This window comes from Aeromonas sp. BIGb0445 (genome assembly GCF_024809075.1).
In the GTDB taxonomy this organism is placed as follows: Bacteria; Pseudomonadota; Gammaproteobacteria; order Enterobacterales; family Aeromonadaceae; genus Aeromonas; species Aeromonas rivuli.
This window is the reverse complement of the sequence record NZ_JANUES010000003.1, coordinates 1-227,590: the sequence shown is the minus strand read 5'-3', so window position 1 is coordinate 227,590 and position 227,590 is coordinate 1. Positions and strand designations below refer to the sequence as shown.

Annotated in this window: 215 protein-coding genes, 4 tRNA genes and 1 other RNA gene (1 of these 220 cut by a window edge); 94 read left to right on the top strand and 126 right to left on the bottom strand. The window is 60.9% G+C overall.

Translation table 11 applies throughout. The features are described 5' to 3' along the window. On the top strand, positions 1-131 hold the end of the coding sequence (locus tag M2367_RS07810) for a DUF805 domain-containing protein (RefSeq protein ID WP_259236345.1). The gene continues 238 nt to the left of window position 1, outside the view; the window shows 131 of its 369 coding nt (coding positions 239-369); its start codon lies beyond the left edge, outside the window; it ends in the stop codon at positions 129-131. Positions 132-233: 102 nt separating this feature from the next. Here M2367_RS07810 and M2367_RS07805 read toward each other — a convergent pair whose 3' ends face one another. Then, positions 234-1,145, bottom strand: a complete 912-nt coding sequence (locus tag M2367_RS07805) for a LysR family transcriptional regulator (protein ID WP_224432509.1) — start codon at positions 1,143-1,145, stop codon at positions 234-236. Between the two features lie 123 nt (positions 1,146-1,268). On the opposite strand from M2367_RS07805, the gene M2367_RS07800 reads away from it, so the two are divergent. The 8 genes from M2367_RS07800 (at position 1,269) to M2367_RS07765 (ending at position 9,136) form a co-directional block, all read left to right on the top strand. Continuing rightward, positions 1,269-1,712, top strand: a complete 444-nt coding sequence (locus M2367_RS07800; RefSeq protein ID WP_042040278.1) for a carboxymuconolactone decarboxylase family protein — start codon at positions 1,269-1,271, stop codon at positions 1,710-1,712. Between the two features lie 556 nt (positions 1,713-2,268). Next, positions 2,269-3,276, top strand: a complete 1,008-nt coding sequence (gene cyoA / locus M2367_RS07795) for a cytochrome o ubiquinol oxidase subunit II (protein ID WP_259236344.1) — start codon at positions 2,269-2,271, stop codon at positions 3,274-3,276. A 3-nt stretch (positions 3,277-3,279) separates the two neighbouring features. Continuing rightward, positions 3,280-5,256 carry a cytochrome o ubiquinol oxidase subunit I gene (gene cyoB / locus M2367_RS07790; RefSeq protein ID WP_259236343.1) on the top strand — a complete coding sequence of 659 codons (1,977 nt, stop codon included), beginning with the start codon at positions 3,280-3,282 and terminating at the stop codon, positions 5,254-5,256. Between the two features lie 8 nt (positions 5,257-5,264). Continuing rightward, complete coding sequence (locus M2367_RS07785) at positions 5,265-5,879, top strand: cytochrome o ubiquinol oxidase subunit III (RefSeq protein WP_259236342.1); 615 nt, start codon at positions 5,265-5,267, stop codon at positions 5,877-5,879. Between the two features lie 2 nt (positions 5,880-5,881). Then, positions 5,882-6,214 (top strand): cytochrome o ubiquinol oxidase subunit IV, encoded by a 333-nt coding sequence (locus tag M2367_RS07780; RefSeq protein WP_224432513.1) that lies wholly within the window; start codon positions 5,882-5,884, stop codon positions 6,212-6,214. Between the two features lie 5 nt (positions 6,215-6,219). Further along, complete coding sequence (cyoE, locus tag M2367_RS07775; RefSeq protein WP_259236574.1) at positions 6,220-7,113, top strand: heme o synthase; 894 nt, start codon at positions 6,220-6,222, stop codon at positions 7,111-7,113. 229 nt (positions 7,114-7,342) lie between these two features. After that, the gene (locus M2367_RS07770) at positions 7,343-8,704 is read left to right on the top strand and encodes an MFS transporter (protein WP_259236341.1); all 1,362 of its coding nucleotides are present in this window, start codon (positions 7,343-7,345) and stop codon (positions 8,702-8,704) included. A 63-nt stretch (positions 8,705-8,767) separates the two neighbouring features. Then, positions 8,768-9,136: a DUF1428 domain-containing protein gene (locus M2367_RS07765; protein WP_259236340.1), complete on the top strand. Its 369-nt coding sequence runs from the start codon at positions 8,768-8,770 to the stop codon at positions 9,134-9,136. Between the two features lie 104 nt (positions 9,137-9,240). On the opposite strand, the gene M2367_RS07760 is transcribed toward M2367_RS07765, so the two are convergent. The 10 genes from M2367_RS07760 to M2367_RS07715 all read right to left on the bottom strand — a co-directional run bounded on the left by M2367_RS07760 (position 9,241) and on the right by M2367_RS07715 (position 20,571). Beyond that, positions 9,241-9,378 (bottom strand): hypothetical protein, encoded by a 138-nt coding sequence (locus M2367_RS07760; RefSeq protein ID WP_259236339.1) that lies wholly within the window; start codon positions 9,376-9,378, stop codon positions 9,241-9,243. 77 nt (positions 9,379-9,455) lie between these two features. Further along, positions 9,456-9,698 carry a DUF3297 family protein gene (locus M2367_RS07755; RefSeq protein WP_259236338.1) on the bottom strand — a complete coding sequence of 81 codons (243 nt, stop codon included), beginning with the start codon at positions 9,696-9,698 and terminating at the stop codon, positions 9,456-9,458. 286 nt (positions 9,699-9,984) lie between these two features. Next, on the bottom strand, positions 9,985-10,851 hold the full coding sequence (locus M2367_RS07750) for a hypothetical protein (protein ID WP_259236337.1): 867 nt from the start codon (positions 10,849-10,851) through the stop codon (positions 9,985-9,987). Positions 10,852-10,934: 83 nt separating this feature from the next. Beyond that, a complete protein-coding gene (locus tag M2367_RS07745) occupies positions 10,935-12,365 on the bottom strand; it encodes a hypothetical protein (protein ID WP_259236336.1) in 1,431 nt (476 codons plus the stop codon). A gap of 1,197 nt (positions 12,366-13,562) precedes the next feature. After that, a complete protein-coding gene (gene trpA, locus M2367_RS07740) occupies positions 13,563-14,369 on the bottom strand; it encodes a tryptophan synthase subunit alpha (protein WP_259236335.1) in 807 nt (268 codons plus the stop codon). Continuing rightward, positions 14,366-15,574: a tryptophan synthase subunit beta gene (gene trpB, locus M2367_RS07735; RefSeq protein ID WP_224432524.1), complete on the bottom strand. Its 1,209-nt coding sequence runs from the start codon at positions 15,572-15,574 to the stop codon at positions 14,366-14,368. The genes trpA and trpB overlap by 4 nt, the downstream gene beginning before the upstream one ends. Before the next feature lie 197 nt (positions 15,575-15,771). Continuing rightward, positions 15,772-17,187: a bifunctional indole-3-glycerol-phosphate synthase TrpC/phosphoribosylanthranilate isomerase TrpF gene (gene trpCF, locus M2367_RS07730; RefSeq protein ID WP_259236334.1), complete on the bottom strand. Its 1,416-nt coding sequence runs from the start codon at positions 17,185-17,187 to the stop codon at positions 15,772-15,774. A 44-nt stretch (positions 17,188-17,231) separates the two neighbouring features. Then, positions 17,232-18,245, bottom strand: a complete 1,014-nt coding sequence (trpD, locus tag M2367_RS07725; RefSeq protein ID WP_259236333.1) for an anthranilate phosphoribosyltransferase — start codon at positions 18,243-18,245, stop codon at positions 17,232-17,234. A 10-nt stretch (positions 18,246-18,255) separates the two neighbouring features. Continuing rightward, positions 18,256-18,855: an aminodeoxychorismate/anthranilate synthase component II gene (locus M2367_RS07720; protein WP_224432527.1), complete on the bottom strand. Its 600-nt coding sequence runs from the start codon at positions 18,853-18,855 to the stop codon at positions 18,256-18,258. A gap of 102 nt (positions 18,856-18,957) precedes the next feature. Beyond that, positions 18,958-20,571 carry an anthranilate synthase component 1 gene (locus M2367_RS07715; RefSeq protein WP_259236332.1) on the bottom strand — a complete coding sequence of 538 codons (1,614 nt, stop codon included), beginning with the start codon at positions 20,569-20,571 and terminating at the stop codon, positions 18,958-18,960. Between the two features lie 433 nt (positions 20,572-21,004). On the opposite strand from M2367_RS07715, the gene M2367_RS07710 reads away from it, so the two are divergent. The 8 genes from M2367_RS07710 (at position 21,005) to M2367_RS07675 (ending at position 26,742) form a co-directional block, all read left to right on the top strand. Next, positions 21,005-21,892, top strand: a complete 888-nt coding sequence (locus tag M2367_RS07710) for an RNase RNM (protein WP_042040299.1) — start codon at positions 21,005-21,007, stop codon at positions 21,890-21,892. A gap of 82 nt (positions 21,893-21,974) precedes the next feature. Further along, entirely contained in the window at positions 21,975-22,595 is a 621-nt protein-coding gene (locus M2367_RS07705) for an L-threonylcarbamoyladenylate synthase (RefSeq protein ID WP_042040300.1), read from the top strand. A gap of 31 nt (positions 22,596-22,626) precedes the next feature. Then, positions 22,627-23,451 (top strand): ScpA family protein, encoded by an 825-nt coding sequence (locus M2367_RS07700; RefSeq protein ID WP_259236331.1) that lies wholly within the window; start codon positions 22,627-22,629, stop codon positions 23,449-23,451. Then, positions 23,441-23,674 (top strand): hypothetical protein, encoded by a 234-nt coding sequence (locus M2367_RS07695; protein WP_259236330.1) that lies wholly within the window; start codon positions 23,441-23,443, stop codon positions 23,672-23,674. Before M2367_RS07700 ends, M2367_RS07695 begins: the two co-directional genes overlap by 11 nt. Beyond that, on the top strand, positions 23,658-24,230 hold the full coding sequence (gene scpB, locus M2367_RS07690) for an SMC-Scp complex subunit ScpB (protein WP_042040304.1): 573 nt from the start codon (positions 23,658-23,660) through the stop codon (positions 24,228-24,230). The genes M2367_RS07695 and scpB overlap by 17 nt, the downstream gene beginning before the upstream one ends. 142 nt (positions 24,231-24,372) lie before the next feature. Further along, positions 24,373-25,296, top strand: a complete 924-nt coding sequence (gene rluB / locus M2367_RS07685; protein WP_042040305.1) for a 23S rRNA pseudouridine(2605) synthase RluB — start codon at positions 24,373-24,375, stop codon at positions 25,294-25,296. A 179-nt stretch (positions 25,297-25,475) separates the two neighbouring features. Continuing rightward, complete coding sequence (gene tesB / locus M2367_RS07680) at positions 25,476-26,345, top strand: acyl-CoA thioesterase II (RefSeq protein WP_224432529.1); 870 nt, start codon at positions 25,476-25,478, stop codon at positions 26,343-26,345. Between the two features lie 28 nt (positions 26,346-26,373). Beyond that, the gene (locus M2367_RS07675) at positions 26,374-26,742 is read left to right on the top strand and encodes a VOC family protein (protein WP_259236329.1); all 369 of its coding nucleotides are present in this window, start codon (positions 26,374-26,376) and stop codon (positions 26,740-26,742) included. Between the two features lie 69 nt (positions 26,743-26,811). Here M2367_RS07675 and M2367_RS07670 read toward each other — a convergent pair whose 3' ends face one another. The 3 genes from M2367_RS07670 to M2367_RS07660 form a co-directional block, all read right to left on the bottom strand. Further along, positions 26,812-27,981: a dicarboxylate/amino acid:cation symporter gene (locus M2367_RS07670; RefSeq protein WP_259236328.1), complete on the bottom strand. Its 1,170-nt coding sequence runs from the start codon at positions 27,979-27,981 to the stop codon at positions 26,812-26,814. A gap of 280 nt (positions 27,982-28,261) precedes the next feature. Further along, complete coding sequence (locus M2367_RS07665) at positions 28,262-28,816, bottom strand: bifunctional 2-polyprenyl-6-hydroxyphenol methylase/3-demethylubiquinol 3-O-methyltransferase UbiG (RefSeq protein WP_259236327.1); 555 nt, start codon at positions 28,814-28,816, stop codon at positions 28,262-28,264. Between the two features lie 118 nt (positions 28,817-28,934). Beyond that, positions 28,935-29,573 carry a TetR family transcriptional regulator gene (locus M2367_RS07660; protein ID WP_259236326.1) on the bottom strand — a complete coding sequence of 213 codons (639 nt, stop codon included), beginning with the start codon at positions 29,571-29,573 and terminating at the stop codon, positions 28,935-28,937. A gap of 160 nt (positions 29,574-29,733) precedes the next feature. Here M2367_RS07660 and M2367_RS07655 point away from each other — a divergent pair, with 160 nt between their 5' ends. Together M2367_RS07655 and M2367_RS07650 are read left to right on the top strand one after the other, a co-directional pair. Continuing rightward, positions 29,734-30,906, top strand: a complete 1,173-nt coding sequence (locus M2367_RS07655; protein ID WP_259236325.1) for an efflux RND transporter periplasmic adaptor subunit — start codon at positions 29,734-29,736, stop codon at positions 30,904-30,906. Between the two features lie 17 nt (positions 30,907-30,923). Continuing rightward, positions 30,924-34,070, top strand: a complete 3,147-nt coding sequence (locus M2367_RS07650) for an efflux RND transporter permease subunit (RefSeq protein WP_259236324.1) — start codon at positions 30,924-30,926, stop codon at positions 34,068-34,070. Positions 34,071-34,240: 170 nt separating this feature from the next. Here the strand turns inward: M2367_RS07650 and ssrA are convergent. Further along, positions 34,241-34,600: a transfer-messenger RNA gene (gene ssrA, locus M2367_RS07645) on the bottom strand. A gap of 222 nt (positions 34,601-34,822) precedes the next feature. Further along, entirely contained in the window at positions 34,823-35,311 is a 489-nt protein-coding gene (smpB, locus tag M2367_RS07640) for an SsrA-binding protein SmpB (protein WP_042043909.1), read from the bottom strand. A 249-nt stretch (positions 35,312-35,560) separates the two neighbouring features. Between smpB and M2367_RS07635 the strand changes: the two genes are divergently transcribed. Continuing rightward, complete coding sequence (locus M2367_RS07635; protein WP_042043911.1) at positions 35,561-35,995, top strand: SRPBCC family protein; 435 nt, start codon at positions 35,561-35,563, stop codon at positions 35,993-35,995. A gap of 98 nt (positions 35,996-36,093) precedes the next feature. Then, positions 36,094-36,453, top strand: coding sequence for an RnfH family protein (locus M2367_RS07630; protein ID WP_224432536.1), 360 nt, complete (start codon positions 36,094-36,096; stop codon positions 36,451-36,453). A gap of 98 nt (positions 36,454-36,551) precedes the next feature. Here the strand turns inward: M2367_RS07630 and M2367_RS07625 are convergent, their stop codons facing one another. Both M2367_RS07625 and M2367_RS07620 read right to left on the bottom strand, forming a co-directional pair. Then, positions 36,552-37,187: an NAD(P)H-binding protein gene (locus tag M2367_RS07625; RefSeq protein WP_259236573.1), complete on the bottom strand. Its 636-nt coding sequence runs from the start codon at positions 37,185-37,187 to the stop codon at positions 36,552-36,554. Between the two features lie 138 nt (positions 37,188-37,325). Beyond that, a complete protein-coding gene (locus M2367_RS07620; protein WP_042043914.1) occupies positions 37,326-37,664 on the bottom strand; it encodes an outer membrane protein assembly factor BamE in 339 nt (112 codons plus the stop codon). A gap of 532 nt (positions 37,665-38,196) precedes the next feature. Here M2367_RS07620 and udp point away from each other — a divergent pair. Continuing rightward, complete coding sequence (gene udp / locus M2367_RS07615) at positions 38,197-38,952, top strand: uridine phosphorylase (RefSeq protein WP_042043915.1); 756 nt, start codon at positions 38,197-38,199, stop codon at positions 38,950-38,952. 234 nt (positions 38,953-39,186) lie between these two features. On the opposite strand, the gene M2367_RS07610 is transcribed toward udp, so the two are convergent. Next, positions 39,187-39,924, bottom strand: coding sequence for an RluA family pseudouridine synthase (locus tag M2367_RS07610; protein ID WP_224432537.1), 738 nt, complete (start codon positions 39,922-39,924; stop codon positions 39,187-39,189). 212 nt (positions 39,925-40,136) lie between these two features. Here M2367_RS07610 and M2367_RS07605 point away from each other — a divergent pair, with 212 nt between their 5' ends. Then, positions 40,137-40,607, top strand: coding sequence for a hypothetical protein (locus M2367_RS07605; RefSeq protein ID WP_224432538.1), 471 nt, complete (start codon positions 40,137-40,139; stop codon positions 40,605-40,607). Positions 40,608-40,666: 59 nt separating this feature from the next. On the opposite strand, the gene M2367_RS07600 is transcribed toward M2367_RS07605, so the two are convergent. The 3 genes from M2367_RS07600 to M2367_RS07590 form a co-directional block, all read right to left on the bottom strand. Beyond that, the gene (locus M2367_RS07600) at positions 40,667-40,978 is read right to left on the bottom strand and encodes a helix-turn-helix domain-containing protein (protein WP_042043919.1); all 312 of its coding nucleotides are present in this window, start codon (positions 40,976-40,978) and stop codon (positions 40,667-40,669) included. Then, positions 40,975-41,508, bottom strand: coding sequence for a DUF1523 family protein (locus tag M2367_RS07595; protein WP_042043920.1), 534 nt, complete (start codon positions 41,506-41,508; stop codon positions 40,975-40,977). Before M2367_RS07595 ends, M2367_RS07600 begins: the two co-directional genes overlap by 4 nt. A gap of 176 nt (positions 41,509-41,684) precedes the next feature. Beyond that, complete coding sequence (locus M2367_RS07590; protein WP_259236323.1) at positions 41,685-43,307, bottom strand: methyl-accepting chemotaxis protein; 1,623 nt, start codon at positions 43,305-43,307, stop codon at positions 41,685-41,687. Positions 43,308-43,470: 163 nt separating this feature from the next. Between M2367_RS07590 and M2367_RS07585 the strand changes: the two genes are divergently transcribed. Further along, positions 43,471-44,103, top strand: a complete 633-nt coding sequence (locus M2367_RS07585) for a LysE family translocator (protein WP_042043922.1) — start codon at positions 43,471-43,473, stop codon at positions 44,101-44,103. A gap of 74 nt (positions 44,104-44,177) precedes the next feature. On the opposite strand, the gene M2367_RS07580 is transcribed toward M2367_RS07585, so the two are convergent. The 9 genes from M2367_RS07580 to M2367_RS07540 form a co-directional block, all read right to left on the bottom strand. Then, a complete protein-coding gene (locus M2367_RS07580) occupies positions 44,178-45,392 on the bottom strand; it encodes a sodium:proton antiporter (RefSeq protein ID WP_259236322.1) in 1,215 nt (404 codons plus the stop codon). Between the two features lie 4 nt (positions 45,393-45,396). Further along, positions 45,397-46,500 (bottom strand): protein O-GlcNAcase, encoded by a 1,104-nt coding sequence (locus M2367_RS07575; RefSeq protein WP_259236321.1) that lies wholly within the window; start codon positions 46,498-46,500, stop codon positions 45,397-45,399. A gap of 23 nt (positions 46,501-46,523) precedes the next feature. After that, positions 46,524-48,254, bottom strand: a complete 1,731-nt coding sequence (locus tag M2367_RS07570) for a potassium/proton antiporter (RefSeq protein ID WP_042043925.1) — start codon at positions 48,252-48,254, stop codon at positions 46,524-46,526. A 244-nt stretch (positions 48,255-48,498) separates the two neighbouring features. After that, positions 48,499-48,648: a hypothetical protein gene (locus tag M2367_RS07565; protein WP_157014099.1), complete on the bottom strand. Its 150-nt coding sequence runs from the start codon at positions 48,646-48,648 to the stop codon at positions 48,499-48,501. After that, a complete protein-coding gene (locus M2367_RS07560; RefSeq protein ID WP_259236320.1) occupies positions 48,645-49,352 on the bottom strand; it encodes a M15 family metallopeptidase in 708 nt (235 codons plus the stop codon). The genes M2367_RS07565 and M2367_RS07560 overlap by 4 nt, the downstream gene beginning before the upstream one ends. Before the next feature lie 26 nt (positions 49,353-49,378). Continuing rightward, positions 49,379-50,506: a succinyl-diaminopimelate desuccinylase gene (gene dapE, locus M2367_RS07555; RefSeq protein WP_259236319.1), complete on the bottom strand. Its 1,128-nt coding sequence runs from the start codon at positions 50,504-50,506 to the stop codon at positions 49,379-49,381. Between the two features lie 22 nt (positions 50,507-50,528). After that, positions 50,529-50,879: an ArsC family reductase gene (locus M2367_RS07550; RefSeq protein WP_259236318.1), complete on the bottom strand. Its 351-nt coding sequence runs from the start codon at positions 50,877-50,879 to the stop codon at positions 50,529-50,531. Positions 50,880-51,231: 352 nt separating this feature from the next. Beyond that, positions 51,232-52,143, bottom strand: coding sequence for a LysR family transcriptional regulator (locus tag M2367_RS07545; RefSeq protein ID WP_259236572.1), 912 nt, complete (start codon positions 52,141-52,143; stop codon positions 51,232-51,234). A 319-nt stretch (positions 52,144-52,462) separates the two neighbouring features. Next, a complete protein-coding gene (locus M2367_RS07540; RefSeq protein ID WP_042042947.1) occupies positions 52,463-52,777 on the bottom strand; it encodes a hypothetical protein in 315 nt (104 codons plus the stop codon). A 424-nt stretch (positions 52,778-53,201) separates the two neighbouring features. On the opposite strand from M2367_RS07540, the gene M2367_RS07535 reads away from it, so the two are divergent. Further along, positions 53,202-54,338 carry a M20 family metallopeptidase gene (locus M2367_RS07535; RefSeq protein WP_224432545.1) on the top strand — a complete coding sequence of 379 codons (1,137 nt, stop codon included), beginning with the start codon at positions 53,202-53,204 and terminating at the stop codon, positions 54,336-54,338. Between the two features lie 72 nt (positions 54,339-54,410). On the opposite strand, the gene M2367_RS07530 is transcribed toward M2367_RS07535, so the two are convergent. Both M2367_RS07530 and M2367_RS07525 read right to left on the bottom strand, forming a co-directional pair. Then, positions 54,411-55,754 carry an anaerobic C4-dicarboxylate transporter gene (locus M2367_RS07530; protein WP_259236317.1) on the bottom strand — a complete coding sequence of 448 codons (1,344 nt, stop codon included), beginning with the start codon at positions 55,752-55,754 and terminating at the stop codon, positions 54,411-54,413. Positions 55,755-56,126: 372 nt separating this feature from the next. After that, on the bottom strand, positions 56,127-56,735 hold the full coding sequence (locus M2367_RS07525; RefSeq protein WP_259236316.1) for a TetR/AcrR family transcriptional regulator: 609 nt from the start codon (positions 56,733-56,735) through the stop codon (positions 56,127-56,129). A gap of 233 nt (positions 56,736-56,968) precedes the next feature. Between M2367_RS07525 and M2367_RS07520 the strand changes: the two genes are divergently transcribed. The 3 genes from M2367_RS07520 to M2367_RS07510 all read left to right on the top strand — a co-directional run bounded on the left by M2367_RS07520 (position 56,969) and on the right by M2367_RS07510 (position 60,150). Further along, on the top strand, positions 56,969-58,060 hold the full coding sequence (locus M2367_RS07520; protein ID WP_259236315.1) for an alkene reductase: 1,092 nt from the start codon (positions 56,969-56,971) through the stop codon (positions 58,058-58,060). A gap of 113 nt (positions 58,061-58,173) precedes the next feature. Continuing rightward, on the top strand, positions 58,174-58,971 hold the full coding sequence (locus tag M2367_RS07515; protein ID WP_259236314.1) for an SDR family oxidoreductase: 798 nt from the start codon (positions 58,174-58,176) through the stop codon (positions 58,969-58,971). Between the two features lie 174 nt (positions 58,972-59,145). Further along, the gene (locus M2367_RS07510; RefSeq protein ID WP_259236313.1) at positions 59,146-60,150 is read left to right on the top strand and encodes an NADP-dependent oxidoreductase; all 1,005 of its coding nucleotides are present in this window, start codon (positions 59,146-59,148) and stop codon (positions 60,148-60,150) included. A 76-nt stretch (positions 60,151-60,226) separates the two neighbouring features. On the opposite strand, the gene asnS is transcribed toward M2367_RS07510, so the two are convergent. Then, a complete protein-coding gene (gene asnS, locus M2367_RS07505) occupies positions 60,227-61,627 on the bottom strand; it encodes an asparagine--tRNA ligase (protein ID WP_259236312.1) in 1,401 nt (466 codons plus the stop codon). Between the two features lie 168 nt (positions 61,628-61,795). On the opposite strand from asnS, the gene M2367_RS07500 reads away from it, so the two are divergent. Next, a complete protein-coding gene (locus M2367_RS07500) occupies positions 61,796-62,140 on the top strand; it encodes a hypothetical protein (RefSeq protein WP_259236311.1) in 345 nt (114 codons plus the stop codon). Here M2367_RS07500 and M2367_RS07495 read toward each other — a convergent pair. Continuing rightward, a complete protein-coding gene (locus M2367_RS07495; protein ID WP_259236310.1) occupies positions 62,128-63,018 on the bottom strand; it encodes a HAMP domain-containing protein in 891 nt (296 codons plus the stop codon). The genes M2367_RS07500 and M2367_RS07495 overlap by 13 nt on opposite strands. 128 nt (positions 63,019-63,146) lie before the next feature. Further along, positions 63,147-64,421 carry an adenosylmethionine--8-amino-7-oxononanoate transaminase gene (bioA, locus tag M2367_RS07490; protein WP_259236309.1) on the bottom strand — a complete coding sequence of 425 codons (1,275 nt, stop codon included), beginning with the start codon at positions 64,419-64,421 and terminating at the stop codon, positions 63,147-63,149. A 165-nt stretch (positions 64,422-64,586) separates the two neighbouring features. Here bioA and bioB point away from each other — a divergent pair, with 165 nt between their 5' ends. From bioB to htpX, 5 genes are all read left to right on the top strand, one after another. Then, positions 64,587-65,705 carry a biotin synthase BioB gene (bioB, locus tag M2367_RS07485; protein ID WP_259236308.1) on the top strand — a complete coding sequence of 373 codons (1,119 nt, stop codon included), beginning with the start codon at positions 64,587-64,589 and terminating at the stop codon, positions 65,703-65,705. Positions 65,706-65,814: 109 nt separating this feature from the next. Beyond that, positions 65,815-66,972: an 8-amino-7-oxononanoate synthase gene (gene bioF / locus M2367_RS07480; protein WP_259236307.1), complete on the top strand. Its 1,158-nt coding sequence runs from the start codon at positions 65,815-65,817 to the stop codon at positions 66,970-66,972. After that, positions 66,965-67,777, top strand: a complete 813-nt coding sequence (bioC, locus tag M2367_RS07475) for a malonyl-ACP O-methyltransferase BioC (RefSeq protein ID WP_259236306.1) — start codon at positions 66,965-66,967, stop codon at positions 67,775-67,777. The genes bioF and bioC overlap by 8 nt, the downstream gene beginning before the upstream one ends. A gap of 39 nt (positions 67,778-67,816) precedes the next feature. Beyond that, on the top strand, positions 67,817-68,497 hold the full coding sequence (bioD, locus tag M2367_RS07470) for a dethiobiotin synthase (protein ID WP_259236305.1): 681 nt from the start codon (positions 67,817-67,819) through the stop codon (positions 68,495-68,497). A 104-nt stretch (positions 68,498-68,601) separates the two neighbouring features. Then, positions 68,602-69,477, top strand: coding sequence for a protease HtpX (gene htpX, locus M2367_RS07465; RefSeq protein ID WP_224432557.1), 876 nt, complete (start codon positions 68,602-68,604; stop codon positions 69,475-69,477). A gap of 117 nt (positions 69,478-69,594) precedes the next feature. Here the strand turns inward: htpX and M2367_RS07460 are convergent, their stop codons facing one another. The 7 genes from M2367_RS07460 to M2367_RS07430 form a co-directional block, all read right to left on the bottom strand. Next, positions 69,595-71,391, bottom strand: coding sequence for an MOSC N-terminal beta barrel domain-containing protein (locus M2367_RS07460; protein WP_259236304.1), 1,797 nt, complete (start codon positions 71,389-71,391; stop codon positions 69,595-69,597). 174 nt (positions 71,392-71,565) lie between these two features. Next, a complete protein-coding gene (locus tag M2367_RS07455) occupies positions 71,566-71,784 on the bottom strand; it encodes a YdcH family protein (protein WP_042042935.1) in 219 nt (72 codons plus the stop codon). Positions 71,785-72,127: 343 nt separating this feature from the next. Next, entirely contained in the window at positions 72,128-72,721 is a 594-nt protein-coding gene (locus M2367_RS07450; RefSeq protein WP_259236303.1) for a hypothetical protein, read from the bottom strand. An 11-nt stretch (positions 72,722-72,732) separates the two neighbouring features. Beyond that, positions 72,733-74,079, bottom strand: a complete 1,347-nt coding sequence (locus M2367_RS07445) for an MATE family efflux transporter (protein ID WP_259236302.1) — start codon at positions 74,077-74,079, stop codon at positions 72,733-72,735. Positions 74,080-74,215: 136 nt separating this feature from the next. Continuing rightward, a complete protein-coding gene (locus M2367_RS07440; protein ID WP_259236301.1) occupies positions 74,216-76,039 on the bottom strand; it encodes a SulP family inorganic anion transporter in 1,824 nt (607 codons plus the stop codon). Between the two features lie 116 nt (positions 76,040-76,155). Then, positions 76,156-76,752 carry a nucleotidyltransferase family protein gene (locus M2367_RS07435; protein ID WP_259236300.1) on the bottom strand — a complete coding sequence of 199 codons (597 nt, stop codon included), beginning with the start codon at positions 76,750-76,752 and terminating at the stop codon, positions 76,156-76,158. Continuing rightward, complete coding sequence (locus M2367_RS07430; RefSeq protein ID WP_042042931.1) at positions 76,742-76,999, bottom strand: GNAT family N-acetyltransferase; 258 nt, start codon at positions 76,997-76,999, stop codon at positions 76,742-76,744. Before M2367_RS07430 ends, M2367_RS07435 begins: the two co-directional genes overlap by 11 nt. A gap of 135 nt (positions 77,000-77,134) precedes the next feature. On the opposite strand from M2367_RS07430, the gene cysM reads away from it, so the two are divergent. Continuing rightward, positions 77,135-78,025, top strand: a complete 891-nt coding sequence (cysM, locus tag M2367_RS07425; RefSeq protein WP_224432561.1) for a cysteine synthase CysM — start codon at positions 77,135-77,137, stop codon at positions 78,023-78,025. A 64-nt stretch (positions 78,026-78,089) separates the two neighbouring features. Here the strand turns inward: cysM and M2367_RS07420 are convergent, their stop codons facing one another. After that, positions 78,090-79,496, bottom strand: a complete 1,407-nt coding sequence (locus tag M2367_RS07420; RefSeq protein ID WP_259236299.1) for a coniferyl aldehyde dehydrogenase — start codon at positions 79,494-79,496, stop codon at positions 78,090-78,092. 209 nt (positions 79,497-79,705) lie between these two features. On the opposite strand from M2367_RS07420, the gene M2367_RS07415 reads away from it, so the two are divergent. Further along, the gene (locus M2367_RS07415; protein ID WP_042044099.1) at positions 79,706-79,999 is read left to right on the top strand and encodes a hypothetical protein; all 294 of its coding nucleotides are present in this window, start codon (positions 79,706-79,708) and stop codon (positions 79,997-79,999) included. Positions 80,000-80,042: 43 nt separating this feature from the next. On the opposite strand, the gene M2367_RS07410 is transcribed toward M2367_RS07415, so the two are convergent. From M2367_RS07410 to M2367_RS07375, 8 genes are all read right to left on the bottom strand, one after another. After that, complete coding sequence (locus tag M2367_RS07410) at positions 80,043-80,510, bottom strand: C40 family peptidase (protein WP_042044098.1); 468 nt, start codon at positions 80,508-80,510, stop codon at positions 80,043-80,045. A 74-nt stretch (positions 80,511-80,584) separates the two neighbouring features. After that, positions 80,585-81,511, bottom strand: a complete 927-nt coding sequence (locus M2367_RS07405) for a hydrogen peroxide-inducible genes activator (protein ID WP_042044096.1) — start codon at positions 81,509-81,511, stop codon at positions 80,585-80,587. Between the two features lie 239 nt (positions 81,512-81,750). After that, complete coding sequence (locus tag M2367_RS07400) at positions 81,751-82,716, bottom strand: alpha-L-glutamate ligase-like protein (protein ID WP_259236298.1); 966 nt, start codon at positions 82,714-82,716, stop codon at positions 81,751-81,753. Between the two features lie 3 nt (positions 82,717-82,719). Next, the gene (locus M2367_RS07395) at positions 82,720-84,258 is read right to left on the bottom strand and encodes an inactive transglutaminase family protein (protein ID WP_042039738.1); all 1,539 of its coding nucleotides are present in this window, start codon (positions 84,256-84,258) and stop codon (positions 82,720-82,722) included. Between the two features lie 3 nt (positions 84,259-84,261). Beyond that, positions 84,262-85,020, bottom strand: a complete 759-nt coding sequence (locus M2367_RS07390; protein ID WP_224432971.1) for an ATP-dependent zinc protease — start codon at positions 85,018-85,020, stop codon at positions 84,262-84,264. Positions 85,021-85,102: 82 nt separating this feature from the next. Further along, positions 85,103-86,080: a tRNA 5-methoxyuridine(34)/uridine 5-oxyacetic acid(34) synthase CmoB gene (gene cmoB / locus M2367_RS07385; protein ID WP_259236297.1), complete on the bottom strand. Its 978-nt coding sequence runs from the start codon at positions 86,078-86,080 to the stop codon at positions 85,103-85,105. Next, the gene (gene cmoA / locus M2367_RS07380) at positions 86,077-86,817 is read right to left on the bottom strand and encodes a carboxy-S-adenosyl-L-methionine synthase CmoA (RefSeq protein ID WP_259236296.1); all 741 of its coding nucleotides are present in this window, start codon (positions 86,815-86,817) and stop codon (positions 86,077-86,079) included. The genes cmoB and cmoA overlap by 4 nt, the downstream gene beginning before the upstream one ends. A gap of 254 nt (positions 86,818-87,071) precedes the next feature. Beyond that, complete coding sequence (locus tag M2367_RS07375; protein WP_259236295.1) at positions 87,072-87,920, bottom strand: DUF72 domain-containing protein; 849 nt, start codon at positions 87,918-87,920, stop codon at positions 87,072-87,074. A gap of 415 nt (positions 87,921-88,335) precedes the next feature. On the opposite strand from M2367_RS07375, the gene aspS reads away from it, so the two are divergent. The 3 genes from aspS to M2367_RS07360 all read left to right on the top strand — a co-directional run bounded on the left by aspS (position 88,336) and on the right by M2367_RS07360 (position 93,219). Next, the gene (aspS, locus tag M2367_RS07370; protein ID WP_259236294.1) at positions 88,336-90,126 is read left to right on the top strand and encodes an aspartate--tRNA ligase; all 1,791 of its coding nucleotides are present in this window, start codon (positions 88,336-88,338) and stop codon (positions 90,124-90,126) included. 74 nt (positions 90,127-90,200) lie between these two features. After that, a complete protein-coding gene (locus M2367_RS07365) occupies positions 90,201-90,941 on the top strand; it encodes a YebC/PmpR family DNA-binding transcriptional regulator (RefSeq protein ID WP_224432568.1) in 741 nt (246 codons plus the stop codon). Positions 90,942-91,596: 655 nt separating this feature from the next. Then, complete coding sequence (locus M2367_RS07360) at positions 91,597-93,219, top strand: phosphoethanolamine transferase (RefSeq protein ID WP_224432569.1); 1,623 nt, start codon at positions 91,597-91,599, stop codon at positions 93,217-93,219. 417 nt (positions 93,220-93,636) lie between these two features. Here M2367_RS07360 and M2367_RS07355 read toward each other — a convergent pair whose 3' ends face one another. Genes M2367_RS07355 through nagB form a run of 3 tightly spaced genes read right to left on the bottom strand, consistent with a single transcriptional unit; the run spans position 93,637 to position 96,812 of the window. Beyond that, positions 93,637-94,851, bottom strand: a complete 1,215-nt coding sequence (locus M2367_RS07355; protein WP_224432570.1) for an ROK family protein — start codon at positions 94,849-94,851, stop codon at positions 93,637-93,639. Positions 94,852-94,855: 4 nt separating this feature from the next. Continuing rightward, a complete protein-coding gene (nagA, locus tag M2367_RS07350) occupies positions 94,856-96,001 on the bottom strand; it encodes an N-acetylglucosamine-6-phosphate deacetylase (RefSeq protein ID WP_042039726.1) in 1,146 nt (381 codons plus the stop codon). Positions 96,002-96,011: 10 nt separating this feature from the next. Further along, complete coding sequence (nagB, locus tag M2367_RS07345) at positions 96,012-96,812, bottom strand: glucosamine-6-phosphate deaminase (protein ID WP_042039725.1); 801 nt, start codon at positions 96,810-96,812, stop codon at positions 96,012-96,014. 292 nt (positions 96,813-97,104) lie between these two features. Between nagB and nagE the strand changes: the two genes are divergently transcribed. Next, positions 97,105-98,559, top strand: a complete 1,455-nt coding sequence (gene nagE, locus M2367_RS07340) for an N-acetylglucosamine-specific PTS transporter subunit IIBC (protein WP_042039724.1) — start codon at positions 97,105-97,107, stop codon at positions 98,557-98,559. Between the two features lie 141 nt (positions 98,560-98,700). Then, positions 98,701-101,364: a beta-N-acetylhexosaminidase gene (locus M2367_RS07335; protein ID WP_259236293.1), complete on the top strand. Its 2,664-nt coding sequence runs from the start codon at positions 98,701-98,703 to the stop codon at positions 101,362-101,364. 250 nt (positions 101,365-101,614) lie between these two features. Here M2367_RS07335 and M2367_RS07330 read toward each other — a convergent pair whose 3' ends face one another. Genes M2367_RS07330 through M2367_RS07310 form a run of 5 tightly spaced genes read right to left on the bottom strand, consistent with a single transcriptional unit; the run spans position 101,615 to position 107,716 of the window. After that, the gene (locus M2367_RS07330; RefSeq protein ID WP_042039722.1) at positions 101,615-102,181 is read right to left on the bottom strand and encodes an NTP transferase domain-containing protein; all 567 of its coding nucleotides are present in this window, start codon (positions 102,179-102,181) and stop codon (positions 101,615-101,617) included. Then, positions 102,171-103,154 (bottom strand): XdhC family protein, encoded by a 984-nt coding sequence (locus tag M2367_RS07325; protein ID WP_259236292.1) that lies wholly within the window; start codon positions 103,152-103,154, stop codon positions 102,171-102,173. Before M2367_RS07325 ends, M2367_RS07330 begins: the two co-directional genes overlap by 11 nt. Further along, on the bottom strand, positions 103,147-104,361 hold the full coding sequence (locus M2367_RS07320; protein WP_259236291.1) for a cytochrome c: 1,215 nt from the start codon (positions 104,359-104,361) through the stop codon (positions 103,147-103,149). The genes M2367_RS07325 and M2367_RS07320 overlap by 8 nt, the downstream gene beginning before the upstream one ends. After that, complete coding sequence (locus tag M2367_RS07315; protein ID WP_042039715.1) at positions 104,358-104,888, bottom strand: (2Fe-2S)-binding protein; 531 nt, start codon at positions 104,886-104,888, stop codon at positions 104,358-104,360. The genes M2367_RS07320 and M2367_RS07315 overlap by 4 nt, the downstream gene beginning before the upstream one ends. Continuing rightward, positions 104,885-107,716, bottom strand: coding sequence for a xanthine dehydrogenase family protein molybdopterin-binding subunit (locus M2367_RS07310; protein WP_259236290.1), 2,832 nt, complete (start codon positions 107,714-107,716; stop codon positions 104,885-104,887). The genes M2367_RS07315 and M2367_RS07310 overlap by 4 nt, the downstream gene beginning before the upstream one ends. Positions 107,717-108,238: 522 nt before the next feature. On the opposite strand from M2367_RS07310, the gene glnS reads away from it, so the two are divergent. Then, positions 108,239-109,900 (top strand): glutamine--tRNA ligase, encoded by a 1,662-nt coding sequence (gene glnS / locus M2367_RS07305; RefSeq protein WP_224432577.1) that lies wholly within the window; start codon positions 108,239-108,241, stop codon positions 109,898-109,900. 117 nt (positions 109,901-110,017) lie between these two features. On the opposite strand, the gene fur is transcribed toward glnS, so the two are convergent. Continuing rightward, positions 110,018-110,446 carry a ferric iron uptake transcriptional regulator gene (gene fur / locus M2367_RS07300; protein ID WP_005894855.1) on the bottom strand — a complete coding sequence of 143 codons (429 nt, stop codon included), beginning with the start codon at positions 110,444-110,446 and terminating at the stop codon, positions 110,018-110,020. Positions 110,447-110,687: 241 nt separating this feature from the next. Here fur and M2367_RS07295 point away from each other — a divergent pair, with 241 nt between their 5' ends. Next, the gene (locus tag M2367_RS07295) at positions 110,688-111,176 is read left to right on the top strand and encodes a DUF4442 domain-containing protein (protein ID WP_042039712.1); all 489 of its coding nucleotides are present in this window, start codon (positions 110,688-110,690) and stop codon (positions 111,174-111,176) included. A gap of 72 nt (positions 111,177-111,248) precedes the next feature. Here the strand turns inward: M2367_RS07295 and fldA are convergent, their stop codons facing one another. From fldA to M2367_RS07275, 4 genes are read right to left on the bottom strand one after another with little or no spacing between them, the layout of a single operon-like run. Continuing rightward, positions 111,249-111,773, bottom strand: coding sequence for a flavodoxin FldA (fldA, locus tag M2367_RS07290; protein WP_005894859.1), 525 nt, complete (start codon positions 111,771-111,773; stop codon positions 111,249-111,251). Between the two features lie 39 nt (positions 111,774-111,812). After that, positions 111,813-112,109 (bottom strand): LexA regulated protein, encoded by a 297-nt coding sequence (gene ybfE, locus M2367_RS07285; RefSeq protein ID WP_005894861.1) that lies wholly within the window; start codon positions 112,107-112,109, stop codon positions 111,813-111,815. A gap of 17 nt (positions 112,110-112,126) precedes the next feature. Continuing rightward, complete coding sequence (locus tag M2367_RS07280) at positions 112,127-112,348, bottom strand: DUF2788 domain-containing protein (protein ID WP_005894863.1); 222 nt, start codon at positions 112,346-112,348, stop codon at positions 112,127-112,129. Positions 112,349-112,404: 56 nt separating this feature from the next. Further along, entirely contained in the window at positions 112,405-113,199 is a 795-nt protein-coding gene (locus M2367_RS07275; RefSeq protein ID WP_259236289.1) for an alpha/beta fold hydrolase, read from the bottom strand. 223 nt (positions 113,200-113,422) lie between these two features. On the opposite strand from M2367_RS07275, the gene seqA reads away from it, so the two are divergent. Next, positions 113,423-113,956, top strand: a complete 534-nt coding sequence (gene seqA, locus M2367_RS07270) for a replication initiation negative regulator SeqA (RefSeq protein WP_042039711.1) — start codon at positions 113,423-113,425, stop codon at positions 113,954-113,956. 103 nt (positions 113,957-114,059) lie between these two features. After that, the gene (gene pgm / locus M2367_RS07265; protein WP_224432580.1) at positions 114,060-115,709 is read left to right on the top strand and encodes a phosphoglucomutase (alpha-D-glucose-1,6-bisphosphate-dependent); all 1,650 of its coding nucleotides are present in this window, start codon (positions 114,060-114,062) and stop codon (positions 115,707-115,709) included. A gap of 80 nt (positions 115,710-115,789) precedes the next feature. Here the strand turns inward: pgm and M2367_RS07260 are convergent, their stop codons facing one another. After that, entirely contained in the window at positions 115,790-116,674 is an 885-nt protein-coding gene (locus tag M2367_RS07260; protein ID WP_224432581.1) for a DMT family transporter, read from the bottom strand. Positions 116,675-116,770: 96 nt separating this feature from the next. Between M2367_RS07260 and M2367_RS07255 the strand changes: the two genes are divergently transcribed. Further along, positions 116,771-117,253 carry a MarR family winged helix-turn-helix transcriptional regulator gene (locus tag M2367_RS07255; RefSeq protein ID WP_224432582.1) on the top strand — a complete coding sequence of 161 codons (483 nt, stop codon included), beginning with the start codon at positions 116,771-116,773 and terminating at the stop codon, positions 117,251-117,253. A gap of 57 nt (positions 117,254-117,310) precedes the next feature. On the opposite strand, the gene mltB is transcribed toward M2367_RS07255, so the two are convergent. The 10 genes from mltB to M2367_RS07205 form a co-directional block, all read right to left on the bottom strand. Beyond that, entirely contained in the window at positions 117,311-118,390 is a 1,080-nt protein-coding gene (gene mltB, locus M2367_RS07250; RefSeq protein ID WP_224432583.1) for a lytic murein transglycosylase B, read from the bottom strand. 93 nt (positions 118,391-118,483) lie between these two features. Continuing rightward, positions 118,484-119,089 (bottom strand): CDP-alcohol phosphatidyltransferase family protein, encoded by a 606-nt coding sequence (locus M2367_RS07245; protein ID WP_224432584.1) that lies wholly within the window; start codon positions 119,087-119,089, stop codon positions 118,484-118,486. Further along, positions 119,082-119,762 (bottom strand): ATP-binding cassette domain-containing protein, encoded by a 681-nt coding sequence (locus M2367_RS07240; RefSeq protein WP_259236288.1) that lies wholly within the window; start codon positions 119,760-119,762, stop codon positions 119,082-119,084. The genes M2367_RS07245 and M2367_RS07240 overlap by 8 nt, the downstream gene beginning before the upstream one ends. Beyond that, positions 119,759-121,384 carry an ABC transporter permease gene (locus M2367_RS07235; RefSeq protein WP_259236287.1) on the bottom strand — a complete coding sequence of 542 codons (1,626 nt, stop codon included), beginning with the start codon at positions 121,382-121,384 and terminating at the stop codon, positions 119,759-119,761. The genes M2367_RS07240 and M2367_RS07235 overlap by 4 nt, the downstream gene beginning before the upstream one ends. 1 nt (position 121,385) lies before the next feature. Then, positions 121,386-122,546, bottom strand: coding sequence for an ABC transporter substrate-binding protein (locus M2367_RS07230; RefSeq protein ID WP_224432587.1), 1,161 nt, complete (start codon positions 122,544-122,546; stop codon positions 121,386-121,388). Next, positions 122,546-124,774 carry an FAD-dependent oxidoreductase gene (locus M2367_RS07225; protein ID WP_259236286.1) on the bottom strand — a complete coding sequence of 743 codons (2,229 nt, stop codon included), beginning with the start codon at positions 124,772-124,774 and terminating at the stop codon, positions 122,546-122,548. The genes M2367_RS07230 and M2367_RS07225 overlap by 1 nt, the downstream gene beginning before the upstream one ends. After that, complete coding sequence (locus M2367_RS07220; RefSeq protein WP_042039701.1) at positions 124,771-125,367, bottom strand: carboxymuconolactone decarboxylase family protein; 597 nt, start codon at positions 125,365-125,367, stop codon at positions 124,771-124,773. Before M2367_RS07220 ends, M2367_RS07225 begins: the two co-directional genes overlap by 4 nt. Before the next feature lie 47 nt (positions 125,368-125,414). Next, positions 125,415-126,089, bottom strand: coding sequence for a DUF1499 domain-containing protein (locus M2367_RS07215; RefSeq protein WP_259236285.1), 675 nt, complete (start codon positions 126,087-126,089; stop codon positions 125,415-125,417). Positions 126,090-126,226: 137 nt separating this feature from the next. Beyond that, positions 126,227-126,505, bottom strand: a complete 279-nt coding sequence (locus M2367_RS07210) for a peptidylprolyl isomerase (protein ID WP_005907794.1) — start codon at positions 126,503-126,505, stop codon at positions 126,227-126,229. 74 nt (positions 126,506-126,579) lie between these two features. Next, positions 126,580-126,966: a hypothetical protein gene (locus M2367_RS07205; RefSeq protein ID WP_259236284.1), complete on the bottom strand. Its 387-nt coding sequence runs from the start codon at positions 126,964-126,966 to the stop codon at positions 126,580-126,582. Positions 126,967-127,493: 527 nt separating this feature from the next. Here M2367_RS07205 and M2367_RS07200 point away from each other — a divergent pair. From M2367_RS07200 to M2367_RS07190, 3 genes are all read left to right on the top strand, one after another. Further along, complete coding sequence (locus tag M2367_RS07200) at positions 127,494-129,266, top strand: autotransporter assembly complex family protein (protein ID WP_404972862.1); 1,773 nt, start codon at positions 127,494-127,496, stop codon at positions 129,264-129,266. Continuing rightward, positions 129,263-133,027, top strand: a complete 3,765-nt coding sequence (locus M2367_RS07195) for a translocation/assembly module TamB domain-containing protein (RefSeq protein WP_259236283.1) — start codon at positions 129,263-129,265, stop codon at positions 133,025-133,027. The genes M2367_RS07200 and M2367_RS07195 overlap by 4 nt, the downstream gene beginning before the upstream one ends. Positions 133,028-133,295: 268 nt before the next feature. Continuing rightward, positions 133,296-133,808 carry a VC2046/SO_2500 family protein gene (locus M2367_RS07190; protein ID WP_259236282.1) on the top strand — a complete coding sequence of 171 codons (513 nt, stop codon included), beginning with the start codon at positions 133,296-133,298 and terminating at the stop codon, positions 133,806-133,808. A 122-nt stretch (positions 133,809-133,930) separates the two neighbouring features. Here the strand turns inward: M2367_RS07190 and hpf are convergent, their stop codons facing one another. Then, the gene (hpf, locus tag M2367_RS07185) at positions 133,931-134,281 is read right to left on the bottom strand and encodes a ribosome hibernation-promoting factor, HPF/YfiA family (RefSeq protein WP_042039693.1); all 351 of its coding nucleotides are present in this window, start codon (positions 134,279-134,281) and stop codon (positions 133,931-133,933) included. Positions 134,282-134,632: 351 nt separating this feature from the next. Here hpf and M2367_RS07180 point away from each other — a divergent pair, with 351 nt between their 5' ends. The 5 genes from M2367_RS07180 (at position 134,633) to yciA (ending at position 142,042) form a co-directional block, all read left to right on the top strand. Beyond that, positions 134,633-137,143, top strand: coding sequence for a bifunctional diguanylate cyclase/phosphodiesterase (locus M2367_RS07180; RefSeq protein ID WP_224432593.1), 2,511 nt, complete (start codon positions 134,633-134,635; stop codon positions 137,141-137,143). A gap of 74 nt (positions 137,144-137,217) precedes the next feature. Then, positions 137,218-139,113, top strand: coding sequence for a transglycosylase SLT domain-containing protein (locus tag M2367_RS07175; protein WP_259236281.1), 1,896 nt, complete (start codon positions 137,218-137,220; stop codon positions 139,111-139,113). A 170-nt stretch (positions 139,114-139,283) separates the two neighbouring features. Beyond that, positions 139,284-140,291 (top strand): LacI family DNA-binding transcriptional regulator, encoded by a 1,008-nt coding sequence (locus tag M2367_RS07170; RefSeq protein WP_042039688.1) that lies wholly within the window; start codon positions 139,284-139,286, stop codon positions 140,289-140,291. Between the two features lie 306 nt (positions 140,292-140,597). Beyond that, positions 140,598-141,449, top strand: coding sequence for an NAD-dependent epimerase/dehydratase family protein (locus M2367_RS07165; RefSeq protein ID WP_084218091.1), 852 nt, complete (start codon positions 140,598-140,600; stop codon positions 141,447-141,449). A 179-nt stretch (positions 141,450-141,628) separates the two neighbouring features. Continuing rightward, a complete protein-coding gene (gene yciA, locus M2367_RS07160) occupies positions 141,629-142,042 on the top strand; it encodes an acyl-CoA thioester hydrolase YciA (protein WP_042039684.1) in 414 nt (137 codons plus the stop codon). Between the two features lie 7 nt (positions 142,043-142,049). On the opposite strand, the gene M2367_RS20395 is transcribed toward yciA, so the two are convergent. After that, a complete protein-coding gene (locus tag M2367_RS20395; RefSeq protein ID WP_005893866.1) occupies positions 142,050-142,274 on the bottom strand; it encodes a hypothetical protein in 225 nt (74 codons plus the stop codon). A gap of 108 nt (positions 142,275-142,382) precedes the next feature. On the opposite strand from M2367_RS20395, the gene M2367_RS07155 reads away from it, so the two are divergent. Further along, positions 142,383-143,228 carry an endonuclease/exonuclease/phosphatase family protein gene (locus M2367_RS07155; RefSeq protein ID WP_042039681.1) on the top strand — a complete coding sequence of 282 codons (846 nt, stop codon included), beginning with the start codon at positions 142,383-142,385 and terminating at the stop codon, positions 143,226-143,228. 203 nt (positions 143,229-143,431) lie between these two features. On the opposite strand, the gene M2367_RS07150 is transcribed toward M2367_RS07155, so the two are convergent. Then, entirely contained in the window at positions 143,432-144,991 is a 1,560-nt protein-coding gene (locus M2367_RS07150; protein ID WP_259236280.1) for a LysM peptidoglycan-binding domain-containing protein, read from the bottom strand. Between the two features lie 71 nt (positions 144,992-145,062). Beyond that, the gene (gene gloB, locus M2367_RS07145) at positions 145,063-145,827 is read right to left on the bottom strand and encodes a hydroxyacylglutathione hydrolase (protein WP_259236279.1); all 765 of its coding nucleotides are present in this window, start codon (positions 145,825-145,827) and stop codon (positions 145,063-145,065) included. Positions 145,828-145,916: 89 nt separating this feature from the next. Here gloB and M2367_RS07140 point away from each other — a divergent pair, with 89 nt between their 5' ends. Continuing rightward, complete coding sequence (locus M2367_RS07140; protein ID WP_042039676.1) at positions 145,917-146,639, top strand: class I SAM-dependent methyltransferase; 723 nt, start codon at positions 145,917-145,919, stop codon at positions 146,637-146,639. Positions 146,640-146,664: 25 nt separating this feature from the next. On the opposite strand, the gene rnhA is transcribed toward M2367_RS07140, so the two are convergent. Then, positions 146,665-147,129, bottom strand: coding sequence for a ribonuclease HI (rnhA, locus tag M2367_RS07135; RefSeq protein ID WP_259236278.1), 465 nt, complete (start codon positions 147,127-147,129; stop codon positions 146,665-146,667). Positions 147,130-147,181: 52 nt separating this feature from the next. On the opposite strand from rnhA, the gene dnaQ reads away from it, so the two are divergent. Continuing rightward, positions 147,182-147,913 carry a DNA polymerase III subunit epsilon gene (dnaQ, locus tag M2367_RS07130; RefSeq protein WP_042039674.1) on the top strand — a complete coding sequence of 244 codons (732 nt, stop codon included), beginning with the start codon at positions 147,182-147,184 and terminating at the stop codon, positions 147,911-147,913. Beyond that, positions 147,910-149,220: a TIGR03503 family protein gene (locus M2367_RS07125; protein WP_259236277.1), complete on the top strand. Its 1,311-nt coding sequence runs from the start codon at positions 147,910-147,912 to the stop codon at positions 149,218-149,220. The genes dnaQ and M2367_RS07125 overlap by 4 nt, the downstream gene beginning before the upstream one ends. A 111-nt stretch (positions 149,221-149,331) precedes the next feature. Here M2367_RS07125 and M2367_RS07120 read toward each other — a convergent pair whose 3' ends face one another. Both M2367_RS07120 and fadE read right to left on the bottom strand, forming a co-directional pair. Then, on the bottom strand, positions 149,332-150,849 hold the full coding sequence (locus M2367_RS07120; protein WP_259236276.1) for an HD domain-containing phosphohydrolase: 1,518 nt from the start codon (positions 150,847-150,849) through the stop codon (positions 149,332-149,334). 225 nt (positions 150,850-151,074) lie between these two features. Further along, a complete protein-coding gene (fadE, locus tag M2367_RS07115) occupies positions 151,075-153,531 on the bottom strand; it encodes an acyl-CoA dehydrogenase FadE (RefSeq protein WP_224432601.1) in 2,457 nt (818 codons plus the stop codon). 235 nt (positions 153,532-153,766) lie between these two features. Here fadE and lpcA point away from each other — a divergent pair, with 235 nt between their 5' ends. Together lpcA and M2367_RS07105 are read left to right on the top strand one after the other, a co-directional pair. After that, complete coding sequence (lpcA, locus tag M2367_RS07110) at positions 153,767-154,345, top strand: D-sedoheptulose 7-phosphate isomerase (RefSeq protein ID WP_042039670.1); 579 nt, start codon at positions 153,767-153,769, stop codon at positions 154,343-154,345. A 62-nt stretch (positions 154,346-154,407) separates the two neighbouring features. Then, complete coding sequence (locus tag M2367_RS07105; protein ID WP_042039744.1) at positions 154,408-155,199, top strand: class II glutamine amidotransferase; 792 nt, start codon at positions 154,408-154,410, stop codon at positions 155,197-155,199. A gap of 112 nt (positions 155,200-155,311) precedes the next feature. On the opposite strand, the gene purN is transcribed toward M2367_RS07105, so the two are convergent. Next, positions 155,312-155,950 carry a phosphoribosylglycinamide formyltransferase gene (gene purN / locus M2367_RS07100; RefSeq protein ID WP_259236275.1) on the bottom strand — a complete coding sequence of 213 codons (639 nt, stop codon included), beginning with the start codon at positions 155,948-155,950 and terminating at the stop codon, positions 155,312-155,314. After that, positions 155,947-156,984, bottom strand: a complete 1,038-nt coding sequence (gene purM, locus M2367_RS07095) for a phosphoribosylformylglycinamidine cyclo-ligase (RefSeq protein ID WP_084218089.1) — start codon at positions 156,982-156,984, stop codon at positions 155,947-155,949. The genes purN and purM overlap by 4 nt, the downstream gene beginning before the upstream one ends. Positions 156,985-157,162: 178 nt before the next feature. Here purM and upp point away from each other — a divergent pair, with 178 nt between their 5' ends. The 3 genes from upp (at position 157,163) to hda (ending at position 159,830) form a co-directional block, all read left to right on the top strand. Continuing rightward, positions 157,163-157,789 carry a uracil phosphoribosyltransferase gene (gene upp / locus M2367_RS07090; RefSeq protein WP_005893847.1) on the top strand — a complete coding sequence of 209 codons (627 nt, stop codon included), beginning with the start codon at positions 157,163-157,165 and terminating at the stop codon, positions 157,787-157,789. Between the two features lie 233 nt (positions 157,790-158,022). Next, positions 158,023-159,036: a DUF2066 domain-containing protein gene (locus tag M2367_RS07085; protein ID WP_259236274.1), complete on the top strand. Its 1,014-nt coding sequence runs from the start codon at positions 158,023-158,025 to the stop codon at positions 159,034-159,036. 92 nt (positions 159,037-159,128) lie between these two features. Continuing rightward, entirely contained in the window at positions 159,129-159,830 is a 702-nt protein-coding gene (hda, locus tag M2367_RS07080; protein WP_042039664.1) for a DnaA inactivator Hda, read from the top strand. A 104-nt stretch (positions 159,831-159,934) separates the two neighbouring features. Here the strand turns inward: hda and aceA are convergent, their stop codons facing one another. The 3 genes from aceA to M2367_RS07065 all read right to left on the bottom strand — a co-directional run bounded on the left by aceA (position 159,935) and on the right by M2367_RS07065 (position 164,104). After that, the gene (gene aceA / locus M2367_RS07075; protein WP_224432605.1) at positions 159,935-161,248 is read right to left on the bottom strand and encodes an isocitrate lyase; all 1,314 of its coding nucleotides are present in this window, start codon (positions 161,246-161,248) and stop codon (positions 159,935-159,937) included. 72 nt (positions 161,249-161,320) lie between these two features. Beyond that, a complete protein-coding gene (gene aceB, locus M2367_RS07070; RefSeq protein WP_259236273.1) occupies positions 161,321-162,928 on the bottom strand; it encodes a malate synthase A in 1,608 nt (535 codons plus the stop codon). Positions 162,929-164,027: 1,099 nt separating this feature from the next. After that, positions 164,028-164,104: transfer RNA gene (locus M2367_RS07065), tRNA-Pro, on the bottom strand. A 207-nt stretch (positions 164,105-164,311) separates the two neighbouring features. Between M2367_RS07065 and tadA the strand changes: the two genes are divergently transcribed. From tadA to M2367_RS07010, 11 genes are all read left to right on the top strand, one after another. Further along, complete coding sequence (gene tadA / locus M2367_RS07060) at positions 164,312-164,812, top strand: tRNA adenosine(34) deaminase TadA (protein ID WP_042039743.1); 501 nt, start codon at positions 164,312-164,314, stop codon at positions 164,810-164,812. 253 nt (positions 164,813-165,065) lie between these two features. Next, on the top strand, positions 165,066-167,303 hold the full coding sequence (locus tag M2367_RS07055) for an ABC transporter permease subunit (RefSeq protein WP_259236272.1): 2,238 nt from the start codon (positions 165,066-165,068) through the stop codon (positions 167,301-167,303). 14 nt (positions 167,304-167,317) lie between these two features. Beyond that, on the top strand, positions 167,318-168,967 hold the full coding sequence (pstA, locus tag M2367_RS07050; protein WP_259236271.1) for a phosphate ABC transporter permease PstA: 1,650 nt from the start codon (positions 167,318-167,320) through the stop codon (positions 168,965-168,967). A gap of 251 nt (positions 168,968-169,218) precedes the next feature. After that, complete coding sequence (pstB, locus tag M2367_RS07045; RefSeq protein WP_042039658.1) at positions 169,219-170,037, top strand: phosphate ABC transporter ATP-binding protein PstB; 819 nt, start codon at positions 169,219-169,221, stop codon at positions 170,035-170,037. A 68-nt stretch (positions 170,038-170,105) separates the two neighbouring features. Further along, on the top strand, positions 170,106-170,816 hold the full coding sequence (gene phoU / locus M2367_RS07040) for a phosphate signaling complex protein PhoU (protein ID WP_042039656.1): 711 nt from the start codon (positions 170,106-170,108) through the stop codon (positions 170,814-170,816). Between the two features lie 111 nt (positions 170,817-170,927). Beyond that, positions 170,928-171,659 (top strand): AraC family transcriptional regulator, encoded by a 732-nt coding sequence (locus tag M2367_RS07035; protein ID WP_259236270.1) that lies wholly within the window; start codon positions 170,928-170,930, stop codon positions 171,657-171,659. 120 nt (positions 171,660-171,779) lie between these two features. Then, complete coding sequence (locus tag M2367_RS07030; RefSeq protein WP_042039742.1) at positions 171,780-172,118, top strand: tRNA-binding protein; 339 nt, start codon at positions 171,780-171,782, stop codon at positions 172,116-172,118. 126 nt (positions 172,119-172,244) lie between these two features. Then, positions 172,245-173,564, top strand: a complete 1,320-nt coding sequence (locus M2367_RS07025) for a hemolysin family protein (RefSeq protein WP_259236269.1) — start codon at positions 172,245-172,247, stop codon at positions 173,562-173,564. Beyond that, positions 173,561-174,100 (top strand): hypothetical protein, encoded by a 540-nt coding sequence (locus M2367_RS07020; RefSeq protein WP_310504057.1) that lies wholly within the window; start codon positions 173,561-173,563, stop codon positions 174,098-174,100. The genes M2367_RS07025 and M2367_RS07020 overlap by 4 nt, the downstream gene beginning before the upstream one ends. A 327-nt stretch (positions 174,101-174,427) precedes the next feature. Beyond that, the gene (locus M2367_RS07015; protein WP_259236267.1) at positions 174,428-175,330 is read left to right on the top strand and encodes a homocysteine S-methyltransferase family protein; all 903 of its coding nucleotides are present in this window, start codon (positions 174,428-174,430) and stop codon (positions 175,328-175,330) included. 10 nt (positions 175,331-175,340) lie between these two features. Next, positions 175,341-176,744 carry a basic amino acid/polyamine antiporter gene (locus tag M2367_RS07010; RefSeq protein WP_259236571.1) on the top strand — a complete coding sequence of 468 codons (1,404 nt, stop codon included), beginning with the start codon at positions 175,341-175,343 and terminating at the stop codon, positions 176,742-176,744. A 97-nt stretch (positions 176,745-176,841) separates the two neighbouring features. Here the strand turns inward: M2367_RS07010 and M2367_RS07005 are convergent, their stop codons facing one another. The 4 genes from M2367_RS07005 to M2367_RS06990 form a co-directional block, all read right to left on the bottom strand. Next, positions 176,842-177,585 (bottom strand): amino acid ABC transporter ATP-binding protein, encoded by a 744-nt coding sequence (locus M2367_RS07005; protein ID WP_157014120.1) that lies wholly within the window; start codon positions 177,583-177,585, stop codon positions 176,842-176,844. A 72-nt stretch (positions 177,586-177,657) separates the two neighbouring features. Then, complete coding sequence (locus tag M2367_RS07000; protein ID WP_259236266.1) at positions 177,658-177,780, bottom strand: hypothetical protein; 123 nt, start codon at positions 177,778-177,780, stop codon at positions 177,658-177,660. Further along, the gene (locus M2367_RS06995) at positions 177,764-178,735 is read right to left on the bottom strand and encodes an amino acid ABC transporter permease (RefSeq protein WP_306382105.1); all 972 of its coding nucleotides are present in this window, start codon (positions 178,733-178,735) and stop codon (positions 177,764-177,766) included. The genes M2367_RS07000 and M2367_RS06995 overlap by 17 nt, the downstream gene beginning before the upstream one ends. Before the next feature lie 71 nt (positions 178,736-178,806). Then, positions 178,807-179,595, bottom strand: a complete 789-nt coding sequence (locus M2367_RS06990) for a transporter substrate-binding domain-containing protein (RefSeq protein WP_224432613.1) — start codon at positions 179,593-179,595, stop codon at positions 178,807-178,809. 485 nt (positions 179,596-180,080) lie between these two features. Between M2367_RS06990 and M2367_RS06985 the strand changes: the two genes are divergently transcribed. After that, positions 180,081-181,253 (top strand): GGDEF domain-containing protein, encoded by a 1,173-nt coding sequence (locus M2367_RS06985; RefSeq protein WP_259236265.1) that lies wholly within the window; start codon positions 180,081-180,083, stop codon positions 181,251-181,253. A gap of 46 nt (positions 181,254-181,299) precedes the next feature. Here M2367_RS06985 and rnk read toward each other — a convergent pair whose 3' ends face one another. From rnk to M2367_RS06960, 5 genes are all read right to left on the bottom strand, one after another. Further along, positions 181,300-181,695, bottom strand: a complete 396-nt coding sequence (gene rnk / locus M2367_RS06980; RefSeq protein ID WP_042044133.1) for a nucleoside diphosphate kinase regulator — start codon at positions 181,693-181,695, stop codon at positions 181,300-181,302. Between the two features lie 210 nt (positions 181,696-181,905). After that, positions 181,906-182,628 carry an ABC transporter substrate-binding protein gene (locus M2367_RS06975; protein WP_259236264.1) on the bottom strand — a complete coding sequence of 241 codons (723 nt, stop codon included), beginning with the start codon at positions 182,626-182,628 and terminating at the stop codon, positions 181,906-181,908. Positions 182,629-182,682: 54 nt separating this feature from the next. Beyond that, the gene (locus M2367_RS06970) at positions 182,683-183,354 is read right to left on the bottom strand and encodes a hypothetical protein (RefSeq protein ID WP_224432974.1); all 672 of its coding nucleotides are present in this window, start codon (positions 183,352-183,354) and stop codon (positions 182,683-182,685) included. 147 nt (positions 183,355-183,501) lie between these two features. Continuing rightward, complete coding sequence (locus M2367_RS06965; protein WP_259236263.1) at positions 183,502-184,887, bottom strand: alkaline phosphatase; 1,386 nt, start codon at positions 184,885-184,887, stop codon at positions 183,502-183,504. Between the two features lie 11 nt (positions 184,888-184,898). Then, on the bottom strand, positions 184,899-186,308 hold the full coding sequence (locus M2367_RS06960) for an alkaline phosphatase (protein ID WP_259236262.1): 1,410 nt from the start codon (positions 186,306-186,308) through the stop codon (positions 184,899-184,901). Between the two features lie 242 nt (positions 186,309-186,550). Between M2367_RS06960 and ylqF the strand changes: the two genes are divergently transcribed. Next, a complete protein-coding gene (gene ylqF / locus M2367_RS06955) occupies positions 186,551-187,498 on the top strand; it encodes a ribosome biogenesis GTPase YlqF (protein ID WP_259236261.1) in 948 nt (315 codons plus the stop codon). Between the two features lie 190 nt (positions 187,499-187,688). Here ylqF and M2367_RS06950 read toward each other — a convergent pair whose 3' ends face one another. Both M2367_RS06950 and dinG read right to left on the bottom strand, forming a co-directional pair. Further along, positions 187,689-188,348, bottom strand: coding sequence for a DUF2057 domain-containing protein (locus tag M2367_RS06950; RefSeq protein ID WP_259236260.1), 660 nt, complete (start codon positions 188,346-188,348; stop codon positions 187,689-187,691). A 347-nt stretch (positions 188,349-188,695) separates the two neighbouring features. Then, positions 188,696-190,768, bottom strand: a complete 2,073-nt coding sequence (gene dinG / locus M2367_RS06945; RefSeq protein WP_259236259.1) for an ATP-dependent DNA helicase DinG — start codon at positions 190,766-190,768, stop codon at positions 188,696-188,698. 382 nt (positions 190,769-191,150) lie between these two features. Here dinG and M2367_RS06940 point away from each other — a divergent pair, with 382 nt between their 5' ends. The 3 genes from M2367_RS06940 (at position 191,151) to M2367_RS06930 (ending at position 194,647) form a co-directional block, all read left to right on the top strand. Next, positions 191,151-192,167: a porin gene (locus M2367_RS06940; RefSeq protein ID WP_259236258.1), complete on the top strand. Its 1,017-nt coding sequence runs from the start codon at positions 191,151-191,153 to the stop codon at positions 192,165-192,167. A 204-nt stretch (positions 192,168-192,371) separates the two neighbouring features. Next, positions 192,372-193,316, top strand: a complete 945-nt coding sequence (locus M2367_RS06935; protein ID WP_224432619.1) for a hypothetical protein — start codon at positions 192,372-192,374, stop codon at positions 193,314-193,316. 140 nt (positions 193,317-193,456) lie between these two features. Beyond that, a complete protein-coding gene (locus tag M2367_RS06930; protein ID WP_224432620.1) occupies positions 193,457-194,647 on the top strand; it encodes an amino acid aminotransferase in 1,191 nt (396 codons plus the stop codon). 90 nt (positions 194,648-194,737) lie between these two features. Here M2367_RS06930 and M2367_RS06925 read toward each other — a convergent pair whose 3' ends face one another. From M2367_RS06925 to M2367_RS06915, 3 genes are all read right to left on the bottom strand, one after another. Further along, on the bottom strand, positions 194,738-196,261 hold the full coding sequence (locus tag M2367_RS06925; protein ID WP_259236257.1) for a DUF853 domain-containing protein: 1,524 nt from the start codon (positions 196,259-196,261) through the stop codon (positions 194,738-194,740). Positions 196,262-196,422: 161 nt separating this feature from the next. Beyond that, positions 196,423-196,908 carry a DUF2062 domain-containing protein gene (locus M2367_RS06920; RefSeq protein ID WP_224432622.1) on the bottom strand — a complete coding sequence of 162 codons (486 nt, stop codon included), beginning with the start codon at positions 196,906-196,908 and terminating at the stop codon, positions 196,423-196,425. Continuing rightward, a complete protein-coding gene (locus tag M2367_RS06915; protein WP_042042066.1) occupies positions 196,905-197,435 on the bottom strand; it encodes a DUF2062 domain-containing protein in 531 nt (176 codons plus the stop codon). The genes M2367_RS06920 and M2367_RS06915 overlap by 4 nt, the downstream gene beginning before the upstream one ends. A gap of 27 nt (positions 197,436-197,462) precedes the next feature. On the opposite strand from M2367_RS06915, the gene M2367_RS06910 reads away from it, so the two are divergent. The 15 genes from M2367_RS06910 to M2367_RS06840 all read left to right on the top strand — a co-directional run bounded on the left by M2367_RS06910 (position 197,463) and on the right by M2367_RS06840 (position 210,502). Further along, positions 197,463-199,673 (top strand): DNA internalization-related competence protein ComEC/Rec2, encoded by a 2,211-nt coding sequence (locus M2367_RS06910; RefSeq protein WP_259236256.1) that lies wholly within the window; start codon positions 197,463-197,465, stop codon positions 199,671-199,673. Between the two features lie 30 nt (positions 199,674-199,703). After that, entirely contained in the window at positions 199,704-201,485 is a 1,782-nt protein-coding gene (gene msbA, locus M2367_RS06905; RefSeq protein ID WP_042042068.1) for a lipid A ABC transporter ATP-binding protein/permease MsbA, read from the top strand. Continuing rightward, entirely contained in the window at positions 201,485-202,471 is a 987-nt protein-coding gene (gene lpxK / locus M2367_RS06900; RefSeq protein ID WP_259236255.1) for a tetraacyldisaccharide 4'-kinase, read from the top strand. The genes msbA and lpxK overlap by 1 nt, the downstream gene beginning before the upstream one ends. After that, on the top strand, positions 202,455-202,643 hold the full coding sequence (locus M2367_RS06895; protein ID WP_042042070.1) for a Trm112 family protein: 189 nt from the start codon (positions 202,455-202,457) through the stop codon (positions 202,641-202,643). The genes lpxK and M2367_RS06895 overlap by 17 nt, the downstream gene beginning before the upstream one ends. Then, a complete protein-coding gene (kdsB, locus tag M2367_RS06890; RefSeq protein WP_259236254.1) occupies positions 202,640-203,392 on the top strand; it encodes a 3-deoxy-manno-octulosonate cytidylyltransferase in 753 nt (250 codons plus the stop codon). The genes M2367_RS06895 and kdsB overlap by 4 nt, the downstream gene beginning before the upstream one ends. Positions 203,393-203,595: 203 nt before the next feature. Then, entirely contained in the window at positions 203,596-204,240 is a 645-nt protein-coding gene (uvrY, locus tag M2367_RS06885) for a UvrY/SirA/GacA family response regulator transcription factor (RefSeq protein WP_005904670.1), read from the top strand. Positions 204,241-204,359: 119 nt separating this feature from the next. Beyond that, the gene (uvrC, locus tag M2367_RS06880) at positions 204,360-206,219 is read left to right on the top strand and encodes an excinuclease ABC subunit UvrC (RefSeq protein WP_259236253.1); all 1,860 of its coding nucleotides are present in this window, start codon (positions 204,360-204,362) and stop codon (positions 206,217-206,219) included. A 170-nt stretch (positions 206,220-206,389) separates the two neighbouring features. After that, complete coding sequence (gene pgsA, locus M2367_RS06875) at positions 206,390-206,944, top strand: CDP-diacylglycerol--glycerol-3-phosphate 3-phosphatidyltransferase (protein WP_042042074.1); 555 nt, start codon at positions 206,390-206,392, stop codon at positions 206,942-206,944. A gap of 218 nt (positions 206,945-207,162) precedes the next feature. Continuing rightward, positions 207,163-207,238: transfer RNA gene (locus tag M2367_RS06870), tRNA-Gly, on the top strand. Positions 207,239-207,273: 35 nt separating this feature from the next. Then, positions 207,274-207,347: transfer RNA gene (locus M2367_RS06865), tRNA-Cys, on the top strand. Positions 207,348-207,388: 41 nt separating this feature from the next. Further along, positions 207,389-207,474 (top strand) — tRNA-Leu (locus M2367_RS06860). Positions 207,475-207,635: 161 nt separating this feature from the next. Next, on the top strand, positions 207,636-207,968 hold the full coding sequence (locus tag M2367_RS06855; protein WP_224432628.1) for a type II toxin-antitoxin system RelE/ParE family toxin: 333 nt from the start codon (positions 207,636-207,638) through the stop codon (positions 207,966-207,968). A gap of 1 nt (position 207,969) precedes the next feature. After that, on the top strand, positions 207,970-208,254 hold the full coding sequence (gene nadS, locus M2367_RS06850; protein ID WP_005895145.1) for a NadS family protein: 285 nt from the start codon (positions 207,970-207,972) through the stop codon (positions 208,252-208,254). 674 nt (positions 208,255-208,928) lie between these two features. Further along, positions 208,929-209,972, top strand: coding sequence for a type VI secretion system PAAR protein (locus tag M2367_RS06845; RefSeq protein ID WP_259236252.1), 1,044 nt, complete (start codon positions 208,929-208,931; stop codon positions 209,970-209,972). Continuing rightward, complete coding sequence (locus M2367_RS06840; RefSeq protein WP_259236251.1) at positions 209,969-210,502, top strand: hypothetical protein; 534 nt, start codon at positions 209,969-209,971, stop codon at positions 210,500-210,502. The genes M2367_RS06845 and M2367_RS06840 overlap by 4 nt, the downstream gene beginning before the upstream one ends. A gap of 25 nt (positions 210,503-210,527) precedes the next feature. Here the strand turns inward: M2367_RS06840 and M2367_RS06835 are convergent, their stop codons facing one another. The 24 genes from M2367_RS06835 to M2367_RS06720 form a co-directional block, all read right to left on the bottom strand. Then, a complete protein-coding gene (locus tag M2367_RS06835; protein ID WP_259236250.1) occupies positions 210,528-212,141 on the bottom strand; it encodes a hypothetical protein in 1,614 nt (537 codons plus the stop codon). Beyond that, complete coding sequence (locus tag M2367_RS06830; protein ID WP_259236249.1) at positions 212,138-212,692, bottom strand: hypothetical protein; 555 nt, start codon at positions 212,690-212,692, stop codon at positions 212,138-212,140. Before M2367_RS06830 ends, M2367_RS06835 begins: the two co-directional genes overlap by 4 nt. Beyond that, positions 212,689-213,570 carry a hypothetical protein gene (locus M2367_RS06825; RefSeq protein WP_259236248.1) on the bottom strand — a complete coding sequence of 294 codons (882 nt, stop codon included), beginning with the start codon at positions 213,568-213,570 and terminating at the stop codon, positions 212,689-212,691. Before M2367_RS06825 ends, M2367_RS06830 begins: the two co-directional genes overlap by 4 nt. Further along, positions 213,567-213,998, bottom strand: coding sequence for a tail fiber assembly protein (locus tag M2367_RS06820; RefSeq protein WP_259236247.1), 432 nt, complete (start codon positions 213,996-213,998; stop codon positions 213,567-213,569). Before M2367_RS06820 ends, M2367_RS06825 begins: the two co-directional genes overlap by 4 nt. Further along, positions 213,995-215,884 carry a phage tail protein gene (locus M2367_RS06815; RefSeq protein ID WP_259236246.1) on the bottom strand — a complete coding sequence of 630 codons (1,890 nt, stop codon included), beginning with the start codon at positions 215,882-215,884 and terminating at the stop codon, positions 213,995-213,997. Before M2367_RS06815 ends, M2367_RS06820 begins: the two co-directional genes overlap by 4 nt. Continuing rightward, a complete protein-coding gene (locus tag M2367_RS06810; protein ID WP_259236245.1) occupies positions 215,881-216,483 on the bottom strand; it encodes a phage tail protein in 603 nt (200 codons plus the stop codon). Before M2367_RS06810 ends, M2367_RS06815 begins: the two co-directional genes overlap by 4 nt. Continuing rightward, positions 216,476-217,663, bottom strand: coding sequence for a baseplate J/gp47 family protein (locus M2367_RS06805; RefSeq protein ID WP_259236244.1), 1,188 nt, complete (start codon positions 217,661-217,663; stop codon positions 216,476-216,478). Before M2367_RS06805 ends, M2367_RS06810 begins: the two co-directional genes overlap by 8 nt. After that, entirely contained in the window at positions 217,660-217,983 is a 324-nt protein-coding gene (locus M2367_RS06800) for a DUF2590 family protein (RefSeq protein WP_259236243.1), read from the bottom strand. The genes M2367_RS06805 and M2367_RS06800 overlap by 4 nt, the downstream gene beginning before the upstream one ends. Further along, positions 217,980-219,794 carry a phage tail tape measure protein gene (locus tag M2367_RS06795; protein ID WP_259236242.1) on the bottom strand — a complete coding sequence of 605 codons (1,815 nt, stop codon included), beginning with the start codon at positions 219,792-219,794 and terminating at the stop codon, positions 217,980-217,982. The genes M2367_RS06800 and M2367_RS06795 overlap by 4 nt, the downstream gene beginning before the upstream one ends. An 8-nt stretch (positions 219,795-219,802) precedes the next feature. Further along, the gene (locus tag M2367_RS06790) at positions 219,803-219,946 is read right to left on the bottom strand and encodes a DUF6890 family protein (protein WP_259236241.1); all 144 of its coding nucleotides are present in this window, start codon (positions 219,944-219,946) and stop codon (positions 219,803-219,805) included. 41 nt (positions 219,947-219,987) lie between these two features. Continuing rightward, on the bottom strand, positions 219,988-220,248 hold the full coding sequence (locus M2367_RS06785; RefSeq protein ID WP_259236240.1) for a putative phage tail assembly chaperone: 261 nt from the start codon (positions 220,246-220,248) through the stop codon (positions 219,988-219,990). Continuing rightward, positions 220,245-220,436, bottom strand: coding sequence for a hypothetical protein (locus tag M2367_RS06780; RefSeq protein WP_259236239.1), 192 nt, complete (start codon positions 220,434-220,436; stop codon positions 220,245-220,247). Before M2367_RS06780 ends, M2367_RS06785 begins: the two co-directional genes overlap by 4 nt. After that, on the bottom strand, positions 220,372-220,797 hold the full coding sequence (locus tag M2367_RS06775; protein WP_259236238.1) for a DUF2570 domain-containing protein: 426 nt from the start codon (positions 220,795-220,797) through the stop codon (positions 220,372-220,374). Before M2367_RS06775 ends, M2367_RS06780 begins: the two co-directional genes overlap by 65 nt. Continuing rightward, complete coding sequence (locus M2367_RS06770; RefSeq protein ID WP_259236237.1) at positions 220,794-221,255, bottom strand: glycoside hydrolase family 104 protein; 462 nt, start codon at positions 221,253-221,255, stop codon at positions 220,794-220,796. Before M2367_RS06770 ends, M2367_RS06775 begins: the two co-directional genes overlap by 4 nt. Next, the gene (locus M2367_RS06765; protein ID WP_042042810.1) at positions 221,242-221,565 is read right to left on the bottom strand and encodes a phage holin, lambda family; all 324 of its coding nucleotides are present in this window, start codon (positions 221,563-221,565) and stop codon (positions 221,242-221,244) included. The genes M2367_RS06770 and M2367_RS06765 overlap by 14 nt, the downstream gene beginning before the upstream one ends. A gap of 25 nt (positions 221,566-221,590) precedes the next feature. Then, on the bottom strand, positions 221,591-221,800 hold the full coding sequence (locus tag M2367_RS06760) for a TraR/DksA family transcriptional regulator (protein WP_259236236.1): 210 nt from the start codon (positions 221,798-221,800) through the stop codon (positions 221,591-221,593). Between the two features lie 5 nt (positions 221,801-221,805). Beyond that, positions 221,806-222,261, bottom strand: coding sequence for a DUF2597 family protein (locus M2367_RS06755; RefSeq protein ID WP_259236235.1), 456 nt, complete (start codon positions 222,259-222,261; stop codon positions 221,806-221,808). 3 nt (positions 222,262-222,264) lie between these two features. Continuing rightward, positions 222,265-223,386: a DUF2586 domain-containing protein gene (locus M2367_RS06750; protein WP_259236234.1), complete on the bottom strand. Its 1,122-nt coding sequence runs from the start codon at positions 223,384-223,386 to the stop codon at positions 222,265-222,267. A gap of 4 nt (positions 223,387-223,390) precedes the next feature. Then, complete coding sequence (locus M2367_RS06745) at positions 223,391-224,077, bottom strand: phage virion morphogenesis protein (protein ID WP_259236233.1); 687 nt, start codon at positions 224,075-224,077, stop codon at positions 223,391-223,393. Between the two features lie 2 nt (positions 224,078-224,079). Beyond that, positions 224,080-224,586 carry a phage tail protein gene (locus M2367_RS06740; RefSeq protein WP_259236570.1) on the bottom strand — a complete coding sequence of 169 codons (507 nt, stop codon included), beginning with the start codon at positions 224,584-224,586 and terminating at the stop codon, positions 224,080-224,082. A gap of 20 nt (positions 224,587-224,606) precedes the next feature. After that, entirely contained in the window at positions 224,607-225,080 is a 474-nt protein-coding gene (locus tag M2367_RS06735; protein WP_259236232.1) for a head completion/stabilization protein, read from the bottom strand. Positions 225,081-225,205: 125 nt separating this feature from the next. Continuing rightward, entirely contained in the window at positions 225,206-225,931 is a 726-nt protein-coding gene (locus M2367_RS06730) for a terminase endonuclease subunit (protein WP_259236231.1), read from the bottom strand. 3 nt (positions 225,932-225,934) lie between these two features. Further along, positions 225,935-226,993 (bottom strand): phage major capsid protein, P2 family, encoded by a 1,059-nt coding sequence (locus tag M2367_RS06725; RefSeq protein ID WP_259236230.1) that lies wholly within the window; start codon positions 226,991-226,993, stop codon positions 225,935-225,937. Positions 226,994-227,002: 9 nt separating this feature from the next. Continuing rightward, positions 227,003-227,590: GPO family capsid scaffolding protein (locus tag M2367_RS06720; protein WP_259236229.1), on the bottom strand; the 588-nt coding region annotated here is incomplete at its 5' end.

Here is a 227,590-nt window from a genome sequence, read left to right as displayed (position 1 = left end):
TGCTTATCAACCTGATCCCGGTGGTGGGCACCCTCGTCTTCCTCTATTTCATGGTCTGTGAGGGAGAGGCTGGCCCCAACCGTTTCGGTGAAGACCCCAAGGCCGGGTTATCGGCCGCCGCCACCTTTTGATCTCTCCAGAGCGCGCAGGCCATCTGCGCGCTCTGCTTCCCCAGTTGTTCTCCCTCATTGTCCGCTCGCCAAGATTGACGTTTCATGCCGCTCGCCATGTGGTTATGAGGGGCCGTCCTGCAAGGCAGGGATCCGCTCGGCCAGAAAATCGATGAAGGCACGGGCCTGGGGTCTGAGGAAACGACCACCGCGAAACACCGCATGGATCTCGTCGTTGCGGCTCTCATAGGGGGAAGCCTGCCAGCCCGGCAGCACCCGCTGCAGGCTCCCCTCATTGATCCCGCGCTGCACCATCCAGCTCGACAACAACAAGAGCCCGCAGCCGGCCCGGGCTGCATCGAGCAGCGGGGTGCCGCCAATGGAGGTGAGGTTGCCTTGCACGGCGACCCGACACTGCTGTGAGCCCTGGCTGAAATACCAGTGCTGACGCTGGCGGCCATGGCCGCGGATCAGGCAGTTGTGTCCGGCTATCTCGTGTGGCGTGGCGGGTTCGCCATGACGGGCAAGATAGGCGGGGGAGGCGACCAGCAGGGAGTGATTGGTGAGCAAATGGCGGGCATGCAGGCTGCTGTCGGCCGGGCGACCAATACGGATTGCCACATCCACGTTTTCGGCATCCAGATCCACCAGGCGGTTATCGAGTTCGACTTCGAGACGCACCTGGGGGTAGCGAGCCAGAAATTCGGGCAGCAGCGGCGAGAGGCAAGCCGCGCCGAAACTCTCGAATACCGAGACTCGCAGCGGCCCGCTGGGCGCTTCGTGCAAAGGCTGGAGGGATTGCACCAGCTGATCGGCCTCCTCCAGCAGTCGCACCGAGCGGGCCAGGAAATACTCCCCCTGTTCGGTCAGCAGCAGCTGGCGGGTGCTGCGCTTGAAGAGGGGAACCCCAAGCTGGGCTTCCAGGCTGTCTATGGTACGGGTTACCGAGGAGGGGGCCAGATTGAGGGCCCGGGCGGCGCGGGAGAAGCTGCCTGACTCAACCACCTGGGCCAGGATACGGACACGATCCAGCATTGTGACTCCTTTGCGATAAACGCAAAACTATTGCAGTTTGTAGCTGTATTCTATTTTCCAGTGCGTGGATGGACAATGACGTTGTCGCCCAACATCGGGCATCTCTCCCACAGGAGCACCACAATGTCAGACCGTATCCAGTTGGCCAGCCAGGCCCCCGCCGCCATCCAAGCCATGATGGGCCTCGAATCCTATCTCGGCAGCACGGACATTCCCCTCAACCTCAAGGAGCTCATCAAGCTGCGCGCCTCCATGATCAATGGTTGCGCCTATTGCATCGAGATGCATGCCGAGGTGGCGATGAAGATGCAAGAGAGCCCCCAGCGGCTGCTGGCGCTGGCGGCCTGGCGCGAGTCTCCGCTGTTCGATGGGCGTGAACGCGCCGTCCTGGCGCTGACCGATGAGGTGACCCTGATTGCCGGGCAGGGCGTCACCGAACACACCTATCGACAAGCACAGCAACTGCTTGGGGATGCCCTGCTGGCCCAGTGTCTGATGCAGATCATCACCATCAATGCCTGGAACCGGGTGGCGGTTGCCACTCAAATGGAACATGAACATCGTTGATCCCGGCCTCCCATGCCAGGCGCCCATTGCCAGTCAGAGTGGGGGGATGGAATGGGACATATTGATATGGCGCAGCAGCCATAACATGTATTGCAATGGGGTGTTTAGCTCGGGAAAATGTTTCTTAAATGGTTTTGTTTGTTTTAAATATGTTAATTTCAAGGGAGGGTAAACCCTCCCCCAGGGCCTTATTCATGGTCAACATAGGGCGAAAATATAATTAATCTAACCTTGGGGGCCGGCTGTTTGCCCGCCTGATGCGGCCTCCCTGCATTTATGAAAATCCCGCGGGTCATCCATTGACCCCACTCTTCACAATGGCAACTGTTCAGGGATTGTTCATTTTGCGTCATGATGGCTTTTTTGGGTCTCGGATGGGGCATTTATTTGTTCCTGACGACCTTGCGATTAGTTAATGGAACGCTGACATCTGGTTTCCAAAAAGTAACCATTTGCTTCGATTAATTTTTCATGTTGTTCACATGGGTGTGTCTTGCTCAAAATAATGCGTTTTATTTATAGCTTTACGTCTTGCAAGATAGATAAAGGAAGTAGCATGAGACCTTTGGAATATAAGAAGGGCTTGGGGACTTTGTTATTAATCACCGCCGCCAGTTTGCTGAGTGGTTGTGATATGGCATTAATGAATCCCAAGGGCCAAGTTGGCCTGGAAGAAAAGTCACTGATATTAACAGCATTGTATTTGATGTTAATTGTGGTTATTCCAGTCATCGTCATGGCAGTGGTATTTGCCCGCAAATATCGCGCTTCCAATACCAGTGCCACTTACGCACCGGATTGGGCCCACTCGACCAAGATAGAAGTGGTCGTCTGGACAGTCCCCGTCATCATCATCGCCATCCTGGCCGTGATCACCTGGAAAACCTCCCACGAGCTTGACCCATACAAGCCGCTGGTCTCTGACGTCAAACCTGTCCAGGTTGATGTGATCTCATTGGATTGGAAATGGCTGTTCGTGTATCCGGAATTGGGCATAGCCTCTGTCAATGAATTGGCATTCCCGGCCAACACCCCGGTCAATTTCCGTATCACCTCCGATTCGGTCATGAACTCCTTCTTTATTCCTAGCCTGGGCGGTCAGATTTACGCCATGGCGGGCATGCAGACCAAATTACACCTTATCGCCAACGAGGCCGGTCAATACGACGGTATCTCCAGCAGCTATAGCGGTGCCGGTTTCTCCGGCATGAAATTCAAGGCCATCGCCACGCCGGATCAGGCAGGTTTCGATGCCTGGGTTGCCAAGGTGAAGCAGTCGTCCAAGCCACTCATGACCATGGGTGAATTTGATGTGCTTGCCAAACCGAGCCAATACCATCCGGTCGAGTATTTCTCCAGTGCCGATCCAGCTCTGTTCACCAAGGTGATCAATAAGTTCATGGGTCACGGCATGAAGATGAAAGAGGGCGAAAAAATGGATATGAGTCATGGCCAGAGCATGGATCACAGTGCACACCAGCAACAGGGTGAGCAGCAGGATCATGCCGGTCAGATGAATATGCCGATGGCTAGCCAGTCAGTACAAGCGGTATCCGGGGAATAATAGATGTTTGGAAAATTAACACTCGAGGCCATCCCTTACCATGAGCCCATTATCGTGGTCACGGTTGCCTGCATATTGCTGGGCGGGATGGCCATTGCCGGGCTGATAACCTATTACGGCAAGTGGCAATATTTGTGGCAGGAGTGGTTCACCTCGGTGGATCACAAGAAACTGGGGATCATGTATCTCATTCTGGGCATGGTCATGCTGCTGCGCGGCTTCGCCGATGCGGTGATGATGCGTACCCAGCAGGTGATGGCGTCGGCCGGGGGGGAGGGCATATTGCCGCCTCACCACTACGACCAGATCTTCACCGCCCATGGCGTCATCATGATCTTCTTCGTGGCCATGCCGCTGGTGATCGGTCTGATGAACATTGTGGTGCCGCTGCAGATCGGTGCCCGTGATGTGGCCTTCCCCTTCCTCAACAACCTGAGCTTCTGGTTCACCGCCGCGGCCGTGGTGCTGATCAACATCTCCCTCGGGGTCGGCGAGTTTGCCCAGACCGGCTGGTTGGCCTATCCGCCCTTGTCGGGCAAGGAGTACAGCCCGGGCGTCGGGGTCGATTACTGGATCTGGAGTCTGCAGATCTCGGGTCTTGGCACTCTGCTGACCGGGGTCAACTTCTTCGCGACCATCATCAGGATGCGGGCTCCGGGCATGACCATGATGCGTCTGCCGGTGTTCACCTGGACCGCCCTGTGCGCCAACATCCTGATCATCGCTTCTTTCCCGATCCTGACCGTCACCATCGCCCTGCTCACCGCAGACCGTTACCTGGGTACCCATTTCTTTACCAATGACATGGGTGGCAACATGATGATGTACATCAACCTGATCTGGGCCTGGGGTCATCCCGAGGTCTACATCCTGGTGCTGCCGGTGTTCGGTATCTTCTCGGAAGTGGTGGCGACCTTCAGCAAGAAGAAGTTGTTCGGTTACACCTCCCTGGTGTGGGCGACCATCGCCATTACCGTGCTCTCCTTCGTGGTCTGGCTGCACCACTTCTTCACCATGGGGTCGGGTGCCAACGTCAACGCCTTCTTCGGCATCTCCACCATGATCATCTCGATCCCGACCGGGGTGAAGATCTTCAACTGGCTGTTCACCATGTACCGGGGTCGCATCGCGTTCACCTCGCCCATGTTGTGGACCGTCGGCTTCATCATCACCTTCACCATTGGGGGGATGACCGGGGTGCTGCTGTCGGTACCGGCTGCCAACTTCGTGTTGCACAACAGCCTGTTCCTGATCGCGCACTTCCATAACGTCATCATCGGCGGCGTGGTGTTTGGCTGCTTCGCCGGTATCACTTACTGGTTCCCGAAGGCGTTCGGCTTCACCCTGGACGAGACCTGGGGCAAGCGCTCCTTCTGGTTCTGGATCACCGGCTTCTTCGTGGCCTTCATGCCGCTCTACGTGCTGGGCTTCATGGGCATGACCCGTCGGGTCAGCCAGCAGATCGACCCCGCCTTCCATGGTTGGCTGGTGGTGGCCGCGTGCGGCGCTGGCCTGATTGCCATCGGCGTTCTGTGTCAGGTGATTCAAGTGGTGGTCAGTATTCGTGACCGCGAGAAGAACTGCGATCTGACCGGCGATCCCTGGGGTGGCCGTACCCTGGAGTGGGCAACCTCTTCCCCGCCGCCCTTCTACAACTTCGCCATCGAGCCGAAGATTGCCGGACTGGATGCGTTCTGGGAAGCCAAGCAGGATGGTTCTGCCTACCAGCAGCCCCAGCGCTACGCCCCGATCCACATGCCGAAGAACTCCGGTGCGGGCGTCATCATCGCCGCCTTCAGCGTGGTGTTTGGTTTCGCCATGATCTGGGACATCTGGTGGATGGCCATCGCCGGCTTCGTCGGCATGATAGCCACCTGGATCATTCACAGCTTCAACGATGATGTGGACTACTACGTGCAGGTCGACGAGATCGAACGCATCGAAGGTCAGCATCATGACAACATCAGCAAGGTGGCATGAGAACCGATATGGCTACTGATATTCTGCAACACAATCATCATCAGGGTGCCCATGACGGGCACCATGATGCCGGCGCCACCAAGGTGTTTGGCTTCTGGATCTACCTGATGAGTGACTGCATCCTGTTTGCCACTCTGTTTGCAACCTACGCGGTGCTGGTCAATGGCACCGCCGGGGGCCCGAGCGGCAAGGACATTTTCGAACTGCCGTTCGTGTTTGGCGAGACCATGCTGCTGCTGTTTAGCAGCATCACCTTCGGGTTTGGCATGCTGGCCATGAACCAGAACCGGGTCGGCACGGTCAAGGCCTGGCTGATGGTCACCTTCTTGCTGGGTGCCGGCTTCATCGCCATGGAGATCTACGAGTTCCACCACCTGATCGCCGAAGGCTATGGCCCCCAGCGCAGTGGTTTCCTCTCCGCCTTCTTCACCCTGGTCGGTACCCACGGTATCCACGTCACCAGCGGTCTTATCTGGATCATCGTGATGATGGTGCTGATCTCCAAGAAGGGGCTGACCGAGCGCAACCGCACCCGCCTGATGTGCCTGAGCCTGTTCTGGCACTTCCTGGACGTGGTGTGGATCTGTGTGTTTACCGTGGTCTATCTGATGGGGGCAATGTAAAAATGAGCAATCATGTCGTTGACAATCACGGCGCCAGCCACGGCAGCGCCAAGACGTACCTGATAGGCTTCGTGCTCTCGGTGATACTGACCGCCATCCCGTTCTGGATGGTGATGGACGGCTCCGCCTCCCATCACCTCATCCTGGGCACTGTGGTCGCCACTGCCGTCATCCAGATCTTCGTGCATCTGGCTTACTTCCTGCACATGAACACCTCCTCCGAGGAGCGCTGGAACCTGGTGGCCCTGGTGTTTACCGTGCTCATCATCGCCATCGTGGTGGGGGGGTCCTTGTGGATCATGTACAACCTCAACATCAACATGATGCCAAGTTGAGTGGTGTGATGATGAAGCAATACCTGCAAGTGACCAAGCCGGGCATCATCTTCGGTAACCTCATCTCGGTTATCGGCGGTTTCCTGCTGGCCTCCAAGGGGAGCCTGGATCTGCCCCTGTTCATCATGACCATGGTGGGGGTCTCCCTGGTGGTCGCCTCCGGTTGTGTGTTCAACAACTACATCGACCGGGACATCGACTGCATCATGGAGCGCACCAAGAACCGCGCCCTGGTGAGGGGGCTCATCGCCCCCGGCGTCTCGCTCTGGTACGCGACTGCCCTCGGCATCGCCGGGGTCGGGCTGCTCTACTGGGCGGCCAATCCGTTGGCGGCGCTGTTGGCCGTGTTTGGCTTCATTGTCTATGTGGGGGTCTACAGCCTCTATATGAAGCGTCATTCGGTCTATGGCACCCTGATTGGCAGCCTGTCTGGCGCCGCGCCCCCCGTCATCGGTTATTGCGCGGTGAGCGGCCAGTTTGACTCGGGCGCCCTGATCCTGCTGGCTATCTTCAGCCTGTGGCAGATGCCGCACTCCTATGCGATTGCCATCTTCCGCTTCAAGGATTATCAGGCGGCGGGCATCCCGGTGTTGCCGGTGGTGAAGGGCATCTCTGTGGCCAAGCACCACATTACCCTCTACATCCTGGCCTTCATGGTACCGACCCTGATGCTGTTCCTCGGCGGTTACGCCGGTTACAAGTATTTGATCGTGGCGACGGCGGTGAGCGTCTGGTGGTTGGGGATGGCCTTGTCGGGTTACAAGCAGGCGGTCGATGACTCCCTGTGGGCCCGCAAGCTGTTCATGTTCTCGATTGTCACCATCACCTGCCTGAGCGTGATGATGTCGGTGGACTTCCAGCCGGATGCGGCGCCCGTCTTGGTGAGCATGTTGCCTTGAACCTTGCGGTCGCCCTCAGAGTAGAGATCGGCTTGTTCATCTTGCCCTGAAAATGAGTAGAATCCAGAGCCGGGAACTTTCCCGGCTCTGTTGTTATATGGGGATGGTCAAGGGCCAGGTCTGTTTTCTCCCAGGCGGCGTCAGCGCCATCGCCGGTATTTGCTACCCATGACCACCGGTTCCTCGGCCACTATCCCGACCACACACCTCCAATCACACTGAGGCCGTCATGCATGATTTCAAGATGACCCGGGGTGAACTGCGTGCCACCTGGGCACTCGGTTCCCTCTTCTCCCTGCGAATGCTCGGCATGTTTATGGTGCTGCCGGTACTGACTACCTACGGCATGTCTCTGGCTGGCGCCACCGAAACCCTGATCGGCATCGCCATCGGCATCTATGGCCTGACTCAGGCCCTGCTGCAGATCCCCTGCGGCCTGCTCTCGGATCGCATCGGTCGCAAACCCCTCATCGTCGGCGGCCTGCTGATGTTTGCCTTGGGCAGCGTGATTGCCGCGCTGACCCACAGCATCTGGGGAGTGATCCTCGGCCGCGCCCTGCAAGGCAGCGGCGCCATCTCCGCCGCCGTCATGGCCCTGCTCTCGGATCTGACCCGCGAGCAGAATCGCACCAAGGCGATGGCCTTCATCGGCATCAGCTTTGGCATCACCTTCGCCATCGCCATGGTGACGGGGCCGCTCATCACCCATGCCATCGGCCTCTCGGGGCTGTTCTGGCTGATAGCCCTGCTCGCCTTTGGCGGCATCGCCATCACCCTCTGGTGGGTGCCGGCCCCCAAGGCGCATCTGCTCAACCGCGAGTCCAGTCTGGTCAAGGGCGGGCTCAAGAGGGTGCTTGCCAACCCCCGGCTGCTCAAGCTCAACCTGGGCATCCTCTGCGTGCATACCCTGCTGATGTCGAGCTTCGTGGCGCTGCCGCCCCTGCTCGAACAGGCGGGGCTGCCCCGTGACCAGCAGTGGAAGGCATTCCTGTGCACCATGCTGATTGCGTTTGTGAGCGTGGTGCCCTTCATCATCTACGCCGAGAAGCGCAGGCAGATGAAGCGGGTATTCCAGATCTGCGTGCTGCTGATGCTGGGGGCGGAAGTGGTGCTCTGGCAGTCGGGTCTGCAATTGTGGGGCATATTGGCTGGTTTGCAGCTGTTCTTCATCGGTTTCAACCTGATGGAGGCACTGTTGCCGTCGCTGATCAGCAAGGAGTCGCCGCCGGGTTACAAGGGCACCGCCATGGGGGTCTACTCCACCAGTCAGTTCCTCGGGGTGGCCATCGGCGGCAGCCTGGGGGGCCTGCTCTACAGCCAGGGGGGCGCCGCCCTGGTGTTTGGCAGCTGCGCCGTGCTGGCACTGATCTGGTTCGGGGTCAGCCTCACCATGCAGGAGCCGCCCTATGTCAGCAGCTTGCGCATCGTGCTGCCAGAGGGCGTGGCGGCCACCGAGGCGTTGGAGCAGAAGGTGCGCGCCCGTGAAGGGGTGAAGGATGTGCTGCTCGACAGCGCCGAGCGCTCCCTCTACGTCAAGGTGGACTCACGGCGCATCAAGCGCAGCGATCTGGAGCAGCTGGTCGCCGGTTGATGGGCGGGGTGAGCGCTACACAGCACCCCTTGCTATGCTGAGATCCTCAACAAGGAGGCTGTTATGTCATATGTCGATGGATTCGTGATTGCCGTGCCCACGGCCAACAAGCAGGCCATGATTGACCATGCCAAGCACTTTGACCCCCTCTTCCTCGAGTACGGTGCGACCCGGGTGCTGGAGTGCTGGGGGGACGATGTGCCCCACGGCAAGCAGACCGACTTTTACCGCGCCGTGGCGGCCAAGGAGGATGAAACCGTGGTCTTCTCCTGGGTCGAGTGGCCGAGCAAGGCCATCCGGGATGACGCCATGACCAGGATGATGCAGGACCCCAGGATGGATCCGGCCAGCCCCATGCACCAGACCATGCCCTTCGATGGCGCCCGCATGATCTTCGGCGGGTTCAGTACGGTGCTTGAACTCAACGCCTGAGCTGCTTTCCCTAACATAAAGAAGAGGCCCGCCTGATGGTGGGCCTCTTCTTTATCGGGGCCCGCATCAGGGCACTGTGTTGCCATCCCCTTGGCCCCTGTTCCCTATCCCAGTGGCGCCATGGCCTCTGCCAGCACGGCGTTCAGGCCGGAACTGGCAGATAAGGGGGCAAGATCGCTACCCCGGCCATGCACAGAGTCGATGAAGTTGCCGCCTTCCTGAGCCTGGCGCCAAGCGCCCAAAACAAGACACCGGTGCGAGGCCGGTGTCTTGGGATAACAGGATCGCCCCCTGTTCGGGGCGCCGTAGCAGATGCACCTTAGGCGTAAAACGCCTCGACGGTGCCCTTGACGGTGATCAGCATGGGGTTGCCGTAGCGATCCTTGGCCTTGGGGGAGGGGATCTTCACCCAACCTTCGCTGATGCAGTACTCCTCGACATTGGTGCGTACCTTGCCATTCACGCGAATGCCGATCTCGTGCTCGAAGCATTCCGCCACATGGTGCGGGCTGCGCGGGTTGGCGGCAAGGTGGTCGGGCAGTGCAGGTTTGTTGTCGCTCATTTTATGGACCTGAGTTTGATAAAAAGTGGGTCATTGTAGGCAATGCCCGCCGTGGGCTCAAGGCTGGGTTGCGTCCCTGCGGGTGGGCAAGGTCCGCTACAGCAGCAGATCGAGCTGCGTCTGAAAATGATGACAGCGACAACACTGGAGGACAACACAGGGACACCCACTTTATGTGGGCTGTCTGGCTATGCAGCGACGAGCTCATAAAGGTGGGTGTCCTAATTTGCTTTCTCTGTGGAAATTTTGGATCGCAGCGGAAAAATTGTCCAACAGCAGCGCCTTGTTAGGGGCGGTATTGGTACTCATTCTTTAAATCATCCAGAGTGACAACATGAAGTTTTACATTCACATTGTATTTGTCTAGATAACGCGATAAACGTTCTTTTACTCTACTGGCACTCACTTCCGGATTGTCGACGACTGCCATAAAGTGAATTACCAACTCTTTTGAGTCGATGCCTTTTAGTTGGCTCGCCATTAGCTCGGATTCAAGTAAAACCTTATCTAGTCTCGACGGATTTACATGCTCATTTCTGAATAGTTTGACCTCTACTGCGTGAATTTTGTTTTTGTCTATTGCCAGACCATCAAATATTATTTTGCGACTGCTAGGAGTTTCAAATCGTACGTCAGTTTTAAATTCGAGCCCCATATCTTTAGACAACTTCATGATCGAAAGCTTTTCGGCTAAGAAGACATTGGCCATCAGTGATGCATGGCGCTCTGAATTTAATACAAAGCTTGTCGCATGTTTGGAAGGAGCAGATGGGCTTGAAGCTTCTCGCGATTCTGCGTCGTTACCTGATGATTCGGATGCATTCTCTTCAGTTGAGGATGAATCTTCAGCTTCTTCAACCTCCTCTCTGAGTTTTTCTTCTTTCTCTTCAGTTGTAGCCTTACCAAATGACTTTAGAAAATTATCTTCATTCTTGTAGTCAGATGGGGCGTATAAAACCTTATGGTTGAAATTTAATGTTAAGAAGAATATGCCGACTAGAAAAACAGGAAACAGCATTAGAAACCAAATATATATACCTTGATTCTCGGACTCTATAAATGGCAATACTGTTGTGCCACTGATTTCTGCAATTGCAGCAAATATTGCAATCACCGTCAGAGGATTTTTAATGTGTCCAATTTTTTCTACCAACTCATTTTCCTTTAGGATTGCCCCCTAACACCGCGTTCACTAGCATTGTCCGGTGCAACGCATTGTTATGTTGTTCCAATTATTTATTCGATGTCAATAATTTTTTGTTCTGGTTCTGGGGTGTCAGGAAATTTAACTAAGCCGACCGTATTTAATATCACCTTTCGGCATTTAGTCGCAAACTTTGCGTCTTTATTGTCTTTCAGATACTTGGCGACTTTGAATAGGTCCGGGGTAAACACAAGCGCAGTGGAGCTGGTAACTGAGGCGGAAAGACACTTTTGGGTAAACGGCTCGGGGCGCTCATTTAGTGGAAGTAATCGATAGGCATTTCCAAAGAGAACAGATTTGGCAGGCTCATTAATCTCCTCTCGTTCTAGATCTTCGTGAACGTTTAAAGCCAGTTGACGTAATTTGTCAATGTTAATTGCTTTGCTGTCTTTGCCCTCTGCTTCCCCAATTAATCTACCTTCCTTTGACTCAAACACTACATCAAATTCAGACTCGCCGTTCTCGAATTGGGAGACTTCAAACCCAATGGTATGCAAGGCATCTAGAATCGCATACTCCAACGGTTTTCCTTTCTCAAATAATAGATGCCTTAATCGTTCAAGGCTTTTTAATTGATCGATAACAAATTCTTTCTCAGCTTGTACCTCCTCAAGTCTTTTTTCTATTATTAGCAATTTCTGTGTCGCGACATTTTCTTGGTTGAGCTTATGTTCTGCATCTTTGGCCCAATCGGGTTCTGGAGTTAACTCACCATTAGATTTTAAGGCTTTATCCAATGAGACTATACATTGGATAAATTTTGCAGCGAACTGCTTAGCGTCAATAGTCCATTTATCTTCATTTTCCTCATCTTCGTCACCAATAAAGAAGGACTTTTGGTAAAAATCTATGTCCGGCAAGCATATTATCGCCCCATTGGAGTTCTTTGAGTTGACTACTATTCCAACAGGCTTGTCGCCATGCTTAGTCAATAAGCAAGGAGGATACTCTCCATTGATTATGACCTTGTAAGATGAGATTTCAGAAAACTCATGCCAGTACGAAGCCACAGCTTCAGAGTTTTTCGCAGAAAGCTTTATTTCTTTCCCCTTTGTATTCAGGGCTTTTAGCTCTAAAGGAATAGTCTGATAATTATCATAGTTGGTAACAATTCTTGTGACTTTTTGGTTTCGCCCAGTTCCTGAATATTTTTTTTCGCCTGTAGCAATGCTCACCTTTTCAAGATCGCTTAGAAATACAATTACTAACTTTCCGTGCTCAACGGCAGACTTTATTTCTCTGCGCCAGTGTTCAGACTGCGCTTTTAGCTTAAATGAATCGTTGTCCGATAAACACGGATTCCCTTCAAACGTGCTCTCACGCCTATAGATGTATCCTCTAATATCAGGCTTAAAAAGGACTATATCCCAGTCTAAAAGAGAAATGTCCGCGTCGAACTCGCTGTACTCGGAATCCTCATCAGCTAATGAGAAGCCAATTGTTAATATGTTCTTTTTTGCCATGAATATTCAGAGTTCCTTATCACAACATAAAAGTGATTAGATGGAAGGCGGAATAAGTCCGATAGCAGAACCTTCCATATAATTCCGCCACACCCCAATTACTACCGTTAAAAACTCATTTAAATCATTATGTTACCAACCTATCTCTGGAGCTGAATGTGATCGCTTGACTTCCTCGTTTAACGCTTCCATTACCCTGTATAAAGAAACAGTGAAGGAGTCGGCTATGGCAAGCGTCGGCAAGGCTACCGCCCCTGAGTTTCAGCCCCCAGTCTGCTGCTTTTCACCCGCGAGATAGCAACCATCGCTGTCATGGGGCTCTCCCTAGAGATGGATTGTCGTTTGGCTATCTTAAGGGCTCTGATTGAAGCATGGGAAGAGGAAGTTGATAGAAATCTGAGCTGGTTCAACCAATTAGTGAGAAATCTCACTTTTAAGTACACTGTTGATTTCGCAGATAATACCGACACTCCCCTCACCCCAACCCTCTCCCAAAGGGAGAGGGAGCATATCTGCGGTTTAGGCGGAAGCTGAGGGCTGGCACGGTTTTGCTCCCCCTCCAAGCCGCCGAGTCGAGATCAATGGGTCAGGGGCGCCGTCAGGGATGACGGCGCAGCCGCAGTTGGTACAGGGATGTACCATCTGCGGCGTTCCGTCCGACCCAGAGAGTGAGGCGAGGGAATCCGCCGTAGGCGGGCGGCTTGGCGGGGGTGGCCTTTCTTTTGGTGACTTTTCTTTGGCCACGCAAAGAAAAGTCACTCGCCCAGGCCCGAAGGGCGGGCGAAACCCCGTCGAGGGCGGAGCACTCGCGTTCCATGCGGCGCAGCCGCATCAAGGGGGTAACAGCTGGTTCGGGAATCCGGCGAGAGTCTGTCGTCGTGGAACGGACTATTTCCTGCGGTGCAATGCGCTGCGCTTATTGCACCCTACGGCAGTTCCACTGCGTGGCAAAGCCACGCCATCACAGCCAATCCGCGAACGTCCGAATACGCCTCGCTATTCGAACCTTCCAAATCAAGGGAAATCCTGATTTCTCTCACCCTAGCCCTCTCCCGGAGGGAGAGGGGACAAAAGAAAGGGAGCCGGTCAGGCTCCCTTTGATGCGGCGATGCGGCGATTGCCGCTATGCCGCTATGCGTAAGGCGGATACGCACGCGGGCCGGTCAGGGTCAACGGCATCTGACCCTATACCTGTCCCTACTTATTGGTCGCGGCCTTCATTCCTTCCACAAACTCCTTGAGGCGGGTGAGCATATGTTCCGGGTTGTTGTGGTGGGTCTCGATGATCTTCACCACGGCGGAGCCGGAGATGGCACCGGCGGCACCGGCTTGGATGGCGTCACGCACCTGGGCCGGTTCGCTGATGCCAAAGCCGAGCAGGGCGGGGGGCGCCTTGAACTCGCGCAGGGTGTTGATCAGCCCATCCACCGGCATGCCAGCCTTGGTCTCGGCACCGGTCACGCCGGCGCGGCTCACCAGATAGGTGTAACCGCTGCCGAGCTCAGCCACGGCTTTCAGGGTCTCGGTATCGCCGTTGGGCGGCGCGATGAAGATGCTGTCGATGCCGAAGCGATCGGCCGCCGCCTTGTAGGGCTCACACATCTGCACCGGCACGTCGGCGACCAGCACCGAATCCACGCCCGCCTGCTGGCACTTCTCGTAGAAGCCATCGATGTGGCGCACATAGACCAGGTTGGCGTAGACCAGCAGGCCGATGGGGATCTGCGGGTACTTGGCACGTACCCTGGTGAGCAGCTCGAAGCAGCCATCCGGGGTGGTGTGGCTGGCAAAGGCACGCAGGGCCGCGCCCTGGATGGTGGGGCCGTCCGCCACCGGGTCGGAGAAGGGGATGCCGAGCTCGAGGGCATCGGCGCCCCCCTCGACCAGGGCATCGACGATGGCCAGGGAGAGTTCGGGGGTGGGGTCACCCAGCATCACGAACGGCACGAAGGCGCCTTGCTTGGCCTGTTCCAGACGGGAGAAGAGTTGTGCGTAGCGATTCATTTGCGGCTTCCTTCTTTGTCAAAGCTCTCGGTTTCCAAAATATCGGCAACGGTGAAGATGTCCTTGTCGCCACGGCCCGAGAGGTTGACGATCAGCACCTGCTCCTTCTCTGGTTCGCTGCGCGCCATCTTGAGGGCGTGGGCCAGGGCGTGGGAGGATTCCAGCGCCGGTATGATGCCCTCGCTTCTGGCCAGTTCCTGGAATGCATCCAGGGCTTCTTTGTCGGTGATGGAGACATATTCGGCGCGGCCGATGGCGGCCAGATGGGCGTGCTGGGGGCCGACCGAGGGGAAGTCAAGCCCCGCCGAGACCGAGTAGGACTCCTGAATTTGCCCCTGCTTGTCCTGCATCAGGTAGGAGTGCATGCCAAAGAAGACCCCCTTGCTGCCGTGACCGAGCGGCGCGCCATGCTCGCCAGATTCGATACCGTGGCCGCCGGGCTCGACGCCGATGAGGCGCACCCCCTCTTCCGGGATGAAGTCGGCAAAGATGCCGATGGCATTCGATCCGCCGCCGACGCAGGCGATCACCGCATCGGGCAAGCGCTCTTCCTTCTCGAAGCACTGCACCTTGGCCTCTTCGCCGATCATCTTCTGGAATTCACGGACTATGGTCGGGAAGGGGTGGGGACCGGCGGCGGTGCCGAGCAGATAGTGGGCGGTCTCGTAGTTGGCAGCCCAGTCACGCAGCGCCTCGTTGCAGGCATCCTTGAGGGTACTTGAGCCCGAATGCACCGGTATCACCTCGGCGCCCATCAACTTCATGCGAAACACGTTCGGCTTCTGGCGCTCGCAATCCTTGGCACCCATATAGACCCGGCACTTGAGGCCGAGCAGGGCGCAGGCAAGGGCAGTGGCGACCCCGTGCTGACCGGCACCGGTCTCGGCGATGATCTCGCTCTTGCCCATGCGTTTGGCGAGCAGGGCCTGGCCCAACACCTGGTTGGTCTTGTGGGCGCCGCCGTGCAGCAAGTCTTCACGCTTGAGGTAGAGGCGGGTCTGGGTGCCACGGGTCAGGTTGCGCGCCAGGGTGAGTGGGGTGGGGCGGCCAGCATACTCAGTCAAGAGAGTCTGAAACTCTTCGACGAAGGCGGCATCTTCCCTGGCATCCACGAAGGCTTTCTCCAGCTGGAGCAGGGCGGGCATCAGGATCTGGGGTACATACATGCCACCAAATTCACCAAAAAACGGATTGAGCAGGGTCATGGTTATCTTCCTTTACATTCTGCAATTGAGATCAGGTATGAGCCTTGGCGGGCTGAGGCGTATGGCTGGGGCACATACATGTCATCGACGAAATTCACCGAAAAACGGGTTGAGCAGAGTCATAGATTATTCCTTGTGCTTATAGGCAAACGCAGTTCATTAATTTGGTGCATGTTCAGAGGGCGCGCAGGGCACGCTTACAGTTGGCGCAGGGCGCCAAAGGCTGCCGCTATCTTGTGCGCATCCTTCTGGCCCGGGGCACTCTCCACCCCGGAGTTGAAATCGAGGCCCAGGCAACCGACCTGGGCTGCGCTCAGGGCATTGTCCGGGTTGAGCCCACCGGCCAGCATCAGCCGGGACTTGTCTAGCCCGTCGAGCACTGTCCAGTCGAAGGCCTGGCCGGTGCCACCGCTCTGGCTGCCGACTGCCGTTTTCACGACGGTGTCGAGCAGCAGGCGATCGGCCGGGAAGTCGAGGGGCAGCGGCTCGCCACTTGCCTTATCGAGAGTGATGCCGACCGCCTTCCAGATCTCGCAGTGGACGGGCAACAGGGGGCGCAGCGCCTCGATATAGGCGGCGTCCTCCTCCCCGTGCAACTGCACGGCGACGAGCCCGAGGGCCTCGACCGTCTTGGCGATGGTCTGGGGCTGGGCATTGCGAAATACCCCCACGTAGCTAAGCGGTGCGCCAGCCATCACGGTGCGGGCGCTCGGGATATCCACATAGCGCGGGCTTTTCGCCACAAAAATGAGGCCACCGAACAGGGCCCCCGCCTGATGGGCGGCGGCGGCATCTTCGGGGCGGGTCAGGCCGCACACCTTGTTCTGGCCCAGGACAAGCTTGCGTACCGCCGCCTCCAGATCCGGCTCGCTCATCAGGGAGGAGCCCACCAGGAAGCCCTTGGCATGGCGACGCAGGTCGGCGACCTGGCTGCGATCCTGGATGCCGGATTCGCTGATGACCACCCGATCCCCTGGGATCCGCGCCGCCAGCTGGCGGGTACGATCCAGGCTCACGCTCATGTCCCGCAGGTCTCTGTTGTTGATGCCGATCACCGGCGAGCCCAGCGCGATGGCACGTTCCAGCTCCTCTTCGTTGCTCACCTCGGTCAAGACCCCGAGGCCCAGCTCCCTGGCAACGGCGAACAGGCTGCGATACCCCTCATCGGTCAGCACCGAGAGCATCAAGAGGATGGCGTCCGCCTGATAGTGGCGAGCCAGATAGACCTGATAGGGATCTATCATGAAGTCCTTGCAGAGCACGGGTTGCTTGACCCTGGCCCTGACTCTGGGCAGGAAGGCGAAATCCCCCTGAAAGAATTTCTCGTCGGTCAGTACCGAGATGGCGGTGGCGTATTTGCCATAAATATCGGCGATGGCTTCGGGGCTGAAGTCGTCGCGGATTAAGCCTTTGGAGGGAGAGGCTTTCTTGCATTCGAGAATAAAGCGAGTGCCGCCTGCCCGCAGTTCCCCCTCAAAGTCGCGGTCACTGGGCAGCAGCGCGCCCTGGAAGCTTGCGAGGGGCTGGGCCAGTTTGCGGGCCGCCACCCACTCCTGCTTGGCAGCCACAATGTTGCCGAGAATGGTCTGGCTCAGGGAGGGGTGGTTAAGCATTTCGATATCCTTGCTGCGATTAGTTGTGTTGGGTCCCGCTGACATCATGCCTCCTGATGGCTCAGGGTGGCCAGCGCCTGGGCGAGGGCGCTGGTTTCGCCGCTGGCGAGCTTGGCCAGTACCTGGGCGGCGGCACGCTTGAGGTCCGGGGCCTTGCCTGCCATCACCAGCAGCGGGGCCACGTTGGCGGCGATGGCGGCATTGTGGGCCTGGGTGCCTTTTCCTGCCAGGATGGCGGCGGTGATGGCCCGGTTCTCTTCCGGCTCGCCCCCCTGAATGGCGCTGACCGGGTAGGTCTCGAGCCCGAAATCGGCCGGGGTGAGCAAGTACTCACGAATCTCGCCATCGCGGATCTCGGCGACCTGGGTCGGGCCATGAATGGCCACTTCGTCCAGGCCTGCGCCGTGCACCACCATACCGGTTTTCAATCCCAAGGCCAGCAGGGTTTCGGCGATGGGGCGCACCAGCTCGGGGGCATAGACCCCCATCAGCTGATAGGTGGGGCGGGCGGGGTTGATGAGGGGGCCCAGCACATTGAACAGGGTGCGGGTCTTGAGCGCCTGGCGCACCGGCATGGCATGGCGTACCCCGGCGTGGTACTGGGGGGCGAACAGGAAGCAGATACCGAGCTCATCGAGGCAGCGGCGGGCCTGGGCCGGGCTCATGTCGAGCCTGATGCCCATCTTGTCGAGCAGATCGCTCGAGCCTGACTTGCTTGAGACCGAGCGGTTGCCATGCTTGGCCACTTTCAGGCCGCAGGCGGCGGCCACCAGGGCCGAGGTGGTGGAGACATTGATGGTATTGAGGCCATCACCGCCGGTGCCGACGATGTCGCAAAAGGGGTAATCGGGGCGCGGAAAATCCCGGGCCTCGGCCAGCAGCGCCTCGGCGGCGCCGGCTATCTCTTCGGGGGTCTCGCCCTTGAGCTTGAGGGCAGTCAAGAGGCTTGCGAGCACTATGGGGTCCACTTCGCCGCGCACGACCTGACCGAAGGCGTCACGGGCTTCGTCGCGGGAGAGAGACTGTCCCTGATAGAGGGTGTTGAGATGATGCTGCATGAGGGTCTCCTTACCGCACACTACTAACTGGACGGGTGATATGGGCGAGGGCCTGGGTGAGCAGGCGGGCCCCTTCGCACGTCAATATGGACTCGGGATGGAACTGGAAACCGAGCACTCGCTCGTCCCGTTGCTCGATGGCCATGGGCATGCCCTGATAGTGGGCAATCACCTGCAGCTCTTCCGGCACATAGGTGGCGACCAGGGAGTGGTAGCGCGCCACCGGCAGGGGGCTGGGCAGACCGGCGAAGGCGCCGTGGCCGTTGTGCTCTATCAGGGAACGCTTGCCGTGGACAATTTCACCGGCGGCGCCGACGGTGCCGCCATAGGCTTCGCACAGGGCCTGATGGCCGAGGCAGATGCCGAGGATGGGCACACGGCCACGGGCCAGCTTGATGAGATCAATCAGGCAGCCCGCCTCATGGGGGGCGCCAGGGCCCGGGGAGAGCACCAGCACGGCGTCGCCACCACAGGACTCTATCTCCGCCATGATGCGGGTCGCCGGCAGGCTGTTGCGATAGATGCGCACCGGATAGCCGAGGGTGCGGAACTGATCCACCAGGTTGTAGGTAAAGGAGTCGAAGTTATCGAGCAGGAAGATGTTAGTCATGGGACTGCTCCTTCGAAGTGTGGAACTGATCGGCCAAGGTGATGTAGATAAACGAATCGAAGTTATCGAGCAGGAAGATGTTAGTGGCTGTTGATCCGGTACTCATTGGCTCACGTCCTTATGTTGCTCCTGCTGGGCGCTCAGGGCTTGCAGTGAGGTGCCATGGCTGGCGGCGATGGCGGCCAGCACGGCGGCAGCCTTGACGCGGGTCTCGTCCGCCTCCATCTGGGGCTTGGAGTCATAGACCACACCGGCACCGGCCTGGACATGGGCGATGCCATTCTTGACGAAGGCAGAGCGGATCACGATGCAGGTATCCATCTCCCCTGCGCCGTTGAGGTAGCCGACGGCGCCGCCGTAGCTGCCGCGTCTGCGCCCTTCCACCTCACGGATCAGCTCACTGGCCCGCAGCTTGGGGGCGCCGGTCAGGGTGCCCATGTTCATGCAGGCCTGATAGGCGTGCAGGGCATCCAGATCGGATCTCAGGGTGCCGACCACCCGGGAGACCAGGTGCATCACATGGCTGTAGCGATCCACCTTGAGCAAGTCCTTCACGTAGCGGGTGCCGGGCTCGGAGATGCGGGCGATGTCGTTGCGGCCCAAGTCGACCAGCATCAGGTGCTCGGCGACCTCCTTCTCGTCCTGGCGCAGTTCTAGCTCGATGCGGCCATCGAGATCCAGATTGATGCTGCCATCGGGGTTGAGGCCACGGCGGCGGGTACCGGCGATGGGGTACATCTCCACCTCGCGGCTCTTGGCGCAGAACTTGACCGCGCTCTCCGGCGAGGCGCCAAACAGGGTGAAGCCCTCATCCTGCACATAGAACATGTAGGGGCTGGGGTTGGTCTGCTTGAGGCGGCGATAGGCGGCGAGCGGGTCGGGGCAGGGCAGGGAGAAACTGCGCGACGGCACCACCTGGAAGATGTCGCCCCGACGGATGAAGCCCTTGAGCCGCTCGACTTCGGCGCAGAACTGCTTGTCGTTCTTGTCCACGCTCATGCCCGTCGTCAGCACGGGGGCGGTCCGCGTGACGGCGAGGTCCTGCTGGCAGGCCAGCTTGAGGGCCGCCAAGCGGTCGGTCAGCCGGGCACAACGCTCGTCCAGATCCCCTTCGCCACCAAACAGGCAGGCGCTGAGCTGAGTGCTCTGCTTGATGTGATCGATGGTGATCAGGGTCTCGGCCACATAGAAGCAGTAGTCGGGGCAGTCGTTGCTGCCCTCCGGCACCTGGGGCAAATCTTCGAAGGAGGCAATCAGGTCATAGGCAAAAGTGCCCGCCAGGAAGAGCGCCTCTTTGCCGAGTTGGCAGTGCAGCTCGCGCTGCAGGGTGCGCAACACGTCCAGCACGCCATAGCCCTTGAGGCGGCTATCTTCATCCAGCTCCCGATCCGAGGCGGGAAAATCCAGCACCAGTTCGCCATCGGCATCAGCCTGGCTGATGAAGGTCGGCAGGTGAGCGCGCAACAAGGCTTGCAGCGCAGGGCCGTTGTCATTGAGGGTGCGCACTCGCACTCTGCGGCCCCGGCACTCGATGCGCAGGCAGGCATCGACCAGCAGCAGGCTCTGGGTGCCCGCCTTGGAGTCTATCTCCACCGATTCGAGCAGCAGGGTGTTGGGGCTCTCCTGACAGAGCCGGGTGAACAGGGCCAACGGGTCGGCCACATAAGGGGCGTTGAGCTTGAGGGCGTCAAATTCGCCCAGGGATAAACGAGTCATAAGGCCTTCCCTTGCGATGGTACTTGGCGTGTGCCTATGGATTGAAAACAGCGAGTCATGACGTTCTATTCCTTGAAATTGAGTGGGTTTTGTCCGCTTCAGTCGGGTTGCCATCGCCATGTCTGTTTAATCGGTTTCATCACGCGTCCATTTACCGGATAATAAAAAAGCCCGCTGGGGTCAGCGGGCTTTTTCTTTGTGTTCTTTATTTGCTGTCAGATTACAGGTACAGCAACGACCACACGCCCGCATGTCAGGGAATGTGCCACCACCAGTTTGCGTTCAGGGTGATTGTCGTTTGCATGATAGAGTCCTGTGACTGTCATTCGAGTGGATGCCCTTGGCATCGAAGTGCCTACAGAAAACGATAAAGCGGCGACCAAGTCAAGTCGCTTTTGCCAATTCGCCCTGAACCATGTGAGCGAGATAGCCAATGCGATTCGATCTGCACTGCCATACCACAGCCTCCGACGGTGTGCTGGCGCCCAGGGACCTGGTGCGCCGCGCCGCCGAGAAGGGCGTAGAGGTGTTGGCGGTCACTGACCACGATACCCTCGCCGGACTTGACGAAGTGCGCGCCACCATCGCCGCCGAGCAGCTGCCGCTGCGGCTGGTGAGCGGGGTCGAGATCTCCACCGCCTGGGAGCATAACGAGATCCATATAGTGGCGTTGGGGGTGGATGAAAAAAATCCACTGTTGATGGATTTTCTTGCGGCCCAGCTCGCCCGGCGTGAGGCCAGAGCCCAGGAGATTGGTCGGCGCCTGGAGAAGTGCCAGATCCCCGGCACCTATGAAGAGGCAAAGCAGCTGGCCGGCGACGCCGCCGTCACTCGCGCGCATTTTGCCCGGGTGTTGGTGGCCCGCGGCATTGCCGACAACATGCAGAAGGTGTTCAAGAAATACCTGAGCCGGGGCAACAAGGGTTATGCCCCGGCCGATTGGCCCGAGATGGCGGCGGCGATCGCCGTGATCCACAGTGCCGGTGGCCTGGCGGTGCTGGCCCATCCCAGCCGTTATGATCTTACCGCCAAGTGGATCAAGCGGCTGCTGGTGGTGTTCAAGGCCGCAGGGGGGGATGCCATGGAGGTCTCCCTGCCCCAGCAGAGCCCGGGGGAGCGCGCCAACCTGGGCCAGTGGGCCAAGGATCACGATCTCTATGTGTCGGTCGGCTCTGATTTTCACTTCCCGTCCAACTGGACCGAGCTGGGCCGCCATCTCTGGCTGCCCAAGGAGGGCACGCCGCTCTGGCTCGCCTATCCGGGCCATTTCGGACTCAGCAGCGATGAGCACCAGCGCTTGTTGGCGAGCCGTGCGACCTGAGTGGCGCCAGCCGATAGGCAGCGTGCTAAAGTGGCTATTGTATTGAAGGCAGGATGAGCCTGCCCTATTCCGGGAGGAATATATGACTCAGCATTTCTATGTACATCCAGACAATCCCCAGGCCCGTCTCATCAGCCAGGCGGTGCAGATCATTCAAAATGGTGGCGTCATCGCTTATCCCACCGACTCGGGCTATGCCCTCGGCTGTCACATGGGCGACAAGGGCGCTCTCGAGCGCATCTGCCGCATTCGCCGCATCGATCCCACTCATGATTTCACCCTGGTGTGCCGGGATCTCTCCGAGATAGCCACCTATGCCAAGGTGGACAACAGCGCGTTTCGTCTGCTCAAGAGCAATACCCCGGGTGCCTATACCTTCATCTTCAAGGCGACCAAGGAAGTGCCGCGCCGCCTGATGAACGAGAAGAAGAAGACCATCGGTATCCGGGTGCCCGCCAACAACATTGCCCTGGCACTGCTCGAGGCCCTCGGTGAGCCGCTGCTCTCCACCAGCCTGATCCTGGCGGGATCCGAGATGGCGGAGTTTGACCCGGAAGAGATCGCCGACAAGCTCGGCAAGCAGCTGGACCTGGTGCTCAATGGCGGTTACCTCGGCGAGCAGCCGACCACTGTGGTCGACTTCTCCGACGAAGACCCCGTGGTGCGCCGCCGTGGCGCCGGAGATCCCACTCCGTTTGAATGAGGCCAGCGCACCATCCCATGAGAGGGAGAAGATGACGCCGATGGTGGCCACACCCATCGCGACCGTACTGGGGCAGCCCTATCATGAGCTGCCCCAGGATCTCTTCATCCCCCCGGATGCGCTGGAGGTGTTTCTCGAAACCTTCGAGGGGCCGCTGGATCTGCTGCTCTACCTGATCCGTCGCCAGCAACTCGATATTCTCAACCTGCCGATCCTGCAGATCACCACCCAGTACATGCGCTATGTGGAGCTGATGCAGGGGCTCAATCTGGAGCTGGCAGCCGAATATCTGCTGATGGCGGCCTGGCTTGCGGAGATAAAATCCCGGCTGCTGTTGCCCAAGGCGCCCGAGCTGGAAGACGAAGACGAGGGGGAGGATCCCAGGGTCACCCTCATTCGCCGCCTGCAAGAGTATGAGCGCTTCAAGCATGGTGCCGAGCGGCTCGATGGCTTGCCCAGGGTGGAGCGGGAGATTTTTATTGCCGCCGCATTGCCACCGGATTTTGGCGCCCTCAAGCCGCTGTCACCCGATGTCTCCCTGGTCGAGCTCGCACTCTACATGCAAAGTGTGGTAAAACGCGCGACGCATTTTGAGCATCACCAGATCCGCCGCGAGCAGATCCCGACCCGGGTACGCATGGCCGAAATTCTCGCCTTGCTCTCCCTGGGACAGACGCTGCAGCTGGCCGATGTGCTGCGCGTCGAAGAGGGGCGCATGGGAGTGCTGGTCAGTTTTCTGGCCCTGCTTGAGCTGTGCAAGGAGCAGCTTATCTGGATCTTGCAGGCCGAGCCGCTGGGCCCTATCCATTTCGCCCTGGCGAGCCAGATAGAAGAGGCGAGCGGACATGAGCAATGAGTCAATGTGGCTGGCCCTGCCCGCCGCGATGGCGGCAGGGGCGGCCATGGCCCTCCCGTCGGAAGGGGATCCGGGGGCCATCGTCATCATTCACGCGCGAGAGTTCATTAATTCGCCAGCCGACTTGTGGTATGCTGCGCCCCGCGATTTTTGCGCTGCGGCCATCTTTGGCGAGCGCGGTCTGGCAAGCCTGGAGGAGAGTGGTCATGGCCCTGCCTGCTGAACGGCTCAAGACCCTGCTCGAGGCGGCGCTGTTCGTGGCGGGTCGGCCCTTGACGGTGAGCGAACTCAAGGGCAGCGTGCTGGCGGATTATCCGGTGACCAGCCGTTACGTGCAGCTGCTGCTGGCCGAGCTCAAGCAGGATTACAGCGAGCGGGGGGTGGAGCTCAAGGAGGTCGCCTCCGGTTGGCGCTTTCAGGCGCGCCAGGAGTATGCCGAAGAGCTCTCCCGGCTGTGGAGCGAGCGGGCGCCGCGTTACTCGCGGGCCGTGCTGGAGACGTTGACGCTGATTGCCTATCGTCAGCCGATAACCCGGGCCGAGATCGAAGCCATCCGTGGGGTGGCGGTCTCTAGCCAGATAGTGAATACCCTGAAAGAGCGTGGCTGGGTGCGCAGCATAGGCCACAAAGAGGTGGTGGGTCGGCCCGAGCTGCTCGCCACCACCCGAGAATTTCTCGATTATTTTAATCTGCAGAGCCTGGAACAGCTCCCCGAGCTGGATCCTGAACTGCAACAACCCTTGTCCGCCATGCTGGGCGAGGAGAGCGCTCCCCATTGAGCAAGCCGGTCGAATGAGCGGTGCGATCTGGTGAGTGCGGTATCTTAATCATTGAAGCGGTGGCGGATCCCCGTCTGGGATCCACCACAGTCATTACCCTTGCCCGGCATGCCGGACAGGGAACAACAATCAGGTAACCCCGATGAGTGAAAAACTGCAAAAAGTGTTGGCCCGCGCGGGTCACGGCTCCCGTCGTGAGATGGAGGCCCTGATCACCGCAGGTCGGGTCAGTGTGGATGGCAAGGCTGCCACACTGGGAGATCGCGTCGAAGTGAACGCCGTGATCCGGGTGGATGGTCATCAGATCAAGACCCGTGCTGCCGAAGAGCAGATCTGCCGTGTGCTGGCGTATCACAAGCCAGAAGGCGAAATGTGTACCCGCCACGATCCGGAAGGTCGTCCGACCGTGTTCGATCGTCTGCCCAAGATGGATGGTGCCCGCTGGATAGCGGTCGGACGTCTGGACGTCAACACCTCGGGTCTGCTGCTGTTCACCACCGACGGTGAACTGGCCAACCGCCTGATGCACCCGAGCCACCAGGTGGAGCGTGAATACGCGGTGCGGGTGTTTGGCGAGATCACCGAGGCCATGCTGCAGCGTCTGCGCAAGGGCGTGCAGCTCGAAGATGGTCTGGCCAAGTTCAACAAGATCAAGGCAGCCGGTGGCGAAGGCTTGAACCAGTGGTTCAACGTCACCCTGACCGAGGGTCGCAACCGTGAAGTGCGCCGCCTGTGGGAATCCCAGGAAGTGCAGGTGAGCCGCCTGATGCGGGTGCGTTACGGCGACGTTACCCTGGATCGCGGCATCCCCCGTGGTGGCTGGAAAGAGCTCAAACTGCAGGAAGTGAACTACCTGCGCGGTTTGGTCCACATGAACTACGAGACCGAATCCAAGGTCGATCTGCAGCAAGAGGGCAAGAGCACCCGTCACAAGCAGGCCGCCCAGATCCGCCGCGCCGTCAAACGCCACAAAGAGATGCAAGGCCAGGAGCCCCGTGCCCGCACTGCGAGTGCCCGTCGCAAGCCGACCTCCTCGACCCGCAACTCGGGTACCGGCAGCAAGTAAGCCGCCAGTCATGCTGACTGACGCGAAAACAGGGCCCGCACTCCTCAGTGCGGGCCCTGTTCTTTATGGGGGCGCCACAGGGCCCGGGGCTGTGCGCCTCAACCCTGTCCGCGGGAAAGGGAGGTTGCCTCGGCCCTGGCTCCTTGTTAGCCTTTGGCTATCGGATACAGGAGAAACTAATGAGCAAGGTACTGGATGAGCTGCTGGCACTGCTGGCGCTGGAGAAGATCGAAGAGGGCCTGTTTCGGGGCCAGAGCCAGGATCTCGGCCTGAGAGCCGTGTTCGGCGGGCAGGTCATGGGGCAGGCGTTGTCAGCCGCCAAGCAGACGGTGGCCGCCGATCGTCAGGTACACAGCTTCCACTCCTATTTTCTGCGCCCAGGGGATGCCAATAGACCCATCGTCTACGACGTGGAGAACATCCGCGACGGTCAGACCGTCTCCACCCGCCGGGTCAAGGCCATTCAGGGCGGCAAGCCCATCTTCTACCTCAACGCCTCCTTTCAAGTCGAGGCCGAGGGCTTCGAGCATCAGATCAGCATGCCGGAGGGGATCACGCCTCCTGAGTTGCTCAAGAGCGAGCTGGAGCTGGTGCGTCCCTATGAGCATCAGATCCCGCCCGCTCTGCGTGACAAGATCCTGTGCGAGAAGCCCCTCGAAATTCGCCCGGTGACCCTGGTCGATCCGATCCGGCCGGATGTCCACGAGCCGCTGCGCCACGTCTGGTTCAAGGCCAATGGCCAGATGCCGGATGATCCCAGGGTGCACAAGTACCTGCTGGCCTACGCCTCGGATTTCCATTTCCTGTTTGCCGCCCTGCAACCTCACGGCGTCTCTTACTGGGAACCAGACATACAGGTGGCCACCATCGATCACTCCATGTGGTTCCATCGGGACTTCCGCCTCGATGACTGGCTGCTCTATGTGGTGGACAGCCCGAGCGCCAGCGCCGGCCGTGGTCTGGTGCGCGGCCAGTTCTTTACCCGGGACGGGGTGCTGGTGGCGAGCACCGCCCAGGAAGGAGTGATCCGCCGCCGGGGGAGCAAGTGATGATGGGGACTATGGACGGAAACAAGCCATGACAATGCCCGCGATAGTCCCTGTGCTACGCAGCTTCGATGAGGCCAAGATGCGTAGCTTCTACCTCGATTTCCTCGGTTTCAGCCTGGATTGGCAACACAGGTTCGCCCCTGAGCTGCCGCTCTATGTGCAGCTCTCCCGAGGATACTGGGTCTTGCACCTATCAGAGCATCATGGAGATGCCTGCCCGGGGGCGACGCTGCGCCTGAGCACTCAGCGGCTCGATGAGCTGCATGGCGACTTGTTGGCGAAAGCATACGGCAATGCCAGACCTGGCATCGAAACCATGCCCTGGGGCAGCAGGGAGATGACCATCTGGGATCCTTTCGGCAACAGATTCATCTTTAACGAGCCTCTGAGTGAGTAAAGGCCCCTCGGGGGCTGAGCCATAAAAAAACGGGAGCCAATGGCTCCCGTTTTTTTATGACCGTCAGAGTCAGGCTGCTTCAGACCGTGAGGTGCTATCACGCTGAGCGAAGCGATCGGCCCAGAGGGCGATGACGCCGTCACCGGTCACGTTGCAGGCGGTGCCGAAGCTGTCCTGGGCCAGGTAGAGGGCGATCATCAGGGCGATGGAGGCCTCACCGAAGCCGAGCATGGAGGTGAGCAGGCCCAGGGCGGACATGACGCCGCCACCCGGGGCGCCGGGCGCCGCTATCATGATGACCCCAAGCATCATGATGAAGGGCAACATGGTGCCGTAGCCCGGGATGGCCAGGTGTTCGGAGAGGTACATGACGGCGGTGGCACAGGTCACCAGGGTAATGGTGGAGCCGCACAGATGGATGGTGGCGCACAGGGGCACGGTAAAGTTGGCAATCCCCTCGCTCACCCCGTTCTGACGGCTGGCGCGCAGGGCCACCGGGATGGTGGCGGCGCTGGACATGGTGCCCAGGGCCGTGAAGTAGGCGGGCAGCATGTTCTTGAGCAGCATGAGCGGCGAACGGCCAAGGGCCAGCCCGGTGCCGACGAACAGCACACAGAGCCAGATCCAGTGCATCATGATCGCCATCACCAGCACCACCCCGAAGGTCTTGAGGGTAGTGAAGACGGTGCCCTCCACCGTCATCTCCACGAAGACACCGGCGATATAGATGGGCAGCAAGGGAATGATCACCCGGGCCAGCAGGCGGTCGATGATATCGCGGCCCTGATCGGCGATACGACGCAAGTCAGTGGCCTCATTGGCGCTGATGCCGATCCCGAAGATGAAGGCGGCGGCCAGGGCCGACATGACCCCGAACAGCGGTGGTATCTCCATGTTGATATAGGAGACCAGCTTGCTGGCCGGATCCGCGCTGGCGGTGGCGGCCTCGGTCAGGGTCGGGATCAGCCGACTGGCCAGGGTGAAGGCGAAGGTGCCGGCCAAAATGGTGGAGCCATAAGCCAGGGCCACCGTCTTGCCGAGCAGCTTGCCCGAGTTCTTTGGCAAGCTGGCGATGCCGCTGGTGATAAAGAACAAGATGATGAGCGGAATGGTGAAGCCAATCAGCTGGCCGACCACCGTCTTGGCGGTGAACAGCAGACGGGCGACCCAGTCGGGGGCATAGAGGCCGAGCAGCAGACCGGCGAGGATGCCGGCGAGGAGTTTGAGCACGAGTTTCATGGGCAGATCCGGTATGAGTGTCTGACTTGTTATTGTCTTCTGAATTTAGTGCGGCTTTTTAACACATATACACTCTTATGTCTGTCTATGCCTTGTTATGGTGGTGTTAAGTATTGTGAAGGATGCATCTATCCGATAGATGCGCCTGCGAGCCAGGTGCCGGATGGCCTGGGTTGGCCCGCCCATGAAGACAAGGTAATACCAGGCCGGGGGCGCCACTCATTCGGGCCAGAGGAGTCGTCGGTAGCGGACTCTGACCGAGCCCATCCATCGATCAGAGTCAGCCCTTGCGCAGCAACAGATGGCGCCAGATTCGGGTCTCGGGCTCCGGGGGCAGGGGAGCCTGCCACTGCCGGATCAGATGCAGCGAGTGGGAGCTCAGCAGTGCCAGCTCATCGGCATCCATCCTGGCCTCTGCCTCGGGGCGGTCACTCTCCGCTGGCAGGATCAGCCGCTCACCGAGAGGGAGGTTGCAGTAGAGGATGCCCCCGCTCTTGAGCAAGGCGGCCAGTCTGGTCAGCATCAATGCCCGCTGGCAGGCTGGCAGATGAGGGAGCAGATCACAGGCCCAGATGCCATCGAAGGGCACCACTGTGTGCAGCGTACTGATGTCGCCGACTCGCACCGGTAACTCCGCATGACGCGAAGCGCGCCTGGCCAGGGTGATATCGACCTCGATGGCACTCACCACATAGCCGCTTTGCTGGAAATGGCGGGCATCCTGCCCCTCGCCACAACCCGCATCGAGCAGATGCGCGCCGGGGGCCAGCTCATGGCAGAAGCTGTGATGGAGGGGGGCACGGGGGAGGAGATCGAGAGGGAGAGCAGCTGGCATCGGGGGCTCGGGGCAATAGAGAGAGAAGTCCATGGTATCAAGGGGAGGGGGCCGAGGGCCAGATCCGCCCTGCGGTACCTCTCTTCAGGGTGTGGATTGCCGGAGCATCCTCTGGCGCTCAGTCACACCGGGCGGGCAGGTGGCGGAGTTGCAGGAAGAGGCTGTCGAGCAGGTAGTCGGCTTCCCGGGCCAGATCGATGCGCTCTGGGAAGTGCAGCCAGTTGAGGATATAGCCATCCAGGGTGCAGTGCAGCAGGGTGGCCGCCCGGGTCAGATCCAGCGTGGCGGGCAGCTGACCGTGCTTCACCCCATTGGCGAGAGATCGTTCTATGTCCTGGGCGAAACGGCGTGACTCCTTGTTGATGTGCTCGCGCAGGGTGAAGGCTTCCCCTTCTATTTCTATGGTCTCCAGGCTGTACATGATGGTGAACATCTGGCGGTGACCCGGATCGCGGGTGATCTTGAGCAGCGCGTTGTGCAGGAAGAATCGCAGCCGGCCGAGGGGATCCGGTTCATCGGGATTGAGGCTGGCATCGAGCTGATGGGAGAGGGGCTGGCACAGCTCCTGCCACAGAGAGATAAACAGCTCTTCCTTGTTTTTGAAGTGCCAGTAGATGGCGCCCCGCGTGAGATCCGCCGCCTTGGCGATATCGGTCAGACTGGTCTTGGCCAGGCCCCGATGGCAAAACAGATCCAGCGCCGTGTTCATGATGTGGCAACGGGTCTGCTGAGCTTCTTCTTTTGTGCGTCTGGCCATCGTGGTTCGCTTAGTCCAAAAAGGGTGGTGATAATAACAAAAACCAATATACATACATTCGTGAATGTATGTATATTGCCCCATCTCAACCGATTTTACCAATGGGGGCCTAATGCCCCCTGAATGGTTGTTCGTAAGCAGACAGAGGATCAGGTGCTCCATGCATAAAAATAAAATTGCCCGTTCGGTCGGGCTGGCCTTGTTGGCAGCCGGATGGCTGGCGGGCTGTGGTGATAAAGAGGCCGATCAGGCCCAGGCCCCGATGCCGCCCACTGCCGTCGAAGTGACCACGCTACACACTGGCCCCTTGCAGCTCACCACAGAGCTGACCGGCCGTACCGCCGCCCTGCGCATCGCCGAAGTACGTCCCCAGGTGAGCGGTATCGTGCTCAAGCGTCTCTTTACCGAAGGTTCTGACGTCAAGGCTGGCCAGCTGCTCTATCAGATTGACCCCGCCGTCTATCAGGCCAATGTGGCCTCGGCCGCGGCCAATCTGGCCAAGGCCCAGGCCAACGAGCGCAGCGCCCGTCTCAAGGCCCAGCGCTATGGCGAGCTGGTCAAGGTCAAGGCCATCAGCCGCCAGGAATTTGATGATGCCGATGCCGCCTGGAAGCAGCAACTTGCCGAGATAGGCGCCGCCAGGGCCGCGCTCCAAAGCGCCGAGATCAACCTCGACTACACCCGCATCACGGCCCCCATCAGCGGTCGTATCGGCCGCTCCGCCGTGACCGAAGGCGCCCTGGTCACCGCCCAGCAAGCCGCGGCCCTGACCACTATCCAGCAGCTCGATCCCATGTACGTGGACGTGAGCCAGTCCACCGCCGATCTGCTGCGTCTCAAGCGTCAGGTCGAGGCGGGCAAGCTGACCTCGGGTCAGGCCGATAATACCAAGGTAAGTTTCCTGCTTGAAGATGGCAGCGCCTACGGTGAATCCGGCGAGTTGCAGTTCTCCGATGTCAGCGTGGACGAGACCACCGGCATGGTGACTCTGAGGGTGATAGTGCCGAACCCGCAGCAGCTGCTGCTGCCCGGCATGTTCATGCGCGCCACCTTGAAAGAGGGTGAGCGCAGCCAGGGCCTGCTGGTGCCCCAGACCGCCGTGACTCGCACCCCCAATGGTGGTGCCACTGTCATGGTGGTCACCCCCGACAACAAGGTCGAGCTGCGAGATATTCACATCAGTCGCATCGTTGGCAGCAATTGGGTGGTGGAGTCCGGTCTCAAGGCCGGTGAGCGGGTCATCGTCGCCGGTCTGCAGAAGGTCAGGCCAGGTGCCGAGGTGGCGCCCAGTGAGCAGTCCGTGCAGGCGCAAGTCGCCCCGGCTAACAAGTAGGATGGAGTAGTCGCCTCATGGCACGATTTTTTATAGATAGACCCATATTCGCCTGGGTGATCGCCTTGGTGATCATGCTGGCGGGGGGCCTGGCCATCTTGACCTTGCCGGTCTCCCAGTACCCCACCATAGCGCCGCCGGCCGTGGGGATCTCGGCCAGCTACCCGGGCGCTTCCGCCAAGACGGTGGAAGATTCGGTGACTCAGATCATCGAGCAGAACATGACGGGGCTGGATCACCTGCTCTACATGTCTTCCCAGAGTGATTCGGCGGGCAACGTGTCGGTCACCCTGACCTTCAAGCCGGGCACGGATCCCGACATCGCCCAGGTGCAGGTGCAAAACAAGCTGCAACAGGCCATGTCACTGCTGCCCCAAGAGGTGCAACAGCAAGGCATCCGGGTGCAGAAGACCTCCAGCAGCTTCCTGATGGTGGCGGGCTTCATCTCCAGCGATGGCAAGATGAGCAACGATGATCTCTCCGATTATGTGGTGAGCAACATCAAGGAGCCCCTGAGCCGGCTGGACGGGGTGGGGGACATTACCCTGTTCGGCAGTCAGTACTCGATGCGCGTCTGGCTGGATCCGCATCGCCTCAATCGGGTGCAACTGACCCCGGCCGACATTCAGGCAGCCATCCAGAGCCAGAACGCCCAGGTGGCCTTCGGTAAACTGGGGGGCACCCCCTCGGTGAACGATCAGCAATTTACCGCCACCATCATGGGCCAGACCCGGCTCTCGACCGTGGAGGAGTTCAACGACATCTTGCTGCGGGTCAATCAGGATGGCTCCAAGGTGCGGCTCAAGGACGTGGCCCGGGTCGAGCTGGGCGGCGAGAACTATGACGCCGAGGCGCTCTACAACGGCCAACCCACCTCGGCCATCGCCATCAAGCTGGCCACCGGTGCCAACGCCCTGGATACCGCCGAGCATGTGAAGGCCAAGATAGACGAGCTCTCCCAGTACTTCCCGGCGAACATGAAGGTGGTCTATCCCTATGACACCACCCCCTTCGTGCAGATCTCCATCGAGGAGGTGGTGCAGACCCTGATTGAGGCCATCATCCTGGTGTTCTGCGTCATGTACCTCTTCTTGCAGAACTTCCGGGCCACCCTGATCCCGACCATCGCCGTGCCCGTGGTACTGCTGGGGACCTTCGGGGTCATGGCGGCGTTCGGCTTCTCCATCAACACCCTCACCATGTTCGGCATGGTGCTGGCCATCGGCTTGCTGGTCGATGACGCCATCGTGGTGGTGGAGAACGTGGAGCGCCTGATGAGCGAAGAGGGGCTATCCCCCCTGGAGGCAACCCGCAAGTCCATGGATCAGATCACCGGCGCCCTGGTAGGGATTGCCCTGGTGCTCTCCGCCGTGTTCGTGCCCATGGCCTTCTTTGGCGGCTCAACCGGCGCCATCTATCGCCAGTTCTCCCTGACCATCGTCTCGGCCATGGTGCTCTCAGTGCTGGTGGCCCTGATCCTGACCCCGGCCCTGTGCGCGACCTTGCTCAAGCCGATGAAGCATGGCGAACATGCCAGCCATCGCGGCCTGTTCGGCTGGTTCAACCGGGTGTTTGACGCCGGTGCCGATCGCTATCAGCGCGGTGTGGGCAAGGTCATCAAGCAAGGGGCGCGCTACAGCATCATCTATCTGGGGATGCTGGTGGTGCTGGCCGTGCTCTTCCTGCGCCTGCCGACCTCCTTCCTGCCCGAAGAGGATCAGGGGGTCATCATGTCCATGGTGCAGCTGCCGGTCGGGGCGACCAAGCAGCGCACCGAGACAGTGCTTGCCGAGATGCGTGACTACTTCCTCGAGACTGAGAAGGAGAATGTGGACTCCGTGCTGACGGTGGCGGGTTTCAGCTTCGCCGGTAGCGGCCAGAACAGCGGCATGGCGTTCATCAAGCTCAAAGACTGGAAAGAGCGTGACACCCCCGAGCGCAGCGCCAATGCCATCATAGGCCGCGCCATGGGCTATCTGTTCAGCATCAAGGAGGCTCAGGTCTTCGCCTTCAACTTGCCTCCCATCCCCGAGCTCGGCACGGCCACCGGCTTCGACTTCTTCCTGCAAGACCGTGCGGGTCTGGGTCACGAGAAGTTGATGGCGGCGCGCAACCAGCTGCTCGGCATGGCGGCGCAGGATCCCAATCTGGTGCGGGTGCGCCCGAACGGGATGGAAGATACCCCCCAGCTCGACATCAAGATTGATTACGAGAAGGCCCTGGCTCAGGGGCTGACCGTGAGCGACATCAACAGCACGCTGTCGGCGGCCTGGGGCTCCTCCTATGTCAATGACTTCATGGATCGCAACCGGGTCAAGAAGGTCTACCTGCAGGCGGATGCGCCCTTCCGGATGAACCCGGAAGATCTCAAGCTGTGGTATGTGCGCAACAGCGAAGGGAAGATGGTGCCTTTCTCGGCCTTTGCCACCACCCAGTGGAGTTATGGTTCGCCTCGTCTGGAGCGTTACAACGGCGTCTCCGCCATGGAGATCGTCGGTGAGGCGGCCCCCGGCAAGAGTACGGGGGATGCCATGGCAGCCATCGAGCAGATGGTGAAACAACTGCCCGAGGGAATAGGTCTGGAGTGGACCGGACTCTCCTTCCAGGAGCGTCAGGCCGGCTCCCAGGCGCCAGCGCTTTATGCCATCTCGCTGCTGGTGGTCTTCCTCTGTCTGGCAGCCCTGTACGAGAGCTGGAGCATCCCCTTCTCGGTCATGCTAGTGGTGCCGCTCGGGGTATTGGGCGCCATTCTGGCGGCGACCATGCGCGGGCTGGAGAACGATGTCTACTTCCAGGTCGGCCTGCTCACCACCATAGGGCTGTCGGCCAAGAACGCCATCCTCATCGTCGAGTTCGCCAAGGAGCTCTATGACAAGGGGATGGGCTTGAGCGAGGCGGTGCTGGAGGCGGCGCGCCTGCGTCTGCGCCCAATCCTGATGACCTCGCTGGCCTTCATCCTGGGGGTCTTGCCGCTGGCCATCAGCACCGGGGCGGGGGCCAGCAGCCGCAACGCCATCGGCACCGGCGTCATGGGCGGCATGATCAGTGCCACTGTGCTTGCCATCTTCTTCGTGCCGCTCTTCTTCGTGCTGGTGATGCGTTACTTCACCAAGCAGAAAGATGCAGAGGCAGATGAGCAGGTCAAAGCGAGCAAGCAGGCATAAGCCCATGGGACTCAGCAAGTGGCCATCACCTTGAGTGAGGGCATGACAGACAGAAGAGGGAGGCCTGTGCCTCCCTCTTTCTATTGGCGCCATGCCAACTTGCTGCCTTACCCCAGGCGTTGAGCATAGAAAAAGGGCCACTTCTTTCGAAGTGGCCCTTTCCAAACGTTTGGTGGAGCTGGGGGGATTTGAACCCCCGTCCAAAATTACTACATCCTCGGTACTACATGCTTAGTCACTCTTTACATTCGCCAACACGCTGCGGAGAGACACGCCACGTACTGACTAGCTCGATTGGTTTTAATGCTTCCGCCCCGAGCAGGACTTCCACACGATCCTGTGAAGGATGACCTTCCGATTCCCTAGGACACAGGCAAGCTAGGGTAGAAGGGCTCAGCGCAGGTTATTAAGCTGCGAGTGCGTAGTTTTCGTCGTTTGCGACTATTTTTTTGCGGTTTATTAACGAGGCCTACCGCACCTCGGCATGCACCTTGGGTTTCGTGAATCTTGTCGAATCCAGAATCAGCCCCAAGTTGTCCATTGGGATTGTACGCAAAAAACCAGCCATGGCAAGGCGTTGGCGGACAATGAACTGAATTGACGTTGTGTTTGCTGATTTAATGGTCGTTATGACTCATCAGGGCTGGGGGGAGTTGAACCCCCGTCCAAAAAAGTGAGCCATACAAAGCAACACGCCGGACCCATGGGCCCGGCGTGACGGTGAGCTTGATTCTTGGCTTATTGCCTTGAGATCAGCCCAAGCGCTTGTTTTTCATGATGCGCGACTTCTCGCGATCCCACTCACGAGCCTTGGTGTCTTCGCGCTTGTCGTGCTCTTTCTTGCCTTTTACCAGGCCGATTTCCACCTTGACCCAGCACTCTTTCCAGTAGAGTGCCAAGGGCACTATGGTGTAACCCTGGCGAGCGGTCAGGCTCTCGAGCCGATCGATCTCGCGGCGGCTGAGCAGCAGCTTGCGGGTGCGAGTCGGATCGCATACCACATGGCTGGAGGCGGCATTGAGCGGCAGGAAGCTTGCGCCAAACAAGAAGGCCTCTCCCTGCAAGAAGATGACATAGGCTTCGCTGATGTTGGCCTTGCCTGCCCGCAGGGATTTGACTTCCCACCCTTGCAGCGCCAGACCGGCTTCTACTTTTTCTTCGATGAAGTATTCGTGGCGCGCGGCTCTATTGAGGGCAATAGTGCTGGACCCGGCTTTGTTTTTACTGTTGTTTTTGCTCATGACGGGCGCCTTCGGCGATGACTTGGAAGCCGCATTATACGTGGGTGGCGGCGGCTGTAAAACGCGCAACCGCTCGAATGATGACTTTATGAGCAGTTCCGGGGTGATTTTGGCTGGCAAGGTGATTTAGAGGGGGGTGAGGGTGGCGCTAAAATGCACAATTGCTCGAGTGACGGTTTTATGAGCAGTTTCGGCGGTGATTTTCGGCGATATGGTGATAAAATCCCGGGGATTGGATGAGGAAACCCCATGCCCCGTATTACCCGTAGTGCCCTGGTGATGTTCAGTGCCGAGCAGATGTTCCGGCTGGTCAATGATGTGGATGCGTATCCCGAATTTCTGCCGGGCTGTGTCGGCAGCCGCGTGCATGAGAGTGGCGAGGACTTTATGACCGCCTCCGTGGATGTGGCCAAGGCGGGTATTGCCAAGACCTTCACCACCCGCAACCAACTCGATGCCAATCGCCAGATCAAGATGGAGCTGGTCGATGGCCCTTTTCGCAAGCTGGCTGGCTGGTGGACCTTCACCCCCCTGGACGTGGATGCCTGCAAGGTGGAGTTCGATCTCGATTTTGAATTTACCTCCAAGCTGATTGAGCTGGCATTCGGACAGATCTTCCGCGATCTGGTGGGCTCCATGGTGCTGGCGTTCTCCCAGCGCGCCAAGGTGGTGTACGGTGTCTGAGCCGCTGAATGTGACGCTGCGCTACCTCCTGTCGGGCCATGGGGCTTGGGCTCACACCGGGCTGCCGGTGCTCTCTCACCGCGACAGGGAGCCTCAAGATGCCTGATGCGCTCAATATTGAAGTGGTCTACGCCCTGCCGGACAGACAGACGGTGCTGGCGTTGCGGGTAGGGGCCGGTACAAGCGTGCAGGCCGCCATCGAGCAGTCGGGTATCCTGGCCAAGCACCCGGAGATAGACCTGGCGGTCAACAAGCTGGGCATCTATAGCCGCTTGGCCAAGGGCTCGGATCTGCTGCAGGACGGCGATCGCATCGAGATCTACCGACCGCTCACCGCCGATCCCAAAGAGATGCGCAAGAAGCGGGCCGAAAAGGCCAAAGAGGAGGGGCGAGCCGATGTGGTGACGGGGGGCCGTCCCGATGTGCACCGCAAGCAGGACGATGGTGAATCAAGCTGATCTGGGTGAATCAACCTGCATGTTAAAGGCGCCTCGGGGCCTTTTTTGACGGCCATTTTACCGCGAACAGGCGGGATGGATGCACATCCGCGCGGGATTCATATTACCTGCAACCGCTCGTTTTCCACCGTCTCACCCCCCGCCTCCTGGCTGGCGAGGGTTATCATGGCGTGGGCTACCTGACTTGCCTCGATGGCGCGCCAGCGTCTGAAGCGTCCTCGCAGCAGCGGCTTGACCAGCGGGTAGAGGCTTTGGATGATTTGTTCGGACTTGCGGGGCGGCTGGCGATCGCCGAGCAGCATGGCGGGGCGGACGATGGCGAGCCGCTGCCACTCCTGTGCCAGCAAGGCCTGTTCCATCTCGCCCTTGGTGCGAGGATAGAGGGCAGGAGAGCGGGGATTGGCCCCCAGGCTCGAGACGACGATCAGCCGCTGGCAACCATGGCGGCGGGCGAGGGCGGCGAAGGCCAGCACATAGTCATGGTCGACCCGGCGAAACGCCGCATCGGAGCCAGCCTCCTTGCGGGTGGTGCCGAGACAGCAGAAGGCACTGTCCATGGGGGTAGGTAGCACAACCTCGTTCAGTCCCTCGAAGTCTACCGGCAGCCAGTGCCGACCGGGCAGGGCCTCTCCCGCCTTGCGGCACAGCAGGGTCAGTGAATGGCTGGGGTCGAGTTGGCGCAGCAGTTCCCGTCCAATCAAACCGGTCGCGCCCGCTATCAGGATGTGACTCAGGATGACCTCCTCAGGGTACTGAACGTGAGCCCTTGCCAATCACTGCGCGGGTCGGCGGCTCCTGTCATCGGGAGAGGGCTCATGTTTTTCCTTCCTGGCAGATAAAACAAAACCGGCCTTGGCCGGTTTTGGTGGATATCAGAGCGGGGTGGTGAAGGCCGCAGGTAACGGGAAGTCACCGCTCGCCGTGGCCAGCCGGTCGCCGACAAACTTGACGGTCAGCTCCTTGCGCTCCTTGTCACCTCGGCCCGGTTGGAACTCATACAGGTAATACCAGGTGTCGGGATCGAAGCTGTCGCGCATCATGGGGGAGCCCAGCACGAACTCGACCTGCTCGCGGCTCATGCCTTGGCGCAGTTTGTCGACCTGCTTTTGTTCTACATAGTTGCCCTGAGGAATATCGATGCGATAAACCAGGCTGCAACCAGAGAGAGTGAGAGCGGTCAGTGCCGCGGCAATCAGGTGTTTCATCCGCATAACGAGTTCAGATCATCCATTCAAGTCTTTTTAAGCTCGGCAAATCATACCCACTCCCTTGGCGGAAGTAAAAAGCCATTGATCCATCAGCCAATAAAAAGGGTCGGCAGGCGCCCCTTTCTGCCAACTGATGTGTTGCATGGGGGCGACAGAGGGCGAGGCCACTCTGCGTGGCGCGCCTGTCGTGGGTTGGCACTGCCGCAGATCTCTTTCAAGGGGGCTAATTTCTACCTCGCGTTCTGGACCTGGATGCAGGGTGGCAGACAGGGGCGTGACAGGGATTGACAACGCCATGTTTCCAGATCGCAATGGAAAACGTTTTTCAAGTAATTCATTAAGTTAGCAAACGTTTTGCGCCAAAAATGTCACTGTCAATGCAAGGAAGTGTGAGTTGCTTCAAGGAATTGGAAAGCGCTTTCGACCATAGTTGGCGCCTCCCCAGTGAGGGGAGTGAAGGATGTGAAAGTCCCATTAAAGAATCATCTTAACGTGCGCCCTGACCATGTCGGCCGGGAGCAACCAGGAGTCCGCTATGTCTGATGTTTTCCACTTAGGGTTGAAGAAGGCCGATCTGCAAGGTGCCACCCTGGCGATTGTTCCTGGCGATCCCGAGCGCGTGAAGCGTATCGCTGAGCTGCTGGATAATCCTGTGTTCCTGGCAAGTCACCGTGAATTCACCACCTGGCGTGGCGAGATGGGCGGTACTGCCGTGATCATCTGCTCTACCGGTATCGGCGGCCCGTCCACCTCCATCGCGGTGGAAGAGCTGGCCCAGCTGGGTATCACTACCTTCCTGCGCATCGGCACCACAGGCGCCATACAGCCGCACCTGAACGTGGGCGACGTGATAGTGACTACAGGTTCCGTGCGCCTTGACGGTGCCAGCCTGCACTTTGCACCCATGGAGTTCCCGGCCGTGGCCGACTTCGACTGCACCACTGCACTGGTCAACACCGCCAAAGAGATGGGTTCCAAGCTGCACGTGGGGGTGACCGCCTCTTCCGACACCTTCTACCCGGGTCAGGAGCGTTACGACACCGTATCCGGCCGCGTAGTGAGTCGTTTCCAGGGTTCCATGAAAGAGTGGCAAGCCATGGGCGTGCTGAACTATGAGATGGAATCTGCAACGCTGCTGACCATGTGCGCCAGCCAGGGGCTGCGTGCCGGCATGGTTGCTGGCGTCATCGTCAACCGCACTCAGCAAGAGATCCCGAGTGCTGCCACCATGGCAAAAACCGAATCTGATGCCATCAAGATCGTGCTGGGCGCTGCCCGCAAGCTGATCTGATAGCACCTCTTGTTATCAAGAGGACCGAGTGGGGGTGGGGGCCGTTGCGAAAGCACGGCCCCTATCTTTTTATGGGAATTGATAGCCGAGTGCCTTGATGGAATATCGCGGCTTTGGCGAGAACAGGTTTAGAAAGGGCAGTCGCAGACCGCATTGATTCCGCTCACCGCTGAGAGGGTGCTTGAAGCTGGATAGATCGGTCGGTCGCTATATCGCACCAACCGCCATGCTCAACTAGAAAGGGCAGTCGCAGACCGCGTTTATGCGCTCATTGGTGAGGGGGTGATTGAAGCTGAGGCGATGGGCATGGAGCATCAGGCGCCCGGCAAGGGCATGTGCGGTGCCGCCGTAGAGATCGCAGCCCAGCATGGGATAACCCAGTTGCTGACTGTGAATGCGCAGCTGATGGGTGCGACCCGACTCCGGGTGCAAGGCAACCCGACTGATGGGGATCATGGCCCGCTCGCCATGGGGCCAATACTCTCGGGCCAGCACCCGATAGCGGGAGCGGGCCGGTTTCCCTTCCTGGGCGCAGATCTTCATCAAGGGAAACTGGGCCGGATCCTTGGCAATGGGAAAGTCCATCACCCCTTCATCCTCGACCAGATGACCCTGGAGCAGCGCCAGATAACCCTTCTCGACGGTGCGTTCACTGAACTGGCGGCAGAGTGCGGCATTGACGACCTTGTTGAGTGCAACCAGCATGAGCCCCGATGTCCCAAAATCGAGGCGATGAACCAGGGTGCAGCCGGGAAAATCCTGCACCAGTCGATAGTGAACCGAGTCGAGGTTTTGCGCATTCTTGCCGGAGAGACTGAGCAAGCCGGAGGGCTTGTCGATCAGCAGCAACGCCTGGTCCCGATAGAGGATGCGGATCTCTCCCTGACAGGGCGGGGCGATGAAGTTGTCGATGATGGCGGGGTTGGGCATAGGCTGGCGGGGCGGCTTGGTTCGAAAGGGATGGGCGGGCATGATACACCCAGGTGTCCGGCTTGGCACGGCTTGTGGTCGGGAGCCTGATAACAGGGATGCGTCTGATCCTGACCCAGAGGGGGGCTGCGACGAATGCTGGCATGGATTCTGTGACTGGAGCGCGGGATCCTGCGACCCTGAGTTGCTAAGGTAGGAAAGGAGTGGGCCCGGGTTGAGCCTATGGGGCTGAGATTGGATTGAGGAGGGCAGTGATGGACAAGGTGCCAATGATATTACTGCTCTGCCTGCCGCTCGCCGGTTGCAGCAGCCCGTTTGAGCGATTGTGGGCCGGGGTGGCCGAGTGTCACCTCGATAGCCTCTATCTCGATGCCAATAGCCTCAAGCCGGGTAATGCCGAACTCGCTCATTTTACGCCCTACAAGGTGGCCAATGGCTTTGCCTGGTATCGCACGCGGGAGACCCTGGGGGAGGTGCCCATCAGCGGCTTTCTGATCCCGACCTCGACCTTTGAGGTGCATGCCCTCTTCATCGATGCGCCCATCGCCAATGCCCGCCATCTCATGGTGGCGCGCTATGGCAATGATTTTTCTGACGAGGCCAGACACAATGCTGGCGAGGCGCCTCTCTTGCTGCGCGACCCCAATAATCCCAAGCAATCCATTCTCGATTGCACGCGGGATGAGAGTGGGGAAACGACGCCAGATGAGCCTTTGACTGAGTAGGACCAGGATGAGCGGCACCCTTTAGCCAGGGAGGCCACACCGCAGGGAGGTGTCGCGGATCAGGGATAGCCCAGGATCTGCTTTATCTCGTCAATGTGGGCCGCGACCCAGACGGGATTGATGGGACCCCAGTCACTGATCCGGTAATGGCCCTGCTGATGACGGGCCCCCGGGGTTTGCTCGAACTCGCACAGCAGATCCAGTTCGGCCAGGGCGCAGAGGGTGTCCTGGGCGGTGCGTCTGGGCATGCCAGTGGCGGCCATGATGGCCACCACTGTGTCTGTGCCGGTCGCTATCAGATGAGCAAGATAGAGACGACGATAGAAGCTGGTGCGGGTCTTGCTGGCACCTGTGGCTCCCTCTTTACTCATATCTCATCCTCTACGCGCTCGAAGTAGCGCCACAACGCGAGGGCGGATTTACCGATAGCCAGGGCCCAGATCCCGAACCAGAACCAGCGGAAGAAGCTCCAGCTGGAGGCGTTGGCGTCGGTGGTGGTCTTGATCTTGGTGACGTTCGGGAACATGGAGAACATGTTCACCCGCCAGCCGTAAGAGGTGATGATGGCCAGCTTCTTCTCGAACTCCATGGATTTGGCCTTGGCCTGAACATCGGCGGCATCAAACTTGAAGTAGAAGGGGAAGCCCCAGCCGGTATCTTCATTGCGAAACACCCGGATCTTCTCGCCGGGGCGCTCGGTATAGATGTAATACACATCCGTGGTCGGGCCATCAGCCGGGTTGTTTTTGCTGATGGGGCCATCCTTGTCGGTGCGCTTCACCTCGACCCCCGTGATGGTGGCGATGGTGTGCTCAGGCAAGTAGTAATCGAGCCAGGTGGCGGACAGCAGGGCGATGAGCCCCAGGATGATGAAGGCGGGCTTCCTGAACTTCAGATTCATAATGCTCTCATAAGCGGGGCGTTGGCGTGCCTCTACCATACCGATATTTGCCGGTCAGGCACAGCCCCCAATGAAGCCAATATGTAAAAAGGCCGTTTTAAACAATGACGAAAGGGGGCCTGGATCGGGCGAGAGGCCCGCAGGCGGGGCCTCAGTCTGGGCATGGAAAGCGGGTATCACAACTGGAACTGGGCCAGATGCTTGCGCTGCTGTTCGGCGAGCTGTGACAGCTCGTGACTGGCGGCTGCGCTCTGGCTGATACCGGCGGCACTCTGGTGCACTATCTCGTAGATGTTGGTGATGTTGTGGTTGATGTCTGCGGTGACGCAGGACTGCTCTTCGGCGGCGGTGGCCACCTGGGCATTGGCGCCGTTGATCTGGGTGACCGCCTCTGTGATGCCCCCCAGCAGATCGTGCACTTCGGCGGAGAGGCGCTGATTGTGCTCAAGGATGGTGAGGGTCTCCTGAACGCCGTTGTTGGCGGACTGGGACTGGCTCTGCAACTGCTCGATGATCCCCTGGATCTCCTTGGTGGAGTCCTGGGTGCGGGCCGCCAGCAGGCGCACCTCGTCGGCGACCACCGCGAAGCCGCGACCGGTTTCCCCGGCGCGGGCGGCCTCGATGGCGGCGTTGAGCGCCAGCAGGTTGGTCTGCTCCGAGATGCTCTGAATCACCTCAGTCACCTTGCCTATCTGCTCGGACTGGGACTTGAGCCGCGCCACCACGCTGGCGGCGCTCTCCAGACTGCCCGCCATGCGGCTGTTGGCCTGGATGCTCTTGGCAAACAGGGCCAGCCCCTGTTCGACCCGGCGGTGGGCGTCCCGTGCCAGCTCGTCGGCCAGGGCGGCATTGTGGTTGACGTTGTCGGCGGTGCTGGCCAGTTCGGTGACGGCGGAGGCGACCTGTTCGGTCTCGCTGCGCTGCTGCTGGGCGTTGGCCTCGGACTGGGTCATGACGGCGGCCAGCTCGGTGGCGGCGGAGGCCACGTTGCCGCTGATGCCGGTCAGGGCATGGATAGTGCTGCCCAGCTGGCTCAGGGTCTGGTTGATATCCTTGGCCAGCTGGCCCAGCTCATTATTGCCCTCGGATCTGGCGCGCACGTTGAAGCGCCCCTGAGCGACAGCGTGCATCACCTCCTGCAACTGGCCGATGGGCTGGACGATGCGGCCGGAGAGCCACCAACCACCGCAGAGCGCTGCGAGTAGCGTGGCTGCCATCATCAGCAGGGTTTGCAGCAAGGTGGCGCGATAGTGGGCCTGCTCCAGGGCGATCTCCTGCTGAGTCAGCTGGTTGATGTGGGCCGACAGGGTGTCTATCTGCCTGATCAGCTGCTCCCCCAGCTCGCGAAAGCGCAGCCGGGCCTGCTCATCGGCGGCGGGATCGCCGCCCCCCTGGAATCGCTGGGACAGCAGCGGCAGCATGGTGCTGCGGGTGTGGGCCAAGTAGTCTTGCAGGGCGGCGGCCACCTGGCGGTTGTCCTGCTCGGTGCCGGGGATGACCAGTCGGGACAATATGGTCCCTAGCTCCTGCTCGGCGGCAGTGAGGATGGCGGGCAGCTCGGCGAAGCGGGCCTGATCGTAGAGGCCGTAGATGGCGTTGGTGCGTAGCCGGTAGCTGGTGTGGATCAGGGCGGCGATATCATCCTTGTGGCGGGTGACGCTGGTGGTCGTTTCGTTCATGTTCATGATGGCGCCGTCTATCGCCTGTTTGCTGACGACGGCCATCAGGATCATCAAGAGGCTGGCAAACAGGAGGGGGATGAGCACTTGCAGACGGATAGACAGGTTATTCAACGACATGAAACTTCCTAACCCTAAAGAGGTGTGAGGCGGCATCTTACACAGGCGCGACAACGCTTGTCACAAGGTTTTTAATGCTGAAATCTTGCTGAAGGAAATGATTTTCTTGTGTTAAAAGAGTGTGATAGGCAAGATCCTTTGCTTATTACCATGGAGGTGTAGTGTGTCTGACTGGTTCGATCCGGCCATCTTGGCCCTGTTTATTCCCACGTTTTTCTTCGTTTCCGTGACCCCCGGCATGTGCATGACCCTGGCGATGACCCTTGGCATGAGTCTGGGGGTACGCCGTACCCTGCACATGATGTGGGGTGAGCTGATTGGGGTCGGCCTGGTCTCGGTGTTGTCTGTGGTCGGGGTGGCGGCCGTGATGCTCAATTATCCGAGTCTCTTCTCCGCGTTCAAATACGTGGGGGGAGCCTATCTGATCTGGCTCGGCATCCAGATGTGGCAAGCCAAGGGCAAGATGGCCATCCCGGCCGATCTCTCCACCGTGCAGGAAACACGCCCGCTCACCCTGGCGATGCAGGGGTTCGTCACTGCCATTGCCAATCCCAAGGGGTGGGCCTTCATGGTCTCCCTGCTGCCTCCCTTCATCAATGCCGCCAAACCAATGACACCGCAGATAGGTGCCCTGGTGGCGCTGATCCTGGTTATCGAGTTCTCCTGCCTGATGCTCTATGCGAGTGGCGGTCGCACCCTGCGTCACTTCCTCGCCAAGAGCGGCAACGTGGCGCTGATGAACCGCATCGCGGGCACCCTGATGATTGGGGTCGGGCTCTGGCTGGCCCTGGGCTGAGTCACTCATTTGCCAGCTAGCAAAATGCCCCCCTCTTTGGGAAAGAGGGGGGCATTTTTATGGGCGCTCACGGCTCAGAGAGTACGGCGCTTGAGGCGATTGACCCAGGGATTGGCGCTGATGCCGTGCAGTATCACGCTGAGCAATATGGTGCAGAGCACCGTCTTGATGATGGGATCCTGACCGAGCAGGGCGGGTTTGTTCTGCAGGACCATGACGGCAAAGACGATGCTGGCCAGACCGCGGGGGCCGAACCAGCCGACAAACAGCTTGAGCTCGAGTGTGAGGCCGGTGCCCAGCAAGCAGATCCACACTGGCAGCATGCGCAGCAAGGTGAGGCTGGCCAGGGCATAGAGCCAGTATTGCCATTCGAGCAGGCTGCCCATGATGGGCAGCATGGTGGCGCCAAATACCATCCAGATCACCACGGAGAGCAAGTCACCATACCCCTCGCAGCTGTCGAGATACTCGTGCTTGTGTTCGCCAAACCGGTAGCCTATCAGCAGACCGGCGACGAAGGCGGCGATGAAGCCGCTGCCTCCCAGGGTCTGGGCCAGGGCGAAACTGAGCAGGGCCAGACCCGGCAGGGTAAGCTGGCGCCAGAGCGGCAACTGCCAGCCATTGAGGTAGGAGAGCTTGAGCAGCCAGAGGGTAAAATGGCTGAGCCCCAGCGCGACGGCCACGCCTATGCCAATCTCCTCGAGCATCAGGCTGAGCGCCAGGGCCCCGGTACCCTGGTGCTGCTCGGTCGGGGCGATCAACGCCAATAGCAGCAGGATCACCGGTACGCAGATGCCATCATTGAGTCCGCTCTCCTGATTGAGCCCCTCTCGTATCGGGGCGGGCACGGCAGGATTGCTGACCACGGCCTGGCCGAGGGCGGCATCGGTCGGGGTCAGTATGGTGGCGAGGATGGCAAGTTCGAGCAGGGGAAGGTCGGGAAAGAGCCAACGGCCGAACAGGGCGCCGCCGACCAGGGTCAGGGGCAGACCAATCAGCAGCAAGCGGATCGGCAGGCGACGGTTGGCTTTCAGCACCTGCCAATCGGTATTGGCGGCATCGTTGAACAGCACTATCACCAGGGTCAGTTCGGCCAGCAGCTTGATCCCCTCGTTGTCTATCTCCAGGGTGAACAGCTTGAGACCGCCGGGGCCAAGCAGGGCCCCCGCCAGCAGGAACAGCAAGGGGCCATTGATGAGTTTGGATTCGAAGCGGCCAGCTATCAGGCTGTAGACCAGCAAGAAAGCGGCGATGATGGTCAGATTCTGGTAGATGAGGCTCGCCTCCATGGGGTCAGTCGGTCAGGCAGTCTGGGTCGAACACGAACTCGCCGTCCAGCCAGCGCACTATCTCATCGACGCAGGCTTGATCTCGGAACGGCAGATAGCGGGCCCGTAGCCGGGTGATCTGTTCCGGATCGAGCTGGGCCAGGCCTATGTCTTGAAACAGTGGCAAGTCGGCCTGGATCATGGCCGAGATCTGCGGGCCACAGGTGGCATTGAGGGAGGCGTGCAGCGCCTTGTCCGGATCATACTGCTTGCCGAGCCGATAGCTCATCGGCAGTGTCGCCAGCGGCAAGGCCGAGAGTGCCGCCTGCTTCATGGGGTTGACGCCGTGGCCGGAGGTGAGCTCCAGCAGGTCGGCTGGCCTGTTCTCGAAGGCGCGCAGATACAGGTAGCTGCTCGCCTTGCTGCCATCATTGACCGGGTAGTTATCCCACAGGAAAGGCTTGCGACCGAGCAGCTCGCTGACCTGCTTGAGGTGCGAGACTGGGTATTCGCTTGAGCACACTTTCTGGCCGGTCCAGAAGATATCGAAACGCTGATCCAGCCCCTTGCCTATGTCTTCTAGATAGTTGGCCGGCATGGCGCCAAACACCTTCTCCAGCACGGGATCGGTCGAGTAGTAGCTGGGGCAGAACAGCAGGCGACGGGACTGGCTGTGGGCGGCGATGTCATGGGCAATCTTGATCTGCAAGGGGGCGAGCTCAGGGCTGTCACCCACCATGTCGTCAAACAGCACCGCCAGTATGTCCGGGGCCAGCACGTCGTCGATGACCCTGAGCTTCTCGAGCAGGGCTGGACGTTGACGCTCGTAGTCGTGATGGGCACCCATGGGACTTAAGCCCACACCAAAGGCCAGACCGTTGGCGCGACACTGCTCGGCAAACTGGCGCAGGGCGTTGAGGTGCGCCTCTGGCCAGGGCAGTGCCCAGTGCTTGCGCAGATAACCGTCATCCTTGGGGGCATACAGATAAAAACCATAGCCGTGGCGAGGTAGCCACTGGGCGTAGTGGGCGCGAGCGGCCCAGCTCCAGCCTTTGCCAAAGAAGCCCTCGATGAGACCGAGGTGGGGGTTAGGCGCGCCAGCGCCCGACATCAGGCTGTGCTCAGACATAGTGTTGCTCCATCAGGTGGCCGTCAGACCGGGTCTTCATCGAGGAAGCGCACGCCTATCTTGCGGGCCTCATCCCCATCCATTTCTGCTACGGTCCAGATCATGCCTTGCCATGGGTATTGGTCACCCACCACCAGATTATCGCCCAATCGGCCGGCAAGGAAGAGGCCAAGGCTCTGATTGGGATCCTCCAGTTCGGCGAGATCCAGCCCGTAGATAGGGGCCAGATCCACCAGGCGGGCCGACGCCTCCAGCAGGAAGTCACCGAAGAAGCGCGGTCCCAGATCCTGCTCCGGGGCCTGGCTGAACAGCTGACCCAGGGCGGTCAAGTCATGTTCATGGCCAATGACGCAGAGAACATCGTCGGCCTGCAGCCGGGTACTGCCCGAGGGGTGGAGCAGGTCCTGGCCGCGAAACAGGGCGCAGACCCGGGTACCGGTTGGCATCTTGAGGTCGCGCAGGGGCGAACCTATGCACCACTTATCCGAGCCGAGTCGGTAGACGAAGGTCTCCCACTGGCTGTCGACATCAATTTCCAGGCCGGAGCGATTGATGGGGGAGGGGGGCACCGGCACCTCTACCCGCGCCAGGCGCGAGGCCAGTGGCAGCGAGCTGCCCTGCAAGATGAGGGAGACCAGTACCACGAAGAAGGCGACATTGAAGTAGAGCTGGGCATTGGGCAGCCCCGCCATCATGGGGAACACCGCCAAGATGATGGGCACGGCGCCACGCAGTCCCACCCAGGAGATGAACCAGCGCTCCCGGGGGGCAAAGTTCTTGAACGGCAGCAGGCCAATCCAGACCGAGAGCGGGCGGGCAAACAGTATCATCCACATGGCCAGTGCCAGGCCCGGCAGGGCGATGGGCATCAGGTTGCTCGGGGTGGCGAGCAGGCCCAGCACCAGGAACATGCCTATCTGGCTGAGCCAGGTCAGGCCGTCCAGCACGGAGAGGGTGGTGCTGCGGCTGCGGATCACCCGGTTGCCGAGCAGCAGGCCGGTGAGATAGATGGCGAGAATGCCACTGCCCCCCACCGCCGTGGTGATGGCAAAGATCAGCAGGCCGCCGCTGACGGTCAGCAGCGGGTAGAGTCCGGGTGCCAGCTTGGCGCTGTTGATAAGCTTCCACAGCAGCCAACCAGCCCCCAGGCCAATGCCGGCGCCCAGGCCAAACTGTTGCAGCAGCTTGAACAGGAAGGACCAATCCAGTCCCTGCTGGCCGGTGGCCAGGATCTCGATCAGGGTGATGGTGAGAAACACCGCCATGGGATCGTTGCTGCCCGACTCGATCTCCAGGGTGGCGCCGACCCGTTCGTTGAGACTGCGCCCGCCAAGCAGAGAGAAAACGGCTGCCGCATCGGTGGAGCCGACGATGGCGCCGATCAGCATCCCCTGCAGCAAGCTGAGATCAAACAGCCAGGCGGCCATCAAGCCGGTCAGGCCTGTGGTGATGGCGACCCCGAATGTTGCAAGGGAGAGGGCGGGCCAGAGGGCAACCCGGAATGAAGAGACTCGGGTGCGCATGCCGCCGTCGAGTAAAATAATGGCGAGTGCCAGGTTGCCGACCAGGTAGGCGACCGAGTAGTCGGCAAAATGAATGCCTCCCGGGCCATCTTCCCCAGCCAGCATGCCGACCGCGAGGAATATTACCAGGATGGGGATGCCGAGCCGGGATGAGAGTGCGCTCAATAGGACACTGGCACCCACCAACAGGGCACCAATAAGAAAGAAACTGTTGATGCTGACTGCATCCAATGGCGTACTCCTTCTGTCAAAATGCAAATCAGGCACATTATATGCATTTAGCCCCCGCTTGTGTGGGCTATTTGTGCATTATTTTGCAATTTAGAGACATGTTGGCCATCTCTGGCTGGTGATGTCGTCCATTGAGGTCGGAGTCCTATGAGAACAGGCGGCAGGAGAGGGCGGAGTGCGCGAGGCTGTGCAGTGATAGAGGGGGAATCACCATGAAAAAGGACCCGGAGAGGGTCCCTTTTGGTCAGTAATCGTCGTCATCATCCTTGACGTCGCGGATCTTGTCCTTGTACTTGGGGAGCTGCTTCTCAAGTTGCTTCATGTCCTTGATGGCATTGAGAAACAGGCCAAGCAGAAAGAGTAGCGGCAAGCCTATTAACAGCCAGAGACTCATGGGGTACTCCTTTTAATGTCATGGCCGCCGTCATGGGGAACGACGTAACGGGCCAGGATCTCGTCGAGATGGGTCAGGATAGTCTGCTTGCCTTCAATATCCGCCTGTTGCAGGCAAAGCGCCAGTGCCTTGGCATCGAGCCGCTGTCCCCAGGCCTCTGGCGCGAAGCTGAGATGCCAGGGTTCGAAGGCGACCGCGCTGGGGATCTGCTGCGCATCCCCCTTGCCGTAGGGCAGAAAGAAGCCGAAATCCCCCATGTGCTCGACTAGCCAGTCTGACAACCCGGCGAACCAGCCCCCCGCCTGATACTCCCAGGGCTCAAGGGCCAAGCGTACCCCCTCTGGCAGGCAATCCGGATCATAGATATCGAGATCCGTGCCCCAGTGGTGGCGGCTGGTGCCGGGCAGGGCGCTCCAGCGCAAGATGGCATGGAGTCGCTCGACCTCATCGAGTTGCAGGGCATTCAGGGGTTGGCCATCTGCGTCTTGCAGTGGCCGCTCACCGCGCCACTTGCCGTTCCAGATGGCGAGCTGGCGTTCGAAGCCGCGCCAGCTGGAGGCCGGTTGCAGGTTGTGGCCTGCGGCGGCGGCGGCCACTTGCATCTCCTCGAAGGCTGTGGCGGCGGCGGCGGTGAGCCGGTGAGGCCCCGCCCCCAGCAAGACGAGGTGTTCCTCATCCTGGCCAAGCAGCTGATCCTGAGTCATTGCGGCTTCTCCTCCTGCAGGCTGGCTCATGCCAGCAGACACTCCAGCACACCCTGATACATGTCGGCCAGCAGATCGAGATCCTCGGCCTTCACGCACTCGTTCACCTTGTGGATGGTGGCGTTGACCGGGCCCAGCTCGATCACCTCGGCCCCGGTGGGGGCGATGAAGCGGCCATCTGAGGTGCCGCCGGTGGTGAGCAGGGCAGGGCGCTGGCCATTGACGCGCTCTATGGCCACGACGGCCGCTTCCAACAAGGCACCGGTGCCGGTCAGGAAGGGCTGGCCGGAGAGGGTCCACTTCAATTCATAGTCAAGACCATGACTGTCGAGCAGGGCCTCGACCCGCTGGCGTATATCAAGGTCGGTGAGCTCGGTGCTGAAGCGGAAGTTGAACTGGACGTGCAATTCGCCGGGGATGACGTTGGAGGCGCCGGTACCGGCCTGGATGTTGGCAATCTGGAAGCTGGTGGGGGGGAAGAAGTCATTGCCCTGATCCCAGACGGTGCTGGCCAGCTCATCCAGGGCGGGGGCCGCCTTGTGGATGGGGTTGTCCGCCAGATGGGGGTAGGCCACATGTCCTTGCACCCCGCGCACCAGCAGGTCGCCGGTGATGGAGCCGCGGCGACCGTTCTTCACCACATCGCCCACCTCCTTGGTGGAGGAGGGTTCGCCGACGATGCACCAGCGGATCTTCTCGTTGCGCGCCTCAAGGGCTTCGATGACGCGCACCGTACCGTTGATGAAGGGGCCCTCTTCATCGGAGGTGATGAGGAAGGCGATGGAGCCCTGGTGATCCGGGTGGGCGGCGACGAAGCGCTCGGTGGCGACCACCATGGCGGCCAGGGAGCCCTTCATGTCGGCGGCACCGCGACCATAGAGGATGCCATCGATGATGGTTGGCTCGAAGGGGGGGGTGTGCCACTTGTCCAGGGGCCCGGCCGGCACCACGTCGGTGTGGCCAGCGAAGCAGAACAGCGGCCCCTCGCTGCCACGGCGCGCCCAGAGGTTGGTGGTGTCTTCAAACACCATGGGTTCGATGACGAAGCCGAGCCGGGCGAGGCGCTCCGCCATCAGGGTCTGGCACCCTTCATCCAGGGGGGTCACTGAGGGGCGGCGGATCAGATCCTTGGCCAGTGTGATGACAGTCGACATCGGCGTTCCTTACAGGAAAAGGTTAACGAGAGAAGAGGGATTGGTAGTGGTCGGCTTTGAAACCCAGGTGCAGCTCGCCATCTTTGTCCAGCAACGGGCGCTTGATCATGGCGGGCTGGGCCAGCAGCAGAGCACGGGCGCGGGCCAAGTCAAGCCCCTGCCTGTCTGTCTCCGGCAGGGCGCGGAACGTGGTGCCGCGGGTGTTGAGCAGGGCTTCCCAGCCGAGCTGGTCTAGCCAGGCGTCCAGCCGGACAGGCTCCAGGCCATCGGCCCTGTGGTCGTGAAAGCGATAATCGACACCTGCCTCATCCAGCCACTTGCGGGCCTTCTTGATGGTGTCGCAGTTTTTGATGCCATAGAGGGTGATGGCCATGGGGAGTCCTTCTCTGGGGGCGTGGCCCCGAAATCAATGAGAGGCCGATTCTGGCATTGTGGCCCGCCCAAGGCAACGACCTGGGGCACCCTTGTGCTGGAACCGGGTGCAGGTCATCGATGAGAGGCCGATGCTGGCAGGGTATGCACACCAGGTTCAAGGCAACCAGCCAGGCCGCCTTGCGTGCTGAAACAGGGGTTCTGTCATGCAAGGAGAGGCCGATGCTGGCAGGGTAGCCACATTCGGTTCAAGGCAACCAGCCAGGCCGCCGTGCGTGCTGGAACAGGGGTCTGTCATGCAAGGAGAGGCCGATGCTGGCAGGGCTGCGAGGCCTGGGGCTCAAGGTTTCGGCCTAGATGGCGTCGAGTTGGGCAGCCCAGCGCAGCAATACCCCTTCAAACCAGTTGAGCAGTGCGTGGTTGTCGTCCCGCCGGTGGCGGATCAGGCTGATCTCGAAGCGCGGCAGCGGGAAGCTGAGCGCGCATTCGGCCAGATCGAGCAGTGCCATCATGGGTTGCAGTATGCGGGCGGGCGCGGTCAGCAGCAGCGGGCTCTGGGCCAGGATGAAGGGGGCGGACAGAAAACTCTGCACCACCAGCGGGATCTCGCGCTGCAGGCCGTGGGCCGCCAGCAGTTCATCGACAATACCGTGTGGCTCGCCTCGGGGGCAAACCAGCAGATGCTGGGCCCTGGCGAAGTCGGCGATGCTGAGCCTTTGGCCCAGCAGGGGATGGTGGCGGTGGGCGCAGCTCTGCAACCTATCCTCGAACAGGGGCTGGCGCCGAAGGCGACCGGGCAGATCATCCTGTTTGCTGATCACCAGATCGACCGCGCCCTGGTCGAGTTGATGCTCGAACGCCTGGGTCAGGGGGATCATCTGTACCCGCAGGCGAGGGGCGAGCCGTTGCAGCTCGGTGAGCAGGCTGGGCAGGATCACGTATTCGGCATAGGTGTGGGCCCCGATGCGCAGTATCCCCTCGAAACAGCTGGGATCCAGCTCGGGTGACGGGCTCAGGGTCTGCTCTATGCCGGCGAGGATCTCGCGCAGGGGCAGCAAGAGTACCTCGGCCCGCACTGTGGCTTCCATCCCTTGGGGGGTGCGGATCAGCAAGGGATCATCATAGAGCAGCCGCAAGCGGGACAGGGCCCGGCTGACGGCGGGTTGACTCATGGCGAGGCGCTCGGCCGCCTTGGTGGTGCTGCGCTCCTCGAGCAGGGCCTTGAGCACCACCAGCAGGTTGAGGTCTATGCCCCGTAAATTCACTCTATGCATAACGGGATACTAACAAATCATTTCCTTAATAAGTGCAGTCACTCTAATCTGCTTGCCGTCGACGCGCGGCATACCGGTCAGTTGCCTCTGTCATCTGGCCAGGTAGTGCCGAACAGTTGCCCCTTTTTGCGTGGTGCCTAGGGTGGCGATTCGACAAACCTGAACTCTTTTACTCTGCCAGGCAGCGTGTTGCTTGCTTGTATGCCCGCCGTCATGGCGGGTTTTTTTATGGGAGCCAGGCGCATCTTCAAGCCGACAAATAAAACGCGCCTCGGGGCGCGTCTTAAGCAAACTGGGGTGGGTCTGATCGTCAGGGGGCCACTGGCCACTGGTAATCAAATACCCTGGCCCGCTCCCAGGGGGCTTCCGGCAGGCCGGAGGTGAGGCCGGTGTACTTGCCAATGTCGTCCACCACTATGGCAGAGAGCACCGGCAACTGATGCTCGGTGCAATACATGCGAATGCGCTGCAGCAAGGTGCGCAGTTCGTCCTGGCAGGTCTCCAGCCCGGCCATCTTGGCCAGTTTGGAGTAACGGATGGTTGAGCGTTCCTTTGCCGACTCGACGAGAATATCCCACAGCTTGTAGTCGCAGGTTGTCATGCTTGCGGTGGCCTGGTTTGTCATAGCTCTCTCCGGTGCGAAGTGGTCGCAGGGTGTCGATGCCGATAGTGGCAGCTTGAGCGCGCCGGATCTTGATCCAGCGCAAAAAGCGGGTTATTAGCCCCGTCTTGGCAGTTGGAGGCATTCTAAAGCTTTGTCTTTAGAATAAAAGACTGAATTTATCACTTGTTGTGGAGCTAATGATTGCATGGTGCCTCTGGTGTGCTGTTTTTTGATAGGGATCAATGGGCAGAGACGAATGACCCTCTAGATTGCACAGTTCGATAGACCCCTCGGCACTCTTGCCGTGACTCGCCAGGGCATCCAATGCTACTCGCTGATTGAGTCTCATATTGAACGGCGCTGCCGTTGACCCGAGTCTCAGCTCCGGGCGCGCTGCCCAGGAAATCCTGAATGAATGGGGCCTGACCCCGCGTAGGAGAAGCTAATGTCGTTCTCTCTGGATGAATATCTGGCCGAACTGGCCCCGCTCATCAATCTCGATTGTGGCACCCGCACCCCGGCCGGGGTGGCCAAGGTGGCCGAGCTCATGGCCGAGAAGTACCTCTCCCTTGGTTGGCAGGTGCAGCGTCATCAATTCGCCGCCGAGTGCGGCCCCTGTCTCGAGATCACCAATGCGCCAGGGGCCAGTCATTATGACGTGATGTTGGTGGGGCATATGGATACCGTCTTCCCCGAGGGCACCGCCGCCAGGCGGCCACTGCGCATCGAGGGGGAGCAGGGGTTTGGCCCCGGTGTGTCTGACATGAAGAGCGGCCTGCTATCGACCTTCCATGCCCTCAAGGGGTTAACCCCCGATCTGCTGGCCCGGCTCCGGATCCTGGTGTGCTGCAACAGCGACGAGGAGCTGGGCTCGCCCTGGTCGAAGGAGTGGCTGATTGACAAGGCTCGGCAATCGGGTTGCGTGCTGGTGGCCGAGGCCGCGCGCCCGGATGGCTCCCTCATCAGCGCCCGCAAGGGCAACGCCAAGTACCGGTTGCGCTTTCATGGCCGCGCTGCCCATGCAGGTTCGGCGCTGGCGCAAGGGGTGTCAGCCATCACCGAATTCGCCCGTTGGGCATTGGCCATCAACGAGCTGGTCAATTTCGAGACGGGCACGACCCTCAACGTCGGCACTGTGCAGGGCGGTACCGGGGTCAATGTGGTGCCGGACTTTGTCGAGGCCATGGTGGATCTGCGCTTCTGGAGCAACGAGGAGGCTGAGCTCATCGATCATCGTTTCGCCTTTATGGCCAACAACCCCTTCCTGGCCGGGAGTCGAGTCGAGGTGGAGAGGCTTGGCTTCAAGCCAGCCATGGCGCCGAATGAGGATACCAAGGCCTTGATGGCACTGGTGGAGCGGGCGGGGGTGGCCGAGGAGATCACATTCAACTGGCTGGCGGCGGGTGGCGGCTCCGATGCCAACTTCACCGCGGCGGCCGGTGTGCCTTCGCTGGATGGTTTTGGCCCCATGGGAGGCGGTTTTCACTCCGAGGATGAGTTTTTGCAACTGGACAGCATAGGCCCGCGCATTCGTCTGCTGCGCCGGGTATTGAGGGAGCTGGCCGAGAGCCGGCCAGCATAGCCTGAGGGAAGGAGAGCATGCTGGGTGCGACAACGGGAGGCCAAGGCCTCCCGTTGTCATGGTGCATCGGACTTAGAGCAGTATGCTGGTCAGCACGTAGCCGAGGGAGCAGGAGGTTGCCACCCCGATCAGACCCGGAATGATGAAGCTGTGGTTGATGATGAATTTGCCGATGCGGGTGGTGCCGGAGCGGTCGAAACCGATACAGGCCAGATCGCTCGGGTAGGTTGGCAGCACGAAGTAGCCGTAGCTGGCGGGCAGGAAGGCGATCAGCAGCTTGGGTTCGACCCCCAGCGCCAACCCCATGGGGGCGATGGCGGTGAGGGCGGCGGCCTGGCTGTTGACCAGCTTGGAGATGAGGAACAGCACCAGGGCATAGGTCCAGGGCTGGGCCTGTACCACGTGGGCCAGGGTCTCTTTGAGCAGCGGCATGTGGGCCTGGAAGAAGGTCTCGCTCATCCAGGCGACCCCGAACACCGAGAAGATGGCGACCATGCCCGCCTTGAACACGGCGCCATTGGCAATGTCTCCGGGTTTGACCTTGCAGCGCATCAAGATGATGGCGCCGGCGATCAGCATCATCATCTGGATCACCAGGTTCATGGAGAGGGGGCCGGTCTTGTCCTTGATGGTGAAGACTGGGCGCAGCCCTTCGTTGGCACCGAGCAAGACCACGGCGGCGATGGCGGCGAAGAAGATCCAGGTCGACCAGTAGGCCTCTTTCGGGAACTTGGTGTTGAGCAGGGTTTCACCGCTGCCATAGATGAATTCGCGCTGCTGCGGATCCTGGATCCTGGCCTGGAACTCTTCGTCCTGGTCCAGATCCTTGCCACGGTGCAGGCTCCACAGGGCGGCCATCATCACCCCGCTCAATGAGGAGGGGATGGCGATCATCAGGATGTCGAGCAGGCCGTAAGCCTGACCTATGCCATGACCGGCCGCCAGGATGGAGACCATGGAGACCACAGCCACCGAGACCGGGGAGGCGCAGATCGCCATCTGGGAGGCAACGGAGGCGACCGCCATCGGGCGCTCGGGGCGAATGTTCTTCTGCAGCGCTATGTCATTGATGATGGGAAACATGGTGTAGACCACATGGCCGGTGCCGCACAGGAAGGTGAGGGTCCAGGTGGTGAGCGGTGCCAGCAGGGTGATGTATTGGGGATGACGGCGCAGCAGGCGCTCGGCGACCTGCATCATCAGGTTGAGGCCACCGGCGGTCTGCAGGGTGGCGGCGCAGCCTATCACCGCCAGTATGGTCAGCATCACCTGCACCGGCGGTTCGCCCGGCACCAGGCCGAACACGAAGGTCAGCAGGAACAGACCTATACCACTGATGAGACCCAGTCCCATGCCTCCGAAACGGGTACCCAGCAGCAAGCAGCCGAGTACCACCAAAAATTCCATCAAGATCATTCCATTACCTCGTGTGATTGAACCCATGTCCGCCCTGGATCAGGGCCCGGATCATCTGTGGTGATTAGCCACTAAATGGTTGGTAAGCACTCTATCACCCCTAAAGAGGTAGTAATTTGAGGCAGCGCAATAACCTGCCCATTTCCGATTCAAGTGCATAAAAACGATGGATATGCCCTTGAACAGAGGCGATTGGGGAATGGCAGGCGGGGGAAGAGAGGGGATCTCTGCGAGGAGCAGGATGGCATGCAGGAGAACGACCCCTGTCAGGGGGCGACTGAGGGGAAAGAAGAGGAGTGATAGACCAGAGAGGGGCTGGTCTGCATACCTGGCAATGAGTTTGGCAATGAGCTTTGCAGATCAGCTGGTAGCTTAACCGTCCCGGCTTGGCTCGGCGGTGGCTGTGTCTTCAGATGAGGAGAGCCGGGATAAGAGAGCGGCGCTGCAGGCATCCAGGATCTCATCGGCCAGTGGCGATTCATCCGGACAGGCCCGGGACAGCATGATAGCGCCGATCATCTGTGCCATCAGCGCTATCCCCCTGGCGCGATGCGCCTTGCCGTGCTGTAGATCCGATGGGTCGCCCAGTACCCCGGTGCGGGCCAGCATAGCTTCAATGCCGGCCTCGAAGGCAGCCTTGACCTGCACCGGCTGCCGCGCCGCATCGGCGCACAGTGCGGCCATGATACAGCCATCTCCCGGGGCATCGCGGTGCTCTCTGGAGAGGTAGTGCCTGACAAACTCGGGGCTAGCCAGGGCACTGGTTTTCTCCAGACTCTGTTCAAAGCCGCAGGTCGCGGCCTCCGCCATCAGATCCGCCTTGGCGGGGAAGTGCTTGTAGAAGCCACCGTGAGTGAAGCCGGCCGCCGCCATCAGATCCGCCACCCCCACGCCATCGTAACCCCGCTCGCGAAACAGTTTGGCTGCGGTGGCGACTATGTGTGCCCGGTTCGCCTGAGCCTGTGCCTTGGTGACCCTCATCCCGGTCGTCCTCTGAATCATGGAAGTGGTGATCACTATACATTGATGTTGGTCATCATCAAAATGCTTGACTGAAAAGATTATGATCGTCATCTTAAATGCGCAGACCCCGGGAAGGTGTTGAACGCTCTGACCCTCGATTGACCCTTGCAGCCCCCGAGCCTGGCGGCGCTATGTCGGGATACGGACTACCTTCCTTCCCAGACCCATGTTCCACACGACAGAGGCACGCCATGACAGACAAGAGACTCTTCGAGGCCTATTCCCTCGGCCCCATCACCCTCGCCAATCGCATCGTGATGGCGCCGCTCACCCGCAACCGTGCTGGCCCCGGTCTGGTACCGAGCGAGCATGCGGCTACCTATTACAGCCAGCGGGCCACGGCGGGTCTGCTGATCGCCGAGGCGACCCAAGTCTCCGCCCAGGCGCAGGGCTACCAGGATACTCCCGGCCTCTACACGGCGGCGCAGATTGCGGGCTGGCGCAAGGTGACCGAGGCGGTGCATGCCAGGGGAGGTCGTATCTTCGTGCAGCTGTGGCATGTCGGTCGCGTCTCCCACGTCACGCTGCAACCTCATGGTGCGGCGCCGGTGGCGCCCTCGGCCCTTCGCGCCCAGACCAAGACCTTCGTCAGCAATGATTTCGTCGAGGTGTCGACGCCCCGGGCACTGGCGCTGGAGGAGCTCCCCGGCATCGTCGACGATTTTCGTCAGGCGGCTGCCAACGCCATGGCGGCTGGCTTTGACGGGGTCGAGATCCACGGTGCCAACGGCTATCTGCTGGAGCAGTTTCTCAAGGATGGGGCCAACCTGCGTAGCGACGGCTATGGCGGCTCCATCGAGAACCGCGCGCGGCTGCTGCTCGAGGTCACCGCCGCCGTGGCCGAGGAGATAGGGGCCGATCGCACCGGGGTCCGAGTCTCCCCCGTCTCTCCGGCCAATGGCATCTCCTGCAGCGATCCCCAGCCGCAGTACGACTATCTGGTCGAGCGGCTCAGCGCGCTGGGGGTTGTCTACCTGCACGTGATAGAGGGCGCCACCGGTGGCCCCCGGGATGTCGCCCCTTTCGACTTCGCCTCCCTGCGTCGGCGCTTCAAGCAGAGCTATCTGGCCAATAACGGCTATGACCTGGCGCTGGCCAGCAGTGCTCTGGCCCAGGGCAAGGCGGACCTGTTTGCCTTCGGCCGCCCCTTTATCAGCAATCCGGATCTGGTCGAGCGCCTGCAGCAGGGTGCCCCGCTCGCCGCATTGAAACCCGAGACCCTCTATGGCGGCGGCGCCGAGGGCTACATCGACTACCCGGCCCTGGCGGGTGCCGGCGAGTAAGCGTGCATCGACGGGAAGCGTCATAGCACGCCCCCCGTCGACACAGCGCCATGGGGCCAGTGCCTTGCGCGACATCCATCCCGGTTCAACACGATCACAGAGAGAATGACATCATGACCATTAAACCCAGAGTGCTTATCACAGGTGCCTCCAGCGGCATTGGCGCCACCTATGCGGACCGCTTCGCCCGGCGCGGTCACGATCTGGTGCTGGTCGCCCGCGACGAGGCGCGGCTGACGGACTTGGCCGGCCACCTGCGCCAGGCGTACGGCGTCGCCGTCGACATCCTGCCCGCCGACCTCACCCAATCCCGGGAGCTGGCCGCCGTGGAGGCCCGGTTACGGGATGATGCCAGCATCGGCATCCTGATCAACAACGCAGGGATGGGCCAGTCGGGCCACTTCCTCGCCCAGACCGCCAGCAGCGTCGAGCAACTGGTGACCCTGAACACCACGGCCCTGGCACGCCTGGCGGCTGCCATAGCCCCACGACTGGTGCAAGCCGGGGAGGGGAGCATAGTCAACATCGGCTCCGTGGTCGGGCTCGCCCCCGAATTTGGCATGACGCTCTATGGCGCGACCAAGGCCTTCGTGCTGTTCCTCTCCCAGGGGATGAGCCTGGAGCTCGCTCCCGCCGGGGTCTATGTGCAGGCGGTGCTGCCCGCCGGCACGCGCACCGAGATCTGGGCGCGCTCCGGCATCGATCCCGACAGCTTGCCGGAGTTGATGGCGGTGGAGGAGCTGGTAGACGCGGCCCTGGTCGGTTTCGATCGCCGGGAAGTGGTCACCATACCGCCGCTGCATGAGGCCAGTCGCTGGGATGAGCTCGATGGCGCGCGCAAGGCGCTGCTCTCCGACCTTCGGCAGGCCCATGCTGCCGAACGTTATCAGGTTGCGCCTAAGGGCCGCTGATCCCGGCAACAAGACCGGCGGTCTGCTGGAGACGGCGCCACGCCCAACCCGTAGCTTTCCCTCCAGAGCGCCTCCTTTATCCCTGTGATGAGGTGCGCCCGACCTGTGTCACCGCACTGCATTGGACAGGGTGGTTTGCCCGGTTTCGGCCACCTCATGCTTTCTGGTAACAAGATGATGAAAGCCTTTGTGTTCAAACGTTATGGCCCGTCGGCTCGACCCGAGTTCACGGAACTGCCGCAGCCGACCATGGGGCCGGACGAGATCCTGGTCAAGGTGCATGCCGTTGGCCTCAATCCCATCGACACCATGATCCCGAAAGGCACCTTCAAACCCCTGCTCAAGTTTGAGCTGCCCGCTGTGCTCGGCAGCGATCTGGCCGGTGTGGTGATGGAGGTCGGCAGCCGGGTGACGCGGTTTAGGCCGGGGGATGCCGTCTATGCCAGCCTCTTCGATCTGGGGCGCGGCGCTCTGGCGCAATGGGTGGTGGTGCCCGAACACGCGGCGGCCCTCAAACCGGCCAGCCTCGACTTCGTTCAGGCGGCGTCAATTCCCATGGTGGCGCTGACGGCCTGGCAGGCCTTCACCGAGCAGGCCTCACTCGCGCCGGGCCAGAGGGTGTTCATTCCCGCGGGTTCCGGCGGCATAGGCTCCTTTGCCATTCAGCTTGCCAGGCACCTGGGGGCCTTTGTCGCGACCACCACCAGCACGGCAAACGTCGAGTGGGTAGGGCAGTTGGGGGCCGAGGTGGTGGTTGACTACAGACGGCAGGAGTTCGATGCGCTATTGCAGGGATACGATCTGGTGCTGGGTACCTTGCGGGGCGACGCGATCGAGCGGTCACTGTCGATCCTGGCGCCGGGGGGGCGGCTCCTGTCGCTGGTCGGCCCGCCGGATGCGGCCTTTGCGCGGGCGAGAAACATGAATGTCATCATGAGGGCCCTGTTTGGCCTGATGAGCCGGAGGATCCACCGTCTTGCCCGGCGACGGGGCGTCACCTACGCCATGATGTTCGTGCGCCCGGATGGCGCCCAGCTGACCCGGATTGCCGAACTGTTAGATGCGGGCAAGCTCAGGCCCGTCATCGACAAGGTCTTTCCATTTGAACAGACCGGCGAGGCGCTCGCCTATCTGGCGACCGGTCGGGCAAAGGGCAAGGTGGTCGTCAGCCTGGCGTAGGTGCAGGGCGACGGCAGGAATAAAAAAGCCGACCCTGGGGTCGGCTCTTGCACGGTGCGAGTCTGGCTCGGCGCGATTAGAACTCGGCGGTGCGAGGGGTACGCGGGAAGGGGATGACGTCGCGCACGTTGCCCATGCCGGTCACGTAGACCACCAGACGCTCGAAGCCGAGGCCGAAACCGGAGTGCGGCACTGTGCCGTAGCGGCGCAGGTCACGATACCACCAGTAATCTTCCTTGTTCAGGCCCATCTCGGCCAGGCGGGCATCCAGCACGTCCAGACGCTCTTCACGCTGGGCACCGCCGATGATCTCGCCGATCCCCGGGGCCAGCACGTCCATGGCGGCAACGGTTTTGCCGTCGTCGTTGAGGCGCATGTAGAAGGCCTTGATGTCTTTCGGGTAGTTCTTCACCACCACAGGAGACTTGAAGTGCTCCTCGGCCAGGTAGCGCTCGTGCTCGGAGGAGAGATCGATGCCCCAGGAGACAGGGAACTCGAACTTCTTGCCGCAGTTCTTCAGCACTTCGATGGCGTCGGTGTAGTCAATCTGGGCGAAGTCGGAGGAGACGAAGCGTTCCAGTCGGTCGATGGCATCCTTGTCGACGTGCTGGGCGAAGAACTCCAGATCGTCACGGCGCTCACTCAGCACGGCGTTGAAGACATACTTGAGCATGGCTTCGGCCAGGGCTGCGTTGTCTTCCAGATCCGCGAAGGCGATTTCCGGCTCCACCATCCAGAACTCGGCCAGATGGCGGCTGGTGTTGGAATTTTCGGCGCGGAAGGTCGGGCCGAAGGTGTAGACCTTGGAGAGGGCGCAGGCATAGGTCTCGACGTTGAGCTGGCCGGAGACGGTCAGGAAGGTCTCCTTGCCGAAGAAGTCCTTGTCGTAATCGACCTTGCCTTCGGGAGTGCGCGGCAGATTCTCTAGATCCAGGGTAGAGACCCGGAACATTTCGCCCGCGCCTTCGGTGTCGGAGGCGGTGATGAGCGGGGCGGCGATCCACAGATAGCCCTCTTCGTGGAAGAAGCGGTGAATGGCCTGGGCCAGGCAGTTGCGCACCCGGGTCACGGCGCCGACCACGTTGGTGCGCGGGCGCAGGTGAGCCTGCTCGCGCAGGTACTCGATGCTGTGGCGCTTGGCGGACATGGGGTAGGTGTCCGGATCTTCGACCCAACCCACCACTTTGACGTCGGTGGCTTGCAGTTCGAAGGCCTGGCCGCTGCCCTGGGAGGCGGCAACGATGCCGGTCACTTCCACTGAGCAGGCGGTGGTCAGACGCAGCACTTCATTCTCATAATTGGCCAGGGTATTGGGGACGACGGCCTGAACCGGGTGAAAACCGGAACCATCTGAAATGGCCAAAAATGAGATCCCCGCCTTGGAATCGCGGCGGGTCCGGATCCACCCTTTCACTGTCTGGGTGGTGCCAACCGCATATTTACCGGTCAGCACATCTACTACGGATGCGTGCGTCATCGAAATATTGTCTCCAGCTTGTTCTTGCAGCGCTATGGGTCCGCTCGGGCACTGCTTGGCCCATGGTGGCAGACTGAGCCGTCAATCTTACCCGCGCAGGTTTGATAAACAAGCAAAAATGTCGGACTCTGAAGGGATTGAGGGCCAATCGGGCATAAGGAGCAGAATGTGGCGGAACGACGGCGGGGGCAGGACAGGCTGATCGTGTTGCTGCACTGGCTGGCCATCGTCTGCTGGGCCTGTGTCATGGTGCTGCTTACCCTGTATCACTATGCCCGCCCCGAGATTGCCTATGGCTTCTTGCGCTATGGCGGCATTGCCGTCAGGGAACATTGGGATCCGGCCTTGACCCCCTGGCTGGAATACAGCCTCTGGGGCTGCGTTGCCTTCACCCTGCTGGTGCTGACGCTGCAATACCGGCGCAGCCGCCGGGAGCAAGATGGGTATCAGCTCTCCCTGATGGTCCTGCTGCTCATCCTCATCATCAGCTTGCTGCTGTTCTACTTCGGCTGACTCGGGCCAGAATGCCTGGTTCCAGGCTCATTGCCATCGGCGTTACCCTTATCTCTGCTCGGGGGCAGGGCGTCATGAGTGCTGGTCTGGCTTGCTGCGCAGTGGCGCTTGCCAAGCTGGCGCTCGACCCCGTCCAGCATCTGGTTATAGGCCAGAATGACGCGGCCAATCTCGTCTCCCTCATCCCCATCCAGTCGATGACCGAAATCGTGGCGATCGGTCGCCTCCTCGATGGCGCGGGTGAGCTGGTTGAGCGGGCGTACTATCCAGGTGCGGATCACCCAGAGGGTCAGCAAGAGCCCCAGGCCGAAGATCAGGGTCAGGCTGAGGGCCGAGGTGAGAATGTTCTGCTCGACCCGGGTAAAGAGGGTGTCGAGGGAGTAGTCGAAACGCACCGCGCCAAGCACGGTGTTCTCCGGCACCTGATGGCAACTGGTGCAGTCGGTGCCACGAAAATCGCGCTGGGCGAGCAGGGGGCGGGTCACCACTAACCGGCTGTGCTGGCCATTGTGCACCACTTCCATGCTGCCCTTGCCCGCCAACGCCAGGGTATCGAACTCATCTCTGGCGCCCTCGTTGTCGAGCCCTGCGCCAAATTGTTTGCTGACCGCGTCGCCGCGCAATATGCGGGCATCTTCGACGTGGGCGTGGTTCAGGAACTTGTGACGCAGGGTTTCCCGTGCCGCCATCTTGTTGGTCAACATCAGCATGTTGAGGCCGTCGAAGTAGGCCTCTATCTGTTCGCTGCTCTGCTCTTTGATCATGGTCAGGATAAGGTCGCGCTCGCGCACCGCCTGATAGGCCGCGGAGAAGACCAGCACCATGGAGAAGATAAACAGCAGGAAGAAATTGAATTTGGCGGCAATGGAGAGGCGCATGAGAGCAGTACATCTGTTGCTAAAACCCGCCGCGCAGTCTACTCGCCCAGGCCGTGCGGGTCTGATGGTTCGCTCACATTCTGGCGAAAAAGCCCCTGCATTGCCATGCGAGGGCTATTTGTCGAGACTCAGTATTCGCCGCTGGCGATGGCCTCATGGATGGCATGGGTCAGCACCCGCAGTTCCTCGGGGGTGATGACGAAGGGGGGCATCAGGTAGATGAGCTTGCCAAAGGGGCGGATCCAGGCACCCAGCTCGACGAACTTGCGCTGGATGCGCGCCACATCCACCCGCTCTTTCATCTCCACCACGCCGATGGCGCCGAGTACCCGCACGTCGGCCACCGCCGGGTTGAGGGTCAGTGCCACCAGTTCGGTGCGCAGCTGATGCTCGATGGCGGTTACCCGTTCCTGCCACGGCGAGGCCAGCAGCAAGTCGATGGAGGCGTTGGCCACCGCGCAGGCGAGCGGATTGCCCATAAAGGTGGGGCCGTGCATAAAGACCCCGGCCTTGCCGTCGCAGATGGTGCGGGCGACCTGCTCGGTGGTGAGGGTGGCCGACAGCGTCAGGTAGCCACCGGTGAGCGCCTTGCCCAGACACAGGATGTCGGGGCTGATCCCCGCCCAGTCGCAGGCAAACAGCTGGCCGGTACGGCCAAAGCCGGTGGCAATCTCGTCGGCGATGAGCAGTATGCCGAACTCGTCACACAGGGCGCGTACCCATTGCAGATAGCGAGGGTGGTAGAAGCGCATGCCGCCCGCTCCCTGCACGATGGGCTCGAGGATGATGGCGGCTATCTCCTCGTGGCGATCGGCGACCAGCTCCGCCAGCGCCACCACGCAGCTCTCATCCCACTGGGCGTGGAAACGGCAATCGGGGGCCGGGGCGAACAGCTGCTCGGGCAGGAAGCCTTGATAGAGCTCGTGCATGCCGCCATCGGGATCGCAGACGCTCATGGCGCCGAAGGTATCGCCGTGATAACCACCGCGCAGGGAGACGAACCGGGATCGCGGGCTGCCCTTGGCGTGCCAGTACTGCTGGGCCATCTTGAGCGCGACCTCCACCGCCACTGAGCCCGAGTCGGCCAGAAAGACCCTGTCCAGCCCTTTTGGTGTGATCTCCACCAGTTTGCGGCACAGATTGATGGCGGGCTCATGGGTGAGGCCACCGAACATGACATGGGACATCTTGCCGAGCTGGGCGCTGGCTGCGGCATCGAGCGCTGGCACCTGGTAGCCGTGAATGCTGGCCCACCAGGAGCTCATGCCATCGATTAGCACGCGGCCATCGCTGAGGGTGAGGGTTACCCCTTTGGCACTGGCTACTTCATAGCAGGGCAGGGGCTGAGTGAGGGAGGTATAGGGGTGCCAGATATGGTGCAGGTCGAACTCTTGATTGGTCAATTTATATCCACTTGTAATCTTGTTTGATCTGGTCGGTGTTGACAGTCTACGCGCGCTCTTTACACTAGCCAACAATTTCAGCCACTTGCCACGCAGGGTGCCAGTGCCGCGGGCGCTAGTCTGTCAGGCGGGCAGAGGCATATCTATAAAAAACGGAAGCCATCCATGAGCGCTCTTGTCGATTCCCCCTCTCTTCACGTCACCCAGGCCAACCCGGCTCGCCAGGGCGCCGTTCGCTATGACTGGGCCCTGACCGAGGTTGAGGCCCTGTTTGCCCTGCCGTTCAACGATCTCTTGTTTCAGGCCCAGACGGTGCACCGTGCCCATTTCGATCCCAACGAGGTGCAGGTCAGCACCCTGCTCTCCATCAAGACCGGCGCCTGCCCGGAGGATTGCAAATATTGCCCCCAGAGCGCTCGCTATCACACCGGGCTCGAGACCGAGCGGCTGATGGAGGTGGAAAAAGTGCTGGAGCGGGCCCGGGAAGCCAGGGCCAATGGCTCGTCGCGTTTCTGCATGGGGGCCGCCTGGCGCAATCCCAAGGAGCGGGATATGCCCTACGTCTTGCGCATGGTCAAAGAGGTGCGAGAGCTGGGCATGGAGACCTGCATGACCCTCGGCATGTTGACTGCCGATCAGGCCGCGCGCCTGGGGGCGGCCGGTCTTGACTACTACAACCACAACCTCGACACCTCCCCCGAGTTCTACGGCGACATCATCACCACCCGCACCTACCAGGACCGACTCGATACCCTGGCCAATGTCCGTGGCGCCGGTATGAAGGTCTGCTCCGGTGGCATCGTCGGCATGGGCGAGCAGGGCAAGGACAGGGCCGGCCTCTTGATGGCACTCGCCAATCTGCCCCGCCACCCCGAGAGCGTGCCCATCAACATGCTGGTCAAGGTGAAGGGCACCCCCATGGAAAATCAGCAGGATCTGGACCCCTTCGAGTTTGTACGCACCATAGCGGTGGCCCGCATCATGATGCCCGCCTCCCATGTACGCCTCTCCGCCGGGCGGGAGAAGATGAACGAGCAGATGCAGGCCATGTGCTTCATGGCTGGCGCGAACTCGATTTTTTATGGTTGCAAGCTGCTCACCACGCCGAATCCGGATGAAAACAGTGACATGCAGCTGTTCAAGCGGCTCGGCATACGCCCGGCCCAGCGAGCTCAGAAACCGGACGGGGTACAGGAAGAGGAGCTGTTGGCCCGGGTGGCCAGCCAGCCTGTGGGCGGCGATCTCTTCTATGACGCCAGTCATCCCAAGGGAAACCGTGCATGAGGGGCAGCGCGCATGAGCTCGGCCGCAACCCTGTGAGCCGATCTGAGTCCGATGCAAAGAAGCCGGTTCCCCATGGCAGTTGCGCGCCAACGCCAGCAAGGAGCGGACAATGAGTTCCTCCTTCGCCCTGGGGGAAGCCCTGGCCGCACGGGCGAGAGAGGGCTTGCTGCGTACCCGCCAGAGCGGTAACGGTGGCGCCGGTACCCGGCTGCAGGTGGCGGGGCGCGACTATCTCAACTTCTCCTCCAACGACTATCTCGGGCTGGCCGGTCACCCGGCCGTGGCCCTCGCCTTCAAGGAGGGACTGGATCGCTATGGGGCGGGATCCGGGGCATCGCCGCTGGTGACCGGCTACAGCCACGCCCATCAGGCGCTGGAAGAGCAGCTTGCCGACTGGTTGGGGCTGGAGGCGGTGTTGCTGTTCAACTGCGGCTTTTCTGCCAATCAGGCGGTGCTCAAGGCGCTGCTTGGCAAGGAGCACTTGCTCTGGCAGGACAGGCTCAATCACGCCTCCTTGCAGGAGGCGGGCAGCCTGCTGCCCTGCACCATGAAGCGCTTTGGTCACAATGACATGACTCAGCTCGCCGCCCAGCTCGAGCCGGGTCGGGGTCTCATCGTCTCGGAAGGGGTATTCAGCATGGATGGGGATCAGGGCCCCTGGTCCGAGCTCGCCCGCCTGGCCGAGCAGAGCCGCAACTGGCTGATGATAGATGATGCCCATGGCCTGGGGGTCTTGGGCGCCGAGGGACGCGGTACCCTCAACGAGCAGGGGGTCGCGGCCCGACGAGTGCAGATACAGATGGGCACCTTTGGCAAGGCCCTCGGGGTGGCTGGCGCCTTTGTCGGCGGCAGTCGCGAGCTGGTGGACTATCTGGTCAACTTCGCGCGCCCCTATGTCTACAGCACCCATATGCCGGCGGCCCAGGCCCATGCTGTGCTGCGTGCCGTCGAGCTGGTGCGTGCGGGCAGCGAATCGCGGGAGCGGCTGCGCCAACTCATCGGCCGTTTTCGCGAGGGGGGGCGCCAACTGGGCTGGACCCTTGGCATGAGTGCGACCCCGATCCAGCCGCTGCTGGTGGGCACGAGCGAGGCTGCGACCCGGCTCTCGGCCCGCTTGCGCGAAGGGGGGCTCTGGGTGAGTGCCATCCGCCCGCCCACGGTGCCCGTGGGCGCGGCGCGGCTGCGCATCACCCTCTGCGCCGCCCACAGCGAGCAGCAGATAGATCGGCTGCTCGATACCCTGGGGGAGGCCAAGGCCCATGTTTGAGATGCATCAGGGCAACCTGGACCAGGCGTGCGAACCCTTCCAGCGGGTCGACAAGGGGGCGCTGGCCCGGCGTTTTGGTGCCGCCGCCGCCTCTTACGATGCCCATGCGCGCTTCCAGCAGGAGGTGGGGCAGGCACTGCTGGCCAGGTTGCCTGAGGGGCACTGGACAGCAGGGCTGGATCTGGGCTGTGGCACAGGCTTCTTCCTGCCTGCCTTGCAACAGCGTTGCAGCCAGCTATGCGGTTTGGATCTCTCCCCCGGCATGCTGGCCCAGGCCAGGCTGCGGGCCAGCGATGCCCGTCTGCTGTGCGGCGATGCCGAGGCGCTGCCTCTGGCCGATGCCAGCCTTGACCTCGTTTTTTCCAGCCTGGCGCTGCAGTGGTGCGAGCGACCAGAGCAGGCATTCAGTGAATTGAAACGGGTGCTCAGGCCTGGTGGCCAGATCCTCTTCTCGACCTTGCTGAGTGGCTCGCTCTGGCAGCTGGCCCAGGCCTGGCAGGCGGTGGATGACCGCTCCCACGTCAATCGCTTCCTCGGCGAAAACCAGCTCAGAGCCGCCCTTGAAAATGCGGGCTTTCAGTCCCCAGATATAGTTGTGCGCCCCTGGCATCTGGGTTACGGCCAGGTGCTGGCACTGCTGCGCGATCTCAAGGGCATAGGAGCGAGTCAGGTCAACGAGGGGAGCGAGGGCGGATTGGGCGGTCGTGCCCGGCTCGCCCGGCTCATCGAGGCCTATGAAGCCTTTCGCCGCCCCGACAAGTTGCTTGAGGCCAGCTACAGCGTGGCACTGGTGCGGCTCGGTTGACGGGACCTAGCTTCTTATTTTCACCCCATGTCAGGAGTGGTGATGACGACCTTTTTTATCACGGGTACTGATACCGATGTGGGCAAGACCCTGGTCAGTCGCGCCTTGTTGCAAGCTGCCAATGCTCAGGGCCGATCCTGTGTCGGCTACAAACCCATCTCGGCCGGTTGTGAACCGACGCCACAAGGGCTGCGCAACAGGGATGCCTTGCAGTTGCAGCAGGCCGCCAGCCTGAGCCTGTCCTATGAGTGGGTCAATCCCTTCGCCTATGCGCCCCCCATAGCCCCGCACATAGCGGCGGCTCAGGTGGGGCAACCCATAGTGGAAGCCGAGCTCACGGCCGGATTGCGCCGGCTCGAAAATAGCGGTGCCGAGCTGGTACTGGTGGAGGGGGCGGGGGGTTGGCATCTGCCGTTGAATGCGCAGCGGCTGCTCTCTGACTGGGTGAGCGATCTGCGCCTGCCCGTGGTGCTGGTGGTGGGCGCCAAGCTGGGCTGCCTCAACCATGCCCTGCTGACCCTGGCCGCCATCGAACAGGCGGGTCTGCCTCTGGCTGGCTGGGTGATGAATCGGCTGCCCTGTGGCATGAGCTGCTACGAAGAAAATCTGGCGACCCTGCGCCAACGTTTGCCCGCGCCTCTGCTTGGCGAAATTCCGATATTGAGCGAGCCAGATAGCGCTAACGTGCAGGAATATCTCGATATTTCCCTGTTGCGCTGAGGGCAGCATTCAGGGAGCATTCATAGAAAACCACTAATATGTGTGACAGGGAGCACAGTACGGTCTACCGCACTGTGCCCAACTCATTCTCACAAGGAGTCTATATGAAGCGAATTATGCTATTCCTGGTGACCAACCTGGCCGTCATGCTGGTGCTGGGGGTGGTACTCAATATCCTGTTCTCGGTGCTTGGCATCAGCAAATCCAGTATCTCTGGCTTGCTGATCTTCTGTGCCGTGTTCGGTTTTGGGGGTTCCTTTATCTCTTTGCTGATGTCCAAGTGGATGGCCAAGCGCAGCTATGGCGTCCAGGTCATCGAACAGCCCCGTAACGAGACAGAGCACTGGCTGGTCAGTACCGTGGCTCGTCAGGCCCGCGAGGCGGGGATCAAGATGCCGGAAGTGGGCATCTATGAGTCCGCCGACATGAATGCCTTCGCCACCGGTGCTCGCCGGGATGACTCGCTGGTAGCTGTTTCGTCCGGTCTGCTCTACAGCATGAGCCGCGACGAGGCGGAAGCCGTGCTGGCCCACGAGGTGAGCCACGTGGCCAACGGCGACATGGTGACCCTGACCCTGATCCAGGGGGTGGTGAACACCTTCGTGATGTTCTTCGCCCGCATCGTGGCCGGTGTCATCAGCAACTTCTTCAGCTCCAATAACAGCGAGGAGAGCAGCAGCTCCGGTGGCTTCGCCTACATGATCACCGTGTTCGTGCTGGAGATGATTTTCGGTGTGCTGGCCTCCATGATCGTCATGTGGTTCAGCCGTCAGCGTGAGTTCCGCGCCGATGCAGGTGCCGCCAAACTGGCGGGTCGTGACAAGATGATAGCGGCGCTGCAGCGCCTCTCCCGTGGCGCCGAGCCGCAGATGGAGGGCGCCATGATGGCCTTTGGCATCAACGGCAAGCGCTCGGTGAGTGAGTTCTTCATGAGCCACCCGCCCATCGAACAGCGTATCGCCGCCCTGCGTCAGGGGTGATCCCATACCATGTGAAACGGCTGCCTCGGCAGCCGTTTTTTTATGGGTTTTTTAATTGGCTGACCGATCACCCCAGTCTGGCCCGTCCTGAATGGATGGCCAGACCGGGGCCCGCAATCAGGCAATCTCGATGTCGGTCAGGGGAATGGCGCAGCAGGTCAGGATCTTGCCCTCGGCACGTTCGGCCTCGGTGAGCGCGGGGGCGCTCGCCTGCTCAACCTCGCCAGCCACCAGGGTCTGCTTGCAGCTGCCACAGATCCCGGCCCGGCAGCTCCAGGGCAGCTCCAGTCCCTGCTTGCTGGCCTGATCGAGTATGCTGCCCTGATTGTTGCCAGCAAAGGACTTGCCGGCTATCTGCAGGGTCAATTCCTGATGAGGGCGCGCGCTGATGAGGGGCGCTCCACCGAAACTCTCCTGACGAATACGGCTCACCCCGGCCCCTTGCAGCAGGGTGATGGCGTGTGCCATGAACCCTTGCGGGCCACAGAGCAAGACTTCCCGCTGGTGCAGTTGTTGCACCCGCGCGAGGTGGTCGGCCTCGAGTCGGCCATGCAGCCCCTGCCAGTGGCTATCGGCCTGGCTCAAAATAAGAGTAAGCTGCATGCCTTGGCGGGCCAGGGCGTGCAGCTCCTCGGGGGCGGGAATGTCAGCCTCGCTGCGGCACTGATGCATGAAATGCACGTCGCCGAGTTCACCGCGCAGGGCCAGGGTGCGGGCGATGGCGAGCATGGGCGTGATGCCTGAGCCGGCAGAGAGCAGCAGCAACTTGCGCTCAACGGCAAGCTGGAAATCACCGTCAGGATCCTTGGCCAGTATGCGATCGCCGACCTTGAGGTGGCGGTGCAGCCACTGGGAGAGCCGCCCGTCGGCCTGACGTTTGACGGCAATGGCGTAGCGACCCGGCGCATCCGGTGTGGAGCAGAGGGTGTAGCGACGCTGCACCCGTTCCCCCTTGATATCGACAAAGATGGGCAGATGTTGACCGGCCTGGTAGTCGGCCAGGGGTTCGCCATCCTCGGCCTCGAACCAGAAGCTCTCCAGATCCCGGGCCAGTGACTCGCGTGCCACGCAGACTAACGCGCGTTTCCTGGGCGCGCCGTTGCCGTAGACCTGGGGCCGCACCCGCTCCAGGACCTCTATCTCGCAGCCAGCCTCTATCCATCCCTCATTGAGGGCGACCAGGTTCTGGCCGAAATAGACGTCGCTATCCTCGCCGCGGCGGTAGCGGCTAAGGGTCGCGAGCGGTTCTTTGAGCGCGTTGAAGCGGCTGGTTCCGGGCTCGACTGTGGTCATGATGCAGCGGCTGCATGGCTTGGCGACCAGAAATTCCACCTCGCCGATACGAACGCGGCGCCAGCCATCTTCCTCGAAGGGACGCAGACCACTGGCCACCAGATTGGTGCGAAACTGACTCATCTGATGCAGGGCATCGGATCTCAGGTTGAGATCCTCAAGGGAAGCCTGACCTATCAGCAGCAGGGGATAACCATCGGCGAAGCTGACCCGGGTGCCGGTTTTTTCACGAAAACGGGCAGACTGATCGCCTAGCCAGAGCAGGAATACCGACTCTCCCGCCACCCGGCTCAGCCAGTGATCCGCTCGCTCATGGGTACGTAGCGCGGTGAAGTTGTCGCCCCAGACCCCGGTGGATTGAGGGGTGAGCAGGAAATCCTGTTCCAGCAGCGTGAGCAGCTCCTGGCCCGGATAGCGCAGTTGCAAGCCGCCCTCGACGGGGCTGGCGACCACTTGCTGCAACTGGGGGTGGGTGCGGGCCGTGATGAAGGTGCCGTCCGGCTTGACCACCATGTAACGCCGGTCGCCATCCAGTCCCTCCTCGCCAACTCGGGCCCGGCTCAGGGCCATGCCAGCGGTGGATTTGATGGGATAGAGATGAATACTGTCCAGACGGGGCATGGTGCTCTCCTTGAGCGTGGCAGGGCGAGGGCACAAGATAGCGGTTTGCCCCCTAAAGCTCAATCGAGGCGCAGTCGGTGCCACGGGTCAGGCAGACGAAAAACCCGGCCTATGGGCCGGGTTGAGTGGATAAATTGCTTATCCGTGCTATCACGCGATCAATTTTCTAGGCATTCAATGAGACTGATGTTGTTTGAGGATGTCGTATATCTCCTCTTTGAGTTTAAGTTTCTGTTTTTTCAGATCTCTCAACTCAGGACTGAAGTCGCTGGCATGATGCTTTTCCAGTTTTCTGATGGTCCCGTCCAGCTCGTTGTGTAAGGCAAACTTCTCGTGGAAATGGTCATCACTGCTCTTCAGTTGCGAGATAAGGTCTCTGTACTCTGGGAACATGTAATGTCGCCTCCTTGTTGCGCTTGGGTGTGCCGACACCATTAAAACTACACCCCGGAGTGCGAGATAGATGTGATCGAGATCGCAGTTATGAGCTCTCTTTTTGCCCTTGTCATCACGACGTCACAAGGGACTGATGCAGGCTGGCGTCATCGCGCAGCACGGATGTGTTCGCCGAACACCCGGGAGCGCCACAGGCAAGGCAGGGGAAGCGTGTTAATAAAGGGGAGCAGAGAAAGGGATGCTCATAGAAGAGGTGCACAAGGGGGCAGTATGCTCATGGAAGGCGTGAACAAAGGGGCCCATAGGCCCCTTTGTTCATATTGCGAATAGCCGTGCTGGGCTATTCCTTCTTCTTTTTGGGCTTCTCGGGCAGCGCCTTGCCATCCCGGGCGATGACCTTGCCCGCTTCAAAACCAATCTGGGCCGCTAGCTCCTCGAGATCTCCCGCCTTGGCTTCGCTGCCGATGGCATAGCGATAGTTGGCGATGGTGATCTTCTCGGCCACAGGGGTGCCCGGGACTATGGGTTCACGCCAGCCTTGTCCTATGTGCGCCACCAGGGTGCCATTCATGATGAGTTCGCCGACTATCTCCTGGCTCGGTTGACCCTTGCCGAAGGTCAGCCCCTGGGGATGCTTCTTGCCAACCAGAGGGGCGTCACTTGCCGGGAGCAGCTTGGTGCGGATCAACCACTTGGGATCCTGGGTCTTGCCGAGGGCCTTGCCGGTCTGATACTCGTTGATCTTGATGGTCTTTATCATCTGGGCGGTGAACGCTTTGGTCAGCGCCTTCTGAGCCTCGTTTGCTGCATCTATGACGATGGGGGCCACATACCAGGTTTGGGGCGCTGGTGCCTTGGGGGCCGTGGCGGCAGTTTGCGCCAGGGCCAGAGGGCTGAGCAGCAGAGTAGCCAACAAGAGTCCGATTTTCTTCATTCTGATCCCGCTTATGTTTCAACTAGGAGTTTGTTTTGCCAGCGACGACTGCGCCAGCGCCAGAACATGGCCAGTCCACGCACCCATTCATCACAGGCGAGTGCCAGCCAGATGCCGACCAGTCCATAGCCTTGCATGATACCAAGGTAATAGGAAAGGGGAACGGCGATGCCCCACATGGACAGCAGTGCCATGTAGAGCGGGAAACGGGCATCCCCGGTGGCGCGCAGGGCATTGATCACCACCAGATTGAAGGTGCGGCCAGGTTCGAGGATGAGGCTGATTAGAAATAGCTGGGCCACCATGTCGATGATGTCGCCATCGGCCGTGAACAGGCTGATGATCTGCCGTCCGCTGATGGCCACGGCAATGGCGATCAGGGTGGTGACGATCAACCCCAGCTTGAGACTGTGCAGCAGCTGGGCGTAAGCCTGTTCGAAGCGACGCGCCCCCGCTAGATGGCCGATGATGATCTCGTTGCCAAGGCCGATGGAGAGGCCAAACAGCAGAATGAACAGGCAGATCTGGAAGAAGTAGGACTGGGTCGCCAGCGCCTTGTCACCGAGCAGGCCGACAAAAGCCGTCACCACCATGAACTGCAGCATCCAGGAGAGGTTCTCCCCCGCCGCCGGCAGGCCGATATGCAGCACCTTGCGCAACATGGGGCGGCTGGGTTTGAGGATTTCGGGCAGCCGCAGCCGTATCCCCGTCTTGCGAGCCACCAGCCAGACCAGCAGCACCACACCCACCAGGCGGCCCACGACGGTGCTGATGGCGACCCCGGCGACCCCGAGCTGAGGCAGACCAAACCAGCCATAGAGCAGCAGCAAGTTGCCGACGAAGGTGATGAGGTTGACTATCAGGGTCACATACATGGCCTGACGGGTATGGCCGTGGGCGCGCAGGGTCGATGCCAGACAGAGGGCCGCGGCCTCGGGCAGCAGGCAGAGGCCGATGATTTGCAGGTAGAGCAGGGCATCCCCCATCAGGTGATCCGGCAGGTTCATCAAGGCCAGCATGGGCGCCGCCCCCAGCATGACCCCCACGGCGGCGACCAGCCCGACCAACAAGTTGAAGCCGATGGCGGTGTGGATGACGACCCGTGCCTTCTCCCGGTCGCCGGCGCCCAGATACTGGGTGATCACCACGCTGGTGCCGATGCTGACGAAGCTGAACAGGGTGATGGCCAGATCGAATACCTGATTGCCGACCGCCAGCGCCGCTACGCCCTGGTAGGAGACGTGGCCCACCATGAAGGTGTTGAGGGCCCCGGTCAGGAAGTGCAGGGCGAGATCGATAAACAGCGGCCAGGTCAGCGCGAACAGCGTGCCCGGTCCGGCTTGGGATTGAGTGTGCATGGGGAGTCCAAATACTGGGGATGGCCCTCGTCAGTGCCATCTGGACGGGCATTTAACACCAAGCGGGTGCGGGGTGCAATCTTGCACTGAGCAGAGCGCGCCAGACCTCCCTTCATCGGGAAGGCCTGGCGTCGGTTCAGGCTTGGTTGGTCGTCGCCTCTTGCTCGCAGGGGAGGGTGAGCCGCGCCGAGTCTGGCAGCGCATCATCTTTGGGCCACTGGGAGAGGATAGCGTCGGTGGTGCTCTCCACCACCTCGTCATCCTTGAACAGAGGCTCGCGGTAACAACGGGTCATGCGCAGCGCCTGATACATGTCGGGGCAGAGGATAATGCCTTCGTCGCCGACCCGGATCCCGGCCTGACGGAACCAGTGACTGAGCTGGCCGTGGCGGCCTGCCATCACCATATGGATACCACGGCGCTTCAACTCGCGGTGCAGCTCGCCGACCATGCTCATCACGCTGATGTCCTGATGGGTAAAGCAGGCAACGGCGTCCACCACCAGACACTGGGGGCTATGGGGATCTTGCACCAGCAGCGCCAGCACCCGCCGTTTGAAATAAGGGGCATTGAAGTAGGTGAGCGGCGAGTTGAAGCGGTAGACCAGCACCCCCGGGATCGCCTTGGCCTGCTCGTTGTCGCCCAGGGTGCGCACTACCCCCTCATCGTCCATGCCGAGCAGTTGATCCGTCGGACGCATCACGTTGCGCAGGAATTGGAACAACCCCAGCAGCACCGCCAGGGTGATGCCGGGGATGACCCCCATGGTCAGCACGCTGATGAAGGTGATCAGCGCCAGCCAGAAAGCGGCGCGGTCGGAATCTTTCAGCGCCCACAACCCCTTGAGATCGAGCAGGGAGAGTGATGCCATTACCAGCACCACCCCGAGGGCGGCGGTGGGGATGTATTGCAGCGGTGAGGTGAGGTAGAAGGCAATAAAGCCGATGATGATGGCGGCGATGATGGAGACCAGCTGGCTCTTGCCACCGTTGGCATCGTTGACCGCGGTGCGCGAGTCGGCGCCGCTGATGGCAAACCCCTGGGAGACGGCGGAGGCCAGATTGGCCATGCCCAGTGCCCTGAACTCCTTGTCCGCATCAATCTCATAGCCATTCTTGGAGGCAAAACTGCGGGCGGTGAGCATCATGGAGACGAAGCTCACCATGGCAAGGTTCAACGCCGGCAATACCAGCTCACGGAGCAGTCCGGGGGGAAACTCCGGCATCTGGAAGGCGGGCAGGCCCGAGCCAATGGTACCGAGGGTATCAATCCCGAACTGCCCCAGATGACCGACCCACACCAGAGCGGCCGTGACCACCATGGCCACCATGGAGGAGGGCCATCCCGGTCGATAGCGTTTGCTGACCAGCAGTATGAGCAGGGTAAAGAGGCTCATGGCCAGGGTGGGCAGATGGGTGCGCGCCAGATAGTTGGTGCCGCTCATGATCCGCTCGATGAGGTAGCGCTCGTCGAAGGTGAAACCCAGGATCTTGGAGAGCTGGCCCACCATGATGGTGATGGCGACCCCGTTGAGCAGCCCCATCAAGATTGGCCGGGAGAGAAAATCGGCAAATACCCCCAGTTTGAAGCGGCTGGCGAGCAGGCACCAGAAGCCCGTCATGGCGGTCATCGTCATGACCAGCTGCCAATGACGGGTCGCATCGCCTGCGGCAAGGGGGGTGACCACGGCGGCGATGACGGCGCAGGTGGCGGCATCGGGACCGACAATGAGCTGGCGTGAGGTGCCAAACAGGGCATAAACCATCATTGGCAATATGCAGGAGTAGAGGCCGACGATGGCACCGACCCCGGTCAGCTCGGCATAGGCGATGGCCACAGGGAGGGCGACGGCGGCCACCGAGAAACCGGCCCGCATGTCGGGCAGCAACCAGGCCCGCTGGTATTGCAACAAGGCAACCAGTCCCGGCAGCCAGCGCTCGAGAGAGAAGAAATCGCGCATCATGAAACCCGTATTATAAAAGCCACTGTATATCAGTCACTTTAGTTAAGTTGTTGTGCCAAAGTGGCTTTTTTACTGAGTGTGGCCCCTTGCCCGCAGCCCGTCCCATCCTGATGCTACTGCGGTGCCGGGATCTGGAGCAGAGGCCAGAGTCGTTGCCACCCCTTGTTGGCGACCCGTTCATCAAACACAGACCGGGGTTGCCGACAACGGGGGTTGGGCAGGACCTCAAGGGACCAGCAGGATGCCAGGCCAAAGGGGGCCAGCCAGAGCAGCTGACCATCTGGCAGCAGACGAACCCCGACACAGGTGGGCAGCTCGACCCAGTGCCCCAGAGCCTGCTCGCTGCTGTCAAAGGGGGCCACATGCTGACGCTGGTGCATGCGGGCCTGATTGCGTACCTGCCAGCGGCCGCTCAGACGGGCGCTCAGCCAGGCTTCGTGGGCCGACTCTCGCGTCCCCTCCATATCCTGTGAGTCCAGATAGACAAGATCCAGGTCATTGAGCGGGGTTGGTTCGGCCTTGTGGTGGAGATGATCCCAGATGAGGTTGCGTACGAAGCCAGCCCCCAGCGCCCAGTCGGGCAGGGCCAGATCCCGCGCGGCCATCAGGCAGGCCATGCGATAGGGGTCGGCGCGCAGCAGCGCCTCGGTTTGCAGCCGCAAGCCGGACTCGAAAGAGGGCTCAGCTTGAGCCGCAGGCTCAACCGCCATGGCGCCGCAACCAGGTCTCGATATAGCTGCAGCTTGGGACTATCTCGAGACCTTGGGCCTGGCACCAGTCGAAGAGGGCCCGTGCCAGCTTGTCTGCCAGCCCCTGGCCACGCAGCTCGCCGGGCACGAAGGTGCTGTAGGCATCGACCTGATGCTGGTCGAGCAACCGATAGCGCAGGCGGGCCTCATGGCCGTCAACCACGCAGAGGAAGGCTTGCTGCTGTTGATCATGAATGATGTCTGTCATGGGGACTCCTGTTCTTGCTATGGCCAGCCTGGCCGCACGGCGCTTTGCCGGGGAGGCGAGCTCGCTTACACTGCTCCCCTCATGATGCCACGTTAGCCGCGCCAACTCATCCGCGCATTTGCACAGGAAGCCACCATGGCCTTTGCCACCCTAGACGATTTGATAGGCGACACCCCGCTGGTGCGTCTGCAGCGCATCAACCCCCACCAGGGCGTCACCATCTTGGTCAAACTGGAGGGCAACAACCCGGCCGGTTCGGTCAAGGACAGGCCTGCGCTGAGCCTCATCCGCGCCGCCGAAGCGAGCGGTCGCTTACGGCCCGGCGCCAGGCTGATCGAGGCCACCTCGGGCAATACCGGCATCGCCCTGGCCATGGTGGCGGCCACCAGGGGCTACCGGATGCGGCTCATCATGCCAAGCAACATGAGCCAGGAGCGCCGAGCCGCCATGCAGGCCTATGGCGCCGAGTTGGTGTTGGTCGACAACGGCATGGAGGGGGCGCGGGATCTGGCGTTGGCCATGGCGGCCAGGGGGGAGGGTGTGGTGCTGGATCAGTTCAACAATCCTGCCAACCCGCAGGCTCACTATCAGAGCACGGGCCCTGAAATCTGGCGTCAGAGTGGCGAAGCCATCACTCACTTCGTCTCTGCCATGGGCACTACCGGCACCATCATGGGGGTCTCCCGTTACCTCAAGGAGCAGAACCCGGCGGTGCAGGTGATTGGCTTGCAACCGGCCGAAGGGAGCCACATTCCGGGGATCCGTCGTTGGCCCGCCGCCTACCAGCCCGCCATCTTCGAGCCAGAGCGGGTCGATCGGGTGCTGGACATCACTCAGGCAGAGGCGCTCACCACCATGCGTCGTCTGGCCCGGGAAGAGGGGATCTGTTGCGGCGTCAGCTCGGGCGGCGCCGTGGCGGGGGCCCTGCGCATCGCCGCCGAGCTGGAGCAAGGGATCATCGTCGCCATCATCTGCGACCGAGGGGATCGCTACCTCTCCACAGGGGTGTTCGATGAACCCGCCTGAACCCGATCCGGGATCAGTCAACCGCAGGGGCCCATGGGCCCCTGCTGTCATTTGGTGCTGGCGCTTAACGGGTCAGCCAGCTCAGCAGCAGCTTCTTGTACCAGCGATCATAGGGGGGCTGGAGCAGGGTACCTGGGCTCCACCTGCCCCGGCGCAGTACCGTCTTGGCCTTGGAGAAGGTGAGAAATCCCTCCCGCCCATGGTAGTGGCCCATGCCGGAGGGGCCTATGCCCCCGAAAGGCGCATCGTCCGCCGCAACCTGTTGCAGGGTCTCATTGATGGCGACCCCCCCTGAGTGTGTCTCCCTGATCACCCTGGCTTGCAACGCGGGATCCAGACTCATCAGATAGAGGGCCAGGGGCCTGGGCCTGGCCTGGATATAGGCGATGGCCTCATCGAGGCTCTCATAGGGGATCAGGGGCAGCAGGGGACCGAAGATCTCCTCTCGCATCAGCTGGCAGTGGTCGGGCAGTTCGGTCAACAGATGGGGCAGCAGCCGGTGCCGTTCGTCATCCCGGGCCGGGGTGGCGCAGGGGTGAGCCTGGGCACCGGCGGCAATGGCCTCCTCCAGCCAGTCGATGAGCCGCTGATACTGGCGCGGGTTGATGATGGAGGCGTAGTCATCGCTCGCCAATCCCTGCGGGTAGAGGCGCACGAAGCGTTCGCGATAGGCCTGGATAAAAGCGCCCTCCTCGCCTTTGGGGAGCAGTACATAGTCGGGGGCGACGCAGACCTGGCCTGCGTTGAGGCTCTTGCCATAGAGTATTCGTTCCACCGCCAGGCTCATCGGCATCTCCGGCCCGATGAGGCAGGGGGATTTGCCGCCAAGCTCCAGGGTGAGCGGCGTGAGCTGGCGGGCGGCGCTGGCCATCACCTGCCGACCGATGCTGGTCGAGCCGGTAAAGATCAGATGATCGAAGGGGAGGGCGCAGAAGGCGGCCCCTTGTTGGGCATCCCCCTCGCAGACCACCACCTCGTCCGGTTCGAAGGCTTCGCTCAGCAGCTGGATGAGCACCGCATTGGTGGCCGGGGTGAACTCGGAGAGCTTGAGCATGGCTCTGTTGCCGGCCGCAATGACGCCGATGAGGGGCCCCAGGCTCAGCATCACCGGGAAGTTCCAGGGCACCACTATGCCCACGACGCCGAGGGGCTGATAGACGACATCGAGCCGGGCAGGAGTGAGCAGCAGCCCCGGGTGGCGCCGACTCGGAGCCATCCACTTCTTGAGGTGCCTGCGGACATGTTTGAGCTGGGTGAGACAGGGCAAGATATCGGCGAGCAGGCTATCGGCTCGGCTGCGTTTGCCATAATCCTGGGTCAGCGCCTGACAGAGCGCCTCCTTGTGGGTGCGCAGGGCTTGCTCCAGTCGCGTTAGTCTGGCCAGTCGCTCGGCGAGTGACGGGGCAGGGGCGGCCTGATAGGCTGACTTGAGTCGATCCAGCTGGGTGGCAAAATGCATGGCCTGTTCCATAGGGGCTCCCGGACAATAAGGCCCAGAACGTTAACTCGTCCTCGCGCACTCTGTAAAGCCATGGGCCCCGGCGCGGCGGCGAAGCGTGCGCCGCCACCCATTTTCGGCAACCGTATCGTGTTGACCGCCCATGAGCCATCTTTGGTACTGGTCAAAACTAACCATTTTGGGGTAATTTGTGTTTCATCACAGCAGAGGGAGAGAGTGTCATGACAGAGGAATTGGAACGCTTGCTGACCAAGGTCGATGATGTGGTAGATCGCATGCCTGCCAGCTTCAATACCTATGAATTCGTCCAGAAGTTGGCGCTGCATCATCAGGGTGCCTACTTTGCGGCGGGACACTCCCTGGCGAGCCAGCCCTTGCCTGCGCTCAAGCTGATCCATCGCCAGGTGGGGGAGGTGCTCGGGGAGAGCGACCGTCTCATCGAGGGGGCGCATCTGGCCTGTGTCACCCCCTGGGGGGAGACCGCGAGTTCACCGCGCTGGCACCGCAAGGCCTGACCCGTCCCACGCAACACTCAGGCCCCTCGGGGCCTGAGTGTTGTCAGCCGGCGGGCCCGGTGACGGAGGTCAGGCGGCGTGCCTGCCAGTAATGCTTGCGCCAGTAGACATTGTCGAGGCGTGAGCGGATCACGCCCTTGCTGGTGGAGGCATGGATAAATTCCCCGGCCCCGGTGTAGACGCCGACGTGATACTGATCCCAGCCGGTCTTGAAGAAGACCAGATCCCCATGACGCAGCTCGCTGCGAGGGATGGCCTCGCCGAGATCGGCCTGGGACTCGGTCGTGCGGGGCAGCTGGAAGCCCAGCACCTGCTGATAGGCGAGCTGGGTGAAGGCGGAGCAGTCTAGTCCGGCTCTGTTGGTGCCACCCATGCGATAGGGAACCCCGCGCCACTGTTGAAAGAAGCCATTGAAGGCTTTGTCAGGCGCTGAGGGGGGCACAGGCTCCGGTGTACTGGAACAGGCGGCCAGCAACAGGGCAAGCAGGGGCAGGATCAGCTTCATCGACATTTCACTCCCTCATATCGAATTCAAACGTGAGCGCAGTGCCCGCATGCCAACCTGGAAGAGAGAAGCCCCTTCATTCATGTCGTGAGAGCCGACTCGGATTGGGGCTCGATCAGCGGCTTGACCAGCTCAGCCAGCTTGTAGAAGGTCTGGACCCGAGTGGTACTTGGGCGCCATACCAGGCCTATCTCCCGGTAGGCCTGCTCACCCGGCAGCGGGATGGCCACCAGGTCGGTGTTATCCAGGATGCCGGCATCGATGGCCATCTGTGGCAAGAAGGTGGTGCCGAGCCCGGCGCCGACCATCTGCACCAGGGTGTGCAGGCTGGTGGCGGCAAAGGGGTTGATCTTGCTCTTGTCCCGCAGTCGACAGGCGCTTACCGCATGCTCGGTCAGGCAGTGCTCGCGCTCGAGCAGGAAGATGCTTTGGCTGGGCAGCTCTTTATAGTCGAACGGCATGTGCAGCCCCGCCGCCATGTCGCTGGGCATCACCATGTGGAAGGGATCCTGACCGACCGCCTTGCAATGGAAACCACCAATCTCGATGGGCAACGCCAGGATCAAGAGGTCGAGCTGACCCTGCTCCAGTTGCTTGAGCAGGTTGCTGGTGGTGTCTTCCCGTAGCAGCAGCTCCAGGTCCGGGTAGGTCTTGGCGCAGCGTTGCACCAGCTTGCTGAGCAGGAAGGGGGCTATGGTCGGAATGCAGCCGAGCCGCACCGTACCCTGCATGACGCCCCCCTGCTGCTGGCCGAGCTCCATCAGATCCCGGGCGTCGGAGAGCAGGTTGCGGGCCCGCTCGACCACCTCCAGCCCGATGGGGGTCATGATGAAGCTCTTGTGGTCGCGCTCGACCAGTTGCAGATTCATCATGTCTTCCAGGGTCTGGATGCCGGTGCTCAGGGTCGACTGGCTGACATGGCACGCCTTGGCGGCGCGGTTGAAGTTCTTGTGTTCGTCGAGCGCTATCAGATATTGGAGCTGTTTCAGGCTGGGCCAGCGTTGCATAGGAGTACCTGATCCGTTCTATCTATTTAATTTGATTTAACTAATCTAACATTGGCGCCGTTTCTTGTCGCTTTAATAAAGGGCGCTGACAGGCTGAAAGCCTCCCTGGGTTCAGCCTGTAGCAAGCTTTATCCCCGGGGATGGCGGGCAGGGGGATTGGGGGCGCGAGTGGCGAGTCAGGGCTGTTCCCAATAAAAAACGCGCCCGAAGGCGCGCTTGAGTCAGTGTCTGCGACACCATCACTCGTCGAAGATGCCGAAGTGCTCCTTGGAGAAGGCGACGCGCTGCGCCACCGTCATCTTGGTCGACCCCAGCTTCTCTATGGTCTTGAGATTGGGCACCAGACCGCGGCCATTGGCTATCTGAATAGCGAGGCCGGGGCGGGCGTTGAGTTCGAGCAGCATGGGGCCACGGAACTTGTCGAGCACCATGTCGGTGCCGATATACCCCAGTCCCGACATCTCATAGCAAGATGCTGCGAGTGTCAGCAGGGTATCCCAGTGAGGCACCTTGAGTTCGTACAAGTCGAGGCCGGTGTCCGGGTGGTGGCGCAGGGGGGTGCCAAACTGCACCGCCCGCAGCGCCCGGCCGGTACGCAGGCACAGACCCACCCCCACGGCGCCCTGGTGCAGGTTCGCCTTGCCATCCGATGCCGCAGTCGAGAGACGCATCATGGCCATCACCGGGAAGCCCTTGAAGATGATCACCCGGGCATCGGGCACCCCTTCAAACGAGTAGCCGTCGAACACATCATCGAAGTTGATGAGCCCTTCCACCAGCGCCACGTCGGGCTTGCCGCCCAGGGAATAGAGCCCAGCCAGAATGTTGGAGACATGACGCTCCAGATCCTGGCCATTGGAGGCGCTGCCGTTGGGCTTGTAGAAGAGGCCATCTTCCTGGCGCAGGATCACCAGTATCCCCTTGCCCCCCGAACCGCGGGCCGGCTTGATGCAAAAGCCCGGCCACTCCTTGACCAGCTCGGTGATGCGGGCCACATCATGCTGCTCGCGAATGGTCCCGATGAGATCAGGCACAGTCACGCCGGCATCCAGCGCTATCTTCTTGGTCTGCAACTTGTCATCCACCAGGGGATAGAGGTTGCGCGGATTATAGCGGCTGATGTAGCTGTGGTTGCGCTTGTTCATGCCGAGGATACCTGACTGGGCCAGGCTCCACGGGCTGGTGTATTTTTCCCAGAACCACATCTGTTACTTGTCCTTACCCGGCGTGACGCCCGACTTCATCTCATCCACCAGCGGTTTGAAACGCTTGAGCTCGCTCAGTTTGTAACCGGTGTAGTTACCCATCACCAGCACGGTTGCCATCAGCACCAGCTGCAGGCCGAGGAAGTTGAAGGTGAGATGACGGATCAGCTCGTTATCCATGGCCAGGTAGGCGATGACGGCGACCAGCAAGGAACCGCCACCCTGACGGAACACCTCTTTGGAGCCCTCTTCTTCCCAGAGGATGGACATCCGCTCTATGGTCCAGGAGAGGATGATCATCGGGAAGAAGGTGATCTTCACGCCGCTGGTCAGCCCCAGCTTGAACGCCAGTGCGGAGAAGAGCCCTATCATCGAGATCACCATGATGATGATCGCCGATATGCGCGCCACCAGCAGCAAGTTGAGCCGCGACAGGTAGGAGCGGATCACCAGACCGGTACCGACGATGAGCAGGAAGCCGACCAGACCGGTGATGAGCTGAGTCTGGATGAAGGCGACCGCAATCAGCACCGGCATGAAGGTGCCCGAGGTCTTGATACCGACCAGGACTCGCAGGAAGACCACCATCAGCACCCCGATGGGGATCAGCAGCAGTCCCTTGAACAGCGCCTGCTCCTCCAGCGGCAAGCTGTGAATGGAGAAGTTCATCATCTCGGACTGCTCGAACTTCTGGGACAGCGCCACACTGACGGGCTGCTCCTGAGCGATCATCGAGAAGGTGACCTTGGAGTTATGACCGCCGGTCACATCCAGCAGGGCACCGGAGTTGTATTCCCACAGCAGCAGATTGGCAGGACGGCCCTGTTCGCCGGTCTGGGGGTTAAACAGCTGATAATCGGTCGGGCTGTTGAACACCTGCAAGTAGTCCACCAGCTCCTGGCGACGGCGACCGTCCTCCAGGCTGAGGGCGTGCACCACCCGAGTCGGCACGTCGGCGTTGTTGAGCAGCTCGGCAATCAGGTTGGCGCGGCTCTTGTGGGATTTAAGCAACTGGGCGTTCTGCTCCTGCTTCTCGATCTCCTTGATGATCTCGCGGGTCAGGGTGTAGCCATCGGCGGAACGCTCCTGGGCGCGCTCGAGGATCTGCTTCATGGCCGTGGCGTAAGGCTCACTCTCGATCTGCTTCTCGATGGAGGGCGGCTGGGCCAGGGCGGCGGGTTTGGCATGGGCATCGGCCATCATGTCGACCCGGTAGTAGAGCTCCTGGCGGCCGGTCGCGGTGCGGATGGACCACTCTGCACGGGCATCCCCGTTCTTCTCGACAAACGACAGGCCATAGCCCGGGCTCGCCGCATTCTCGTTCATCAGGGTGTAACCCGGCTGGGTACCCGGAATGGCCAGGGAGGCGATGACGGGTTCCCCGGTCGCATCGAACTCCAGTTTGGCCTCGATGGACCAGATCTGACGCTTCTCACCCGGGGTGAGCGGCACGTCCAGGGCAATATGGTGATAGATGGTCATCCCCATGCCGACGATGAACAGCAGGGCTACCAGCAAATAGAACGGCTTACGGGAAACCATGGATTATTTCACATCCTTGAGCTTGGGTTTGGGTTGGATATATTCGCGGGCCACGTCGACCACGGCGATGTCTTTGAGGAATTCGCGACCCAGCAGCACCGGGAAGGTCATGTCGCTGCGGTCTTTCAGGGTAAATTCGGCCTTCTCGGTCATGTCGCCGATGCGCACGGTGAGGCGTACCACCGGGCGGCGGTCGAGATCGTCGGCAGAGGCCTGGCGCACGCGCACATGGCGCACCAGCGGGGCTTCTATCTGGATCTTGTCATCGAGATCCTGATGGCTCAGGAAGAAGCGCACCCAGTTTTTGCCATTGCGCTCGAAGATGGTGATCTCCTGGGCGCTGATGGAGGAGGTGGTTGCCCCGGTATCGACCCGCGCCTGGAAGGCGTCATTGGCGGCATCCACCCAGATCCACTCCGCTTCCCCTACCAGCAGCTTGCCATCGACGGTGTGGCCCTGATCGGGGGCGGCGCACTGCTCGGTCGGGATCGCGGGTGGCTTGGGCGGCTGTGCGGGCAGGGTGGCCAGCTTGCTATCGACTTTGTTCACAGATTCTTTCATGTTAACGACATCAGTATTGAGCTGGGTCAGCAGTTGTTGTTGCTGGACGGTCTGGCGCGCTTGTTGCGCCATGGCGAGCTGGATCTTCTGTTCACTCAGGCTCAATTCTGTTCTGAGCTCGGCCAGGGTCAGCGGCGGCACTGTGGGTGCCTGTTCCAACTGAGCACACCCGCCGAGGCTGAGCAGAGAGAGCAGGGTCATTCCTTTCAATTTGCTTTTCATGTCATTCATTTAGCTGTGCTTCCTGGATTTGAATCAGTGTAACTTCCACAACTGCCCTCGGCTAGTCTTTGGCCTTGGTAGCGATTAATACGGCTCGTTTGGGAGCGGGTAGCCCCTCGACGGTGCGGGAGGGATCGGCGGGATCCAGATAATCAAGCAAAGATTCATTGAGCATCCACTCAGTGCGACGCTGTTCGTCGGTACTGGTCATATTTTCATCGACAATCCGCACATCGCAGAAGCCACAGCGCTCGACCCAGCGCTTGAGCGCCAGGCTTGAGGGGATAAACCAGACGTTGCGCATCTTGCCGTAGCGATCCGATGGCACCAGTACCTGCTCCTCATCCCCGTCGATCACCAGGGTTTCCAGCACCAGCTCACCGCCATCACGGAGCTGATTACGCAGCTGTTCGATGTGTTCTATGGGGGACTTGCGATGATAGAGCACCCCCATGGAGAAGACGGTATCGAAGGCCCGCAGGGTCGGCAGCTCCTGGATGCCCAGCGGCAGCAGCTGGGCACGCTGGTCGTTGCCTGCAAAGTGGCGAATGGCCTCGAACTGGCAGAGGAACAGCGGGCTGGGATCGATGCCGACCGCGAGCCTGGCCCCTTCCCCGACCATGCGCCACAGGTGGTAACCGCTGCCGCAGCCCACGTCCAGCACATAGCGTCCGTCCAGGGGGCTGATGTGGGGCAGCACTCTGTCCCACTTCCAGTCGGAGCGCCACTCGGTATCGATGTGGATGCCGTGCAGGGTGAAGGGGCCCTTGCGCCAGGGCATAAACTGACGCAGCAGGCTCTCCACCTTCTTGCGCTCCCCCTCATTGAGGCTCTCGCTATGGCCTATCTCGACCCGATGTTTCAGTTCCACCTGACCGGGAGCCACCACCGGCAGTTTGTTGAGGGCACGACTCCAGCGCGGCAGATCACCGTGCAGGTTGTCATGCTGCCAGGCATGGAGCTGAGCGGGCAGGGTATGCAGCCAGTGGCTGAGCCGGGTCTTGGCGATCAGTTGATAGAAATTGGCGAAGTCGATCATGGCTGGGTGTCGCTGGATTTGATGGCGATCATGGAACCGAAGTTGAAGCACTGGAACCAGAGATCCTGATGGACGAAACCCGCCTCGCGCAGGCGCGCCTGGTGTACCGCCAGGGTGTCGGTGCGCATCACGTTTTCCAGCGCGGTGCGCTTCTGGCTGATCTCCAGCTCGCTGTAACCATTGGCTCGCTTGAAATCCAGATGCAGGTCGATGAGCAGTTCGTTGACCGGCTTATCTTCGAAACGCAGCTTCTCGCTCAGGATCAGGATGCCGCCGGGACGCAGGCCATCAAAGATGCGCTGGATCAGCGCCGCCCGCTGCTTGGGGTCGACAAATTGCAGGGTGAAGTTGAGCACCACCACGGAGGCGTTCTCGATGGCGATGTCGCAGATATCCGCCTCGATGAGCTCGACCGGCACCTCGGATTTGAAGCCCGAGAGGTGGGCCCGGGCCCTATCTATCATGGGGCGGGAGAGATCGACCGCCGTGATGCGGCAACCGGGTTGCGCCAGGTTGCGACGCATGGCCTGGGTCGCGGCGCCCAGGGAGCAACCGAGATCGAACAGGCGGCTGTCTGGCTGGGCATAGCGAGCTGTCATCATGCCGATGGCGGAAATGATGTTGCTGTAACCCGGCACAGAGCGCTGGATCATGTCGGCAAAGACATCGACGACCTGCTCGTCAAAGCAAAAATCGCCCAGTTGGGCGATGGGGGCGGCAAAGATCTGATCATGCATAGTGGTGCAATCCGGCAGGGGATCTGTCTGTCCCCGGCTTTGTTCAATTTTGGTATTGGCTGACACCTGAATCGTACCGGGCATCAACGGCTGGCGAAGGGCCACAAGGATTCCTGTTTTGCTGGATGCCCCGGCCGCTCACACGGGCCATCTGCTGACCCGTCATAGGGGCGCTAGTCTAGAGGATTGCTGGCCATTTGTCTTGAACAGGGCGAAGCCGCCACCGTAAATAATCGACTTTTTCGTGCCGCAGACTAAAACATCAGCACCCCTTGACGGGCACTGTCAATTTCCCCCGGCCAGGGGGCCATTTCCTGACCGAGCAATTGCACTATCTGGCGCGCCAACGCCGGGGCCTGGGCATTGTCTGCGGTATGGATAAACAGATAGAGATCCTTGCCATCCGCCAGCCATTGGCGCCAATGGGGCAACCAGTCCGGCAAGAAGGGGTGATTGGCGGCAGGATCCGGCAAGCCGATCAGGCGCACCACGGGGGCGTGGGCGGTGGCGAGCAGGTGCACGGGCAGCTGTGGCTTCTTGCCCTGGGAGTCAATCATGGCCGCCGTGGTGGCGGGCACCGAAAACAGGGGCCGGGAGTCGAGCATGATGCGGTTGATGCCCTTTTCCATCAGCATGCGATTGAGGGCCCGCTCCGCGTCCCCCTTGGCGAAGAAATCGGGGTGTCGTACCTCGAGCGCATAGGCAAAATCCCGGGGCAGGCGATTGAAAAACTCGGTCAGACGAGGCAAACCGGCGGGCCCGAAGCGGGCGGGCAGTTGCAGCTTGAGCAACCCCAGCTTGGCGTGCAAGGGGGCAAGCAGGGCGATAAAGTCGCTCACCTGCTTGTCCACGCTGACCAAATCGCTCTGGTGACTGATGGTTTGCGGAAACTTGAAGGCAAACCGGAAGGTATCCGGCACCGCCTCGCTCCAGCGCAGCACCGTCTCCGGGGTCGGCAAGGCGTAGAAGGTGGTATTGCCTTCTACGGTGTTGAACACCCTGGCGTAATCGGCCAGGTGTTCGGCGGGCTTGGCGCCCTGGCCGAGTAATTGACCTGGCCAGGCGGGGTGGGACCACTGTGGCAGTCCCAAAAAGAGGCTCATTGCGGATCCTGTTGGCGGTTTTGTCGCGTTTCCCCTCAAAAATTTGCCAACTGAGCTAAAAAACAGGGCAAAGGAGGGGGCAGGTCATTTTACCCGTATAGGGGTTTTCCTCTATAATGCCACCCCTTTGTTTATCAATTTTTGATGGTGGCGCCGGATGATGCGTCCCGCGATGGTGACATGCGGTCATGAATTGTTAACACAACAACGGCTCTCCGATGCTTCGCCGACGGCCTCGCTGTTGCAAGCCGGTATCGGCGGCAAGCTGCCGGCTCAAAGGGGCCGGCTGGTACGAGACTGATTTCAAACCGGGTAGCACAAGCATCTGGCCAGTGGCGAGACAGACGGTGCTGACCTGTCGTGCCCGGCGACTCAGGGTTAACCGTCTCTCTTACAATTTCGAAGGAAGAAGTCCATGCGCTCTATCTATTGCGGACAGGTCAATGAAGCCCATGCAGGGCAGACCATTACATTGTGCGGTTGGGTCCATCGTCGTCGCGACCTTGGCGGTCTGATCTTTATCGATATGCGTGACCGGGAAGGCATAGTGCAAGTCTTCTTCGATCCGGACAAACCGGATGCCTTCGCCCTGGCCTCCGAACTGCGCGGTGAGTTCTGCATCCAGGTGACCGGTGTGGTACGCAGCCGCCCCGACTCCCAGCGCAACAGCGACATGGCCACCGGCGCCATCGAGGTGTTCGGCCACGAGTTGACCATCATCAACCGCGCCGAGCCACTGCCGCTCGACTTCAACCAGGTCAACAGCGAAGAGCAGCGCCTCAAGTTCCGCTATCTGGACCTGCGTCGCCCCGAGATGGCCAAATACCTGAAGACCCGTGCCAAGGCCAGTGCCTTCGTGCGCCGCTTCATGGACGAGCAGGGCTTCCTCGACATCGAGACCCCGATGCTGACCAAGGCCACCCCGGAAGGGGCCCGTGACTATCTGGTGCCGAGCCGGGTGCACAAGGGCAAGTTCTACGCCCTGCCGCAGTCCCCGCAGCTGTTCAAGCAGTTGCTGATGATGTCCGGCTTCGATCGCTACTACCAGATCGTCAAGTGCTTCCGCGATGAAGACCTGCGTGCCGACCGTCAGCCGGAATTCACCCAGATAGACGTGGAGACCTCCTTCATGACCGCGCCCCAGGTGCGCGAGCTGATGGAAGAGATGATCCGCCAGCTGTGGCAGCACGTGCTGGCCGTGGATCTCGGCAACTTCCCGGTGATGACCTTCGACGAAGCCATGCGCCGCTTCGGCTCCGACAAGCCGGATCTGAGTCTGCCGATGGAGCTGGTCGATGTCGCCGATCTGCTGACTGCGGTTGAGTTTGCGGTGTTTGCCGGTCCGGCGAACGATCCGAAAGGCCGTGTGGCAGCCCTGAAAGTGCCGGGCGGCGCCGAGCTGTCTCGCAAGCAGATCGACGAGTACACCAAGTTTGTCGGTATCTATGGCGCCAAGGGGCTGGCCTGGATGAAGGTCAACGACGCCGCTAATGGCCTCGAAGGCGTGCAGTCGCCGGTGGCCAAGTTCCTCTCCGACGAGATCGTGCGCGAGATCCTGACCCGTACCGGTGCCGCCGCTGGCGACATTATCTTCTTTGGCGCCGACTCCAAGAAAGTGGTCTGCGACGCCATGGGCGCCCTGCGCCTGAAAGTGGGCCGTGATCTGGGCCTGGTCGAGAACGTCTGGAAGCCGCTGTGGGTCATCGACTTCCCCATGTTCGAAGAAGATGGCGAGGGTGGGCTGGCCGCCATGCACCACCCCTTCACCGCCCCGAGCGATCTGAGCCCGAGCGAGCTGAAAGCGAACCCGCTCGGTGCCTATGCCAATGCCTATGACATGGTGATCAACGGTTACGAAGTGGGTGGTGGCTCTGTGCGTATCCACAGCAGCGACATGCAGTCCTGTGTGTTCGACATCCTGGGGATCACCCCGGACGAGCAGCGCCTGAAGTTCGGCTTCCTGCTCGATGCCCTGAAATATGGCACTCCGCCCCACGCCGGTCTGGCCTTTGGCCTGGATCGCCTGAGCATGCTGCTGACCGGCACCGACAACATCAAGGATGTCATCGCCTTCCCGAAAACCACCACGGCGTCTTGCCTGATGACGGATGCCCCCAGCTTCGCCAATCCGGCCCAGCTCGGCGAGCTGGCGATTGCGACCGTTGCCAAGGTCGATACCAAGGCTGACGTTGAAGGCGCTGAGTAAATCAAAAGGGCCGCACTTGCGGCCCATATCAGCAGACTTATCTCATTGATTTGAAATCATAACGGAGCGTTTTTATGGCAGGTCACAGTAAATGGGCCAACATCAAACACCGCAAGGCGGCGCAAGACGCCAAGCGCGGTAAAATCTTCACCAAGCTGATCCGTGAAATCACCACCTCGGCGCGCATCGGCGATCCCGATCCCGCCAACAACCCGCGCCTGCGTGCCGCCGTGACTGCGGCCCTGACCAGCAACATGACCCGGGAAACCATCAACCGCGCCATCGCGCGTGGGGCCGGTGGTGGCGACGGCGAGCAGCTCGAGACCATCGTCTATGAAGGCTACGGCCCGGCGGGCTCCGCGGTCATGGTGGAGTGCCTGACCGACAACCGTAACCGTACCGTCGCCGAAGTGCGTCATGCCTTCAACAAGTGTGGCGGCAACCTGGGTACTGACGGCTCTGTCTCTTACCTGTTCAGCAAGAAAGGGCTGTTGACCTTCGTCGGTGCCGATGAAGATGCCCTGATGGATGCGGCGCTCGAAGCCGGTGCCGATGATGTGGTCACCGAAGAGGATGGCTCCATTGAGGTCTACACCACTCCGAATGACTTCGGTACCGTGCTGGATGCCCTGGAAGCGGCTGGCTTCAAGCCCGAGAACGCCGAAGTGACCATGATCCCCTCCACCGAAGCCGAGCTGGATGCCGAGACTGCTCCCAAGCTGATGCGTCTCATCGACATGCTCGAAGACCTGGACGACGTGCAGGAGGTGTACCACAACGGCTCCATCTCCGACGAAGTGGCTGCGACCCTCTGATCGTCAGGTGCACCTTAGAAGAAGTGGCATCACAACGGTGCCACACTCCTCCGACGAAGTGGCCGCGACCCTCTGAGCGTCAGGTTGCAGCTTAGAGGAAGTGGCATCACAACGGTGCCACAGTCCTCCGACGACGTGGCCGCGACCCTCTGATCGTCAGGTTGCACCTTAGAGGGAGTGGCATCACAACGGTGCCACACTCCTCCGACGAAGTGGCCGCGACCCTCTGATCGTCAGGTTGCACCTTAGAGGGAGTGGCATCACAACGGTGCCACACTCCTCCGACGAAGTGGCATTACAACGGTGCCATCGCCCTCCGACGAAGTGGCCGCGATCCTCTGAGCGTCAGGTTGCACCTCAGAGGAAGTGGCATCACAACGGTGCCATCGTCCTCCGACGAAGTGGCCGCGACCCTCTGATCGAAGGCCCGCACAGACAGCTAACGGCAGCCCACGGGCTGCCGTTTTTTTATGATGTTGCCAAAGGGAGATGCAGCCCGGTGCGTCATCATGGCTTGCCTGCCACCCCCAGCCCGGTTTGTATGTCTCTTTGCCTCCATGGGCTTTCATCTTAATTTTCACTTAAGTCTCGACTCTTATGATGCTGCCAAGTCTGGCTCCCGGTGAGCCTGTCATCTGGTTAGCGGAGTCTGTCTATGCGTATCACTATGAGTGCCATCAAGGTGAATGTCCTGCTGGTGCTGTTGTTTACTCTGGTATTCAACTGGCCTATCTTCCTGCACTTCTATCACGCCCTCTCTCGCCTCGATCACGTCAAGGTCGGCTTCGTGCTCTCCATTCCTCTGCTATTGCTGGCGGCGCTCAATCTGGTGTTCCTGCCGTTTAGCATTCGATACCTGCTCAAGCCCTTCTTCAGTGTGCTGATCCTCATTGGCTCCCTGGCCAGTTACGCCATGCTCAAATACGGGATCATCTTCGATCAGAACATGGTGCAGAACGTGGTGGAAACCAATGTCGGGGAGGCGGGCTCTTATCTCAATGGCTCCGTCTTGACCTGGTTCATGCTGACGGGGGTGCTGCCAACCCTCTGTCTGCTGCTGCTCAAGATTGAATATCCCACGCGCTGGTACCAGGGGCTGGGCCTGCGGCTGGGGGGCATGGGGCTCTCCGCCTTGCTCATCTTCGCCGTGGGTGCCCTCTATTATCAGGATTACGCCTCGGTGGGCCGCAACAATCACACCATGGCCAAGGAGATAGTGCCCGCCAACTATGTGGCCGGCATCTTCAAGTATGTGAAAACCAGCTTCTTCACCCCGGCCATGCCCTTCCTGGCGCTGGGAAGCGACGCCGTGGTCGCGGCCGAAGGCCACAGCAAACCGACCCTGATGTTCCTGGTGGTGGGGGAGACGGCGCGCAGCAAGAACTACTCCCTGAACGGCTATGAGAAGCACACCAACGCCTTCACCGACCAGGAGCCGGGTCTGGTGTCGTTCCGCCATGTACGCTCCTGCGGCACCGCCACGGCGGTTTCCGTGCCTTGCATGTTCTCCAACATGACCCGGCGCGAGTATGACGAGAACCGGGCCCGTCATCAGGATGGCCTGCTGGATGTGTTGCAGCACGCCGGGGTGCAGGTACTGTGGAAGGAGAACGATGGCGGCTGCAAAGGGGTGTGCGATCGGGTGCCGACCCAGGTGGTCGATCCCAAGGAGCATCCCGAGCTCTGTAAAGGCGAGTCCTGCTATGACGGTGTGCTGCTCAAGGGGCTGGATCAGCAGATTGCCGGGATGAAATCAGGCAACAAGCTGGTGGCCTTCCACCTGATGGGCAGTCATGGCCCCACCTATTACCGGCGCTACCCGGCCACGGAGCGCGCCTTCGTGCCAGATTGCCCGCGCAGCGACATCGAAAATTGCACCAACGAGGAGCTGGTCAATACCTATGACAACACCATTCGCTACACCGACAAGGTGATAGGGCAGCTGATCGACACCCTCAAGGGGCTGGAGTCGGAGTACAATGTGGGGCTCATCTATCTGTCGGATCACGGGGAGTCCCTGGGCGCCATGGGACTCTATCTGCACGGCACCCCCTACAAGTTCGCGCCGGACGATCAGACGGTGGTGCCCATGCTAACCTGGATGGCGCCGCGCACCGCCCAGGAGGATGGCTTGAGTCTCGATTGCCTCAAGCAGGAGGCACAGGCCAAGCGCTTCTCCCAGGACAACCTGTTCCACTCGGTACTGGGCATCATGAACGTCAAGACCAGTGCCTACGATGGCGAGTTGGACTTGTTCAAGCCCTGCCGGGCAGGGTGAGTGGGTTTATTCTCAGCTGTTCCCCCATGCAGCACTGGGCATTATGAACGTCAAGACCAGTGCCTATGATGATGCCTTGGACTTGTTCAAGCCCTGCCGGGCAGGGTGAGTGGGTTTATTCTCAGCTGTTCCCCTCATGCAGCACTGGGCATCATGAACGTCAAGACCAGTGCTTACGATGGTGATCTGGACTTGTTCAAGCCCTGCCGGGCAGGGTGAGTGGGTTTATTCTCAGCTGTTCCCCTCATGCAGCACTGGGCATCATGAACGTCAAAACCAGTGCCTATGATGATGCCTTGGACTTGTTCAAGCCCTGCCGGGCAGGATAGCGGCGAAGGGGTGTGACAACGCACAAATGACAACGGCAGCCATTGGCTGCCGTTGTGGTATCTGACCTGCCGCCTCAGCGGCGCGCCGTCACTTCTGTTCCATGATGATCTGCAGCAGATCCCCTTCCAGCAGACCGCGCTTGACCAGGGCGAAGCCGCCGATGGTGGGCTGGTTCTGGAAGCGGGCTTTCACGATGGGCAGGCCACGGTGGAAGCTTGGCAGGGACTGATGCTCGACGCAGCGACGGATGGCCGGGAACAGGATCTCCTCGGCTTCGGTGATCTCGCCTGCGATCAGCACCTTCTGCGGGTTGAACAGGTTGACCGTGATGGCCACGGCCCGGCCCAGATGCTCGCCCACATTCTCAATCACGCTGCGCGCCAGTTCATCGCCAGCCAGGGCAGCCTTGCAGACCTCATGGATGCTGATGTACTTGTCTTGCAGGCTGCTCTGGTGGCCGCGGCTGATCAGCTCCTTGACCTTGTCGACGATGGCCTCGTTGGAGGCGATGGTCTCAAGGCAACCGAAGTTGCCGCAGTGGCAGCGCTTGCCGAGGGGCTCGACCTGAATGTGGCCTATCTCGCCGACGTTGCGGTTCTGGCCGAGGAACACCTTGCCCTTGGTGATGATGCCCGACCCCGCACCCTGGTGAACACTGACCAGGATGGAGTCCATGCAGTCGCGGGACTCGCCGAAGAAGTGTTCGGCCAGTGCCAGGGAGCGTGTGTCGTTGCCGACGTAGCAGGGCAGGTTGAAGTGGTTCTCCAGCAACTTGGCCAGGGCCAGGTTGCGGATCTGGTATTTGGGGGTATAGATGACCATACCCGATTCCGGATTGACCAGGCCCGGCATAGTGAGCGCGATGCTGATGAGATTGCGGCTGCGCTCCTGATGGGCGTCGATGAAGGCGCCAATTTCGCGCAGCAGCATGTCGACCACAGGTTGCTGGTCTATCTCGGTCACTTCGGTGATGTGCTGGTCGAGCTCCTTGCCATCGAGATCATAGAGACTCAGTTGCAGGTAGCCTCGACCCAACTTGGCGGACACAAACTGGAACCGATTCTTGATGGTGGTGAGGGAGATGGCACGCCGCCCGCCGGTTGAGGCTTGCGGTGAGGTCTCCTTGATCAGACCATGCTCGATCAGTTGCCGGGTTATTTTGGTCACGCTGGCCGGGGCCAGGTGACTCAACTCGGCAATCTTGACCCGGGAGATGGGGCCTTGCAGGTCGATGAGCCGATACACGGCTGCACAATTGACCTGCTTGATAAGGTCTACGTTTGCTATTTGTCCGCCAGTCATGATGTCACTGTTGTGTGTAGTGTCCGTTAACCACGGTCCCGAGGACCTTGAAGGCCTGATCGAAGACGGTGAGGTTGGCTATCTTGCCGACCTGGATACTACCGAGACGTGAGTCCCATCCAATGGCGCGTGCAGGGTATAGGGTGGCCATTCTCAGCGCTTCGGCGAGGGGTAACCCCACCTGTTTGACCAGATTTTCCACCCCTTCAATCATGGTGAGGGCAGAGCCGCCGAGTGTACCATTCTCATCGACGCACTGACCATCACGGAAATAGACGGTGGCGCCACAAAAATCAAATTTCTCAAAGCCTTCCGGCGCACCGGCCGGGGCGGTTGCATCGGTGACCAGCACCAGTCGCTCCCCCAGCACCTTGTGGGCGAGACGCACGTTGGCCCAGTGCACATGATGGCCATCGACGATGACACCCGTGTAGACATCATCCCTGTCGTAGATGGCACCGACTACACCTGGCTCGCGGCCGTTCACGGTCGGGGTCATGGCGTTATAGAGGTGAGTGGCAAAGCGCATGCCGCTCTCAAAACCGGCCATGGCCTGTTCGTAACTGGCCGCGGTGTGACCCGCTGAGACCAGAATGCCGGCCTCGACCAGGCGACGAATGTGCTCAGGGCTGTTGCGCTCCGGGGCCAGGGTAATCTTGGCGATGGCATCCGCGTTGGCGCAGAAGAAGTCGATCATCTCGTCCGCGGGCTGGCGGATCTGATCCGCCGGGTGTATGCCCTTGCGCTTGAGGTTGGTATAGGGCCCTTCCAGATGGACGCCCAGCACCTCATTGGCGCGCGCCTGCATGTAACTGCGGGTGACCGCGACCGCCTGTTTCATGTCCGCATCCGGACTGGTGATCAGGGTCGGCAGGTAGCTGGTGGTGCCGGATTTGAGGTTGGCCGCCTGCATGGTGGCCAGGGTCTCGGCGGTGATATCGGTGTTGAACATGACACCGCCGCAGCCATTGAGCTGCAAGTCGATAAAGCCGGCGCTCAGGTTGGCGCCGTCCAGATCGTGGCGAGCCACGTCCGCAGGCAGCGCCGCCAGGGGCTTGATGGCGACTATCTGGTTGCCATCGATGATCACCCCATGGCCGGTCAGCACTTCGCTGCCGGTGTAGAGGGTGCAGTTGGTCAATGCGTACATGGCGTTACCCTCACAGACGACCGATGTTGTCCGCTTCCAGCTGCTGGAAATAGCGGACAGTCTTGACTTTCAACTCCATGGTGGAGGGCTCGTCGCACACCATCATGCCCTTGGGATGCAGTTGCAGGGTGGAGATGGTCCACATGTGGTTGACGCAACCTTCGACGGCCGCTTGCAGGGCCAGGGCCTTGCCGTGACCTATCACCAGGATCAGGATCTCCTCGGCATCCATCAGGGTACCCACGCCCACGGTCAGGGCCAGTTTGGGCACCTGCTCCATGTCGCCACCGAAGAAGCGGGAGTTGGCGATGCGGGTATCTTCGGTCAGGGTCTTGACCCGGGTGCGGGACGCCAGAGAAGAAGCCGGTTCGTTGAAGGCGATGTGACCATCGTTGCCGACCCCCCCCATGAACAGATGAATGCGGCCGTAGGACTTGATTTTGTCTTCGTAGCGTTTGCACTCGGCCACCAGATCCGCGGCATTGCCATTGAGGATGTTGATGTTTTCCGGGCGAATGTTGACGTGACTGAAGAAGTTGTTGTGCATGAAGCTGTGGTAGGACTCGGGATGCTCCTCGGCCAGGCCAACGTACTCGTCCATGTTGAAGGTCACCACGTGCTCGAAGCTGACCTCACCCGCTTTATGCAACTCAATCAGGCGCTTGTAGGTATTGAGCGGCGTGCCGCCCGTGGGCAGACCCAACACGAAGGGGCGCTCGGCGGTCGGCTGGAAAGCGTTGATGCGATCGACAATGTAACGGGCAGACCACAGACCGACTTGGCTGGCTGACTTGAGTGGGATCAGACGCATTTCGAGTACCTCTAGTTTGTTGTCACCGGCATGGGCACGATGGTAAGACGTAATGGCAAATCTTAGTTGTTTCATAGCGTAAATAAAGATTGGAAACTAAGCCACATCTATCCGCTAACTTTATGTCGTTTGGGTGATAATGATCACGATTATGGCTTTATTAATTTGCGAAGCGAAATAAAAGACCTAGACTGCCAATCAAGCCTTGATGGCTTATGCGTTGAACGTAATAAGCACTTAATTTATAGAAAAACATTAACTCATAGAAAAACACTTACTAAGGAGAGGAGCCGTGAACATTCTCGGTTATTTACAGAAGATCGGCCGTGCCCTGATGGTGCCGGTAGCGGTATTGCCTGCCGCAGCGATCCTGATGGGCATAGGTTACTGGATTGACCCGAATGGTTGGGGTGGCGGCAGCCCTCTGGCCGCGTTCCTGATCAAGGCCGGTGCCGCCATCATCGACAGCATGCCGATCCTGTTCGCGGTCGGTGTCGCTTACGGTATGTCCAAGGATAAAGATGGTTCCGCCGCCCTGGCCGGCCTGGTCGGTTTCCTGGTGGTCACCACCTTGCTGAGCCCGGGCGCCGTTGCCCAGCTGCAAGGTATCCCGCTCGAGCAGGTTCCTGCTGCCTTTGGCAAGATCAGCAACCAGTTCATCGGTATCCTGACCGGTGTCATCGCGGCTGAGCTGTACAACCGCTTCAGCAGCGTCGAGCTGCACAAGGCGCTGGCCTTCTTCTCCGGCCGTCGCCTGGTTCCCATCATCACCTCCGTGGTCATGATGGCGGTCTCCTTCGTGCTGATGGCTGTCTGGCCTGTCATCTACGGTGGTCTGGTTCACTTCGGCGAGTCCATCGTCGGCATGGGCTCTACCGGTGCCGGTATCTACGCCTTCTTCAACCGTCTGCTGATCCCGATCGGTCTGCACCACGCCCTGAACTCCGTATTCTGGTTCGACGTGGCTGGCATCAACGACATCCCGAACTTCCTGGGCGGTCAGAGCTCCATCGATGCCGGTAAAGCGGTCGCCGGTGTGACTGGTATGTACCAGGCTGGCTTCTTCCCCATCATGATGTTCGGTCTGCCGGGCGCCGCCTTGGCCATCTACCACACCGCCAAGAAAGAGAACAAAGAGAAGGTCGCCTCCATCATGATCGCAGCCGCCTTCGCTGCCTTCTTCACCGGTGTGACCGAGCCCCTCGAATTCTCCTTCATGTTCGTGGCCCCCGTGCTCTACGTGATCCACGCCGTACTGACCGGTATCTCCGTGTTCATCGCGGCCAGCATGCACTGGATTGCCGGTTTCGGTTTCAGTGCCGGTCTGGTGGACATGGTGCTCTCCAGCCGTAACCCGCTGGCCGTCAACTGGTACATGTTGCTGCTGCAAGGTCTGGTGTTCTTCGGCATCTACTACAGCGTGTTCCGTCTGGTCATCGTCAAGCTGAACCTGAAGACCCCGGGCCGTGAAGACGACGAAGCCATCCCGGCCAGAGCCGAGATAACTGATCGTACCGAGCTGGCCAAGCAGTATCTGGAAGTGCTGGGTGGTCATGACAACCTGGTCACTATCGATGCCTGCATCACCCGTCTGCGTCTGACCCTGAAAGACCGCAGCATCGTCGATGAGCGTCAGCTCAAGGCCCTCGGCGCCGCCGGTGTGGTCAAGCTGGGTGAACAGAACCTGCAAGTGATTCTGGGCCCCTTGGCCGAGATCATTGCCGGTGAGATGAAGTCCCTGCGTTAAGTGTTACCCGGACGGGCGCCTCCTCCTGCCCGTCCGCTCAAGCCTAAGTCCATTGTTGACATAAATAGGGCCCCACCTATGGGGCCCACCATAAAAAAAGCCAAGCAATTCCAATCTTTACTTCAACCAAGAGCAGCAGTTATGACACTCAAGATCTCTCTCTTAGCCCTCGCTATGTCTGGCGTTTTTGCCGCGCCTGCCATGGCCGCCGATGCCGCCAACCAGGCCCTGGTCGATTCCCTCGCAAGCAACCTCGTCGTCAAGTACGAAGTCGTCACCAATGATGGTGCCGGAGCCGGTCTGGATTGCCAGGCGCTAGGTTCTGAATGGGCCAGCTGTGGCGTGGCCAAACTGCACCTGACCAATCAGGGCGCAGACGTTAATTCCAAGGATTGGGAGATCTACGTCTCCTCCATCCGTCGCATTCAACGGGTCGACAACGATCAGTTTGCCATCGAGCATCTGACCGGCGACCTCTATCGCCTGACCCCCACCGACAAGTTCCAGGGTTTTGCCAAGGATGTCACTGTCGAAGTGCCTTTGGTGGTGGAGTATTGGGTACTGTTCGAATCTGACATCATGCCGAGCTGGTATGTCTCCGCCGAGGGTGCCGAACCCAAGGTGATCGCCAGCATGAGCAACATCGATGATGCCACCAGCTATGAGAAGCCGATGCCGGCCGATGGCTGGAAGCGCACCAAGGATGACAACAACGTTCTGATGAATGCGCAGACCCGTTATGAGGCCAACCGCACCAGCACGCTGCTCTCTGCACAGCAGATCGATAACCAGATACTGCCGACCCCGGCAAAGCAGCTCATCAAGGTGGGCCCGCAGGTGGATCTCTCCAGCATCAAGCTCGATGCCCTTGACCTGCCGACCGATCGCGCTGATGCCATCAAGGCGTCACTGACCAAGCTGGGTGTTACCCTCTCCGACACCGGCTATCCAGTGACCATCAAGCTCGGCAGCAAGGTCAAACAGGCCGAAGGCTATCAGCTCGACATCGGCAAGGATGGCGCCATCATCCGTGGTCACGATGTCAATGGCGCCTTCTGGGGGGCCCAGTCCCTCATCGCCCTGATAGGGGTCGATGACAAGCGGGTCAGCCAGATGAGCGTCGAGGATGCACCGCGCTTCGAATACCGCGGCATGCAGACCGACGTGGCCCGCCACTTCAGAAGTCCGCAGACCCTGCACAAGCTGATCGACCAGATGTCGGCCACCAAGCTCAACGTGCTGCATCTGGGATTGACCAACGATGAGGGCTGGCGCCTCGAGATCCCCGGTCTGCCTGAGCTGACCGAGGTCGGTGCCGAGCGTTGCCACGACTTGTCCGAAACCCAGTGTCTGCTGCCGCAGCTGGGCTCGGGTCCGGCTGCGGACAACCAGGGTTCCGGCTTCTACAGCAAGGCGGATTACATCGAGCTGGTGCGCTACGCCAAGGCGCGCGGCGTGACCGTGGTGCCGGAGATCAACATGCCGGCCCATGCCCGTGCGGCGGTGGTTTCCATGGAGGCGCGTTACCAGCGGCTGATGGCCGAGGGTAAAGAAACCGAAGCGAACCAGTATCGCCTGACCGATCCGGCCGATAGCTCCAACATCACCTCGGTGCAGTTCTACGACAAGATGTCCTTCATCAACCCCTGCCAGCCAGGTGCCGCCACCTTCGTGGCCAAGGTGATGGATGAAGTGGCCCAGATGCACCAGGCCGCCGGCCAGCCGCTGACCGCCTGGCACTATGGCGGTGACGAGGCGAAAAACATCATGCTGGGCGGGGGCTATCAGGATCCGGCCACCACCAAGCCCGCCGATCTGGTGGCCTGGAAGGGCAATACCGACTGGAGCAAGCAGGACAAGCCGTTTGGCAAGTCCCCCCTGTGCCAGAAGATGATCGCCGACGGCAAGATTGCCGATGTGCAGGAGCTGCCTGTCTATTTCGCCAAGGAAGTGAGCGAGATGGTCAAGGGCCACGGCTTCTCTACCCTGCAGGCGTGGGAAGATGGTCTGAAGTACGCGAACAGCGCCAAGGATTTCGCCACCGACAAGACCCGGGTCAACTTCTGGGAAACCCTTTACTGGGGCGGCTTCAACGAGGCGATGAAGTGGGCGCACAAGGGCTATGAGGTGGTGCTCTCCAACCCGGACTACCTCTACTTCGACTTCCCGAACGAGGTGCATCCGGCCGAGCGCGGCTACTACTGGGCGACCCGCTTCAATGACACCCGCAAGGTGTTCGCCTTCGCCCCGGAAAACTTGCCGCAGAACGCCGAGACCTCGGTCGACCGGGATGGCAATGCCTTCGTCGCCAAGGGCGATCAGGATGCGGTCAAGTTCAAGGGCATGTCCGGCCAGCTGTGGAGCGAAACGGTCCGCACCGATGCCCAGTATGAGTACATGGTCTATCCGCGTATCTTCTCGGTGGCCGAGCGTGCTTGGCACAAAGGTGGTTTCGAGCTGCCCTACGTGAAGGGCCGCGAGTTCTCCGGTGAGACCCAGTTCGTCAACAAGGCGACCCTGGCCAAGGAGTGGAACCGCTTTGCCAACCTGCTGGGCCAGCGCCAGTTGCCGAAACTGGATCTCCAGGGCGTCGAATATCGTCTCTCTGTGCCGGGCGCCAAGGTGGTGAACGGCAAGCTGGAAGCGAACGTGGATCTGCCGGGTCTGCCCATCCAGTACAGCCTGGATGGCAAGCACTGGAACGCCTATGACGCGGCGGCCAAGCCGACCGTGACAGGCAAGGTATACCTGCGTACCACCAGTTTCGATGGCAAGCGCACTGGCCGCGTCACCGAACTGAACTGATGGTTGCTGACCGTTGACACCGGGTGGGTCGCAAGACCCACCTTTCCCAAGGCCGATCTGCCATCGGCTTTGGGAAAGGTTGACTGTGCGTGTGAACCTTTGTTGTGTGTGAGTCTGTTTTGATTTTTCATCTTGAAACCCCGCCTGGTGCGGGGTCTTTTTTTATCTGTCGTGCAGGGGGGCGCCGGACGGAGTCTGGCGGGGATGGAGTGAAAGGTGCGGGAAAATGTTGCCCCAGAGGATTGGCCGGTCAGAGCGGGTCGTCTGGCCAGTCGATATCCTGCACGCAGCCGGGATCGTTGAGTGTCAGACAGATCAGCCGGTCGATGTGTCGATCCAGCACCTGCTTGGCGCCTCGATCGCCAGAGAGGCGGGCCAGTTCGGCCAGCAGATCGGCGGGGAAGCTGACGGGGTGGCCCTGCTCCCCCAGGTAAACGGGGCGAACCAGCGAGCAGCCATCCTGGGCGACCTGCAAGGCCTGGAGGCTAGCGGGGGAGAGGTGTGGCATGTCGGCCAGTACCACCAGCAGGCTGTGGATGGGCCCATCTTGGCTGAGCAGGGTACGGACACCATGGGCCAGGCTGTCCCCCAGGCCGCCGTCGATCGGTACCTGGGTCAACGCTGCCCCGGAGTCCGCCAGCAGGCGGCGCAGCACCTCGTCTTCGCGGCGCAGCACCACCAGTACGCGATCATGGCTGGGGAGCAGGGTCGCCAGGGTGCGCAGGATCAGCGGAGGCGAACCCGCCAGACGCTTGTCACTGCCGTAGCGACGGGAGAAACCGGCGGCCAGCAGCAGGGCGACCCGTTCAGGTTGCATCTTGCCTGAGCCTCAGGCGAATGCCATGACGGACGGCGATCACCTCGGCCAGGGTGGCAATGGCGATTTCGATCGGGGACTTGCTGCCGATGGGCAGTCCGATGGGGGCATGGATCCGCGCCAGCTGCGCCTGGCTGCTATCCCCTATCCGTTGCAATCGCTCCAGTCGGCGCTCGCTGGTGCGTACCGAGCCCATGGCGCCCAGGTAGAAGGCGTCGGATTCGAGCCCCGCCATCAACCCGGCGTCATCGATGCGGGGGTCGTGGGCCAGGGCGAGCACGGCGCTCTGGGCTGTGGCGTGACGCTCGACGAAACGTTCGGGATCGCACCACTGCACCGCTATGCCCCCCTGCTCGGGTCCCCAGTGCCAGTCGGATCGGTAAGCTTCGCGGGTATCGCAGAGCAAGACCTCGAAGCCGGCGGCCTGTCCGAGCCTGGCCACCTGTTCGCTCACCTGGCTGATCCCCAGCAGCAGCAGGCGCCAGCGCTGGGCATAGGCGAGGCGGACGACCCCTGGCGCGTCCCCGCAAAGGCGTTCGCCGCTCAGGTAGATCCTCTCCCTTTGCGCAATGCGAACCTCTCGCACGAAGGAGGTGGCGCCTTGCAGCAAGGCCAGCCACCTATTCAAGTCTTGGGTGGCCTCATTCCCTGGCATCAGGTGTTCGACCAGTAGCTGGATGCTGCCCCCGCAGGGCAGTTCGAACTGGCTGCCATCCGGGGTCAGGTGGGAGCCATAGTCGAGCAGGCTCAGGGGGGCGTCATGCTCCCCTCTGGCCAGCTTCTCGACGAAGGCATCCTCGATGCAGCCACCGGAGATGGAACCGCTGCGGTGGATGCCATCGGTGGCAAACAGTGCCCCCCTGGGACGAGGGGCCGAGCCATAGGTGGCCACTATGCTGCACAGCCAGACGCTTTTGCCCTGGGCCAGCCACGTCAAGCTCTGGCGCAGTACTTCGACGTGATGGTCACTCATGATGCTCGGCCAGCTCCTGCTTAAGCGTCCTGACCTCGTCGGCACTCACTTTGACGGATTGACTAGACCAGGTCTGGCGCAGGAAGTTGGTCAGATCCGCCAGATCCTGATCACTCATCTCATTGATGTACCCGGGCATGGGGGCAAAGCGCTCGGTCTGGCTGTAGCGCTGGGCCGGGATCCCATGGAGCAGTATGGCCAGGGTATTGACTGGACTCGGCTGATCCAGGGTTCCATTGCTGGAGAGGGCCGGAGTCACGTTCGGCTTGCCCTGACCGTCTTGGCCATGACAGCCGGTGCAGTAGTTGCGATAGAGGGCATAACCGGGATGCCGGGTATCCAGGGTAGCCGGTTTGGGCTCAGGGGATGAGAGGGGCGTGTCGCTGTCGAGCAGGTAGCTGGTCACCGCATGCATGTCTTCCTCTGTTAGATAGGCAAAGCTCTTCTCCACCACCGGATACATGCCTGCGAAGACGCCCCCTTTGATCGAGTAGCCTTTTTGCAGCAGCTTGCTCAGGGAGTCCTGGGTCCAGCCTTGACGCCTGAGCTCGGTGGCGGTGATGTTGGGGGCCATCACCCCTTCGATCCTGGCCCCTTGCAGATAGTGGGATGAATCCATTGCCATGAAGAAGTTGCGTGGCGTATGGCACTCGCCGCAATGCCCCAGGCCATCTACCAGATAGCGACCCCTATTCCAATTGGCGCTTTTTGTTGCGTCGGGTGCGAAGGCGGTGTCGTCATGAGCCACCAGATTCCAGCCCAATAGCCCGGTGCGCACATTGAAGGGGAAGCCGACCTCGTTGTCACGGTTCGGGGTGGCGGCTGGCTTGGTCTGCATGAAGTAGGCATAGAGCGCCTTCATGTCTGCATCCGTGACCAGATGATAGGAGGTGTAAGGCATGGCGGGGTAGAGACGCCCTGTTGGCGCCTTGCCGTTGTGCATCACCTCATAGAAGTCTTGATAGCTGTAGTTGCCGATACCCTGTTTCTTGTCAGCGCTGATGTTGGTGGAGTAGATGACGCCAAAAGGGGTTTTAAAGGCCAGGCCACCCGCGTAGGTCTGACCGCTTTCGGTCGTGTGGCAGGCGGCACAGTCGCCGACCTTGGCCAGATAACGCCCTTGCTCAACCAAGGGATCCTGGGCCTTGGCGCCGGTAACGACCCCGATGCCTAGCAGCAGTGCTAATGCCAGTCTGGAGAGGTTCATAATTTGACCACTCCCTCTTTGATGAGCATGGCCTTGACCCCCTCGTAGTATTTCTTGTAGCCGGTGCAGCGACAGACGTGATCGTTCAGTGCCGCCGAGATAGTCTGCTCCAGATCGGCCACCCCCACCGGCTGTTTGCGCAGCCGTTCCAGCAGCACAGTGGTCTCGTTGACGAAACCCGAGGTGCACCAGCCGCACTGGAAGGAGAAGTGATCCAGGAAGGTTTGCTGCACCGGACTCAGTGCGATGATCTTGCCCATGCTGTTGCGCATTGCATGTCCTTCCACGGTGCGAACTCGCTTGCCGTTGAAGCGGCCCACCCCGTTGATACAGGTGCGCACGCTCTCGCTGCTGCCATCCTCCTTGTCGACGACTATGGTGCAGGCATGACAGACGCCGACGCCGCAGCCGAATTTGGTGCCGGTCAGGTTCACATACTCGTGCAGGAAGTCGATCATCATGGTGTTGTCATCCACCTCGAGCGGGCCGACGAGACGGTCATTGATGGTCATGGTTACTGTGGTCATTGGATGGCCTTCTGAATGTCGGTTGCTGTGACGGGAAGATGGTAAAAGCGGGTGCCGGTCGCCTGATAGATGGCTTCGACCAGGGCGGCGACCACGGGGATCATCACCACTTCGCCTATGCCCTTGGTGGCATCGGTCGGCGAGAGGGGCTCCAGCAGGGTGTGGGTCAGGTTCCAGACTGGCAGCTGATCTGCGCTGGGCACGCGATAGCGGTTCAGGTTCCAGGTGCCGTTGCCCGGCCCGTCCTGCCCGGCGGGCAGGTACTCATACAGTGCATGACCGACCCCCATGGCCAGGCCGCCCTGGATCTGGCCTTCCACCAGTTCGGGGACGATGACCCGACCGGCGTCCAGCCAGCTGTGGGCGGACAGGATATGTACCTTGCCCGAGCCTTTTTCCAGCGCTATCTCCACCAGGGTGGCGCAGGGGGCGTAGTAGGTCACCATGGCGTTGTTCAGGCTGGTGCTGGGGTAGTGGGCCTGGGTGCGATCGAGCAGCTGGTAGCCGTTGGCGTCGGCCTGCGCCCGCTTCTCGCTGCTGGCCCCGTCGCCGTAGCGCAGCGCCAGCGCATCGATGGGCAGACGTTGGCTCTGTCCCTCTATGGTGAAGTCGCACTCGGCCCAGGCCCAGCGGTTGAAACTGTGCACCATGGCGCCGGTAATCAGACCATTTGCGTGAGCGTGGGCCGCCAGCAGGGCGAGCGGCAGCGGCGGCATGCCACGGGTGGTCAGCCCCGCAGCTGTCCAGCTCGCCTCGCTGGCGGGGCCCAGATCCAGGTTCGCCTGGCCGACAAAGTACTGCTTGCGCCAGATGGCGGTTGCTGCCGGCCAGAGCGTCTGCTCGAACAGGATGCGGGCCGCGGTGACGGTGGCGTGGCTCTGGAAATAGGAGGAGATGGAGGCCGATGAGGCCTGTGGAATGGCCAGGGTCCAGCGCGGGTTCTTCTGCATCTCGTCCTGGCGTTCCTGGGAGATGGTGTAGGGGTTGTCGGTCTCTTCCAGCTTGAAGCTCTCCCAGAGCGCGATTTCGGCGAGCGCTATGGTGTCGGCCGGTTGGCCGAAGTAGCGACTGACGATCTCGGCCTGGGAGGTCTGGATCCCGGTCCCCATCTCCATGCCACTGATCTTGAGCAGGATCTCTCCCTTGCTGGTCAGCTCGACACAGGCGGAGGGGGCCACGGCGCCGGTGCCATAGTCCTTGGTGGTGATGCTGAAACCCGTGCCGTGCAGGCGATCCGGATGCTGGGCCTCATAAGCCTGCTTTCTGGCCAGGCGCTGGGCCCAGGTCTCGTGCTGTTCGGCCATCGCCAGGATCTCGGGGTAACGGTTGTTGCCCTCGGGAATGGCCCCCTGGGTATTGGGCTGACCGGGCTTGATCAGGTTGCGGCGCCGCAACTCCAGCGGATCCATGTTCAGCAGTGCGGCGGCCTCGTTGACCATCATCTCCATGGCCGCCATGGACTGCAAGGATCCATAGCCTCGCATGGAGCCGCAGTCCGGGTTCTCGGAGGGCAGGGCGACCGCGGTGATGTCATTCTTGGGCAGGTAGTAGACCCCCTGGATGGCGCTGGCACCTACGCTGGTCACCGAACCGGTGAAGTTCAGTCGGCCGCCGCCGTCCACTGTCATGGCGCTGATCAGTGCACGGAACTGGCCGCTCTGTTTGTCGAGCACCAGCTTGTTGTGCATGTTGAACGGATGACGCTTGAGGCCGCCCTGGAACTGCTCGAAACGATCGTTGGCCAGGCGCACCGGGCCGTCGGCATAGAGGGTGGCGAGCAGGCCGTAGAAGGGGAATATGGTGTGATCCTTGGCCCCGAAACCACCGCCGATGAAGGGGGAGTGCACCACCAGCTTGTCGACCTTGCCGGCCAGCGGCCCCTTGGCCAGCATCTCGGCGGCTTCGTAGTAGAAGTCGTGGGGGGACTGGGTGCTCACCACCAGGTGCATGGTGCGCGCCTTGGCGTCGAACCAGCCGTTGAAGTTTTCCGGTTCCATCATCATGGGCTCGATGAACTGGGTCTGATAGGTGCGATCCAGTACCAGGGCGTCCTCGGCCTCCAGCTCCTTGTGGACCAGCTCGGCCTGATGCATCCCCTGCTCACCCGCATTGCCATCGGCTCTGGCCGTCGGCCATACCGGTTGGTGGCTGGCGATAGCCGGGAAGAAGAGTCCATTCTGCAAGGCACTGTACTGATCGGCCATGCCGAGCTTGCCCTCGATCCGGATGATGCGCCAGCAGGCCCAGGGATCGCGGGAGGCGGCGACCAGTGGCGTCACCTCGCCGTAGCGCACCACCTTGTTGTTGAATTGCAGAGTGTGTTTGGCTCTGTTGAAGGTGGCGAAATCCGGGAAGAACAGCATGGCGGCCGCATGGCCCAGGTAGTCCGGGGTAGTGCCCTCGCTCACCATCATGTTGATGCCGTAGAAGGCGGGCAGCTCGATGCCATCGCGCAGCAGATCGGCGGCGGTGATCACCCGGCTGGGCTGGGCATTGGCGGGCAGCATGGAGAGATCCAGCCCCAGATAGAGGCGATCCGCCTTGTCGACCCGGATCAGCAGCGCATGTTGCTGCTGGGGCGGCCAGCCAGCCAGATCCTGGGCGCGATAGTCCCGGCTGTAGATCTTCTGGCCGGTGACCTTGGCCAGGCCATCGCTGCGGAACTTGACCTTGCCCCCCTGCTTCCATTGGCTGAGCAAGGCGGGATCGAAGACCTCGTCTTCCATGCCGGACAGGGAGAGGTTGGCGAGGAGGGGGGCGCTGTAGACGGCGATGCCGGCTATGACGCACTGCTTGATGAAATCACGTCTTGATACGGAGTAGGACATGGCTCAGCTACCTGTTTGAGGATGAGGCGAGTGGCTCGGGGGAAAGGGTGGGGACAGGTGTTGTCGACCATCTTCCCTGATGTCGCAGCAAAATGACAAAGTTGTAAATAGGATACTAGGATGATGCCGTTTGGAAAATGCCTGGTTTCTGTTGGTTCCAACACTGTTCAGCTTCACGGTGTGATTTGCTAAATGTTACAAGCTTGTTTCAGAACATTGAAGTGTGATCTCGCCGCAATATCAAGCAGCCATGTGTTTGCGCTCACAGGACACCTTTATGCCCTGGTGCATCCCACGCTTCTCCGTGGGGAAGTCGCTTGCCCGAGAGCCGATGGCGGCGGAATAAAGGAAGTCTGTGGCCGGGAAGCGACCCCCCGTCGAGGTAAATGGCGTCTGGCGTGATGTCAGCCAGGGCGCTGCGGCAAATTCCTGTTGAGCCTCATGGATGAATAGTGGATCATTGTCGGTTTCTAAGCGGGGGCGCGCGGTTGCCCCATGAGCTGAGACATTCGAGGTGAATTCATGAGCGAGGCGAGCAGCCCAACCAACTTTATCCGTCAGATCATCGATGAAGATCTGGCCAGTGGTAAGCACAAGAGTGTGCATACCCGTTTCCCGCCGGAGCCGAACGGTTATCTCCATATCGGCCATGCCAAGTCCATTTGCCTGAACTTCGGCATCGCCAAGGATTACCAGGGCCAATGCAACCTGCGCTTCGATGACACCAACCCGGTCAAGGAAGACATAGAGTACGTCGAATCCATCAAGCAGGACGTGCAGTGGCTCGGCTTCGAGTGGAGCGGCGAGATCTGCTACTCCTCCGACTATTTCGACAAGCTGCACGGCTATGCCATCGAGCTCATCGAGAAGGGGCTGGCCTATGTGGACGAGCTCTCCCCCGAGCAGATGCGCGAGTATCGCGGCACCCTGACCGAGGCGGGCAAGAACAGCCCGTTCCGCGATCGCAGTGTGGAAGAGAACCTGGCGTTGTTTGCCAAGATGAAGAACGGTGAGTTCGCAGAGGGCTCTGCCTGCCTGCGCGCCAAGATCGACATGGCATCCCCCTTCATGGTGATGCGCGATCCCGTCATCTACCGCATCAAGTTTGCCCACCACCACCAGACCGGTGACAAGTGGTGCATCTATCCGATGTACGACTTCACCCACTGCATCTCGGACGCCCTGGAGGGGATCACCCACTCCCTGTGCACCCTGGAGTTCCAGGACAACCGCCGCCTGTATGACTGGGTGCTGGACAACATCAGCATCGACTGCCACCCCCGTCAGTACGAGTTCTCCCGTCTGAACCTCGAATACACCGTCATGTCCAAGCGCAAGCTGAACCTGCTGGTGACCGAGGGGCACGTCAGCGGTTGGGACGATCCGCGCATGCTGACCGTCTCCGGTCTGCGTCGTCGTGGTTACACGCCGGCGGCCATCCGCGAGTTCTGCAAGCGCATCGGCGTGACCAAGCAGGACAATATCGTCGAGATGAGCATGCTGGAAGCCTGCATTCGCGAGGATCTCAACGAGAACGCTCCCCGTGCCATGGCGGTGCTGCACCCGGTGAAGGTGGTCATCGAGAACCTGGCCGCCGACGAGGTGCTGACCGCACCGGCTCACCCGAACAAGCCGGAGATGGGCACGCGTGAACTGCCCTTCAGCCGCGAGATCTTCATCGACGAGGCGGACTTCAAAGAGGAGGCGAACAAGCAGTTCAAGCGTCTGGTGCTGGGCAAGGAAGTACGCTTGCGCAATGCCTACGTCATCAAGGCCGAGCGGGTCGAGAAGGATGCAGAGGGCAAGGTCACTTGCATCTACTGCTCCTATGACCCCGAGACCCTGGGCAAGGATCCGGCCGATGGCCGCAAGGTGAAGGGGGTGATCCACTGGGTCAGCGCCACTCACTCCCTGCCGGCGGAGATCCGCCTGTACGATCGTCTGTTCAAGATGCCGAACCCCGCAGCCGAAGACGACTTTGAAGGGGCGCTCAACCCGGATTCCCTGATGATCATCAAGGGTGCCCGGGTCGAGGCTTCCCTCAAGGACGCCAAGCCGGAGTTTGCCTACCAGTTCGAGCGTGAAGGGTATTTTTGCGCCGACAACAAGCTCTCCAGCCCGGAGCAGCTGGTGTTCAACCGCACCGTGGCCCTGCGCGACGTCTGGGGCAAAGCCGAGGCCTGATCGCTACGGTCTGACAAGAAGAGGGCAGGGGAGACCCTGCCACTCTGGTCCGGATTGCGGACACAAAAAAAGCCAGCGTGATGCTGGCTTTTTCATGGCTGCTCGCGGCCGACGGCGTTATTCGTCGTGCTTGCAGTCGCCGTTCGCGCAGTGACCATACAGATAGAGGCTGTGGTTGGTCAGGCGGATGTTGTGGTGTTTGGCGATGTCGCGCTGACGCTGCTCGATCACCTCGTCGGAGAACTCGATCACCTTGCCACAGTCGAGGCAGACCAGGTGGTCGTGGTGTTCCTGGGTCGACAGCTCAAACACCGACTTGCCGCCTTCGAAGTGGTGACGGGTCACGATGCCGGCATCATCAAACTGGTTCAGAACGCGATAGACGGTCGCCAGACCAATCTCTTCACCATGATCGATCAGTCGTTTATAGAGGTCTTCGGCACTGGTGTGCTGGCATTCCGGCTGCTGCAGGATCTCGAGGATCTTGACACGCGGCAGTGTGATCTTGAGCCCGGCCTTTTTTAACGCTTGATTATTGTCTGGCATATTCACTTATTCGCATTCTCGAAGGTGGGGTTATTCTGAGTGACTGGCGCGGGAATGGCAACCTTCAACTCAGGTCAGATGTCATTATAGGTCTTGTGGTCACCAGAAATAAACCCAGTGATTAAAGGGGTTTAGCCGAGATGTTCTCGCAAGACACCCGCATTAGATTATTTTTGCCCCCTTGTCTGGTGGCCGATTGTTGTTAAGATGTAACACCTGTTTGTCTGGTCGGATGAGATCCATGGATTGGCTTTTTGACAATGCGGCCTGGGTGCGCCGCGCCCTCAATGCCTGGCCTCCTTTCTGGGGGGCTGGCATCAAGATAGAGCTGCTCAGCGATGACTTTCGCACTTGCCGGGTCAGCCTCAAGTCGCGGTGGTGGAACAAGAACGCCAATCGCACCCAGTTTGGCGGCAGCATGTTCGCCATGACGGATCCCATCTATCCCCTGATGCTGATGGGTTACTTCAAGAATCACTACTATGTGTGGGACAAGGCGGGCAGCATCAACTACATCAAGCCAGGCAAGGGCAAGCTGGTGGCCGAGTTCAACCTGACCGAAGCCAAGTTGGCTTCGATCCAGGCTGCGACCAATCAGGGGGACAAACACTTCCCCGAGTTTGATGTATTGGTAAAAGATCAGAAGGGGGAGCTGGTCGCCGAGGTCAAGCGCACGCTCTATGTGCGCCAGCGCAAGGAGCGTAGGGGGGATGGCGTGAGTGGCGGGTGACAACCAAGGTCAATGCCCTGCAACATCCCATAAAAAAACGGCCTCGAGGGCCGTTTTTTTATCAGAAATGACTCACTCGAGTTCGGCGAGGCACATCTCTTCATGGATCTGCTTGCTCCAGCCCTTGACGCGCTCTGCGGTCAGTTCTGGTTGGCGATCCTCATCGATACCCAGACCGACGAAGTGTTTGTCATCGACCAGGGCCTTGGAGGCCTCAAAGTCGTAGCCCGCAGTCGGCCAGTGGCCAATGATGATGGCGCCCTTGGCCTCGACGATGTCACGCAGGGTGCCCATGGCATCGAGGAAGTACTCGGAATAGTCTTCCTGGTCACCGCACCCGAAGATGGCGACCAGTTTATCGGTGAAGTCGATCTCTTCGAGTTCCGGGAAGAAGTCATCCCAGTCGGCTTGGGCTTCGCCGTAGTACCAAGTCGGGATACCGAACATCAGCAGGCTGAAGCTGTCGATGTCGGCCTTGCTGCTCTTGGCGATGTCACGGACTTCAATCAGTTGTTTGCCCAGTTCTTTCTGGATCATCTTGGCGACAGCTTCGGTATTACCGGTATCGCTGCCGAAAAACAGACCTACACTTGCCATAGTGTTTAGTTACCCGTATTTGGTGTTGATGCTTAACGGTCAGATCAGCTGACCCGCCACGAGAGCAGAGTCGATCTGTTGCTTCAGGATAGATTGGATCAGCTCGGCGCGGCTGACGTTCTGTTGCAGCGCAAGTTGGTTCAGGCGCTCCAGCATTTCGGCTTCTACCTTTAACTCTACCCGCTTCAGTCCATTCTCCCGATCGCGCTTGAGCTGATTGCGCTTGTTGATCTTGAGCTGGGTCTCGCGGGGGAGTGGATTGGTTTTCGGCCTGCCGGGGCGCTTCTCATTTGCGAACAGATCCAATGTTGTTCGATCAGTTTGCTGTTTGGCCATACTTCATCTATGAGCAGTTAGCCGAGACCCGAGCCTTCCCAGCTCAGTTCGATCAGCCCCTTGGCGACAAAACCCGCGCAACCTAAAAACAGTACCAGCCAGACAATGAAGCGACCGAAACGGGGCACATTGCCGCGTTTGAGTACGTCCTGGATAGCCAGGCCAATCAATAGAAAGACAGCCACGAAGAATAGTTTCAGGCCCAGACTCTCGATCAGTTCAATGTGTTGGCTCAGCATGGATTGCGCACACTCCTTATGACGGGCCGCACTATATCACAAAGGATTTGAAACTGTTAACCGCCTATCGACAGGAAATCCACAACCAACTTGTTGAACAAAACCGGCTTCTCGGCGTGTAACCAGTGGCCTGTTCCGGCGATGATGCGTGCCTTGGCCGCGGGGAATTGGGTCATCACCGTCTCGGTATAGGCGGGCAGCATATAGTCCGACTCACCGCCCTTGATAAACAGGGTCGGCCCCTCGAAACGGCTCAGACTATCTGGCCAGCCCATGATGTTGGCGTAGTTGTGCTCAAGGGCCCGCACATTGAAGCGCCAACCCCAACCAGATTCCCCCTTGGCGAAGGATTTGAGCAGGAATTGCCGTACTCCCGGGATCTCGATGTGTTGCGCCAGCAGCGCTTCGGCGTCGCTGCGGCTCTGGGGGGGAGTGGCCAGGGTGGCATTGAGCCCGGCAAACACATTTTGATGGCGGGCATGGGGATAGGCGACCGGTGCCATGTCCGCCACTATCAGCCGCTCGACTCGCATTGGCGCCTGTTTGGCCAGCTGCATGGCGACTTTGCCTCCCATGGAGTGACCAATCAGGCTCGCCTTCTCGATGTGCAGACTATCGAGCAGCGCCAGCAGATCGGCCGCCATCAGGGGATAGCTCATCTCATCCGAGTGAAAGGAGGCGCCGTGGTTGCGCAAGTCGAGGCTGATGACGTGATACTGGTCCGTCAGCGCACGGGCCAGCAGGCCCAGGTTGTCCAGGCTGCCAAAGAGGCCATGGATCAATACCACGGCCGGGCCCTGGCCTTGATCCTTGTAATTAAGCAGCGGCAGGGTTGATGAAGGGGCTGACAATGATGGTTCTCCTGTGCGGTCAATCCGGGATCCTGGCGTCTGGTTCAGGTTTCTCGCTCCTGTGGGCCAGAAATGCGCCATGGGTGGCCTGGATCACTATCTGATGCGCCATTATGCCGTATTCTCGAGGAGATTCATGCACATCTGACGGGCCGCTTGGGCCGCCGGGTCTGGCTATGTATAATCGCACCATCCCACTTTCTGTGAGCCCAGCGCCAACCCTATGAAAACCATCGAACTTGATGACGATCTCTACTTCTATATTGCCAGTCAGACCCGTCACATTGGCGAGAGTGCTTCCGATATATTGCGCCGCCTGCTGGAGCAGTCCGCTCACGCCAAGCTGAACGCGGCGCCGCGCCAGGCTGAGCCGTTGACGCCGGCGACCGTGCAGACCATGGCCCCTGTCACTCAGGACAAGTCTGGGATACAGGCCTTGCTGGCGTCGGGGGCCCTGCAGCAGGAGGAGAAATCCATCAACCGTTTCATGCTGCTGTTGGGGGCGCTCTATCGGGATGATCCGGCGAAATTTACCCAGGCAACCGAGATAAAAGGGCGCAAGCGCGTCTATTTCTCCCAGGATCCCGAGGCCCTGCGCGCCAGTGGCAGCACCACCAAGCCCAAGCCGGTACCGGATACCCCTTTCTGGGTGATCACCAATACCAACACCAGTCGCAAGCAGAATATGGTTGCCCAGCTGATGGCCAGCATGGGTTATGACGAAGCCCTGATTGCCGAGGCATGCGGCACCGTATGATCCTGAGCCTCGGCTCACAGGGTTCTTGTTTTTGAATGTGCGGGGCCTTCGCAAGGGCCTGTTTCGTTAAGCAGCAAATGCGTATAGCAGCAAGGATAACGCCATGGCACAGCATCCTCATGCCGGTCAACCGGCCCGTTTAAGCGACCTGACCAACATTCCCCGTCTGGTCAGCGCTTACTACCTCAACAAGCCGGACATGAGCCGTCCCGAACAGCGGGTGGCCTTCGGTACCTCCGGCCACCGCGGCAGCGCCCTGCACAATGCCTTCACCGAATCCCACATCCTGGCGGTGACCCAGGCGCTGGTGGAATACCGCCAGCAGGCCGGCATCACGGGGCCGCTGTTTGTCGGCATGGATACCCATGCCCTGTCCGAATCGGCCTTTGCCAGTGCGGTCGAGGTGTTGGCGGGCAACGGCGTCGAGACCCGCATTGAGGCGGATCTGGGTTTTACGCCGACCCCGGTCATCTCCCACGCCATCTTGCATCACAACGCTGGCAAGCCTGCGGCGCTGGCGGACGGCGTGGTGATCACCCCCTCCCATAATCCGCCGGAAGACGGTGGCTTCAAGTACAACCCTCCCCACGGCGGCCCCGCCGAAGGGGAGATCACCAAGTGGGTGGAAGAGCGGGCCAACGCCATCCTGGAAGCCGGTTTGGTCGGGGTGAAACGCATGCCCTTTGCCGATGCCCTCAACAGCCCGCTGGTGGTGCGGCATGACTACGTCACTCCCTATGTGGACGACCTTGGCAACGTGCTGGATCTGGATGCCATCAAGCGGGCTGGCATCAAGATAGGGGTCGATCCCCTTGGCGGCTCCGGCGTGGCTTATTGGGACGTGATCGCCAAGCGCTATGATCTGGACATCGAAGTGGTCAACTACAAGGTGGACCCCACCTTCTCCTTCATGACCCTGGATAAAGACGGCAAGATCCGCATGGACTGCTCCAGCCCGTTCGCCATGGCGGGGCTGATTGCCCTCAAAGACAAGTTCGACATCGCCCTTGGCAACGATCCCGACTACGACAGGCACGGCATCGTCACCCCCGCCGGGCTGATGAACCCGAACCACTACCTGGCGGTTGCCATCCAATATCTGTTCACCCACAGAACCGGCTGGCCCAAGGCGGCAGCGGTCGGCAAGACCCTGGTATCTTCTTCGATGATTGACCGGGTCGCCGGCGAGATTGGTCGGACTCTGAAAGAGGTGCCGGTCGGCTTCAAGTGGTTCGTGGATGGCCTCTACAGCGGCGAGTTTGGCTTTGGCGGCGAAGAGAGCGCCGGCGCCTCCTTCCTGCGCAAGGATGGCAGCGTCTGGACCACCGACAAGGATGGTTTCATCCTGGCGCTGTTGGCCGCTGAAATTCTGGCTGTGACCGGCAAGGATCCCCAGGCCCACTATGATGCCCTGGAAGCGAAATTCGGCCGCTCCAGCTACCGCCGTATCGATGCGCCAGCCAACAGCGCCCAAAAAGCGGTGCTCGCCAAGCTGGATCCCGCCCTGGTGGAGGCTTCCATGCTGGCGGGTGATCCCATCATCGCCAAGTTGACCCGGGCACCGGGCAACGATGCCGCCATCGGTGGCCTCAAGGTGACCACAGAGCACGGCTGGTTCGCGGCGCGCCCCTCGGGCACCGAGTCCATCTACAAGATCTACATGGAGAGCTTCAAAGGAGAGGCGCACCTGGATCTGATCCAGCAAGAGGCCCAGCAGATTGTCTCCGCGGCCCTGGCCAAGGCTGGTGTCTGAGTCAGCGCGCTCGCGTTGCAAGCAATCGAAAAAGAGGAGCCATCGTGGCTCCTCTTTTTTATGGCTGATGGCCAGGGGCCTCATCGCGGCTCGGTTCTGGTCACTCCCTCTGCGACGGAGGGCCGACGGCGCTTAAACGGATTGTTCAGGGGCAGTTTCATCAGCAGCAGGGAGAGCAGTATCACCCCAATGCCCAGCCACTGAAGCCCACCCAGGGTCTCGCCCACCATCAGCACCCCGAGGGAGACCGCCACCATGGGATTGGTGAGGGCCAGCATGCCCATCACCTCGGGGCCGTGGCGCTTGAGCCCCCACAGCCAGGCCCAGTAGGCCAGTGCGGTGTTGAACAGGATCAACCAGACCAGCCCTGGCGCACTGGATGGCTGCGGCATCGGCATGGGGCCTGCCAGAGTCCATGCCAGCGGGATCAGCATCAGCCCCCCGAGCAGCAGTTGCCAGGCGGTCAGCGCCAGCAGATCGCTCACCGGCCAGCGTTGCATCCAGCGGCTGGACTGGCCGATGAGCAGGGTGGCCAAGAGGGCGCAACCTACTCCTATGGGATCCAGCCTGGCGGAAGGGTTGAGCAGCAGCAACACCCCAGCGAGACCCATCAGTCCGAGCAGCAACCACTTCAAGGTCGGGCGTTGACCATCTTGCAACCAGGCCAGCCCCATCAGGATCAGCGGCAGGGTCGCCCCCAGGGTGCCCGCCACCGCCCCCGGCAGGCGGAAGGCCGCCACGAACAGCAAGGCGAAGAAGGCGGTGATGTTGCAAAACGCCAGCAGGAACTGCTTGCCCCAGGGCAGTGGTGGCCAGCGGGGATGGAGCAACAGCAGCAGGATGCCAGCGGGCAATGCTCGCCATACCGCAACCCAGTAAGGGGAGTAGTCGGTCAGGGAGAGGGTGACCACGGCATAGGTGCTGCCCCACAGCAGGGGGGCGAGCAGGGCAATCAGGATGGGCATGACATATCTCTTCGATAAGTATCTTTAAGTGAAGATACATTAGTGGTGATTTGTTTTATTATCAAGTATCTCGATATAAAGATAAGTGGCAGCGCTATGGCAGAGGATCATGTAGACCAGTTGTTGGCTCAATGGGCACGGCAGCGCCCCGATCTCGATTGCAGTCCCATGGGAGTGCTGGGTCGGGTGGCGCGCATGGCGGCCATCGCCGGACGGGAGGTGAGCGACGAGCTCAAGGAGTGCGGCCTGCTCGGCAGCGATTTCGACATATTGGCGACCCTGCGCCGGGCCGGCGAGCCGCTCACCCCGACCGCGCTCTATCAGTCTGCCATGTTGAGCTCGGGGGCCATGACGGCCAGACTCGACAAGCTGGAGCAGCGCGGGCTTATCGAGCGTCAGGCGGCGCCTGATGATCGGCGCAGCCTGCTGGTCAACCTGACCGAAGCGGGTCTGGCGCTGGTTGATCAGGCGGTCGAACGCCATGTGGCCAACGAGCGGCGCCTGCTCGCCCCCCTCAATCAGGAGGAGCAGGCCCAGCTTGCGGCCCTGCTCAAACGCTGGTTGCTGGAAAACGAGTGATGACACACAGATAAAAAAGGCCCCTTTCGGGGCCTTTTTTTGCATTTTGAGTCGGACTCAGTAGCCGCGGGCGGCCTTGACCGCCAGACCCAGTTGCCAGACCGCCATGGCGTAGTGGGTGCTGTGGTTGTAGCGGGTGATGGCGTAGAAGTTCGGCAGACCGTACCAGTACTGGTAGCTGCTACCGACATCCAGTCGCAGCAGGCTGGCCTTGCTGTGAGCGCCGAGTGGCGCTATGGGGGAGAGGCCGGCCCGGCGCAGGGTGTCCAGGCTATAGCTCGTCTGGAAGCCGGTTTCGAACCCGGGCGCCTGGCCCTGGGCTCTGACCGCCACCTGATCGCCCTTGCGCCAGCCGTGTGCCTGGAAGTAGTGGGCCACGCTGCCGATGGCATCCACCGGATCCCAGAGGTTGGTGTGGCCGTTGCCGTCAAAGTCCACCGCATAGCCGTGGAAACTCGACGGCATGAACTGACCATACCCCATGGCGCCAGCGTAGGAGCCGGTCGGCTCGCTCGGATTGATGCCTTCGTTGCGGGCCATGATCAGGAACTGCTCCAGCTCGCCGCGGAAGAAGGTGGCGCGGCGGGGATAGTCAAAGGCCAGGGTGGCCAGGGCATCCAGGATCGGGGTCTTGCCCATCACCCGGCCCCAGCGGGTCTCGACCCCTATGATGCCGACGATGATTTCAGGAGGCACGCCGTACTGGGCAGAGGCACGATTGAGCTCGGTCTCGTAGTCGCGCCAGAAGTTGACACCATTTTGCACATTGTCCTGGGTGATGAACTTGGCGCGGTAGCGATTCCAGGCGCCGTTGGGACCGCTTGGACCCGTTGCTACCGGGGCCTGGCGATCCATCAGGTTGATGATCCACTGCTCGCGAGAGGCCTGGGAGAGGGTGTTGTGCAGCTCGGCGCGATCGAAGCCGTGCTTGCTGACCATCATGGCTATGAAGCTATTGACCGCGGGGTTGTTGGCAAAGTCCCCCGCCAGTACCCCGGATGATGGTTGCTTGGGGGGGGGCGTGAGCAGGAAGCTGCTGTTTGTCTGTACCTTGGGCACGGCGACAGGCTCGTTGGCAGCGCTGCTGCAGCCGATGAGCAGGGGAAAGAGAACGGCGAGGGGTATGAAACGATGCATAAGGCTTCCAACAGCACAGAAAACAGGATGTCGCCATGGTAGTGGATCCATGGCGATGCGCAAGCGTCCCATCATAGGGGCAGAAGCCAGGGTTCAGGATTTGAGGCTGTGGTAGCCACTCCAGATCCGGGTCGCCACCGTGATGAGGCAGAGGGTGGCAAAGCCGTAGGCCAGGGGAGCAAACCAGTGAGGGAACAGGCACATGAGCACGAACAGGGCGATGGTCTCGCTCCCCTCGGTCAGGCCTCCCAGGTAGTAGAGCGACTTGTGATGGTAAACGGGATTTTCGATGCCGCGTTTGCCCGCCATGATGGCAAAGGCCAGAAAGCTGGAGCCGGTGCCCATGAAGGCGAACAGCAGGGTGGCGGCGGGCAGGGCATTGGCCGGGGTCGCCAGGGCAAACCCCAGCACCACGGCGGCATAGAAAATAAAGTCGAGGGTGATGTCGAGAAAGCCCCCGCAGTCGGTGATGCCGCATATCCGGGCGATGGCACCATCGAGCCCGTCCATGATGCGATTGAGCAAGATGCAGACGAGGGCCAGTTCGAACTGGCCGACGGCGAGCAGGGGCAGGCTCAGCATGCCGATGAGAAAGCCGGTGATGCTGACCTGGTTGGCGCTGATACCCAGGCGGGCCAGGGGGCGGGCGAGCAGGCTGAGCGGACGGCGGATCAGCACGATGGCGTGGCGGTCAAACAAGGGATCTTTCCTCTGGCAGATGGGGGGCTGGTTGCCTCATTGAGGCCAGATCCAGGATGGCGGCGGGGGCATCTTCCTCATCGTGGCTGACCAGAATGGCCGGCATGGCGCGGCTGGCTATCTCCTCGAATACCAGGGCGCGAAACGCGGCCCGTAGCGGCTTGTCGAGGCGTGCGAAAGGCTCATCCAGCAAGATGGCATCCGGCTCGGCGAGCAGGGTGCGCAGCAGGCTGACCCGGGCCTTCTGGCCGCCGGAGAGGGCACCAGTGTGACGGTCGGCCAGCTCTGCCAACCCGACCCGGGCCAGCGCCTGCTGGGCTTGCTCACGCCGCGCCCCCCCTGCTATCTCGGCGGGCATGCCAAACATCAGGTTCTCCACGACACTCAGGTGCGCAAACAGCAGATCGTCCTGGAACAACATGCCGATGCGGCGTCGATAGGCGGGCAGCTCGCTGAGGAGGCGATCCCCGAGCCATATCTCCCCGGCAAGCTGCAGGGGGCCTCCCCGGGGCAACACCCCGGCCAGGCCAGCCAGCAGTGAACTCTTGCCGCAGCCGCTTGGCCCCATCAGGGTCAATACCTCCCCGGGGGCTACGCGGCGCCCGGGCAGTTGCAGCAGCGTCTGCTGGCCCAGGGTCAGAGTCAGGGGGCCCAGGTGCAGGGGTTGGGTCATGGGGTGGTCTCCATCGGATTGGACCTGCGCGGCAGACGCAGCGCCAGGGCGTAGATCAGCAGCGGCAATGTCAATTGCAACAAACCATAGAGGCTGGCGAGGCGGCGGTTGAGGCCAGAGCCGATGGCCACGGCTTCGGTGGTGATGGTGGTGATGCGCCCGGCGCCAAACAGCAGGGTCGGCAGATATTGCGCCAGGCTGACGGCGGCGCCCACGGCGCAGGCAAAGGCCAGGGGGCGCAGTAACAGCGGGCCCTTGACCCGCCACCAGACTTGCCAGGGGTTGGCCCCCAGGGTGGCGGCCGCCTGGGCCAGACGATCGTCAAATTGACGGTAGGGCCCATACAGACAGAGATAGAGATAGGGATAGACAAACAGCAGCTGACTCCAGAATACCAGGGCGCTGCCGACCGGCAGACCGAGCCAGTCGGCGCCAAGGCGGGCACCCAGCAACAGGCTGGCCTGGGGCAGCAGCAGCGGCAGGCAGACCAGCCAGAGTGGCCAGGGCCTGCGCCCGCGCTGGGCCTCCAGGGCAAACACCACCAGGATGAGGGCCACGATGGCGGTCGACAAGGCAAGCCAGGTGCTGTGAGCCAGGGGCTGGGCGATGTCACCGATCGCCTGTTGCCAATGGTGCCCGCTCCACTGGCTGGGCCAGGGGGCGGGGAAGGACCAGCGGCGGGTGAATGACCAGAGGAGCAGGGCGGCCAGCACCAGCAGGTTGAGTGCCAGCAGCAGAGCGGTCAGGGTGGCGCTCAGGGCCGGGGCAAGCCGGGCAGCGGCGCGTTGGCGCTGGCCATTGAGCATCCAGCCCTTGCCCCCGTGCAGATGCAACCCCTCGAGGGCGCGCAAGGCGCCGAGCAGCAGCAGGTTGAGGCCAAACAGCAGCAAGGCGCCATTGTTGGCCAGGGCGCGCCAGCCTAGATCGGCATCCTGATACCAGCGCCAGAGTCGCACCGCCAGGGGCGCCGGTTGAGTGGGGCCGAGCAGCAATCCAAGATCGACCACTGCCAGACCATAGGCTGCCACCGCATAGAGCGGCAGACGCAGACTGGGCCAGAGGCTTGGCAGGATCAAGCGCCACCAGATCTGGGCCGGGCGAAACCCCAGGCTCTGCCCCAGCCACTGCTGACGGGCAAGCAGACGAGGATCCAGGGCACCGAGCGCCATCAGCAGCAGGAAGGGGGTCTCTTTCAGAACCAGCATGGCGATGAGACCCAGACCCCAGGGATCATGCAGTGTCTGCCAGTCCGGTGGCAGGCTCAGCCCGGTGAGTCCGGGGGAGACCAGTCGCAACAACCAGCCAGACGGGGCGATAAGAAAACCAAAGCCGATGGCAAAGGCCACATGGGGCATGGCCAGCAGGGGGGCGAGCAGGCGGCGCAGCAGGGCGAAGCTGCGATTTTCACTGTGGGCCAGCAAGAGGGCGACCAGCAGCAGGCTGAGCAGGCTGGAGGCTGAGGCTATCCAGAGGCTGAGCCAGATGGACTCCCCCAGGCCAGGCTGGGCCCAGAGCCGCAGCCAGGGTTCGGGATCCCTGGCTTGAACAAGCAGGACAAGCAGACCCGCGATCAGAGGGAGCCAGAGCAGGGCCGCCGTCAGCGGCAGGATCAGGTGTCGCATCTCAGTGCCCGTAGCGCTCGGTCCAGGCACTCTCCAGCATCAGCTGCCAGCTCGGATGGGGTTCGGCCACCGCCTTGAAGCGCAAGGCGGGCACGGCATTGGCGGGCAGGGCATCCTGGCGCAGCACGCTGGGGTCACCCCAGATGGCGGGGTCGGCCTTGCGCGCCTGGGCGGCGGGGCTGAGCAGGAAGTTGGCCACCACCTTGGCCCCGGCCCGGGCCTTGGCGTTGAAGGGAATGGCCAGGAAGTGGCTGTTGGTCAGAGCCCCCTTCGCCATGGCGACCGCCCTGACAGCGGGAGGCAGGGTGCCCGTCTCCACCGAGCTCAGAGCCTCCTGGGGATTGAAGCTGATGGCCATGGCCAGCTCGCCATCATCGAGCAGCTGTTTGGTCTCGGCGGCGCTGGCCGGGAAGGCCTTCCCCTGACGCCACAGGTTGGGATGCAGGGCATCGAGGAAGTGCCAGAGCGGCGCCGCGATGGGGGCAAATGCGGCTTCGGTCGCCGGGCGATAGAGGGGCGCCGGATCGGGCGCCAGCTCCAGCAACATCTGTTTGAGGAAGCTGGCGCCGTGGAACTGAGGCGGCTTGGGGTAGCTGAACCGGCCCGGATTGGCCTTGGCCCAGGCAAGCAGCGACGCGGCCGAGCGCGGCGGTTCAGGCACCTGGTCGGTGTCGACCATGAGGTTGAGCTGGCCCAGCCCCCAGGGCGCTTCCAACCCCTCGACGGGCACAGTAAAGTCTTCATCGACCGGCAAACTGGCGTCGACCAGCGCCATATTCGGCAGCTCCTGACTGAAGGGGGCGCCGAGCAGGCCGTTGTCTTTCAGGGCCTTGAAGTTCTCGCCATTGACCCAGAGCAGGTCGATAGGGCCGTCTTGGGTCTTGCCTGCCTGCTTGCCCGCGAGCAGCTGACTGACGCTGGGCGCGATGTCATCGACTTTCACCTGCACCAGGGTGAGCCGGTAGTCGCGCTCCAGCTCCTTGGCCGCCCAGGCGAGGTAGCTGTTGATCTCCGGGCTGCCACCCCAGGCATTGAAGTAGACGGTCTGTCCACGGGCCTCGGCCAGGGTCTGTTGCCAGTCGGGATCGGCAGAGGCCTGGGCCTGCCACCCCCAGTTCAGGGCCAATGCGGCCAGGGCGTAACGCAGCGTGCCAGAGGTCATCATGGCTCCTTGTGGTGAGTGGAGGGTTGGGCCGGATCCCGCAGGGGAGCCGGGCCAGTCTGCAACGGATGTTGCCTGGCATCGAGTTTGCCACGGCGGCGCCAGTGGTGGTAGCGGGCCAGCCAGGGCAGCAGCGCCTCGGGTTTGTGGGCCTGCTTCCACTGGCCAGCCACATACTTGTTGCCCTCCATCAGGGTGGGATAGGCGTGTATGGTGCCGAGCACCTTGCCAAGGCCCAGCTTGTGTCTCATGGCCAGGGTGAATTCGGCGATGCGTTCGCCTGCGTGGGGGCCGACGATGGTGGCGCCGAGGATCTTGTCTTTGCCAGGGACGGTCAGCACCTCGATGAAGCCCTGGGTCTCGCCATCGGCGATGGCCCTGTCCAGCTCCTTGAGCTCGAAGCGGCTGCTTTCAAAGGCAATTCCCTGCTCTTGCGCCTCCTTGCGGTTGAGGCCGACCCGGGCCACCTCAGGGCTGGTGTAGGTGGCAGCCGGGATGACGCGATAGTCCGCCTTGAAGCGCTTGAACTGGCCAAAGAGGGCGTTGACCGCGGCGTACCAGGCTTGATGCGCGGCGAAATGGGTGAACTGGTAGGGGCCGGCCACATCGCCCACCGCCGAGATGCTGGGGTAGTTGGTGGCGAGGAACGCGTCCACGGCTATGGTGCCGCGCGGGGTCAGCTCGACCCCCAGCTCCTCCAGGCCAAAGCCGGTGACATTGGCCACCCGGCCCAGGGCCAGCAGCAGTTGATCTCCCTCAACCTCCAGGTGCTGATCCCCCCGGCGCAGGTGCAAGCGGATCTGGCCCTGGGCCAGGGACTCGACCCGTTCGGCGCGCCAGCCAATCAAGAGTTCGACCCCATCCTCCTTCATCTGGGCTTGCAACAGCTCGGCCACCTCGCGCTCTTCCCGGGGCAGGAGTTGATCTGCCAGCTCGATCAGAGAGACCTTGATGCCGAGTTGGGCAAAACTCTGGGCCAGCTCGCAGCCGATGGGACCCCCGCCGAGCACCAGCAGGTGACGGGGGGGCTCGCGCAGCTGCCAGAGGTTGTCCGAGGTGAGATAGTTGACCTCAGTCAGCCCCGGGATAGGCGGTACCAGGGGCCTGGCGCCGGTGGCGATGACGATGTGGCGGCTGGAGAGGCGCTGGCCATTGACTTCCAGCTCCCAGGGAGAGAGGAGGCGTGCCTCGCCCTGGATACACTCGACCCCCAATGCCTCATAGCGAGCCACCGAATCATGGGGTTCCACCTCGCGCACCACCTGGGCGACCCTGGTCATCACGGCCTCGAAGTCGGCGCGGGCGGTTTGCGGGGCGAAGCCAAGCTCGGCGGCCCGGCGCTGCTCAACGGCGAAGCGGGCGCTGCGGATCAGCGCCTTGGAGGGCACGCAGCCAGTATTGAGGCAGTCGCCGCCCATCTTGTGCTTCTCGATGAGGGCCACCCGGGCCTTGACGGCGGCGGCAATATAGCTGGTGACCAGGCCGCCGGCCCCGGCCCCTATCACCAGCAGGTTGTAATCGAAGTGGGCTGGTCGCGGGAAGCGGGCGAGGCGGCGGCGCAGGGCGAGCTGGTGCTGACCGGCCCTCGCCAGCCAGGGCAGCAGGCCAAGCAGGCAGAGCGCCGTGATGAGACCGGGGGAGAGGACATTGCCGGTACTGGTGAGCTGGGCCAACTGGCTACCCGCCAGCACATAGACGAAGGTGCCGGGCAACATGCCGAGCTGGCTGACCCAGTAGAAGGTGCGCAGCGGCAGGGCGGTCAGCCCCATCAACAAGTTGATGAGGAAGAAGGGAAAGACGGGAATGAGGCGCAGACTGAGCAGATAGAAGGGGCCATCCTTGGTGATGCCCCCATCGATGGCCGCCAACTTGTCCCCGAAGCGGGCACTCACCCAGTCGCGCAACAGGAAGCGGGCGCTGAGAAAGGCCAGGCTGGCGCCCAGGGTGCTGGCGAAGGAGACGAGCAGCAGCCCCCAACCGATCCCGAAGATGGCGCTGCCCAGCAGGGTCAGCAGGCTGGCCCCCGGCAGGGAGAGGGCGGTGCTGAGCACGTAGACGATGAAGAAGAGGGCGCTGGCCTGCCAAAAGTGAGTGTCCACCCAGGCTGCAAGCGCCGCCTGGCGGGCTTGCAGGGCATCCAGGGTCAGATATTGGCCCAGCCCCAGGGCGAAGAAGGTACCGATCAGCAGCGCGATCAGCAGCAGCAATCCCAGTTTGCTTCCTCTCATGATGGTTTCTCCTCTTGAGACTGGGGCTCCTGCTGCTCCTCGGCATCAGGTTGCACCGGTAACTGGCAAAAACCCTGGGCCGGGATGTCCAGGGCGGCATTGAACTTGGCAGACATGTTCTGAAAGGCGACCAGGCCGGTCAACTCGACCAGGGCATCATCGTCAAACCAGGGACGCAGTGCCTCAAACTGGGCCTCGCTCACCCCGTCCAGACCCGTCATGGCCTCGGCATAGTCGAGCACGGCGCGCTCCCGTTCATCAAACAGGGAACTGGTGCGCCACTGGGCCAAGGCTTCGACCTTGGCACTGGATCCGGCACGCTTGACCAGGGTCATGGCATTGATATCGACGCAGAATCGGCACCAGTTGAGCTGGGAGACCCGCACCGTCACCAATGATCGCAATACGGGATCGATGGGGGAGTGCTTGCGGTTGATCACCCCATACAGGGTGGCGACGGCGGCAAACAGGCGCGGCGAGCGCCCCCAGCACTTGCCCGGGATCAGCACCTGACCGTAGTTGCGTTGCTGCAACCAGAAGAAGGGTTTGATGAACCAGGCATAGTCCCGATCCGCTTTTAGCTTGATGCGCATGTGATTCCTCTACTGCTCTGTGCTTGCTCGATGGGGCCGAATGCTGGTCAGGGCTCAGATGTCGTGCCCTGGGCCTTGGCCAGACGCCCGTGCAGGCGGGTCAGAAAATCCTGGATGCGGGCACGATTTGCGCCCAGATCGGAGCGCCCCTGGCGGGATGCCGAGCGCATATCGATGCGCAGCTCCTTGGGCCCCTCGAACAGACGCAGGGCCACATCGTCACGAAAACCGAACCAGGGGCTGACTACCACGGCCTCCAGGCCCTGCCCACTGACACTGTGCTGCCAGCCTAGCTCCGTCATCAGGTCGCGGGCCTCGGCCAGCACCTGGGGGCGGTTGGCCCTGGTATAGAGAGGAGCGGGGTTATCCGGGAAAAATTTCAACGGCGCGGGATTAATGGGTAAATCTGCCGCGCTACGGGCTTGGCTAGCCCAACGCAATGTTGGGGGATCCAGGGGGTCAGTGCTGACGTCATTGATCGGGTGGGCTTGCAACGCCTTGACCAAAAACCAGACCGGTAGCACTAGCGGCAGGGCACCGAGCAGTGCCACGGCGCGGCGCGGATGCCAGGGCAGGCGCAGCAACAGCCAGAGGGAGCAGAGGGCACCGACCAGGCAGATGGCAAAGCCGGTCCACCAGGGCCAGATCGCAACACGGCTGCCCAAGGCGCCGCACAGGGGCAACAACCAGGCGAGCAGAGGCAGAACAGGCATGGGCAGCATGGCAGCACCTTTGGGGAAATGGCCAAAGGATAAACCTAATGGACTGATAAGGTTAATTTATTTAAGCGGAGTGGCTCAAAAGAGCGGGGCGGGGGAGCTTGGCATGGGCCGCGCTGAATGGGCGGCCCATCGGGCTATCAGTTGCGATACAGCACCTTGATCAGGTGAAAGCCGAACTTGGTGCGAATGGGGCCCAGTACCTTGAGCAGTTCACCTTTGAATACGGCATCGTCGAAGGCCTTGACCATGTCACCCTTGCTGAACTCACCGAGATCGCCACTGCGTTTGCCGGAGGGGCAGGTGGAGAAGCGTTTTGCCATCTGGCCAAAATCGGCGCCCTTGTCGATTTTACTCTTTATCTCGAGACACTCTTTCTCCGTCTTGACCAGGATGTGTTGGGCGCAGGCCTTGTTCATGGGTTCTCCTCTTCGCGTGCATGGGCTGACGGATCCGGCCCTCGTCATGAGACAGGCCGGATCGGGGGGCAAGATTAGCGCAATTGTTGCCCCTCGTCAGCCCGGATAGCAGGCTTGTGGTGGCGAGCCTGCCAGAGCAGCTCCAGACCGAGCAAGCCATAGAGACCCCAGAGTGCGATGGGCTCCAGCCATTCACCGCCGAGATTGAGGCTGGCAAGGGCGCAGGCCAGCAGCAGCGCCGCCATGAGAGGGAGGCGCCAGTGAGGGGCCAAGGGGGCCAGCAGGGCCGAGCCGAGCAAGATGGCGAGGCCAAAGGGCAGATTCAAGGCGGTGAAGGCGAGCGCCTGCTGACCGCTCATGCCGCACAACAGCGCCAGCAGGGCGCTGCTGCAGGCGAGAAAGGTGATGAATTCGAGCCGCTCGGCAATGTGGTCGGCCAGTTGTTCGCTGCGTGTTGCCATGGGAGTGCTCCTCTGAATGATGAACCCAGTGTGGATCAGGGGGGGCGCACAGGGGAGCGAGATAAATCGATTAAGGCGAGCGAAGGAGTAGGGTATTGCACTTAACATCATGATAATCAATGAATAAGTGGCGTTGTCCGTGACATTTCCCGAGGCTGGGTTCTGATGGGGTGGGCCACGGGCTTGCTTGCTCAGCGGGAGAGAGGGAGAGGATCCCGACTTCTCTGCCGACAATATTTGTCGCGCCATCCGCCGTGCTCATCCCGTGCAAGCCATTCGGGGTGCGACTGCATTGACCACTATTTAGCCTGATGGGGCGCCAATTCCACCCCCTTGGATTAACTTATAGCCAACTGGTTAAATTTTATGACAAATCCAGGTTGCTGATGGGTCTGAAACCGCCATGGGACTATGGTAGGATGCCAGTCATTGAATGCAAGCCGCTTCGCCCTGGGCGGGAGCCGCCACCCTTACCACGATGTGACCTGCATCGTTCGCTTGAGCATGAGACTTGGGGAAGTTGACGTTTGACAGGATGCTATCTGCCCATACCTGCGGGTAAATCGCAGCCGCGCCGCCGGGTGCGTGCCTGGCTCTGGCTGACATTCTGCCTCAGTTGCCTGGCGTCTCCCGTCATGGCCGCCAAGCTGACCTATGAGGTCAAGGGTATCAAGGGCGCCAACAAAGAGAACGTCGAGGCCTATCTCAATGCCTTGCCCGTCTTCCAGGAGCGGCAATACCGCCCTGCCCGCGCCAAGATCATTGAGGGCACCGAGCAGGCCCTGCAGGTGTTCGGCTATTACCAGCCCAAGGTCAAATTGAGCCGGGACAAGAAAAAGCCCTCCAGGGTGATCGTCGACGTCAAGGCGGGAGATCCGGTGCTGATTTCCCGGCTGGATGTGCTGCTCGAGGGGGATGCGGGCAGCGACGAGATCTATAGCGAACTGCTCGACAAGCTGCCCCTCAAGGAGGGGGAACCGCTCAATCACGGCAAGTACGAATCCATCAAGGCCGATCTTGGCAGCCTGGGGCTGGCGCGGGGTTACTTCAATGCCCGCATCAGCAAGAGCCAGGTGAAGGTATACCCGGAGAAGGGCACCGCCGAGATCTACATAGTGTTTCGTTCAGGTACTCGCTATCACTTTGGCGAGGTGCGCTATACCGCGACCCCGGAGGCGCTGCGCCTCATCAAGCCGCTGGTCAGCATCAAACGCGGCGATCCCTATCTCGCCATCAAGATGGCGGAGACCTCCCAGGACATCTCTTCGACCAAGCTATTCAAGCAGGTCGATCTCAAACCCCTCATCAGCGAGGCCCAGGGAGATCAGGTGCCTATCCAGGTCACCCTGGCACCGCGCACCCAGCACGAGATAGAAACGGGTATCGGCTATGCGACCGACGTGGGCCCCCGGGTGAGTGCCACCTGGGAGAAACCCTGGATAAACCGTTATGGTCACCGCCTCAATGCCACCGCCAATGTGTCGGCGCCTCAGGCTGATCTCAGTTTCGACTACCAGATCCCCATCATTGGCAAGAATCCGCTGCAGGATTACTACTCGCTGCAGGCCGGTTATCGCTACACCAACAACAATGACACCCGCTCCGACTTGACCACAGTCGGTGTCCATCGCTGGAAACGGCGACCGGATGCCTGGGACAGGGACGTCTTCGTGCGGCTGGAAAACGAACGTTATGAGCAGGGCTCGGACGCGGGTAACAGCCTGCTGCTGATCCCCGGCGTCGCCTGGTCCAGGCTGCGGCTGCGTGGCGGCCTGGTGCCGGATTGGGGCGACAGACAGCAATTGACCCTGGAGTTTTCCGACCCTACCTGGGGCTCGGATATTCGCTTCATGCGCGCCTGGGGCCGCACCAAATGGCTGCGCACCTTAGGGGACAACAACCGTTTTCTGCTGCGAGCTGAGCAGGGGGCCATCATCGGTGATGACTTCTCTCTGGTGCCGCCCTCCCTGCGCTTCTTTACCGGTGGCGATCAGACGGTACGGGGCTATGGCTATGAGGACATAGGGCCAAGGGATGCGGATGGTCAACTCCTGGGTGGCCGCTATACCACGGCGCTCAGCGCCGAATACAACTACAGATTCAGCGAGAAGTGGCTGGGGGCCCTGTTTGTGGATGGCGGCACCGCCACCGATGACTATCAGGAGCCCTGGAAGATAGGCACCGGGGTCGGGGTGCGCTGGGTCACGCCAATCGGTCAGGTCAGGCTGGATCTGGCGGTTGGCATCTCGGAGGAGGATAAACCCCTGCGCCTGCACTTCGCCCTGGGGCCTGAATTATGATCTGGCTAAAACGCATTTTCCTCTGGCTGATGGGCCTTGTCTTCCTGCTGCTGATTGGCATCAGCCTGCTCTGTTTTACTCACCAGGGTAATAAATGGCTCTGGGAGCAGGCCAAGTCGGCCCTGCCCGCCCTCAAGGGGGAGCTGGTGGCCGGTCAGCTTGGCTATGGCTGGACCCTGGAAGGGGTCGGCTGGCAGGATGAGCTGGTGGATGCCAGGGTCGAGCGCGCCGTGCTCGACTGGGATCTGGGCAAGTTGCTGCAAGGCCAGCTCTGGATCCGATCCCTGAGCCTGACCCATCCGGTGGTCAAGGTGGCCGAGTCGGCGCCGAGCGAAGCGACCCCCAGCGAACCCTTCGTCTGGCGCCCTCTGCCGATCCGCATCCAGATTGATGCCCTCAAGCTCAGCGATCTGGACGTCGATGTTCCCGGTCTGGCGCTGGTGCTCAAGTCTCTCGACATCGGCGCCAAGCTGGACAGGCATGGCCTGACGGTCCGTGGCCCCGTGCTCGATGGATTGACGGTCAAGCTGGCGGAGGCCGCGCCCGCTGCGGCGGCTGAGCCCAAAGAGAGCAAAGGGTCCAAACATGAGCCCGTCGCCAAGGTTGCGAAATCGACGACCCTGGTGGCGAGTTCTGAGCAGGGCGCCATCGCCATCGAACTGCCCAAGATAGAGCTGCCTTTCCCGCTGCGCCTCGAGGGGGTCATGTTGACCCGACTCAGCTACCAGCAAGGGGATCTCAAGGAGGGCATCGACAAGCTGCTGCTCTCGGTCCGGGGGGAGGGGGATCGCATCGATATCGATCAGCTGTTCCTGCGCCACGCCATGGCCGACCTGGATCTCAAGGGTCACATCAGTCTGCTGGATGATTATCCCCTCGACCTGACCCTGACCGCCAAGGCGCGCAAGGCCCTGCTCGATAATCAGCTCAAGGGCGAACAGGCGACCCTGACCCTGGGGGGCTCGGTCGGCAAGCTGGCCCTGGCTCTGGATGCCAAGGGACCGGTGGCGGCCAACCTCAAGGGGTCACTGGCAGCCCTGGATCCCGATCTGCCCTTCGATCTGAAACTGAGCTGGCCCGGTCTCAACTGGCCGCTGCACAAGCCGGCAGAAGATGAGCCCAGTTATCAGTTGAAGAAAGGGAGCCTGACCGCCAAGGGGGCACTGTCGGGCTACCAGTTCGCCTTGAATACCTCGGGGCAGGGCACGGATGTGCCCCCCTTCAAGCTGGCCCTCAAGGGCAAGGGCGATCTGGGTCAGCTCAGCAACATCGACCTGCTGCTCAATGCCCTGCAAGGAGAGCTGAAGCTCGATGGCAAGCTGGCCTGGCAAAAGGGCGTGCAGTGGCAGGGGGTCACCAGCTTCAAGGGGATAGATCCCGCCGAGCTGGTGCCCGAGATCAAGGGCACCCTGGCTGGCCGGGTCGAGAGTGAGTTTCAGCTAAGCGACACCGGTCATTGGCAGCTCAAGGTGCCGGCCCTCAAGGTCGACGGCAAGCTCAACAAATATCCCCTCGCCATCACCGGCCAGCTCAGCGGTGATGATGCCATGAATTGGCAGATCCCCGCCTTCGCGCTGCAAACCGGCCCCAACAAGTTGCAGGCCAAGGGCAAGCTCACCGAAAAGCTGTGGCAGCTCGATGCCCAGTTGGTCGCCCCGGATCTCTCCGGGCTCTATCCCGGTTTGCGTGGCGACTTGAGCGGTACCCTGGCGCTGGGCGGCAACCAGCAGGCGCCGCGGGTCAATGCGGCCCTGAGCTCGACCCGTCTCTTCTACGCCGGTACTGACCTCAAGGGCATAGTGCTCAAGGGCAATGGTGTGATCGGGGAGGTGCCCGCCGGCAAGCTGGCCTTGACGGTGGCCAATCTGACCCAGGGCAGCACAGTCCTCAAACAGATCAAGCTGGATGCCGATGGCGATCTTGGCCGTCACCAGTTGTCTCTGGACATGAAAGGAGATCCCCTGGCCGCCAATCTGCGTCTCAATGGCGGCGTGCAGCAGAGTCACTGGCGCGGGGCGTTGACGGAGCTCAGCATCAAGACCCCGATGAAGCGCTGGAAACTCAAGGCGCCCTGGAATCTGGACGTCGATCTCGACAAGCAGCGGTTGGCGATGAGCGATCTCTGCCTCGGCTCCCAGCAGTCGAGCCTGTGTGTCAAAGGAAGCCAGATCTCGGCGGCCCAGGGGGAGCTGGCCTTTGCCCTGAACGAGTTCGACCTGAAACGGTTGCGACCCTGGCTGCCGGATAATTTCCAGTGGCAGGCGGTGCTGTCGGCCGATGGTCGCGCCAGCTGGAAGGGGGGTCAGCCCAGGGTGCATGCCACCTTGCGCACCACCCCGGGCACCTTCATCGCCGATGAGCTCAAGACCAGCTACCAGCAACTCGCCATCGGTTTCGATCTCGAACCTCAACAGGCGAATTTGCGCCTCGATTTCGTCTCGGGTGACATTGGCAGCATAGACACTGACCTCATCATCAAGGATCCGAGCGGACGTGGTCTTCTGTCCGGTCAGCTCAAGTTCACCGGCCTGAAACTCAGTCCGTTTGCCCCCCTGATCCCAGAGGTGCGCTCCCTGCAAGGGGTGATCAGTGCCGACACTCGCTTCGATGGCACCCTGAAGGCACCGCTGCTGTTTGGCCAGCTCAATCTGGTCGAGGGCGAGGTGCAGACCCACACCGACATGGTGACTCTCAAGCAGCTCAAGACCCGCCTCAAGATTGAGGGCAACCGGGCCGAGCTCGATGGCAGCATGCTGGTCGGCAAGGGCCCCCTCGCTCTGGGGGGCTGGCTGAGCTGGGCCAAGACGCCCATCGAAGGCAGCCTGACCATACAGGGCAAGGATCTGGAGGCGCAATATCCGGGCATGGGCCGGGTGCGGGTCTCGCCGGATCTCGCTATTTCCCTTGGGGGCAAGACCGAAATAACCGGCAAGATAGTGATCCCCTGGGCGCGGATCCTGGTCAAGAACTTGCCGGAGAGTGCGGTGGCGCGCTCCGACGATGTCACCATTATCTATGACGAGCTGGCACCGCCGGTGGAGCAGACCGCACTGCCCCTGGAGATGAAGGTGGCCGTGGTGCTGGGGGATGACATCCGTCTCGAGGCCATGGGGCTCAAGACCAAGGTAAGCGGCGGGATCAACCTCAATCAGGAGCCGGAGAAGCCCCTGTCCGGCACCGGTCAGCTGGAGCTGAAAGATGGTCGCTTCAAGGCCTATGGCCAGAACCTGATCATCAAGGAGGGACGCATCATCTTCTCCGGTCCCCTGGACAAACCCTATCTCAACATCGAGACCTATCGGGATCCAGATACCATAGAGGACAACGTGACGGTCGGGGTCAGGGTGACGGGACCGGCGGCCAAGCCGAAGATAGCCGTCTATTCGGAACCGCAGATGGCGCAGTCCGAACAGCTCTCCTACCTGTTGCGCGGCAAGGGCCTGCAGACAGGGGGTGAGGATGGCGGCTTCAATGGCCTCTTGGTGGCGGGGGCGGTCGGTCAGGTCGGCGGCGTGGTGTCCGATATTGGCGAGTCCCTTGGCATGAGCGATGTCTCCCTGGATACCGAGGGTAGCGGGGATGATACCCAGGTCACGCTCTCTGCCTATCTGCTGCCCGGTCTGCAGTTCCAGTACGGGGTAGGGGTATTTAGCCCCATCGCCGAGTTCAAGCTGCGCTACGAAGTGCTGCCGCGACTCTATCTGCAGGCCATGAGCGGGGTGGCCCAGGCGGTGGATATCTTCTACCGCTTTACCCTCTGACGCAGTGGCAATGAACAAGAGGGGAGCTCAGGCTCCCCTCTTGCTGTTCAGGGCGCCCCATCTGGCATCGAATGGCGCCAGGCAGGCTCTGCTGAGGGGTGTGTAGCAGGGGCGACATCGCCGAGAGCCGGGTGTTTTGCTGCGATTGACACCCAGAATCCTCGCCGATGGCCTGGCGCGCTAGCGCCGCCGCGGAACATGAGCACGACTCCTAAACCTTGACCCGGCGCGGCCGATAACAGGGTACCTTTCATATCGCAGAGTCATCATGCTACCCAACACCCTCCGCGAACGTCTGCTGGTCGATGAGAGCCAGCTCGGCCAGCGTCTCAATCAGGATCTGCTGCGCGGCGATCGCGCCGATTTTCGCCTGCACCTGGCCCTGCTCACCGAGGCGGTGGAGGAGCAACCCTGGTTCGATGAAGCGATATCCGCCCCTGAGGCGAAGATTGACTGGCGCGCGCGGTTTGGACTGGCTCCTGCGACCCCCTTGCAGGCCGATGAGACAGCGGACAGTGCCCATCTGACCGAACGGTTGCAGCAGGGGGGCAGCATGGTGGATGCCAGGCTCTGGCTGGCGCTCAATCCTCCCCCTCTGGTGGGGCGACAGCCGGTGCTGGACGAAGGGGTGTTTGACAACCTGAGCGCCCTGGGCCGGGCACGGGTAGAGGCTCGCTGGCAGTTGGCCAACAAGGGGCGCGAGAGTGCTCCCCTGGTTATGTTGCCGCTGCTGGACAGCTTGGCTCAAGGGGTGGATGCGAGCCTGCACTGGCGCAGTTGAGGGATTGGGGGTGGCTGGCAGGGTACGCAACATCGTCGGATCCGCAGGCAGCCTTGGTAGATATGACCATAGAAAAAGGCGGCTAGGCCGCCTTTTTCTCTCCAACTGATGATTTTGTCACATTAAGCATCGACTTCCGCGTCGGCTTCTTCCGGCTGGGCTTGCTCCTTGAGAGGAGACTGGCCACGGCGCGCCAGGGGTTTCTCGGTATAACGGTTGAGCTGACGCTCCAGCTTCTGTCCCAGGTCGTTGATGGCAGCGTAGAGATCCTCGTGTTCTGCCTGGGCAAAGAGTTTGCCGTTGGGAATACCGGCGGTGGCTTCAATGTTGAACATCAGTCGTTCCTTGGAGACGATCACATGGGGTGTGATAAGCGGCACCTGAAGACGCTCGAGCTTGTTGAAGCGAGATTCAATACGCTCGCGAATTGCCGGGGTGATCTCGATGATTTTACTGGTGATTTCAATTTTCATATTGGCCCCCTTCGGGTCGTCTTGCTTGTGTCTTCACCTTCAGAATACCCATGGAGGAGGGAGATAATGTGATCCAGATCACATTATCTGTTCTTTGTTATTCATCAAATTGTAAATTGTGATCTTTTCGGCTTCTGGACCAAAAAGCACTTGAGCTGCATGAAATGGGCAGGCAGTATGGGGAAATTGGATCCTATCTGTCCCTTCCTGGCAGCACAGTCTGTCGACTTTTAATCAGGTTTCACCCGCACTGCCCCCACCCATTTTTTCTTTCCCCACTATATTCGGGAAGGCGAGGGCGATCTCGGTATCCTGCGCATTCTGGGGCAGAGACAATAGTTGGAGTCGTACATGAAGCAGCAGGCCACTCAGATGATGTGGTTTTATGATCCGGCCCAGAGCCAATGGCGAGTCTCGGATCATGCCTCTAACCAGCTTTGGCAAGGGGAGGGGTCTCACCCCTGGAGCGATGACCTGGATCCTGCCGACGAGGTCGGCTTTGCCCAATTCCTTTCCCGCCTGCAGCAAGGGGACAAGCCTGGCCAGTTTATTGGCCACCTGCAGGGGGAGGATGGTCAGCTCCATCATTACCTCTGGTGCGGCCAGTATCTCCCCGATCAGGCGCTCTGTTGTGGCTGGATCAGTCCGATAGAGGTCAACGATCGCTCCTTGCTGTCAGCCCAGGCCAGCCACGAGCGTGCTGTGTTGCGGGTGCAAGATCCCTTGCTGGCCCAATTGGCTCAGGCGCTCTCCGCCAAGACGGGGCTGGAGTTCTTCAGCACCCTGGTCGATGAACTGGCGCTTATCCTCAATGCCGATGCTGTCTGGTTGGCCGAGCGAGGGGATGCGGCGTCGCTGCGGGTCCTGGCCAGCCATGGCGTCGAACTGGATCACTACCGGCTGGAGGGCATGCCCTGTCAGACCCTGTATGAAGGAGGCCAGGCCCGGACTCTGATGCTGGAGGCCCCAGTACAGGGTCAAACTTGGCTTGCCCCGGGCCAGACCTATCATGGGCATCCTCTGCGCGATCGCCATGGTCAGGTGCTTGGCCACCTGGCACTGCTTTTTTCCGGCTCGGTGGCGCTGCCTGACTTGGCCAGTGCACTCACCATCTTCTCGGTGCGGATGGTGGCCGAGCTGGAACGGTTGCAGAGTGAGGCTCAGTTACGGCTCTCTGCCGTGGCATTCGAGACCCATGAAGGCATCATCATCACGGATCCCGATTACAAGGTGCTGCGGGTGAACCATGCCTTCAGCCAGATCACCGGCTTTGACAGCCAGGCGGTGCTTGGCAAGCGGCTGAGCTGCGATCTCTGGCCCAGTGAAGGGGGCCTGGGGTATGAGCTCGACCATCTGAGCCGCTGGCAGGGGGAGACGATGCGCCGCCACGCCCGTGGTCATGGTTACCCCCAGTGGGAAATCGTGACCCCGGTGCAGGATGACAAGGGGCGGATCAGTCACTTTGTCATCTGCTTCGAAGATATTTCGGAGCGCAAGGCTGCCGAACGCCGCATTCAGGATCTCGCCTATTACGACGAGCTGACCGGTCTGCCAAACCGGCGCCAGCTCCATGAAACCCTGGAACAGACTTTCGTGGCGGCGAGCCGGGATCATCTGGTCGGTGCCCTGCTGTTTATCGATCTCGATCACTTCAAGACCATCAATGACTCCCTCGGCCATGCCACCGGTGACTGGCTGCTCAAGGAGGTGGCCACTCGCCTCAAGCGCTTGGTGCGCCAGGGGGATTGTCTGGCTCGTCTGGGCGGCGACGAGTTCGTGCTGCTGTTGCCCTCTCTCTCCAGCAGCCCGCCCCAGGCGGAGATGCAGGCCGATCTCATTGCCGAGCGATTGATTGGCGAGATAGCGGCGCCCTATCGTCAGGGGGCACAGGTGCTGCACATTGGTGCCAGCGTGGGGATCACCCTGTTTCCGGGACGTGATCAGGGGGTGGACGATCTGCTCAAGCAGGCGGACACCGCCATGTATCAGGCCAAATCCGCGGGCCGCAAGACCCGTCGCTTCTTCGATGCCGCCATGCAGCATCAGGCGGACAGGCGGCTGCTCATTCACAACGAATTGCGCAGTGCCCTGAGCGGGGGCGAGCTGATGTTGCATTATCAGCCCCAGCACCTGGTGGAAGGCGGAGATCTTATCGGGGTCGAGGCACTGATCCGCTGGCAGCCGCCGGGGCGCGCGCTGGTCTCCCCCGCCGAATTTATTCCCATCGCCGAGGAGACGGATCTCATCGTCGACATTGGCAACTGGGTGCTGCATGAGGCGTGCAGCCAGTATGTGAGCTGGGAGGAGAACGGGATCCATATTCCCCAACTGTCGGTCAATGTCAGCGCCAAGCAGTTTCATGCCCAGGATTTTGTCGAATGTATCCATGACGTACTGGCGCAGACCGGCATGGATCCAGCCTGCCTGAACCTGGAGATCACCGAGTCTGTGGTCCTGGGCCATGCGGAGGACACCATCAGCAAGATGACCGAGCTCAAGCAGCTCGGTATCAGCTTTGCCATCGATGACTTTGGCGCCGGTTACTCCTCCCTGAGCTACCTCAAGCGCTTGCCTGCCGACGAGCTGAAGATAGACAGATCCTTTATCCAGGATATTCCCCGGGATGGCGACAACATGGCCATCGTCGAGGCGGTGATCGCCATGGCGCGCCACATGGGGTTCAACGTGACGGCAGAAGGGGTGGAGTCGCGCCAGCAGCTGGAATTTCTGCGGGCCCAGGGCTGCCATTTCTATCAGGGATACCTGGCTTCCAAGCCGCTGCCCGTGCCTTATCTGGAACGCTACGTCAAACGGATGGGGGGCAAGTTGGAGGCGAGAAATTCCGTCGCAGCAAAGCTGTAGCCCGGGCCGTTTACGGGTAGAATGGGGAGACAGAACAGGGCGCCATTGGGCGCCCGATTTTAGGGAGAAGTCGAGTGAAAGCCGTCTGGGGAATCATCTTATCCGCCCTCCTGGTGCCGGGGGCCATGGCGCAGACCATGGATCAGTTGCGCTATCGGCAGGCCTATGATGCGGTGCGCGCCAACGACATGGCTCGCTTCCAGACGCTCAGAAGCCAGCTCAACCATTACCCGCTGCTGCCTTATCTGGACTATTACCGGCTCGCGTTTCGTCCGGGGGGCGCCGAATATGGCGAGGTCACCCGCTTCATCAAGGAGCATGCCGATACCCCTCAGTCCAATCGTCTGGAACGCAGCTATCTCATTCATCTGGCTCAAAGCAACCAGTGGTCCCAGTTCCTGCGGCTCTATCCCGACGTCCCCAACTCCACCGAGCTGCGCTGCATGCACTATGAGGCGCGCTACCATACCGGCCATCGCGAGGAGGGGCTGCGCGAGGCGGGCAAGCTCTGGCTGAGCGGCGAGTCGCGCCCGGATGCCTGCGACTCTCTGTTTAGCCTCTGGCAAGGTGCCGGGTTACGTACCCAGGAGGCTGTCTGGTCGCGGATGATGCTCGCCTTCGAAGGGGGCAACAGCAACCTGGTGAATCATTTGACCAATCAGCTTGGCGCCGGGCTCAAGGGCAGTGGCACCCTGATGGCCAGCTTGCTGAGTCAGCCGGCCAAGGTGATGAATCCCGTCTATTTCAGTCAGGAGCGGCACTCGCGCCAGCTGCTGCTGCAAGGGTTGGTGCGTTATGCCAACAGCGAGCCGGATCGGGTGCTGGGGGCATTGGCCAGCTATCGCAGTCGTTTCGCGTTCAGCGCCCAGGAGCTCAAACCGGTTGAATACGCCATTGCCCGGCGTTACCTGTTGGATAGATCCCCGGCTCAGCGAGCCTGGGTCGATGGCCAGGTGCGGGCGCAACCCGAGTTGGTGGAGCTGCGGGCACGGCTTGCGATTTGGGAGGAGGATTGGCGCGGGCTCGAAGGCTGGATCAAACAGCTGCCACAGGCGCGGCAGAAAGAGGATCGTTGGCGCTATTGGCAGGCTCGCGCCCTGGAAGTGCAGGGTCAGCAGAAGCCAGCCAAGGCGCTCTATATTGAGACCGCCGGCCTGCGGGGCTTCTATGGTTTTATGGCCGCTCAGCGCAGCGGGGTGCCCTATCGCCTCAAGAATGAGCCGCAGGTCAGGGCCCCGGACTGGCGCAGTGCCGCCGGACGCTGGCCCTTCCTGGCCCGGGTCAAGGAGCTGCTCGCCATGAACGAAATCGCCGCGGCTCGCTCGGAGTGGATCCACAACATGGATCGCAACTCGGTGGCCCAGCGCATCGAATTTGGCCATGTTGCCCTCAATCAGGGTTGGCATGAGCTGGCAATCCTCGCCAGCATTCGCGCCGAGGCCTGGGATGCCCTGGACTTGCGCTTCCCGCTGCCGCTGCAACGCACCTTCTCCCAGATGGCCCGCGAGCGGGTCATGGATACCAGCCTGCTCTATGCCATCTCCCGTCAGGAGAGTGCCCTCTATCCGCTGGCGCAGTCCCCGGTGGGCGCGCGGGGGCTGATGCAGCTGATGCCGGCCACCGCCAAGGAGACCGCCAGCAAGCTGGGGGTCCCTTACCGGGATCCTCAACAGCTGTTTGATCCCATGATGAACATTCGCCTCGGCAGTGCCTACCTCAAGCGATTGCTGGATGTGTATGACGGCAATCGCATTCTGGCCGCCGCCGCTTACAACGCGGGACCGGGCCGGGTGAAACGCTGGCGTGATGCCCACACCGACAAACCGATGGATGTCTGGGTCGAGAGCATCCCCTACCAGGAGACCCGCAACTATGTGCAGAATGTGCTGTCGTTCGACCTCATCTATCGGCACAGGCTCAAGCAACCCCTGCGTTTCATGTCCGAACGAGAACTGCGCCACCAATACTGAGGCGGTGCGGCGTGGCCCCGGCTCCCTCTCCAGGGTGGATGGGGGTATCATGGGGCAAGATTTTGTTACAAAAAGAAACCTGTCAGGTGATCGGGCGCCGCGTTCAGGATTGAACGAGTCGCTATAATGGCGAGCCAAGCGCGGCGAACCCCTAATGAAAGGAATTGAGAGTGGCAACGATTAAAGACGTTTCCCGCATGGCCAATGTCTCCATCTCGACGGTGTCCCGTGTCATCAACAGCACGGCCCAGGTCGCCCCGGAGAAGAAGGTGGCGGTGCTGGCGGCCATGAAGGAGCTGAATTTTCGTCCCAACAGCTTTGCCCAGGCGCTGGTCAGTAAACGTTCCAACTGCGTCGGCGTACTGGTGGGGGATCTGTGTGGTGGCCCCTTCTTTGCCCAGATGATGCGCGGCATCGAAACCGTGGTCGATCGCGCCGACAAGTTCACCATTGTGATGTCAGGCAACCATGATGAGGTGCGTGAGCGCCATGCCATACAGGCCCTGCTGCAACGCCAGTGTGACGCCCTGATCCTGCACAGCAAGGCGCTGCCGGACGACGAGTTGAGCGAGCTGGCGGCAGGCTCTACCCCTGTGGTCTTCATCAACCGTCAGGTGCCGGGGGCGGAGGATCGCTGTGTCTGGCTGGATAATCAGGCGGGTATCACCACGGCTTGTCAGCATCTGCTCGATGCGGGGCATCGCCAGATAGCCTTTGTCACCTCGGATGACGAGGAGTTCGTCGACGGTCAGCAGCGTATGGCCGGTTATACCCACGCCTTGCAACGGGCCGGAATAGCCGTCAATCCCGCTCTGATAGGCCGCGCCTTTGCCGACGAGAACGGCGGTTATGTGGCCATGACGGCACTGCTGGCGCGCGGCGTGCCGTTCAGCGCCGTGCTGGGCTTCAATGATGCCATGGTGGCGGGTGCCATCTCCTGCCTGCTGGAGCGGGGTTACAAGATCCCGCAACAGGTCTCAGTGGTGGGGTTCGACGATATTCCCTACGCCCGTTACATCTATCCCAAGCTCACCACGGTGCGCTACCCCATCGAAGCCATGGGTGGGCGGGCCGCCGAGTTGGCGCTGCGCCTGCTGGATCATAAACCGGCGGAGGGGCTGACCCTCAAGTTCGAGGCTGAACTGGTCGCACGGGAGTCCGTTACCGAGATGGCATGAGAAAATGGCCCCAAGCGGGCCATTTTTAAGCCGGAAACTGAAAGCGTTTTCAGAAATCCCTTTCAACTGTGATCTGCTTCATAGCTTTTTGGCCGGGAGAACACTAGCATGAGCCCCACGAATTAGGAGCTCAGGCTCCCGATTTTCCCGCTGTGGGAGATGACTGGTCATCCAGCTATTTCCTTCGTTACTTTCGACGGTCATCATGGATGGCCGTTTTTTTTTTTGGTTTTTTGCCCGGCAGGGTCGCCGAGCCTGGCCGTCCCCTCCACAGTCATCACGGTTTTATCAACAGCAGAGGTGAGCATGCAAGACGCCGTCTTACGACAAGCACCACAAGAGCGCGCAGCAGACGCGGTTGCCAGCGTAGGGATAGTGGGGGCCGGCTGGCTGGGGCTTCCCCTGGCTCACGCGCTGAGCGATGAGGGATGGGCGGTGACGGTGACGGTGACCCGTCAGGAGAAGGTCAGAGTGCTGCGGGCCGAGGGCCTCAATGCCTGCCAGTTGCATCTCTCGGCGCAGATGGGCTCTGTCTGGCCCCTGGTCGTCGACAACCTGGTCGTCTGTGTGCCGCCAGGCAAGACGGATGACTACCCTGGCGCCATTACACAGTTGTGCACCATGGCCCGGGCCGCTGGGGTGCGCAATCTCCTGTTCGTCAGTGCCACCTCGGTGTGGGGCCCCGGGCAGGGCGAAGAGGAGCAGGCCGCGCCTCACACCGAGCGGGGGTTGCGCATGCTGGCGGCTGAGCGCGCCGTGCTGGCTGCCGGTTTCGATCGCGCCATAGTGGTGCGCCCGGCTGGCCTCTATGGCCCAGGCCGTCATCCCGGACGATTCTTGGCGGGCAAGAGTGTCAGCGGCGGTGCTCAGGCGGTCAATCTGGTCCATCAGCAGGATCTGGTTGCCGCGTGCTGCCTGCTGCTCGAACAAGGCGAGTCAGGTGCCTGCTACACCCTGAGCGCCCCCGGTCACCCCAGTCGCCAGGAGTTTTACCGCGCCGCCGCCGTGCGTATTGGCCTGGTGGCCCCTGATTTCATTGAACCGGCTGGCGATTTTTCACCTGTGACAGGAGCGCGGATCTGCCGCGAGCTCGGTTTTGAGTATCGGGTAGCGGATCCTCTGGCCTGGTTGGCGAGCGAGGCGGGCGCGCGACTGTGAGGCGGCGTGCAAGGTGGCAGACTGGATGGTGACTGAGCAGGCATGAGCCCGGGCCATTGGCATGGCGGCGAGGGGAGGCGCCAGGCGGCCGGGCGCTGGCACACCCTGGCCCGGCATAGCATTTGCCAAGGGAGGAGCCTGTCCCTATCATGCCGCCATCCCAATCATAGAGAGTAGTAATGATGGTCGACACGAATACAGCTACCCCGGCCCGTGAGCCCGAAGGGGATCTGCTGCTGCGCACCCTGGCGATGCCGGCAGACACCAATCCCAATGGAGACATCTTCGGTGGCTGGATCATGTCCCAGATGGATATAGGGGGCGGTATCATGGCCAAGGAGCTGGCAAAGGGGCGGATCTGTACCGTCTCGGTAGAAGGCATGACCTTCCACAGCCCGGTCAAAGTGGGGGATGTGGTCTGCTGTTATGGCACTTGCCTGCAGGTGGGACGGAGCTCGATGCGCCTGAAATTGGAAGTCTGGGTCAAGCCGGTGCTGCGGGCGAACGATGCCCAGCGCTACTGCGTGACCGAGGGGGTCTTCACCTACGTGGCCATAGACGATCAGGGTAAACCGCGTTCGGTACCCCTGTAAGCGGGATTCAGATAAGCCGGGCGTTGATGATGGATATTTCCTGCTCAAACCCGGTTTTTTGCCGTATCATGCTCTCCAGCATCTCCTCAGACCCCACGCACTGGTTCGTATCGAACACACAGAGATCGCATTGGGGGTCGCGCCTGATCTGGTATCGGGTGGATAACTCAACCTGATGGCAATTGCCCTGCTGATCGTAAAAGGTCACACGGTATTGTTGCTGTCTGGGCATGGGGATCCTCCACAGTGGCTTGACGTTGGGCGCGAATGTTCAGCCTAGTCGGCTTGGATGATATTTTGTTGAACGAGCACGCAAAGATAGCCAGGTGGTTGTTAGCCAATGAAAAATAGTTATCGCATTCTGGGTACCTCCCTGCTGACCCTGGGGCTGGTCGGCTGCTTCGAGGTGCCGTCCAGAGATCATCTGGTCACGGCACAAGGCATAGTGCCCAACCTCAGTTGTCATCAACCGCCCCTGGTGGCCCTGGCTGCCGAGGCATTGCCGCGGGAGTTCGGCATCACCGTCTGGAATCTGTACAAGGGACAGCGCAAGAACTGGCGCGAGGGCATGACTGCGTTTGCCCAGGATCAGGATCTGCTGCTGCTGCAGGAGTCGGCGACCAAGCCCGACATGCTGGCCTGGCTGCAGGCGGGTCGTTTCCAGTGGCAACAGCTGCAAGCTTTCACCCAAGGTGGCGTCTCCTTCGGCGTCATGACAGTGGCCAAGACGCACCAGGCGTTCGTCTGCGGCGTTCGCTCCCCCGAGCCACTGCTGCGCATCCCCAAATCGGGTCTGGTGAGCCTGTACCCTTTACAGGGCGATCCTGACGGTGTGTTGGTGGTGAACCTCCATGCGGTCAACTTCGAACTTGGCATGGCCACCTTCCGCGAGCAGCTCAACGATTTGACCGCCCTGATCCACCGTCACCAGGGGCCGGTGATCCTGGGAGGGGATTTCAACACCTGGAGTGAAAAGCGGGAGTATTGGCTTGATAAACTGGTGGAGGAGCTGGGACTGCAGGAAGCGATCCCTTCGCCGGATCTGCGTCGCCGTGCCTTTGGCCGCCCGCTGGATCATCTCTACTACCGGAGTCTGGATCTGGTCGAGGTGAAGAGCCCGGCGACAGATGCCTCCGATCACAATCCGATCATGGCCCGTTTCGCGGCCCAGGCCGTGACGCCTTAAGCCTCATCCTCAGGCTTGGCACGATCAGAAACCACCTGCGGGTGGTTTTTTACTGCCTGATCAATCAGGCAGCGGGTTGCCTGACTGGGTTGCAGAAGGCGAGGTGGCGCGCCAGAGGACGGCAATGGGTGTCGAAGCCGTCAGCCAGCCAACGGCAGATATAAAAAAACCACCCGAAGGTGGTTTTTTTTGGCTATGGGCTGTCAGCTGTTGTTGTCGACAAACAGGGTCAGCTCCTGGCCTGGCTTGAGATAACCACTCTTGTCGAGCTGGTTCCAACGCATCACGTCCACGACGGCGACCTGGAAGCGGGCGGCAATGGCGGAGAGCGAATCACCGCGACGCACCTGATAGACCATGGATTTATCACCGCCCTTGGCACCCTTGGGCCAGATCACCAACCGCATACCGGGTTTGAGCGCGGACTTGGCGTTGAGGCCATTCCATTTCGCCAGGTCGTTATGGGTCACCCCATGGGCACGGCTGATGTTCCAGAGGGTATCGCCGGAGCGCACCTTGTACTGCAGCTTGTTGCCAGCGGTGTTGGCGGCGAGCCGGGTTGGCTTGCTGGCCGCGGCCTTGTGCACCGTGGCGGTGGCCACGGGTTTGCCGTCGGTCGGAATATAGAGGGTCTGTCCACGACGCAGGCTATTGCCGCGCAGGTTATTGGCCATCTTGAGCTGATTGACGCTCACCCCGTTTTGCATGGCGATCCGGGACAGCGTGTCACCGGAGGTGACCTGATAGGAGCGCGTAGGTACCCGCTCACGCTGCGGCAAGTCTGCCAGGGCCAGCTCCAGGCTGTCGGCATACTCCACCGGCACCAGCAGGCGGTAGGAGCCCCTGGGAGAGGTGGTCCAGCGGGTCAGGGCCGGGTTGACCTCTTTCAGATCCGCCGGACGAACTCCTGCGAGCTGAGCTGCCACGTGCAAATCGATCTGACCTTCGGTTTTGACCACCCGCAGCTTGGGCTCGTTGGCGAGCATGGGCAGAGTGATGTTGTACTTGTCGGGATTGCTGATCACATCCGCCATGGCCAGGACCTTGGGCACATACATGCGGGTCTCGCGCGGCAGATCCAAGGACCAGAAGTCGGTGGGGCGACCCCGTTTCTGGTTGCGCAATATGGCGTTGCGCACCCGGCCTTCTCCGGCGTTATAGGCGGCGATGGTTTGCAGCCAGTCACCGTCGAAGAAGCGATTCAGGTATTCAAAGTAGTCAAGGGCGGCATTGGTCGAGGCGATCACATCGCGGCGCCCGTCATACCAGTTGTCATGACGCAGGCCGAAATTACGGCCTGTCTGGGGCACGAACTGCCACAGGCCGACGGCATTGCTGCTCGAGCGGGCATGGGGATCAAACATGCTCTCTATCATGGGGATGGTCACCAGCTCCATTGGCAGCCCGCGCCGTTCGATCTCCTCAACGATAAGGTAGAGGTAGGGTTCAGCACGACTGGCAATGGTGGCCATGTGATTGTCACTGCGCAGGATAGCCGCACGTTGTTGACCAATGCGCTGGTTATCCTGGAAATCCAACTGCATGTCATCGCTGATACGGGCCCAAAGGTTATCCGTATCTTGCACCTCGTCTAGCTGATCGTCGCTAAAGAAGGATCCTGATGCATGTTTCTTATGCAGTTTTTTGCTGACTTGTGGGGACTTGATCGGCTCATTTGCCGTTAGCGCCCGGTCATCCTGATGATTCAGGTTTTGGCATCCGCTGAGTAACAGCGTCGCCAATAAGGCCGTTCGTAACTTCATCTCACGCAGGTCATCTTGGTAGAAAATCAGCGCGCATCATAAGCGGCAAACCTGGCCTGATCAAGGTTTGTTCAAAAAGTGTCCTTCCAGCGTCTGAGCACGGCAAAGGTATCTACTGGATTTTCCAAGTATTTCATCCCCTGTTTCTCAGCAGAAAATTTTACGCTCGGCTCATTACAGCGCAGAAAAACGTTGAATTCCCGCTCGTCACCCAAGCGGGTGGGCAGACTCGGGAGGCCCTGCTGGCGCAGCTTGCTGATCTGACCGATGCGCTTTTGCAGTGCCAGATTGTCGGGCTCGACGGCGAGGCAAAAACGCAGATTGGAGAGGGTATATTCATGGGCACAATAGACCTGAGTGTCATCTGGCAGCGCGGCCAGCCGCATCAGTGAATCATGCATCTGATCCGGGGTGCCTTCGAACATGCGGCCGCACCCGGCAGAAAAGAGGGCATCGCCGCAAAACAGCATGCCGTTGCCATGGTAGGCGATGTGGCCAAGGGTATGACCGGGGACATGCATGACGGTGAGACTGAGGTCGTGCCAGCCAATCGTGTCCCCCTCATCGAGCCACTGGCCGTGCTGATCGGGAAGCGGGTTCAGCTTGGGGCCATACAGCCGGGCCTTGGGGTAGCGTTTGAGCAGCGCATCGACCCCGCCAACATGGTCGTGGTGATGGTGGGTGAGCAGTATGGCATCGAGCTCAAGGCCGAGACTGTCGAGCCGGTCCTGGACCGGAGCCGCGTCGCCCGGATCGACAACCAGGCAATGATTCTCGTGTCTGATCAACCAGATATAGTTGTCATTAAAAGCGGGTATCGTGATGACTGGATACATGGCGTTGGCCTCTTTATGTTCTCTTAATGAAGGGGATCTTATATAACTGGATGGCGTGTTAACCCATGTTCCCGAGGTTGAATCCTATTATGCAGCTGGCCCGCACCGAACAACAGCTCGAGATCCCGACCAGCTGGGCCGAGATCCCGCTGGGGGATTGGGTCGCCGCAGAGATCCAGGAGCGGCTCGACAGCTGGTGCCCGCAACTCTTTGGTTATCACCTGCTCAAAGTTGGCAGCCTGAGTGCCGAGCTATCCTGTGGCCATTCCAGCATTCGTCATCAGATTGGCATGGCCGGGCAGGGGCGCTTGCTCGATTGCCGAGGGGATCCCCTGGCATTGCCAGTCAGGGGAGGCAGCGTGGATGCCTGTCTGCTGGCCCACGTGCTCGATTTCAGCGTGGATCCCCATCAGGTGCTGCGTGAGGCCGAACGGGTACTGACCGATGATGGTTGGCTCATCTTGAGCGGCTACAACCCTCTGAGCCTGGCCGGCCTTGGCCATCTGCTGCCTGGGTTGAGTCGCCGACTGCCCTGGTCGGCGCGCATGTTCAGTCCGGCCAGAGTCACCGACTGGTTGCAGTTGTTGGGATTCGAGGTGATGTTCGATGACAGATTCGGCTACGCCATGATGGGGCCGCGCAGTCGTATCGGCTGGTGGCGCGAGAGCCTGGGCCGTGACTATCTGCGCCCCTTCGCCTCTGTCTATGTGATAGCGGCGCGCAAACGGCGCTATCCGTTGATCCCGGTGCGTCGCCCCTGGCAATTGGCCAAGCAGGTGACAGCGCCGGGCATGGCACGTCAGGGCTGGTAGCTGGTCGCGTCAATCACCGGGGATATCAGGGCTGGTAGCCGACATCGTCGGCCAGCTCTTTGCCACTGGCGGCATCCCGGGCCAGCTCATCACAGCGTTCATTCTCGGGGTGCCCCGAGTGACCCTTGACCCAGAGCCATTCGATCTGATGGCGGGCGGCTTCTGTATCGAGTTGCTTCCACAAGTCGACATTCTTGACCGGTTGGCGGCCAGCGGTCATCCAGCCTTTCTTCTTCCAGCCGATGATCCACTGGGTGATGCCCTGGCGCACGTACTGGCTGTCGGTGGTGAGTCGTACCTGGCAGGGTTCGCTCAAGGTGCGCAGGCCGACGATGGCGGCCATCAGTTCCATGCGGTTGTTGGTGGTCAGGCGATAGCCCCCCGCCAACTCCTTGCGATGCTGACCGAAGACCATGACTGCGCCGTAGCCGCCCGGGCCCGGATTGCCGAGGCAGGAACCATCCGTATATAAATCAATCTGTTTTAACATGAGCCTTGGGGTAAACTAGCGAGTAAAACCGAAGTTTGACATAGATTGGAACATGAACACAGCCCAAGCCAACCGCCAAATTATTCTGGATACTGAAACCACAGGCATGAACTTTAGTGGGGGTCCGCACTATCTGGGCCACCGCATCATAGAGATCGGCTGCGTGGAGGTGATCAATCGTCGCCTGACCGGTAACCACTATCATGTCTACCTCAAGCCGGATCGGCTGGTGGATCCCGAGGCTATCCGGGTACACGGCATCACGGATGCATTCCTGGTCGACAAGCCCCCCTTCAGCAAGGTAGCGAATGAGTTCATTGACTTCATTCGCGGCGCTGAGCTGATCGCCCACAATGCCCCCTTTGACGTGGGCTTCATGGATTATGAGTTCAGCAAGCTGGGTCTCTCCCTCAAGACCACCGATATCTGTACCGTCACCGATACCCTGGCGATGGCGCGGGATCTCTTTCCGGGCAAACGCAACAACCTGGATACCCTGTGCGATCGTTACGGCATAGACAACTCTCACCGTACCTTGCATGGCGCCTTGCTCGATGCGGAGATACTGGCAGACGTCTATCTGTTGATGACAGGTGGCCAGACCAAACTCAATCTGGCCGCCGAGGGGGGGGATGATGCCAACAAGGACACCGGCATACGCCGTCTGGATGCCACCAGATCGCCACTCAAGGTGATCCGCGCCAGTGCTGAGGCGCAGGCCGACCATGAAAGCCGGCTGGATCTGGTCCAGAAGAAGGGAGGTAGTTGCCTGTGGCGTCAATGAAATCTGGGGTCGTGCAAGGCAGTGGCCGGCGCCGTAGTCAGCAGAGGCAATCATGGCTCTGGCTGCTGGGCAGTTTGCTGCTTGGCACACTGCCCGGCATGGCACAGGCCAATGAGGTGTTCGGTCCCTCCGATGTGCCGCTGCTCGACAACAGATTTCGCATCGATTACGGGATAAAGGAGGTCTCCTTTATCATCAAGCGCCAGCCGGGCAGCCCCTCGGTGATCCTGGTGCGCCCCGATGGCAGCAAGCTGTATGCAGGCCGGGTGCAGGCTCCCGAGGTGGGTTGGCTGGCCCTGGGGGATCAGGATGTGATCACCATACGTCATCCGATGGCGGGCCCCTGGCAGGCGATAGGGGCCATCGATCCCAGCAACCGAGTTCGGCTGCTCAGCGATGTGACCCTGGATATGCAGCCCTTGCCCCAGCGTCTCTATCAGGGGGAGTACCTCAAGCTGGGGGCTCGCCTGCTCATCGATGGCAACACCCCGGATCGCAGCTACTATCTGACCGACTTGGGGATGACCGCCCGCCTGCAAGCCTTCAGCACCCCGGAACAGCAGGGGGAGCCGGTGTTTGAGAAGGCGATCGGCCATTATCTGGACGATGGCAAGGGGCTCGATGAGGTGCCAGTCGATGGCATCCTGACCGCCGAGGTGCTGCTCGATGCTCCGGCTGGCAAGTATCGGGCCCTGATCAGCACCGGCAATCAGGTGTTCGTGCGGGCCCGTGGGCAGGAGGTGCTGCTCTACCCGCTACCGGTGAATTATCAGCTGCGCAGCAGCGGGGATCAGCAAGGGCCCGAGCTGGTACTGCAGATAGATGGGGATGAGCTGGACCCGGCCACGGTCGCCATCAAGGGGGAGACCACCAGCAATACCGGTGCCCACACCGGCTTCAGTGCCCAGGGCAGCACGGGGGATCTCAAGGTGGATCTCGCCAAGTTGACCCAGGTGGGCAAGTATCGCGTCAGCGCCGAGCTGTTTGCTACCAGCCGCAGTGGCCGGGAGCTGCGTATCGCCCTGCCTGACAAGTCGTTTGACATCTATCCGGCGCTGGCGCCCGTGGCGCGGGCTCCGCTCGCCAGTGAGGCGGTGCCCGCACCCGCGCCTGGGTTTGAGGAGGAGCAGGGCACGCCCTGGTGGCTATGGCTGACGATCGGTCTGGGTGTGCTGGCGCTGCTGGGGGCAGGGGTGGGCTTCATGCTGTGGCAGAAACGGCGCGCCTTCCAGCGGGCCATGGCGGCCCAGCAGGCGGCCGAGGCCGAGCCGGGCCCGGTACTGGATCTCAATCTGCCCGGGCAGTGAGGCCCTGAGGCAAAAAACCGAACGAGCCACGTAGCACGAGGCCGCCGTCCCCAGGGACGGCGGCCTCGTTGTTTAGACCCTCTGCTCAGCCACGCTAAGCTGAGTCGCCGCTTAGCTCTCGCCGATAAATTTATCGCGATAGGCGGCGCGAATGGCGAGAAAGTCATCGAGATTGCTCATCATCAGATCGACCAGCTGGGGATCGAAATGCTGACCCCGCTCCTCATTGATGAGATCGATCACCTGCTCCAGTGGCCAGGCCTGCTTGTAGCAGCGATCCGACCCCAGGGCATCGAATACATCCGCCAGGGCAACGATGCGCCCGACCAGGGGGATGGCTTCCCCCGCCAGCCCTTGGGGATAACCGCTGCCATTCCACTTCTCGTGGTGGTTAGCTGCTATGGTGGCGCCAATCTGGAACAGAGCCAGCTTGCTGCCGCACAGCATGTCATGCCCGAGCTGGGCATGGGTCTTCATGATCTCCCACTCCTCCGGGGTGAGCTTGCCCGGCTTGTGCAAGATGGCATCCGGGATGCCGACTTTACCGATGTCATGGAGGGGGGAGGCGCGCTTGATAAGCTCGCTCTGCTGCTCATCCATGCCGAGCAGTTGGCAGAACAGCTCGGTATAGAGAGCCACCCGCTTGACGTGCAGACCGGACTCTTTGGAGCGTGATTCAACCAGCTCGCCGATGCGGTAGATGATTTCGCGCTCGTTGTCGGCAATCAGCTCGTTGAGCCGGATATTCTCCAGCGCCACTATGATGTTTTCGGTGAACAGGCTGAGCAGGCTGGTGTCCATCTGACTCAGGGGGCGATGGGTTTCGATGTGAAACAGCAGGTGATGGCTGCGGTTCTGGCAGTAGAGCACCATCTCGTGGCCGTGGTAGACGTTGGCCGAACGAGCCATGGCCTCGCGAAAGATGGTGGGCGCATCGTGCAAGCGCATGGGCTCTTTGTCGGACAGGAGCGGTACCAGCATCTGATCTTTCAGCTCATAGGTCGCTTGTCTGACGTTGTAGATCTGCGACTCTTCCAGGCTGAGCAGGGTACAGAGTTGGGTCTGGGCACCTTCGACGAATTGGCGCAGAGCCAATTTGTCGAAGATGCCCTTGGAAGCCTGGATGACCTTCTCCAGCCCATGGCGATGATTCTCCAGGGCACAGATATCACGATAGGAACGCAAACTGGCGCGCAGCAGGGTACGCAACTTCTGGGAGGTGAGTTCCGTCTTGTCCTTGTAGTCGTTGATGTCGTAGTTGTTGACCACGTCATCTTCCGGAGCCTGGCCGGGTTGACCGGTGCGAAGCACGATGCGTACCAGCTTGTTGTGGCACTCCTCGCGGGTGAAACGTACCACCTCCAGACCGGCATCGTCGGTCTCCATCACCACATCCAGCAGCAAGAGCGCCACGTCGGGATGTGCGAGGAGCAGCACCTTGGCCTCGGTGGCCGAATAGGCATCGAGAAAGGCCAGGGGTCTGCCATCGAATTCAAATTTGTTCAGGGTGAGTTTGGTGATGCGATGAACTTCCGGTTCATCATCCACTATCATCACCTTCCAGCCTTCCTGCTGCTTATCCTGAGGAGGCACGACCTCGTCATCGATAATCAGGATATTATCATCCATATCGGGATCCTGTGTTTCACCTTCGCCTACCTTAACTGCTTCGCCGAGGTTAGCAAACTCATTGAAATATAAATAGCGAACTGGATCGGCTTCAGATTGTCGGGGGAGAGGATATGGCAGGAAATACCCCATGTTCTTTGCCATGACACCCCCTTTGGCAGGGAGATGGCGAAGGGGAAGATAGAAAACGCCTCCCGATGGGAGGCGTGTGTTGCAAGCGGGAGTTCAGGCTGCCCTGTGGTAGGCGGATGCCTCGAACAGGGCCTTGTTGGCCACCAGATCGATGGGGTCGAAGTCATCGACGTTGATGGTGCGCAGCCGGCTTATTTCGGCGCGGCGCAGCAGTTCGGCCTCCGCCTCATTCAGGGTGCCAGCGGCCAGACCCGCTTCGGCTACCTTGTCCAGCTGGGTGAAGGGGCGACGGACGCCATCAGCCTTGCACACCTTGTCAAACAGCGGCTCGGCAGCCAGTACTTCGTCCAGTGCCTGTTCCAGCAGGCCGAAGGGGTTACCCTCCTCGCGAGTGAGATACTGACCTTCGGCCAGACGACTGCGGGTTGCACTCGGCGTTTGCAGCAGACGGGCAACCTGACTATCCAATTTGTCGCTCGGGCGCTTCAGATCACGGCCCAGCGGCAGCACTATGATGCGCAGAGCCAAGCCAATCCAGCGATTCGGGAAGTTGCGCAGCAACTCGTCGATCGCCTCTTGCGCCTTGAACAGGGCATCTTGCAGTGCCCAGTGCAGCAGCGGCAGATCCGCCTGCTGACGACCTTCGTCCTGGAAGCGCTTGAGGGCGCTCGAGGCCAGATAGAGCTGGCTCAACACATCGCCGAGGCGGGCGGAGACCCGCTCCTTGCGTTTGAGCTCGCCGCCCAGGGTCGCCATCGCCATGTCCGACAGGAAAGCCAGGTTGGCAGAGAGCCGGGTCAGCTGCTGATAGTAGCCGCGGGTGCCGTCCTTGAAGGGGGCGCCGGCGATACGGGCGCCGGTGATCCCCAGGCTGAAGCTGCGCACCAGGTTGCTGATGGCGAAACCGACGTGGCTGAACATCGCCTTGTCGAAATCTTTGAGCGCCTGCTCCTTGTCCGGGTGGCTGGCGGCCAGCATCTCGGGCAACACATAGGGGTGGCAGCGAATGGCGCCCTGACCATAGATGATCATGCTGCGGGTCAGGATATTGGCCCCTTCGACCGTGACGGCGATGGGCGCACCCTGGTAGCCACGGGCCAGGTAGTTGTTCGGGCCCATGCAGATCGCCTTGCCGCCGTGGATGTCCATGGCATCGATGACGCACTTCTGGGCGCGGTCGGTGAGGTGATACTTGACGATGGCGGAGATGACCGAGGGCTTTTCCCCCAGATCGATGCCGGTCACCGTCATCTTGGCGGCGGCGCCCATGATGTAGGCGTTACCGCCCAGGCGTGCCAGCGGCTCTTCGATGCCTTCCATCTTGCCGATGGGCAGCTTGAACTGGCGGCGGATGCGGCTGTAGGCGCCGCTCGCCAGGGCCAGCATCTTGACGCCCCCTGTGCTGTTGGAGGGCAGGGTGATGCCACGGCCGACCGACAGACATTCGACCAGCATGCGCCAGCCCTGACCGGCCATGGCCGGGCCGCCGATGATGAAGTCGAGCGGTACGAACACCTCTTCGCCGCGGGTCGGACCGTTCTGGAACGGCACGTTGAGGGGGAAGTGACGGCGGCCAATCTCGACGCCCTTGATGTCGGTGGGGATCAGGGCGCAGGTGATGCCAAGCTCCTCCTCCTCACCCAGCAGGTGATCCGGGTCGCGCAGCTTGAACGCCAGCCCCAGCACGGTGGCGATGGGGGCGAGGGTTATGTAGCGCTTGTTCCAGGTCAGGCGCATGCCGAGCACCTCTTCTCCTTCCCATTCACCCTTGCAGACAACGCCGAAGTCGGGGATGGAGCCCGCATCCGAGCCCGCTTCCGGGCTGGTCAGGGCGAAGCAGGGGATCTCCTTGCCGATGGCCAGACGGGGCAGGTAGTGGTCTTTCTGCTCTTCGGTGCCGTAGTGTTGCAGCAGCTCCCCCGGGCCCAGCGAGTTGGGCACGCCGACGGTGGAGGCGAGCACGGCGCTGGCGCCGCACAGTTTCTGCAACACGCAGGATTGGGCATAGGCGGAGAACTCCAGGCCACCGTATTTTTTCTTGATGATCATGGCGAAGAACTTGTGGTCCTTCAGGTATTGCCACACCTCGGGGGAGAGATCCGCGCGCTCGTGGGTCACTTCCCAGTCATTGACCATGCGGCACACCTCTTCGACCGGGCCGTCCATGAAGGCCTGCTCGGCGGCAGAGAGGGTACTGACCGGGATGGCGTGCAGCTTCTTCCAGTCCGGGTTGCCGGCAAAGAGATCCGCTTCCCACCAGGTGGTGCCCGCGTCGATGGCCTCTTTCTCGGTACGGGACATCTCCGGCATGATGGACTTGTAGAGCTTGAACAGCGGCTTGGTCAGCTGGTTGCGGCGAAACTCCACCAGGTTGAGCGGGATGGCGATCAGGGCGAACAGGGCCCAGGCCAGCAGAGGCACATGACCCACCAGGGTGCCCAGCACCAGGGCGGCCAAGGTGATCAGGGTAGAGATAAACAGGGACACCCGGCGATAAGCCAGGGCGCCGATAACCAGGATCACCCCGAGCAGAGTGAGGGTCGTCGTCATTGCTTGCTCCTTGCGTGATAGGATGCCAAATTGGCTCAACTCATCCAGAGGTCTGACCTGTTGGATATGGCCCTGTTGTAATTCATACGCAGAAACTTATCAAGTTGTTTACAAGCCTGTTACCGGCGTAATGTGAGCGCCCTAACGCAATTTGACGCAGCCAGTGCCCGCCCGGGGGCGACTCCTTCTCCGGCTTGTGCGAGAATGGCCGCGACGACATTTTGGAAGAGATATCATGTACCAAGACTTGATCCGCAATGAACTGACCGAAGCGGCCGGCGTGCTGCAGGCATTCCTGGCCGATGAGCAGAATCTGAACAACATCGAGGCCGCTGCCAAGTTGCTGGCCGACTCCTTCAAGCAAGAGGGCAAGGTGCTCTCCTGTGGCAACGGTGGCTCCCACTGTGATGCCATGCACTTTGCCGAAGAGTTGACCGGCCGTTATCGCGAGAACCGCCCCGGTTATGCCGGTATCGCCATCTCGGACCCCAGCCATCTCTCCTGCGTCTCCAACGATTTTGGCTACGACTATGTCTTCTCCCGTTATGTGGAGGCGGTTGGCCGTCGCGGCGACGTGCTGCTCGGCATCTCCACCAGCGGCAACTCAGGCAACATCCTCAAGGCCATCGAAGCCGCTCATGCCAAGGGCATGAAGGTGATCGCCCTGACCGGCAAGGATGGCGGCAAGATGGCTGGCCTGGCCGATGTCGAGATCCGGGTGCCGCACTTCGGTTATGCCGACCGCATTCAGGAGATACACATCAAGGTGATCCATATCCTGATCCAGCTGGTCGAAAAAGAGATGGCCGAGTAAGGCCGCGGTCGATATGCACGAACAGCTGTGCCTCAGTTCGTGCGGGCAGGGGGAGAATGATCATGTGTGAACTGCTCGGCATGAGTGCCAATGTACCGACCGATATCTGCTTCAGTTTTACCGGACTGATGCTGCGCGGCGGCAAGACGGGCCCCCACAAGGATGGCTGGGGCATCACCTTCTATGAAGGAAAGGGGTGCCGCACCTTCAAGGATCCCGAGCCCAGTGCCGAATCCCCCATCGCCAGGCTGGTGCAGGCGCTGCCCATCAAGAGCCGCGCCGTGGTGAGTCACATCCGTCAGGCGAACCGGGGTTGCGTCTCGCTGGAGAATACCCACCCCTTCACCCGTGAGCTGTGGGGCCGTAACTGGACCTTCGCCCACAACGGCCAGCTGACCGGTTACAAGAAGCTGGCGACAGGTCGGCACAGGCCCATCGGCGATACCGACAGCGAGCATGCTTTCTGCTGGTTGCTGAGTCGGCTCGAGCAGAAATATCCCCGTCGTCCCGCCAACTTCCCGGCCATGTTCCGCCATCTGGCGAGCCTGTGCGACGAGCTGCGCGCCCTGGGGGTATTCAACATGCTGCTCTCCGATGGCGAGTACGTGATGACCTATTGCAGCAACAACCTGCACTGGCTCACCCGCCGGGCACCCTTTGGCGAGGCCCGTCTGCTCGATGAGGACGTGGCCATCGATTTTCAGAGTGAGACCACCCCCAACGACGTGGTGACCCTGATAGCGACCCGGCCGCTGACCGGCAATGAATCCTGGCAACAGATGACGGCGGGGGAGCATTGCCTGTTTCGACTCGGCGAGCTGGTGTCACGCCAGGGCGGCAAGGGGGCTGCCTGAATCAGGCCGCTATTGACGACCGGCTGGTCAGAGGGATCGCAGGATAAAGAAGAGGGAGGCCCATGGGCCTCCCTCTTTACGTTTCTGCTACTGGTCGGTGCCGGACCCAAATTCAGTCGTTGGCATAACCGGCCTGACCAAGAGGCTGCCCATCGAGGTGGGCTCCGCTGGCATCACAGCGCAATCTGCCCTGACAGAACCACTGCACCACCAGGGGGTAGAGGCTGTGTTCCTGCACCTGCACCCGGGCCGCCACATCGCTCGGCTCATCTTCCGGGAAGATGGGCACCCGCGCCTGCAGCACCACGGGGCCGCCATCGAGCTCCTCGGTGACGAAGTGGACGCTGGCGCCATGTTCCTTGTCACCGGCCTCGATGGCGCGTTGGTGGGTGTGCAGTCCCTGATACTTGGGCAGCAGGGAGGGGTGGATGTTGAGCATGCGTCCCTGATAGTGACGCACCAGGTCCCCGGTGAGGATCCGCATAAAGCCGGCCAGCACGATGAGGTCCGGCTGGTGGCTGTCGATGCGGGCCATCAGGGCGGCATCGTAAGCCTCGCGGCTCTCGAAGCCCTGATGGGCGAGCACCTCGGCGGCAACCCCCGCTTGCTGGGCCCGCACCAGACCATAGGCATCGGCCTTGTTGCTGATGACCGCCACGACCTGGCCGTCAATCCGCCCCTGGCCGCAGCCATCCAGTATGGCCTGCAGGTTGCTACCGCTGCCGGAGATAAGCACGAGGATGCGGGTCATTTGATGATGACCTGCTCCTCGCCATCGGCGGCCTTGGCGATATGACCAATGTGCCAGGCGTTCTCACCCTCTGCCTTGAGCAGCGCCAGCGCCTTGTCCAGCTCGCTGGCGGGCAGGGCGACTATCATGCCGACGCCGCAGTTGAAGGTGCGATACATCTCGAAGCGGGTGACGTTACCCGCTTGCTGCAGCCAGCTGAACACCGCCGGCCACTGCCAGCTCTGCTCGTTGATCACCGCCTGGGTATTGGCGGGCAACACGCGGGGGATGTTCTCCCAGAAGCCGCCGCCGGTGATGTGGGACAGGGCGTGGATCTCGCACTCTTTGATGAGCTTGAGCACGGGTTTGACATAGATGCGGGTCGGTTCCAGCAGGGCATTGGCCAGGGTGGTCTCACCCAGTGGCTGCTGCACATCGGCGCCGGACACTTCCAGGATCTTGCGGATGAGGGAGAAGCCATTGGAGTGGGGGCCGCTGGCGGCCAGGGCGATCAGGGCATCGCCCTCACCGACCTTGCTGCCGTCGATGATCTCGCTCTTCTCGACCACACCGACACAGAAGCCGGCGATGTCGTAATCATCCCCCTCATACATGCCAGGCATCTCGGCGGTTTCGCCGCCGACCAGGGAGCAGCCGGACTGCTCGCAGCCCAGGCCAATGCCGGTGACCACGCTGGCGGCGGTGTCCACATTCAGCTTGCCCGTCGCATAGTAGTCGAGGAAGAACAGCGGCTCGGCGCCTTGCACGATCAGGTCATTGACGCACATGGCCACCAGATCGATGCCAACGGTATCGTGTTTCTTCAGATCGATGGCCAGACGCAGCTTGGTCCCCACACCATCGGTACCGGAGACCAATACTGGCTCCTTGTAGCCCGCCGGGATTTGACACAGGGCCCCAAAGCCGCCAAGACCACCAAGGACTTCAGGACGACGAGTGCGCTTCGATACGCCCTTGATACGTTCAACCAGTGCGTTGCCGGCATCGATATCAACGCCAGCATCCTTGTAGCTCAGTGAGGTTTTGTCAGTCACGCGAGTAGTCCCCGTCATGTATAGAAGTGGAGGGTAAAATTCGGGGCACATTCTACCAGCCAGGGCCGAAAACCAGAAAGGAAATCGTTTGCGCGTTTTTCCCCGGAAAAGCTCTACAGCCAAGGGTTTTTATTGTATGATTCCGCGATTTTTCTTGCGGCAGTTAGAGGAGATAATAATGAAGGTCATCGAAGCCAAACACCCCCTGGTCAAGCACAAGATTGGCCTGATGCGCGAAGGCGACATCAGCACCAAACGCTTTCGTGAACTGGCCAAAGAGGTTGGCAGCCTGCTGACTTACGAAGCCACCTCTGACTTCGAAACTGAGAAGGTCACCATCAATGGCTGGAACGGCCCGGTAGAAGTTGACCAGATCAAGGGCAAGAAGGTGACGGTCGTGCCTATCCTGCGCGCCGGTCTTGGCATGATGGATGGCGTGCTCGAACACATGCCGAGCGCCCGGGTCAGCGTGGTGGGCATCTATCGCGATGAAGAGACCCTGCAACCGGTCCCTTATTTCGAGAAGATCGTCAGCAACATCGAAGAGCGTCTGGCCCTGGTCATTGACCCCATGCTGGCCACCGGCGGCTCCATGATCGCCACCATAGACCTGCTCAAGAAGAAGGGCTGCCACTCCATCAAGGTGCTGGTGCTGGTTGCCGCCCCGGAAGGACTCAAGGCCCTGGAAGCCGCGCATCCTGACGTGGAAGTCTACTGCGCCGCCATCGATGACGGCCTGAACGAGAAGGGCTACATAGTCCCGGGTCTGGGCGATGCTGGCGACAAGATCTTCGGCACCAAGTAAGCCCGATTAGTCAGCTCAAGAGGCGCCTGACAGATATCGGGGGCGCAGATAGCCCTCACAAAAGCCGACCCCAGGGTCGGCTTTGTCATGTCTGGCTGTTTGCTCATTCGGGCAAGGGGTAGCGGGCATCGACACCTTGTGAGTTGTGGCGTCGGCAGCGAACCCGGCTTGCTGGCGGATAGGGCTTGCCGCTACCATATCACCACATCCTGTTCGCCAGAGAGCTGTTTCCCATGCATAAATGTCTGTTCGCCCTCTGTGGCGCCCTGTTTGCCTGCACCCTGTCAGCCGCTCAGGTCAACGATCTCTACCAAGGTATGGCGCCAACCAGCGGCGATATGACGGCGGCCCAGGGCCAGGCGCTGTCTCAGGTGCTGGTCAAGGTGAGCGGCAAGCGCGATATTCTGGCGCAGCCTGAGGTGGTCAAGGCGCTGGCTGCCCCCAAGGAGTATGTGCAGCAGTACGGCTATCAGGATGAGGGCCAGGTGCAGATGCTCAAGGCGCAGTTCGTGCCCGCCAAGGTCAATGCCCTGATCGCGGCCAGCAAGTATGCGCTGCTTGGCCCCGCCCGTCCGCAGCTTGCGTTCTGGTTGGTTCAGGACGACGGGGAGCGCCGTATCATTTCGGATCAGTCCGGTGATGGCTGGTCTCCTGTGCTGCGCAGCCAGGCCCAGGCCCTGGGGCTGCCGGTCAGCATTCCTCTGATGGATTTGGATGACAGCATGGCGGTCAGTGCCACCGATGTCTGGGGTCGTTTCGCCGGCCCCATCCTCAAGGCCAGCCAACGCTACGGTGCCGAGATGGTGGTGCTGGGCCAATTAGTGGCCAAAGGGGAAGAGTGGACCCTGGATTGGGCCCTCTATGGCCCCAAGTCAGGGGCAACCGAGCAGCTGACCAAGGGGGAGGTGCAAGGTAGCCAGCAGGAGATCGCCACCGGTTTGGCCGATGCCCTGGCCGGTTGGCTGGTGGAGAACTATGGCGCCCGTCTTGGCGGTGCCAGTTCAAGCCAAGCCTTGCAGATTGAAGGGGTGCAGGGCATCGATGACATGATCAGCCTGCAAAAACTGCTGCAAGGCATGGCGAGTGTCACCCAGGTCACCATAGGCCAGCTCAATGGCGACAAGGTCAACTTCTCCCTCACTCTGCAGGGGGACAAAGCCGAACTCATTCGCGGCCTGGAGCTCGAGCCCAGGTTGCAGCGTCTACCCGATGAGGGCAATCTGCGTTACCAATGGTCGCAGCCTTAGCGCCTGCCGCCGCCGGGCTCCGGTCCGGCGGTTCTCTATCTGGCCGAGCGATGTTACACTAGCGCACAAATGTCACAGTCAAAGCCCACCGAGTGAAGCAACCGGCCCAACTGTCTTTAGCCGTACAACTTCCGGATGATGAAACCTTCGTCAGTTTCTATCCCGGCAACAACGCCCATCTGATCACGGCTCTGAAGAATGCCGCCATCGGTCAGGGCGCACCTTTCCTCTATTTCTGGGGTGCCAAGGGCTCAGGCCGCTCCCATCTGCTGCATGCCACCTGCGCCGAGGTCAACGCCCGCGACGCCGCCGCCGCCTATCTCTCCCTCGATCAGTTTGAAAAGCTGGATCCCAGCATGCTCGATGCCATGGAGAGTCTGCCCCTGGTCTGCCTCGACAGTCTGGAGGCCATTGCTGGCAACAGCCTCTGGGAGCGGGCCCTGTTCGATTTTTACAATCGCTGGCAGGAGAAGGGGGAGGGCACCTTGGTGGTGACCGGTTGCAGCGCGCCGCGCAAGCTGGGGCTGCAACTGCCGGATCTGGCCTCACGCCTCGACTGGGGGGTCTCCTTCCAATTGCAGGAGCTCGATGATGAGGGCAAGCTCAGTGCCCTGCAACTGAGGGCCGAACTGCGTGGTTTCAAGTTGCCCATCGATGTGGGCCGCTTCCTGCTCAATCGCCTCTCCCGTGACATGCGCACTCTGCTCAGCACCCTCAATCAACTCGATAACGCCTCCTTCAGCGCCAAGCGCAAGCTCACCATTCCCTTTGTGAAAGAGATCCTCGCGCTCTGATCCTGTCGGACACCGGCGACATCAAGCCGGGCGTGCGAGGCGAGCGAAACAGAAACCCCGGCACCAGGCCGGGGTTTTTTATCAGTGCGACTCACGTACTCAGATCAATGGAACTGATCTTCTTCGGTGGAACCGGTCAGTGCCGTGACCGAGGATTGACCGCCCTGGATGACGGTGGTGACCTTGTCAAAGTACCCGGTCCCCACCTCCTGCTGGTGTGCCACGAAGGTGTAACCACGGCTTGCCGCGGCAAACTCCGGCTCCTGCACCATCTCGACATAGTGCTTCATCCCCTCACCACGGGCGTACTGGTAGGCCAGCTCGTACATGTGGAACCACATGTTATGAATGCCCGCGAGGGTGATGAACTGGTACTTGTAGCCCATGTCGGACAGCTCCTGCTGGAAGCGGGCGATGGTGGCATCGTCCAGGTTCTTCTTCCAGTTGAAGCTCGGCGAGCAGTTGTAGGCCAGTATGGTGTCCGGGTACTGGGCCTTGATGGCCTCGGCGAACTGGCGAGCCTCGTCCAAGTCCGGCTTGGCGGTTTCGCACCACACCATGTCGGCGTAGGGGGCATAGGCCAGGCCGCGGGAGATGGCCTGCTCGATACCGGCCTGCACCTTGTAGAAGCCTTCGGCGGTACGCTCACCGGTCAGGAAGCCGGCATCGTAGGGATCGGCGTCCGTGGTCAGCAAGTCGGCCGCGTTGGCGTCGGTGCGGGCGATCACCAAGGTGGTGGTGCCGCACACATCTGCCGCAAGGCGAGCAGCAACAAGCTTTTGCACCGCTTCCTGGGTCGGGACCAGCACCTTGCCGCCCATGTGGCCGCACTTCTTGACCGAGGCGAGCTGATCTTCGAAGTGCACGCCGGCGGCGCCCGCTTCAATCATGCCCTTCATCAGCTCAAACGCGTTCAGCACCCCACCGAAACCGGCTTCGGCATCCGCCACGATCGGCAGGAAGTAGTCGATGAAACCGGCATCCTGCGGGCCAACTTTATTGGCCCACTGGATCTGATCGGCGCGGGCGAAGGAGTTGTTGATGCGCTCCACCACGGACGGGACAGAGTTGGCCGGGTAGAGGGACTGGTCCGGGTACATGGTGGAGGACAAGTTGTTGTCCGCCGCTACCTGCCAGCCTGAGAGGTAGATCGCCTCGATACCGGCCTTGGCCTGCTGCACCGCCTGGCCGCCGGTCAGGGCGCCAAGGCAGTTGACGTAGCCCTTCCTGGCGCTACCGTGGATCAGCTCCCACAGCTTGTCGGCGCCGCGCTGGGCCAGGGTATGGGCGGGGACCAGGCTGCCACGCAGGTTCACCACGTCTTCGGCGCTGTAGCCGCGTTTGATCCCTTTCCAGCGGGGGTTTTCTGCCCAGTCTTTCTCGATAGCCTGGATCTGTTGCTCACGGGTCAGTGCCATATCAGTTCCCTCTTTCATTGATTTCACGTGTCCATTGTTTTGTTATTGGCGAGCCCCGCCCGGGGCCCGGATTCAGAGCCGCTCGTAACCGGGCAGCGTCAGAAAATCGATCAGGGTGTCGGCACAGGTGATCTGCTCCATCAGCTCGCTCGCTTCGGCAAAGCGGCCGGTCTGCCAGCGGGCATCGCCCAGCTCGGCTTTGACCACCTGCTGCTCTTCGGCCAGCATCTGGCGGAACAGCGCCTTGGTCACCACCTGGCCGTTCGACAGGCTCTTGCCGTGGCGGATCCACTGCCAGATGGAGGTACGGGAGATCTCGGCGGTGGCCGCGTCTTCCATCAGACCGTAGATGGGCACGCAGCCGTTGCCGCCTATCCAGGCTTCCAGATATTGCAGGGCGATGCGGATATTGGTGCGCATGCCCGCCTCGGTGCGCTCCCCCTCGCAGGGGGCCAGCAGCTCGGCGGCGGTGATGGGGGCATCTTGCTCGCGCAGTACGCCTATCTGATTCTTGGCGCCGGCGGGAATGGCGGCGTTGAACACCGCCATGGCGGTATCGGCGAGGCCGGGGTGGGCCACCCAGGTGCCGTCGTGGCCGTTGTGCGCCTCCCGCTCCTTGTCGGCCTTGACCTTGGCAAACACCTGCTCGTTGACCGCGGCATCCTTGGCCGGGATGAAGGCAGCCATGCCGCCCATGGCCAGGGCACCGCGTTGGTGGCAGGTCTTGATCAGCAGCCGCGAATAGGCGGACAGGAACGGCTTGTCCATGGTGACCACCTGGCGGTCGGGCAGCACGCGGTCGGGATGGTTCTTCAGGGTCTTGATGTAGCTGAAGATGTAGTCCCAGCGGCCGCAGTTCAGCGCCACTATGTGATCCTTCATCTGATAGAGCAGTTCATCCATCTCGAACACCGCTGGCAGGGTCTCGATAAGCACGGTGGCCTTGATGGTGCCGCGGGGCAGACCGAACTTGTCTTCGGTCCAGGCGAACACCTCGCTCCACCAGCGTCCTTCCAGGTGGCTCTGCAGCTTGGGCAGGTAGAAGTAGGGGCCCGAGCCCTTGGCCAGCAGCGCCTTGTGGTTGTGCAGGAAATAGAGCGCGAAGTCGAACAGGCCGCCGGGGATGGGGGCGCCATCGAAGGTGACGTGTTTCTCCGGCAGATGCAGGCCGCGCACCCGGCAGATCAGTACCGCCGGATCGGCCTTGAGGCTATATGACTTACCTTCCGGGCTCTGGTAGGAGACGGTGCCATTGACCGCATCGCGCAGGTTGATCTGACCCTCGATCACCTTATTCCAGGCCGGTGCCAGTGAGTCTTCGAAGTCGGCCATGAACACCTTGACGTTGGCGTTGAGGGCATTGATCACCATCTTGCGCTCGACCGGGCCGGTGATCTCCACCCGCCTGTCCTGCAAGTCGGCGGGGATGCCGCGCACCGTCCAGTTGCCCTCGCGGATATGGGCCGTCTCGGGCAGGAAGTCCGGCAGCTCGCCACCGTCGATACGGGCCTGACGGGCGATGCGCTGCTTGAGCAACTCTTTGCGCTGGGGAGCGAAATGTTCCACCAGTTCGGACACCAGCGCCACCGCTTCCGGTGTCAGTATTTGTGAATACTCGGGTTGCATGGGGCCTTCAATGCGAAGGCGATCACTGCAAAGGGCCTGGGCCGGTGCCGACATGGGGGTCACTCCTGTGAAAATTACATTTTGAACTAAATAACTACGACTAAAGTCGATCCCTGTTCACTGTCACCCTCAGCCATGCCAGGTAACATGATTGTTAAGGTGCTGAAAATAATGAGTGTCGTCAACCTCTATTTTAAAACACCTGTTTTCATATCATATATAAGTATATGTTTTATATTGATTTGATTGGATTGAGTAAAAGCTCCATCCAGATGGAAATACTCTTGTTGGGCAGAGTCACCTCGACGGTCTCTCGGGGGAAGGTGGTGCACAGCATTATGTTGCTTGTTACGTAATTTAATTACAGATGCAAGGGGAGATCCCGACCTCACTCCAGGCCTGGAATAATGGCGTGTATGAGTGCGCTTTATTGAGCCCATAGGCAGCAGGGCCCTTGTCGGGAAAGGGAAAAGTCGATTTGTTTAAAACTGGGCTCCCTTGGGGAGCAGGGGGTGGCGATCCGGGGGGCTGGGTATCAGATTGAAGCGCAATAACGTAGGTTTGTATCGAATGCCAGCGAGGGCGCTCTCGACCCAGGCACAACGGCATCAGTACAATATGCTAACTTATTTGTTTTTTGTGAAATATAAGACTTTTTTATCTCGGGCGGCTCATTCTGTTGCTGAGGGCGGGGTAAAAGGCCCCATGGCCATGAATAAGGGTCAGTACTCTTCGTCCGGTTCGGCAAGATCGATGATGTCGAGCCGAACAACCTGTTCGTCATCGGGTTCTTGGGAGGGGATATGGGACTGAAGCTGGGTGGTCATGTCTGCTTGCCTCTGGGTAGATTGCAAGCCGGTGGGTCGGATCCTTACCCTGTGAGTGTGCATTCCTAGCGAGTGCCGGCACGAAGGCGCACATCCTAGCGGCTTTATGAAAAAGGCTCAAGCGGTTCTGTATATAAATCATCCCGACTCTGAGAGGACTATTCATTAAGGGGTGGAAGGCGCGTTGCTATGAGGGGTTATAGGGGCTCTGTGTGTCTGGGGATGGCGGGCCGTGAGCCGACGAAGAGGTGAGATGGGTAGCCAGGGGGCAGATGGCAGCCAAAAAAATAGCCCAGTCGTGAGACTGGGCTATTTTCGGGGAATGATGGTCGGCGTGAGAGGATTCGAACCTCCGACCCCTGACACCCCATGACAGTGCGCTACCTGGCTGCGCTACACGCCGACTGCGTCAGCTTGGCTGACGGATGGGAAGTCTAATGAGATGGTCTTTGCGGCGCAAGTCCTTTTTTATCAGGGAGATGCCGATTGCTTCTTTATTGTGCAGGCGAGATGTTTCTTGGGCTCTTCGGGAGGATTTGGCATAATCGCCCCCCATTTTAATCGCCTGTTTACCCGTGTCACCGCCAAGGGGGAGAGTTTGGAAACCGAGATGTCCGCGCAGGATGAAATCTGGATGAGGCACGCCATGGCCCTGGCCGCCAGAGCCGAGGGGATGGGCGAGATCCCGGTCGGTGCTGTGCTGGTGCTGGGGGATCAGATAGTGGGGGAGGGGTGGAATAACGCCATCACGGGTCATGACGCCTGCGCCCACGCCGAGATCATGGCGATCCGCGCCGCCGGAGCGCATCTGCAAAACTACCGTCTGCTCGACACCACCCTTTATGTGACCCTGGAGCCTTGCTGCATGTGCGCAGGCGCCCTCATTCACAGCCGGGTCAAACGGGTGGTCTATGGCGCGACGGATCCTAAAACGGGGGCGGCGGGTTCTGTGTTCAACATATTGCAGGATGAGCGTCACAACCACCGGATAGCGCTGCAGGCAGGGGTGCTGGCCGAGGCATGTTCCGCCCAGCTCTCTGCTTTCTTCAAGCGACGCCGCGCCGAGCAGAAGGCGGCCAAGGCGCAACAGCCAAGCCACTTGGCGCCCTGAGCGAGGGCGGTTCCGCATCCATTCCAGGATGCTGTCATGGCCCGCTCCACTGAGCCGGCCATGGCGCGCAGGCCTGCCGCCGTTTCCCTTGGCCATGTGCGGGACTCGTTCCCATTTCGCCTCGCTATTCAACACCTTGGCAGAAGGCATCCCCTCGAATATCGGCCTCGCACAAACTCCCTCCCTCATGTAACAAAACTGTCATGCAACCGCCATATAATGCCGCCAAGCCTAGCTCACATTGAGGTTTTGCATGTCATCGGAATCGATTCACCTGATCATGGCGGGCAGCAGAAAGCGCCGGATCAAGGACAAACTAGCCAAGTATGGCGTCACCGCAGGGGGAACCCTGGTGTTGGTGGCGCTCTTGCTCATCTTCTTCTATCTGCTCTATGTGGTGAAACCCATCTTCGACGGTGCCTCCATGGCTCCGCTCTCCAGTTTCTCCTTGCCGGTCAAGGACAAGACGGCCCTGATCGGGGTCGAGGAGCAAAACGAGATAGGGTATCGCTTCAGTGACAAGGGGGAGGTCAATTTCTTCGCACTGCAAGATGATGCTCGCTTCAAGGCTGGCGAGGCCATCGGCCAGGCTCAGGTACCAGGGGAGATAAGCGCGGTCGCGATCCCGACCCCGGGCAGATCCTACCTGACCTATGGCTTCCAGGATGGCAAGGCGCTGGTGGTGGAGCCTAAATTCAAGGTGAGCTACCCCAAGGATGTGCGACTGATTGAACCCGTGCTGGGTTACCCCTTCGGCGAAGAGCCGATCGTGGTGGATCCTCAAGGCAAGCCCCTCAGCCAGCTGGTGTTTGAGGCAGGCAAAGACAAGATGGTGGCGGCGGCACTGACCCAGGATGGCCGCGGCGTCATGGCGGTGATGAGCGGCGAGGAGAACTTCATCTCCGGTGAGGTGGAGTGGACCAACAAGAGCTACCCCATTCCGGCCCTGCCCCGCCAGGTCGATCAGATGCTGTTGACCCCTAATCTGCGCATCTTGCTGGTGCGTTCTGGCAACCGTCTCTCCGTCTATGACATCCAGAGCCTCGACGACATCCAGTTGCGCGACGTGCTCGACATCAATGCGCCCAATGCCAATGTCACCCAGCTGGCACTGCTGGCCGGGGCCTCTTCCATCCTGGTGGGCAATGATAACGGCGTTATCTCTCAGTGGTTTGAAGTCGCCAAGAACGGCAAGCGCGAGTTTACCTATATCCGCGATTTCAAGAGCGATGGCCCCGTGGCGCAGCTCGCGCCGGAACAGTTCCGCAAAGGCTTCGTCTCGGCGAGCCAGGATGGCACCATCAACTTCTTCCATGCCACCGGTGAGTCCAAGCTGCTCGACGAGAAGATAGATGGCGGCGGCTTCAATGGGGTGGCCATCTCTCCGCGTCACAACCTGCTGCTGCTGCAACAGGGCAACGAGATCAAGAGCTACTCGGTGAAGAACGAGCATCCCGAGGTGACCTGGTCCGCGCTCTGGCAGGAGGTGTGGTACGAAGGTTATCCCGAGCCCATGTATGTCTGGCAGTCTACCTCCGCCAGCAATGACTTCGAGCCCAAGCTGAGCCTGATCCCCATCTCGTTCGGGACCCTCAAGGCGGCCTTCTACGCCATGCTGTTCGCCGTGCCGATTGGGGTGGCCGGTGCCATCTACACCGCTTACTTCATGTCGGCCGGGATGCGTAAATTCGTCAAACCGACGGTGGAGATCATGGAGGCGCTGCCGACCGTGATCCTGGGCTTCCTGGCCGGTCTCTGGCTCGCCCCCATCGTCGAGGATTATCTGCCCGGCATCTTCATGATGCTGGTGATGCTGCCCTTAGGCATGCTGCTCACGGCCCTGGCCTGGCATGGCCTGCCGGGCAAGCTCAAGCAGCTGGTGCCCGATGGTTCACAAGCCATACTGCTCATCCCAGTGGTGCTCTTCATCGGCTGGCTGGCCCTGCACCTGAGCCCCATGGTGGAACACACCTTCTTTGGCGGCGACACCCGCAGCTGGCTCACCAACGAGATGGGCATCAAGTTTGACCAGCGCAACTCGCTGGTGGTGGGTATCGCCATGGGCTTTGCGGTGATCCCGACCATCTTCTCCATCGCCGAAGATGCGGTCTTCTCGGTGCCCAAGCACCTCACCCAAGGTTCGCTCGCCCTGGGGGCGACCCCCTGGCAGACCCTGAGCCGGGTGGTGATCCTGACTGCGAGTCCGGGCATCTTCTCGGCGGTGATGATGGGCCTTGGCCGCGCGGTCGGCGAGACCATGATAGTGCTGATGGCCACGGGCAATACCCCCATCATGGACTTCTCCATGTTCCAGGGGCTGCGTACCCTGGCGGCCAACATCGCGGTAGAGATGCCGGAGTCCGAGGTGGGCAGCTCCCACTACCGGGTACTCTTCCTCGCCGCCTTCGTGCTGTTTGTGTTCACCTTTCTCGTCAACACCCTGGCCGAATTCGTCCGCCAGCGTCTGCGTGAAAAATACAGTTCCCTGTAGTGAAGGAATCGACAATGGGTAAGTGGTTTAAATCAGGGGCCCCCTGGATCTGGATGACGGGCGGCGCTGTCAGTCTGAGTCTGGTCGCCGTGCTGGGTCTGTTGTTGCTCATCGGTTGGCGTGGTCTCACCTACTTCTGGCCGCACCCCATCTATGAGTGGCAGGTACAGGATGCCAACGGCGCCAAGAGCACCCTCATCGGCGAGATCAATGACAGGGAGCTGGTACCGGTCGAGCAGTTGCGGGCTTCCGGTCTGGCCCTGGCGGGGGAGGAGCGCAAAGACTTGACCCGCTATCTGGTCAAGACAGGCAACCGTGAATTCGTGGGACTGGATTTTCGCTGGGTGCTGGAGACCGACATCCTGTCTCGCAGCCAACCCAAGGAGCTGGCGGTACTCGAGCGCAGCACCAATGGCAACTTCTACGGCTACCTGAGTTCGGCGCGGGAGGATGGCAAGCTCATCACCACTGACTTGCACACCGTGCTCGCGCGGATGCTGGCACGCAGCAATCGCCTCTCCGAAGAGGCCAATGCCCTGCAAAAAGGCGACATAGGCAGCATCAACTATGAGCTCGAAAAATTGCGTCTCAAGGAGCGCAAGGCCGAGCTGGACGGGGAGCTGACCGATAGCCTCAAGGCTGACTTGGCCAAGCGGCGCGCGACCCTCAACGCCGATTACCTGGTGCTTGAGAAGCAGCTGTTTGACCTGCGCCGCCAGGCCGATCGCGATGCCATCAAGGTGCGCGACATGCGTGGGGTCGAGGTCGAGATGCCCATGTCCAAGGTCTTGGACATCACCTGGCCCAATGAGATGAGCCTGTTGGGCAAGGTGGGGCACTGGTTCCATCAGATAGGCAAGTTTGTCAGCGGCGAACCCCGCGAGGCAAATACCGAAGGGGGTGTCTTCCCGGCCATCTTCGGCACCGTCTTCATGGTGATACTGATGGCCATCATAGTGACCCCGCTCGGCGTCGTGGCGGCCGTTTACCTGCACGAATATGCGGGCAAGAATGGCCTGACCAAGCTTATCCGGATTGCGGTCATCAACCTGGCGGGTGTTCCTTCCATCGTCTATGGCGTATTTGGTCTGGGTTTCTTCGTCTACACCCTTGGGGGGTCGCTGGATCAGCTGTTCTATCCGGAGGCGCTGCCGAGTCCGACCTTTGGCTCCCCCGGGGTCATCTGGTCGGCGCTGACCCTGGCCATCCTGACCCTGCCGGTGGTGATCGTCTCCACCGAAGAGGGGCTGGCGCGGATCCCGAGCACGGTACGTCAGGGCTCCCTTGCCCTGGGGGCGACCCAGGCCGAGACCCTGTGGCGCATCGTGCTGCCCATGGCGAGTCCGGCCATCATGACCGGCCTTATCCTGGCCATTGCTCGTGCGGCGGGTGAGGTGGCTCCGCTGATGCTGGTCGGTGTGGTCAAACTGGCACCGACCCTGCCGGTGGATGGCAACTTCCCCTACCTGCATGTGGAGCGCAAGTTCATGCACCTGGGCTTCCACATCTATGACGTGGGCTTCCAGAGTCCGAACGTGGAAGCGGCCAGGCCGCTGGTCTATGCGACCTCGTTCCTGCTGGTGACCGTCATCGTCGGGCTCAATCTGACGGCTATCGGTATTCGTAACCACTTGCGCGAGAAATTCCGCTCTTTGGAACATTGATGCGGCTGTCCGGACTGATGTTGAGACAAGGGATGAACAGCATGAACCTGACCGATATCACCGGCATTCGTAACCACTTGCGTGCAAAATTCCGGTCGCTGGAGCATTAACCTGGCGTTCCGAACCGAGACAGGGGTAACCGATGTGCGGCTTGACAGCGAGCCGCCATCCTCGCTACCCACGCATTCCGGCCGCTGACACATCAGGTTTCAGCCGTCCAGACAAGAATTTGAGACTTTTGAGGTAAACAGATGATCAACGTGACGCCGACTTCGACCCTGCACAAGGCCCTGGATCTGGGCAAGCTGACCCCGGAGCAGACTGCCCTTGAGGTCAAGGACCTCAATCTGTACTACGGCAGCAAGCAGGCGCTGTTCAATGTGAATATGAAGATCCCCAAGGGGCAGGTGACGGCCTTTATCGGCCCGTCCGGCTGCGGCAAGTCAACCCTGCTGCGCTGTATCAACCGGATGAACGATCTGGTGGAGATCTGCCGCATCGAGGGCGAGATCCAGTTGCACGGTCACAACATCTATGACAAGAACGTGGATGTGTCGGCCCTGCGCCGCCGGGTCGGCATGGTGTTCCAGCGCCCCAATCCGTTCCCCAAGTCCATCTATGAGAACGTGGTCTATGGCCTGCGCCTGCAAGGCATCAGTGACCGGCGCCAGCTCGATGAAGCCGCCGAGCGTTCCCTGCGTGGTGCGGCGCTCTGGGAGGAGGTGAAGGATCGGCTGCATGACAACGCCTTCGGTCTGTCCGGTGGTCAGCAGCAGCGTCTGGTGATCGCCCGTGCCATCGCCATCGAGCCGGAAGTGCTGCTGCTCGATGAACCCACCTCGGCGCTCGATCCCATCTCGACCCTGACCATCGAGGAGCTGATCAACGAGCTCAAGACCCAGTTCACCGTGGTCATCGTCACCCACAACATGCAGCAGGCGGCGCGGGTCTCGGATCAGACCGCCTTCATGTACATGGGCGAGCTGATTGAGTACGCGGACACCAATACCATCTTCACCACCCCGACCAAGAAGAAGACCGAAGACTATATCACCGGCCGTTATGGCTAAGCGCGAGGGACAAGGATGAGGGCCCATGGCCATCCTGGGATATAATCGGACCGACAAGGATTATTTGTATGGACAATATGAATCTCAATAAACATATCTCCGGCCAGTTCAATGCCGAACTGGAGGGCATCCGCAATCAGGTGCTGGTGATGGGTGGGCTGGTCGAGCAGCAGCTCATCGATGCCATCGCGGCCATCCATGGTCAGGACCTGGAGGCGGCGCGCAAGATCGTCATCAACGACCACAAGGTCAACGCCATGGAAGTGGCCATCGACGAGGAGTGCACCCGCATCATCGCCAAGCGACAGCCTGCGGCTTCTGACTTGCGTCTGGTGATGGCCATCATCAAGACCATCTCCGAGCTCGAGCGCATTGGTGACGTGGCGGACAAGATAGCCCGCATGCTGACCAACAACGCCAACAAGCCGCAACCGCCGCTGGTATCCCTCGAGAACATGGGCCGCCGTACCATCAAGATGCTGCACGATGTGCTCGATGCCTTTGCCCGCATGGATCTGGACGCGGCCATCACCGTCTACAAGGAAGATGACAAGGTAGACCGGGAGTACGAGTCCATCATCCGCGAGCTGATGACTTACATGATGGAAGATCCGCGCACCATACCTCAGGTGTTGAACGTGCTCTGGGCGGCGCGTGCCATCGAGCGGGTCGGCGATCGTTGCCAGCATATCTGCGAATACATCATCTATTTCGTCAAGGGCAAAGACGTGCGTCACACCAAGGTGGACGAGATCAACGAGCTGCTCGGCAAATCCTGATGGTTTAAACGCCGCGCAACATCGCAAAGACGGGGCTCAAGCCCCGTCTTTGCGTCTGGGCATGGCGCTGTTAGCATGAGGCCTTCCCTTGGCCTTGATGGAGCCTGCCGGATGGAATCGTTAAGCCTGCGCCGCTACAGCGCGCAGACCACCAGTCACCGCCATGACCATGCCCAGCTGGTATTGCCCCTCGATGGCCCCCTCGAGATTGAGGTGGCGGGAGCGGCCCGGCGGCTCCAGCCTGGCTGGTTGTGCGTGATTGCTCCCGGGGAGCGTCACGATTTTTCCGCCGATCCCGCCCTGCCTTTCCTCACCCAGGATGCCCACTGGCTGCCGCCGGCCCTGCTTGAATGCCCTTTCCTGCCCTTGAATGGGGATCAACGGCGTTACCTTGCCTTTATGCGCCCCCTGCTCGAGCGTGGCCAGGCCCCCCTTGGCATGGGTGAACTCTGGCTGCGCTTGCTGGGGCAGGGGCGGGGGATAAGCCCGCGTCTCAACCGGGTGTTGGTTCACATGGATGCCCATCTGGATCAGCCCCTGCCGACCGCGGAGTTGGCCGCCAAGGCCTGTCTGGGCATCAGCCGCTTCAATCAGTTATTCGCCAGCGAGATGGGCACCAGTCCGGCCCTCTACTTGCAGCGCCGCCGCCTTGAGCGAGCGCAAGATCTGCTGCGGCTCACCGACCTGGCCATCGGTGAGGTGGCGGCCCGCGTCGGATACCAGAGCCAGGCGGCATTCAGTCAACGTTTTATCAAGGTGCTTGGGCAGACCCCTTCCGCATGGCGCAGGCTCCATGGCGGTGCAGGCTTGCCAAGCGAGAGCGGAGAACAACCCGGAGCATGAGCCGTTACCTGTAAAAGTGATGGTTCACGACAACAGTTCGGCGTTTGGCAACAGCAGTCTGTCCCGGCTCATGGCATGCTTGCCTGACATGAATGGTCAAGAAGAGGCAGGATGAACAAGATGGAAGAGATAAGCTGGGATGACTTTGCCAAGGTGGCATTGATGGTGGGCACTGTGGTGCGGGTTGAGCCTTTCCCCGAGGCGCGCCGTCCCGCCTACAAGGTCTGGGTCGACTTTGGTCCAGAGGTGGGTGAGCGCAAGAGCAGTGCCCAGATAACGGATCTCTATCGCCCCGATGAGCTGGTCGGACGCCAGATAGTCGGGGTGGTCAACTTTGCGAGCAAACAGATCGGGCCCTTTCGCTCCGAGTTCCTGCTCACCGGCTTTTATCAGGCGGATGGCGCCGTGGTGATGGCCGTGCCGGAGCGAGCGGTGCCCAACGGGGCCCGTTTGGGCTAACTATCACACTCATCGGCAGAAATCTGGTAAAATGGGACACCGATGTGGCGGCTGTCATGCCACATCCGGCCCCAGAGGGGCCCAGTTAGCGTCTTGTGCCAAGACGGGTGTTGAAATAGGTTAACCATGAGTTTTGCCGATAGTTTATTTTTACTCTTGCTGCTGATTGCCGGTAGCGTGTTTTTCTCCCTTTCTGAAATTTCCCTCGCCGCCTCCCGCAAGATCAAGCTGCAGGTGATGGCCGATGAGGGGAACCGCCAGGCCGCCAAGGTACTGGCCCTGCAGGCCCAGCCGGGCAACTTCTTTACCGTGGTGCAAATTGGCCTCAATACCGTCGCCATCCTCGGCGGTATCCTGGGCGAGTCGGCCCTGAACCCTGCCATCAAGACGCTGATCGCCGGCGTCTATCAGGGACCCTGGCTTGGCCAGATAAGCTCGGCCGCTTCCTTCGTGTTCGTCACCAGCATGTTTATCCTGCTGGCGGATCTGATGCCCAAGCGTCTGGCCATGACCATGCCCGAGCGGATCGCCGTGGTGGTGGTGCGGCCCATGATGTTGTTCGTGGTGCTATGGATGCCCCTGGTCTGGTTCTTCAACGGCCTGGCCAACCTGCTGTTTCGTCTGCTGCGCGTCTCCATGGTGCGCAACGACGAGATCACCTCGGATGACATCTATGCGGTCATGGATGCGGGCGCCGCCGCCGGTGTGCTGCAGCGCGAAGAGCACCAACTGATCGAGAACGTGTTCGAGCTGCAATCCCTTGGGGTGACCTCGGCCATGACGGCCCGGGAGAGCCTCATCTACTTCACCCTGCAAGAGAGTGAAGAGAGCATCAAGGCCAAGATTGCCGAACACCCCCACAACAAGTTTCTGGTGTGCGATCACAACCTCGACAGCATCAAGGGCTTCGTCGATGCCAAGGAGCTGCTGATCCGCGTCATCAGTGGCCAGAGCATCGATCTTATCGGCGGCAATCTGGTGCAGAACGTCATCATCATTCCCGATACCCTCAACCTCTACGAGGCGATGGAGTACTTCAAGAATCACAGGGGCGATTTCGCGGTGGTGATGAACGAGTACGCCCTGGTGGTCGGCATCGTCACCATGAACGATCTGATGAGTACCGTCATGGGGGAGTGGGCTACCCACGTGGTGGAGGAGCAGATAATCCAGCGGGATGACAACTCCTGGCTGGTGGATGGGGTTACCCCCATCACGGACGTGATGCGCTGGTTCGACATCGAAGCCTTCCCCGAGATGCAGAACTACGAAACCATCGCCGGTTTCATCATGTTCATGCTGCGCAAGATCCCCAAGCGTACCGACTCGGTCAAGTACGCGGGTTACAAGTTTGAAGTGGTGGACATAGACAGCTACAAGATCGATCAGCTGCTGGTCACCCGGATAGAGGCCACCCCGACCGAGAAGGTCACTCTGGAGTCATGATGATGCGTGCTGTTTTGCGGCCCCTGGCCGTTCTCTCACTGGTGGCCCTGCTTGGCGCCTGTACGTCCCCCGCGCCCAAGCCGGCGGTGGTTGCCCCCAAACCGGTTCAGGTGAGCCAGCCGGTGGTGGCTGCGCCAGATCCGGATGCGGTGGTACAGAGTGACGCCGCCTCGCCGACCCCTGTCTTCGACGAGCAGTATCATGGCCCGGATCAGGGCTCCCTGGAATCGGTCACTGCGTTGTTCGCCCGTGGCTACCTGGAGTCGGCCCTGCGTGAAACCATGCTGGCGGCGGTGCAGACCGATTATCCGCTGCTCGGCATGCGCGATGTGCGCATGAGCGATCCCGTGAGCAAGTTCCTCGGCTCAGCCAAGGCCAGTGGACTCGCGAATGACTATCTGCGCGCCGGAGTCGAGCGCCGTCTGGGCCATCCCTTGAGCGCCGGCCAGTGGCAGCAGATTTGGCAGGGGCTGCCCAAGCAGGGGCGGGTGTCCGACTGGTCCTTGCAACTCAAGCGGGTGTTGGCGGGGCGCTAAGCCGCCATGGTTGTCGGCGAGATCCACTTCGCCAGCATCCATCTCAAGAGGCCACCCCAGGGTGGCCTCTTGCCGTTCAGGCCGCGGGTGTCAGTGATGTTTGGGTCTGTCATGGCGCCCTCCCTATTTTCCAGACTCGACCCCTCATCCATCACCATTGCCTCGATACTGCTCTGTGCTGTTCGGTCGTTCGCAGATCCCGATTGCGCCCTCTTTTGCTTTCCGTCATGATGCTTTGGCATTCTAGCCATCTAGATGTTTTGATGGCTTAATTGTTGATTCACACAATAATCACCCGCCATGACGGGGAGACGCAGAGAGACAGAGATGGAAAATAACGATGTGGTGGTGCTCGATGGTGGCATGGGTCGTGAACTGGCCAGGCGAGGGGCACCCTTCCGCCAACCGGAGTGGTCGGCGCTGGCCCTGATGGAGGCGCCCGAGACGGTGCGCGAGGTGCATCAAGCCTATGTGGCGAGCGGGGCCAGGGTGATCACCACCAACAGCTATGCCCTGGTGCCGTTTCACATCGGGGACGAGGGGTTCGCGGCCCATGGGCAGGCGCTGGCCGCACTGGCGGGCCAGCTGGCCCGGAGTGTGGCCGATGAGGCGCATGCCGGGGTGCGAGTGGCAGGCTCGCTGCCACCGCTGTTTGGCTCTTATCGCCCTGACCTGTTCGAGCCGGCGCGGGTGCATAAACTGGCCGGGCCTTTGATCTGCGGGCTGGCTCCCCATGTAGATGTCTGGCTGGCCGAAACCATGAGCCTGATCGCCGAGCCCCTGGCGCTCAAGGCCTTGCTGCCCGAGGATGGCAAGCCCTTCTGGGTCTCCTTCACCCTGGAAGATGAGACGCCAGGGAGTGAGCCGACCCTGCGCTCCGGGGAGCGGGTGGCCGATGCCGTCACTGCGCTGGCCGCAGCCGGTGCGGAGGCCATCTTGTTCAACTGCTGTCAGCCCGAGGTGATCGAGGCTGCACTGCGGGTTGCGGCAGACAGGTTGCAGGCTAAGGGCCTGACCCATATCCGACTGGGGGCGTATGCCAACGCCTTCCCACCCCAGCCGAAAGAGGCAACCGCCAACGATGGACTGGATGAGATCCGCGCCGACCTGGGGCCGCTCGATTACCTCGGCTGGGCAGAGCGTTGGCGCGAACAGGGGGCGACCCTCATCGGGGGCTGCTGTGGCATAGGTCCTGAACATATTCAGGCCCTGACCAGCCGCCTGCGCTGAGGAGCCCATGATGAAAGAGAACCGGATAGGACTCTGGTCCCTCACCGCCCTGGTGTTCAGCTCCATGGTGGGGGCGGGCATCTTCAGTCTGCCCCAGAACATGGCCGAGGTAGCCGGTGCCCGCGCCGTGTTGATAGGCTGGGCCATCACCGGAGTGGGGATCCTGGCGCTGGCCACCTGCTTCTTGTACTTGTCACGGCTGAGGCCGGATCTGGATGGAGGCATTTACAGCTATGCCAGAGCCGGTTTTGGGGATCTGGTGGGCTTCTTCTCCGCCTGGGGTTACTGGCTATGCGCCACCATCGGCGTGGTGGGTTACCTGGTGATCGCCTTCGCGGCCCTTGGCAGCGTCGTCGATACCCCCGAACGGGTCTGGTTCGGTGAGGGCAATACCCTGTGGGCCTTCCTCGGCGAGTCCTGCATCCTCTGGGCCGTTCACCTGCTGGTGGCCCGCGGCGTGCAACAAGCCGCCCTGTTCAACCTGGTGGCGACCCTGGCCAAGAGCCTGCCGCTGCTGCTGTTCGTGCTGTTTGCCTGCTACTACTTTGACCCGCTGACCTTCGCTCAGGATCCGGCGGGCAGCACCTTGGCGGTGCCGGTCTCCGAGCAGGTGCGCAACACCATGCTCATCACCCTCTGGGTCTTTACCGGCATCGAAGGGGCGGCCGTGCTGTCGGCCCGGGCGAGAAACAAGCGGGACGTGGGCACGGCCACCGTGCTGGGCGTGGTGCTGGCACTGCTGCTCTATGTGCTGATCTCCGTGCTCTCCCTCGGTATCTTGAGCCGCCCCGAGCTGGCGGCCTTGCCCAATCCCTCCATGGCGGGGCTGATGGCAAACATGACGGGAACCTGGGGCAAAGCGCTGCTCAGCCTGGGGCTCATCGTCTCGGTGCTCGCCTCCTACGTGAGCTGGACCCTGTTCTCGACCGAGGTGCCGTTCAGCGCCGCTCGCCATGGGGCCTTCCCGGCCATCTTTCGCCGTCAGAATAAGAGGGGAACGCCCATCGCCTCCCTCTGGCTCACCAGTGTGACGGTACAGGGCTGCCTGCTGCTGGTCTGGCTACTTGGCAAGGGGTACACCAGCCTGCTGCTCATCTCCACCTCCATGATCCTGGTGCCCTACCTGTTGATTGGCCTCTTCCTGCTCAAGCTCTGCCTGAGGGGAGAGGGCAGGTTGCAGATGATCGCCGTGGCGGTGTTGGCGAGTGGTTATGGCCTCTGGCTGCTCTATGCCGCCGGGGTGGAATACCTGCTGCTCTCGCTGTTGCTCTATGGCCCCGGCCTGCTGCTGTTTCTATACAGTCGGCGCCAGCTTGATGGCGATCAGCGACTCAGTGGCCGCGAACGCTGGCTGGCCGGGATCACCCTGCTCGCCCTGCTGCCGGCCCTCTGGTCGTTCACGCATCCGCTCTGATGGGCAAGGGGCGCCCCCCATGTTCATGACATCGTCTGTGAAAAAGGGGAGCCATAGTGGCTCCCCTCATTGTTTATCTCGCAAATGGACTGCTGGTCTAGAGCACCTGGCTCAGGAACTGGCGCAGGCGGGAGGAGGCGGAGTTATCGAAGAAGTCATCGGGCTTCTCGTCAACCAGCAGTTCACCCCGCTCCATGAAGAGCACCCGATCTGCCACCTCACGGGCAAAGCCCATCTCGTGAGTGACCACCACCATGGTCATGCCCTCGCGAGCCAGCCCCTTCATCACATCCAGCACCTCGCCGACCATCTCGGGATCCAGGGCGCTGGTGGGTTCATCAAACAGCATGATGCGCGGCTGCATGGCGAGCGCCCGGGCGATGGCGACCCGCTGTTGCTGACCGCCGGAAAGCTGGGAGGGGTAGCTGGCCGCCTTGTCGGCGAGCCCCACCTTGAGCAGCAGTGCCTTGGCCCTGTCTTGTGCCTCGGTTTTTGACAGGCCGCGCACCTTCTGGGGGGCCAGGGAGATGTTGTCCAGCACCGACAGATGGGGGAAGAGGTTGAAGGACTGGAACACCATGCCCACCTCTTCGCGCAGCTTGTTGACATTGCCAGGCTCGGTCAGGCTGATGCCGTCGACGATGATGTCACCATCATTGATGGTTTCGAGCTGGTTGAGGGTGCGCAGGAAGGTAGATTTACCCGAGCCGCTCGGGCCCACGATCACCACCACTTCCCCTTCGGCGACCTGAGTGCTGACGTTCTTGAGGGCGTGCACCTCGGTGCCGTAAAACTTCTCGACCCCGGTCGCCTTGATGATGGGGTCCGCTTTGTTACGCATCTTCATGGCTGGTCTCTCCTGGCGTCGTTCTTGTTTGCGCTCCCGTACGCCTGGATGATCTGAATGATGGGATCAGTTGCTGCGTGCATAGTTCACCTCCAGGTGATGGACCAGGAAGGCGTGGAGATTGTCGAGCACAGCCGCACTGCTCGGCTCTGGTTGGGCCTTGATGATGGGATCAGTTGCTGCGCGCATATTTCACCTCCAGACGGCGCACCAGGAAAGAGAGGGTGCCAGTGAGCACCAGATAGAGCAGCGCCACGGTGAACCACACCTCGAACGGGCTGAAGGTGGAGCTGACCACCTCCCGACCCGCCTTGGTAAGATCCGTGATCGAAATGACGGAGACCAGGGAGGAGTCCTTGATGAGATTGATGAACTGACCCGCCAGGGGAGGCAGTACCCGTTTGAAGGCCTGGGGCAATATGATGTAACGCATGGTCTGGGCCGAGGTGAGCCCCAGACTGCGACCCGCCTCCATCTGCCCCTTGTGGATGGAGTCGATGCCGGCCCGGACTATTTCGGCCACATAGGCGCCGGTGAACACCGCCAGCGCCGCCACCCCGGCGGTGAACCTGTCCAGGTTGAGCACTGTGCCGATGAAGAAGTAGACGATGAAGATCTGCACCAGCAGCGGTGTGCCGCGGATCAGCTCCACATAGCAACCGGCAAGATTGCGCAGCGCCGGGTTGGGGGAGAGGCGGGCGAGGCCGGCCAGGGTGCCGAGCAGTATGGCGAAGATGCCGGCGACCAGGGAAAGTTTGATGGTGACCCAGATGCCAAAGGCGATGGGCCCCGGCGTCCATTTCAGCTGGGTATCGAGCACATCACCGCGAAAGACGGTATCCCCTTCCGACAGGTTGGAGCCGGTGGCGGCAATGGTTTGGCGGTGGCTTGCGTCCAGATCGTCTTGCAGCACCAGGGCGCCATTTTCGGCCACTACTGTGCCGTCAAAGTCGGCATAGCTGTTTTGCTGGGCCTGATAGACGATGTATTGGGGGATGCGCTCCCAGCGCCAGGTGTAATCGACCGATTGCACGGCCTTGTAGATGCCGAAGACGGCGAGCAGCATCATCAGCACGAAAACGCCGTGCCAAAGTAGTGAGCTGGGCTGTTTTTCCATCTGTTTGATGGGTCTCGGATTGAGCACAGTCGACAACCTCTTTCTTTATTGTGTGGGTCTGCGTGAGGGGCGCGGCCTGGGCCGCGCTCTCGAGAGGCTTACTTGAGCTGTTTCAACCAGTCGTTGGATTCGAACCATTTCTGATAGAGACGGTCGTAGCTGCCGTCACCCTTGATCTGGCGCAGGTAGTTGTTCATCCAGTTGAGGGTGTCCTGATCGCCTTTGCGAATGGCCCAGGCCAGGGGTTCGAAGGTGAAGGGAGTCGCCAGGTGCACCACGGCACCCTTGTTCTCGGAGGCGAAGATGGCGTTGTAGGGCAGGTCATAGATGAAGGCATCGACCTTGCCGTTGATCACTTCCAGCTTGGCGTCATCCTGGGTTTCATACTGCAGCAGGGTGGCCTTGGGGATCATGCGTTTCACCGCTTGCTCACCCGTGGTGCCGAGCTTGACCGCAATCTTGTATTTAGGATCGTTCAAGTCCTGATAGGACTTGATGCTGCCCGCCAGATCCTTGCGCAGCACTATGGTCTGGCCCACGACTATGTAGGGGTCGGCGAAGTTGACCCGCAGGTTGCGCTGGGGGGTGACCGTCATGCCACCCATGATGACGTCGAACTTGTCGGTGAGCAGGGCGGGGATGATGCCGTCCCAGGCGGTGTTGACGAACTCCACTTTGACGCCCATCTCCTTGGCGACCATTTTGGCGAGATCCACATCGAAGCCGATGTATTTGCCCTGCTTGTTGGTCATCTCGAAGGGTTGGTAACCGGCATCGAAACCGACGCGCAGCACACCGCGCTCCAGCACGGCGTCAAGGGTGGAGCTGGGGGCCGCGTTGGCGAGCCCGCACAGCAGCAGGGTAGAGAGAATGAGTTTTTTGATCATGAGTGACGTCTCTGTCGTAAGTGTGTTCGGCCTTGAACCTGCTCCGTGCGACTCCATGGCACAAGAGACTGCTGCATCCGGCAGCAGGCAAGACAGGATTATTGTCTTGGTCGGGGCAAAAGCCCCATATGAGATTCTATTCCCCAGCCAGTGAGTGAAAAATGTACCAAAACCCGATTGTGTCAGACGACTCAATAGGTTAGTTGCACTTTTTCATCGCGGCACGGCTCATAAAACCACATGAAAACAACATATCTATCTAATGGCGTGGGTTCAAGCGTAAAAATAGTTGGCAGGCATTTTGCTGTGTGATCGGCGGGGATCTGGGCCCGAACGAACCTTGAGCGCCAGGCATCAGGCCAGCTGGCTGAGTGACGGGGCGCCAGGCGGGGCTCCTGAAAATATTTCATCGCGCCAGAAGGCTCCCTCTGTGTCTTGTCATGGGCTTCCCATATACTCAGCCATCCCCATTGCAAGGCTCGGGAATGGACACCTCAATTCTGCTCAATCTGGATGTATTCACCCTGATGCTGATGGCTCTCGGGGGCTACAGCCTGGGCTTCATCACCCTCTCCATCATCTGGTTGACCCACAGGGAGATCCCCGGCCTCGGGTTCTGGTGGTGGTCCAGCCTGTGTGCCCTGGCGGCCCAGTCGCTGTTCTTTATGCAGGCGTTCTCCCCCCATATCGCGGGGATCTGGCTGGCCAACCTGCTCATCACCCTTTGTATCGCGCTGATGCCGCTGGCCTTGCAGCGTTTCTTCGGCGAGTCGCCGAACTGGCGGGCCTTCGCGCTCTTCATGCTGATCTACCTGCTGCTGCTCTGCTGGAGCGTGCTGTTCAACGACGAGATGGCGCCCCGGGTGCTGCTGGCCTGCCTGAGCTACATGGTGCTGGGGGCCGTGATCGTCTTCCTGGTCTGGCGGCACGGTTATCCGGCCTACCTGCCCGCCGTGCTGGTGTTTACCGTGGTCAACATACTGCTCTACGGCTTCAACCTGGTGCGGATGGGGGCCCTGCTGGGTGGCGAGGTGCGGGTGCTGATGGATCAGCATGTGGTCAATGTGCTGCCTTTTCTCTCCATGTTGATGGGCAACTACCTCTCCACCTTCGGGGTGCTGCTGCTCTGTACCCAGTACCGGGCTCTGGCCCTGCGCCAGCTGGCCACCCAGGATCCTCTGACCGGGGTCTACAATCGGCGTGGGCTGCATCACCACCTGCCCCCCTTGCTCGGCAAGGGGCCAGTCTTGCTGGCCATGGTTGACCTCGACGACTTCAAGCAGATCAATGACAGCTTCGGCCATGAGATGGGGGATAGGGTGCTCAGGGAGGTGGGTTGCTACCTGAAGGGTCAGCCGGATCTGCTGGTGGGGCGCTTTGGCGGCGAGGAGTTCGTGTTGCTGGCCAACTGGCAGCAGGGGCAGGCTCATGAGCGGTGCGAACAGTTGCGCCGGGAGATAGCGGCCCTGGAGGTGGAGGGGATCCGCATCACCATCAGCATGGGGCTGGACTGGCTCTGGCCCGGCGAGGGCTTGGAGCAGGCACTGCACCGGGCCGACGGGGCGCTCTATCGCGCCAAGCGGGAGGGGAAGAACCGGGTCTGTGTCTGGCAAGCCGGCGAGACCCGGGCGTCGCCCCCGCCGGTGAGCGCCGCTTGATGCGGCGCAGGGGTTCTCGACCCGGGCGATCCGGGTCGTGGCCGTTTCAGCGGTGCAGCTCGCCGGCGCGCTCCGGCTGATAGACGACTTCCAAGATCTCGACCTCAATGTTGCGGCCAGCGGGACCGGACCAGTTGATGCTGTCACCGACCTTGAGACCGAGCAGGGCGCTGCCAACCGGGGCCAGCACAGAGATCTTCGACTCATCTCCCTGCACGTCCTTGGGATAGACCAGGGTCAGGCAGAAGGGGGTGTCGCTGTTCTTCATCTTGAAGCGTACCTGGCTGTTCATGGTGACCACGTCCGGCGGCATGTCGGCCGGCTCGCGGACCTCGGCGCGATTGAGCTCCTCCTGCAAGGCCTGATGCTGGGGTGAGTGGCCGAGCAGGGGTTCAATTCGGTCCAGATCCAGGCTGGAGATGATGAGATGGGGAGCAGTCATAGGGTATTTCCTCATGCAATAGGGTTAACGAGGCCCAGGGGGCCAAATAGATTGGGAAGCACGGATGTGATGGACGCGGCCCCCGACAGCTCGTGGGAACGACGAGGACGGGGGCTCAGCTGGGTGTGAGCAGAATGGGAAAAATCAGACTGGTTTTCATGGAGATACCATAACCATTATGATTTCCTTTGGCAATGCTTCCGCCCAGGCTCAGGGAGCCTGATAGTCGTACTGAAGCAGGATGCGAACCAGGCTGCCATCGGCCCGCATTCCCTGGATGGCATCGTGCCAGCGTTTGGCTTCCTGGGGGGGAAAGTCGGGGCTGGCGGCCAGATAGAGTGGCACCTTGGCCAGCCTTGCCCCCTTGACCAGATCGGAGAGCCGCAGCCCCGCCTCCTGCTGGGCGTAGCGCATGGTATTCCAGGCGGCGGCCCAGGCCTGGATCCGCCCCAGGGCCAGCTTGTCGGCGTTGTTGCGCTCGGCGGTGACTATCTCCAGAGAGGGCGCCCCCAACTCCTGGAGCCGGCTGTGGCTAAGGGAGTGGCGCAGCACGCCGATTGTCAGGGTGCTCGCCTCATTCAATGTCAAAGGGGTGGGGTGGTGGCGTCGATCGCTGGCGAGCACGAAGGCCTCATCGAGCAGGGGCACTATCCAGGTCAGCATCGTCTCGCGCGCCTGACTGCGCACCGGCGGCAACAACAAGACCCCTGGCCTGTGCTGGGCCTCCTGAATGGCGCGTGCGAAGGGCATCAGCTCTATCTCGATGGGTTCGTGCAAGCGACGGGCCGCCTCTTCAATGACCTCTACCGCCATGCCGGTCGGCGCCCCTTGCTGGGCGCGGATCACATAGGGAGGCACCTCGCCCGCGAGCAGGGTGATCGCCTGGGCAAAGGGGCTAAGCAAGATAAACAGCAGGCAGAGCAGCAGGGACATGGCACGTCATCATGGTCAACGAGAGGCCAAGTGTACCATCTGTGGCCCATCTGTTTAGTCGAAGAAGTCGCGAATGTCCCGTGGTTGGTAGTCGGCCAGCGCGAGCCAGGGGGCCTGGGCACTGAGCTTGGCGGGGGTGAGCGTCATCTTGTAGCTGCGATAGCCATCAAGGGAGCCCGACTCGACTTGCAGGGGGACTTGCAGGCGTGCGGACCAGAGGATGCGGGTGCGCTCATGGGCCGTCTTGTGTTCATACCAGCGCGCCCCGGCCGGGGCGGCGTCCTCCAGCAAATCCATGGTGGCCAGCAGCTCAGGGTCAATCAGGAAGCGGACCTTGGCCCAGTTGGGGGTGAAGGCAACCTGGCCATACTCCTCGGGGGGCACGCTCACCAACTGCTTGTGGTAGCGGTCGGCGTAGTGCAGTTGCACTGTGCCATCCTCATCCCGGCCGACCCAGCGGGCCGCCATCTGATGAGTGAAGTGCTTGTGACCGGGCTGGCCATCATGCTGCTGGTGGTAGGCACGGGCCACTGTGATGGGGATGAGTCGCTCGCTCCATATCTGATCGCCGCGGCGTTGCCAGCGCTCTTGCCAGCTGCTTTCACGAATGACGCCATCGGCGCTGGTGGTGCGATCCTGATACTGGATGCGGGCGGCCAGGTCCGGGACATCCGGCGTGCTGGCCTGGACGGACAGGGTTGCGAGTTGCAGCAGCAACCCCATCATCAGGGCAAACGGGGGAAGCGGGGTCTTGCGCATGGGTCTCTCATCGTGGGATCCGGGGCCAAGGTTGGGCCCGGGCAGCAAAGGGGATAACGGGTAAAAGGGGCCGCCGTCGATGCGGCCCCTGCGCTGAGAGGTTGCCTGTCTCTCTTAGAGACCCAGGGCCTCTTGTATCTTGCCAAACACCTTGATGTTCTCCAGGGTGCCCTTGAAGCGCGCGCTACCGGCACCATCGGCAAACAGCATCACATCGCCGCCGCCATGGGTCTCGGATCCGAGCTTGACGCCGGTCTCTTGCAGGTAGTCATCGCTCATCACCTCCGCGCTGGTGAGGGTGGGGCGCACGTCGGCGCGGTTGGGACCATTGCCAAATACCAGGGTGGTGAAGGGCTTGCCATCCACGTCGTTCTGGGTCGAGCCATCACCATTTTTCACCAGATCCAGCACGGGGTTGCCCTTGGCGGCGTAACCGTTGATGGTCATGGTGTGGTCATGGTCTGCGGTGACCACTATCAGGGTGTCGTTCAAATCGACCTTGCCGAGCGCCGTCTTGACCGCCTCATCCAGCGCCACCGCGTCGGTCAGGGCCCGCTTGGCATTGGTGCCATGCAAGGCGTGGTCGATGCGACCCCCCTCCACCATCAGGAAGTAGCCCTGACTGTTTTTGGCCAGCAGATCGATCGCCTTGGCGGTCATCTCGGAGAGGGATGGCTGGGTATTGGCGGCGCCTTTGGCGACCCTGTCCAGTTCGTAGTCGAGGTGGGACTTGGCACTGAACAGTCCCAGCACCTTGCCGTCACTCACCTTGGCCAGATCGCTTTGGGTGGTGACGTACTGATAGCCCTGGGCCTGAAGCTCGGCGGTGAGATCCCGGCCATCGGCGCGCCCGCCCTTGTTGCTGCTGGCATCATATGGCGTCCAGTGATTGGCACCACCTCCCAGCAGTACATCGACCCCATCCCCCAGGGCGCGGTTGAAGCCGGCGCCCCCCGGTACGGCCTGGGCGGAGATGGCGTAGGCGGCATCTCGGTGGCAGATGTGGGCGTAAGTCGCCGCCGGAGTGGCGTGGGTCAGCTCGGTGGTGGTGACGGCGCCCACTGACTTGCCGGCGGCCTTGGCCAGCTCGAGCAGGGTCGGCACCGAGTGGCCGTTGTCCGCCGTGCAGTTGTTGATGCCCTTGTTGCCGTTGGCATCCTTAGCCGGCGCCACCGCCTGGGTATCGGCACTCATGCCAATCACCTCGTTGTTCATCTTGACGCCTGTGGTGTAGGCCGCCATCGAGGGGGCCGAATCCGTGGTCTGGGCATCATGGGAGAAGGTCTTGATGCGGGCGCTGCGGGGCAGGGACATCATCTCGAGGTTGCCCTCTTCCCCCACCTTGTAGAGGCGGGTGGCGGTGAGCACGGTCGGGCCCATGCCATCGCCAATAAAGAGGATGACGTTCTTGGCATCGCTGGCCTGGACCCGAGGCACCAGGGCCAGGGTGGCCAGGGTCAGGGCGGCGCAGATCGGTGAGGTCTTGAATCGAGTTTTCATGGGTCTGTTCCTTAGAGCTGGGCCGCAGCCTTGATCTTGCCAAAGACGGCTGTGTTATCGAGGGAGCCATGGAAGCTGTCTGCGCCCTGGCCAATGGCGCCAAGGAATACATCCGTGCCGCCGTGGGTCTCGCTGCCGAGCTCACCGACCTTGACGACCACCTCCTGGTGATAGTCGTCGGCGGAGACGGTGGCATCGTCCAGCGGCGCTACGCTGGCCCGGGAGCCATCGACGCGGTTGTAGCCGTTGCCAAAACCAATGATGGTGTAGGGCATGCCGTCGCTATCGAGCAGGTTGTCGCCGCTGACATAGTCCTTGGCCAGCCCCAAGACTCCGGGGTTGCTGGCGGTGGTCTTGCCGGTGCGCTTGGCATAGCCGTTGAGCACCAGGGTGTGGTCGTGGTCGGCCGTGACCACTATCAGGGTGTTTTTCAGCTCGGGGTCGGTTTTCTTGACCTCATCGATGGCGGCCTGGATGGCCTGGTCGAAGGCGAGGGTGTCTTGCAGGGCGCGCTTGGCATTGGTGTCATGCAGGGCATGATCGATGCGTCCCCCTTCCACCATCAGGAAGTAGCCCTTGGACTTGTCTTTGAGTTGCTTGATGGCCGCCAGGGTCATGTCGCTGAGGGAGGGCTCATCCTGGGGTCTGTCCAGCTCATATTTCATGTGACTGGCGCCAAACAGGCCGAGCAGTGGCTTGCCAGCGGCGGCGCCTTGCAGCTCGCCCAGGTTGCTGGCGAACTGGTAGCCCTGGGTCTTCATCTCCTCGATGAGGTTGCGACCGTCGGTGCGCTTGCCCTTGTCAGCCTGGGGCAGGAAGAAGCTGCTGCCGCCGCCGAGCACCACGTCGATACCATCCTTGAGGGCGGGGTTGTAGCCAGCGCCGCCCGGTACCATCTGCACGGCGATGTCCGCCTCGAGATCCCTGTTGCAGATATGGGCATAGGTGTCGGCCGGGGTGGCGTGGGTGATGCGGGTGGTGGTGACCACGCCGGTGCCACGGCCATCGGCCTTGGCCAGTTCGAGCAAGGTGGTGACAGACTTGCCTGCGCTCAAGGCACAGTCGTCCTGCTGGGTGGCATCGCCATCCATGCTGATGACGCCGTTGTTGCTCTTGACCCCTGTCATGTAGGCGGCCATGGAGGGGGCCGAGTCCGTGACCTGGGCATCGTGGGAGAAGGTCTTGATAAAGGCCGTCTCCGGCAGGGTATCTATGGTGAGATCCCCCGCTTCACCGACCCCGTAGATGCGGGCGGCGGTCAGGGTGTTGATCCCCATGCCATCCCCGAGGAAGAAGATCACGTTTTTGGCGCGAGTTGTGCCCGCATCCTTGTCACCACTGTTGTTGCTGTCGCTGCTGGAATTGCAACCGGCGGCCAGGGCGGCGCCTATCATGAGTGCAATTCCTGTGATTTTTTTCATGGGTTCGCTCCTTGTAAATCCAGAGCGAAGCCTAGAGAGGCAAGATGACAGTTTGAATGAACCCAGATGACACTATGATTAAACCCTTAATGAATTGCCTTGCTAATCAATTCGTTAATATTTTCTGGGACGCCCTGGCCGCTCCCTTGGGGCAGATCCGCCCCCAGGGGAGATAAGAGTCTGTCAATGTGGGGAAAAGCAGGTAAAATGCGCCCCGTTCCGAGCAGAGAAGGTGAGAGAGAATGTCGATTAACTGGTTCCCCGGTCACATGCACAAGGCCCGTAAAGAGATTGCCGAGGTCATGCCCCAGGTCGATGTCATCATTGAGATGCTCGATGCCCGGATCCCCTTCTCCAGCGAGAACCCTCTGGTGCCGGAATTGCGGGGCGATACCCCTGTCATCAAGGTGCTGAACAAGGCTGACCTGGCCGATCCTGCCATCACGGCGCTCTGGGTTGAACATATGGAAAAGGAGAAGGGGATCAAGGCCCTTCCCCTGACGCAGCAGGAGCCTGAGAAGATCAAGAATCTGCTGGCCCTGTGCCACGAGATGCTGCCGGAGCGCAATCTTGATGTGCGCGGCGTGCGCGCCATGATCATGGGTATCCCCAACGTGGGCAAGTCCACCCTGATCAACACCCTCGCGGGCCGCACCATAGCCCGCACCGGCAACGAGGCGGGGGTGACCAAATCCCAGCAGCGCATCAAGCTCGACAACAATGTCATCCTGACCGACACCCCGGGCTTCCTGTGGCCAAAGCTCAATCCGCCCTCTTGCGGCTACCGCCTGGCCGTCACCGCCGCCATCAAGGACACGGTATTTGACTATGCCGACATCGCCATGTTTGCCGCGGATTACTTCATCAAGGCCTATCCGGATCGGGTCAAGGCGCGCTACCAGATAAGCGATCTGCCGGAAACCGAGATCGAGCTGCTGGAGATGATCGCCCGTCAGCGTGCCTTCGTGCGCAAGGGCGGCCTGGTCGACCTGCACAAGGCATCCGAGATCCTGGTCAACGAATTCCGCTCAGGCTTGCTGGGCCGCATCTCCCTGGAGACGCCGGAGATGGTGAGCGCCGAGATAGTGCTGGCGGCCGAAGAGGCGGAGCACAAGGCCAAGGAGAAGGCCGAGCGCGAGGAAGTGCGCCAGGCCCGTGCCCGTCGCAAATATGCCAGGAAGCGCAGTTAACGAACGGTGAGACGTTTAGGTAACAGAAGAGGCGACCCCGGGGTCGCCTCTTCTTGTTTGGCTCCGCGTTGAAATCCTGTGATGCGTCCTGCCCGAAGGGGAGGGGGCCAGCATTGCTGACGCGGTTCAGGAAACGCTGGCCAACAACAAGGGGAGCCGAAGCTCCCCTTGTTGTTGTATGGCACTGGCCTTATTGCTGCTGGATGACCCAGATCTGGAAGGCTTTGCGCGTCTCGGTATCGGCCTTGTTGTACCAGCTTTGCAGCTGGGTCAGGGCTTCTGGGTTGCTCTGAGCCTTGCTCGGTGCAACTTGAACCGGGGCGCTGCTGGCGGCCATGACGGCGGCGGTGGAGACGGCGACCGTGGTTGGCTGATTGAACGCCTTGCCCATGGTGATCAGCTCCTGCTGATAGTCACGGGTCAGCTGGAAACCCTCGACCTTGGGCAGTACGAACTGCTCGGTCTTGAGGGGCTGGCCGCTGACCTTGTCTTTCAGGACCACATTCTGGGTCTTGATGAACTGCTGGGCTTCGGCTTCGGTACGGGGTTTCTTGTAATCCAGGGTCAACTGCTGGTTGTCCTTGGCCGTGAAGTTGATGACCAGGGGCTCTGCGGTCACGAACTTGGTGTCACTGCGGCTGGAGTAGTTACCCTCGAAGGCGACGACCAGCTGATGATCTCCCGCCTGGATCGGGAAGCTGTTGGACTTGTCGAGCAGCTTGGGATTGATAGATACGCCATCGATCAACTGCACCACATAGGGTGGGGTGACTTCCAATTGGACATTGGCCAGGGCGCTACCCGCCCACAACAGACCAGCCAGGGCCGGCACCAAAACAGTCAGTTTCATCTCTTCTCCTTGAACAGTCAGGCGATGGCCTGCTGAAAACAGGGGCCATTTTTACAGGTTTGCGCGAGGGCGGCAATAGCCAAGGGGCACCGCTCTTGCCATGGGGAACCCTTCATCTATTACCTTGTTACTCAATAGCGCGGGTGACCGGCACATGGGCTGCATGTTGGCGAGGGCTAATCGATGCGGCGACTGACGGTGACGGAGGCGGGCAGGGCATCGGCAACCCTGCCCTGTGCCGCGCTCTCATCGTGGCGAGGCTTAATCGATGTGGCGACGGATGGCGGCCAAGGCGGGCAGGGCATCGACAACCCTGCCCTGTGCCGCGCTCTTCATCGCGGCGAGACTTAATCGATGCGGCGACTGAACGGGGGCAGGGCATCGAGCAAGCCCTTGCCGTAGCGCTTGGTCAGGAGGCGGCGATCGAGAATGGTCACCCGGCCCCTGTCTGTCTCTTTGCGGATCAGGCGACCACAGGCCTGGATCAGCTTGCGGGAGGCCTCGGGGACCGTTAGTTGCAAGAAGGGATTGCCACCGCGTTGCTCGACCCACTCTGCCGTCGCCTCTTCCACCGGTGAGTTGGGCACGGCGAAGGGGAGCTTGGTGATCACCAGGTTGGTCAGGTAGTGGCCGGGCAAGTCCAGCCCTTCCGAGAAGCTGCCGGTGCCGAGCAGCACGCTGGCCTGGGCACCATCGCATTTCTGTTTGTGCAGGGTCAGCAGCGCACTGCGCGACGCCTCGCCTTGTACCAATAGAGAGAGCCCCTTGGCGCGCAACCCTTGCGCCACCTCGTTCATCTGACGATAGGAGGAGAAGAGCACCAGGCTCGCCTCCTTGCCTGCGACCAGCCGAGGCAGCACCTCAATCAGCTCCTGGGTGAAGCCGGGGGCACTGGGTTCATTGACCATCTTGGGCAGATAGAGCTCCGCCTTCTGGTAATCGAAGGGGGAGCGCAGGCGCAGGTAGCGGGTGCCGTCATGCTCCTTGAGCCCCACCTGATGGCGAAAATAGCTAAAGGAGGAGAGGGCGCTCAGGGTGGCCGAGACCAGTACGGCGCCGAGGCAGCGTGACCAGAGCCACTCTTCCAGCAGGTAGCCGACCTCGATGGGAGAGGCGTGCAGCCAGACTTCCCCTTCGTCTCCCTTCACCATCCAGCGTGCCATGGGGGTTTTTCCTTGGGGAACATGGCGACTTAGCATCTCCCAGAGGGCGTTGAATCCCTCCAGGCGCTGCAGGTGAAAACCGGTTTCGGCCAGCAACGGCTCGGCCTCCTTGCGGCGGATCTCCCCATCTTTCAGGGCTTCGGCGATGGCGCCCTGCATCCTGTCCAGGGCCCGCAATGCCTTCTTGCTCGCCTCTTTCAGGTTTTCGGCCAGCATGGGCAGGGGGTCGGGCAAGACGCCACCTTCGAATCGGTAATGGGGCTCCTGGCCGAAGAGCCCTTCATTGGCGCCAAGCCACTGCTCCAGGGCCTTGAGGTCCGGCTGCAAGGAGGCGAGGGCATCTTGCAGCTTGAGCTGGGGATCGATCAGGCTCTCTTTATTGAGACTGCGAGTCAGCTTGCCAGCACTCTGGGCGAGTTTCTCCAGCCAGCGGCGCGAACCCTTGATGCTGGCGCTGGCGGCCCCATGGTCCCGGGCGATGGTGGGCAGGTGATGGGCCTCGTCGAGCACATAGAAACACTCGTCCGGGCTGGGCAAGATGATGCCGCCGCCCATGGTGAGATCCGAGAGCAGCAGGGCGTGATTGACCACCAGGACGTCGGCGGCCTCCATGTCATTGCGGGCACGATGGAAGGGGCAGTGCTGGTGATGGCTGAGCGCTTTGTTGCAACTGTGGCGGTCGGCGGCGATACGCAGCCAGCCGGGTTCGGAAATGGGGTCGGGCCAGTTGTCACGATCCCCATCCCACTTGCCATCGGTATAGGCCTGCCACAGGGCCTGGTAGAGGCTCCGATCGCTGGCGCTTGGCTTGTGCTTGCTCAGGGCCTCGAAGTTGAACTCAAAATTGCTCATGTCGGCGCCACTGGCCGCCTGTTCCAGCAAGTGCTCGCAGCAGTAGCGCTGGCGGCCCTTGACCAGCATGAACTTGAATGGCAACTCGCTATGACGATGATAGAAGGGCAAATCCTTGTGGATGAGCTGCTCTTGCAGCGCCACTGTGGCGGTGGAGATGATGAGTTTCTTCTGGGTCAGGCGTGCGACTGGGATGGCCCCTTGCGCATAAGAGAGGGATTTGCCGATGCCGGTGCCTGCCTCGGCCACCAGGATGCGGCGGGATTTGTCATATTCCCCGGTGAGCGTCTTGGCTATCTCTGCCACCAGGAAGTTCTGCTCTTTGCGCGGCATGAAACCGGGCAAGCTGTCGGCAATCTGGCGGTAGGTAGCACGTATGCTGGCTTTGAGACGGGTCGATAACATGGGCTTGATGGGCGCGCGGCTTGAGGGGGCAGACAGACAGGATACCCGTAACTCGGCTGCCGGGTCGAGGCTGTTGAGCGAGACGCCATGCCACTGTCGCCATATGTTCCACTGTGGCGACAAAACACCTTTGACTCCGCTTTGGTGGCACAGAAAAGCAGCGTTTTACGCTGTAAACGTTTTCCCTCAAAGAGAGATGAAAGATGAGATAAGGATCACATTTTTCTCCCTATGACTATCGATTCGCCGAAAAGTTCCAAGTTTTTTCATTGCGGATTGCAAAACCCGATGCTAGTCTCGGGCCCCATAGTGATGCAAAGAACATCGCTAACACAGGGAATAACAACAACTTAGTGTTTAATTACAGTAGGCATTGGAAACTATGAAAAAGACAATTCTGGCTATTGCTATCCCGGCTCTGTTCGCTTCCGCCGCTAACGCCGCGGTCATCTATGACAAAGACGGTACCTCTTTTGACGTTTACGGCCGTGTACAGGCTAACTACTACGCTGAGCACGACGACGCCGATGGCGAGCTGGTTGGTTCTTCCCGTCTGGGTTGGTCCGGCAAAGTTGCCCTGAATGACACTTGGTCTGGTATCGCCAAGACCGAGTGGCAGGTTTCTGCCGAGAACTCCGACAACAAATTCAACTCCCGTCACATCTACGTGGGTCTGGACGGCAGCCAGTACGGTAAGATCATCTTCGGTCAGACCGACACCGCCTTCTACGACGCCCTGGAAGCGACCGATATCTTCAACGAATGGGGTGACGTAGGTAACTTCTACGACGGTCGTCAGGAAGGCCAGATCATCTACTCCAACAGCTTCGGTGGTTTCTCCGGCAAGCTCTCCTACCAGACCAACGATGACGTCGCTGTTAAAGTGACTGACATCGGTCAAGGTGTGAAAGAAGACGCCGTATTCGGTCCGGACGTCAAGCGTAACTACGGCTTCGCTGCTGCTGCCGGTTATGACTTCGACTTCGGTCTGGGCTTCGACGCCGCCTACTCCACTTCCGAGCTGGAGAACAAGGTCACTGGTGACGAAGGTAACAAAGACGAGTGGGCCATCGGTGCCAACTACGCCATCAACGGTTTCTACTTCGCCGGTATGTACACCCAGGGTAAAGTTGACAACGACAACACCGGTTGGGATGGCAAGGGTCGTGGCTACGAGCTGGCTGCTTCCTACAACGTTGACGCCTGGACCTTCCTGGCTGGTTACAACTTCACCGAAGCCAAAGACAACGGCAACAGCTACGAAGATCAAGTTGATGAAACCCTGCTGGGCGTTCAGTACAACTTCACTTCCAAGTTCAAAGCCTATACCGAGTACAAAATCCAGGGTATCGACGACCGTGATGACGAGTTCACTGTTGCCCTGCAATACAACTTCTAATTTCGGCTCCCTCGTCTAGGGAAACGATATTGAGTTGATGAAACGGCCAAGCTTGCTTGGCCGTTTTGCTTTTCGCTTTTCTCTCGCTTTCTTCTGCTCTGATCTCCCTGCGCCACATCACGTTGTCTGCTTGCCCGGCTTGGTATCAGCTTCGCTATTCGTTAGATTAATCAGCTTGTTACCCCGACAGGGAAGGAGCGGGCCTTGATCGATTTCACTCATCCGGCGTGGCAGACGTTTGCCCAGCAACTCTTGGCGCAAGATGCGGTCAGCGTAAGAGATAGAAACCTGCAACCCCTCATCGGCCTGCTGCGCAGCCATCAGTTGCTGCTCTCCCTCGGCGCCCATCAATATCAGCTCACGCCGGCGGGCCGGCGCTACTTGCAACGGGAGCTCACCCTGGCCAAGTTGTCGTCAGCTCCGCCGAGCCCGGAGGAGTGGATCCATGCCCAAGGCTGGCAGCTCAAGGAGCGGATCAACCAGCGGGTGCTCGCCGCCCTCTATCGCAAGGGTGAGCAGCCATTTAGCACGGCCGAACAGATAGATTTCGAAGACAAGGGGATCACGCCCTGTGGCGACGGGGTCCTCAGGCTGAGGGCGAGCCACCCCTTCAGCCTGTTTTTGCAGGGCGGGCAACTGCTCGATGCCGCGCCCTGGTTGCAGGGGCTGGGTGAGCTTAGCTTGCCGGAGCGCAGCCTGGCGCGGCTTGGCAAGTTGATCTGGCCAGGTCAGGAACCCGCCCGGGCCATCACCACCGACAGCCTCGGCATCTTCACCGAGTTGGTGCTGCCAGATGACTGCATCCTGGTCTATGGGGAGCGCGAAGCCCCCCATCTTCTTGCGCCCCTGCTGGCCGCCTTGCCCCTCGGGGTTCGCTGGCACCATATCACTCGCCTGGATCCGGCTGGCGCTGCGCGGGTTCAGGCGCTGGCGGCGCGCTTCGCCCGTCCGGCGAGCTGGTGGCTACCCCGGGATCTGGCCCCTCTCATGATGCACTATGGGCTCCCCCTGTCGGGGCCGAGAGCCTGGGAGCCCAGCTTGCTGCCGGGTGCTTTTCGCACCGCGTGCCACCCGCTGATAGCCGCGCAGCAGGGGCTCTGCGCCGAGGTAATGGCCCTGGCTTCGAGCTGGGAGGCCCTGGCCGGATAGTCGGCAAAACATGGGGCTAAAAAGCGGTTTTCCCACCCGATGGGCGGTGGTATAAAGAAGAGGCGCAGTGCCGCCTCAGGGCCGCTGCGTTTACCATCCAGGACGCCCCCCAATAACATCAATGGAACACAGGGAAAACCATGTTTGAAAAGGTTGTTGCCGCCCCAGCGGATCCGATTCTGGGCCTGACCGATGCCTTCCGCGCCGATCCTCGTACCGACAAGATCAATCTCGGGGTTGGGATCTACAAGGATGAATCCGGAGCCACTCCTATTTTGCGCAGCGTCAAACAAGCCGAGCAACGCCTGCTCAATGACGAGAAGAGCAAGAACTACCTCGGCATAGAGGGTACCGCCGCCTATGGTGCCGTGGTGCAACAGCTGCTGTTTGGCAAGGGTGCGGAGCTCATCAACAGCGGTCGGGTCAAGACGGCGCAGGCGCCGGGGGGCACGGGTGCCCTGCGTATCGCCGCCGAGTTTGTGGTGCGCAACAACCTGAGCAAGACCGTCTGGATCTCGGATCCGACCTGGGCAAACCACGTCAGCGTCTTCCAGGCCGCCGGTCTGACCGTGAAGTGGTACAAGTACTATGATGCCACCACCAAGGGGCTCGACTTTGCCGCCATGCAGGCCTCACTGGCCGAGGCGCAAGCCGGCGATCTGGTGCTGCTGCACGGTTGCTGCCATAACCCGACCGGCATAGATCCGACTCGTGAGCAGTGGCAGGCCCTGGCCGAGCAGAGCCTGGCCGCTGGCTGGTTGCCGCTGTTTGACTTTGCCTATCAGGGTTTTGCCCGTGGTATCGAAGAGGATGCCGAGGGACTGCGCATCTTCGCCGCCTGCCATGATGAACTGCTGGTGGCGAGCTCTTTCTCCAAGAACTTCGGGCTCTACAACGAGCGGGTCGGGGCCTTTACGCTGGTCAGCGCCAGCAAGGCCGTGGCCGACGTGGCCTTCACCCAGGTCAAGACGGTGATCCGTGCCAACTACTCCAATCCGCCGTCCCATGGCGCCGCCGTGGTGACCACCATAGTGCAGGATCCTGCTCTCTATGCGGAGTGGGTGGCCGAGGTGGCCGAGATGCGGGTGCGGATCCGGGAGATGCGTGAGCTGCTGGTGGAGAAACTTGCGGCGCAGGGTATTGCCCAGGACTTCAGCTTTATCCGCGAGCAGAACGGCATGTTCTCCTTCTCCGGGTTGGACAAGGCCCAGGTTGAGCGACTCAAGCAGGAGTTTGGGATCTATATCGTGGGTTCCGGCCGCATCAGCGTGGCAGGTATCACCCATGCCAACATAGACCCCCTGTGCGATGCCATCGCCAAGGTGATCTGAGCGCTGCCTTGACCGTTCCTGAGTGAGCGGCTGACGTCAGAGACAGAGAGGCCCGCCATGTGCGGGCCTCTCTTCATTTATATATCCCTATCAGCGACGACGCTTGCTGCTGCCCCCGAGCAGGGAGCCGAGCACGCCCCGTACCAGCTGGCGCCCCATCTCGTTCCCCAGAGTGCGGGCCACACTCTTGGCGGCCGTCTGCACCACCCCATCGTGCTGACCCCCCCGGGGGCCGGTGCGGCCAAACAGTATCTCGCCGATGGATCCAAAAAGGCCGCCGTCATCCTCGGCTTGCTCGGGGACTTGACTGGACTGGGGAGCTGACTCAGGCGCGGCTTGAGCCTGCCCTTTCAACCGCTCGAAGGCTGACTCCCTGTCCTGGGTCTGTTCGTACTGGCCAAACAGCAAGGAACCCTTGATGAGAGCCTGGCGTTCGGGGGCCGTCAGCGGGCCTATTCGGCTGGCGGGGGGCGCTATCAGGGCGCGCTCCACCATTTGGGGGCTGCCCTTCTCATCCAGGGTCGAGACCAGCGCTTCACCGACGCCGAGTTCGGTGATGACACCAGTGGCGTCAAAGGCCGGATTGGCCCTGAGCGTATCGGCGGCGATACGTACCGCTTTCTGATCCTGCGGGGTGAAGGCCCGCAGTGCATGCTGTACCCGGTTGCCGAGTTGGCCCAATACGCTGGCCGGGATATCGGCCGGACTCTGGGTCACGAAGTAGACGCCCACCCCTTTGGAGCGAATAAGCCGTACCACCAACTCTATTTTTTCCAGCAGCGCCTTGGGGGTATCGGTAAAGAGGAGATGTGCTTCGTCGAAGAAGAACACCAGCTTGGGTTTATCGGGATCGCCAATCTCGGGCAGCTGTTCGAACAGTTCGGAGAGCAGCCAGAGCAGGAAACAGGCGTAAAGGCGGCTCGACTGGGTCAACTTATCCGCCGCCAGGACGTTGATGTGACCACGGCCCTGCTCATCGGTCTGCAGCAGATCCTGGATATCAAGCATGGGTTCACCGAAGAAGTGATCGGCCCCGGCGCGCTCCAGACTGAGCAGATTGCGCAAGATAGCGCCGACAGACGCACTCGATACATTGCCGTAACTGGTGGTGAGCCGTTTGGCATTTTCGCCGACGAACTGCACCATGGCCCGCAAGTCTTTCAGGTCTAGCAGCAACAACCCCTCGTCATCGGCCACCTTGAACACCAGCTCCAATACACCGCTCTGGGTATCATTTAGGCCAAGCAACCGCCCGAGCAGCAAGGGACCCATATCGGAGATGGTGGCGCGCACCGGATGGCCTTGCTCGCCATAGAGATCCCAGAACACCACGGGACTGGCGGCAAAGGTGGGGGCCGCAATGCCCATCTGGCCGAGTCGCTCCTCGAGCTTGGCTGAACGGGTACCCATAGCGCCGAGGCCACTGAGATCGCCCTTCACGTCAGCCAGAAAGACGGGGACCCCCTGATTGGAGAAGCCCTCCGCCAGCACTTGCAATGTCACTGTCTTGCCAGTCCCGGTTGCTCCCGTTATCAGGCCATGGCGATTGGCCTTGGCGGGTAGCAGTGAGAGAGGGTGTTTGCCGGCATAGGCGAGGATCAGGGGGTCAGCCATGGGAGCTCCTTGTGGCAGGTTCGAGTAGCAACCGATTGATTGCACTCAGTGTGGTGCCAAGATGGGCCTCTGACAAGGGACGGGCAGGGCGGAAGATAAGGGAGGCCGAAGGAGACGGCTATCGCGAGGGGGCGGTTGGGATCATGCCGGTTTTCGCCGGCTCAATGACGGCGAAACAGCCTGAGCAGGAGGGCGCAAAGCAGGCCTCCCAGGCTCGCGGTCAGCAGACCAAGCAACAGACTGCCGAGCAGGAAGGGGGGCAGCAGCGTGGCAGCCTCCTGTTCGAACCAGGCCAGCGACCACTCCAGATGGAAGGGGGCCGGGGTCAGCTGAAGCAGTGCGCAGCCGGTGCGGTAAGCCCACAGATACATGAAGGGCAGGGTAACGGGATTGTTGAACCAGACCGCCAGCAGTGCCAGGGGCAAGTTGAGGCTAAACAGCAGCGCCAATCCCACGGCGATCAAGCTGTGCATCGGCAGGGGGATCCAGGATGCGAACAGACCGGCCGCGCAGGCGCCGGACAGAGCACGGGTGCCCGACTGCCAGAGTTCAGGGGCGAACAGGCGTTCCCCAAACAGGGCAAACCACTTGTGCTGGCGCAGCTGCTCCGGGGTTATCCGGAACCGGCTACGCCAGTGGGAGTTCATGGTTTGTCCACCCCTGACTTGTCTGCGCTGCGATTGCGCCATTGACGCACTATGCTCAGCCGCCAGAGGCCGCGTACTACCACATAGCCTGTGATGGAACTGAGGATCGCCAGCACCAGGGAGCCGAGCAGCAGGGGCGGGGCTATGGTCTCGAAGACAGATGTCAGCCAGCTCCAGGTAAATTCAATCTCTATATGCTGGGAGGGCTGGCCCAGCAGATGGCAGCCAACCACGTAGGCGGCGTAGAACAGCGGCGGCATGGTGAGGGGATTGGTCAGCCAGACCAGGGCAACCGAGAGCGGCAGATTGACGCGAAAGAGGATGGCGCCACCGGCGGCCAACAGCATCTGGAAAGGGACGGGGATCCAGGCCATGAAGAGCCCGACCGCGAAGGCGCCAGCGGCGGAGCGACGGTTCAGATGCCAGAGGTTGGCATCGAGCAGCAGGTCACCGAAAAGACGTAAGTGCTTGTGTTCCTTGAGCGTTTTATGATCCGGCATCCAGCGTTTAATGAGATGTTTGGGCATAATGAAACCTTGCTAAATACTTGCTCCATGGATCTGCGTCTATTGTCGTTTGCCCTCGGGGCAAGCTCCTGTCTGCTTTGGCCATGGTTGCCTTCATTCCAATGGGGGGGATTATGGCTGTCCCTGCTGATCCCCTTCTGTTTTATACGCGCCTGGCGGCTGCTGTTTTTGGTACTGGGCATCCTCTGGATGCAGGTCAACATGCAGGCACGGCTCTCCTGGTTGGACACCCTGGGGGAGCAGGCGAGCCACATCATAACCGCACAGGTGCAAAGTGCAGAGCCTCAAGATGATAAATTTACGCGGCTGCGGCTCAAGCTCATCGAGCTGGATGGTCGCAGCTTACCCCTGCCTCCCTCGGTGCGCATCAATGCTTACCAAACTTTACCCGAGCTGACACCGGGCTCGACGCTGACACTGGTCGCCTCTCTCAAACCCGCCCACGGTTTGGCCAATGAGGCTGGCATGGATGGCCGGCGTCTGTTGCTGGGCAAGGGGATCAGCGCGACAGGCAACTTGCGTCGCCTCATCAGGGTTGACCGCGAGCCACCCGGTCTGCGGGCCCGCTGGCTGGCCAGCGCCGGGCAAGCCTGGCAAGGGTTGGCGCAGGCGCCTTTGCTCAGCGCGCTTACCTTTGGCGAGCAAGCTGGCATCTCGGATAGGCAATGGGAGCTGTTTCGCGGCGCAGGCCTGACCCACATCATCGCCATCTCGGGTCAGCACATCGCCCTGGTGGCGGTGCTGGGTTTCTGGTTGGGACGGCTGTTTGGCTTGAAAGGGGCATTGGTCGGCACCTTGCTATTTGCTGCCACTTATAGCTGGTTGGCGGGTTTTGCAGTGGCGACCGAGCGGGCCCTCATCATGGTGCTGGTCTGGAGCATACTGCGAGTCTGGAAGCGGGATTGGCCCCCTTATCGGGTCTGGTTGCTGGCCTTCGTGGCCATCTTGTTGTGGGATCCCTTTGCGCTCTTTGCCGCGGGCTTCTGGCTCTCTTTCCTGGCGGTGGCGCTCTTGATGGGGGCGAGTTACCTCTATGGCAGGCCCAGCCTGCTGCGGCTGCAAGGCCTCTTGCTGCTCGGCCTGTTGCCACTGCAACTCGCGTTGTTCGAGGGGGTGGCACCCTTGGCGCTGTTCATCAACCTGCTGGCTCTGCCACTCTTTTGCCTCTTTATCATCCCGGTGGCGCTCATTGCCGTACTGGTGAGTCTCTTCTCCCCGAGCCTCGCCCATGGTCTGTTCTGGCTGGCCGATGGGGCGCTCGGCTATATCATGGTCAGCCTGGAGTGGCTCAATGGACAGTGGGCACTCTGGTGGCCGGTACCGGGCTGGGCGCTGCCGCTCAGCATCTTGTTTTTGCTGGGCTGGATAGCCTGGACGCTGCCTGGCGGCCGCTGGTTGGGGTTGCCGCTGCTTGTGGCCGCCTTGCTCGCCGGCTGGCCAGCTGCGCCGAGCTGGCAGGTGCGCGTGCTGGATGTGGGGCAGGGGCTGGCGGTGCTGCTCAGCAGTCGTGGTCATCACATTCTATTTGATACCGGCGATCGCTTTCCCGGTGGTTACAACATGGCGGACGCGGCCATCTTGCCGATGTTGCATCGGTTATCGGTCGATGAGCTCGATATGCTGATATTGAGCCACAGAGACCGGGATCATGCGGGCAATCGGGAGGCCCTGCGCGCGGCGCTGCCGGTCAGGGCCGAGTACTCGTCTTACGCTTTCTCGGCCAGCACCCAGGCCTGTCGACGTGGTCAGCAGTGGCAGTGGCAAGGATTGACGCTGCGCATGCTGTGGCCTGAGCGCAGTGGCGCCGGGCGCAACAACGATGGTTGCGTATTGCAGATAAGCGACGGGCAGGTGAGCGTACTGCTGAGCGCCGACATTGAGCGGGAGGCCGAGACCCGCCTGCTGGCACTGGAGGGGGAGGGAGTGCGCAGCACTGTGCTGGTCAGCCCGCACCACGGCAGCAAAACCTCCTCAACACCGGGTTTTGTGAGTGCGGTGGCGGCCACCGAGGTTGTGCATAGCGCCGGTTTCATGAATCGCTGGCACTTTCCTCGTCCTGAAATCGTGGCACGCTATCGCGCCCTGGTACCCGACTCACGGCAATGGATCAGTGGGGAGTCGGGGGCGATATTGATCGAGGTGGGGTCAAATGGACTTGAGATCCGGGGTGAGCGAGATGCCGGGCCCTGGTATCGACGCAGTGGAGCTTGGTGGAAACCACAGCTTTGGCTAGAATAGCCCGTCATTTCCCATTTATAACGGCGATTCATGCAACAAGATAACTCTCAAGATACCTCTCAAGAGAGCTGGCCCGTGTTCAAGCGGCTGCTCGCCTATGTTCGCGATCGCAAGCTGGGCTTGGCGGGCGGCATCATTGGCATGCTGGGTTATGCGGCGGTCGATACTGCCTTTGTCTACTCCATCAAGCCGCTGATCGATCAGGGCATCAATGGCAACGACAAGACGGTGCTGACCTGGATGCCCTTCTTCGTACTGGGCATAGTCGCGCTGCGCGGTGTCGCGACCTTTCTCTCCACCTTCTGCATGGCCTGGGTCGGTAACCATGTGGTACTCAAGTTGCAGCAGCAGGTGTTCAACCACCTGATGGCCATGCCGATGAGCTTCTTCGACCAGCAAAATACCGGTGCTCTGCTCTCCAAGGTGACCTATGACGCCAGCCAGGTCTCTTCTGCGGCGAGCTCGACCCTGGTCTCCATCGTGCGGGAAGGGGCGACCGTCATCGGTCTGCTGGGCCTGATGTTCTGGCACTCCTGGCAGCTCTCCATCATCTTCCTGGTGGTCGGCCCCGTGGTCGGTGTCTTGATAAGCTTCATCAGCCGCCGTTTCCGCACCATCAGCCGCCAGATCCAGAAGGCGATGGGCAACATCACCACCTCGACCGAGCAGATGCTCAAGGGTCACAAGGAGGTGCTGATGTTTGGCGGTCAGGAGGTGGAGTCCAAGCGCTTCTTCCGGGTCAGCAACCACATGCGCCAGCAGAATATGAAGATGGTCGCGGCCAACGCCATCGGCACGCCCGTGGTGCAGATGGTGGCCTCCATCGCCCTGGCGGTCTTCCTCTATGCAGCGACCGTCGACGGGGTGCGCGAGACCCTGACCGCGGGTACCTTCACCGTGATGATCACCTCGATGATGATGCTGCTCAAGCCGCTGAAGAGCCTGACCGACATCAACAACCAGTTCCAGAAGGGCATCACCGCCTGCCAGAGCCTGTTTGGCCTGCTCGACAGCCAGCCTGAGCCCGATACCGGCACGCGTCCCCTGGACCGGGCCCGGGGCGAGATCGAGTTCCGCAATGTCACCTTTACCTACCCGACCAAACAGACCCCGGCGCTGCACAATGTCAGCTTCAAGGTCGAGGCGGGCAAGTCAGTGGCCCTGGTGGGCCGTTCCGGCTCTGGCAAGAGCACCATCGCCAGCCTGCTGACCCGTTTCTACGACATAGAGGAAGGGGAGATCCTGCTCGATGGGGTCAACATTCAGGAGTACCGTTTGAGCGATCTGCGCAAGCAATACGCCCTGGTCTCCCAGCATGTGCACCTGTTTAACGACAGTGTCGCCAACAACATCGCCTATGCTGCCGGCGATCGTTACAGCCTCGAGCAGATCCGCCATGCCGCCGTGGTGGCCCACGCCGATGAGTTCGTCAGCAAGATGAGCGACGGTTACGATACCGTGGTGGGCGAGAATGGCGCCTCCTTGTCCGGCGGTCAGCGCCAGCGGATCGCCATCGCCCGCGCCCTGTTGCGCGATGCCCCGGTGCTGCTGCTCGATGAAGCGACTTCCGCACTGGATACCGAATCCGAGCGTCACATTCAGGCCGCCATCGACGAGCTGTGCAAGGCGCGCACCTCGCTGGTGATCGCCCATCGCCTCTCCACCATCGAGAAGGCGGACGAGATCCTGGTGATCGATGAGGGGCGCATCGTCGAACGCGGTAATCATGAGGCCCTGATGACCCACGGTGGCACCTATGCCCAGCTGCGCGCCATCCAGTTTGGTGACGTGCCTGTGGGACATAAAGGCTGATGCTGGATCGGCTCTGGTATGGGCAGAGTGGCTGGCGCTGGTTGCTGGCCCCCTTTGCCCTGCTGTTTGGTCTCATCAGCGGTCTGCGCCGCCTGGCTTTTCGGCGTGGCTGGCTGGAGGCTTATCGCGCCAGCCTGCCGGTGATCGTGGTGGGCAACCTCTCGGTCGGCGGCAATGGCAAGACGCCGGTGGTGATCTGGCTGGTGGAGCAACTGCAAGCAAGAGGCTGGCGACCCGGGGTGGTCAGTCGCGGTTATGGCGGCAAGGCCCCCCATTACCCATATCGGCTCGATGCTGGCAGTACGACCGCAGAGGCGGGGGACGAGCCGGTGCTCATTGCCCGCCGTTGTGGCTGCCCCGTGGTGGTGGCGCCCACACGGGCCGATGCGGTGCGACTGCTCGAGGCAAGTGGTGAGGTGGACATCATCATTACCGACGATGGTTTGCAACACTATGCCCTGGCGCGGGATATCGAGCTGGTGGTGGTGGATGGCATGCGCCGTTTCGGCAACAGCTGTCTGCTGCCCATGGGGCCGCTGCGTGAGCCCCTTTCCAGGCTAAAACGGGTGCATGCCGTGCTCTGCAACGGTGGTGAACCCGAGCTGGGGGAGTACGGCATGCAGCTGGTGGCGGCCGCGCCGCGCCGGGTGCTGGACGACACTGCCCCGGATGTTCCCCTGGGACCCGAGATCGATGCCCTGGCGGGCATCGGCCATCCCCCTCGTTTCTTTGCGACCCTGACCGAACTGGGCTATCAGCTGCGCCAGGCTCAGGGTTACGCGGATCATCACCCCTTCGATCCCAGCGAGCTGCTCGCCCGTTTCGCCGATCGTCCCCTGTTTATGACCGAGAAAGATGCCGTCAAGTGCCGCGCCTTCGCGCAGCCCCATTGGTGGTATCTGCCGGTCAGTGCCGAGCTGCCTCAGGCATTGCTCGACACCCTGTTGAAATCCTTGAAGGAGTCTCGTTTTGGCACTGGACATTAAGCTGCTCGACATCATTGCCTGCCCGGTTTGCAAGGGCAAACTGCAATACCACAAGGAAGCGGATGAGCTCATCTGCCGCTTCGACAAACTGGCCTATCCCCTGGAAGAGGGCATCCCCGTGCTGCTGGAGAACCGTGCCCGCACCCTGACCAGCGATGAGCTGCCCTCATGAGCTTCGTGGTGGTCATCCCGGCCCGCTACGCCTCGACCCGCCTGCCGGGCAAACCCCTGGCGGACATCCATGGCCAGCCCATGGTCGCCCATGTGGTGGCCAAGGCGCGCCAGTCCGGGGCAGAGCGAGTCATCGTTGCCACTGATGATGAGCGAGTGCGCGCAGCCCTGTGCGAGAGCGGGGTCGAGGTGTGCATGACCTCGAAGGATCACCAGTCTGGCACCGAGCGCCTGGCCGAGGTGTGCCGTCACTACGGCTTTGCCGCCGATACCATAGTGGTCAATGTGCAGGGGGATGAACCGCTCATTCCCCCGGTGATCATCCGCCAGGTGGCCGACAACCTGGCGGGGGCCAGCGCGCCCATGGCAACCCTGTCGGTGCCGATCCTGGCGGCGGAGGAGCTGTTCAATCCCAATGCGGTCAAGGTCGTGACTGACAAGGATGGCTATGCCCTCTACTTCAGCCGCGCCCCCATTCCCTGGGATAGAGACGGTTTCGCTGCCAGCAAGGAGCAGGCCGGCCCTTGGTACCAGCGCCATATTGGCATCTATGCCTATCGCGCCGGCTTCATCGAGCGCTATGTGGGCTGGGCACCGAGTCAGCTCGAACAGGTGGAATCCCTCGAACAACTGCGGGTGCTCTGGTATGGCGAAAAGATCCATGTGGCTCAGGCGCTGGAAGCGCCGCCGGTGGGGGTCGATACCCAGGCCGATCTGGACAAGGTACGGGCCCTGCTGGCGGTATCCTGATGACGCTGCCCATGACCAATACGGCATCTTCGGATGCCGTTTTTTGTTGATGGCTTATATAATTATTTGATTAATAACGTTATTCATGTACTTCCTCAAACTTTTCCCCGCCATGATTTGCCAAATCGATCAGTTTGGTTATGATGCAAGACGCCGTGTTAACCCTAACTGGCACATAACAAGATAAGAAACGGGGTGTTTGGGTGATAAATGTATTCCTGGTCGATGATCATGAGTTGGTGCGTACAGGGATAAGACGCATTCTGGAAGACGTCCGTGGTATCAAGGTGGTGGGCGAGGTACAGAGTGGCGAGTTGGCGGTCACTTTCTGCCGTCAACATCACCCGGATGTGATCCTGATGGATATGAATATGCCGGGGATCGGCGGGCTGGAAGCGACCCGCAAGATCCTGAGATTGCGGCCCGATGTCCGCATCATAGTGCTGACCATTCATTCTGAAAATCCGTTCCCGACCAAGGTGATGCAGGCGGGTGCCGCCGGTTATCTCACCAAGGGTGCCGCGCCGGAAGAGATGATCCACGCCATTCGCCTAGTGCACTCTGGTCAGCGTTACATCTCCCCCGAGATAGCCCAGCAGATGGCCCTGAGCCAGTTTGCCTCCGCCGACGAGAACCCCTTCAAGTCTCTGTCCGAGCGCGAGCTGCAGATCATGATGATGATCACCAAGGGGCAGAAAGTGACCGATATTTCAGAGCAGCTCAACCTGAGCCCGAAAACGGTCAACAGCTACCGCTACCGGCTGTTCAGCAAACTCGATATCAATGGTGATGTAGAGCTGACTCACTTGGCTATTCGTTATGGCATGCTCGATGCCGATACCCTGTAACGATTGATGAGAGTGAAATATAAAGAGGCGGCTTGAGCCGCCTTTTGCGTTCTTGGGCGGCGACGAGGTAAGCTGCTGCCATCCAAGCCCTTTTGTGTTGCTGCCACGCCGAGTGCCTTATGACGACCAGCCCATCCTCTTCCTCCTCCTTCGACAGCAAAGCCTTCCTCAAGGTGGTCAGCCACCAGAGCGGCGTCTACCGCATGTATGACAGCGGCGGTACTGTCATCTATGTGGGTAAGGCGAAGGATCTGAAGAAGCGGCTCGCCTCCTATTTTCGCAGCAAGGTCGACAGCATCAAGACCCGTACCCTGGTACGTCAGATTAGCGATATTCAGGTGACGGTGACCCATACCGAGACCGAGGCACTGATCCTCGAGCACAACCTCATCAAGCAATATCAGCCGCGATACAACGTGCTGCTGCGCGATGACAAGTCTTACCCCTGGATAGTCATCACCGGCCACCGCCATCCGCGGATCGGCCTGCACCGGGGGGCCCGCAAGTTAAAGGGGGACTATTTCGGTCCTTACCCCTCAGGGGGCGCGGTGCGCGAGAGTCTGCACCTGATGCAGAAAATATTCCCGGTGCGTCAATGCGAGGATGCGGTCTATGCCAACCGCAGCCGCCCCTGCCTGCTCTATCAACTCAAGCGCTGTGCCGGTCCCTGCGTGGCCGGTCTGGTGAGCGAAGAGGAGTATGCCCAGCAGGTCGAGCTGGCCCGCTTGTTTCTGGCGGGCAAGAACCAGCAGGTCATAGGCTCGCTGGTGGGCAAGATGGAGTCTGCCAGCGGCGACTTGCGCTTCGAGGAGGCGGCCCGCTATCGGGATCAGATCCAGGCGCTGCGCAAGGTGACCGAGCAGCAGTCGGTGAGCGGCAACGTGCTCGATGAGCTGGACGTGGTCGGGGTGGCCTTCGAACAAGGTACCGCCTGTATCCATGTGCTCTTCATTCGCCAGGGCAAGGTGCTCGGCTCGCGCAGCTATTTCCCCAAGGTGCCCGCCGATACCGACCTCGATGAGGTGGTGCAATCCTTCCTGCTGCAGTTCTATCTGTCGGGGCAGGGGGGACGCCAGATCCCGAGCGAAGTGCTGCTCGATGTGGCCCTGGAGGATGAGGCACTCATCGCCGATACCCTGAGCCAGACCGCGGGTTACAAGGTGCGGGTACAGAGCCGCACCCGCGCCGAGCGCGCCCGTTTCATCAAGCTGGCGGCCATCAACGCCCAGAGTGCGCTGCGCTCGCGGCTCGCCCACCAGAGCACCATGGCGGCGCGTCTTGCCCAGCTCGAGGAGTTGCTCGAGCTTGATGGCCCCATCAATCGCATGGAGTGTTTCGATATTTCCCACACCATGGGGGAGCGCACCGTGGCGTCTTGCGTGGTGTTCAACCGGGAGGGGCCCTTCAGCGCCGAGTATCGTCGCTTCAACATAGAGGGGATCACCGGCGGCGATGACTATGCCGCCATGGAGCAGGTGCTGGAGCGCCGCTTTGGCAAACAGCAGGAGCCGGATAAGGTGCCGGATGTGCTCTTTATCGATGGCGGTCTGGGGCAGTTGCGCCGCGCCGAGGAGATCCTGGCTCGCCAGCTGGATTTTCTGGGGGGCAAGCACCCCCTGCTCATCGGCATTGCCAAGGGGGTAACCCGCAAGGCGGGGCTGGAGACCCTCATCATGGGGGAGAGCCATGAAGAGCTTCATCTGCCGGCAGACATGCCTGCCTTGCACCTTATTCAGCACATTCGCGACGAATCCCACCGTTTCGCCATCACGGGTCACAGGGCGCGCCGCGCCAAGGCGCGTACCACCAGTACCCTGGAAGAGATCCCGGGGGTGGGACCGAAACGGCGTCAGGCGCTGCTCAAATATCTGGGGGGTCTGCAGGAGGTGAAGAAGGCCAGTATCGATGATCTGGCCCGGGTCCCCGGCATCAGCACCGAACTGGCACAGGCCATTCATGAAGCGCTGCACGGCCATTGAGCATGGTGGCATGCATAAGGGCCGTGACGGGGAGGGGACCGAAATGCCATAATGACCCGGTATTTCAAGGTTATTGATGGATTAATAAACTAAGGCGGGTGTCAGCCCGGTTGTCATGGCAACCGGCTTGGGGCTACCATCTAGCGGCATACAAGAAGTGGCTGAAAATAATGACAAATATTCCTAATCTTTTGACGTTTTTCCGGATATTGCTGATCCCCGTCTTCGTCGTCCTGTTCTACCTGCCTTACCAGTGGTCCTATCTGGCGGCGGCAATCGTCTTCTTCCTGGCGGCCGCCACCGATTGGTTCGATGGCTACCTGGCCCGCAAGCTCAACCAGTCCACCGCCTTCGGTGCCTTCCTCGATCCCGTCGCCGACAAGATCATGGTGGCCGCCGCCCTGGTGGTCATCGTCGAGCACTACAACACCGTCTGGGTCACCATACCCGCCATGACCATGATAGGGCGCGAGATCATCATCTCGGCCCTGCGCGAATGGATGGCAGAGCTCGGCAAGCGCTCTGCGGTCGCGGTAAGCTGGATTGGCAAGTGGAAGACCATGATCCAGATGGCCTCGCTCACCGGCCTGATCTGGCAATACGACATCTGGATGGTGTGGTGCTCTTACCTGCTGCTCTATGTCGCGACAGTGCTCACCTTCTGGTCCATGTTCCAGTACCTGCGCGCGGCCTGGGGAGATCTGACCTACCACTCCCGTTTCTGATCGAAAACACACTGCCATGTTCTGGGCCCGCGCCAGCGAGCGGGTCTGGAGCAAGAGTGATGGTTTAGTGCTTTGGATCCAGGTAATGACAACAAGCATTGAAAAAAGACAAAAAGAGTAAAAAATGGTCGAACGATCAGAGTATTAAATATTTGGGGTTGACTGGTGAGCCAGCATCGCTAGAATGCGTCTCGTAGTCAGGCGTTACGCCAGACCCTGCGGGAATAGCTCAGTTGGTAGAGCACGACCTTGCCAAGGTCGGGGTCGCGAGTTCGAGTCTCGTTTCCCGCTCCAAATTTAGACAATCGAGAGCCAACTCTCTTTTGCATGGCGCGTTAGCAAAGCGGTTATGCAGCGGATTGCAAATCCGTTTAGTCCGGTTCGACTCCGGAACGTGCCTCCATATTGATAAGCTCGCATCATGAGCTTGATACCGATTGCGGTGCCCGAGTGGTGAAATCGGTAGACACAAGGGATTTAAAATCCCTCGCTTTCTGAGCGTGCCGGTTCGATTCCGGCCTCGGGCACCATTAAAAATCAAAGACTTACGAAGGCCACTAGCAATAGTGGCCTTTTTGTTTTTTGGCCGAGTGGCGACAGAGTGGCGACACTAAAATGCCAGTGATTGTTGTTATTTACTCTAAGGTGTACCATGTACACCATTAGGTGGAATGGTTAGAGTGAGTGATGGGTGAGTAACGCTATTGAGTTTGTTGAAACATCGGTCTTTACCAGGCAGATAAAAGCTCTTGCAACAGATGATGAGCTCAGAGCGTTACAAACGGAACTCATTGCCCAACCGGAAAAGGGTGATTTGATCCAGGGCACCGGAGGCTTGCGAAAAGTTCGCATGGCAACTGGCCAGCAAGGAAAGAGTGGCAGCGCGAGAGTCATCTACTTTTTGGCGACAGCGGAGATGATTTACTTAGTGCTCGCTTATGCCAAAAATGAGAAAGATAGCCTGACATCGGCAGAGAAAGCCGACTTGAAGCGCTTGACCACGTTACTAAAGGGCGAGGTTTAACATGAACATGTTTGACGAATTGAAGGCTTCCCTTGAGGAGGCTGTTGAGATTAAGCAGGGCCGCCTTGAGCCTGCCGTGAGAACTCGCTATGAGGTTGCTGACGTCAAGGCTATTCGCCTCGCGCTTAATGTCTCTCAGCAAGAGTTTGCTCAGGCTCTTGGGACGAGTGTTGATACTGTTAAAAGTTGGGAGACCCGACGTCGGAACCCGACTGGACTGGCCGCGAAGGTATTGACGCTTATGCAAGAAAAGCCGGATCTCTATCGAGAATTAGCCACTCACTGATGCGGTATTGAACGAGGTCGAGTGAAGAGGCCCCAGGCAGTGGGGCCTCTAATGACTTGCAAGATTTCAGTTATCCGTTCAACCCTAATGACATCTAACTAGCTGAAACAAAAATCTTTCCAGCTAATCCAAAGCAATCGCGCAGATCCTGTCCGATCGTCATAACACCCACGAAAAGTACGTTTATTCCTATATATTCAATGAGTTACGCTTTAAATCCTGCTCTCCAGAGCCCTTCTGAACTGTAAAACCCTTCAAAAAAGATCCTTCTTTGCAGATCCTCAACGCCCTGCGGATCCTTGATGTGGCGCGGGCTAGGCCTATGGTTTTGCGGTAATCCTCTTTTGCAAAAAATTTTATCGATGCACCGCGCAGGCGGGAGCGGATGAGCGCGGATTCCGTGACGCAGGCGCGCCCGTGGGTTTTCCGTCGGGCGAGGTGGCGCCAATGGGGTCGCCTTGGGTATGATGCTGCGTTGCCTGATGGCCCTATAGATGCGGCGAGTTTCCCTGGCCATCTTCGGGTTGTCAGGCAGCTTTCATTATTTGGTCACCCCTTGTCGCATGGTTGTTCAATTTGAGACCCAGTTCTTAACTTTGGCCTTGGAGTTTTGACTGAGCCTCTAGCGACTCCTTAGAGTGTGCCGTTCTTGCATCACAGAATGGACATTCGCTATGGGTAATGCGGCCAAGGTCGGAGATATTGGAACCGACCATGACGGGTTTCCACCCACGAAGATTATCTCCGGCTCTCCAGATGTATTTATTGATGGTCTCCCAGTCGCACGAGTCGGCGATCCCCTTGAACCTCATGACAAGCCTAATAACCCATCACATCCCAGAGTTATCGCTGCGGGTTCTTCAACCGTCTTTGTGAATGGTCAGCCGCTAGCGTTTACAGGGAAGGGGGTTTCTTGTGGTGGGGTCATCATTGGTGGGGGAACTGTCTCTGTGGGTGATGGTGCTCCCTCCGCCCGCGCCGCGACTATGGCATCGGCGCCCAGTCCTGTGGAGATTCCGGCATCATCACCGGGTTATTGGCCTCCATATAATCCTATGACGGGTGAGTACCTTGATGTCGTCTATACACAACCGGTTCAAACTGTCGCTGTACTGACCTTTGAAGAACTCCAAGCGCTTTGGAAAGAGCTGAATGCCAAAGACCGGTTGGGAGATGCCAAGTCCATCAAAGATACCGGTGAAAGGATTCGCCTCGCCCAATCCACAGCGAAAGCACTAGGTGGTATGGGGGTAATTGCGTACACCAAGGTTATCGATGGTGAACCCTATACGATCATCAAGAACTACAAGCAGGTTCACAAAACGATCCCTGGGAATATCTGGAAAGCCAACAATCCCAAGATTCTCCGGCTGGGTATAGGCGCAAAGGCAAATACCCACTTGGTAAAAATGGGATTCTTGGCTGATTTTGTCTTTTCTGTCTCAGTCAACGTCATCGACTACATCTTGAAAGATGAAGCGACGATGGTGGATCTCTTTAGTAACGTGGGTATCGACCTCGTCAAAGGTACGCTGGCCAATGGGGTCGGTATCATTGCTGCTGGTGTTGTAGCGACAGTCTTCGGTCCCGGGATATTGATAACGGGAACGGTGTTTGCGCTGGCAACGATTGCAGCTGGTAAGATTATCGACTTTGTTGACGAAGAAGCAGAGCTATCTGAAATGATGAAACAAGCAGTTAAGGCGAAGTTTGAATGACTACGCGTGTCTCATGGCAGATGCGGGCCAGTGGAGGAGTTGTCGCGCTTTTCGGGATTGGCGCTATTTGGATGGCCATGGCATTTGGTTCTGAATTTCTGGAGTTGCATGCGCTTACCCCTGACGACCCAGTTCGAATGAATGATTGGAGGGGATGGTTTGCAATTTACATTGGCATTCTTGCAGCCCCTTTCATGCTGTATGCCGGTGGGAGACTGTTGTTTTCCTTGACCATGCCAAAGCCAGATATTTCCTCAAAGGCAGTTAAACAACGGGGAGTCATTATCATTTCTCTGATTGTTATTGCTGCAGGTTTGGGGCTGTTGACGCAAAAAATCGGTTTGTCGAGTATTGAGCGCTTGGGATGGGAGCAGTGTTATGTCAAGCAAACGAGCTGGCGATTTGGAAAGGAACTCTACTCTCAAAATTGTGGTGCACATGGTCTCATGAAGCTGGACCAGGCTTTAGACAAGCTTTCCCCGGAAGCGCTGAAGAAGAAGCTTAATGAAGAGATGTTTGAGCAGAACTGAATAAGGGCCTTAAAGGCCCTTTCGCTTACTCGATGATGGGGGAGAGCTGGCTGGCCAGGTTGCCCGCTTGTTGGCTCTGGCTGCTGAGGGCGTTGCCCTGGTTGGGGCTGGGCCCGCTGCCGTGGGTGTGACTGGCCGTGGTGGCTGCCAGCTGCTCCACCACATTCATCAGTTGGAGCAGCAGCTGGAAGATGTTGGTGCCATCGTTCCCCATCCAGGAACGCGGCGCCTCCAGGTGTTGTAGCTCACCGGCAACGGCCCGGCGCACTTGTCCCACCACCTCGACCAGATCTCCCGCCGTGGTCTGGCTCATGTTGCCCAGGCTTCCCAAGAGTAGGTCATCCCCCGCCAACAGCTCGATGGCCCCCAGCGCCTCGACCCGCTTCATGGCGCCCACCTCCTCGATGCTGTGTTGCGCCACCTGCAGCTGGTGCTGGCCATGTTCCCCCAGATAGTCATCGCTTTGGTGGTGCATCTCCATGGCATGGTCATACATGCGCCGGTCGGTGTGGCGGCTCAAGTTGCCCACGGTATCGGTGCGGCTAAACACCTCGGCCCGCTGCTGCTGCAGCTGCTCGCCCGGGGCAATGTCTGGCAGTGGCCAGCCGTTGCCAAGCACGGTGCGGATAAAGGGGCGGTCGGCGCGACCAAAGGCAAAGCCCAGCTCGACCAAACTCCCCTCGATGGGGAACTGCAGCAGGCCCTGCTCAGGCCCGCCGAACATCACCGGCAGCGGCACGGCGCGATAGAGCGGGGTGGCTTTATCAGCCTGGCCATCTTCCCTGAGCAGTTGCACGTCCACGGCATAGCGGGGCCGAAAGGGGTCATTCAGCTGGCCAGCGGCGGCCTGGTCGCTGATGGCTTCGACCCGCCCGAACTTGGGCAGGTGCATCTGGTCGGCCAGCTCGGGGAACTCTCCCTCGACCTTGCGCCGCTCTGCTGACTTGATGACCTTACCCGGGGTGGCCGTGGTCAGGCTCATCTCATCGCCCTTGAGGCGCACCCGGGTGACACGTTGGCCATTGATGATGGCGCCGGGGCGCACGGCGGGGATCGGGGCCAGGGTCAGGATGTTGCCCGCCTGCTTGGCCGAGAGGGCGGGGTCTAGCGTCACCTCGCGCCCGGGCCAGCGGCTGTGGCCATGGCTGCCGACGAACACGGCACCATCAGGTTGTTGATACCAGCAAAAGTCGGCAATGGCGAAGGCGCGCCCCGCATTATCGAGCAGCTGGTAGCCGGTTCCGGCGCTGGTGAAGTTCGGGATCGGTCGGTCTGTGTAGTCGGCCCCGTCGGGTAGCAAGAAGGTGAGGCCGCACTGGTCTGTCAGCCAGGCCAGCAAGCCGCGCAGGGTGGCATGCTGCTGGCTCACCGGAAAGCGGCTGCCCAAAATCCCGGCCAGTTCACGGCATAACAGCTTGCTGCTGCCATTGGTGGCGGGTTGCACGTCGTACACATAGCCGCTGAACCAGCGGCGCAGCTCGTTGTTGTAGCCGGTGTCCAGGGTCAGGGTCTGCCCCTTGCTGGCTGCCCCCTCAATGGTCAGGGCGGCGCGCCCGCCCGCGCTGAGATCCAGCACGATGTCATGCTCGACCAGGTGCATGGGCTGTCCGCCCAGGGTCAGTTGGGTGTTGAGTTTCATGCCAGTGCGTCATCCGCTTTTTTGAGGTACTGCTCGAAGGGGGTGAGTTCGTATTCATCGGCCTTGTCCCCCTGGGTGGGCGAAGGGGCCTTGGCTTGGGTGGTTTGCTCGGTGGCCTGGCTCACCTGGGCCACCGCCTTGGGCAGACGCTGCTCGCGCTTCTCCGGTACCGAGTTGTGGTCGCTCAAGGTGAAACTCACCTGCCAGGCCAGCAGGCCCTCTTGCTCGCTGGCGGTGATGCGACCGGTGAACTTGGCCTGGCGTATCTTGACCGACTTGGCGAGTAGCGAGCCCACCCGAAAGATGTGGCGTTTGCCGCCATCATCTTTCATGTCGGCCAGCTCGAACAGGCGGGCCAGCTTGTCCCCGTCTTTGTAGGGGATGAGGCCGGAGACATCCAACTCCTTGGCTTTGGTGCCCTGCTCGGCCTTGCTGGTCGAGCTGGTTTGGCCCGATTGGTCTTTGTCCTGGAACTGCATGGAGAGCGAGATCCGCATCGATGACATTGCAATGGGTTCGCCATCCAGGGTCAGCATGGCGCTGATGGTCATGGGGTCAACTCCTGCCAAAAAGTCAGTGGGGAAGGGGAGAGCAGCAGGGTGGCGACGCTCATGCTCATGCTGTGATCCGGGGGTGTGCTCTGGCCAAGTTGCGCGGCCAGGCTGGCGATATCCCCCTGGCCTTGCCAGCGGTAGAGCTGACCCGAGAGCGTGGCCAGGGTATCCAGCGCGCTGGCCAGTTCGCTCAGGCGAGCGGCGCGGCGACTCGCCAGCCCCTGCAGCTTGGCGATGGGGCTCTGGTTATCCCGGGCCAGACTCTCTAGCTGGGCAAGCTCACTGCCCAGGTCGAGGCTGGCCGGGCGCAGCGGCGCCCAGACCAGCGGCTCATCGGCATGCCAGCGCGGTACCTTGGCCGCCGTGGGCTTGGCCATGATGTCGTTGTTGGCTTCCAGGCGACGCAGGGCAGCGCACCACTCTGGCAATGGCAGCAAGGCGCACAGATGGGCCAACTTGGCCGCAAGGTCGGCGGCGCTGTTACCTGTCACCAGCCAGGCGAGGGCATGGAGCTGACCGGAGGGCAGCAAGGGGTCGGCACCATCTTGTAGCTTGTCCGCCAGCGCCTTGACCGCATTGGGGGCGGCCAGGCAGGCCTGTTTATCCTGCATCTGGCCGACGCCGTGCAAAAAGGGGGTCACCGCCAGGGCGCGACCGGTGACCAGCAGATGGTCGAGCTGGGCGCGAAGTCCTGAAAGGGCTGCTGCCTCACCACTGAGCGGGTGGGGGCGATACTGGGCGCGGCTGGCGATGGCCTGCAGGCGCCCCATGGCCGCGTCCGCCAAGGTGGGGACTTGGGTCAGCACGGCGCGGGCCTGATGGTGCAAGCTGGCCCCGCTGGGGGGCCACTGCAGGTCGCTTTGTTGCCAACTCATGCTGGCAGCTCCGGCCAATCCACCGTCGTGGGCCAGCCAGGTGTTTCAGGCAGGCGCGAAAGCGTCACCCGGTACAGTCGCAAGGCGTTGAGCCGCGAGGTTTCCGCCGGGGTCAATATGCCCAGCAGCTCGGCATCTGCAAGGGGGGCGATGGCATCGCCAGCCAGTTGCAGGCGGCGCGCCAGTTCGCGCTGTTGCTCCTCTTCAGTCGGGATGGGCGTTGGCGGCGCCTGATAGGGGACCACCTCGCCATATTCGCCAAAGCGCGCCCGCACAAACAGCTCGACGCCATAGGGCTCCGGGTCACTTTGGGTGGCGGCGAAGGGCACCGGCTCGGCCTGATTGGCAAACTGGACGGTCAGATTGATGGCGGTGTGTTCCGGATCGGCCCACTCGGGGGCGGTAACGTGAAGAATGTCGTCTGTCATTTTGTGCGGATCCACAGTGAGGTGTTTTGGTCGTTATTGCCGCCGCCCTTGATAGCGCCAACCAGCTTCCAAGTACCCGGCAGGGCGGCGCCGATGCCCGGGCCGCCATCTTCTGAGTTGGCTGCGCGCAAGGAGCTGCCCGCAATGGCGTAGCCCGGGCCCTTGTTACCCCCGGTTGAGACGATGCAGGTGGCAAAACAGTACGTCCCCACCTGTCCCCAGCCACTGCCCACGATGTCGGCATTGCCCTGGGCCGCCGGGTGGGTGTGACCAGAGGGGGGCATGGTGCCGGGTTTGCCGGATACCTCGCCCCAGCTGGGCCAGCGGCTGGCGTATGCGGGGATCCCGCTTATCTGTCCCCAGGGGTGGGAGTGGGATGCGGCCGCGGCGCCCAGCTCGGCCAGGGAGGGTTTGTTGGCGGGGTGATAGGCTCTATTGCCATTAATCAACAGCTCTTTATTGAAGTAGAAGTTGGGTCGGTCAGTGTAGATATGGGCGTAGGTTTCATTGAGCGGGCCTAACTCGATATACCCATATCCATTCGAGTTTCTGAGGGCTCCAGATTGGGTTTTATATGGCGGATTCTGCGTGTTGTACTCCATCGCCCAGGCCGTCCAGGCATCAGAGCCATATTTGGCGCGTGTCCATACTCGAGTGCTGTTGTAAACATGGTAACGCTGCTGCCATCCTGCGGCGATGGTCACCGTCAGCGAGCCTGCCAATCGCTCGGGATAATGACGGGCCTCCGTGGCGTTCGCGGAGAGATTTTGGGCATAAATCCCCGGGGTGACGAGTGTGTCCAGATCTCCGGCACCCAAGCTGATGGGGTTGAGGATGCTGCCAGGGTGAGTGTGGTTCGCCGTGGCCAGCTCAGGTTTGTCGGTGACTTCGGCAAACGTTGGCCAGCGGGTTGCCTGGGTGGGCACATTGTCCAGCTCGCTCCAGGGGTGGCGATGGCTGCCCGCCTTGATCTCCACCGCGATATTGACGCCCTGGGCGTCTTCCAGGATGCCTTTGCCGGTCACATCCCCGGACAGCTCGATGGTGCGCTTGCGGCGCAGGTCGGTCACGCTGCCGTCACTGTTGATGATGGCCACCTTGGCCAGATGGTGACGATAGCCGTTGCCGTCGGTGTAATCGGCCTTGTCGGCCACGCTCAAGGTCAGCGTGAAGTGGTTCAGCCAGGCATCGAGCAAAGAGCCCGCTCGGTAGATGTCGAGCCAGAGCCCCACCGGCTTGGCCCCCGGGGTAATCTTCTGCACCTGGTCGAGTTGGGCGCGCAGGCCGCCGACATAGGCCACCCCGGGTTGCACCTTGTAGACGCCCGCCTCATTCACCAGTTTGAAGCCGTCGCCATAGAAGGTGGCGGGCCCGAAGAACTGCAGCGCCTGCAGGCGCAAGTCGTCATCCATGCCGCGCAGGCGGGCGGCATAGTCAATCTGCCAGGTGCTGGCGTCCACATTCGTGACCGTGGCTTCACTGGCTCGGTCGTACTCCATCAGCATCGATTTCACCAGGCTGTTGCCCACCTGGCCGCTCAGAGGATCCGTCTTGAGTTTGGTCTCGCTGCCCTTGTGCACAATCATGGCCACCATGCCGGTTGCCTTGTTGATGAGGTACATGGCATTGAACTCGAAATCGCCCAGGGTGGTGTCCATCACGATGGTGTAGGCCACCGCGTCGTTGTTGATGCGCCCGCGCTGATCCACGTGATGGCGATGCACGATTTGCCCTGCCGGTGGCAGAGCGCCATCGGGGTTGATGGGCGCATCGGGGTCTAGCCCTGGGATGTTGGCCAGCACAAACTCATCGAGCACCACCGGGGCTTGGGTGGCGAGACAGGTTTGCCAGTAGCTGGCGAAGGCGTTGGTAATGATCTGACTCATGGGTTCCTCGAAAGTGATGCGCCGAACACCTGCTGGCTCATGGCGATGCGGCCATGATGGATGGTCGCGCTGACCGGATAGACCACCTGGAAGCGGTAGCGGCGGCAGGTGCGGCCATAGTGTTGAATGAGGGTGCTCATCAGCGCCTGATTGCTGGCCATGGCGCTGTCAGTCACCTCGATGGTGATGACGTCCCAGGGTTGGCCTGTCTGGCGTTCGTGGATATCGCACCAGCCGATGCCAAGCCGCTCGAAAATCCGCTTGAAGCCCGCCACCTCGCCCGCGTCCCTGGCGTTGACAAAGGCGAACTGGACGCGCTTGCGAAACAGCGCCAGCGGTTCGCCATCAAAGCGGCCGATGTCCCGCTCCCAGGCGAGCAGGGCCAGCAGGGACTCCGAGCAGGTCAGCGGGTCTTGTTGGGCCAGTGGCAGCAAGAGCCACCCCTTGAGTCGTTGCCAGAAGGCGTTGATGCCCTTGGCCAGAAAGCCCGGTTCGGCGTGAGCGGCACTGATGGTGATGCCATCTTCCCACCAGGGGGCGCTGGCATCGGCCAGCACAGGGGCTTGCAGGTCATGGCTAAGCGGTGTCGGCTTAGTCATGGAGGGTCACCTCAAGCTGATCCAGGCGTGGGATGGCCAGGACGGAGACGATGTCTTCCTCGGCAAAGCGCAGGCTCTTGAGCTGCGGGAACTGGCTGTGTAACTCCCGGCCCAACTGGGAGAGGGAGAAGCGCGACTGGGGCCAGGTGCGGGTGACGCTGGGGAAATCCGCAGACTGACGAAAGGCCGCCTTCACCAGGTTCTCGGCGCCCGCCTTGAGCGCAGTTCGCTGCGCCTCGCTGAGGTTGGCCTGTGGCCACAATGCCAGGGTGAGGCTGTGCTGGGTTTCGGGGATGCTCATCACGTACAGGTCATCCCCATGGCCATGGTTGCCCTGGCGGCCCACGTAGTCGTTGAGTTGGGCGATGAGGCTGGCCGGGGTCGGCCCCACTTCCAGCAGGATATAGGCGTTGGCGGTGCCTGGGCCCCGGGGGGCGTCATGCTCGAAGAAGATGTGATCGGCGCGAATGCCCGCCACGCTGGCCAGCATCGAGCGGTAAATCGCATCGATGTGATAGCGGCCCACTGCCGAGAACTGGTTCTGGATGCGCAGCCCCAGGGCATCATTGCTCTCGGCGTCGCTGCCTTGGGTGGTGATCCACTCCCTGTCGTCGTTGCGCGCCGACAAAATGCCGGTCACCGCCTCGCTGAGCAGGTTGTAATAGCCGGGGGCCAAATTCCAGGCCGCGCCTGCCTGCTCGGCTTCGCACACCACCTTGGCCACCGCTTCACCGGCGGGGCTGACCACGGTTTGCAGAGGCTTTAGGCTGTATATGGTGCCGTTGATGCGCTCGGTGCTTATCCAGATATCGGCCGGGATGGTGACGGCATCCTGGGGGCTGGCCTTGACGAAGTTGACCAGGCCCCGGGTCTTTTGGGCTGCCTTGCGGGTCAAGTCCACATCCCAGGCTTTGAGGTCGAGATAGGTCTCGGTGGCGGTGGCCGCGAACGTATTGGGCAGCACATGACCGGCCAGCAGTTCGCGGATAAGCCAGAGCGCCGGGGTGATGACCACGCCGCGCACCAGCCGCCAGAACGGACTCACCTCCGAGTCGTTGGTGATGAGGGAGCCAGCGGCCTCCACCTCTTTTTTGAGCTCAGCTTCCATCGCCTCGGCGGTGGTCGGCACACCGGTTTCGCTCAGCAGGGCCATAAAGTCCACGGTCGGGCGCAGGTTCACAGGGTTACCTCCAGGGGGCCAAATTCGTAAGTGGTGGCGGTGACCAGCACCTGGTCGGCGGCCTCTTCATTGATGAAGATGGTGCCGGGCACCAGTCGCTCGTCACGTTCAACCAGCAGCTCAATCTCAGTCAGCACATCGGCGCGCAGGGTCGGGCTGCGCTCGCCGATGAGCTTGCGGGCCAGCCCCGACTCCATGATGCGGTGCTTGATGTCCTGGCCGATGCTGTGCCTGTCCTGGGTGTAACGGGGCTGGCCACCGGCATCGAGCAGCCAGGCGCCATCGTTGACCAGAATGTCGATGTATTTGGGCTCGCTCATTTGGTCTCCAGCCAGGCGTTCTCAGCCATCATTTCCGGGGTCATGGGGTTTTGGTTGTGCATATGTACCTCGCCGATATGCAGTGCCTTGGCGGGTTTCTGGTTGGCGGTGGTCGCCGCCGCGTTGGCCTGGATCAACTGTTGGCCAAGGCCCCCTTGGGGGATGGGGCTCTCGGGGCCCTGACGATAGTTGGCCAGGGGCCCGTTGATGCGCTGCTGTGCCTGGGTCACTCCTTGCAGGGGGATCTGCAACTGGCTCGGGGAGGGCAGGGCCAGCTCGGGCATGTTGCCCATCTCGATGTCGATGCCCGGGATCATGTTGAGTTTGTCGACCAGCCAATCGATGGACTGACCCAGCCACTTGAATACCCCCCAATCGCCCAGGGTTTTCTTCAAGTCGTCCCAGTAGTAGATGACCGCCGCGACGGCCCCAATCAGCAGTACGATACCGGCGACGATGAGGCCGATTGGGTTGGCATACATGGCGATGTTGACCGCGAGCAGGATGCCCCTAAAGCTCACCAATCCGGTCTTAAGCAGGTTGAGAGGGGCCATCAGCACGGTCCAGGCAATGCCAAGCCCGGTGGTGGCCAGACTGGCTAGCCCGGCAACCAGCATCCAGGCGCCGGTCACCATGCCCAGCCCCACGATAGCGAGCAAGGCATAGCTCACCACCTTGGTCAGGTTGGGGAAAAGGTGAGTCCAGCGCAGCACCACGGCGGCGCCATCGGCAAAGACCGCGACCACCGCATTGATGGCTGGCAGCACGACACCGAAGGCGGCGGCCCGAATGGCAAACCAGGCTGACTCAACCCGCTGCCATTGGTCGGTCATCGAAGCCGCCATCTGCTCGGCCTTGCCCATGCCATGGGTGTTGGCCAGGGCGTTGATGTTGGTGGCGAGCCCCTTGGTGTTGCTCATCAAGAGTTTCACCATGGCCACCGCTTCATCGGAGCCGAACGCCTTCTTAAGCTCATCCCCCTCGGCCACGCTCAGGGTCTCGCCATAGCGCACCTTGAGTTTGTCGAGGATGTTGAGCACCGGCAGCATGTTGCCCGCCGAGTCGGTGAACTGCAGGCCGAGCGCCTTCTGGGCATTGCCCACCCCGGCCAGAAACGACTTGAACTTGGTGCCCGCTTCGCCGCCGCTCATGGTGGCCTGCAGCTGGCCGAGCACCGCGAACTGTTCATCCATGGCGATGTTGGCCGCCGTGGCGTTGGCGCCAAGAGCACCAAAGGCATCGGCCATGCCCTGGCCGGTGGTCTTGAACAGTTGCACCGCGAGCGCACTCTTGCCCACGACATCCTCCGCCCAGTTGGCCTTGCCCATCCGTTTGGCCTGCTGCTCAAAGATGCCGTACATGGTGCCCATGTAGTTGGTGATGGTGCCGGTATCGGCCTTGGTGGCGGCGGCCAGCACCCCGGACGCTCGGGCAAAGGCGGGCAGTTCGTTACCGGTGAGCCCGGCGATGGCGGACTGGATATCGTAAGAGGCCTGGACAAACTCGGTGGCCGATTTCCCGTATTCCACCGAGAACTTGAGCGCCTCGCGCCCCAGTGCCCCCAATCCCTCTTTTTGCACCCCAAGCGATGCCACTTCCCCGAGCGCCCTGTCCATCTCGATGGCGGGGCCCAGGGCTGCCTGGATAGCCATGCCACCGGCGGCCACCGTGGTGGCGCCCATGGCCATGTTGCCCCAGCCCCGACGCCCGGCCTTGCTGACCTGGTCAATCTGGGCATTGATACCTGCCAGCGGCTTGGTGACTTGATCCACCAAGGCCACCTGCATCATCAGCTTTTCCATCCAGGCCATAGGGTCTCTTATCCGTTAAATGCGTGGGCTATCCCCTCGGCAACGGCGAGGGCAAGGGTCTTGCGGTGGTGTTTATCAAACCAGATGGCGCGGGCCAGACTATCGAGGTCGTCCTCTTCATGGGGCAGGTAGTGGCGCCGCAGTGCCAGCACCTGCTCCAGTTGATTGCGCTCGATGGCCTCGGCGCGCCCAGTCAGTTTTTTATGGTGATGTCCAGGGTCGGCGCGAACTGCTCGTTGACGGCGCCAGCCAGTTGCATGGCCGCGCCGGGACGGGCCAACAGCTCATCAAGGGCCGCTTTGCTCTCACCACAGGCAATCTTGCGCAGGTAGTTGTGGGACGGGGCCACCTTGTCGCCCGGCATCAGGTCGTTGATGTAGCTGTTGTAGGCCACCATGGTGGGTTCAAAGCTGATGTCGGACCCGGCTACGGTCAGGGTGATGGTCTTGCTCATGGTTGGTTTTCCTCTTGAGTGATCCAGTGATTCAGGGTGGTTATCTGTTGTTGGCAGCGGCGCAGTGCGCCCTGCAGCGTGGGGATGAAGGCCATGGCCTCGCCCCAGGTTGTGCCATTAAATTCAGGCTCCGGGCAGCGGGGCACCAGCCCCGGTGGCGGCAGCAGCCTGATCAGCTCGGTTTTCACCAGGGGCGGCTGGCTTGAGCAGGCGCAGAGCGCCAGCAGGCAGAGGCTCACGGCTGCAGTCCGGACGACCAACTGGCGGCGTGGCCAGGACGTGTTGCAGTTCATCGGCAATGCTCCTTCGTTGCTGGTCGAGCTTGGCCAGCGCGTCGTTTTGCTGGTCGAGCAGTTGGCGAATCTCCTTCTCGCGCAGCGGGATGGCCGCCAATGCCTTGGCCTGTTTAGTGTTGGCCTCCTGCAGGGTGTTGATGGTGCCCTTGGCGGTGGCAAGGTCAGAGCGAAGGCCATCGATGCGAGCGCTCATCACCCAGAACCACCCAGCAGTCGCCAGAATGGGCAGTGCCATCAGCAGCGCCCGGTTCATGCCAGCGCCCCGCCAAACTCGGTGAACTTGGCCAGCAAGGTGGCGTCGTTGTGCTCCGGCTGGCCGTAGCCTGCCCCGGGCAGGCTGGCCCAGATGTTGTTGCACTTACCAATGGCCTCATCGATGCGGCCCGCCTCTATGTCGGCCAAGGCCCGGCGCTCGCGGATAAGCTGGATGGCCCACTTGTCCTGGGAGAGGGGGCCAAAGTCCGGCAGGCCAAGCGCCGCTTGGTAGTGGCGCCAGTGACGGGACAGGAACTGATAGCGCCCGGCGGCGGTACTTCTGAGGCTCGGATTGACCTGCACCAGTACGTCGGGGTGCTCTCGATAGTCACCGAAGAAACCCGCCGGATTGACCAGCTTGTTATAGCCATCATCGCCCAGCCCCTTGGTGCCCTCGGAGAAGGCCAGCAGGTCGAGAAAGGCCGCCAGATTGCGGCTGCACTCAATGCGCGGCATCGTCGCCTCCTTTACCAAACAGGCGTTCGGCTTTGCCCCGGATGATGTCCATGCCAAGCAGGCCGACCATGCCGCCCAGGAACGGGGTGGCTTCGGCGGGAATACCAAGCAGTTGGGTGCCGGTAGCGGCGGCCAGGGTGATGAATCCGCACAAGCTGGATTCAATCAGGCGGCGTCGACCACTGCCCCCGGCGTAGGTGATGCGCAAGAAGGCGATGATGAGCGCAAGCAAGGCCCCATAGACAGAGGGCCAGTTGTCCATCAGCCAGGCCAGTAGGGCGGCCCAGAGAGTGGGGTCTTTGGTTGGCATAGAGTTCATATCCATCAGGCTCTGGTTAGCGGCTCAAGCATTCGAGCCGGGTTTTACAGGGGACGCACAGGCGCACCCCCGGTACGGTTTGGCGGCGCGCGGCGGGGATAGGGTCGTCACACTCCTCGCACTCAAGCCGGCTTGGGCCCAGGGCGCGGCTTTTGCCCACCTGGTTGGCCAGTTGAATGGCCAGCATGCGCGCGGCGTGGCGGTTAGCGCGGTCGATATCATCCATGGCGGTTATCCCAGCAGGTGGCGGGTGTCGTCCTTGGAGAGGTACGGCACACCATTGATGTGGACAAAGTCGGGGGAGGTGACAAAGCCTTTGACCTTGTGCACCCCTTTGCTGCCGCCCTTGGGGTCGATGTCGAGCAGGTCGGAGATGACCAGCTTGACGGCGAAGGCTTCGACTTTGAGTTGCTCACCCCCGGTGTCGGCGTAGAACAGCACATCGTCCGGCTCCAGGCCGCGCCAGCTACCGGCGCGCTTGGCGGCGTCACTGAGCTGGGAGAAGTTCTTGGTATCGAGTTCGAACTCCAGCTCGGCGGAGACGTCGCCGTCCAGGTAGCCGTCGGGCACGCCCCGGGTCTGGGCCACGGTGCTGTTGTCGGTGATGGTCAGGCTGGCCTTGTCGATGTGCACCATGGCCCCCATCAGGGTGGTGTCGAAGTTGATACCGGAAATGCGGCGGCTCATGGGTTAGCCCTCCTCGTTGAGGCTCAAATCGAGCATGATGTTGACGGTGATCCCCTTGGGGCAGTCCAAGGTGCGCACCACCACGAACACCGAGACCAGGTTCTTGGATATCCACTGGATGCTGATGTCGCCATCCTGGGGGGAGGCGATGTCGCCCGGGAACGGCTGACCGTTGATGGTGGTGGCGCGGGCCATCTCACGCAGGTCTTTGCCAAAGTAGGTGATGGCGGCGGCGGTGCTGCCGGGGGTGGAGTTGAAGGCGCGATCCCCGATGCGGGCAATGGCGCGAATGCGCATCCGGCGCGCCACCTTGTAGGCCACCCGCAGGTTTTCGATCACCTGGTAGTCACCGCCCTCGGCATCGAGCTGGCGCCCGTCAGCCCAATAGAAACCGTCGTAATCCGGGTACCACATCGGTACCGAGTAGCGGTTCGCTTCCAGGGTCTGCAGGGTGGCCAGCGGCAATGGGATCCCGTCCTTATCCAGTGGCTTGCTGCCCACACCCACCAGGGCACCGGTTTTGACCCGGCAAGGGGAGTCCGCAATGCTCACCGCCCGGTTGCACAGGCGACCGGCATAGACCCCCAACAGGTTTGGCCACAGCATGGGCACCAGCGCAACCCCATCGGCGGCGATGCCATCTTGCAGGGCTGCCAGCTTGGCTTCGTAATCGCTCCAGGTTTCGCCACCCTCGGCGTCCGAATTGATGCCAGGCACCCCGAGCAGGATGAACTGCCAGCGTCCCCACTTGGCGATCAGCTCCTGATTGAGCGCCTGGGCAGCGGTGATGAGGTCGGGGGTGATCTCCTGGCCCAGGATCACCATCCCCTCGAAGGATTGGGTCTGCTGGGCGGCGCGGGCTGCCGCTATCCAGTCCATGTCGGTCGGCAAGATGAAGGCGGCGGCGCTCCAGTTCTGACCGGCGTTGTCCCGGGCTGCCAGCAAGTTGGTTTTCAGCTCGCTGTCGGCCTGGCCCAAGAGGGCATCGAAGTCGCTCTGGGTGTTGACCGAGAGCAGCTTGCCGGTGTTGCTCGGCGCACTGCCGATAAACAGCAGGTGGCGCTCGACGGCGGTGACCGACCCCTGCCGTTGGTTCAAGTTGTTGATCTGCACATAAGGCCACATGGCGCTATTTCCCCTTCATATCGTGTTTATTGACGTCCCAGCCGTAGTCGATGCTTTGCAGGGCGCGGGCAAAGGCTTGCTGCCGTTGCTGGGCATTGGCGCCCAAAAATGGTCTGGCGGGGAGGTGGATCTCCCAGCTGGTTTTCACCGGCTCGTCCTTGAGCTTCTTGATGAGCAATCCCGCCTGGGCGAAGTTGAGATTGCCGGTTATCCAGGCCAGGGATGCCGAGCGGTATGTGCGCTTGCGTTTGCCTGGACGCTTGAAGCCCAGCTCTCGCAGCTTGCGGGCCTGAGCTTTGCTGGCGCCTTTGTCCGCAAGCCCACGACTGGGCGCGATACGCTGGCGACTGGCGGCGTTGACCCGATAGGTGTGCCCCTTCTGGTGGGTACCGGCTATCACCCCGGCATGGGCGCTCATGCTGCCTTTCTTAAATCCCAGCTCGGCCACATCCTGGCGAGGGGCGCGGATCTGTAGCAGCTTGGGCAAGCCACGCAACATCTTGCGTTTGCCCCGCTTGCGCGGTGCCCACGGATTGCCGTTGGGGTCTTGTTGGCTGCGGACGTTACGGGCGGCCAGCTTCTTCATCTCGTTGGCCGCTCGCCACACCAGACGCTGTCGTTTCTTGGGGGGCAGGGCCAACAGGTTGAGCTGCTCTTTGCTGCGATGGGCGTCCAGGGTGATGGTGATCATGGTTAGCCCCGGAGCCTGTGCGAGCCGCTCCCCGCGACATTCATATCAATCTGTTCGGCCACCCAGATGGCATAGGGCGCCACTTGCCAGCGCTTGCCGAGCCAGTGGATGGGGCCATCTGCCTGCTCAATCAGGCGCAGCGGTTCGGCGAAAGCGAGCTGGATCTCAAGGTCGGCGGTCTGCTCATCATTCGGGGTGACCGCGTATTCGGGGTCGGGCAGCTCAAAATCCTCTCGGTAGTCGTCATGCTCCTGCACCCAGGCGGCCACCACGGCCAACAAGATGGCCGGGTCGAGATCCCGAAAGGGCAGTTGCTCGACGGTGAACACGGCCTGGTAGGTGAGCCAGCCGACGTTGCTGCCAGTGGGCCCCATGTTCTTGGGTTCGAGCTTGATGGTGCCGTTCTCCATCCAGCTATCGAGGCGCTTGTGGCATTTAGGCGGCAGCACCCGCAGCAGCTCGGTGTGGAGCGCCTGCAGGAAGTAGCCCTGGGCCTGCTGCTCGTTCATGCCTGCCTGCTGCTCTGGGCTCATATCAGCGAGACTCCCGCCCGGTGCTTGCCCTTGATGCTGCGCACCAGTTGCTGGCTTTCGGCCAGTAGCTGGGCGCGCGGGTCTGGGGATCGCTCCACCAGGTTGTTGGCACTGGCTCGCTCGGTGACGCTGGCGAACTCGGGCAACAGGGCAGCCTTGGCGCGGGCAAACACGGCGGCCAGGTACTGCTCGGTCAGGGCATTACTGCCGGTGTGGGCACCACCTTCCAGGCTGGGCCCGGGGACGTCTGCGGCTGTGGTAAAGCCCTTGCCCTGCAGCGCGGCCTGATGGCTGGCAAGCTGCAGGTTGATTTCAGACACGGCGGCCAGCAAGGCTGCGCCAGTGGTCTGCATGTCCAAGTCGGCAGGCAGGGCACGGCGGCGCTCAAAATCAGCCACGGCCACATCCGGCCAGAAGCCATCGTTGCGGATGGTGGCGGCGCTGTAGTCGACGTTCTTGCCTGCAAACATGGCTTGCCTCGCTGGTTGAATGGGGCACCCCTGAAGCCACGCAATTGCCGATGGGTTAGCCAGAGGCTGCTCATGGCATTCGCGCCGGGGTGCGGTGGCGCGGAGAGTCGGTTCGTTCCGGCGGTTTATGCCGGGTTCAGCGCCCGCAGGCGCATGGCAATCTTTTGGCGCAAGGTGCCGACCCCCACCTTGCGGTGCAGTGCATCGGCCTGGGCCAGCCAGTGATCTGCCTGCTCCAGGGTGGCGCTGTCGCCCACGGCACTGGGGCGGGGCTGGCCGTCGTGGTCACGCAGCAGCAGACAACCGGCGGCCTTGAACCACTTGGCGGTGAGTTGCTCGTTGAGGCGCCACTCATTGCGCACCTTGTCGAATACCCGGGAGAACCAGGGTTCGACGGCATGGCCTTCGGCGGCTTGTTTCTCGGCCCACTCCAGCACGGTGTCGGCCACAAAGTGGGCCCAGTCGCGCTTGATGTTGTTGGGGGTACGCTGGCCCTGGGCAATGGCGAGATCCGCCCAGGCAATGCCTGAATCAAAATCCCCCACATCAAAGGCCCAGATGATGAGCCGCTGGAACAGCTCGTTCTGATAGGGCTGACCGGACTCGCCGACGGCGGCCAGATAGCGCTCCACATAGGGGCGATACTTGGGCATCAACTCATCGCGCTTCATGTTCACCCGGTCACCGATGCGGGCCAGCTTGCGCAGGCGACCGATGTCTTGCTCCAGCGCAATCAGCTGCAGGTGCAGGCTGTCGGCCACCGCGCCGGTGGCGATGCCGGAGCTGGCGGCTTGCACCACTCCCTGCATGGCCAGCTGGCGCTGCTTGTGACGTTGACCGGGTGATCCCATGGTTTAGGCTTCCGGCTCAGAGGGGGCCGCTGGCTTGGCACCGATTTCGATGTCAGCCTCTTCAAAGCCGCCATAGGCCAGGTGCTCGCCCAGGGCATAACCCTCCATGCGCCAGTACTGGTTATCGAAGCACTTGCGATCCTGGTTATCGTCGGCCTTGCGCTTGCGGGTGGCGCGCTGGGTGTAGATGTGCAGGTTATCCAGGGTGGTGACCACCATCCGCTTGCCCGGGAAGAAGGGCGGGATGTAGGCACGGCGCCCGGCGATAGACTCGGCCAGCTTCTGGGCGGCGATCTGCTCGCTCGGCTTGGTGGCTTCGCTGTAGAGCTTGGCCTGGGCGGCGGCAATCAAGTCGGTGCCAACCAGCACCACCAAGCGCGGGTCTTGGCGGAACAGCGGGTCGATGGTGGTGTTGATAAGATCAGATGCCATCTCGTCCAGGGTTTTGTAATCGCCCTGGCCGTCCGGGTCGAAGTGGATTTTCTTGCCCGCCTCAGCCTTGATGATCTGGCTGCCGTCGTTCCACTCGCGGGCGATCTGGTGCCAGCCCTTGTTGACGTCTTCCCCCAGCGGGTGCGCAGCGGGATCGGTATTTTCGGCGGCTTCCACGCCATTCCAGCCGACCCGCAGCATGTCCAGGGCGAAGGCCTGATTGATGAAATCGCCAACCAGCTTGATGAACTCGCCTTCATTGCCCGCGTTGGCCCAGACGCACAGGGTCGCCCAGTCGAGCGACGCGCACGAATCGGTCTCGGTCAGCTCATAGGTGTTGCCGTCTACGCCGATCTTGCCGTTGAAGCGGCCGCCCTTTTTACGGCCGGTGAACAGCTTGCCGATGCCGACTTGCACCACCTGGCCCTTGATCTGATCCACATCCATGCAGGTGATGAGGCCAAGGAACTCGACCGAGGCGAGCAGGGCGGCGCGCAGGCCGGTTTCCACCGGACCGGTGACGCTGAACTGCTTGGCCAGCGCATTGACAGGGATGCCATAGGACTTGGCCAGGGCACTGCTGTATTTATCCAGGCGCTGCATGGCCTGGACGGTGAGGGTCTGACTCATGGGGCGTCCTTAAAATACGGTGGGGGTATCGTCACCGCCGAGCGCACCCGGGCGCTGGCCCGGCACTTCAACGGAGAACTTTTCGATCTGGCCTTGCAGCTCGCCGAACTTGTCGGTGAGGCCGGTCAGGGTCTGCTCCAGCTTGTTGAACTGCTCGGTGGTGATGCCGGGTTTGTCGTCTACGGCCGCGGGGTCGGTGACAGAGGCGATGGGCTGCTCGGGAGTCGGTTTGGTTTCCAGCTTGGCGCTGAAGGCATCGATCTTGGTGCCAAGGCCGGTCAGGGCCCCCAGCATCTGATCGAACTGTTCTGGTTTCATTTCCTCATCCTCGGATTGGCTGGGGGTGGGTTGGGGCGCCTGCTCGCCGTGGCTCGATAGCAGGTTGAACAGCTTGGAGAGCAGGCTGTCGGGCTTTTCGTGTTTGGGTAGCGTGAACATGGAGAGATCCAGCGGTTCGCTGGTGCCGATCACTTGTCCTTTGTTGCTCTTGCTGAACTTGAGATGGGTGGTGCCGGTGCTGGCGGGCTGGTCGGTGACCCCCAGGCCAATCAGGTAGGTGCGGCCCAGATCGGCGAATTGCTCGAAGGGCTCGATGGA

Coding starts and splice junctions, on each gene's coding strand:
- M2367_RS07240 (WP_259236288.1), bottom strand. CDS start 119,762: ATGACCCAACCCCTGCACCTGGGCCCCCTGACTCTGACCCTGGGCCAG.
- M2367_RS07445 (WP_259236302.1), bottom strand. CDS start 74,079: ATGCACACTCAATCCCAAGCCGGACCGGGCACGCTGTTCGCGCTGACC.
- M2367_RS07430 (WP_042042931.1), bottom strand. CDS start 76,999: ATGACAGACATCATTCATGATCAACAGCAGCAAGCCTTCCTCTGCGTG.
- M2367_RS07420 (WP_259236299.1), bottom strand. CDS start 79,496: ATGGAACAGGCCATGCATTTTGCCACCCAGCTGGATCGACTCAAGTCA.
- M2367_RS06730 (WP_259236231.1), bottom strand. CDS start 225,931: ATGGGATCACCCGGTCAACGTCACAAGCAGCGCCAGCTGGCCATGCAG.
- bioF (WP_259236307.1), top strand. CDS start 65,815: ATGAGTTCCTCCTTCGCCCTGGGGGAAGCCCTGGCCGCACGGGCGAGA.
- M2367_RS07660 (WP_259236326.1), bottom strand. CDS start 29,573: ATGGCCAGACGCACAAAAGAAGAAGCTCAGCAGACCCGTTGCCACATC.
- M2367_RS07650 (WP_259236324.1), top strand. CDS start 30,924: ATGGCACGATTTTTTATAGATAGACCCATATTCGCCTGGGTGATCGCC.
- dnaQ (WP_042039674.1), top strand. CDS start 147,182: ATGAACACAGCCCAAGCCAACCGCCAAATTATTCTGGATACTGAAACC.
- phoU (WP_042039656.1), top strand. CDS start 170,106: ATGGACAATATGAATCTCAATAAACATATCTCCGGCCAGTTCAATGCC.
- M2367_RS07055 (WP_259236272.1), top strand. CDS start 165,066: ATGTCATCGGAATCGATTCACCTGATCATGGCGGGCAGCAGAAAGCGC.
- M2367_RS06820 (WP_259236247.1), bottom strand. CDS start 213,998: ATGACAGACGACATTCTTCACGTTACCGCCCCCGAGTGGGCCGATCCG.
- yciA (WP_042039684.1), top strand. CDS start 141,629: ATGATGGTCGACACGAATACAGCTACCCCGGCCCGTGAGCCCGAAGGG.
- M2367_RS07780 (WP_224432513.1), top strand. CDS start 5,882: ATGAGCAATCATGTCGTTGACAATCACGGCGCCAGCCACGGCAGCGCC.
- M2367_RS06840 (WP_259236251.1), top strand. CDS start 209,969: ATGACTACGCGTGTCTCATGGCAGATGCGGGCCAGTGGAGGAGTTGTC.
- bioB (WP_259236308.1), top strand. CDS start 64,587: ATGAGCGCTCTTGTCGATTCCCCCTCTCTTCACGTCACCCAGGCCAAC.
- M2367_RS07280 (WP_005894863.1), bottom strand. CDS start 112,348: ATGCTGAGCCAACACATTGAACTGATCGAGAGTCTGGGCCTGAAACTA.
- M2367_RS06765 (WP_042042810.1), bottom strand. CDS start 221,565: ATGCCAACCAAAGACCCCACTCTCTGGGCCGCCCTACTGGCCTGGCTG.
- M2367_RS07530 (WP_259236317.1), bottom strand. CDS start 55,754: ATGATCTTGATGGAATTTTTGGTGGTACTCGGCTGCTTGCTGCTGGGT.
- M2367_RS06990 (WP_224432613.1), bottom strand. CDS start 179,595: ATGATCAAAAAACTCATTCTCTCTACCCTGCTGCTGTGCGGGCTCGCC.
- M2367_RS07695 (WP_259236330.1), top strand. CDS start 23,441: ATGAGCAATGAGTCAATGTGGCTGGCCCTGCCCGCCGCGATGGCGGCA.
- rnk (WP_042044133.1), bottom strand. CDS start 181,695: ATGACTGCTCCCCATCTCATCATCTCCAGCCTGGATCTGGACCGAATT.
- M2367_RS06750 (WP_259236234.1), bottom strand. CDS start 223,386: ATGTGGCCTTATGTGCAGATCAACAACTTGAACCAACGGCAGGGGTCG.
- M2367_RS06960 (WP_259236262.1), bottom strand. CDS start 186,308: ATGAAAAAAATCACAGGAATTGCACTCATGATAGGCGCCGCCCTGGCC.
- msbA (WP_042042068.1), top strand. CDS start 199,704: ATGCAACAAGATAACTCTCAAGATACCTCTCAAGAGAGCTGGCCCGTG.
- dapE (WP_259236319.1), bottom strand. CDS start 50,506: ATGTCGACTGTCATCACACTGGCCAAGGATCTGATCCGCCGCCCCTCA.
- M2367_RS07025 (WP_259236269.1), top strand. CDS start 172,245: ATGAGTTTTGCCGATAGTTTATTTTTACTCTTGCTGCTGATTGCCGGT.
- M2367_RS07535 (WP_224432545.1), top strand. CDS start 53,202: ATGTCGTTCTCTCTGGATGAATATCTGGCCGAACTGGCCCCGCTCATC.
- M2367_RS06785 (WP_259236240.1), bottom strand. CDS start 220,248: ATGAGCAAGACCATCACCCTGACCGTAGCCGGGTCCGACATCAGCTTT.
- M2367_RS06920 (WP_224432622.1), bottom strand. CDS start 196,908: ATGAACTCCCACTGGCGTAGCCGGTTCCGGATAACCCCGGAGCAGCTG.
- M2367_RS07210 (WP_005907794.1), bottom strand. CDS start 126,505: ATGAACAAGGCCTGCGCCCAACACATCCTGGTCAAGACGGAGAAAGAG.
- fur (WP_005894855.1), bottom strand. CDS start 110,446: ATGCCAGACAATAATCAAGCGTTAAAAAAGGCCGGGCTCAAGATCACA.
- M2367_RS06930 (WP_224432620.1), top strand. CDS start 193,457: ATGTTTGAAAAGGTTGTTGCCGCCCCAGCGGATCCGATTCTGGGCCTG.
- M2367_RS07000 (WP_259236266.1), bottom strand. CDS start 177,780: ATGCGCGCAGCAACTGATCCCATCATCAAGGCCCAACCAGAGCCGAGC.
- mltB (WP_224432583.1), bottom strand. CDS start 118,390: ATGCATCGTTTCATACCCCTCGCCGTTCTCTTTCCCCTGCTCATCGGC.
- nagA (WP_042039726.1), bottom strand. CDS start 96,001: ATGTACGCATTGACCAACTGCACCCTCTACACCGGCAGCGAAGTGCTG.
- M2367_RS07710 (WP_042040299.1), top strand. CDS start 21,005: ATGCGATTCGATCTGCACTGCCATACCACAGCCTCCGACGGTGTGCTG.
- M2367_RS07180 (WP_224432593.1), top strand. CDS start 134,633: ATGAAGCAGCAGGCCACTCAGATGATGTGGTTTTATGATCCGGCCCAG.
- M2367_RS07575 (WP_259236321.1), bottom strand. CDS start 46,500: ATGTCTGAGCACAGCCTGATGTCGGGCGCTGGCGCGCCTAACCCCCAC.
- M2367_RS20395 (WP_005893866.1), bottom strand. CDS start 142,274: ATGCCCAGACAGCAACAATACCGTGTGACCTTTTACGATCAGCAGGGC.
- M2367_RS07120 (WP_259236276.1), bottom strand. CDS start 150,849: ATGGATGATAATATCCTGATTATCGATGACGAGGTCGTGCCTCCTCAG.
- M2367_RS07610 (WP_224432537.1), bottom strand. CDS start 39,924: ATGCCCGCCCATCCCTTTCGAACCAAGCCGCCCCGCCAGCCTATGCCC.
- htpX (WP_224432557.1), top strand. CDS start 68,602: ATGAAGCGAATTATGCTATTCCTGGTGACCAACCTGGCCGTCATGCTG.
- M2367_RS07365 (WP_224432568.1), top strand. CDS start 90,201: ATGGCAGGTCACAGTAAATGGGCCAACATCAAACACCGCAAGGCGGCG.
- M2367_RS07805 (WP_224432509.1), bottom strand. CDS start 1,145: ATGCTGGATCGTGTCCGTATCCTGGCCCAGGTGGTTGAGTCAGGCAGC.
- M2367_RS07670 (WP_259236328.1), bottom strand. CDS start 27,981: ATGAAACTCGTGCTCAAACTCCTCGCCGGCATCCTCGCCGGTCTGCTG.
- M2367_RS07295 (WP_042039712.1), top strand. CDS start 110,688: ATGGATTGGCTTTTTGACAATGCGGCCTGGGTGCGCCGCGCCCTCAAT.
- M2367_RS07770 (WP_259236341.1), top strand. CDS start 7,343: ATGCATGATTTCAAGATGACCCGGGGTGAACTGCGTGCCACCTGGGCA.
- M2367_RS07605 (WP_224432538.1), top strand. CDS start 40,137: ATGGACAAGGTGCCAATGATATTACTGCTCTGCCTGCCGCTCGCCGGT.
- M2367_RS06735 (WP_259236232.1), bottom strand. CDS start 225,080: ATGTTTGCAGGCAAGAACGTCGACTACAGCGCCGCCACCATCCGCAAC.
- M2367_RS07675 (WP_259236329.1), top strand. CDS start 26,374: ATGACAATGCCCGCGATAGTCCCTGTGCTACGCAGCTTCGATGAGGCC.
- seqA (WP_042039711.1), top strand. CDS start 113,423: ATGAAAACCATCGAACTTGATGACGATCTCTACTTCTATATTGCCAGT.
- M2367_RS06910 (WP_259236256.1), top strand. CDS start 197,463: ATGGATCTGCGTCTATTGTCGTTTGCCCTCGGGGCAAGCTCCTGTCTG.
- M2367_RS06815 (WP_259236246.1), bottom strand. CDS start 215,884: ATGAGTCAGATCATTACCAACGCCTTCGCCAGCTACTGGCAAACCTGT.
- M2367_RS07630 (WP_224432536.1), top strand. CDS start 36,094: ATGCCTGATGCGCTCAATATTGAAGTGGTCTACGCCCTGCCGGACAGA.
- M2367_RS07435 (WP_259236300.1), bottom strand. CDS start 76,752: ATGGCGGTTGAGCCTGCGGCTCAAGCTGAGCCCTCTTTCGAGTCCGGC.
- M2367_RS07765 (WP_259236340.1), top strand. CDS start 8,768: ATGTCATATGTCGATGGATTCGTGATTGCCGTGCCCACGGCCAACAAG.
- M2367_RS06775 (WP_259236238.1), bottom strand. CDS start 220,797: ATGAACCGGGCGCTGCTGATGGCACTGCCCATTCTGGCGACTGCTGGG.
- M2367_RS07320 (WP_259236291.1), bottom strand. CDS start 104,361: ATGAACCTCTCCAGACTGGCATTAGCACTGCTGCTAGGCATCGGGGTC.
- M2367_RS07755 (WP_259236338.1), bottom strand. CDS start 9,698: ATGAGCGACAACAAACCTGCACTGCCCGACCACCTTGCCGCCAACCCG.
- M2367_RS07190 (WP_259236282.1), top strand. CDS start 133,296: ATGCTACCCAACACCCTCCGCGAACGTCTGCTGGTCGATGAGAGCCAG.
- M2367_RS07590 (WP_259236323.1), bottom strand. CDS start 43,307: ATGTCGTTGAATAACCTGTCTATCCGTCTGCAAGTGCTCATCCCCCTC.
- M2367_RS06745 (WP_259236233.1), bottom strand. CDS start 224,077: ATGATCACCATCACCCTGGACGCCCATCGCAGCAAAGAGCAGCTCAAC.
- M2367_RS07205 (WP_259236284.1), bottom strand. CDS start 126,966: ATGGCAACACGCAGCGAACAACTGGCCGACCACATTGCCGAGCGGCTC.
- M2367_RS07005 (WP_157014120.1), bottom strand. CDS start 177,585: ATGCGTAACAAAGCGGACCCCATCATCAAGGCGACCGGGGTCGAGAAG.
- aceB (WP_259236273.1), bottom strand. CDS start 162,928: ATGTCGGCACCGGCCCAGGCCCTTTGCAGTGATCGCCTTCGCATTGAA.
- M2367_RS06925 (WP_259236257.1), bottom strand. CDS start 196,261: ATGGCTGACCCCCTGATCCTCGCCTATGCCGGCAAACACCCTCTCTCA.
- gloB (WP_259236279.1), bottom strand. CDS start 145,827: ATGTATCCAGTCATCACGATACCCGCTTTTAATGACAACTATATCTGG.
- aspS (WP_259236294.1), top strand. CDS start 88,336: ATGCGCTCTATCTATTGCGGACAGGTCAATGAAGCCCATGCAGGGCAG.
- M2367_RS06940 (WP_259236258.1), top strand. CDS start 191,151: ATGAAAAAGACAATTCTGGCTATTGCTATCCCGGCTCTGTTCGCTTCC.
- M2367_RS06810 (WP_259236245.1), bottom strand. CDS start 216,483: ATGACTAAGCCGACACCGCTTAGCCATGACCTGCAAGCCCCTGTGCTG.
- M2367_RS07620 (WP_042043914.1), bottom strand. CDS start 37,664: ATGCGGATGAAACACCTGATTGCCGCGGCACTGACCGCTCTCACTCTC.
- smpB (WP_042043909.1), bottom strand. CDS start 35,311: ATGAGCAAAAACAACAGTAAAAACAAAGCCGGGTCCAGCACTATTGCC.
- rnhA (WP_259236278.1), bottom strand. CDS start 147,129: ATGTTAAAACAGATTGATTTATATACGGATGGTTCCTGCCTCGGCAAT.
- M2367_RS07140 (WP_042039676.1), top strand. CDS start 145,917: ATGCAGCTGGCCCGCACCGAACAACAGCTCGAGATCCCGACCAGCTGG.
- cysM (WP_224432561.1), top strand. CDS start 77,135: ATGGCCTTTGCCACCCTAGACGATTTGATAGGCGACACCCCGCTGGTG.
- M2367_RS07525 (WP_259236316.1), bottom strand. CDS start 56,735: ATGAGGGTCACCAAGGCACAGGCTCAGGCGAACCGGGCACACATAGTC.
- cmoA (WP_259236296.1), bottom strand. CDS start 86,817: ATGCATGATCAGATCTTTGCCGCCCCCATCGCCCAACTGGGCGATTTT.
- M2367_RS07540 (WP_042042947.1), bottom strand. CDS start 52,777: ATGACAAACCAGGCCACCGCAAGCATGACAACCTGCGACTACAAGCTG.
- M2367_RS07665 (WP_259236327.1), bottom strand. CDS start 28,816: ATGCCAGCTGCTCTCCCTCTCGATCTCCTCCCCCGTGCCCCCCTCCAT.
- M2367_RS07105 (WP_042039744.1), top strand. CDS start 154,408: ATGTGTGAACTGCTCGGCATGAGTGCCAATGTACCGACCGATATCTGC.
- M2367_RS07550 (WP_259236318.1), bottom strand. CDS start 50,879: ATGGCCATCACCCTCTATGGCATCAAAAACTGCGACACCATCAAGAAG.
- M2367_RS06845 (WP_259236252.1), top strand. CDS start 208,929: ATGGGTAATGCGGCCAAGGTCGGAGATATTGGAACCGACCATGACGGG.
- M2367_RS07220 (WP_042039701.1), bottom strand. CDS start 125,367: ATGCGCATCAAGCTAAAAGCGGATCGGGACTATGCCTGGTTCATCAAA.
- M2367_RS07720 (WP_224432527.1), bottom strand. CDS start 18,855: ATGACTAACATCTTCCTGCTCGATAACTTCGACTCCTTTACCTACAAC.
- cmoB (WP_259236297.1), bottom strand. CDS start 86,080: ATGATCGACTTCGCCAATTTCTATCAACTGATCGCCAAGACCCGGCTC.
- hpf (WP_042039693.1), bottom strand. CDS start 134,281: ATGAAAATTGAAATCACCAGTAAAATCATCGAGATCACCCCGGCAATT.
- M2367_RS07375 (WP_259236295.1), bottom strand. CDS start 87,920: ATGAGCCTCTTTTTGGGACTGCCACAGTGGTCCCACCCCGCCTGGCCA.
- M2367_RS07085 (WP_259236274.1), top strand. CDS start 158,023: ATGCATAAATGTCTGTTCGCCCTCTGTGGCGCCCTGTTTGCCTGCACC.
- pgsA (WP_042042074.1), top strand. CDS start 206,390: ATGACAAATATTCCTAATCTTTTGACGTTTTTCCGGATATTGCTGATC.
- fadE (WP_224432601.1), bottom strand. CDS start 153,531: ATGACGACGACCCTCACTCTGCTCGGGGTGATCCTGGTTATCGGCGCC.
- tadA (WP_042039743.1), top strand. CDS start 164,312: ATGTCCGCGCAGGATGAAATCTGGATGAGGCACGCCATGGCCCTGGCC.
- M2367_RS06830 (WP_259236249.1), bottom strand. CDS start 212,692: ATGACCATCAGCGCCATGCTGACCCTGGATGGCGAACCCATTGCAATG.
- M2367_RS07705 (WP_042040300.1), top strand. CDS start 21,975: ATGACTCAGCATTTCTATGTACATCCAGACAATCCCCAGGCCCGTCTC.
- M2367_RS06725 (WP_259236230.1), bottom strand. CDS start 226,993: ATGAGTCAGACCCTCACCGTCCAGGCCATGCAGCGCCTGGATAAATAC.
- lpcA (WP_042039670.1), top strand. CDS start 153,767: ATGTACCAAGACTTGATCCGCAATGAACTGACCGAAGCGGCCGGCGTG.
- kdsB (WP_259236254.1), top strand. CDS start 202,640: ATGAGCTTCGTGGTGGTCATCCCGGCCCGCTACGCCTCGACCCGCCTG.
- M2367_RS06965 (WP_259236263.1), bottom strand. CDS start 184,887: ATGAAAACTCGATTCAAGACCTCACCGATCTGCGCCGCCCTGACCCTG.
- M2367_RS07455 (WP_042042935.1), bottom strand. CDS start 71,784: ATGTTCCCAGAGTACAGAGACCTTATCTCGCAACTGAAGAGCAGTGAT.
- M2367_RS07715 (WP_259236332.1), bottom strand. CDS start 20,571: ATGACTCGTTTATCCCTGGGCGAATTTGACGCCCTCAAGCTCAACGCC.
- M2367_RS07460 (WP_259236304.1), bottom strand. CDS start 71,391: ATGCCCCGTCTGGACAGTATTCATCTCTATCCCATCAAATCCACCGCT.
- pgm (WP_224432580.1), top strand. CDS start 114,060: ATGGCACAGCATCCTCATGCCGGTCAACCGGCCCGTTTAAGCGACCTG.
- trpB (WP_224432524.1), bottom strand. CDS start 15,574: ATGACCCTGCTCAATCCGTTTTTTGGTGAATTTGGTGGCATGTATGTA.
- M2367_RS07150 (WP_259236280.1), bottom strand. CDS start 144,991: ATGAAGTTACGAACGGCCTTATTGGCGACGCTGTTACTCAGCGGATGC.
- dinG (WP_259236259.1), bottom strand. CDS start 190,768: ATGTTATCGACCCGTCTCAAAGCCAGCATACGTGCTACCTACCGCCAG.
- M2367_RS07700 (WP_259236331.1), top strand. CDS start 22,627: ATGACGCCGATGGTGGCCACACCCATCGCGACCGTACTGGGGCAGCCC.
- trpCF (WP_259236334.1), bottom strand. CDS start 17,187: ATGCTTAACCACCCCTCCCTGAGCCAGACCATTCTCGGCAACATTGTG.
- ybfE (WP_005894861.1), bottom strand. CDS start 112,109: ATGGCCAAACAGCAAACTGATCGAACAACATTGGATCTGTTCGCAAAT.
- M2367_RS07655 (WP_259236325.1), top strand. CDS start 29,734: ATGCATAAAAATAAAATTGCCCGTTCGGTCGGGCTGGCCTTGTTGGCA.
- M2367_RS07195 (WP_259236283.1), top strand. CDS start 129,263: ATGATCTGGCTAAAACGCATTTTCCTCTGGCTGATGGGCCTTGTCTTC.
- M2367_RS07020 (WP_310504057.1), top strand. CDS start 173,561: ATGATGATGCGTGCTGTTTTGCGGCCCCTGGCCGTTCTCTCACTGGTG.
- udp (WP_042043915.1), top strand. CDS start 38,197: ATGTCTGATGTTTTCCACTTAGGGTTGAAGAAGGCCGATCTGCAAGGT.
- M2367_RS07165 (WP_084218091.1), top strand. CDS start 140,598: ATGCAAGACGCCGTCTTACGACAAGCACCACAAGAGCGCGCAGCAGAC.
- M2367_RS07010 (WP_259236571.1), top strand. CDS start 175,341: ATGAAAGAGAACCGGATAGGACTCTGGTCCCTCACCGCCCTGGTGTTC.
- M2367_RS07440 (WP_259236301.1), bottom strand. CDS start 76,039: ATGCGCGATTTCTTCTCTCTCGAGCGCTGGCTGCCGGGACTGGTTGCC.
- M2367_RS07450 (WP_259236303.1), bottom strand. CDS start 72,721: ATGAAGAAAATCGGACTCTTGTTGGCTACTCTGCTGCTCAGCCCTCTG.
- bioC (WP_259236306.1), top strand. CDS start 66,965: ATGTTTGAGATGCATCAGGGCAACCTGGACCAGGCGTGCGAACCCTTC.
- M2367_RS07315 (WP_042039715.1), bottom strand. CDS start 104,888: ATGACCACAGTAACCATGACCATCAATGACCGTCTCGTCGGCCCGCTC.
- glnS (WP_224432577.1), top strand. CDS start 108,239: ATGAGCGAGGCGAGCAGCCCAACCAACTTTATCCGTCAGATCATCGAT.
- M2367_RS07580 (WP_259236322.1), bottom strand. CDS start 45,392: ATGGAGGCGAGCCTCATCTACCAGAATCTGACCATCATCGCCGCTTTC.
- M2367_RS07510 (WP_259236313.1), top strand. CDS start 59,146: ATGATGAAAGCCTTTGTGTTCAAACGTTATGGCCCGTCGGCTCGACCC.
- M2367_RS06740 (WP_259236570.1), bottom strand. CDS start 224,586: ATGAACGAGCAGCAGGCCCAGGGCTACTTCCTGCAGGCGCTCCACACC.
- M2367_RS07515 (WP_259236314.1), top strand. CDS start 58,174: ATGACCATTAAACCCAGAGTGCTTATCACAGGTGCCTCCAGCGGCATT.
- trpA (WP_259236335.1), bottom strand. CDS start 14,369: ATGAATCGCTACGCACAACTCTTCTCCCGTCTGGAACAGGCCAAGCAA.
- lpxK (WP_259236255.1), top strand. CDS start 201,485: ATGCTGGATCGGCTCTGGTATGGGCAGAGTGGCTGGCGCTGGTTGCTG.
- M2367_RS07225 (WP_259236286.1), bottom strand. CDS start 124,774: ATGAGAGGAAGCAAACTGGGATTGCTGCTGCTGATCGCGCTGCTGATC.
- scpB (WP_042040304.1), top strand. CDS start 23,658: ATGGCCCTGCCTGCTGAACGGCTCAAGACCCTGCTCGAGGCGGCGCTG.
- M2367_RS07635 (WP_042043911.1), top strand. CDS start 35,561: ATGCCCCGTATTACCCGTAGTGCCCTGGTGATGTTCAGTGCCGAGCAG.
- M2367_RS07415 (WP_042044099.1), top strand. CDS start 79,706: ATGACAGAGGAATTGGAACGCTTGCTGACCAAGGTCGATGATGTGGTA.
- M2367_RS07600 (WP_042043919.1), bottom strand. CDS start 40,978: ATGAGTAAAGAGGGAGCCACAGGTGCCAGCAAGACCCGCACCAGCTTC.
- M2367_RS07325 (WP_259236292.1), bottom strand. CDS start 103,154: ATGAGTGACCATCACGTCGAAGTACTGCGCCAGAGCTTGACGTGGCTG.
- M2367_RS07360 (WP_224432569.1), top strand. CDS start 91,597: ATGCGTATCACTATGAGTGCCATCAAGGTGAATGTCCTGCTGGTGCTG.
- M2367_RS07330 (WP_042039722.1), bottom strand. CDS start 102,181: ATGCAACCTGAACGGGTCGCCCTGCTGCTGGCCGCCGGTTTCTCCCGT.
- upp (WP_005893847.1), top strand. CDS start 157,163: ATGAAGGTCATCGAAGCCAAACACCCCCTGGTCAAGCACAAGATTGGC.
- rluB (WP_042040305.1), top strand. CDS start 24,373: ATGAGTGAAAAACTGCAAAAAGTGTTGGCCCGCGCGGGTCACGGCTCC.
- aceA (WP_224432605.1), bottom strand. CDS start 161,248: ATGGCACTGACCCGTGAGCAACAGATCCAGGCTATCGAGAAAGACTGG.
- M2367_RS07260 (WP_224432581.1), bottom strand. CDS start 116,674: ATGCCCATCCTGATTGCCCTGCTCGCCCCCCTGCTGTGGGGCAGCACC.
- M2367_RS06915 (WP_042042066.1), bottom strand. CDS start 197,435: ATGCCCAAACATCTCATTAAACGCTGGATGCCGGATCATAAAACGCTC.
- tesB (WP_224432529.1), top strand. CDS start 25,476: ATGAGCAAGGTACTGGATGAGCTGCTGGCACTGCTGGCGCTGGAGAAG.
- trpD (WP_259236333.1), bottom strand. CDS start 18,245: ATGCAGCATCATCTCAACACCCTCTATCAGGGACAGTCTCTCTCCCGC.
- M2367_RS07800 (WP_042040278.1), top strand. CDS start 1,269: ATGTCAGACCGTATCCAGTTGGCCAGCCAGGCCCCCGCCGCCATCCAA.
- M2367_RS07155 (WP_042039681.1), top strand. CDS start 142,383: ATGAAAAATAGTTATCGCATTCTGGGTACCTCCCTGCTGACCCTGGGG.
- M2367_RS07560 (WP_259236320.1), bottom strand. CDS start 49,352: ATGACTCAGGATCAGCTGCTTGGCCAGGATGAGGAACACCTCGTCTTG.
- M2367_RS07255 (WP_224432582.1), top strand. CDS start 116,771: ATGGCAGAGGATCATGTAGACCAGTTGTTGGCTCAATGGGCACGGCAG.
- ylqF (WP_259236261.1), top strand. CDS start 186,551: ATGTCGATTAACTGGTTCCCCGGTCACATGCACAAGGCCCGTAAAGAG.
- M2367_RS06970 (WP_224432974.1), bottom strand. CDS start 183,354: ATGATGGGGTTGCTGCTGCAACTCGCAACCCTGTCCGTCCAGGCCAGC.
- nagB (WP_042039725.1), bottom strand. CDS start 96,812: ATGCGTCTGATCCCACTCAAGTCAGCCAGCCAAGTCGGTCTGTGGTCT.
- M2367_RS07355 (WP_224432570.1), bottom strand. CDS start 94,851: ATGACTGGCGGACAAATAGCAAACGTAGACCTTATCAAGCAGGTCAAT.
- M2367_RS07035 (WP_259236270.1), top strand. CDS start 170,928: ATGGAATCGTTAAGCCTGCGCCGCTACAGCGCGCAGACCACCAGTCAC.
- nadS (WP_005895145.1), top strand. CDS start 207,970: ATGAACATGTTTGACGAATTGAAGGCTTCCCTTGAGGAGGCTGTTGAG.
- M2367_RS06950 (WP_259236260.1), bottom strand. CDS start 188,348: ATGAAACTGACTGTTTTGGTGCCGGCCCTGGCTGGTCTGTTGTGGGCG.
- M2367_RS07395 (WP_042039738.1), bottom strand. CDS start 84,258: ATGGTTTCCCGTAAGCCGTTCTATTTGCTGGTAGCCCTGCTGTTCATC.
- asnS (WP_259236312.1), bottom strand. CDS start 61,627: ATGACGCACGCATCCGTAGTAGATGTGCTGACCGGTAAATATGCGGTT.
- fldA (WP_005894859.1), bottom strand. CDS start 111,773: ATGGCAAGTGTAGGTCTGTTTTTCGGCAGCGATACCGGTAATACCGAA.
- M2367_RS07235 (WP_259236287.1), bottom strand. CDS start 121,384: ATGCGACACCTGATCCTGCCGCTGACGGCGGCCCTGCTCTGGCTCCCT.
- M2367_RS06760 (WP_259236236.1), bottom strand. CDS start 221,800: ATGGATGATATCGACCGCGCTAACCGCCACGCCGCGCGCATGCTGGCC.
- M2367_RS07565 (WP_157014099.1), bottom strand. CDS start 48,648: ATGAGTCTCTGGCTGTTAATAGGCTTGCCGCTACTCTTTCTGCTTGGC.
- uvrC (WP_259236253.1), top strand. CDS start 204,360: ATGACGACCAGCCCATCCTCTTCCTCCTCCTTCGACAGCAAAGCCTTC.
- M2367_RS07410 (WP_042044098.1), bottom strand. CDS start 80,510: ATGTCGATGAAGCTGATCCTGCCCCTGCTTGCCCTGTTGCTGGCCGCC.
- M2367_RS06755 (WP_259236235.1), bottom strand. CDS start 222,261: ATGAGCCGCCGCATTTCCGGTATCAACTTCGACACCACCCTGATGGGG.
- M2367_RS06770 (WP_259236237.1), bottom strand. CDS start 221,255: ATGCCGCGCATTGAGTGCAGCCGCAATCTGGCGGCCTTTCTCGACCTG.
- pstB (WP_042039658.1), top strand. CDS start 169,219: ATGATCAACGTGACGCCGACTTCGACCCTGCACAAGGCCCTGGATCTG.
- M2367_RS07310 (WP_259236290.1), bottom strand. CDS start 107,716: ATGTCCTACTCCGTATCAAGACGTGATTTCATCAAGCAGTGCGTCATA.
- M2367_RS07215 (WP_259236285.1), bottom strand. CDS start 126,089: ATGCTGCCCATGCCTGTTCTGCCTCTGCTCGCCTGGTTGTTGCCCCTG.
- M2367_RS07230 (WP_224432587.1), bottom strand. CDS start 122,546: ATGACCTCTGGCACGCTGCGTTACGCCCTGGCCGCATTGGCCCTGAAC.
- cyoB (WP_259236343.1), top strand. CDS start 3,280: ATGTTTGGAAAATTAACACTCGAGGCCATCCCTTACCATGAGCCCATT.
- M2367_RS06835 (WP_259236250.1), bottom strand. CDS start 212,141: ATGAAACTCAACACCCAACTGACCCTGGGCGGACAGCCCATGCACCTG.
- M2367_RS06825 (WP_259236248.1), bottom strand. CDS start 213,570: ATGAGTTGGCAACAAAGCGACCTGCAGTGGCCCCCCAGCGGGGCCAGC.
- M2367_RS07595 (WP_042043920.1), bottom strand. CDS start 41,508: ATGAATCTGAAGTTCAGGAAGCCCGCCTTCATCATCCTGGGGCTCATC.
- M2367_RS07390 (WP_224432971.1), bottom strand. CDS start 85,020: ATGACCCTGCTCTCTCTGCTCAGCCTCGGCGGGTGTGCTCAGTTGGAA.
- M2367_RS07030 (WP_042039742.1), top strand. CDS start 171,780: ATGGAAGAGATAAGCTGGGATGACTTTGCCAAGGTGGCATTGATGGTG.
- pstA (WP_259236271.1), top strand. CDS start 167,318: ATGGGTAAGTGGTTTAAATCAGGGGCCCCCTGGATCTGGATGACGGGC.
- M2367_RS06985 (WP_259236265.1), top strand. CDS start 180,081: ATGGACACCTCAATTCTGCTCAATCTGGATGTATTCACCCTGATGCTG.
- M2367_RS06975 (WP_259236264.1), bottom strand. CDS start 182,628: ATGTCCCTGCTGCTCTGCCTGCTGTTTATCTTGCTTAGCCCCTTTGCC.
- cyoA (WP_259236344.1), top strand. CDS start 2,269: ATGAGACCTTTGGAATATAAGAAGGGCTTGGGGACTTTGTTATTAATC.
- M2367_RS06795 (WP_259236242.1), bottom strand. CDS start 219,794: ATGGCCTGGATGGAAAAGCTGATGATGCAGGTGGCCTTGGTGGATCAA.
- M2367_RS07015 (WP_259236267.1), top strand. CDS start 174,428: ATGGAAAATAACGATGTGGTGGTGCTCGATGGTGGCATGGGTCGTGAA.
- M2367_RS07125 (WP_259236277.1), top strand. CDS start 147,910: ATGAAATCTGGGGTCGTGCAAGGCAGTGGCCGGCGCCGTAGTCAGCAG.
- M2367_RS07520 (WP_259236315.1), top strand. CDS start 56,969: ATGACAGACAAGAGACTCTTCGAGGCCTATTCCCTCGGCCCCATCACC.
- M2367_RS06800 (WP_259236243.1), bottom strand. CDS start 217,983: ATGAGCGAGCCCAAATACATCGACATTCTGGTCAACGATGGCGCCTGG.
- M2367_RS07335 (WP_259236293.1), top strand. CDS start 98,701: ATGACACTCAAGATCTCTCTCTTAGCCCTCGCTATGTCTGGCGTTTTT.
- M2367_RS07400 (WP_259236298.1), bottom strand. CDS start 82,716: ATGTGGTTCTGGGAAAAATACACCAGCCCGTGGAGCCTGGCCCAGTCA.
- M2367_RS07405 (WP_042044096.1), bottom strand. CDS start 81,511: ATGCAACGCTGGCCCAGCCTGAAACAGCTCCAATATCTGATAGCGCTC.
- M2367_RS07745 (WP_259236336.1), bottom strand. CDS start 12,365: ATGGCAAAAAAGAACATATTAACAATTGGCTTCTCATTAGCTGATGAG.
- M2367_RS07785 (WP_259236342.1), top strand. CDS start 5,265: ATGGCTACTGATATTCTGCAACACAATCATCATCAGGGTGCCCATGAC.
- purN (WP_259236275.1), bottom strand. CDS start 155,950: ATGACCCGCATCCTCGTGCTTATCTCCGGCAGCGGTAGCAACCTGCAG.
- M2367_RS07495 (WP_259236310.1), bottom strand. CDS start 63,018: ATGCGCCTCTCCATTGCCGCCAAATTCAATTTCTTCCTGCTGTTTATC.